The sequence below is a fragment of the Paludisphaera soli genome, assembly GCF_011064595.1.
Lineage (GTDB): Bacteria > Planctomycetota > Planctomycetia > Isosphaerales > Isosphaeraceae > Paludisphaera > Paludisphaera soli.
Window position 1 is genome coordinate 56,840 of sequence record NZ_JAALJI010000005.1, and the last position, 230,686, is coordinate 287,525.

180 protein-coding genes and 1 pseudogene are annotated in these 230,686 nt (G+C 71.9%); 100 read left to right on the forward strand and 81 right to left on the reverse strand.

The genetic code is table 11. The annotated features are described in order from the left end of the window. Positions 1–343: 343 nt before the first annotated feature. The 6 genes from egtB (at position 344) to G6O68_RS08450 (ending at position 7,141) form a co-directional block, all read left to right on the forward strand. Entirely contained in the window at positions 344–1,609 is a 1,266-nt protein-coding gene (egtB, locus tag G6O68_RS08425) for an ergothioneine biosynthesis protein EgtB (RefSeq protein WP_165246561.1), read from the forward strand. After that, positions 1,606–2,550, forward strand: coding sequence for an L-histidine N(alpha)-methyltransferase (gene egtD / locus G6O68_RS08430; protein WP_165246563.1), 945 nt, complete (start codon positions 1,606–1,608; stop codon positions 2,548–2,550). Before egtB ends, egtD begins: the two co-directional genes overlap by 4 nt. 28 nt (positions 2,551–2,578) lie before the next feature. Next, positions 2,579–2,860 carry a DUF427 domain-containing protein gene (locus G6O68_RS08435; RefSeq protein ID WP_165246565.1) on the forward strand — a complete coding sequence of 94 codons (282 nt, stop codon included), beginning with the start codon at positions 2,579–2,581 and terminating at the stop codon, positions 2,858–2,860. Continuing rightward, positions 2,860–3,597: an ATP-binding cassette domain-containing protein gene (locus G6O68_RS08440; protein ID WP_165246567.1), complete on the forward strand. Its 738-nt coding sequence runs from the start codon at positions 2,860–2,862 to the stop codon at positions 3,595–3,597. The genes G6O68_RS08435 and G6O68_RS08440 overlap by 1 nt, the downstream gene beginning before the upstream one ends. Further along, the gene (locus G6O68_RS08445; RefSeq protein ID WP_165246569.1) at positions 3,594–5,093 is read left to right on the forward strand and encodes an ABC transporter permease/substrate-binding protein; all 1,500 of its coding nucleotides are present in this window, start codon (positions 3,594–3,596) and stop codon (positions 5,091–5,093) included. Before G6O68_RS08440 ends, G6O68_RS08445 begins: the two co-directional genes overlap by 4 nt. Before the next feature lie 440 nt (positions 5,094–5,533). After that, complete coding sequence (locus tag G6O68_RS08450) at positions 5,534–7,141, forward strand: DUF11 domain-containing protein (protein WP_165246571.1); 1,608 nt, start codon at positions 5,534–5,536, stop codon at positions 7,139–7,141. A gap of 30 nt (positions 7,142–7,171) precedes the next feature. On the opposite strand, the gene G6O68_RS08455 is transcribed toward G6O68_RS08450, so the two are convergent. From G6O68_RS08455 to G6O68_RS08480, 6 genes are all read right to left on the reverse strand, one after another. Next, positions 7,172–7,798, reverse strand: coding sequence for a pyridoxamine 5'-phosphate oxidase family protein (locus tag G6O68_RS08455; RefSeq protein WP_165246573.1), 627 nt, complete (start codon positions 7,796–7,798; stop codon positions 7,172–7,174). Positions 7,799–7,820: 22 nt separating this feature from the next. Further along, positions 7,821–8,705, reverse strand: coding sequence for an alpha/beta fold hydrolase (locus G6O68_RS08460; RefSeq protein ID WP_165246575.1), 885 nt, complete (start codon positions 8,703–8,705; stop codon positions 7,821–7,823). Between the two features lie 61 nt (positions 8,706–8,766). After that, positions 8,767–9,339, reverse strand: coding sequence for a TetR/AcrR family transcriptional regulator (locus G6O68_RS08465; RefSeq protein WP_165246577.1), 573 nt, complete (start codon positions 9,337–9,339; stop codon positions 8,767–8,769). 78 nt (positions 9,340–9,417) lie between these two features. Continuing rightward, the gene (locus tag G6O68_RS08470) at positions 9,418–9,846 is read right to left on the reverse strand and encodes a very short patch repair endonuclease (RefSeq protein WP_165246579.1); all 429 of its coding nucleotides are present in this window, start codon (positions 9,844–9,846) and stop codon (positions 9,418–9,420) included. Beyond that, positions 9,773–11,026, reverse strand: a complete 1,254-nt coding sequence (locus G6O68_RS08475) for a DNA cytosine methyltransferase (RefSeq protein ID WP_165246581.1) — start codon at positions 11,024–11,026, stop codon at positions 9,773–9,775. Before G6O68_RS08475 ends, G6O68_RS08470 begins: the two co-directional genes overlap by 74 nt. A 74-nt stretch (positions 11,027–11,100) precedes the next feature. Further along, complete coding sequence (locus G6O68_RS08480) at positions 11,101–11,388, reverse strand: hypothetical protein (RefSeq protein ID WP_165246583.1); 288 nt, start codon at positions 11,386–11,388, stop codon at positions 11,101–11,103. 449 nt (positions 11,389–11,837) lie between these two features. On the opposite strand from G6O68_RS08480, the gene G6O68_RS08485 reads away from it, so the two are divergent. Both G6O68_RS08485 and G6O68_RS08490 read left to right on the forward strand, forming a co-directional pair. Further along, positions 11,838–12,500 (forward strand): hypothetical protein, encoded by a 663-nt coding sequence (locus G6O68_RS08485; RefSeq protein ID WP_165246585.1) that lies wholly within the window; start codon positions 11,838–11,840, stop codon positions 12,498–12,500. Between the two features lie 264 nt (positions 12,501–12,764). After that, positions 12,765–13,370 (forward strand): bZIP transcription factor, encoded by a 606-nt coding sequence (locus G6O68_RS08490; RefSeq protein ID WP_165246587.1) that lies wholly within the window; start codon positions 12,765–12,767, stop codon positions 13,368–13,370. A 142-nt stretch (positions 13,371–13,512) separates the two neighbouring features. On the opposite strand, the gene G6O68_RS08495 is transcribed toward G6O68_RS08490, so the two are convergent. From G6O68_RS08495 to G6O68_RS08505, 3 genes are all read right to left on the reverse strand, one after another. Next, on the reverse strand, positions 13,513–14,505 hold the full coding sequence (locus tag G6O68_RS08495; RefSeq protein ID WP_165246589.1) for a WD40 repeat domain-containing protein: 993 nt from the start codon (positions 14,503–14,505) through the stop codon (positions 13,513–13,515). Positions 14,506–14,717: 212 nt separating this feature from the next. Next, positions 14,718–16,232: a sigma-54-dependent transcriptional regulator gene (locus G6O68_RS08500; RefSeq protein WP_165246591.1), complete on the reverse strand. Its 1,515-nt coding sequence runs from the start codon at positions 16,230–16,232 to the stop codon at positions 14,718–14,720. A gap of 52 nt (positions 16,233–16,284) precedes the next feature. Continuing rightward, positions 16,285–17,589, reverse strand: coding sequence for a sensor histidine kinase (locus tag G6O68_RS08505; protein WP_240911101.1), 1,305 nt, complete (start codon positions 17,587–17,589; stop codon positions 16,285–16,287). 456 nt (positions 17,590–18,045) lie between these two features. Here G6O68_RS08505 and G6O68_RS08510 point away from each other — a divergent pair, with 456 nt between their 5' ends. Beyond that, positions 18,046–18,678: a hypothetical protein gene (locus tag G6O68_RS08510; RefSeq protein ID WP_165246593.1), complete on the forward strand. Its 633-nt coding sequence runs from the start codon at positions 18,046–18,048 to the stop codon at positions 18,676–18,678. Positions 18,679–18,687: 9 nt separating this feature from the next. Here G6O68_RS08510 and G6O68_RS08515 read toward each other — a convergent pair whose 3' ends face one another. The 7 genes from G6O68_RS08515 to G6O68_RS08545 all read right to left on the reverse strand — a co-directional run bounded on the left by G6O68_RS08515 (position 18,688) and on the right by G6O68_RS08545 (position 28,798). After that, on the reverse strand, positions 18,688–19,056 hold the full coding sequence (locus tag G6O68_RS08515; RefSeq protein ID WP_165246595.1) for a hypothetical protein: 369 nt from the start codon (positions 19,054–19,056) through the stop codon (positions 18,688–18,690). Between the two features lie 163 nt (positions 19,057–19,219). After that, positions 19,220–20,014 carry a biotin--[acetyl-CoA-carboxylase] ligase gene (locus G6O68_RS08520; RefSeq protein WP_165246597.1) on the reverse strand — a complete coding sequence of 265 codons (795 nt, stop codon included), beginning with the start codon at positions 20,012–20,014 and terminating at the stop codon, positions 19,220–19,222. Positions 20,015–20,226: 212 nt separating this feature from the next. Beyond that, positions 20,227–23,685, reverse strand: a complete 3,459-nt coding sequence (locus tag G6O68_RS08525) for a pyruvate carboxylase (RefSeq protein ID WP_165246599.1) — start codon at positions 23,683–23,685, stop codon at positions 20,227–20,229. 105 nt (positions 23,686–23,790) lie between these two features. After that, positions 23,791–24,765, reverse strand: coding sequence for a fumarylacetoacetate hydrolase family protein (locus G6O68_RS08530; RefSeq protein WP_165246602.1), 975 nt, complete (start codon positions 24,763–24,765; stop codon positions 23,791–23,793). Positions 24,766–24,883: 118 nt separating this feature from the next. After that, a complete protein-coding gene (locus G6O68_RS08535) occupies positions 24,884–25,972 on the reverse strand; it encodes a hypothetical protein (RefSeq protein WP_165246604.1) in 1,089 nt (362 codons plus the stop codon). Between the two features lie 187 nt (positions 25,973–26,159). Further along, positions 26,160–27,203 carry a hypothetical protein gene (locus G6O68_RS08540; protein WP_165246606.1) on the reverse strand — a complete coding sequence of 348 codons (1,044 nt, stop codon included), beginning with the start codon at positions 27,201–27,203 and terminating at the stop codon, positions 26,160–26,162. 554 nt (positions 27,204–27,757) lie between these two features. Beyond that, a complete protein-coding gene (locus G6O68_RS08545; RefSeq protein WP_165246608.1) occupies positions 27,758–28,798 on the reverse strand; it encodes a DUF1559 domain-containing protein in 1,041 nt (346 codons plus the stop codon). Positions 28,799–29,026: 228 nt separating this feature from the next. On the opposite strand from G6O68_RS08545, the gene G6O68_RS08550 reads away from it, so the two are divergent. Then, on the forward strand, positions 29,027–29,698 hold the full coding sequence (locus G6O68_RS08550; RefSeq protein WP_165246610.1) for a GntR family transcriptional regulator: 672 nt from the start codon (positions 29,027–29,029) through the stop codon (positions 29,696–29,698). 23 nt (positions 29,699–29,721) lie between these two features. Beyond that, positions 29,722–30,801 (forward strand): SDR family oxidoreductase, encoded by a 1,080-nt coding sequence (locus tag G6O68_RS08555; RefSeq protein WP_165246612.1) that lies wholly within the window; start codon positions 29,722–29,724, stop codon positions 30,799–30,801. Positions 30,802–30,863: 62 nt separating this feature from the next. Here the strand turns inward: G6O68_RS08555 and G6O68_RS08560 are convergent, their stop codons facing one another. Then, on the reverse strand, positions 30,864–31,088 hold the full coding sequence (locus G6O68_RS08560) for a hypothetical protein (protein ID WP_165246614.1): 225 nt from the start codon (positions 31,086–31,088) through the stop codon (positions 30,864–30,866). Positions 31,089–31,441: 353 nt separating this feature from the next. Between G6O68_RS08560 and G6O68_RS08565 the strand changes: the two genes are divergently transcribed. The 4 genes from G6O68_RS08565 (at position 31,442) to G6O68_RS08580 (ending at position 34,892) form a co-directional block, all read left to right on the forward strand. After that, complete coding sequence (locus G6O68_RS08565; protein ID WP_165246616.1) at positions 31,442–32,314, forward strand: hypothetical protein; 873 nt, start codon at positions 31,442–31,444, stop codon at positions 32,312–32,314. Positions 32,315–32,586: 272 nt separating this feature from the next. Further along, positions 32,587–33,627, forward strand: coding sequence for an aldo/keto reductase (locus G6O68_RS08570; RefSeq protein WP_165246618.1), 1,041 nt, complete (start codon positions 32,587–32,589; stop codon positions 33,625–33,627). A 166-nt stretch (positions 33,628–33,793) separates the two neighbouring features. Continuing rightward, positions 33,794–34,105, forward strand: a complete 312-nt coding sequence (locus tag G6O68_RS08575) for a hypothetical protein (RefSeq protein WP_165246620.1) — start codon at positions 33,794–33,796, stop codon at positions 34,103–34,105. A 250-nt stretch (positions 34,106–34,355) separates the two neighbouring features. Beyond that, positions 34,356–34,892, forward strand: a complete 537-nt coding sequence (locus G6O68_RS08580) for a cupin domain-containing protein (RefSeq protein WP_165246622.1) — start codon at positions 34,356–34,358, stop codon at positions 34,890–34,892. A 675-nt stretch (positions 34,893–35,567) separates the two neighbouring features. Here the strand turns inward: G6O68_RS08580 and G6O68_RS08585 are convergent. After that, positions 35,568–36,905 carry a hypothetical protein gene (locus tag G6O68_RS08585; protein WP_165246624.1) on the reverse strand — a complete coding sequence of 446 codons (1,338 nt, stop codon included), beginning with the start codon at positions 36,903–36,905 and terminating at the stop codon, positions 35,568–35,570. 173 nt (positions 36,906–37,078) lie between these two features. Here G6O68_RS08585 and G6O68_RS08590 point away from each other — a divergent pair, with 173 nt between their 5' ends. The 4 genes from G6O68_RS08590 (at position 37,079) to G6O68_RS08605 (ending at position 43,060) form a co-directional block, all read left to right on the forward strand. After that, positions 37,079–38,281, forward strand: a complete 1,203-nt coding sequence (locus G6O68_RS08590; RefSeq protein WP_165246626.1) for an anhydro-N-acetylmuramic acid kinase — start codon at positions 37,079–37,081, stop codon at positions 38,279–38,281. A gap of 575 nt (positions 38,282–38,856) precedes the next feature. Further along, the gene (locus G6O68_RS08595) at positions 38,857–39,822 is read left to right on the forward strand and encodes an ADP-ribosylglycohydrolase family protein (RefSeq protein ID WP_165246628.1); all 966 of its coding nucleotides are present in this window, start codon (positions 38,857–38,859) and stop codon (positions 39,820–39,822) included. A gap of 288 nt (positions 39,823–40,110) precedes the next feature. Continuing rightward, entirely contained in the window at positions 40,111–42,024 is a 1,914-nt protein-coding gene (locus G6O68_RS08600; RefSeq protein WP_165246630.1) for a hypothetical protein, read from the forward strand. Between the two features lie 214 nt (positions 42,025–42,238). Then, positions 42,239–43,060, forward strand: a complete 822-nt coding sequence (locus G6O68_RS08605) for an SAM-dependent methyltransferase (protein ID WP_165246632.1) — start codon at positions 42,239–42,241, stop codon at positions 43,058–43,060. Positions 43,061–43,112: 52 nt separating this feature from the next. Here the strand turns inward: G6O68_RS08605 and G6O68_RS08610 are convergent, their stop codons facing one another. Next, positions 43,113–45,794: a hypothetical protein gene (locus tag G6O68_RS08610; protein ID WP_165246634.1), complete on the reverse strand. Its 2,682-nt coding sequence runs from the start codon at positions 45,792–45,794 to the stop codon at positions 43,113–43,115. A 230-nt stretch (positions 45,795–46,024) separates the two neighbouring features. Between G6O68_RS08610 and G6O68_RS08615 the strand changes: the two genes are divergently transcribed. The 4 genes from G6O68_RS08615 to G6O68_RS08630 all read left to right on the forward strand — a co-directional run bounded on the left by G6O68_RS08615 (position 46,025) and on the right by G6O68_RS08630 (position 49,852). After that, a complete protein-coding gene (locus tag G6O68_RS08615; RefSeq protein ID WP_165246636.1) occupies positions 46,025–46,339 on the forward strand; it encodes a hypothetical protein in 315 nt (104 codons plus the stop codon). Between the two features lie 122 nt (positions 46,340–46,461). Next, positions 46,462–47,922 carry a sodium:solute symporter gene (locus tag G6O68_RS08620; protein ID WP_165246638.1) on the forward strand — a complete coding sequence of 487 codons (1,461 nt, stop codon included), beginning with the start codon at positions 46,462–46,464 and terminating at the stop codon, positions 47,920–47,922. A gap of 20 nt (positions 47,923–47,942) precedes the next feature. Further along, on the forward strand, positions 47,943–48,860 hold the full coding sequence (gene murQ, locus G6O68_RS08625; RefSeq protein WP_165246640.1) for an N-acetylmuramic acid 6-phosphate etherase: 918 nt from the start codon (positions 47,943–47,945) through the stop codon (positions 48,858–48,860). Further along, on the forward strand, positions 48,857–49,852 hold the full coding sequence (locus G6O68_RS08630) for an N-acetylglucosamine kinase (protein ID WP_165246642.1): 996 nt from the start codon (positions 48,857–48,859) through the stop codon (positions 49,850–49,852). Before murQ ends, G6O68_RS08630 begins: the two co-directional genes overlap by 4 nt. A gap of 15 nt (positions 49,853–49,867) precedes the next feature. Here G6O68_RS08630 and G6O68_RS08635 read toward each other — a convergent pair whose 3' ends face one another. Next, positions 49,868–50,347: a DUF1569 domain-containing protein gene (locus G6O68_RS08635; protein WP_165246644.1), complete on the reverse strand. Its 480-nt coding sequence runs from the start codon at positions 50,345–50,347 to the stop codon at positions 49,868–49,870. Between the two features lie 147 nt (positions 50,348–50,494). Between G6O68_RS08635 and G6O68_RS08640 the strand changes: the two genes are divergently transcribed. The 10 genes from G6O68_RS08640 (at position 50,495) to G6O68_RS08685 (ending at position 63,855) form a co-directional block, all read left to right on the forward strand. Then, entirely contained in the window at positions 50,495–51,235 is a 741-nt protein-coding gene (locus G6O68_RS08640) for a methyltransferase family protein (protein WP_165246646.1), read from the forward strand. A 93-nt stretch (positions 51,236–51,328) separates the two neighbouring features. Further along, on the forward strand, positions 51,329–51,505 hold the full coding sequence (locus G6O68_RS08645; protein WP_165246648.1) for a hypothetical protein: 177 nt from the start codon (positions 51,329–51,331) through the stop codon (positions 51,503–51,505). Positions 51,506–51,900: 395 nt separating this feature from the next. Then, a complete protein-coding gene (locus tag G6O68_RS08650) occupies positions 51,901–53,616 on the forward strand; it encodes an MraY family glycosyltransferase (protein ID WP_165246651.1) in 1,716 nt (571 codons plus the stop codon). A 62-nt stretch (positions 53,617–53,678) separates the two neighbouring features. Next, complete coding sequence (locus G6O68_RS08655; RefSeq protein WP_165246653.1) at positions 53,679–55,997, forward strand: GumC family protein; 2,319 nt, start codon at positions 53,679–53,681, stop codon at positions 55,995–55,997. Positions 55,998–56,052: 55 nt separating this feature from the next. Beyond that, positions 56,053–57,624 carry an O-antigen ligase domain-containing protein gene (locus tag G6O68_RS08660; protein ID WP_165246655.1) on the forward strand — a complete coding sequence of 524 codons (1,572 nt, stop codon included), beginning with the start codon at positions 56,053–56,055 and terminating at the stop codon, positions 57,622–57,624. Positions 57,625–57,702: 78 nt separating this feature from the next. After that, entirely contained in the window at positions 57,703–60,510 is a 2,808-nt protein-coding gene (locus G6O68_RS08665; protein ID WP_165246657.1) for an FHA domain-containing protein, read from the forward strand. A 52-nt stretch (positions 60,511–60,562) separates the two neighbouring features. Next, entirely contained in the window at positions 60,563–61,675 is a 1,113-nt protein-coding gene (locus G6O68_RS08670) for an exosortase/archaeosortase family protein (protein WP_165246659.1), read from the forward strand. Beyond that, positions 61,672–62,346 (forward strand): EpsI family protein, encoded by a 675-nt coding sequence (locus G6O68_RS08675; protein ID WP_165246661.1) that lies wholly within the window; start codon positions 61,672–61,674, stop codon positions 62,344–62,346. The genes G6O68_RS08670 and G6O68_RS08675 overlap by 4 nt, the downstream gene beginning before the upstream one ends. Positions 62,347–62,417: 71 nt before the next feature. Then, a complete protein-coding gene (gene gmd, locus G6O68_RS08680) occupies positions 62,418–63,425 on the forward strand; it encodes a GDP-mannose 4,6-dehydratase (protein WP_165246663.1) in 1,008 nt (335 codons plus the stop codon). Positions 63,426–63,450: 25 nt separating this feature from the next. After that, positions 63,451–63,855, forward strand: a complete 405-nt coding sequence (locus tag G6O68_RS08685; RefSeq protein WP_165246665.1) for a hypothetical protein — start codon at positions 63,451–63,453, stop codon at positions 63,853–63,855. A gap of 32 nt (positions 63,856–63,887) precedes the next feature. Here the strand turns inward: G6O68_RS08685 and G6O68_RS08690 are convergent, their stop codons facing one another. Further along, complete coding sequence (locus G6O68_RS08690; RefSeq protein ID WP_165246667.1) at positions 63,888–64,388, reverse strand: hypothetical protein; 501 nt, start codon at positions 64,386–64,388, stop codon at positions 63,888–63,890. Positions 64,389–64,593: 205 nt separating this feature from the next. Here G6O68_RS08690 and G6O68_RS08695 point away from each other — a divergent pair, with 205 nt between their 5' ends. From G6O68_RS08695 to G6O68_RS08735, 10 genes are all read left to right on the forward strand, one after another. Then, positions 64,594–65,955, forward strand: coding sequence for a glycosyltransferase (locus tag G6O68_RS08695; RefSeq protein WP_165246669.1), 1,362 nt, complete (start codon positions 64,594–64,596; stop codon positions 65,953–65,955). Between the two features lie 79 nt (positions 65,956–66,034). Beyond that, positions 66,035–67,486: a hypothetical protein gene (locus tag G6O68_RS08700; RefSeq protein ID WP_206108049.1), complete on the forward strand. Its 1,452-nt coding sequence runs from the start codon at positions 66,035–66,037 to the stop codon at positions 67,484–67,486. After that, complete coding sequence (locus G6O68_RS08705) at positions 67,483–68,685, forward strand: acyltransferase family protein (RefSeq protein WP_165246671.1); 1,203 nt, start codon at positions 67,483–67,485, stop codon at positions 68,683–68,685. The genes G6O68_RS08700 and G6O68_RS08705 overlap by 4 nt, the downstream gene beginning before the upstream one ends. Positions 68,686–68,718: 33 nt before the next feature. Then, the gene (locus tag G6O68_RS08710; protein WP_165246673.1) at positions 68,719–69,906 is read left to right on the forward strand and encodes a glycosyltransferase family 4 protein; all 1,188 of its coding nucleotides are present in this window, start codon (positions 68,719–68,721) and stop codon (positions 69,904–69,906) included. Between the two features lie 55 nt (positions 69,907–69,961). Continuing rightward, the gene (locus tag G6O68_RS08715) at positions 69,962–71,140 is read left to right on the forward strand and encodes a glycosyltransferase (protein WP_165246675.1); all 1,179 of its coding nucleotides are present in this window, start codon (positions 69,962–69,964) and stop codon (positions 71,138–71,140) included. A gap of 37 nt (positions 71,141–71,177) precedes the next feature. Next, entirely contained in the window at positions 71,178–72,110 is a 933-nt protein-coding gene (locus G6O68_RS08720) for a glycosyltransferase family 2 protein (protein ID WP_165246677.1), read from the forward strand. A 26-nt stretch (positions 72,111–72,136) separates the two neighbouring features. Continuing rightward, positions 72,137–72,259 (forward strand): hypothetical protein, encoded by a 123-nt coding sequence (locus G6O68_RS33220; protein ID WP_261345593.1) that lies wholly within the window; start codon positions 72,137–72,139, stop codon positions 72,257–72,259. 11 nt (positions 72,260–72,270) lie between these two features. Further along, positions 72,271–73,371: a spore photoproduct lyase family protein gene (locus tag G6O68_RS08725; protein ID WP_390625361.1), complete on the forward strand. Its 1,101-nt coding sequence runs from the start codon at positions 72,271–72,273 to the stop codon at positions 73,369–73,371. Between the two features lie 14 nt (positions 73,372–73,385). Beyond that, positions 73,386–73,892, forward strand: a complete 507-nt coding sequence (locus G6O68_RS08730; RefSeq protein ID WP_165246679.1) for a 2'-5' RNA ligase family protein — start codon at positions 73,386–73,388, stop codon at positions 73,890–73,892. A 52-nt stretch (positions 73,893–73,944) separates the two neighbouring features. After that, positions 73,945–74,091 carry a DUF2256 domain-containing protein gene (locus G6O68_RS08735; protein ID WP_165246681.1) on the forward strand — a complete coding sequence of 49 codons (147 nt, stop codon included), beginning with the start codon at positions 73,945–73,947 and terminating at the stop codon, positions 74,089–74,091. A gap of 64 nt (positions 74,092–74,155) precedes the next feature. On the opposite strand, the gene G6O68_RS08740 is transcribed toward G6O68_RS08735, so the two are convergent. Then, on the reverse strand, positions 74,156–75,526 hold the full coding sequence (locus G6O68_RS08740) for an efflux RND transporter periplasmic adaptor subunit (RefSeq protein WP_165246683.1): 1,371 nt from the start codon (positions 75,524–75,526) through the stop codon (positions 74,156–74,158). A 595-nt stretch (positions 75,527–76,121) separates the two neighbouring features. Between G6O68_RS08740 and G6O68_RS08745 the strand changes: the two genes are divergently transcribed. The 5 genes from G6O68_RS08745 (at position 76,122) to G6O68_RS08765 (ending at position 84,409) form a co-directional block, all read left to right on the forward strand. Continuing rightward, on the forward strand, positions 76,122–77,096 hold the full coding sequence (locus G6O68_RS08745) for a PEP-CTERM sorting domain-containing protein (RefSeq protein WP_165246685.1): 975 nt from the start codon (positions 76,122–76,124) through the stop codon (positions 77,094–77,096). Between the two features lie 481 nt (positions 77,097–77,577). Further along, positions 77,578–80,814, forward strand: a complete 3,237-nt coding sequence (gene carB, locus G6O68_RS08750; RefSeq protein ID WP_165246687.1) for a carbamoyl-phosphate synthase large subunit — start codon at positions 77,578–77,580, stop codon at positions 80,812–80,814. Between the two features lie 123 nt (positions 80,815–80,937). Next, positions 80,938–81,291, forward strand: a complete 354-nt coding sequence (locus G6O68_RS08755; RefSeq protein ID WP_165246689.1) for an endonuclease domain-containing protein — start codon at positions 80,938–80,940, stop codon at positions 81,289–81,291. 135 nt (positions 81,292–81,426) lie between these two features. Then, entirely contained in the window at positions 81,427–83,250 is a 1,824-nt protein-coding gene (locus tag G6O68_RS08760) for a glycerophosphodiester phosphodiesterase (RefSeq protein ID WP_165246691.1), read from the forward strand. A gap of 40 nt (positions 83,251–83,290) precedes the next feature. Continuing rightward, the gene (locus tag G6O68_RS08765) at positions 83,291–84,409 is read left to right on the forward strand and encodes a hypothetical protein (protein ID WP_165246708.1); all 1,119 of its coding nucleotides are present in this window, start codon (positions 83,291–83,293) and stop codon (positions 84,407–84,409) included. Between the two features lie 22 nt (positions 84,410–84,431). On the opposite strand, the gene dnaA is transcribed toward G6O68_RS08765, so the two are convergent. Together dnaA and G6O68_RS08775 are read right to left on the reverse strand one after the other, a co-directional pair. Continuing rightward, entirely contained in the window at positions 84,432–85,970 is a 1,539-nt protein-coding gene (dnaA, locus tag G6O68_RS08770; RefSeq protein ID WP_165246710.1) for a chromosomal replication initiator protein DnaA, read from the reverse strand. A gap of 1,139 nt (positions 85,971–87,109) precedes the next feature. Next, positions 87,110–87,373: an FmdB family zinc ribbon protein gene (locus tag G6O68_RS08775; RefSeq protein ID WP_165246712.1), complete on the reverse strand. Its 264-nt coding sequence runs from the start codon at positions 87,371–87,373 to the stop codon at positions 87,110–87,112. Between the two features lie 111 nt (positions 87,374–87,484). Between G6O68_RS08775 and G6O68_RS08780 the strand changes: the two genes are divergently transcribed. The 3 genes from G6O68_RS08780 to G6O68_RS08790 all read left to right on the forward strand — a co-directional run bounded on the left by G6O68_RS08780 (position 87,485) and on the right by G6O68_RS08790 (position 91,682). Beyond that, the gene (locus G6O68_RS08780; RefSeq protein WP_165246714.1) at positions 87,485–88,213 is read left to right on the forward strand and encodes an NAD(P)H-hydrate epimerase; all 729 of its coding nucleotides are present in this window, start codon (positions 87,485–87,487) and stop codon (positions 88,211–88,213) included. A gap of 70 nt (positions 88,214–88,283) precedes the next feature. Then, entirely contained in the window at positions 88,284–90,200 is a 1,917-nt protein-coding gene (locus G6O68_RS08785) for an alpha amylase C-terminal domain-containing protein (RefSeq protein WP_165246716.1), read from the forward strand. Between the two features lie 366 nt (positions 90,201–90,566). Then, on the forward strand, positions 90,567–91,682 hold the full coding sequence (locus tag G6O68_RS08790) for a dienelactone hydrolase family protein (protein WP_165246718.1): 1,116 nt from the start codon (positions 90,567–90,569) through the stop codon (positions 91,680–91,682). A 34-nt stretch (positions 91,683–91,716) separates the two neighbouring features. On the opposite strand, the gene G6O68_RS08795 is transcribed toward G6O68_RS08790, so the two are convergent. Further along, on the reverse strand, positions 91,717–92,835 hold the full coding sequence (locus tag G6O68_RS08795) for an acyltransferase family protein (protein WP_165246720.1): 1,119 nt from the start codon (positions 92,833–92,835) through the stop codon (positions 91,717–91,719). Between the two features lie 450 nt (positions 92,836–93,285). On the opposite strand from G6O68_RS08795, the gene G6O68_RS08800 reads away from it, so the two are divergent. Next, complete coding sequence (locus G6O68_RS08800) at positions 93,286–95,127, forward strand: M12 family metallopeptidase (RefSeq protein ID WP_165246722.1); 1,842 nt, start codon at positions 93,286–93,288, stop codon at positions 95,125–95,127. Between the two features lie 84 nt (positions 95,128–95,211). Here G6O68_RS08800 and G6O68_RS08805 read toward each other — a convergent pair whose 3' ends face one another. Continuing rightward, positions 95,212–96,264: a hypothetical protein gene (locus G6O68_RS08805; protein WP_165246724.1), complete on the reverse strand. Its 1,053-nt coding sequence runs from the start codon at positions 96,262–96,264 to the stop codon at positions 95,212–95,214. A 215-nt stretch (positions 96,265–96,479) separates the two neighbouring features. After that, entirely contained in the window at positions 96,480–96,926 is a 447-nt protein-coding gene (locus tag G6O68_RS08810) for a hypothetical protein (protein WP_165246726.1), read from the reverse strand. A gap of 304 nt (positions 96,927–97,230) precedes the next feature. Between G6O68_RS08810 and G6O68_RS08815 the strand changes: the two genes are divergently transcribed. Further along, a complete protein-coding gene (locus G6O68_RS08815) occupies positions 97,231–98,184 on the forward strand; it encodes a hypothetical protein (RefSeq protein ID WP_165246728.1) in 954 nt (317 codons plus the stop codon). Positions 98,185–98,243: 59 nt separating this feature from the next. Continuing rightward, a complete protein-coding gene (locus G6O68_RS08820; protein ID WP_165246730.1) occupies positions 98,244–99,203 on the forward strand; it encodes a hypothetical protein in 960 nt (319 codons plus the stop codon). Between the two features lie 30 nt (positions 99,204–99,233). On the opposite strand, the gene G6O68_RS08825 is transcribed toward G6O68_RS08820, so the two are convergent. Together G6O68_RS08825 and G6O68_RS08830 are read right to left on the reverse strand one after the other, a co-directional pair. Then, the gene (locus G6O68_RS08825) at positions 99,234–99,491 is read right to left on the reverse strand and encodes a hypothetical protein (protein ID WP_165246732.1); all 258 of its coding nucleotides are present in this window, start codon (positions 99,489–99,491) and stop codon (positions 99,234–99,236) included. Between the two features lie 104 nt (positions 99,492–99,595). Beyond that, positions 99,596–100,681: a DUF1559 domain-containing protein gene (locus tag G6O68_RS08830; RefSeq protein ID WP_165246734.1), complete on the reverse strand. Its 1,086-nt coding sequence runs from the start codon at positions 100,679–100,681 to the stop codon at positions 99,596–99,598. A 307-nt stretch (positions 100,682–100,988) separates the two neighbouring features. Between G6O68_RS08830 and G6O68_RS08835 the strand changes: the two genes are divergently transcribed. Beyond that, the gene (locus G6O68_RS08835; RefSeq protein WP_165246736.1) at positions 100,989–102,224 is read left to right on the forward strand and encodes an AraC family transcriptional regulator; all 1,236 of its coding nucleotides are present in this window, start codon (positions 100,989–100,991) and stop codon (positions 102,222–102,224) included. Between the two features lie 18 nt (positions 102,225–102,242). Here the strand turns inward: G6O68_RS08835 and G6O68_RS08840 are convergent, their stop codons facing one another. From G6O68_RS08840 to G6O68_RS08885, 10 genes are all read right to left on the reverse strand, one after another. Further along, positions 102,243–102,968, reverse strand: a complete 726-nt coding sequence (locus G6O68_RS08840; RefSeq protein WP_165246738.1) for a protein-tyrosine phosphatase family protein — start codon at positions 102,966–102,968, stop codon at positions 102,243–102,245. A gap of 31 nt (positions 102,969–102,999) precedes the next feature. After that, complete coding sequence (locus G6O68_RS08845; protein WP_165246740.1) at positions 103,000–105,141, reverse strand: hypothetical protein; 2,142 nt, start codon at positions 105,139–105,141, stop codon at positions 103,000–103,002. Positions 105,142–105,356: 215 nt separating this feature from the next. Continuing rightward, positions 105,357–107,291, reverse strand: a complete 1,935-nt coding sequence (locus tag G6O68_RS08850; RefSeq protein WP_165246742.1) for a vWA domain-containing protein — start codon at positions 107,289–107,291, stop codon at positions 105,357–105,359. A 547-nt stretch (positions 107,292–107,838) separates the two neighbouring features. Next, positions 107,839–109,530 carry a hypothetical protein gene (locus G6O68_RS32350; protein ID WP_206108052.1) on the reverse strand — a complete coding sequence of 564 codons (1,692 nt, stop codon included), beginning with the start codon at positions 109,528–109,530 and terminating at the stop codon, positions 107,839–107,841. Positions 109,531–109,729: 199 nt separating this feature from the next. Then, on the reverse strand, positions 109,730–112,927 hold the full coding sequence (locus G6O68_RS08860) for a helicase HerA domain-containing protein (protein ID WP_165246744.1): 3,198 nt from the start codon (positions 112,925–112,927) through the stop codon (positions 109,730–109,732). Then, complete coding sequence (locus G6O68_RS08865; protein ID WP_165246746.1) at positions 112,924–113,583, reverse strand: hypothetical protein; 660 nt, start codon at positions 113,581–113,583, stop codon at positions 112,924–112,926. Before G6O68_RS08865 ends, G6O68_RS08860 begins: the two co-directional genes overlap by 4 nt. Beyond that, entirely contained in the window at positions 113,583–114,587 is a 1,005-nt protein-coding gene (locus G6O68_RS08870; protein ID WP_165246748.1) for an endonuclease domain-containing protein, read from the reverse strand. Before G6O68_RS08870 ends, G6O68_RS08865 begins: the two co-directional genes overlap by 1 nt. Positions 114,588–115,135: 548 nt before the next feature. After that, positions 115,136–115,735 carry a M50 family metallopeptidase gene (locus G6O68_RS08875; protein WP_165246750.1) on the reverse strand — a complete coding sequence of 200 codons (600 nt, stop codon included), beginning with the start codon at positions 115,733–115,735 and terminating at the stop codon, positions 115,136–115,138. A gap of 209 nt (positions 115,736–115,944) precedes the next feature. After that, positions 115,945–116,931, reverse strand: a complete 987-nt coding sequence (locus G6O68_RS08880; protein WP_165246752.1) for a hypothetical protein — start codon at positions 116,929–116,931, stop codon at positions 115,945–115,947. A gap of 149 nt (positions 116,932–117,080) precedes the next feature. After that, complete coding sequence (locus G6O68_RS08885) at positions 117,081–118,688, reverse strand: hypothetical protein (RefSeq protein WP_165246754.1); 1,608 nt, start codon at positions 118,686–118,688, stop codon at positions 117,081–117,083. 211 nt (positions 118,689–118,899) lie between these two features. Between G6O68_RS08885 and G6O68_RS08890 the strand changes: the two genes are divergently transcribed. Next, positions 118,900–119,184 (forward strand): hypothetical protein, encoded by a 285-nt coding sequence (locus G6O68_RS08890; RefSeq protein ID WP_165246756.1) that lies wholly within the window; start codon positions 118,900–118,902, stop codon positions 119,182–119,184. A 24-nt stretch (positions 119,185–119,208) separates the two neighbouring features. Here G6O68_RS08890 and G6O68_RS08895 read toward each other — a convergent pair whose 3' ends face one another. Next, entirely contained in the window at positions 119,209–120,558 is a 1,350-nt protein-coding gene (locus G6O68_RS08895; RefSeq protein ID WP_165246758.1) for a hypothetical protein, read from the reverse strand. Further along, positions 120,555–121,121 carry an RNA polymerase sigma factor gene (locus tag G6O68_RS08900; protein WP_165246760.1) on the reverse strand — a complete coding sequence of 189 codons (567 nt, stop codon included), beginning with the start codon at positions 121,119–121,121 and terminating at the stop codon, positions 120,555–120,557. Before G6O68_RS08900 ends, G6O68_RS08895 begins: the two co-directional genes overlap by 4 nt. 167 nt (positions 121,122–121,288) lie before the next feature. Between G6O68_RS08900 and G6O68_RS08905 the strand changes: the two genes are divergently transcribed. From G6O68_RS08905 to G6O68_RS08920, 4 genes are all read left to right on the forward strand, one after another. Continuing rightward, a complete protein-coding gene (locus G6O68_RS08905; RefSeq protein ID WP_165246762.1) occupies positions 121,289–124,225 on the forward strand; it encodes an alpha-L-rhamnosidase-related protein in 2,937 nt (978 codons plus the stop codon). A gap of 144 nt (positions 124,226–124,369) precedes the next feature. After that, positions 124,370–125,521 (forward strand): hypothetical protein, encoded by a 1,152-nt coding sequence (locus G6O68_RS08910; protein WP_165246764.1) that lies wholly within the window; start codon positions 124,370–124,372, stop codon positions 125,519–125,521. Between the two features lie 85 nt (positions 125,522–125,606). Continuing rightward, positions 125,607–126,065 (forward strand): cupredoxin domain-containing protein, encoded by a 459-nt coding sequence (locus tag G6O68_RS08915; protein WP_165246766.1) that lies wholly within the window; start codon positions 125,607–125,609, stop codon positions 126,063–126,065. A 369-nt stretch (positions 126,066–126,434) separates the two neighbouring features. Beyond that, positions 126,435–127,142 carry a PEP-CTERM sorting domain-containing protein gene (locus tag G6O68_RS08920; protein ID WP_165246768.1) on the forward strand — a complete coding sequence of 236 codons (708 nt, stop codon included), beginning with the start codon at positions 126,435–126,437 and terminating at the stop codon, positions 127,140–127,142. A 218-nt stretch (positions 127,143–127,360) separates the two neighbouring features. Here the strand turns inward: G6O68_RS08920 and G6O68_RS08925 are convergent, their stop codons facing one another. Next, positions 127,361–128,842: a family 43 glycosylhydrolase gene (locus G6O68_RS08925; protein ID WP_206108053.1), complete on the reverse strand. Its 1,482-nt coding sequence runs from the start codon at positions 128,840–128,842 to the stop codon at positions 127,361–127,363. A 117-nt stretch (positions 128,843–128,959) separates the two neighbouring features. Here G6O68_RS08925 and G6O68_RS08930 point away from each other — a divergent pair, with 117 nt between their 5' ends. From G6O68_RS08930 to G6O68_RS08945, 4 genes are all read left to right on the forward strand, one after another. Then, on the forward strand, positions 128,960–130,507 hold the full coding sequence (locus G6O68_RS08930; protein WP_165246770.1) for a carboxypeptidase-like regulatory domain-containing protein: 1,548 nt from the start codon (positions 128,960–128,962) through the stop codon (positions 130,505–130,507). A gap of 44 nt (positions 130,508–130,551) precedes the next feature. Next, positions 130,552–133,899, forward strand: coding sequence for a sigma-70 family RNA polymerase sigma factor (locus G6O68_RS08935; RefSeq protein WP_165246772.1), 3,348 nt, complete (start codon positions 130,552–130,554; stop codon positions 133,897–133,899). Positions 133,900–133,965: 66 nt separating this feature from the next. Next, the gene (locus G6O68_RS08940) at positions 133,966–134,226 is read left to right on the forward strand and encodes a hypothetical protein (protein WP_165246774.1); all 261 of its coding nucleotides are present in this window, start codon (positions 133,966–133,968) and stop codon (positions 134,224–134,226) included. Further along, positions 134,223–134,624 carry a type II toxin-antitoxin system VapC family toxin gene (locus G6O68_RS08945; RefSeq protein WP_165246776.1) on the forward strand — a complete coding sequence of 134 codons (402 nt, stop codon included), beginning with the start codon at positions 134,223–134,225 and terminating at the stop codon, positions 134,622–134,624. The genes G6O68_RS08940 and G6O68_RS08945 overlap by 4 nt, the downstream gene beginning before the upstream one ends. A 275-nt stretch (positions 134,625–134,899) precedes the next feature. On the opposite strand, the gene G6O68_RS08950 is transcribed toward G6O68_RS08945, so the two are convergent. From G6O68_RS08950 to G6O68_RS08995, 10 genes are all read right to left on the reverse strand, one after another. Continuing rightward, entirely contained in the window at positions 134,900–135,613 is a 714-nt protein-coding gene (locus G6O68_RS08950) for a hypothetical protein (RefSeq protein ID WP_165246778.1), read from the reverse strand. Positions 135,614–135,710: 97 nt separating this feature from the next. After that, the gene (locus tag G6O68_RS33225) at positions 135,711–139,352 is read right to left on the reverse strand and encodes a DEAD/DEAH box helicase (RefSeq protein ID WP_165246780.1); all 3,642 of its coding nucleotides are present in this window, start codon (positions 139,350–139,352) and stop codon (positions 135,711–135,713) included. Positions 139,353–139,516: 164 nt separating this feature from the next. After that, entirely contained in the window at positions 139,517–142,099 is a 2,583-nt protein-coding gene (gyrB, locus tag G6O68_RS08960) for a DNA topoisomerase (ATP-hydrolyzing) subunit B (RefSeq protein WP_165246782.1), read from the reverse strand. A gap of 178 nt (positions 142,100–142,277) precedes the next feature. Beyond that, positions 142,278–142,598, reverse strand: a complete 321-nt coding sequence (locus G6O68_RS08965) for a DUF721 domain-containing protein (protein WP_165246784.1) — start codon at positions 142,596–142,598, stop codon at positions 142,278–142,280. A 56-nt stretch (positions 142,599–142,654) separates the two neighbouring features. After that, a complete protein-coding gene (gene dnaN / locus G6O68_RS08970; RefSeq protein ID WP_165246786.1) occupies positions 142,655–143,773 on the reverse strand; it encodes a DNA polymerase III subunit beta in 1,119 nt (372 codons plus the stop codon). A gap of 893 nt (positions 143,774–144,666) precedes the next feature. Then, positions 144,667–145,512, reverse strand: coding sequence for a hypothetical protein (locus G6O68_RS08975; protein WP_165246788.1), 846 nt, complete (start codon positions 145,510–145,512; stop codon positions 144,667–144,669). A gap of 25 nt (positions 145,513–145,537) precedes the next feature. Beyond that, positions 145,538–146,881, reverse strand: a complete 1,344-nt coding sequence (locus tag G6O68_RS08980) for an AAA family ATPase (protein WP_165246790.1) — start codon at positions 146,879–146,881, stop codon at positions 145,538–145,540. A gap of 79 nt (positions 146,882–146,960) precedes the next feature. After that, positions 146,961–148,178, reverse strand: a complete 1,218-nt coding sequence (locus G6O68_RS08985) for a T6SS phospholipase effector Tle1-like catalytic domain-containing protein (RefSeq protein ID WP_165246792.1) — start codon at positions 148,176–148,178, stop codon at positions 146,961–146,963. 33 nt (positions 148,179–148,211) lie between these two features. After that, a complete protein-coding gene (locus G6O68_RS08990; protein WP_165246794.1) occupies positions 148,212–149,717 on the reverse strand; it encodes a rhamnulokinase in 1,506 nt (501 codons plus the stop codon). Positions 149,718–150,020: 303 nt separating this feature from the next. Beyond that, positions 150,021–151,979, reverse strand: a complete 1,959-nt coding sequence (locus G6O68_RS08995) for an SRPBCC family protein (RefSeq protein WP_165246796.1) — start codon at positions 151,977–151,979, stop codon at positions 150,021–150,023. 186 nt (positions 151,980–152,165) lie between these two features. On the opposite strand from G6O68_RS08995, the gene G6O68_RS09000 reads away from it, so the two are divergent. After that, positions 152,166–153,473, forward strand: coding sequence for an L-lactate MFS transporter (locus tag G6O68_RS09000; protein WP_206108054.1), 1,308 nt, complete (start codon positions 152,166–152,168; stop codon positions 153,471–153,473). 187 nt (positions 153,474–153,660) lie between these two features. Then, entirely contained in the window at positions 153,661–155,238 is a 1,578-nt protein-coding gene (locus tag G6O68_RS09005) for a dockerin type I domain-containing protein (protein WP_165246800.1), read from the forward strand. Positions 155,239–155,645: 407 nt separating this feature from the next. Here the strand turns inward: G6O68_RS09005 and G6O68_RS09010 are convergent, their stop codons facing one another. Together G6O68_RS09010 and surE are read right to left on the reverse strand one after the other, a co-directional pair. Further along, complete coding sequence (locus G6O68_RS09010) at positions 155,646–157,241, reverse strand: DUF5010 domain-containing protein (RefSeq protein ID WP_165246802.1); 1,596 nt, start codon at positions 157,239–157,241, stop codon at positions 155,646–155,648. A gap of 156 nt (positions 157,242–157,397) precedes the next feature. Next, positions 157,398–158,159 (reverse strand): 5'/3'-nucleotidase SurE, encoded by a 762-nt coding sequence (gene surE, locus G6O68_RS09015; RefSeq protein WP_165246805.1) that lies wholly within the window; start codon positions 158,157–158,159, stop codon positions 157,398–157,400. A gap of 274 nt (positions 158,160–158,433) precedes the next feature. Between surE and G6O68_RS09020 the strand changes: the two genes are divergently transcribed. From G6O68_RS09020 to G6O68_RS09040, 5 genes are all read left to right on the forward strand, one after another. After that, complete coding sequence (locus G6O68_RS09020) at positions 158,434–159,939, forward strand: ATPase domain-containing protein (protein ID WP_165246807.1); 1,506 nt, start codon at positions 158,434–158,436, stop codon at positions 159,937–159,939. Continuing rightward, entirely contained in the window at positions 159,932–161,512 is a 1,581-nt protein-coding gene (locus G6O68_RS09025) for a hybrid sensor histidine kinase/response regulator (RefSeq protein ID WP_165246809.1), read from the forward strand. Before G6O68_RS09020 ends, G6O68_RS09025 begins: the two co-directional genes overlap by 8 nt. Before the next feature lie 499 nt (positions 161,513–162,011). Then, the gene (locus tag G6O68_RS09030) at positions 162,012–162,566 is read left to right on the forward strand and encodes a hypothetical protein (protein ID WP_165246811.1); all 555 of its coding nucleotides are present in this window, start codon (positions 162,012–162,014) and stop codon (positions 162,564–162,566) included. A 26-nt stretch (positions 162,567–162,592) separates the two neighbouring features. Then, the gene (locus tag G6O68_RS09035) at positions 162,593–163,243 is read left to right on the forward strand and encodes an HD domain-containing protein (RefSeq protein WP_165247011.1); all 651 of its coding nucleotides are present in this window, start codon (positions 162,593–162,595) and stop codon (positions 163,241–163,243) included. A gap of 109 nt (positions 163,244–163,352) precedes the next feature. After that, a complete protein-coding gene (locus tag G6O68_RS09040) occupies positions 163,353–164,414 on the forward strand; it encodes a polysaccharide deacetylase family protein (RefSeq protein WP_165246813.1) in 1,062 nt (353 codons plus the stop codon). Positions 164,415–164,437: 23 nt separating this feature from the next. Here G6O68_RS09040 and G6O68_RS09045 read toward each other — a convergent pair whose 3' ends face one another. Continuing rightward, the gene (locus G6O68_RS09045) at positions 164,438–165,289 is read right to left on the reverse strand and encodes a metallophosphoesterase (protein WP_165246815.1); all 852 of its coding nucleotides are present in this window, start codon (positions 165,287–165,289) and stop codon (positions 164,438–164,440) included. Positions 165,290–165,609: 320 nt separating this feature from the next. Here G6O68_RS09045 and larE point away from each other — a divergent pair, with 320 nt between their 5' ends. The 6 genes from larE to G6O68_RS09075 all read left to right on the forward strand — a co-directional run bounded on the left by larE (position 165,610) and on the right by G6O68_RS09075 (position 172,954). After that, positions 165,610–166,455: an ATP-dependent sacrificial sulfur transferase LarE gene (larE, locus tag G6O68_RS09050; RefSeq protein WP_165247013.1), complete on the forward strand. Its 846-nt coding sequence runs from the start codon at positions 165,610–165,612 to the stop codon at positions 166,453–166,455. Between the two features lie 176 nt (positions 166,456–166,631). Next, positions 166,632–167,213 carry a hypothetical protein gene (locus G6O68_RS09055; protein ID WP_165247015.1) on the forward strand — a complete coding sequence of 194 codons (582 nt, stop codon included), beginning with the start codon at positions 166,632–166,634 and terminating at the stop codon, positions 167,211–167,213. A gap of 150 nt (positions 167,214–167,363) precedes the next feature. Then, positions 167,364–167,762, forward strand: a complete 399-nt coding sequence (locus tag G6O68_RS09060; protein WP_165246817.1) for a BlaI/MecI/CopY family transcriptional regulator — start codon at positions 167,364–167,366, stop codon at positions 167,760–167,762. Beyond that, the gene (locus G6O68_RS09065) at positions 167,759–170,602 is read left to right on the forward strand and encodes a M56 family metallopeptidase (RefSeq protein ID WP_165246819.1); all 2,844 of its coding nucleotides are present in this window, start codon (positions 167,759–167,761) and stop codon (positions 170,600–170,602) included. The genes G6O68_RS09060 and G6O68_RS09065 overlap by 4 nt, the downstream gene beginning before the upstream one ends. Positions 170,603–170,713: 111 nt before the next feature. Further along, a complete protein-coding gene (locus tag G6O68_RS09070; RefSeq protein WP_165246821.1) occupies positions 170,714–171,496 on the forward strand; it encodes a DUF1559 family PulG-like putative transporter in 783 nt (260 codons plus the stop codon). A gap of 27 nt (positions 171,497–171,523) precedes the next feature. Further along, on the forward strand, positions 171,524–172,954 hold the full coding sequence (locus tag G6O68_RS09075; RefSeq protein ID WP_165246823.1) for an L-serine ammonia-lyase: 1,431 nt from the start codon (positions 171,524–171,526) through the stop codon (positions 172,952–172,954). A gap of 26 nt (positions 172,955–172,980) precedes the next feature. Here G6O68_RS09075 and G6O68_RS09080 read toward each other — a convergent pair whose 3' ends face one another. The 9 genes from G6O68_RS09080 to G6O68_RS09120 form a co-directional block, all read right to left on the reverse strand. Beyond that, complete coding sequence (locus tag G6O68_RS09080) at positions 172,981–173,460, reverse strand: hypothetical protein (RefSeq protein ID WP_165246825.1); 480 nt, start codon at positions 173,458–173,460, stop codon at positions 172,981–172,983. 86 nt (positions 173,461–173,546) lie between these two features. Then, positions 173,547–174,686 carry a DUF1559 domain-containing protein gene (locus G6O68_RS09085; RefSeq protein WP_165246827.1) on the reverse strand — a complete coding sequence of 380 codons (1,140 nt, stop codon included), beginning with the start codon at positions 174,684–174,686 and terminating at the stop codon, positions 173,547–173,549. Between the two features lie 323 nt (positions 174,687–175,009). After that, the gene (locus G6O68_RS09090) at positions 175,010–175,480 is read right to left on the reverse strand and encodes a hypothetical protein (RefSeq protein ID WP_165246829.1); all 471 of its coding nucleotides are present in this window, start codon (positions 175,478–175,480) and stop codon (positions 175,010–175,012) included. A 93-nt stretch (positions 175,481–175,573) separates the two neighbouring features. Then, positions 175,574–176,704 (reverse strand): DUF1559 family PulG-like putative transporter, encoded by a 1,131-nt coding sequence (locus tag G6O68_RS09095; protein ID WP_240911104.1) that lies wholly within the window; start codon positions 176,702–176,704, stop codon positions 175,574–175,576. A 337-nt stretch (positions 176,705–177,041) separates the two neighbouring features. Further along, a complete protein-coding gene (locus tag G6O68_RS09100; protein WP_165246833.1) occupies positions 177,042–179,018 on the reverse strand; it encodes a TolC family protein in 1,977 nt (658 codons plus the stop codon). Further along, entirely contained in the window at positions 179,015–180,406 is a 1,392-nt protein-coding gene (locus G6O68_RS09105) for an HlyD family secretion protein (protein WP_165246835.1), read from the reverse strand. The genes G6O68_RS09100 and G6O68_RS09105 overlap by 4 nt, the downstream gene beginning before the upstream one ends. 17 nt (positions 180,407–180,423) lie before the next feature. Then, positions 180,424–182,610 carry a peptidase domain-containing ABC transporter gene (locus G6O68_RS09110; RefSeq protein WP_206108056.1) on the reverse strand — a complete coding sequence of 729 codons (2,187 nt, stop codon included), beginning with the start codon at positions 182,608–182,610 and terminating at the stop codon, positions 180,424–180,426. 135 nt (positions 182,611–182,745) lie between these two features. Next, entirely contained in the window at positions 182,746–183,375 is a 630-nt protein-coding gene (locus G6O68_RS09115) for an HdeD family acid-resistance protein (protein WP_165246837.1), read from the reverse strand. Between the two features lie 43 nt (positions 183,376–183,418). Beyond that, positions 183,419–184,000, reverse strand: coding sequence for a hypothetical protein (locus G6O68_RS09120; RefSeq protein ID WP_165246839.1), 582 nt, complete (start codon positions 183,998–184,000; stop codon positions 183,419–183,421). Between the two features lie 461 nt (positions 184,001–184,461). Between G6O68_RS09120 and G6O68_RS09125 the strand changes: the two genes are divergently transcribed. Beyond that, positions 184,462–185,016 (forward strand): GNAT family N-acetyltransferase, encoded by a 555-nt coding sequence (locus G6O68_RS09125; protein WP_165246841.1) that lies wholly within the window; start codon positions 184,462–184,464, stop codon positions 185,014–185,016. Positions 185,017–185,041: 25 nt separating this feature from the next. Here G6O68_RS09125 and G6O68_RS09130 read toward each other — a convergent pair whose 3' ends face one another. The 4 genes from G6O68_RS09130 to G6O68_RS09145 form a co-directional block, all read right to left on the reverse strand. Further along, on the reverse strand, positions 185,042–187,663 hold the full coding sequence (locus tag G6O68_RS09130) for an MGH1-like glycoside hydrolase domain-containing protein (RefSeq protein WP_165246843.1): 2,622 nt from the start codon (positions 187,661–187,663) through the stop codon (positions 185,042–185,044). 154 nt (positions 187,664–187,817) lie between these two features. Next, positions 187,818–188,060 carry a hypothetical protein gene (locus G6O68_RS09135; protein ID WP_165246846.1) on the reverse strand — a complete coding sequence of 81 codons (243 nt, stop codon included), beginning with the start codon at positions 188,058–188,060 and terminating at the stop codon, positions 187,818–187,820. Positions 188,061–188,200: 140 nt separating this feature from the next. Next, the gene (locus G6O68_RS09140) at positions 188,201–189,430 is read right to left on the reverse strand and encodes a hypothetical protein (protein WP_165246848.1); all 1,230 of its coding nucleotides are present in this window, start codon (positions 189,428–189,430) and stop codon (positions 188,201–188,203) included. Positions 189,431–189,729: 299 nt separating this feature from the next. Next, positions 189,730–191,241, reverse strand: a complete 1,512-nt coding sequence (locus G6O68_RS09145) for an MFS transporter (RefSeq protein ID WP_165246850.1) — start codon at positions 191,239–191,241, stop codon at positions 189,730–189,732. A gap of 184 nt (positions 191,242–191,425) precedes the next feature. On the opposite strand from G6O68_RS09145, the gene G6O68_RS09150 reads away from it, so the two are divergent. Further along, positions 191,426–191,941 (forward strand): pyridoxamine 5'-phosphate oxidase family protein, encoded by a 516-nt coding sequence (locus G6O68_RS09150; RefSeq protein WP_165246852.1) that lies wholly within the window; start codon positions 191,426–191,428, stop codon positions 191,939–191,941. Between the two features lie 60 nt (positions 191,942–192,001). On the opposite strand, the gene G6O68_RS09155 is transcribed toward G6O68_RS09150, so the two are convergent. The 4 genes from G6O68_RS09155 to G6O68_RS09170 all read right to left on the reverse strand — a co-directional run bounded on the left by G6O68_RS09155 (position 192,002) and on the right by G6O68_RS09170 (position 197,651). Continuing rightward, positions 192,002–193,129 (reverse strand): hypothetical protein, encoded by a 1,128-nt coding sequence (locus G6O68_RS09155; RefSeq protein ID WP_165246854.1) that lies wholly within the window; start codon positions 193,127–193,129, stop codon positions 192,002–192,004. A gap of 379 nt (positions 193,130–193,508) precedes the next feature. Continuing rightward, positions 193,509–196,142, reverse strand: a complete 2,634-nt coding sequence (locus G6O68_RS09160; RefSeq protein WP_165246856.1) for a glutaminase domain-containing protein — start codon at positions 196,140–196,142, stop codon at positions 193,509–193,511. A 178-nt stretch (positions 196,143–196,320) separates the two neighbouring features. Beyond that, the gene (locus tag G6O68_RS09165) at positions 196,321–196,998 is read right to left on the reverse strand and encodes a hypothetical protein (RefSeq protein ID WP_165246858.1); all 678 of its coding nucleotides are present in this window, start codon (positions 196,996–196,998) and stop codon (positions 196,321–196,323) included. A gap of 407 nt (positions 196,999–197,405) precedes the next feature. Beyond that, positions 197,406–197,651: a hypothetical protein gene (locus G6O68_RS09170; RefSeq protein ID WP_165246860.1), complete on the reverse strand. Its 246-nt coding sequence runs from the start codon at positions 197,649–197,651 to the stop codon at positions 197,406–197,408. 103 nt (positions 197,652–197,754) lie between these two features. On the opposite strand from G6O68_RS09170, the gene G6O68_RS09175 reads away from it, so the two are divergent. The 9 genes and pseudogenes from G6O68_RS09175 (at position 197,755) to G6O68_RS09215 (ending at position 204,368) form a co-directional block, all read left to right on the forward strand. Further along, positions 197,755–198,150 carry a hypothetical protein gene (locus tag G6O68_RS09175; RefSeq protein WP_165246862.1) on the forward strand — a complete coding sequence of 132 codons (396 nt, stop codon included), beginning with the start codon at positions 197,755–197,757 and terminating at the stop codon, positions 198,148–198,150. A 154-nt stretch (positions 198,151–198,304) separates the two neighbouring features. Then, positions 198,305–198,694, forward strand: a complete 390-nt coding sequence (locus tag G6O68_RS09180) for a VOC family protein (protein WP_165246864.1) — start codon at positions 198,305–198,307, stop codon at positions 198,692–198,694. A 60-nt stretch (positions 198,695–198,754) separates the two neighbouring features. Then, a pseudogene (locus G6O68_RS09185) lies at positions 198,755–199,069 on the forward strand (transposase); the annotation flags it as partial. Positions 199,070–199,180: 111 nt separating this feature from the next. Next, positions 199,181–199,681, forward strand: coding sequence for a hypothetical protein (locus tag G6O68_RS09190; RefSeq protein ID WP_165246868.1), 501 nt, complete (start codon positions 199,181–199,183; stop codon positions 199,679–199,681). An 891-nt stretch (positions 199,682–200,572) separates the two neighbouring features. Continuing rightward, complete coding sequence (locus G6O68_RS09195) at positions 200,573–201,469, forward strand: PDZ domain-containing protein (protein ID WP_165246870.1); 897 nt, start codon at positions 200,573–200,575, stop codon at positions 201,467–201,469. A gap of 207 nt (positions 201,470–201,676) precedes the next feature. After that, on the forward strand, positions 201,677–202,543 hold the full coding sequence (locus G6O68_RS09200) for a PDZ domain-containing protein (protein ID WP_240911105.1): 867 nt from the start codon (positions 201,677–201,679) through the stop codon (positions 202,541–202,543). 23 nt (positions 202,544–202,566) lie between these two features. After that, on the forward strand, positions 202,567–203,076 hold the full coding sequence (locus G6O68_RS09205; protein WP_165246872.1) for a hypothetical protein: 510 nt from the start codon (positions 202,567–202,569) through the stop codon (positions 203,074–203,076). A 22-nt stretch (positions 203,077–203,098) separates the two neighbouring features. Further along, entirely contained in the window at positions 203,099–203,878 is a 780-nt protein-coding gene (locus G6O68_RS09210; protein WP_165246874.1) for a hypothetical protein, read from the forward strand. Positions 203,879–204,023: 145 nt separating this feature from the next. Next, complete coding sequence (locus G6O68_RS09215) at positions 204,024–204,368, forward strand: endonuclease domain-containing protein (protein ID WP_390625362.1); 345 nt, start codon at positions 204,024–204,026, stop codon at positions 204,366–204,368. Between the two features lie 116 nt (positions 204,369–204,484). Here G6O68_RS09215 and G6O68_RS09220 read toward each other — a convergent pair whose 3' ends face one another. Together G6O68_RS09220 and G6O68_RS09225 are read right to left on the reverse strand one after the other, a co-directional pair. Next, a complete protein-coding gene (locus tag G6O68_RS09220) occupies positions 204,485–205,639 on the reverse strand; it encodes a cysteine desulfurase family protein (protein ID WP_165246878.1) in 1,155 nt (384 codons plus the stop codon). A gap of 48 nt (positions 205,640–205,687) precedes the next feature. Then, the gene (locus G6O68_RS09225) at positions 205,688–205,912 is read right to left on the reverse strand and encodes a hypothetical protein (RefSeq protein WP_240911106.1); all 225 of its coding nucleotides are present in this window, start codon (positions 205,910–205,912) and stop codon (positions 205,688–205,690) included. A 409-nt stretch (positions 205,913–206,321) separates the two neighbouring features. Here G6O68_RS09225 and G6O68_RS09230 point away from each other — a divergent pair, with 409 nt between their 5' ends. The 5 genes from G6O68_RS09230 (at position 206,322) to G6O68_RS09250 (ending at position 210,914) form a co-directional block, all read left to right on the forward strand. Then, complete coding sequence (locus G6O68_RS09230; RefSeq protein ID WP_165246880.1) at positions 206,322–207,122, forward strand: hypothetical protein; 801 nt, start codon at positions 206,322–206,324, stop codon at positions 207,120–207,122. A 181-nt stretch (positions 207,123–207,303) separates the two neighbouring features. Beyond that, positions 207,304–207,789, forward strand: a complete 486-nt coding sequence (locus G6O68_RS09235; RefSeq protein ID WP_206108058.1) for a hypothetical protein — start codon at positions 207,304–207,306, stop codon at positions 207,787–207,789. Between the two features lie 360 nt (positions 207,790–208,149). After that, on the forward strand, positions 208,150–209,256 hold the full coding sequence (locus tag G6O68_RS09240) for a hypothetical protein (RefSeq protein WP_165246883.1): 1,107 nt from the start codon (positions 208,150–208,152) through the stop codon (positions 209,254–209,256). 116 nt (positions 209,257–209,372) lie between these two features. Then, the gene (locus G6O68_RS09245; protein WP_165246885.1) at positions 209,373–210,026 is read left to right on the forward strand and encodes a hypothetical protein; all 654 of its coding nucleotides are present in this window, start codon (positions 209,373–209,375) and stop codon (positions 210,024–210,026) included. A gap of 141 nt (positions 210,027–210,167) precedes the next feature. Then, on the forward strand, positions 210,168–210,914 hold the full coding sequence (locus G6O68_RS09250; protein WP_165246887.1) for a hypothetical protein: 747 nt from the start codon (positions 210,168–210,170) through the stop codon (positions 210,912–210,914). 66 nt (positions 210,915–210,980) lie between these two features. On the opposite strand, the gene G6O68_RS09255 is transcribed toward G6O68_RS09250, so the two are convergent. Further along, positions 210,981–214,838 (reverse strand): serine/threonine-protein kinase, encoded by a 3,858-nt coding sequence (locus G6O68_RS09255; protein ID WP_165246889.1) that lies wholly within the window; start codon positions 214,836–214,838, stop codon positions 210,981–210,983. A 791-nt stretch (positions 214,839–215,629) separates the two neighbouring features. Between G6O68_RS09255 and G6O68_RS09260 the strand changes: the two genes are divergently transcribed. After that, a complete protein-coding gene (locus tag G6O68_RS09260; RefSeq protein WP_165246891.1) occupies positions 215,630–216,715 on the forward strand; it encodes a DUF1559 domain-containing protein in 1,086 nt (361 codons plus the stop codon). A 95-nt stretch (positions 216,716–216,810) separates the two neighbouring features. Continuing rightward, the gene (locus G6O68_RS09265) at positions 216,811–217,275 is read left to right on the forward strand and encodes a hypothetical protein (RefSeq protein ID WP_165246893.1); all 465 of its coding nucleotides are present in this window, start codon (positions 216,811–216,813) and stop codon (positions 217,273–217,275) included. Between the two features lie 54 nt (positions 217,276–217,329). Here the strand turns inward: G6O68_RS09265 and G6O68_RS09270 are convergent, their stop codons facing one another. From G6O68_RS09270 to rfbB, 4 genes are all read right to left on the reverse strand, one after another. Then, a complete protein-coding gene (locus G6O68_RS09270; protein WP_165246895.1) occupies positions 217,330–218,064 on the reverse strand; it encodes a hypothetical protein in 735 nt (244 codons plus the stop codon). 86 nt (positions 218,065–218,150) lie between these two features. After that, the gene (locus G6O68_RS09275) at positions 218,151–219,293 is read right to left on the reverse strand and encodes an alpha/beta hydrolase (protein WP_165246897.1); all 1,143 of its coding nucleotides are present in this window, start codon (positions 219,291–219,293) and stop codon (positions 218,151–218,153) included. A 166-nt stretch (positions 219,294–219,459) separates the two neighbouring features. After that, positions 219,460–220,425, reverse strand: coding sequence for a GDP-mannose 4,6-dehydratase (locus tag G6O68_RS09280; RefSeq protein ID WP_165246899.1), 966 nt, complete (start codon positions 220,423–220,425; stop codon positions 219,460–219,462). 81 nt (positions 220,426–220,506) lie between these two features. Then, complete coding sequence (rfbB, locus tag G6O68_RS09285; RefSeq protein ID WP_165246901.1) at positions 220,507–221,511, reverse strand: dTDP-glucose 4,6-dehydratase; 1,005 nt, start codon at positions 221,509–221,511, stop codon at positions 220,507–220,509. Between the two features lie 293 nt (positions 221,512–221,804). On the opposite strand from rfbB, the gene G6O68_RS09290 reads away from it, so the two are divergent. The 3 genes from G6O68_RS09290 (at position 221,805) to G6O68_RS09300 (ending at position 225,847) form a co-directional block, all read left to right on the forward strand. Beyond that, positions 221,805–222,842 (forward strand): DUF1559 domain-containing protein, encoded by a 1,038-nt coding sequence (locus G6O68_RS09290; RefSeq protein WP_165247024.1) that lies wholly within the window; start codon positions 221,805–221,807, stop codon positions 222,840–222,842. Positions 222,843–222,863: 21 nt separating this feature from the next. After that, the gene (locus G6O68_RS09295; protein ID WP_165246903.1) at positions 222,864–223,448 is read left to right on the forward strand and encodes a hypothetical protein; all 585 of its coding nucleotides are present in this window, start codon (positions 222,864–222,866) and stop codon (positions 223,446–223,448) included. Positions 223,449–224,344: 896 nt separating this feature from the next. Then, complete coding sequence (locus tag G6O68_RS09300) at positions 224,345–225,847, forward strand: hypothetical protein (RefSeq protein ID WP_165246905.1); 1,503 nt, start codon at positions 224,345–224,347, stop codon at positions 225,845–225,847. Positions 225,848–225,908: 61 nt separating this feature from the next. On the opposite strand, the gene G6O68_RS09305 is transcribed toward G6O68_RS09300, so the two are convergent. Then, positions 225,909–226,664 carry a DUF434 domain-containing protein gene (locus G6O68_RS09305; RefSeq protein WP_165246907.1) on the reverse strand — a complete coding sequence of 252 codons (756 nt, stop codon included), beginning with the start codon at positions 226,662–226,664 and terminating at the stop codon, positions 225,909–225,911. A gap of 322 nt (positions 226,665–226,986) precedes the next feature. Here G6O68_RS09305 and G6O68_RS09310 point away from each other — a divergent pair, with 322 nt between their 5' ends. Both G6O68_RS09310 and G6O68_RS09315 read left to right on the forward strand, forming a co-directional pair. Then, positions 226,987–228,459: a hypothetical protein gene (locus G6O68_RS09310; protein WP_165246909.1), complete on the forward strand. Its 1,473-nt coding sequence runs from the start codon at positions 226,987–226,989 to the stop codon at positions 228,457–228,459. Between the two features lie 258 nt (positions 228,460–228,717). Further along, positions 228,718–230,310 carry an alkaline phosphatase D family protein gene (locus G6O68_RS09315; RefSeq protein ID WP_165246911.1) on the forward strand — a complete coding sequence of 531 codons (1,593 nt, stop codon included), beginning with the start codon at positions 228,718–228,720 and terminating at the stop codon, positions 230,308–230,310. Between the two features lie 180 nt (positions 230,311–230,490). Here G6O68_RS09315 and G6O68_RS09320 read toward each other — a convergent pair whose 3' ends face one another. Then, positions 230,491–230,664: a hypothetical protein gene (locus G6O68_RS09320; RefSeq protein WP_165246913.1), complete on the reverse strand. Its 174-nt coding sequence runs from the start codon at positions 230,662–230,664 to the stop codon at positions 230,491–230,493. Positions 230,665–230,686: the final 22 nt, after the last annotated feature.

Here is a 230,686-nt window from a genome sequence, read left to right on the forward strand (position 1 = left end):
CTTCCCCCACCAGGGGGGAAGGACGATTGCGAGGGCCGGTTCGGCTGTTGCTTCAGACGGTGTTCCGGCTCGTCGTCCGCCTCACCCGGCCCTGCGGGCCGCCTTCGCCCGCCAGGGGGGAAGGACGTCGAGTCGTCTGGACCCGTCGCGGTCGCGGCCCTCCCGAAACTTGCCGAGGGGACGGATCGCCCCTACAATCGCTTCGATCCGACGGGCTTTTCGGCTCGAAAGATGCAAGGTTTGGACAAGCCGAGCGGAGCGCCCCTTGACTTGGCCCCGTACAAATCCTCGCGAGGCCGATCCCGGTCCCTCGTCATCCGAGCCCGACACCCGTGGAGACGAGATGTCCGACCTGCCGTCCGACCCGCCCGCCCGGCCCTCGCTCGCGGCGCGCTACCGCGAGGTCCGCGGCCGCAGCGAGCGGCTGTGCGCGACGCTGGAGCCGGAGGACTACCAGCTCCAGTCGATGCCCGACTGCAGCCCGCCGAAGTGGCACCTGGCGCACTCGGCCTGGTTCTTCGAGACGTTCATCCTGGTCGCGCACGCGCCGGGGTATCGGGTGCATCATCCGCGCTACGGCTTCCTGTTCAACTCGTACTACGACGCGATCGGCGACCGCTGGCCGCGGCCCGCGCGGGGGCTGCTGTCGCGGCCCACGGTCGCCGAGGTCCACGCCTACCGCCGCGTGGTCGACGAGGGGATGCTCGGGCTGATCGAGTCGGCCGACGACCGGACCCTCGACCTCATCGCGCCGCTCCTGGAGATCGGCCTGAACCACGAGGAGCAGCACCAGGAGCTGCTGCTGACCGACCTGAAGCACGCGTTCGGCCTGAATCCGCTGCGCCCCGCCTACGCCCCGCCGGCCGAGGAGACCTCGGCCGACCCGAGCCCCCCCCTGAGCTGGGAGCCGCACCAGGGGGGCGTGCGGGGGATCGGCCACGACGGGCCCGGCTTCGCGTTCGACAACGAGGGGCCGCGGCATCGCGAGTATGTAGGCGCCTTCGAGTTGGCCTCGCGGCCGGTGAACAACGGCGAATACCTGGCGTTCCTCGAGGACGGCGGCTACGACCGGCCCGAGCTGTGGCTGTCCGACGGCTGGGCCGCGCGGCGCGGCGGCGGCTGGTCGGCGCCGATGCACTGGCACCGCGACGGGCCGGGGTTCGCCCTGTTCACGCTCCGGGGGATGCGTCCCCTGGACCCGGCCGAGCCGGCGTGCCACCTGAGCTACTACGAGGCCGACGCTTACGCCCGATGGGCCGGCGCCCGCCTGCCCACCGAGGCGGAGTGGGAGGTCGCGGCCGGGTCGCGCCCCGTGGCGGGGAACTTCCTGGACTCGGGCCGGCTCCATCCGGCGAGCCCCGGCGGCTCGTGTTACGGCGACGTCTGGGAGTGGACCGCCAGCCCGTACGCGGCGTACCGGGGCTATCGGCCCGCGGCCGGCGCGCTGGGGGAATACAACGGGAAGTTCATGTGCAACCAGATGGTGCTGCGGGGCGGGTCGTGCGTCACGCCGCCGGGGCACGTCCGGCCGACCTACCGCAACTTCTTCCCGCCCGACGCCCGCTGGCAGTTCTCGGGCCTCCGACTCGCCAAGGACCTCTCCGAATGATCGACGTCAAGCTCGCGCCGGCCCACCGCCGCTTCCGCGCCGACGTGCTCGCCGGCCTGGCGCTCCCGCGGAAGCGGCTGCCGTCCAAGTACTTCTACGACGCGGCCGGCTCGCGGCTGTTCGAGCGGATCACCGAGCTGCCCGAGTACTACCCCACGCGCACCGAGCTGGGGATCATGCGGCGGCACGCCGACGCCATGGCGGCCCGCTGCGGCCCGGACTGCCTGCTGATCGAGCTGGGCGCCGGCGCGCTGACCAAGGTCCGGCTGCTGCTCGACCGGCTCGACGCCCCGGCCGGCTTCGCGCCGGTGGACGTCTCGGGCGAGCACCTCCGCGAGGCGGCCGCCGTCCTGGCCGAGGACTACCCGGCGCTCGCCATCGAGCCGGTCGTCGCCGACTTCACCGGCCCGTTCCAGGTCCCCGAGGCCCCGGACGCGCGGAAGGTCGTGTACTTCCCCGGCTCCACCCTGGGCAACTTCGACCCCGAGGAGGCCGACGCCCTGCTGCGGCGGATCGCCCGCCTGGTCGGCCCCGGCGGCGGGCTGCTGCTGGGCGTCGACCTGCGCAAGGACCCGGCGGTTTTGGAGCGGGCCTACGACGACGCGGCCGGCGTGACCGCCGCGTTCAACCGCAACCTGCTGGTGCGGATCGACCGCGAGCTGGGGGGGGACTTCGACGCGCCGTCGTTCCGCCACGTCGCGTTCTACGACCCGGAGAAGTCCCGCGTCGAGATGCACCTGGTGACCGACGTGGCGCGTCGGGTCCGGGTCGGGACCTCCACGTTCGCCTTCCTCCCCGGCGAGTCGATCCACACCGAGAACTCCCACAAGTACGACGTGCCCGAGCTGGCCGCCCGCGCCGAGGCGTGCGGGCTCCGGCTGGACGAGGCCTGGACCGACCCGCGAGACTACTTCGCGGTCCTCTATTTCACCGCGGCCTGAGCGACGCCCCTCCCGGAGATCGACGACGATGAAGGCGACGTGGAACGGCACCGTGCTGGCCGAATCGGACAAGACCGTGACGGTCGAGGGGAACCACTACTTCCCCGCCGAATCGATCAACTGCGAGTATTTCAAGCCGAGCGACACGCACACGACCTGCCCGTGGAAGGGGGTCGCCAGCTACTACACGATCGAGGTGGACGGGAAGCGGAACCCGGACGCCGCCTGGTACTACCCGGAGCCGAAGTCCGCCGCCTCGGAGATCTCCGGCCGCGTCGCCTTCTGGAAGGGCGTGACGGTGTCGGCCTGATGTTCACGCTCCGCGACGTCCAGAAGGTGTACGCGGGGCGGCCGGCGCTCGGGCCGATCACGCTGGACCTCCCCGCCGGCCGGACGACGGTCCTGATCGGCCCCAGCGGGTGCGGCAAGTCCACGCTCCTGCGGCTGCTCATCGGCCTGGCCGGCCCCCACAAGGGGGTCGTCGCCTTCGACGGCGCGCCGGTCACGCCCGAGACGGCCCGGTCGGTCCGTCTGCGGGTGGGGTACGTCATCCAGGACGGCGGCCTCTTCCCGCACCTGACCGCCCGCGCGAACGTCACCCTGATGGCCCGCCACCTCGGCCGCGACCGCGAGGCGATCGCCGCGCGCGTGGACGAGCTGGCCGCGCTGACCCGCTTCCCGGCCGACGGCCTGGACCGCCGCCCCGGCGAGCTTTCCGGCGGCCAGCGCCAGCGCGTGGGCCTGATGCGAGCCCTGATGCTGGACCCGGACGCGCTTCTGCTCGACGAGCCGCTCGGCGCGCTCGACCCGCTCGTCCGCGCCGACCTCCAGGCGGAGCTTCGCGAGATCTTCCGGGCCCTCCGCAAGACCGTCGTGCTGGTGACGCACGACCTGGGCGAGGCGACCTATTTCGCCGACCGGGTCGTCCTGCTGCGCGACGGCCGGATCGTCCAGGAGGGGAGCCCCGGCGACCTCTGGCACCGCCCGGCCGACCCCTTCGTCACCCGCTTCGTCCAGGCCCAGCGCGGGCCGGAGGTGCCCGCGTGAGGCGTCCCCGCGTCTTCCCGTCCACCCGCCTGCTGCTGATCCTGGCCCTCGCCACCGCCCCCGGCTGCTCCCGGACCGAGAAGCCGGTGGTGATCGGAGCCAAGAAGTTCACCGAGTCGGTGATCCTCGCCGAGATGGGCGTCGCCCTGGCGCGCGACGCCGGGGCCGAGGCCCGCCGCGACGACCTCGGCGGCACGCCCGCGCTCTGGCTGGCGCTGACCCAGGGGGACATCGACGCCTACCCCGAGTACACCGGGACCATCACCCGGCAGATCCTCAAGGCCGACCCGCCCGACCTGGCCGCGGCCCTGGCCGAGAAGGGGGTCCGCCTGGGCCGGCCGATGGGCTTCCGCAACAACTACGCGCTCGGCATGCGCAAGGACGTCGCCGCCGAGTTGGGCATCACCAAGACGTCCGACCTTCGCGACCATCCCGACCTGCGCTGCGGGTTCATCCACGAGTTCCTCGATCGGCCCGACGGCTGGCCCGGCGTGAGGGCGCGCTACAACCTGCCGCAGACGAACGTGCAGGGGATGAACCACACGCTCGCCTATCGCGGCGTGGTGGAGAAGGCGCTCGACGTCACCGAGGTCTACACCACCGACGGCGAGATCGCCCAGTACGACCTGCTGGTGCTCCCCGACGACCTGCACTTCTTCCCCTCGTACGAGGCGGTCTGGCTCTATCGCGCCGACCTCGGCGCGCGTCACCCCGAGGTCGTCGACCGCCTCCGACGCCTGGAGGGGAAGATCACCGAGCCCGAGATGCAGCGGATGAACGCCGCCGTGCAGGGGGAGAAGCGCGACGAGGCGCAGGTCGCCGTCGAGTTCCTCCGGTCGAAGCTGGGCGTGGACGCCGTCGGGTCGGCCGAGGGGACGCTCGCCGGCCGGGTCCTGGCCACGACGGGCGAGCACCTGCTGCTGGTCGTCCCGTCGCTCCTGGCGGCCATCGCGATCGCGGTGCCCCTGGGGATCGTCGCCGCGCGTCGGCCGACGCTCGGCCGGTTCGTGCTGGGGGCCGTGGGGCTGCTCCAGACGATCCCGTCGCTGGCGCTCCTGCTGTTCATGATCCCGGTGATGATGTGGCTGATCGGCCGGGGCACCGGCGCGCCGCCGGCCGTCGCCGCCCTGACCCTGTACAGCCTGCTCCCCATCGTCCGCAACACCCACGCCGGCCTGACGGGCGTCCCCCGGTCGCTCCGCGAGTCGGCCGAGGCGCTGGGGCTCCCCCCCTTGGCGATCCTCCGCCGGGTGGAGCTGCCGCTCGCAGCCCCGACGATCCTCGCCGGCGTGCGCACGGCCGCCGTCATCAACGTGGGGACGGCCACCCTCGGCGGCTTCATCGGCGCCGGCGGCTACGGCCGGCCGATCCTCCGCGGCATCGACAAGTTCGACGTCCCCCTGATGCTCGAAGGCGCCATCCCCGCCGCCCTCCTCGCCGTCGCCATCGAGGCCCTCTTCGGCCTGATCGAACGCGCCGTCTCGCGCCGGGGGTGACGGGGCGTCGAGTCGGCCTGGTCCCCCTTCACGTCGCCCGAGACGCCGTCGATCGCCGCCGCCGGCTCGCGACCTACCAGGCGGAGCCGCCGGGCCTGCGCCTGCGTCCGATGCGTCCGTCCGGTCGACCACCTCTCCCGTCTCGATCGACCCGGCCCGACGACGATCCCGCCACCGCTCTCCTCGTCCCGGGGCCCGCGCGACGGACCGGCCCGCCGCATTGGAGAAGGCCGCTCGCATCTCGGCCGCCGGATCGGCGCAAACCAGCGAAAAGGCGAATCAACCCACTCGCCGATTCGACAAATCTTTATTTGCAGAATAAATTTCAAACGAATTGCGCCCGCGTTGTGCTCCAATGGGGCGCGGCCCCCATCGTCGGGCAGGGCCGCTCCCGCCGTCGATCGAAGGACGGGCACCGCACGACAACGAAGGCCGAACCCATGCCGCGATTCCTCCCCATAGGACGGCCCGGAGGGCGTACGCGCCGGCGGACCTCCCGATCGGCCGTCTCGCCCCGCGTCGAGCCTCTGGAGGGCCGCACGCTCCTGGCGAACCTGCTCCTCAACGGCGGCTTCGAGCAGCCCCGGGTCCCCGCGGGGGGCTTCTTCCGCACGTTCGACGTCGGCAGCCCGCAGCTGACCGGCTGGACGATCGCCGCCGGCGACCTCGACGTCGTGGGCAACCAGCCTGCGGCCGAGGGGACGCAGAGCCTGGACCTCAACGGCACCGTCCCGGCCGTGCTCCGTCAGGAGTTCGCCACGATCCCGGGGGGACGCTACCGGCTCTCGTTCCAGTACGCCGACAATCCCGGGGGCGCCGTCGCGGCCCCGTCCGCGCTGGTCCAGGTCATCGGCGAGGCCGAGGCGCTCCACGTCAGCGAGACGATCGCCCACTCGGGGTCGACCCTGGCCGACATGCGGTATACGCCCTTCTCGGCCTTCTTCACCGCCACCTCGTCGACCACGGCGCTGCGGTTCCAGTCGCTGGTGGAAGGGAATGCCGGGGTCGTGCTCGACGCCGTCGCGGTGGAGCCCGCCCTCGACGCCTCGGCCGCCGACCTGGCGGCCACGGTCCGCGCGCCGGCCGAGGCCGTCGCCGGAGAGACGCTGACCTATCAGATCACCGTCGCCAACCGCGGGCCGGGCGAAGCGCGGGCGGTCGCGCTCGCCGACGCGCTGCCAGCCCACACCACGTTCGTCTCGCTCACGACGCCGGCCGCCTGGACGGCGACCACGCCGGCGGTCGGCTCGCACGGGTCCGTCTCCATCTCGACCCCGAACCTCGCCGGCGGTGCCTCCGCGACGTTCACGCTGGTCGTCCGCGTCTCCCCCGGCACGCCCGTCGGCACGCGGATCTCCGTCACGGCCTCCGTCGCCTCGTCCTCGCCCGACCCCACCCCGTCGAACGACGCCGCGACGCAGGTCGCCACGGTCCAGGCGCCCCTCCCCGCGGCCGACCTGGCGGTCGCCGTCGCCGCGCCGGGCGCCGCCTTCGTCGGCCAGGACCTGGCCTATACCGTCACCGTCACCAACCTCGGCGCCGTCCGCTCCGCCCCCGGAGTCGCCCTGAGCTTCGCCGTCCCGGCCGGCGCGACGTTCATCTCGGCGACGACGAGCCTCGGGACGGTCGTGGCGGCGGGCGGCACGGTCACCGCCGACCTCGGCGCGATCGACGGCGGCGGCACGGCGAGGGTGACGATCGTCCTCAGGCCGACGACGGCCGGGAGCCTCGTCGTCGTGGCCCGAATCGACGGCGGCGTCTCCGACCCCGACCCGGCCAACAACACCGCGGAAGCCGTCACGGCCGTCCAGGCCCCGGCCCCCGTCCGCGTCTCCGCCCGCCAACTCATGCTCCTCCAGCGCGCGGAACGACGGTCGTACCTCGCATTCGCCCGGGCCGTCCGGTCCCAATTCCGGCGCGCCGACGGCGTGATACGGGCCTCGGTCGAAAGGACCCTCCGCGACATCCTCAGGGAGCTGAGGGGGAAATGGGCCGCGGAGACTCGGAGTCGGACCGCCGGCCAACCCTTCGACTTCCCCGACCTGTAAAGAACCTCCGCTCGGGAAGGAGCCGGTGGTTCAGGATCGTTTCGACGCGTCTCGGCCCGCCCGCAGCTCCTCCAGTTCCCGCTCCAACTCGTGGACGCGGGACTGGAGCCTCTCGATCACGGGCTGGACCTCGCGATGGGAGAAACGCGGGTGGATGTGCTGGTGGCAGTTGACGTCCCAGGCCTCGACGTTGAAGACGATCGCCCGCTCCACCTTCGCAGGATAATCCGGGTCGGCCAGGCGGGCGAGCAGCTCGGCGTCCCCCTCGACGACGCGGGCGGAGCCCCAGACCTTGACGCGCCGCCGGTTGGCGTAATCCATCAGGAAGAGGAACGCCTTCGGATTCTCGGACAGGTTGCCGAGGGTGATGTACTGGCGGTTGCCGCCGAAGTCGGCGAAGGCCAGGGTCCGCTCGTCCAGCACCTTCAGGAAGCCGGGCGGGCCCCCTCGGTACTGGATGTAGGGCTGGCCCTCGGCGTTCGCCGTGCCGAGGTAGAACATGTCGAGGTCGGCGACGAACCCCGCCAGGTCGGCGGAGATCGTCGTCGCCCAGCCCCCGGCCTCTTCCATCCGGGCGTAGCCTCGCCGGGAGCCCTTGGCCTGCTGGACCGCCTTCACCGCCGGGGTGAAGGCGACGTCGCTGGGATGGCTTCTCATCGTTCGATCCCTTGATAGGTCGTCAGGCCCGCGCCACGCGCCGGCCGAGGAAGTCGCGGATCAAGGCGGCGATCTCGTCGCCGTGCGACTCCAGGGCGAAGTGGCCCGCGTCGAGGAGGTGGTATTCCAGGGTTTTCAGGTCGCGCTTGTAGGGCTCGGCGCCGGCGGCCGGGAAGATCGGGTCGTTCTTCCCCCAGGCGATCAGCATCGGCGGCTGGTGCTCGCGGAAGTAGGCCTGCCAGCCCGGGTAGAGCGGCGGGTTGCTGCCGTAGCTGAGGAACATATCGAGCTGGATCTCGGCGTTCCCCGGGCGGTCGAGCAGGTACTGGTCGTGCGCCGGGCCGTCGGGGGCGACCCGCTCGGGGTCGGGCACGCCGACCGTGTACTGCCATTTCGTGGCCTCGTAGGTCAGCAGGCCGCGCAGGGCCTCGCGCTTCTCGACGCTCGTCGGGTCGGCCCAGTACGCCTGGATCGGCTCCCAGAAGGGGTTGTCGAGACCCTCGTCGTAGGCGTTGCCGTTCTGGACCACGATCGCCGTCACGCGCTCCGGATGCCGCGACGCCAGCCGATAGCCGACCGGGGCGCCGTAGTCCTGCACGTACAGGGCGTACTTCGTCAGGCCGACCGCCTCGGTGAACCCGTCGATCACGTCCGCCAGGTGGTCGAAGGTGTAGGCGAACTCGTCCCGCGAGGGCGTCGCGCTGTGGCCGTATCCGGGATAGTCGGGCGCCACGACGCGATACCCGCCCGCCAGCGCCGGGATGAGGCCCCGGAACATCTGCGAGCTGGTCGGGAAGCCGTGCAGCAGCAGGATCGCCGGGGCCTCCTCGGGGCCGGCCTCGCGGTAGAAGACGTCGAGTCCGTCGACCTTCACCGTCCTGTGCCGCGTCTTCGTCGCGTCGCTCATGAGAAGGCTCCTTACAGCGAACAGACAGGTCTGTTCATCGCTAGCAAAAAAAAGAGGAGGGTTACGCTCCCCCCTCGTCGACCAGCCGAAGTGCGGCGTCTCGGGCCACGTCGACGGCGTCCGGTTCGCCCTGGATGGCGGCCGTGACGATGGCCCCCTCGACCAGCAGGAACACGGCCGGGGCGAAGATCGCGGCCTTGCCGCCGACCGACTCCTCGATGATCCCCCGCAGGAACTCGCCGAACCGGCGCTTGAAGCCCCGAGAGTACGCGGTCCCGGGATGCGACGGGTCGGCCAGTTCGACGGTGGCGTTCTGGAAGGCGCACCCCCGGAAGCCCGGCGACTCGAACCACTCCCTCAGGGCCGCGAAGAAGGCCCGCAAGGCCCCCTCGGAGGCATGCCGCCCCATCGCCGCGCGGAAGAACTCGTTCGTGGAATGCTCCCGATGCTCCAGGACGGCCAGGATCAGGTCGTCCTTGGAAGGGAAGTGGGCGTACAGGGTGGCCTTGGCGACGCCCGCCTCGGCGATGATCCGGTCGATCCCCACGGCGCGAAAACCTTCCTCGTAGAACAACCGATCGGCCGTCTCGAGGATACGCTGCCGGGCCTTGGAGAGAGGCTTCGTCCGTTCCATGCCCGAATCATACAGACCTGTCTGTATCTTGTCAAGGTGCGTCGAAGGATCCTCGCCGAGTCTCCCGGGCCGCACGACTCAGGCCTCCGGCCCGCGGCCCTTCGCCCGTTCCAGCAGGACGCGGACGCGCCCGACGCAGCCGTCGAGGTCCTTCTCGACGTCGTGGCCCCAGAGGCGGAGGACGGCCCAGCCCTGGCGGCGGAGCCTGGCGAAGTTGCGGCGGTCGCGGGCGCGGTTGCGCTCGATCTTGGCCCGCCAGAATTCCGAGAGCTTGTGCTTCCACAGGGGGTAGCGCCAGCCGTGCCAGAAGTCGCCGTCGACGAACACGACGACGCGCGCCTTCGTGAACACGAAATCGGGCTTGCCGGGCAAGGGCTTGTAATTCCGTCGATACCGCCAGCCCAGGCGGTGGAAGGCCGAGGAGACCTTGCGCTCAAGCGACGTGTTCTTGCCTTTGACCGCCTGCATCGTCCGCCGACGCTGCTCGGGCGTCAGGTTGTCGGCCACCGGGCGTCCTCCGTGCTTCCGCGACCCCGGCCGAAGCCATCGGCGACAGGACGTGGCGGTCGATCCATTGTACGGCCGGCACGCAGACCGCGTCGCCGAAACCGAACAGGTTCTGGATCGCGTTCGCGACCAGCGGGAAGTCCGGCACCCCCTGGAGCCGGGCGTACTCCCGCGGCGACATCCAGCGCATCCGCAGCCGGCCGTCCTCGACGACGATCACGATCTGCTTGGCGCTGCCGCCCCGGGGCGTGCGCAGGCAGCCGGCCACGCCGTCGAAGCGGACCTCGGCGCGGGTCCGGCCGTCGCGCTTGCGTCGGTAGATCGTCCCCACGAACGTCGCGCCGGCCGCGACCATCGCGTCGACCCGCTCGCGGTGGCGGTCGTGCATCATGTCGCGATGTTTGGAGACGGCCGCCTCGTCCCACCAGGCCTGTGCGTCGTCGCGGTCGATCAGCGTCGCCACGCCCGGCGGCGCGACCGAGGGCGCGGGGACGTCGAACGCGATCCAGCCCGTCGGCAGGTCGATCGACCGCATCAGGTCGATCAGCCGACGCGGGCGGATGCGGCGGTCGGCCGCTTCGAGCCGCTCGGCCCACGGATCGACGATCCAGCCGGACGACGAACGGGGCAGGGCGCCCGGCGGGTCGAGATCCTGATGCACGCCGACGACGAAGACCCGGGGCCGACTCTGGGGGACGAACATCGCGGCGTCGAGCGTGAAGGCGTCCAGCCGGTAGCCCAGGCCCGCGAGCGCCCGCGCAGCGGCCTCGAAGTCCTTCCCCCCGGCCGAGGTCAGGAAGCCCGTCACATTCTCCAGCAATACCAGGGGCGGGCGGCGTTCGCCCAGCTTCTCCATCGCCCGCACGAATCCGAAGAAGGTCGACGAATGCGTCCCCTCGAACCCGCGCCCATGCCCGGCCAGCGAGAGGTCGACGCAGGGGAACGAGGCCGTCGCCAGCAGCGGGCGGCCCTCGATCCGCGACACCACCTCGGGCGTCTCCCAGACGTCCCCCAGGTGGAAATGCCCCTCGTCGTCGAACCGGCCGAGGTAGAGGGCCTGCTTCTTGGGGTCCACGTCGTTCGCGTAGACGCACGACCACCCCGACGCCCCGAGCGCCTCGCGCACCAGGCCGATCCCGGCGAAGAACTCGCAGAACGTCTTCCCGGCCGCCTCGCCCATGCCCGTCCGTCCTTCCGCGCTTGTGCCTCACCGGCCGCGACGGCGGAAGCCTATCATACGGAGGGCCGGATTCCTCAGCCGGGCCGGCGAGAGTCGTCCGCCTCAAGCTCGCCGAACGACCAGTGGGCCTCGATGGGCTCGTCCATGTCGTCGAACCGGACCTTGGCGACGGGCGCGACGCGGACGCCCTGCTTCTTCATGAGGTAGGCGACCAGGCGGCGGTCCCAGCCGAGCTTGTGGAGGACGAACGCGACGAAGAGCGTCGCGCAGGCGACGGCCGTCAGGAGGACGACCAGGAGCCCGACGAGGACCAGGACGGCGGCCCCGATGAGCAGGTAGAGCAGGAGCATCAGTTGCGGCACGGTCGACCTCGCGCAAGGGGGCTCGTCACGGCCATCCAGGTCGACCTTAACGGAAATCACGGCCCGCGCACAGGCCGGGGGCGGGGGCGCGATTCGGGGTTGACCGGCCCGGGGGATGGCAGCAGAATGCGGCCCTCAGGTTTCGGGAGGCTGGATCACCTATGGATGCACGTCGTGTTGTCAGGCTCTGTGTGATTTGAGGCCGGCTCGTCCGGCTCCCGATCGGGTCGGGATGCGGTCTGCGGATCGCGTCCCGAATTCGGCTCGAACGAGGGGCGGGGCGAGGTGGGAGTTTCCCGCTTCATTGGGAAGGATCGGCTCTCGACCCGGGAAGACTCGCCGAAATCTCCGAAGAATCGGGGCGGCGGGATTCGCGGCGAGGATGATCGAGGCCGATCGGATCCCCGGACATCGCCGACAACGTCAAGCTATCAAGGAGGATACGCGCCGTGACGCGTCCTGGATTCACCCCCTCGGCAGTACTTGCGGCCTTCACCATGCTCGGGCTCGGGGCCTGGGCCCCGTCCGCGAAGGCCGCCGCGATCAACCCCAACGGCACGACGGCGACCGCCTACTATCGGCTGACGGCCGATTCCGGCCTCCCGGCCCCCGCCTCCGACATCGCCGGCCCGCAGGTCGTGGCCCTGGTGTCGCCCGCCGGCGGCGTGGTCCCCCCCACCGGGGCCGACGGCACGCAGGGAAGCCCCCTGACCATCCTGAGCGACTCCCAGGGCTTCGACGCCGACCAGCTCGTCGTCGCCCTGAAGGATTCCACCAACGCCGCCGGCGAACCCGAGCAGCTCCTGGGCCTGGTCTTCTTCGGCCAGGGGCTCCAGCCCGGCGGCGTGCTCCACTTCGCGTTGAGCATCGACAAGGCGCTGGCGGACAACCCGCCCCGGCTCACCTCGTCGACCCCCGGCATCACCATCGCCGCCGTCCCCCAGGCGGGCCCGGACCCGGACCCGGGGACCGGCCCCGACCCGGTCGACCCGGCCCCGAACGTGCCGGAGCCGGTCGCCTTCCTGCTCTGGTCGGCCGCCGCCGGCGCCATCGCCTTCCGCACCCGCTCTCGGGCCCGCGCCCGTCGCCTGGAAGCCCGGCCAGCCGCCTGATCGCGGCCCGAATCCCCCCGGATCCCGCGTCGTCCGCGTCGGGCCGATCGAGGCTCGTCGCGGGCGCTCGACGTCCCGCCGTCCGTGTTGATCTTTTCGCACACGCCCCTCCCCGGCGGTCGCGAACCCGGCCGAACCGCGAGGCCGGCCGGAAAGCCCTGGTCGGATCCGCACCGACCACCCATAATAACTCGGCTTCGCGCGTGAATCGACGACGACTGGCTTGCATGACTGCTTGCTTCACACCCGTGACCGAGCCAGGCCATGAATGAATCCCTCGCGGTCTGCCCCCACTGCGCGGCGCGGCTGCGCTTGAGCGCCGAGCCCGGCGATGGGCCGACGACCTGCGCGCGATGCCGGCGGACGTTCCGGTCCCCGTCGGCGACGACGGCCTCGGGCTCCAGCTCCGGCGAATACGCGACGGCGGATCCGCCGCCCCCCGACGGCGCCCACGTCGAGGTCGCCTGCCCAGATTGCGGCGCGGGGCTGCGGGTGCGCGAGAAGTACGTCGGCCGCCACGTCCGCTGCGGGGGATGCCGCGCGAAGTTCCTGGTGCAGACCGGGCCGACGTCGGCCCCCGTCGCCTCCCCGCCGGGCCTCGCCCAGCCCCCGGCCGCCACGCCCGACCCCGACGACCCCTGGCAGGGCCGCGCCGAGGTCCTCAGGCTGCTCGACGAGGTCGCCACGCTCCGCGCCGAGAACGCCGGGCTCCGGGCGAGGGTGGAGCGGCTCGAACGGGAACGCGACGCCGCCGGCCGGGAGGCCGCGCGCGCCCGCTCGACCTCCGGCCGCTACGCGCCCCGCGACGACGACGACGACGCCGTGACGTTCCGCTTCCTCGACGAGGCCGCGCGAGCCTCCGGCGCGTGAACGCGCTCGCGTTCGTCGCGCGCTCATTCGCTCGGTCGGAACGCCTGCGCCCTCAAGGGGGCGGAATTCCCATGGGCGGCTCCCTTCCCCCAGCAGAGGGGGGGAAGGGATCATGACGCGAGGGTTTTTTGATACGACGGGCTCAGGCGTCTTCGGAGTGCGGGACGTTCCAGAGGCGGACGGAGCCGTCGAGGGAGCCGGAGGCGAGGGTGCGGCCGTCGGGGGAGAAGGCGACGGAGTAGACGTTGCCGGTGTGGCCCTGGAGCACGGCGCGGCAGAGGCCGGACTCCAGGTCCCAGAGGCGGATCGTCCGGTCGTGGCTGCCGCTGGCGAGCAGGGGCTCGACGGGCGAGAAGGCCAGGGCGGCGACCCAGCCGGCGTGGCCGGGGAAGTCGGCGACGCAGACGCCGCGGCCCACGTCCCAGAGCCGGACCATGCGGTCGAAGCCGCCGGTGGCCAGCAGCGGGGCGATCGGGGAGAAGGTCGCGGCGGCGACGCCGAAGTCGTGGCCGACCAGGCGGTGGGCGCAGGTCGGCTCGGGGCCGGAGACGTCCCAGAGCTTGACCTCGCCGCGGCGGTCCTCGGCGGCCGGGTCGGCCATGGCCGGGACGACGCCCGAGGCGGCGGCGAGCAGCCGGCCGTCGGGCGAGTAGGCGACCGACCAGACCGGCGCGGCGTGCTCGGGGAGGCTCCGGCGCTCGGAGCCGTCGGCGACGTTCCAGAGCGTGACGGTGCGGTCCTCGCCGCCGGAGGTCGCCAGGGTCCGGCCGTCGGGGCTGAAGGCCATCGCGTCGAGCTTGCCCGCGACCCGCAGCAGTCGCCGCCCGCGACGGGCGTCGGCGTCCCAGAGCGTGACGGCGCCGAAGGGGAGGCCGTCCCAGCCCGCGCCCAGGCCGGCGACCGTGCGGCCGTCGGGGCTGAAGGCCACGGCCTCCACCTCGTCCCACTTGCCGCGCATGGCGCGGATCAGCCGGGGCGGGGCGTCCCCCTCGCGCAGCTCCCAGAGCTTGACCAGGCCGTCCCATCCGCCGCTGACCAGGGTGCGGCCGTCGGGCGAGAAGGCGACGGACGTCACCACGTCGCTGTGCTTGGCAAGCCCCCCCCGCAGCGGCTTCGCGTCCATCGACAACGCCATCTTCGAACCCTCCCCCCTCGTCAAGATCCCGAGCCTCGCGACGCGGGGCCGCATCGGCCCGACCTCTCCATCGCGACGAGACCTTAATACAATCCCCGTGCCGAAGCGGCCGGAGGGGCCTTCGCGCGGCCTCCGGCGGCTGCGGGGAGCGGTTTGCGAGGGTTTTCGAAGCCTTGCGCCGGCCCTCGGGCGAGGCCGGCGCTGGGCGGCGGTCAACCGGCCTGATCGTCGCCGGACCAGACCGAGCGCTCGATCCGCAGGCCCAGGGCGCGGATCTTGGTGCGGAGGCTCCCCCGGGTGATGCCCAGGATCCGCGCCGCCTGCACCTGGTTCCCCTCGGTCTCGCGGAGGACCCGGGTGAGGAGCGTGCGCTCCATCAGGGCGAGCGCCTCGGCGTGCAGGTCCTCCGAGCCCTCGCGCAGGCGACGATCGAGGAACCCCTCCCAGTCGACGGCCGGCTCGGGGCCCGCGCCGTGGGCCTCGGCCCCGGCGGCGGCCCCGGCCCCGGCGCGATCGGCCCCAAGCGGGTCGGCCTGGCCTTCGGCCGCGGGGGGCTCGCCCGAGCGGACGGCCTCGGGCAGGAAGTCGGGCAGGAGGATCGGCCCCTGGGCCTGCAGGAGCGACCACTTGATCATGCTTTGAAGCTCGCGGATGTTCCCCGGCCAGGGGTAGCGGCGGATCAGCTCCAGGGCCTCGGGCGAGGCGTGGACCACGTCCTTGTGCAGCTCGGGGCTGAACCGCCGGAGGAAGTGGTCGACCAGGAGCGGCAGGTCCTCGATCCGCTCGCGCAGCGGGGGCAGGGCGATGGTGAAGACGCTGAGGCGGTAGTAGAGGTCCTCGCGGAAGACGCCGGCCGTCGCCAGCCGGGGGAGGTCGCGGTTGGTCGCGGCGATCACCCGGACGTTGGACCGGATCAGGGCGTTGCCGCCCACCCGCTCGAAGGTGCCGTCCTGCAGCACGCGGAGGACCTTCGCCTGGGTCAGCGGGGTCATGTCGCCGATCTCGTCGAGGAACAGGGTGCCGCCGTTGCACTGCTCGAACTTGCCGATGCGGGTGCGGTCGGCGCCCGTGAACGCGCCGCGCTCGTGGCCGAACAGCTCGCTCTCCAGCAGCGCCTCGGGGATAGCCGCGCAGTTCACGGCGAGGAACGGCTCGGCGGCGCGGCGGCTGTGCTGGTAGATGGCCCGCGCGATCAGCTCCTTGCCGGTGCCGCTCTCGCCCAGGATCAGGACGGCGAGGTCCTGGGGGGCGACGCGGCCGACGGCCTTATAGACCTCCTGCATGGCCGGCGAGCGGCCGACGAGGACGTCGGCGCGGTCGGAGGGGGCCGCGTCCCCGGCGACCAGGGCCGGCTCGCGGCTCAGCCGCGAGATCTCGGCGGCGCGGGCGACCAGCTCGCGGACCTTCGCCAGTTTGAGGGGCTTGAGCAGGTAGTCGAAGGCCCCTTCCTTCATCGCCTCGATGGCGGTCTCGGTGGTGCCGTGGCCGGTGATGAACAGGACGGGGATCCGCGCGTCGATCCGCCGCAGCGCGCGGAAGACGTCCATGCCGTTCATGTCCGGGAGGTTCAGGTCGAGCACGACCACGTCGGGGCGGGACGACTCCGCCAGCTCCAGCCCGGCCGCGCCGGCGGCCGCCGTGGCGACCTCGTACTCGGACGAATCGAAGGCCCGGCGGAAGGCGTGCAGGATGGAGGGCTCGTCGTCGATCACCAGGATGGAGGGCACGGCGGGTTCCTTATTCTCGTTCTCATCCGCGGCTCGTCGCGCGGCGTCGGGCTTAGGCCCCGTGGCCGACGATCCGCGAAGGGCCGGGGAGGCGGAGGACGAAGCGGGCGCCCCCCTCGGGGCGGTTGGAGGCGACGAGGCTGCCGCCGTGGTCGCGGGCGATCCGCTCGGAGATCGCCAGGCCCAGGCCCAGGCCGGCGTCCTTGCTCGTGAAGAACGGTTCGAACAGGCGGGGCAGGGCGTCGGGCTCCACGCCCGGCCCGGTGTCGTCGACGGTCAGCTCCACGAAGCCGTCGGGGGCCGTCGTCAGGGCGGTGGTCAGCCGGCCGCCCCGGGGCATGGCGTCCAGGGCGTTCATCGCCAGGTTCATCAGCACCCGGCCGATCTGCTCGGCGTCGGCCTGGACCGTGATCGGCGAGCCGGGGCGGACCAGCCGCATCTCCACCCGGTGCTTCGCCGCGCGGCCCTGCAGGAGCGCCAGGGTCTCGACCACGACGGCGACCGGGTCGATCGTCCGCCACTTCGGCCTCGGCGGCCTCGCGTAGTCGATGAAGGCGTTCAGCCGCTCCTCCATCCTGACGATCTCGCGCTCGATGACCTGGAGGTCCTCGGCGGGGAGGCCCTCCTCCTCCGCCTTCTCGCGCTGGAGCTGCACCAGCATGGAGATGGCCGTCAGCGGGTTGCGCAGCTCGTGCGCCATGCCGGCGGCCATGCGGCCCACGGCCGCCAGCTCCTCCGCCCGGATCATGGCCCGCTCCAGCCCGGTGGCCACCGAGTAGCCGAAGAAGAGCCCGGCGATCGTCGCCAGCACCCCCACGCCCGCGAGCCACCAGGCCGTCCACGAGGCCGTCCGATGCATCGCCGCCAGCGACCGCGCCGTGGACTCGGCGACCTCGGAGTCCAGCTCGCGGGCCGCCTGGCGGACCTCGGTCTCCAGGATCGCCAGCGCGGCCCGGCCGGGAGCGCCCGCGGAGGCGACGTCGCCGCCCGCCTCGACCGCCTCGCGGTAGCGCCGGAAGCCGGACTCCAGGCGATCGACGATCCCCACCTCCGCCGGCCGGTTCGCGGCGGCGTCGGACTCGGCCAGCAGCCGGCGGACGTCCTCGTTGAGCTCCGCCACCCGGCTCCCGCCCGCCTCCGAGCCGTCGCCGTGCAGGCCGATCTCGATCAGCTCGCTCAGGTCCTTCAGCAGCGCGTCGACGATCCGACGCCCATCCAGGTCGATCTCCAGCTCCCGCACCGTGGCCGCCTGCCTCATCCCCAGGAAGACCGCCGCCGCCGCGCACGAGGTCAGGAACAGCAGGCTCGCCACCAGCGAAGGCCAGGCGATCCGGAACAGAAGTCTTCGCGTCAGCACGACTACTCGCCCCCCGACTCGCCCGCCCTCGCGTCCCGCGACCGCCCAGTATAACCGACCCTCGCCGACGCGACCCAGGTCCCCCGGCCCCGATCGAACCGACCCGAGACGGCCGCAACCGCGTGTCCGCCTCTTGGGCACACCTGCTGAAATCGCGCGCTGAGGCCTTCGCCATCCTTTCGCCGATTCCGCAATCGAATCGAGACATTTTATGAAAACTTGACGCAGGCCGCGTCGACTTTAACGCCATTTTTAGACCGGTTCGGTTCAAATCAAGTCAGATTTCCGAGCATCCGAGGCTCAAACACGAACCTTGCCCTGCGGAGCCCCGATGCCATGGCCGAACCACTTTGCAAAAAAGGACTTAGATCATTCTCCAGGCGCAAAACCGGGCTTGGCACGCGAATGGCTCAAGACCCGGCATCATCCCCTTGCCAACGTCGTGCGGAGAACAACATGAGCCAGCGCCCTGTCGACGCGGTCGTCGAACGTCTCGAGCAATTGGAAGCCGCCACCCGCCGCCTGGAGCTTGAGCGTCGCCGCTGGCGAATCGTCGGCACGGCCCTGACCGTCGGCGTCGGCCTGCTCGTGACCGCCGGTGCGGCGATGCGCGAGACGCCGGCGACGATCGAGGCCGGCGAGTTCGTGCTGCGAGACCCGGAGGGCAAGGCCCGCGCCGCCTTGACGATCCGCCCCGACGGCACCCCGGGCCTGGCCTTCTACGACGCGAAGGAGCGGATGCGGCTCTCGCTCGACCTGGGCTCGAAGGAGCAGGGCGGCGGCGACACCCCCGGCGTGAACGTCTACGGCGAGGAGGGCGAGCTGCGGGCCGCCCTGACCATCCGCCCCGACGGCACCCCCGGCCTGGGCTTCTTCGACAAGGACCGCAACCCCCGGCTCTCGCTCGACATGGCCGCCGACGACTCGACCGGCGTGAACATCTACGGCCCGGGCGGCACCCTGCGGGCCGCCATGGCGATCCGCCCCGACGGCACCCCCGGCCTCGGCCTGTTCGACGAGGCCGGCCGGGTCGTCCAGTCGGTCGACATCGGCGCGGACGGCACGCCCCGCCGCGGCCCGGCCCAGTGAGCCCCCCGATCAGGGGGTGGTGGGGAGCCAGGGCTTGATCATCGGGTAGGTCCGCCCCGTGCCGAACTCCGGGTTGCCGGGGCCGATCGGCGACCCCTGGGGGAGCCGCCGGCGGGCCGGGACGGCCCGGCGACCGACCCGCCGGGCGGGCGCGAACTGCGACGTCGGCGGCTGGTAAGGCACCCAGCCCCGGCCCGGGACGTGGACCACCCATCCCGTCGCAACCGGGGCCTGCACCTGGGCCGGCGCGACGGCGGTCGGCGGATAGACGTAGGTGTAGCCGGCGGCCTGGCCCCGGGCCGCGGGCGCCGTCGGGCCGCCGATCAGGCAGACGGCCGCCATCGCCGTCGCGGCGCCGATCCCTCGCAAGCTCTGCATCGCGATCCTCCTCGCCATCCGTCGTCGCTCGGGCCCGATCCGCGAGGCCGGCTCTCGCCTCCTCCATCCCAATCTCCCGCCGTCCGAATCCTAGGGGGCGGCTTCCGAACGTCAATCAACGCACGGCGAAACGCCCGCAGGATGGGGCTCACGCGGGCGGCCCTCAGGACCCGGGGGCCTCGCGGAGGATGCGGCCGGCGACGAGGCGGTGGACCTCGCGGCCGTCGTCGACGAGCAGGGCGCCCTGGGGGTCGATCCCCCGGCCGGTCCCGACGAGGTTGCGGGGGCCGATCGCCGCGCGGACGGGGCGGCCTCGGAGCAGGTCCAGGCGGGCCCAGGCGGCGGCGAGGGTCGGGTCGTCGGCGGCCAGCCGCCCGAGCGCGGCGGGGAACCGCTCCAGGACGGCGGCGAGGAACCTGGGCAGGTCGGCGACGGTCAGCGGCTCGGGCTGGAGCGCGCCCAGCGAGGTGGCCATGGCGGCGACCTCCGGCGGGGCGAGGTCGAGCCGGGTGGCCACGTTGACCCCCACGCCGATGAGGATGCGGTCGCCGGCCGGGGTCTCGATCCGCTCGGGGAGGATGCCGGCGACCTTCCGCCCGCCGACCTCCACGTCGTTCGGCCAGCGCACGCCCAGGCCGGGGTCGACCAGCCCGAGCGCGGCGACAGCCTCGACGAGGACCACGGCCGTCGTCAGGGCGATCCTCGGCTGCTGATCGACCCGGACGCCGGACTCGGCCGGGTCGAGGACCAGGGTGAAGGTCAACGAGCCCTCGTCCGACCACCAGGCGTTGGCGCGCTGGCCCCGCCCCCGGGTCTGTCGACGGGCCCAGACGGCGAAGGGGAGGGGGCGGCCGGGGTCGACCGCCATCGCCCCGGCGACGGTGCTGGTCGACTCCAACTCGTCGTAGATCAGGAGATCGCGGACGAACGGCCAGGGGGTCGGAGTCGGCGAAGGCATGAGGTCGAGTCCGGCGAGGAGGGCGTCAGGCGAGGGTTTCGGCCCTCGATTCCGAAGTCCCGAGGGCGACGGCGTCCCCGATCCTCGTGGTCCGGGCGGCCCGCCCGGACGTAGAAGGCTCGGGATTCCCGACGTCCGGGCGGGGCCGCCCGGACCACCCCATCGGTCGGGCCCCGCCTTTCGGCGAATCGGCGGGATCGAGGGCCGCCCGCTCAGGCGGGGGCCAGCTTGAGGAGCAGGTCGCCGGCCTTGACCTGGAGGCCGACCTTGGCCGGCAGCTCGGCGACGCGGCCGGGGCGCTCGGCGGTGATGGTGGTCTCCATCTTCATGGCCTCGATGGAGAAGAGCTTCTGGCCCTTGCGGACCGGGTCGCCCACGCTGATCGCGACGCCGACGATCAGGCCCGGCAGCGGCGAGCCGACCTGCATCGGGTCGGCCGGGTCGGCCTTGGGGGCCTCGACGACCGAGGAGGCGAGCGAGCGGTCGGGGACCTCGACCTCGCGGGGCTGGCCGTTCAGCTCGAAGAAGACCGTGCGCTTGCCGTCGGCGTGGGGCTCGCCCACGGCCAAAAGCTTGACGAGCAGGGTCTTGCCGGGCTCGATCTCGAACGCGTTCTCCTCGCCGGCCTCGGCCCCGTAGAAGAAGACCGGGGTGGGGAGGACCGAGGTGTCGGAGAAGGTCCGCTCGTGGGCCACCAGGTCGGGGAAGACGCGGGGGTACATGAGATAGCTCAGGACGTCGAAGTCCGAGACCTCGGCCGGGTCGTCGACGCCCCGGATCTCGGCGACCTTCTTGCGGATGGCGTCGAAGTCGGCCGGGGGCAGGCCCGCCGCGGCGCGGTCGGTCAGCGGCTTGCGGTCGCGGAGGATCCGCTGCTGCAGGGCCGGCGGGAAGCCCCCCGGGGGCTGGCCCAGGCGGCCTTCCATGAACTCGACGACGCTGTCCGGGAAGGCCAGCTCGCGCTCGGGGTCGAGCACGTCGTCCGGGGTCAGGTTGTTGGCGACGAGGAAGAGGGCCATGTCGCCGACGACCTTGGACGACGGCGTGACCTTCACGATGTCGCCGAACAACTGGTTCACCTGGCTGTACGCCCGGCAGACCTCCAGCCATCGGGGCGAGAGGCCCAGGGCGTCGGCCTGCTGGTACAGGTTGGTGTACTGGCCGCCGGGCATCTCCAGGTCGTACAGGTCGGCCGCCGGCGACCGCGGGCCGGACTCGAACGGCTTGTACAGGTCGCGGACCTCGTCCCAGTAGCGGCTGACGTCGATCAGGGTCTGGTGGTCGACGCCGGTGTCGCGGGGGGTGAACCGCAGGCTCTCGACGACGGCGTTGAGGCTGGGCTGCGAGGTCAGGCCCGACATCGAGGCGACGGCGCCGTCGGCCACGTCGAGGCCCACCTCGGCACCCATCAGCACGCTGGCCGCCTGCGCCCCGCCGATGTCGTGGGTGTGGAAGTGGACCGGCAGGCCGACCTCCTCGCGCAGGGCCTTGATCAGCCTCACGGCCGCCGGCGGCTTGCAGAGGCCGGCCATGTCCTTGATCGCGATGATGTTGGCCCCGCGCCGCTCCAGGTCCTTCGCCATCGACACGTAGTACTTCAGGTCGTACTTCGTCCGCGAGGGGTCCAGGACGTCGCCGGTGTAGCAGATGGCGGCCTCGCAGATCCCGCCCGCCTTGCGCACGGCCTCGATGCAGGCGCCCATGTTCGGCACCCAGTTGAGCGAGTCGAACACGCGGAAGACGTCGATGCCGGCGTCGGTCGCGGTCTTGACGAAGGCGTCGACCACGTCGTCCGGGTAGCTCGTGTAGCCGACGGCGTTCGAGCCCCGGATGAGCATCTGGAAGAGGATGTTGGGGATCCGCTCGCGGAGGGCGGTCAGGCGCTCCCAGGGGTCTTCCCGCAGGAACCGCATCGAGGTGTCGAACGTGGCGCCGCCCCACATCTCCAGCGAGAACAGGTTGGGGAGCCGGCGGGCGTAGGCGTCGGCCACGCGGAGCATGTCCCGGGTGCGCAGGCGGGTGGCCAGGAGGCTCTGGTGGGCGTCGCGGAAGGTGGTGTCGGTGACGAGCAGCGGCTTCTGCTCGCGGACCCACTTCGAGAACCCCTCGGGGCCGAGCTGCTTCAGGCGCTGGCGGGTGCCGTCAGGGATCGTCCCCATGTGGTCGTAGGCCGGCGACGCCGGCTCGGCCGGGATCTTCCGCCCGGGCTCGCGCCTCACGCCCGGGAAGCCGTTGACGGTCACGTCGCCGATGTACGCCAGCAGCTTCGTCGCCCGGTCCCGGCGCTCGGCGAACTCGAACAGGCTGGGGGTCTGGTCGATGAACCGGGTGGTGCAGCGGCCTTCCAAAAACGTCTCGTTGGTGATGACGTTGATGAGGAACGGGATGTTCGTCTTCACGCCCCGGATGCGGTACTCCTGCAGCGCCCGCTCCATCCGCGAGGCGGCGTCGACGAACCGCCGGCCGTAGCACGAGACCTTCACCAGCAGCGAGTCGTAGAACGGCGTGACGATGGCGCCGCTGGTGGTGGAGCCGCCGTCGAGCCGCACGCCCGGGCCGCCGGACGAACGGTAGTGGGTGATCCGGCCGTAATCCGGCGTGAAGTGGTTGGCCGGGTCCTCGGTGGTGATCCGGCACTGGATCGCGAAGCCCTCGGTGTGGACCGAATCCTGCCCGGAGATGCCGATGGCGGGGTTGGCCAGCGGCTCGCCCTGGGCGATCAGGATCTGGCTCTTGACCAGGTCCACGCCGGTGACGACCTCGGTGACGGTGTGCTCCACCTGGAGCCGGGGGTTGACCTCGATGAACGAGAAGGTCCTGGCCTCGTCGTCCACCAGGAACTCCACCGTCCCGGCGTTCTCGTAGCCGACCTCGCGGCCGATCTTCAGCGCGGCCTCGCAGATCGCGTCGCGGAGGCCCTCGTCGAGGTTGTAGGCCGGGGCGATCTCGATGACCTTCTGGTGCCGGCGCTGGATCGAGCAGTCGCGCTCGAACAGGTGGACGAGGCCGCCGTGCTTGTCGCCCAGGAGCTGGACCTCGATGTGCTTGGCCTTGGCGATGAACTTCTCGATGAAGGCGTCGGCGCAGCCGAAGGCGGCCTTGGCCTCGCTGCGGGCCTGCTCCAGCGCCCCGTCCAGGTCCTCGGCCTTCTCGACCACGCGCATCCCGCGGCCGCCGCCCCCCATCGACGCCTTGATGATGACCGGGAAGCCCATGGCCTCGGCGACCTTGCGGGCCTCGGCCCCGGGGACCACCGGCTGGCTCCCCTTGAGCACCGGCACGCCGGCCCTCTCGGCCAGGGCCCGCGCGGCGACCTTGTCCCCGAGGCTGTCGAGGATCTCGGGCGTGGGGCCGACGAAGACGATCCCGGCGGCGGCGCAGGCGCGGGCGAACTCGGCGTTCTCGGACAAAAAGCCGTAGCCGGGGTGGATCGCGTCCACCCCCTTCTCGACCGCCAGCTCGACGATCGCCGGGATGTTCAGGTAGCTGCGGATCGGCTCGCCGGCGTGGCCGATCTGATAAGCCTCGTCCGCCTTCAGCCGGTGCAGCGCGAAGCGGTCCTCGTGCGAGTAGAGGGCGACCGTCCGGATGCCCAGCTCATGGGCCGAGCGGAAGATGCGGATGGCGATCTCGCCGCGGTTGGCGACCATCAGTTTGCGGAACGTCGGCATTCGGCTCTTCCCGGCTGGCTGGGGGGAGGTACTGGCGGGTCGAGAGCGGCGCATGGGCCGGCTCGGCTCGTCGCGGTCGGGCCGACCATTATCCCGGACGGGGGGTCAGAATTCATCCTCATTTTCCGCCCGGACCGGATTCTCCAGCGTCCCGATCGGCGCGATCGTCGCCCGGACGAGGTCCCCCGGCTTGAGGAACGTCCCGGTGGACGAGCCCACGCCCGACGGCGTGCCGGTGGCGATCACGTCGCCCGGCTCCAGGGTGACGAACCGCGAGACGAAGGCCACCACGGCGGCCACCGGGAACACCATCTCGGCGGTCGTCGCCTCCTGCTTGACCTGGCCGTTGACCGTCAGCTTGATCGGCAGGGCCTGCGGGTCCTCCACGGCCGTCGCCGCCAGGATGCACGGGCCCATCGGGCAGAACGTGTCGTGCCACTTGCCGTGCAGCCAGTCGAAGAACTTGTCGCGCTCGCGGGCCTTCCGCCCGGGGTTGGGCCGGAACGCCCGGTCGCTCACGTCGTTGACCACCGTGTACCCCGCGACGTACCCCAGCGCCTCGGACTCCGGCACGTCGCGCCCCTTGCGGCCGATCACCACCCCCAGCTCGCACTCCCAGTCGATCTGGTCGGGCGAGACCGAGGGGATCACGATCGGGTCGCCCGGGTGGTTCAGCGTCGTGCTCGGCGGCTTCATGAAGACATAAGGGAACGTCTCTTCGCGCTCGGTGTCGGCGTACCCGCGCTCGACCAGGTGCTTGCCGTAGTTCCCGGCCAGGAACAGCATCTTGCGAGGGCAGGGGAGGGGGACCAGGAGCTGCACCTCGGAGCGCGGGATGGTCAGCTCGGAGACCGCGATGACGTCCAGCTCCTCGATCCAGTCGTGCAGCCGCCTCGCCTGCTCGTAGGACTCGCCGTCCGGCGGGAGCAGGTCCAGGAGGTCCTCGGTGGAGGCCAGGAGCATCTCGCTGTCGGTCTCGCGGCTGTACATCTCGGCCGCCTGGTCGAGCGGGATCACCACGTCGTCGTCGTAGAAGCCGGTGAGGATCAGGTCGTCGTAGCGGAATCGGCAGACGCGCATGAGCGAGGCTCCTTGACGACCCGGACCGGCACGATCACGTCCCGACGCACGACGTTCGATGTGAGGATGATGGCCTCCAGTGTATCGGCGGCCGATCGCAAGTCCACCGTCACGTCGATCAGCGTCGCCCCCGCACCACGCACCGGCGTCCGCACGCCTTCGCAACCCGGGCCCCGAGGCCTTCAGCGAGCGCCGCGGCCTTCGCCTCGTCCATCCGGCCCTCGATCACGAGGCTGATCGCCTCCAGCCCCCGATCCAGCTCGACGGCGACCGGGACGCCCTCGACGAGCGCCCGCACCCCTCGCCAGGCTCCGTCGTCCTGGATCTCGGAGGCGCCCTCCCCGCCGGGCGGGAGCAGCGACGAGCGATCCAGGTAGGCGTCGCCCGAATCCACGCGGGCCGGCCCGGGGTCGTCGGGCTCCAGGACGATGAGGTTGTCGACGTCCTCCAGGATGAGCCGGAACTGCCGCCAGCCCCGGTCCGTCGTCCGCCGCCAGGTTCCGGTCGAAACTTCCAGTGCGTACTCCTCGAAGCTGCGGCGGGAGTCCTCCTCGCCGGCCTCTTTGAGATAGACCTCGCCTCCGGAGACGACGATCGATTCGCCCTCGACCCGCGCGGAGTGTTCGAAGATCCAGCCGGGGGGCTCGCCGCGGGTTTCGAGCGGCTCGATGCGGTAGTCGTCCAGATGGAGGATGAACACCGGCGTGGCCCCGGGGCGGCGTTCGCCCTGGTAGCCGAGGCCGCCGATCACGACCAGGCGGTCGCCCATGACGGTGGACGTGTGGTAGTCGGTCGGCGGGAAGACGTCCCTGGGATAGCCGTAGATCGCGACGGAGCCGTCGGGTTCGAGGACGACCACGTCGTTGTAGATGCAGAAGTCCGGGTCGTAATAGTCCTCGTACTCGCCGCCGATGCAGACCACTCGGCCGTCCGGCAGGCGGTCGCGCGTGGCCCCCCAGCGGTCGAAGGTCCAAACGGGGCGATCGCGCGAAGACTCGTAGCCGACGTCGAAATGCCTCCGGACTCCGGGGGCCGACGCCCATCTCGGCCTCGGCACGAGGGGCGGGGCTGCGAGATCGTGGCCGGGCGGCCGCCCCTCATGGCCGAGGACCATCCATTCCCAGAACTCCAGGCGCATGCGCTCCGGGTTGCCGGTCCCGAAGCGGCGGTCGCGCTGGGCGTCGAAGATCGCGCGGGGGAGGTCCATTCGGCCGATTGCCTCGCCGTCGAAGACGCGACGGGCGGGCCGTCGAACCGATCCGGGTAAAGGGATGAGGGCCTCCAGTGTATCGGAAACGGCCTTCGAGGCCAGCATCCGCGCGAAGGCGCAACGGCCGGCTCGCCGTGCTTCACCCGCCTCCGCTTCCCTCTGGGGGAAGGACCGGGAAGGGCGGTCAGCGGGCCTGGCGCCAGCGGCGGAAGGGGCCCGCGGGGGCGGCGGGCTGCGTCCAGGCGGGAACGTACGTGGTGGTCGGGACGGGGGCGGGTTCCTGGACCTGCACCTCCACCTGGGCGGAGGTCTCGACGAACGTCGGGGCGGCGGGCCAGGGGACGTTGGAGAGGCCGTCGAAGCGGGCGTTCTCCGGGGCGCAGCGGCCGTAGCCGTCGTCGAACCAGTCGCGCAGGAGGGCGACCACGCCGGGCTTCCCCTCGCCGATGTAGTGCTCGCGGCGGAGGCGGTACTCGGCGAAGATCGGCTCGGAGCGGGTCATCAGGGCGCGGTCGGCGTCGTTCGCCTGGTGCCCCTTGGGGACGGCCCAGACGAACTTGTTCGTGGCCGCCGAGAACGTGGGGACAGACAGGAAATCCCGGGGGACGATCTTCTTGTCCTCGGACGACGCCCGCTTCAGCTCGGCGTCGACGAAGAAGTCGACGGCGTGGTCCGGGTAGCCGTAGAAGTGGCCCGAGGCCCGCAGCCGGTCGGGCTGGGGGGCGTGCTCCATCTTCTCGATCAGCTCCGTCGGCGGGGTCTCGGGCGAGACGCCGTAGGGGCCGAAGAACGCCTGGTGGTCGGCCAGCATCCGCCGCACCGAGGGCCGGTAGGCGACCCAGGCGTGGCCCATCCGGTGCTCGCCGCTCACCGCCTTGAAGATCAGCATGCCGGCGTCGTAGGCGTCGCCGCAGCGGAAGGCCGAGAGCGCCCGGCGGGTCTCGTCGAGCTTCGCCGTGTCGGGCTCCTTGATCGCGAACCGCGTCGACGCGAACGAGCCGCTGACCGGCTTCACCCCGCCGACGATCGTGTACAGCGCCTCGCTGTCCAGGGCCCGCAGCAGCAGTTCCTCGGCCCTCGCCCGCGCGGCGGGGTCCAGGCGCTCGACCGGGAAGCAATCCTCGCGCGGCACGCCGTCCGCGCGGGCGGCCCCCGCGAAGGAAGCGGCCAACGCCAGGCCGAGGATCAGGGTGCGAAGGGTGGACGCGATGCGAAGGGGGGCGGGCACGGGAGGATTCCTCGGAAGGCGGGGATGCGGAGAGGGCGAGCCTGAGTGAAGGCCCGTCCCGTGAATGCGTCAGGTTGCATAGCGTTCGAGGGACGCGCCGTCTCGGCGTGATCGGCGAGGCGTGCTCATGATTCCGACGGCTTCGACTTCGACTCGTCGTTTCGCTCCCGAGTTCGGTCAAGCCAAGAGCCCAATCCACCCCAAAAGAAACAGCCGCCGACCATGGTGAGAAACATGAGGACAGGCTCTACTTTGGGATTGTTGTGAGCCAGCATGGACACCGGAATCAGGAGAGGAAGGCATGGCGCGTAGACGACGAGCCAGGCGATCGCGAGGTAGGGCCGGGCGGGCCCCGATAGATCCGACTTATAGACGACCATCGAGACGAGATAGAGCCCCAGAGGGACGAACACGCCGAGGGAGAGTCCGAGCCGCCTTCGTCGCATAGATAGGCCTTAGTTGAAGGTCTCTTGCGTGCTCCCTCGCGACCGCTCGACGCCGGACCCGGATTCACGCCTGTTTCCTTTCAACCGTAGCCCCCCTACGACGGCCGCTCAATACGCGTCGGCGCTGACCACCTCGCCGAGGGCCCGCGTGCCGAGCGCCCGGTAGGTGTTCATGTCGATGGAGTCCTTGATGAATCGGACGGAGCCGTCGCCGAACAGGAAGTTGGCGCCGCCCGGGTGGGGGCTGCGGAAGCCGAACTGGCCGAGGGTCAGGCTGCGGGGGTCGGTGATCCAGGTCACCGAGTTGGTGCCGTTGGCCGGCGAGGTCACCCATTCCGCCGGCCCCCAGAACGCCTTGCTGTTCAGCCGGGGGACGACGTAGGCGCCGCCGGAGATTCGCGTGTCGCCCGACCAGACGTAGCGGGCCGGCGTCCCCAGGTCGCCGCCGCCCCACGAGCCGCCGAGGTTGGCGATGTTGAACCGCGAGGCCGACGGCTCGTCGCGGAACCGCGAGGTCTCGCCCACCATCATCGTGTTCGAGAGCCCGTCGGTCACCTGCGGGATCCCGTAGTGCACGTTGCGGCTGAACATCCCCTCGGTCAGGATCGCCCCGCAGATGTGCGCGTTCTGGGCCGTGGTCGCGTTGCCGTAGCCGTTGGCGATGCCCTCCGTCAGGCCGACCGAGCTGGCGTACGAGATCTGCGTGATCTTGAACGTCGTCCGCGACTGCTCCGCCTTCGTGTCGCTGGGGCAGAGGTACGCCGCCACCGAGAACTCCCACACCGACGTGTTCGGCGGGAAGCCCGCCGGGTGCATGAAGTTCAGGGTGTTGTACTTATTCCCCTGCTCCAGGTACGGCATGATGTAGTTCGACCAGGTGTGCCCCCAGCTCGACGTGCAGCCGTTGGTCCGCGACTGCGCCGTGTAGGCCGGCGGGAAGACGCTCATCACGCTCTCGTAGTTGTGCAGCGCCAGGCCCATCTGCTTCATGTTGTTCGTGCACTGGATCCGCCGCGCCGCCTCGCGGGCCGACTGCACCGCCGGCAGCAAAAGCGCGATCAGGATCGCGATGATCGCGATCACCACCAGCAGCTCGATCAGCGTGAACCCACCCCGGAACCGACCGCTTCGTCCGCCTTCGCCCGCCATGTCGCCTCCTCCTCGGGTCCTGAATCGCCCATCGTCCCGGCCCGCCCCCTCCGCACAGGTCGCACGCGCCGGCCGCCCCGCGCCGCGAGGCCGATGATAATGGTTTATCAATTGGCGAGAGAGAGCGTCAAGCGGCCCAGGATTAAACCTTGTTCACACAACCGGCCGCCCCGACCCTTGACTTCGATTATCGATAATATACGATTCGCCGACGGAGGGACTTCGGCGATGGGGTACGAGCGGAGCTGCCTGAGCGACCACATCCGGCGCGAGCTGGCGAGGCGGATCCTGGACGGGACGCTGAGGCCGGGGGAGCGGCTGGTGGAGCTGAAGATCGCGGCGGAGTTCGCGTCGAGCCAGACGCCGGTGCGCGAGGCGCTCCGGGAGCTGGAGTCGATGCGGCTCGTCGAGGCCTCCCCCTACAAGGGGACGCGGGTCCGCGACGTCGGCCCGCGCCAGACGGCCGAGGCCTACGCGGTCCGCGGCGCGCTCGAACGCCTCGCCGCCGAGTCCGCCGCCGCGGCCTTCCGGGGCGACGTCCGCGCGCTTCGGGCGACGGCCCGGGCCATCGTCGCGGCGGCCCGCGCGGGGGACCGCGAAGGCTACGCCCGCCACGACCTGGAGTTCCACCGCGCGATCGCGACGGCCTCGGGCAACGCCACCCTGCTGCAACTCTGGGAGTCGCTGGCGTTCGAAACCCGCACCCCGCTGACCCTGACGCGCGACGACCTGGACTGGCCGGCCGTCGCCGAATCCCACGCGCCGATCGTCGACGCGCTCGAAGCCGGCGACGGCGCGCTCGCCGGCCGGCTGCTCGAAGAGCACGCCCGCAAGTTCATCCCGCCGCCGAGGGCCGAGGCCGGGACGACCTCCCGGGCGAGGCGGGCGTCCGGTTCGTAGTGACCATCCATCGGGAGCGAATCATGGGGGAATCCGAACGAGTCGTGGTCGTCGCCGGGGCCCGGGGGGTCATCGGCCGGGCCGCGGCGGAGCACTTCGCCAGGCGGGCGGGGACGACCGTCTACGGCCTCTCGCGGCGCGCCGTCGACCTGCCCGGCGTGTCGGGGATCGCGGTCGACCTCCTCGACCCGGCCGACGCCCGGGCCAAGCTCGCCCCGCTGTCCGACGCCACCCACCTGATCTTCGCCGCCTACGTCGAGAAGTCCACGGCCGCCGAGAAGAGCGTCGTGAACTCCGCCCTGCTGGAGAACACGCTCGACGCCCTGGAGGCCGCGGCGCCGGGCCTGGCGCACGTCACGCTCTACCAGGGGGGGAAAGCGTACGGCTCCGACCTCGGGCCGTTCAAGACCCCGGCGCGCGAGGACGACCCCCGGCTCATGCCGCCGAACTTCTACTACGACCAGGAAGACATCCTGAAGCGCCGCCGCAAGAGCGGCGCCCGGTGGTACGACACCATCCTCCGCCCCGAGGCGGTCTGCGGCTTCGCCCTGGGCAACCCGATGAACCTGGCCATGATCATCGCCGTCTACGCCACGCTCTCGAAGGAGCTGGGCCTGCCGCTCCGCTTCCCCGGGCCGCTGGGGGCCTACCGGGCACTCTACCAGGTCACCTCGGCCGACGTCCTGGCGCGGGCCGCCGACTGGGCGGGGACCGAGCCCTCGGCGCGGGGGGAGGTCTACAACATCACCAACGGCGACTCCTTCCGCTGGGAGCACCTCTGGCCCCGGATCGCCCGCATGTTCGACATGGAGTGCGCCCCGCCCGTGCCGTTCAAGCTCGCGGAATACATGGCCGACAAGGGCCCGCTCTGGGACGCGATCGTCCGCAAGCACGGCCTCGCGCCGACGCCCTACCGCGAGGTCGCCTCGTGGCCGTTCGGCGACTTCATCTTCCACTCCGAGTTCGACAACATCAGCAGCACGATCAAGGCGCGCCGCCACGGCTTCCCCGACTGCATCGACACCGAGGACATGTTCGCGGAGTTCTTCGACCGGCTCCGCGAGGCCCGCGTCATCCCCCCGCGCGAGGGGCCCTTCTCGTGAAGACGGCGACGGGGCCGGGCCGGGGGTTCAGACGGCCTTGGGGTCGTCGACGACTCAGCGTCTCAATCGAGCACGATCTTGGTCGCCAGGAAGGCGAAGTATTTCGGATCCTCGTCTTCAAAAACATCCTTCCCTTCGGCCATATAGGCCCGCGCAAGTTCATCGGCCGCCTTCTCGAAATTTTCCAGTTCAAAGTACACCTCCCCGAGCCGGAGATGAACGGCCGGATTAGCCCGGTCGTTCATGGCGCCGCCGGGGGCCGAGGCCGGATCGAAGTGACCATCCATCGGGAGCGAATTATGGCTGAATCCGAACGAGGCGTGGCGCCGGCCTGGAGGTATACCACGGAGTGCCCGGATGGTTGCAGGAGCAGCTCATGGTCGCCGCGGGTAGGACCCGGGATCTCGACGACAGCCCGGCGATCCAGCCGACGTAGTCGCACCATAACGACAGTAGAAGGAGGGCGGGGCGGTCGATCCTCGGCTGGCATCGCTGAGTCGATAGGTCGATGAGGTCGGGAAAGACCTACGCCGAGTCGGCCGTCCTGACGAATCAGCAGACGGCCGACGCGGATTTCGCGAGGCTGGAGGACATCGCCGGCGACGGCATCCGGTCCGTGGGGCCGGCCGGGTGTTCGACCTTGAAAGCAGCCATGAAAACCAAAGCGAGCTTGATCGTTCATGCAAAATTCTCGGGCGAAGACGTCATCCAAGCGCTGAGCGACGTCTACCCCAAAGGCCAGGACGGCGATCGGTTCGAGTGCCTCCTCCCCTGGGGCGACGCGAGGCTGATGCGGCTGCTCGGAGTTCTCGCTGCCCACGGCCTCAAGCCCTCCGGCCCCGGCCCGGCGTCGCCGAGCGACTACCATCTCGCGATCAATCGCACCTACAGCCGTGCGGACCTCCATGAGGCGGCCTACCTTACGTTCCAATCGAAGACGCTCTTATATGACGTCAGACGGGACGAGGACGGGACGATAAGGCTGCGATCGGACAGGTTGAAATCCGGCCTGGATCTAGGATCCGCGAAGACGACCTGGCTCGTCGTCTCCGACCGGGTCAAGGGTCTTATGGAGCATCAGGGCCTGGTTCATGCCGTGTTCCGCCAGACGCGCATCGACGGTCCCGCGGGCGGAGCGACGAGGCGGAGCGAGGGGGCGTTTTGGGAACTCACGAGCGATCTCATCCTGCCGCCGATGGGCCCGCCGGCCAGGTTCATACACGGTCGCACGGGGGCCGAGGTCCCCGGCGACTCCGACGAGCCCTTCATCTTTCGAGAGGGCGTCGACATCCCCGGGTATTATTTCCTGCCCACCGAGCCGCACTATGACGAGGACGCCCTGAGGTCGGCGGGTCCTTTCGATCTGGCCCTGACTTTCGAGAAGATCGCCGGAGGCTACCTGGGTGGCCTCCCCATATGTTCGCAACGATTTCGACGGTTCTGCATCGATAACTCACTGGAGCACAAATTGTACTGGACTCCCGTTAGGGTCGACCGCCGCAGCCAGGCCTGATGCACGTCTCGACGGACCGCGCCGCGGATCGCGGCCAGGCGGATTTGTACGACGCCGGTCCTGGGCGATCGGCGACTTCATCCTCCGCTCCCAGTTCGACGACGTCGGCAGAACCGTCCAGGGGCGTCGCCACGGCTTCCCCTACCGCATCGACACCGAGGACATGTTCGCGGAGTTCTTCGACCGGCTCCGCGAGGCCCGCGTGATCCCCCGGAGGGGCTGACCCGGCCGCGGAGGTCGTTCATGGCTTCATGACAGGAGATGCACACGCGATGGAATATCGACGACTCGGCGGATCGGGCTTCAAGGTCCCCGCGCTGACCTTCGGCACGGGGACGTTCGGCGGCGGCACGGAGCTGTTCAAGGCCTGGGGCGAGACCGACGTGGCCGAGGCCACCCGGCTCGTCGACGTCTGCCTGGAGGCCGGCGTCACCATGTTCGACTCGGCCGACGTCTACTCCAAGGGGGCGGCCGAGGAGATCCTGGGCAAGGCGATCGAGGGGCGTCGCGACCAGGTCCTGATCTCGACCAAGGCCACGTTCCGCCGGGGGACCGGGCCCAACGACGTCGGCTCGTCGCGGTTCCACCTGATCGAGGCCGTGCACAAGGCCCTCAAGCGGCTGAACACCGATTACATCGACCTGTTCCAGCTCCACGGCTACGACGCCGAGACCCCGCACGAGGAGGTGTTGAGCACGCTCGACCAGCTCGTCCGCGACGGGAAGATCCGCTACGTTGGTTGCTCCAACTTCTCGGGCTGGCACCTGATGAAGGCCCTTTCCGTCGCCGACCGCCACGGCTGGCCGCGCTACGTCGCCCACCAGGCGTACTACTCGCTCGTCGGCCGCGATTACGAGTGGGAGCTGATGCCCCTGGGGCTGGACCAGGGGGTCGGCGCTGTGGTCTGGAGCCCGCTGGGCTGGGGCCGGCTCACGGGCAAGCTCCGCCGCGGCCAGCCGAAGCCGGAGGTCAGCCGGCTCAACACCAAGGTCTCCGTCGACGCCGGCCCGCAGGTCGACGAGGAGTACCTGTACCGGGTCGTCGACGCGATCGACGAGGTCGCGGCCGAGGTCGGCAAGACGGTCCCGCAGGTCGCCCTCAACTGGCTCCTCCAGCGCCCGACGGTCGCCACCGTGGTCATCGGCGCCCGCAACGAGGAGCAGCTCCGCCAGAACCTCGGCGCCGTCGGCTGGAACCTCACCCCCGACCAGGTCGCCAGGCTCGACGCCGCCAGCGCCCGCCCGCTCGCCTACCCGTACTGGCACCAGAAGGCCGCCTTCGCCGAGCGCAACCCGTTCCCGGTCTCGGTCTGATCGCCCGACCCGGCTCGATCGTCGCCCGCCCGGCCCCTCCCGCCTACGCCCCTGGAACCGAGAGGCCGCGGCTGCGACGATGGGATCCCGACCGGCGCCCGGCCGGCGGGGGCGGCGGTCGACCCGTCCCGGCGGCCGCGCGGGCGGCCGATCGACGGACAAAGGGATGTCGCCCGTGAAAATGTACATACTCGTGCGCGAATCCGTGCCCCTGGGCTTCGCCGTCCTGGCGGCGGCCCACGCCTCGCTCGCGGCCTACCTCCGGTTCCGCGACACGCCCGAGGTCGCCTCGTGGCTCGCCGGCCCGTTCTTCAAGGTGGTCTGCAAGGTCGACGACGCGGAATTCGAGCGCGCGAAGTCCTTCGAGGATTCGGTCGTCCTCACGGAGTCGGCCCTCGGCGGCCAGGAGGTCGCCATCGCCTGCAAGCCTCGCGAGGAATGGCCCAAGGCGTTCCGGTTCTACAAGCTGTATCGATGAGCGGCGCGGGGCGAAGGCCGACGGCAGGCCCCTCGGCCGCGCCCTCGGCTTGCCGTTTCGTCCTCCCGGGCTCCGCCCCCCTTCCGAAGTCGGACGGGATTCCGCGGCGTCGTCCGGCGTGAGCGGCTCCCCGGCTCGAAGCGAGTCCGCTCGCCGACCTTCGACGACGATCTGCCGAGACGCGGGCCCGCGAAACGGGTAGCTTGCGGCCCGTCGACTAGGACACGTCGGACTTGTTGAAGGAATCGCCATGGAATCGACCGCCGCGGAACGGATCCTGGATTTCGCCCCGATCGGCATGTGCTGGGAGGTGACGAGGACCACGGCCGAATCGGGGGGCGCGTCGTTCGAGGCGGTCAACGTGCTCACCCCGGGCTTCGGCGGGCCGCCGTTGCACGTCCACCCCGAGGCGGAGGAGAGCTACGAGGTGCTCTCCGGGACGCTCGACGTCCGCGTCGGCCGCGAGTGGCGGCGGTTGGGCCCGGGCGAGTCGGTGACGGTCCCGGCGGGGACGCCCCACACCCTGCGCAACACGAGCGGGGCGGAGGTCCGCCTGCGCAACGTCCACAGCCCGGCGATGGACTTCGAGCGGTTCTTCCGGCGGCTTCAAACCCTGGTCTGCCACGGCGGGATGAAGCTCCCGCCCAGGGATCTGCGGTCGGCCGTCCTCGTCGCCATGCTGTTCACGGACCACCCCCGCGAGATCGTCTCCGTCGCCCCCCCGCGCCGGGTGCTCCAGGTGCTTGCCGCCGTCGGCCGGCTCTTGCGCTTCAAGCTGCCCGACTGAAAAGCCGCCCGTCTCGTCCGCAATCGCCGATCCGGGCGCATCCTCTCGGTAAGCGATGCCGCGCCCGGATCCGGCCGAAGGCCGACGTGGGGCGGTCGCCGGGGATCGGGTCGATGAGTCGATGCGCGCCGAACGAACCCAATCCCGGGATCGCAAATCAGGACTTAAGGTGCATCCGTGATGAGCCTTGCGTCAATTGGGTTCGATTTCGAGGCGGTGCGAACGAAGCCAATTGCGGTGTCGACCTCGGCGCGCGAACATCAAGCGGTCGAGGCCCTGTCAGGGACTCGCCGGCCGCCTTGCCCCCGGCGCACGCCGCTCGGTAACGCACGGAAGGCCGGCCAGGAACAGCCTTCCCGCTGTGCAGACCCGCGGGACGGAAAGGGGAGCACGACCAGCACGAGCCTCGACGGAGGAACAGCCGGGCTCGGGTCCCGTCGCGTCCTCGTGAAGTCCGCCTTGATGGTCCCCCTCATCCGGCCTCCGGCCACCTTCCCCCACCGAGGGGGAAGGGGGGACGAGCCGATGTCGACGCGGGCGACGACGACCTCGAAAGCGCGCCGAACGAACCCAATTTCTCGGAACGTTCTCTCGACGCAAAATCCTACACTCATGGAAAATGCGTCCGACGGCTTCGTTTCCAGCCCGGCGCGAACGAAGCCAATCCGGGCGCGGTCAGTGGGGGAGGATCTGGCCGGGGAGGAGGTCGGGCAGGGCGGGGACGGGTTCGGGGTTGGTCATCTGGCGGCGGACGTCGGCCAGGGCGGGGGAGACGCCGAAGTCGTCCAGGTTGAAGTTGTACCGCTGGGTCAGGCCGGCCCCGCTGTAGCGCAGGAAGGTGACGTTCAGGATCACGTCGCGCTGGTTGTGCTGGGGCCGGAGCCTCGTCTGGGTGAACTGCAGGGCGCTCAGGATCGCCAGGCCCCCCATCGCCAGGGTCGCCCGGCGGTAGCCCGACATCGCCCGCAGGCCGATCGCCGCGCCCAGGTACAACAGCGGCAGGAAGGGGAAGATCAGCCCCGCGTTGCCGGCGAAGACCAGGAACGAGAAGGCCCACGACGGCCCGACCCAGAGCGCCGCCAGGGCCAGGTCCCGCCAGTGTCGACGGCGCAGCGAGGTCGCCAGCCCGACCAGGAACGGCGGGAGGATCAGCAGCGAGCCCCAGGCCAGGAACAGCTTGTACTTCACCACGTTGCGGAGGAGGCCCTCGAACAGGCCCCGGACGAACGGCGAGAAACCGGCCTTGTCCCCCTCGTGCTTGGCCTCGACCCGGTGCAGGTAGACGTCCACGCCGCCGAGCACCCAGGCCGTGCCGAAGAACCAGGCGCAGCAGGCCGCCGCCAGGATCGCGCCGCCGATCAGCCAGTGCCGGATCGGCGCCCGGCCCAGCAGCAGCGCCCCGGCCCAGAGCGGCGTGCCGAAGGCCAGCATGTCGGGCCGGAGGATCATCCCCAGCCCCAGCGACACGCTCGCGCCGAGCAGGTCGCCGAGCCGCCGGCCGTCCCTCATGTAGCGGGTGCCGAACCAGCCCACGGCCGGCAGGACGGCCAGCCAGACGGGGTAGCTGGCGATGGCCCCGCCGTGCCACCAGACGATCGGGTTGCAGGTCATCGCCCAGGCCGTCGCCGCCGCCAGCGGGCGGGGGACGAACAGGGTCGCGTACAGATAAGCGAACGCCGCCCCGACGATCGTCAGGATCACGTTCACCGCCAGGTACGCCGTCACCGGGTTCGCCCAGGCCAGGTTCGCCAGCTTCCCCAGCAGGACGTAGCCGATGTTCCCCGGCATGGGGACGTCGAACGTCGCGTCGAGCTTCAGGGCGTTGACGTAGAGCGGGCCGTCCTTGCCCATGAAGTCGAACGTGTCGAGGTACGGGAACCGGCTGGCGACGACCCACCAGGCCAGGCCGAGGATGCAGCCCACGTCCCGGACGCCCAGCCCGGATCGCGCCGGGGCCGGGGCCGTCGCGTCGGCCAGGGGGCCGTCGAGGTCGGCCGGGGTGTTCGGGCGCATTCCGGGGCTCCTTCCGCGGTGTCCGTCCAGGTCGTCTTCCCTTCGCAGGCGGAACGGATCCTAACCCGATCCGCCCCGATCCGCAACCGGCCCCGGCGCTGCGGCGAGGCTCCCCCGCCTGCTACGATGTCCCGGATTCGAGCCCGCACGACCCCCGCCGAGGAGCCCCGACGATGAACGCGACGGCCGAGATGCTGACCGCCCGGACGGGCAAGCCGTCGCGGATCGTGGTGGGGATGATCTCCGGCACCAGCGCCGACTCGATCGACGCGGCCGTCTGCCGGATCGAAGGCTTCGGCCTCCCCTCCGCCGACGGCCCCGGCGCGCGGGTGGAGCTGATCCACTACGCGGAGACGCCCTATCCGGAGGCGACCCGCGCCCGCATCCTCGACCTGAAGAACTGGGGCGTCCGCGACGTGGCCGAGATGAACGTGCGGGTCGCCGAGGCCTTCGCCGACGCCTGCCTGAAGACCCTCGCCGAGGCCGGCCTGAGGCCCGAGGACGTGGACCTGATCGGCTCGCACGGGCAGACCGTGTACCACCACAGCTCGGTCCCCGGCGCGCTCGGCGCGACGCTCCAGGTGGGGGACGGCGACGTGCTCGCCGAGCGCACCGGGGCCCTGGTGTTCGCCGACTTCCGCGCCCGCGACGTCGCCGCCGGCGGCGAGGGGGCGCCGATCTCGCCCTTCGCCGACATCATCCTCTACGCCCCCCGCGACCCGTCCTCGACCCCCGAGCGGCGGGCCGTGCTCAACCTGGGGGGCATCGCCAACGTCACCGTGCTCGACCCCGACCCGAACAAGGTCTTCGGCTTCGACACCGGCCCGGCCAACACCCTGCTGGACCGCCTGGCCCGGCGGATCTCCGGCGGGGCCGAGTCCTGCGACCGCGACGGCGCGCTCGCCCGCGCGGGGAGGGTCGACCCGGCGCTGGTCGAGCGACTCCTGGCGGATGACGCTTATCTGGGCCGAAAGCCCCCCAAGTCGACCGGCTTCGAGATGTACGGCGACGCCTTCGTCGAGCGTGCGGGGACGCTCCTGGGCCGGTTCGACGCCGACCTGATGGCGACCCTGACCGAGTACACCGCGAGGACCGTGGCCGACGCCTTCGCCCGGTTCGTGCCGCCGGTGGTCGAGGTGATCGGGGCCGGCGGCGGCGTGCGGAACCCCGCCCTGTTCGGCCGCCTCGCCGAGCTGCTCGCCCCCGCCCGGCTCCTCCTGGGGGACGACCGCGGCGTCCCCGGCGACGCCCGCGAGGCGATGGCCTTCGCCGTCCTGGCCCATGAGGCGCTCCACGGCCTGCCGACCTCGCTCCCCTCCGTCACCGGCGCGCGACGACCGGCGGTGCTCGGGAAGGTCTGCCTGCCTAGAGCGTGACCGCCGGAAAATGGGATAAATGAAGGGATTAAGGGGTCACTGGAAAAAATTCAGAGGGTGCTTGCCCCAGGGCGTGGATGGAGTACTATTATGGCGTCCTCGGGACGACCCACCCGACTCGATGCTGAGTCGGACGGCCTTCCCGAGGGAACGACCCCGGCCGTCGACGTCGACGTCCCGCGTGGCGTCGCGGCGGCGGCCGGGGGGCTTTCCCACCCTCGCGCCGCCGGGAGTTTCGCGCTCCCCGGCGGCGATCGAACGGCCCGGACGATGGGCCGATCGGATCGCGTCGTCTGGATCGCAAGAGGGTTCGGAAGCAAGTCAAGTTTGGCGCTCTCGACGACGATTTTGCATTCCGAAAGCATCCACCAGGGGGCCCCGTTCCGGCCCCTCGTCTTCCCCAGCGGGCCGGCTCTCGGCCCGTCGTATCGACCGTCCGGGGCGACGAGCGGGCTGTGGTGTGAAGGGGCGGGCCGGATGTGAGCTAGACTCGATGGAGAGTCGGGATGAGGGACGCGACGCGACGACGCGATGGCCGCAGCGGGGGACTCGTCGACTCTCGGGAGAGTCGCGCGATGGAGCAGGCGAGGAGGCGGAACGACGCCGCGAAGGACCGTCGACGCGGGGCCCTGGTGGGCCTGGCGGTGGGAGACGCGCTGGGGGCGGCGGTGGAGTTCAGCCCGCCCGGGTCGTTCGCCCCGGTGCACGGCTACCGCGACGGCGGCCCCCACGGCCTGGGCCCGGGCGAGTGGACCGACGACACGAGCATGGCGCTGGCTCTGGCCGACAGCCTGGGGACGGCCGGCTGGGACCTGGGCGATCAGGCGGACCGCTATCTCAAATGGTGGCGGACGGGGGCCTACTCGGTCAACGGCCGCTGCTTCGACATCGGCTTCACGACCAGCGGCTCACTGGGCCGCTACGCGGCTCGCGGCCACGCGCGGACCTCGGGCGACCCGTCGGAGTCGGCCGCCGGCAACGGCTCGATCATGCGGCTCGCGCCGGTCCCGATCCACTACGCCGACTTCTACCCCGACCGCGTGGAGGAGCTGGCGCGGCTGGGGGCCGAGTCGAGCCTGCCGACCCATGCCTGCGGGCCCTGCGTCTCGGCCTGTCGCTACCTGACGGTCGTCCTCGCGGCCCTGATCCGCGGCGAGTCGCGCGAGCGGGCGTTCGATCCCGACTGGGCCCCGCTGCGGCGGATCGACGCGGCCGAGCCGCTCCACCCCCTGATCCGCGACGTCGCCCGGGGGAGCTTCCGCCGCAAGCGGCCGCCGGCGATCCGGGGCTCGGGCTGGGTGGTCGAGAGCCTGGAGGCGGCCCTCTGGGCGTTCCACGACGCCCCCGACTTCGAGACCGCCGTCCTCCGCGCCGTGAACCTCGGCGACGACGCCGACACCACCGGGGCCGTCTGCGGGCAGCTCGCCGGGGCCTTCTGGGGCGAATCCGGGATCCCCGCCGCCCTGCGGCTCGGGCTCGCCCGCGTCGAGATGCTGGAAGAGGCCCTCGACGGCCTCCTCGGCGACTCGCCGGACGACTGACGCGAGGCCTCTCCCCGTGGGGCGGCCGGCCCGGCCGCCCTGCCTCGGAGAGAGAAAATCGGCGCGCCTCTCGTGGTCCGGGCGGCCCGCCCGGACGTCGAACGGCTCAGGAGGCCCGCCACGTCCGGGCGGGCCGCCCGGACCACCCTCCCGATCGAACCTCGCCCGAATCCGGCGCGGCTCCGCTCAACGCAGGATCCGTTTTTCCTGCCGAGCCTTGCGTGAAGCTGGGCGCCCTGGCCAAACTGGTCGGGCGAATGACACCATGCACACCGGGAGGCCGCATCGATGCGCACGTCGGGTCCGGAGAAGTTGCGGGCGAAGAAGGCCAGGCGGTTCGCGATCGAGGCCCTGGAGCCCCGCGAGCTGATGGCGGTGGGCTTCGACTACGCGATGGCCGAGCGGTTCGGCCGCGACCTGAACCAGGACGGCCGCATCGACCTGCCCAACACCGCGACCTACGCCCAGCCGACGGCGCTCTCGCTGACCTTCACGGTGCTCGACGACCCGAACCCGGACCCGTCGACGCTCTACTCCTGGACCATGCAGCCGGCCGTCGGCTCGCCGACCGTCGTGCAGAAGACCGCCGCGCAGATCGCCTCGGGCGACCTGCCGACGGCGACCGTCGCCGCCGGGACCTACGCCACGACCTTCCAGAAGATCGTCGGCGGCGTGGTCCAGGCCACGGTCCAGCAGCCGGTGAGCGTGCGCGACATCCTCATCGTCAGCATGGGGGACAGCTACAGCTCCGGCGAGGCCAACCCGGAGCGGATCCAGGGCCTCTCGCTGCCGGACTACTTCCCCTCGGGCACCATCCCCTACCTCCAGACGAGCGACCTGAACCAGGACGCCCCGGGGGCGGCTTTCGTCCTGGCCTCGCCGTTCTTCACCCAGACCGGCATCGCCCTCTGGGCCGACGGCGCCGACGGCTACTACGGGCCGACCCCGTTCGGCCTGAACATGGAGAACGACAACCGCCAGTCGCACCGCTCGACCGTCGCCGCGACCGCCCAGTACGCCCTGCAACTGGAGCGGTCCGACCCGCACAGCTCGGTCACGTTCGTGCACGTCGCCCAGAGCGGCGCGACGACCCAGACGGCCATCGGCGCCGTGACCGCCTACGGGCTGGAGGATCCGAACTACGTCCTCACCGCGCAGACGAGGCTGATCCAGGCGATCGTGGGGAGCCGGCCGGTCGACCAGCTCTTCATCTCGCTGGGCGCCAACGACGTCGGCTTCGCCAGGCTGACCGAAGGGCTCGTGGCCAGCGACATCGACCTGACCGACGTCATCGGCGACGCCTCGTCGTTCGCCCCCAACCAGGTGAACCGGATCTACCGCCAGGCGAACCAGGTCATCGCCAACTCCGACGCCCTCGCGCTGGTGCTCGACTACTTCGATTTCAACAAGGCGTCCCTGCCGTCGGGCTACGCGAGCGTCCAGGCGAAGCTGGCGGAGATCGGCGTCACCCCCACGGCGACGTTCCTCACCGAGTACCCGGACCCGACGCGGATCTATCGGTCGTTCGTCAACCCGAACACCGGCCGGCCGTTCACGCTCCCCTGGTGGGGCCCGGCGGTCTTCGACGTGGCTCCCCCGGCCGGGATCTCGGCCACGGAGTCGTACTTCGTCTCGGGGTCGATCCTGGCCCCCTTGAACCAGGCCCTGCAGGCCGGGGCGGCGGCCAACGGCTGGACCTTCCTGACGAACATCTCGTCCGCCTTCATGGGCCACGGCTACGACGCGCCGAAGGTCCAGGACGGCCTGGGGAACGTCCGATTCTTGCGGACCGCGAGGGAATCGAGCCTGTTCCAGGGCCCGGTGGGGCTGACCGGCCCGCTGGACACCAAGGGGACGCTCCACCCCAACGCGCTGGGCCACCAGACGATCCAGGCGGCGATCTGGAACGACCTGGCCCCCTCGGCGCAGGTGGGCGTCTCTGTCGTGCGAGGCGCCACGGCCGTCGCCATGACCCGGGGCCGCATGGCGCGGCACCCCCGCAACGCCGGCCTGACTTATGAGTGGGACTTCGACCGCCTCCCCGGCCAGGGCCGCTTCCGCGCCGACGCCGCCGGCCAGCGCGTCGCCATCACCGGCGCCGACCCCGACGGCAAGCCCGGCCGCGTCGCGACCCTGCGGATCACCAACGCCCTCGGCCTCGCCACCGAACGAGCCGTGTTCCTCCGCACCCGGCGGGTGTGATCGGGGTCGGGCTCCGGGCCTCGCGCCGTTCTCCCAGGGAGTTCGGCGAGGGGGCCGCGGCACGCGGGTCGTGGCGCCCCGAGACGTCGGATCGGGGCCGGCCCGGGCGCGAACCACCGGCGGGTCATGCGCCTCCGATGCGAGGATGTCGCCGGGGCCGGCACTCGCCCGAACCGACCCGCATCCCCCCCTTCGACAGGCCAGGGAGATCGGCATGCCTTCCGACGATCGGTTCGACTGCGAGCGGTTCCCCCGCTCCTCGCGATACAACCCCGAGTGGGTCGTCGCCGGCGTCAGCGGGGGGGCGAACGCGCTCCGGCTGACCGAATGGCTGGCCGGGGCGATGGAGTTGCGGCCCGGCATGCGGGTGCTCGACCTGGGCTGCGGGCGGGCCTCGTCGTCGGTCTTCCTCCATCGGGAGTTCGGAGTGCAGGTCTGGGCGGCCGACCTCTGGTTCGACGTCTCGGAGAACCTCCGGCGGATCCGAGACGCGGGCGTCGAGGACGGCGTCTTCCCGATCCACGCCGACGCCCGTTCGCTGCCGTTCGGCGCGGAGTTCTTCGACGCCGTGGTGAGCATCGATTCCTTCTTCTACTACGGGACGGACGACCTGTACCTGAACTACCTCGCCCGGTTCGTGAAGCCGGGGGGCCCGGTGGGGATCGCGGCCGCCGGGCTGATGCGGGAGATCGAGGGGCCCGTCCCCGAGCACCTTCGCGAGTGGTGGACCCAGGATTGCTGGATGTTGCATTCGGCGGCCTGGTGGCGTCGGCACTGGGAGCGGACGGGCGTCGTGGACATCGAGACGGCCGACTCCATGCCGGACGGCTGGCGATCGTGGCTGGAATGGCACCGGTCGATCGCCCCCGACAACGAGGTGGAGATCAGGGCGATCGAGGCGGACCGCGGCGACTACCTGGGCTACGTCCGCCTCGTGGCCCGACGCCGCGGCGACGCGACGCTGGCCGATCATATCGTCTCCCTGCCCCCGCAGGGGTACGAGAGCAAGCCCCTGCTGCGTGGCGCGGAGGCGTGATCCCGCCGGCGGGTCGGAGGCTGCGGCGTCCGCCGCGGTTGCGCCCGACGCGTCACGGCGTCGGGCGGCCCGTCGTCAGGGCGACCGGGAAGGCGCCCTCGCCCGCGACCTCCACCTCGCCCGTCGCGACGACCTCCCCCTCGGCGCGGGCCGAGACGGTCCAACGGCCAGGCCAGAGGGAGGGGATCGCGATCCGGTCGAAGCTCGAATCGGACTCAAACTTCCGACGCACCGAGACGCCCGAAGGATCGACCGCCACCACCTCGTCGGGGACGCGCGTGGGCCGGGCGAAGGCGATCGCGACCTCGGCCGTCGCGCCGGGGGAGAGCGTCAGCTCGCCCAGGTCGACCACGCCGGCCGGCACCTCCACGTCGTCCACCCGGCGATAGCCCGCGTCCGGGTCGTGGATGAACAGCGAGTACGTCCCGGGCGTCAGGTAGCGGACGCAGAAGTTGCCGTCGCCGTCGCAGCGCGACCGCCTCGACGGGGCGCCCGCCCCCTTCGCCAGGGCGGTGACCTCGACGGGACGCCGGAAGCCCTCCTCCGAGGCGTGGACCTTCCCCGTGATGCAGCCGGCGCCCAGCGGGATCCGGACCTCGCCGCGACCGCCTTCCGGGACGGCCACCTCGGCGTCGAACATCGGGCCGCCGTCCAGGTCGGTCGAGCCCAGCCAGTCGAAGACGCGGAGCCGGTACACGCCGGGGCCGACGTCGGGCAGCACGATCTTCCGCGCGTCGTCCAACCCCTCCCAGTCGGGCCGAGCGAACGCGAGCGGGGCGTCCGCGAGCGGCGTCAGCTCGACCCGGAACATCGGCTCGCGCGGCTCCCGGCCCGCCCCTGCCTCCAGGATCGATTTCGCCATTTCCGTGACGTTGTCGACCTTCCGCGCCGCCCCCAGCCCCGTGCCCGACTGGTGCTGCGCGTCCGACCCGTCGCCGATCGCGAAGGCCAGCGTGAACTTCCGACCCCCTTCGGGTTCGAAGGCGCCGATCGTCGTCGTCCTCTCCGCGGCGACCTGAGCCGTCCAGACGTGGGCGTCGATGACGTCGAAGAACTGGAAAGGGAACCCGACCTCGACGAGGCCCGTGGGTACGCCGTCGAGCTGGAAGCGGCCCTCCTCGTCGGCCAGGAACGAGATCTCGTCCTCCGCCTCGCCCAGGCCCGCGAGCCGGCCGCGCCCGACGTACCCCCGGGCGAAGGCCCAGGGGCCGCCGCCTTCATCCTGAGGACGCCAGACCCGGCCCTCGATGCGGCCGGTCGCCGCGGGGGTCGCGAGGGGCACGGCCCCCACGTCGAGGCCGTCGGCCGGCACGTCGAGCGTCAGGGCCGTCTCGGGGGCGCCCCGCCTCGCCAGGACCAGCCGGTAGCGGTCCGGGCGGACGTGCTCGAACCGCAGCCCCCCCTCGGCGTCGGGGACCGCCTTGCGGGAGGCGAACGACGCAGCGAGCGCTTCGGATGGGTATCTCTCGACCTGCGACCTCTCCCGACGGGGTACGAGCGTCGCCTCGGTGCGGTTCCGACGGGCCTCGGGCCCCTCGACGCGGGCCGTCACAGTCGCCCCCGCCGACAGCCGGACCTCCAGCGGCCCGCCGCCGCGTCTCACGTCCACCAGGCCCTCCCACGCCGCGAAGCCCTCGGCGACGACGCCCACCCAGGCCGGCCCCTCCGCCGGGAGGCCCAGCGTGAAGCGGCCCTCGCGGTCCCGCACGTCGAGGGGCTCGCAGTCGAATTCCCCGGGGAGCGGGCCCGGCCCGGCGGCCGCCCGGAACGCCTCGACGGCCCGCCCGTCGGGGCCGACGACCCGGCCCGTCAGCTTGATCGTCGGCTCCATCACCACGACAAGCGCTTCGGGCCTGTCCATCCGCCGCTGCGCCTCCTCGGCCTCCAACTTCGCCTCGATGAACCCGTCCATGCGGATCGTCAGTCCGGAGAGCGCGTCGCGGACCTTGACGACGAGCCTGCCGTCCTCGCCCGCGACGGGGCCTTCCTTCCAGATGTCGTGGACCGCCGCCCCGGCCAGGGGCCGGCCGTCCGTGTCGACGACCGCGATCGCGACCGTCGCGAGACGCTTCATGAAGAAGTCGCGGTTCGGGTCGCCCTTCGGCCCGTCGGCGAACGCCGGGTCGTCCTCGTAGTCGGGATGCTCCGCGTGGACGCCCCACTCGGAATCGGCCCCGCGAACCTCGTAGCGGCCGTCGTCGCCGGTCACCACCGCCTTATCCTCGTCGTCGAAGCCGTAGATCATCGGGCCGGAGAACCTCGGCGTGACCTTCGCCCCGGCGATCGGCCGCAGCGTGCGCGAGTCGCGGACGGTCCCCCGGATGGTCACGCCGCGGAGCATCCGGACCACGACGCGGCGGGGGTCGTCCGACCGCACCAGGAACTCGTCGGGCTGCGATCGGTCCTCATAGTAGTCGGGGGCCTTCACCTGGAGGTCCAGCCAGCACGCGGGCGGGGCCGGGATCTCGAACGTCCCGGCGGGCGACGCGACGGGCGTCCAAGCCTCGGCCTTCGGCAGGTCCCCGTCGTCCGCCCGGCGCTGGCGGCCCGGCACCTGGAAGCGGGCCCGGTAGGTGAATTCCGTCACGGGCGCCCCGGTCGCGCCGTCGACCACGGCCACCGTGAGGGGCCTGAGTTCCGGCTTCGCCGCGGCCTCCTGGAGCGGCGGGACGGCCTCGGCGGCGGAGGCGGCCAGGAACATCGCAAACGCGGCGAGGTATTCACGCATCGGCAAGGGCCACTCCCGGCGCGGTCGTCCGAAGGGTGCGCGGCTCCCCATTCTCAGGATAGACGTGAGAATCTTCGGATACGTTCCCGATGACCCGCAAGCGATTTCCAAGAATCGGGCTTTGGAGGTTGCCCCGGGGGCTGGGGCCGGGCGTAAGATCGGGAGATGCGGGCGTGCGAGGACGCCCGTCGGATCGGCCGCCGAGAAGCCCGGGCGAAGCGAGGAGGCCCCGCGCCATGAAGCCGCCCGACGCCTCGAATCCCTGGAGTGAGATCGGCCGGCGGGCGCTCTCGGCCCTGGCGGTCTATGCGGTCCTGGTCGGCTCACAGGTGGACCGCAAGCCGCCGGGGGTCGGGTACGGGCCGAGGCTCGCCTCGATCGCCTGGCAGGCCGTCGTGTTCGCCCTGGTCCTGGCGGTCCTGTGCCTGGTCACCCGCGGCCTGCAGCCGGACCTGGCGTCGCAACGGGCCGGACAGGACCGGGAGCGAGGGCCCCTCAAGAGGTCCGCACCCTTCCTGACGGGCGACCCGGGAGGCGGGGGCGGGGCCTGATCGTCGATCCGAACGTTGGCTGCACCCGCCCCGGCGGTTGTGATAAGATCGAGCCCTCTCCCGGCCGCAAGGCGTCGCAAGCCTTGGTGGACAACTCGATCTAGCAACATCTGGTGGGGCCGATGCATCCGATCGACGTGGGGATTATCGTGGTCTACATCCTCGGGTGCACGGCGCTCGGGGGGTGGATCGGCGGCAAGGGGGACCAGGGGCTCAAGGGGTACTTCCTGGGCGAGCGGAACATGCCGGCCTGGGCGGTGATGATCTCGATCGTCGCCACCGAGACCAGCACGGTGACGTTCCTGAGCGTGCCGGGCGAGGCGTACAAGGGGAACTTCGAGTTCCTCCAGCTGCCGATGGGCTACATCGTCGGCCGGATGATCGTCTCGGCCATGCTCCTGCCGGCGTACTTCAAGGGGCAGATCGAGACCGCCTACCAGGTGCTGGGCAACCGCTTCGGCCAGACGACCCGGCGCACGGCGTCGATCCTGTTCCTCGTCACGCGGAACCTGGCCGACGGCCTGCGGCTGTTCCTAGCGGCCACCGTCCTGGCGTTCGTCACCGGCTGGCCGATCCTCTACGCCATCATCGCGGTCGAGGCCGCCACGATCGTCTACACCTACCTCGGCGGCGTGAAGGCCGTCATCTGGGCCGACGTGCTCCAGTTCACGGTCTACATCGTCGGCGCCCTGATCGCCCTCTACATCCTCGTGGGCAAGCTCCCTGGCGGCTGGAACCAGCTCATCGACACGGCGAAGGCCGGCGACAAGTTCCGGACGTTCGACTTCTCGCTCGACTGGACCAAGCCCTACACCTTCTGGGCGGGCGTCTTCGGCGGCATGGTGCTGAACACGGCGACCCACGGGGCCGACCAGATGATGGTCCAGCGCTACCTGGCGGCGCGTTCGCAGAAGCAGGCGGCGGGGGCGTTGATCGCCAGCGGGTTCGTGGTGCTGGCGCAGTTCGCGCTCTTCCTGTTCATCGGCGTCTCGCTGTACGTCTTCTTCGGGCAGTTCCCGCCGACGTCGCCGCTGGAGAAGTCGGACCAGGCGTTCTCGCTGTTCATCGTGAATTACCTGCCGATCGGCATCAAGGGGATGGTCGTGGCGGCGATCTTCGCGTCGGCGATGGGGGTGCTGTCGGGGTCGTTGAACGCCTCGGCGTCGACCCTGATCAACGACCTGTACCGGCCGATCTCGGGCGACGAGAACGAGCGTCGGCTGATGCGGCTGTCGCGGCTGGCGACGATCGGCTTCGGCGTGGTGCAGGCGTCGGTGGCCTGGTGGGCGACGGGGCTGGAGTCGAGCGTGGTGAGCAACGCGCTGGCGATCGCCGGGTTCACGACGGGCATCCTGCTGGGCCTCTTCCTGCTGGGGAACCTGACCCGCTACGTCGGCCAGGGGGCCGCGCTGACGGGGATGGCCGCGGGCGTGGCGGCGGTCTCCTACGCGAAGTTCGGCACGCCGCTGGCCTGGCCCTGGTTCGCCCTGGTTGGCTCGGCGACGACGTTCCTCGTCGGCCTGGCCGCCGGCCGGATCTTCCCCGTGGCCGTCAAGCCGGTCCCGACCGACGAATTCATCTAACCGACGAGCTGAATCCGACCATGGCGCTGGAAGATCACCTGCTGACCGAGTCCCGCAACCCGCTGACCACCGGCATCGACGCCGCGGGGGCGCTGGGCATCGTCGAGATCATGAACGACGAGGACGTGAAGGTCGTCGAGGCCGTGCGGGCCGAGGCGGCGAACGTCGCCAAGGCGGTCGAATGGACCGCCGAGCGGTTCCGCCGCGGCGGCCGGCTGATCTACGTCGGCGCGGGGACCTCGGGGCGGCTGGGGGTGCTCGACGCCTCCGAATGCCCGCCGACCTTCAGCACCCCGCCCGAGATGGTCGTCGGCCTGATCGCCGGCGGCCAGGCGGCGCTCACCCGATCGATCGAGGGGGCCGAGGACCACGCCGAGATCGGCGCGGCCGAGATCGCCGACATGGGCGTGACCGACCGCGACATCGTCGTCGGCATCGCCTCGTCGGGCCGGACCCCCTACGTCCTGGGGGCCGTCCGCGAGGCCCGGAAGCGCGGCGCGGCGACGGTCGGGATCGCCTGCAACCGGCCGAGCCTGCTGGGCGACGAGGTCGACCTGGACGTGGCCCTCCTGGTCGGCCCCGAGGTGATCTCGGGCTCCACCCGGCTGAAGTCCGGGACGGCCACGAAGATGGTCCTGAACATGATCACGACGGGCGCGATGATCCTGATCGGCAAGACGCTGGGCAACCGGATGATCGACTTCACGCCGGTCAACGAGAAGCTGCGGATCCGCGCCCGGCGGATGCTCCGCGAGCTGGCCGAGGTGGACGACGACCGCGCGGTCGAGCTGCTGGCGGCCTGCGGGGGCCGGCTCAAGACGGCCCTGGTGGCCCAGCTCGCCGAGGTCGGGCCCGAGGAGGCCGACGCGCTGCTGGCGGCGAACGGCGGCCAGGTGCGTCGGGCGGTGGCGGCGAAGACGGGGGCGAGCCGGCTATGAGCGCGAACGAGGACGAGTCCCAGGACCCCGCGGAATCCGCCGAGACCCTGTTCCTGGGCGTCGACGGCGGCGGGACCTCGACGGTCGCCCTGCTGGGCCTGGCCGACGGCCGGGTGATCGGCCGGGGCGAGGCCGGGCCGTCGAACGCCAAGGCCGTCGGCACGGCCGCGGCTCGCACGGCGCTGGAGGAGGCGATCGCCGGCGCCTTCGCCGAGGCCGGCCGCTGGCCCCGCGCCGTGGCCGTCGCCTGCCTGGGCGTCGCCGGGTTCGACCGCCCCGAGGACAAGGCGCTTCTGGGCGAGTGGTCGGTGGCCGGCAACTGGGCCGACCGCCTGGTGCTGGTCAACGACGGCGACCTCGTCGTCGCCGCCGGCACGCCCGAGGGCTGGGGCGTGGGCCTGATCGCCGGCACCGGCTCGATCGCCGTCGCCCGCGCCGCCGACGGCCGGAAGGCCCGCGCCGGCGGCTGGGGCGCCGTCTTCGGCGACGAGGGGAGCGCCTACGCCCTGGCCGTCGCCGCCCTCCGCCTGGTCGCCCGCCGCATCGACGGCCGCGACGCGCCCCCCGCCGGGGACGGCTCCGACGCCCTGACCGAGGCGCTCTGCAAGGCGCTCAAGATCGACGGGCCGGGCAAGATCGTCTCGGCCGTCTACGCCCCCGGCATGGACCGCACCCGCATCGCCGGCCTGACCCCGGCCGTGATGGAGGCCGCCGCCCACGACCCGACCCTCGTCGAGCTGCTGGTCCGCCCCGCCGCCCGCGACCTGGGCGAGACCGCCGCCGCCGCCGCCCGCGCCCTGGGCTGGCACGGCGGCCCGCTCCCCCTCGGCCTGGCCGGCGGGTTCCTGGTCTCCGCCCCCTTGCTCGCGGACGCCCTCCTGGAAGACCTCCGCGCCCGAGGGTATGAGCCCGTCCCCACCCGCGTCCACGAGCCCGCGCAAGGGGGCCTCAACCTCGCCCGCCGCGCCTTCGCCGGTGAGGCCGTCGGCTGATCGGAGGGCCGCCCGTCAGTTGGGCACGAGGTAGCCCAGGTGGTGGGCGCAGTGGATGAGCTGGAGCTTCATCCACTCGTCGCGGTTGAGGTGGCCGAACAGGTGCGACGGCTGGAACGGGCCGACGTACTGTTCAAATCGCTCGACGGACCGGCGCAGGGCCTCGATCGCCCGGGCCTCGTCGCCGCCGGGGGGCGGGACGGTCTCCTTCATCGTCGGGGCGCCGGCCGGCATCTCCCCCTTGGCCAGCACCCGACGCGCGGCGATCGGGCCGATGGTGTGGCGGGCCACGAAGAGGAAGGGCTTCAGGAAGGTCGGCGGCGACGGGAAGCCGTCCATCGGGAAGTCGATCCACTGGGCCAGGTGGCCGCAGGCCTGCGACAGCTCCCACTCGCCGGCCTTGCGGTAGCCGAGCTCGTGCAGCGTCTCGGCGTCGCGGACGGCCTCGTCCAGGGTCGCGAATTTCAGGTTCCGGCGCTTCGGGTCGGTCGGCACGGCGTTGCTCCTCGGGGGTCGAATCGGGGGCCGTCGGGGCGACTCGGACGCGCGACGGCCCGTTTATGATACCGTCGATTTCCGGGCGGACGGCCGCCGGATTTCCGAGGCCGCCGGGAAGGGCGGAGGAGCCCGAAGGGACAGACCATGACGACGCCCGTCGACCCGATCCCGACCGCCGCCCCCGCCTGGGCCGCGACCCTGCGCCGCGTCACGGACTACCTTTCGTGCGACTTCGGCGGCGGCCCCCGGCCCTGGCGGTTCGCCTGGGTGATCAACTTCCAGAAGGGGGGCACGCTGCCGTTCCTCGGCTTCCTGATGTACTGGTACCGCAATTCCGAGGCCGCCGCCTGGATCTACCTGGCGCTGCACGGCGGCTACGGCCTGATCTGGCTCATGAAGGACCTGGCGTTCCCCGACCCGACCTGGCGGCGATGGATCACCGTCGGCGGCGGGATCAACGCCTTCCTCGGCGTCCTGGCCTGGTACTGGTCGTTCGGCTGGCTCCTGATCTCGCGGACCTCGCGGCCGACCTACCCGCTGCCCGACCACGCCTGGTTCGCGCTCTGCATCCTCCTGTGCCTGGTCGGCTCGGCCGTCATGATCGCGGCCGACGCGCAGAAGTACTTCACCCTCCGGTTGCGGCCCGGCCTGATCACCGACGGCATGTACCGTTACATCCGCCACCCCAACTACCTCGGGGAGATGATGATCTACGGGAGCTTCGCGCTCCTGGTCTGGCACTGGCTGCCGTTCGTCGTCCTGGCCGGCATCTGGGGCGGCCTCTTCGCCGTCAACATGACGATCAAGGAGGCCCGGATGGCCCGACACCCCGGCTGGGCCGAGTACCGCCGCCGCACCTGGTGGCTGCTGCCGCCGGTCTTGTAAAATGCCGGGGTGGCCGGCGTGGCCCAAGAATCCGCCCGGGACGGCGAACGTGCCTCGGGAGAAATCGGATCGGGACGCCCGGGAGCCTTCGCCATGCCCGCCTTCCTCGTCGCCGCTTGCGTCTTGCTGTCGATCCCCGCGCTAGTGATCGGGGTGTTGGGTTATCCGGAGTCGCTGATCGCGGGGGCGATCCTGCTGGGATCGGCGACGATCGCGACGGCGATCCCGGACGACGAGGGGCCGCGGAAGGGGCCCGGGAGCCTCGATTGAGGGGCCCTCGCGAGGGGCCGGTTTCGGCCGGCGATCCCGCTTGACGGGGTTGGATCGATCGGAGATACTCCCTCGTCTCAGAGAGTATCCAAACCCGGGATGGAATCCTGGGGGTGGAAATTGCACCTGCACGAGTCAAGGAAGACGAGACCTACCGTGCTTGGCTACACCCTGTCCACACATCGACGCACGGGCCGCGCGTGGCGATCTCGCCTTCGCGAACGGTCCCCGGCCGTCCCCCCGACGCTCGCCGCCCTCGCCACGACGGCGGCCTCCGCGCTTCGCCGACTCCTCGACGGCCCTGTCGCGAGTCGGCCTCCGATCCCGATCGGTCTACCGAACCGGACGACGACGACCGGCGCGACATCCACGCGGCGCGGGGAGGGTCTGGTCTGATGATGATCTCGAACGGGTACCTGATGATCTTCGCGTTCGCGATGATGGGGTGCGTGCTGGCCACGCCCCTGGTCACGCAGTTCGCGGGCTGGGTGGGGGCGATCGACAAGCCCGACGGCTTCCGGCGGATCCACACGACGAGCGTGCCCCGCCTGGGGGGCCTGGGGCTGGCCCTGGGCGTGGCCGTGGGGGTCTTCCTGCCGCACGCCTCGGCGTGGTCGGCGAACATCAACATCAACCTGCCCGACCTGGGCCGCGAGTGGCCGATCTTCCTCGCGGCGCTCATCGTCCTGGTCGTCGGCTTCGTCGACGACACCCGGTCGCTCGGCCCGAGGGTCAAGCTGCTGGGACAGGCCGCGGCGGTCATGGCGCTCTACCTGGGGGGGATCCGGATCGACCGGATCGACGTCCTGGGGCTGAACCTGGACCTGGGGAGCCCGGCGATCCACTTCGCCGTGCTGGGCCGGCCGTTCGACGTCGCGCCGCCGAGCCTGCTGATCACCATGTTCTGGTTCCTGGGCTGCATGAACGTCTGGAACCTGATCGACGGCATGGACGGCCTGGCCTCGGGCGTGGGCCTGCTGGTGAGCGGCACCCTGACGCTCGTGGCGCTGCACAACCAGAACGTCGAGGTCGCCATCCTGGCGACGGCCCTGGCCGGCTCGCTGGCCGGGTTCCTGCTCTACAACTGGCACCCCGCCTGCATCTTCCTGGGAGACAGCGGGGCGCTTTTGATCGGCCTGTTGATCGGGGTGATCGGCGTGCAGGGGTCGCTCAAGGGGCCGTCGGCGATCTCGATCCTGTTCCCGATCCTGGCGATGGGCCTGCCGATCTCCGACACGGCCATGGCCATCTTCCGGCGATGGGTGCGGAACCTGCCGATGAGCGCGGCCGACCGCCGCCACGTCCACCACATCCTGATCGGCCTGGGGCTGAACCCGAGGCAGGCGGCGCTCCTGCTGTACTGCTTCTCGGGCTTCCTGTGCGGGGCGGTCTTGCTGGGGGTGTCGCTGCGGAGCGAGTTCCTGGCGCTGGTGCTGGGTATGTCGGGCTGCCTGGCGTTCCTGGTGGTGGTGACCAGCCGCCGCGACGAGCTGAACAACCTGATGGACGACTTCCAGGCGCGGATGGTCCGGGGCCGGCAGGAGCGGCAGGCCGCGAAGCTGACCTGGGAGGCCATCCAGCGGGTGGAGCTGTGCACGTCGCCGATGGCGGCCTACGAGATCCTGGAGAAGACGGCCGAGGCCCTCGGCTGCGCCGGGATCCACGTCGCCTGCGCCGACGCCGCGTTCCCGCCCGAGGACGCCGTGCAGACGCTCGACTCCATCGACGACGGCGACTCGGCCTCGCCCGGCGCGATCTTCCGCACCGTGGGCGACGGCCTGCGGATCACGGCCGTCATGCGGCTCGCGCCCGAAGGGGGGCTCGCGGCCGACATCGTCTTCCGCTACCTCCAGCGCCTGACCCAGAGCCTGGGCGAGCGGCTGCGGTCCTTCGCCGACGACGAGGCGGCGGCCCGCGAGGCCGTCGAGACCCTGGCCGTCGCCGAGGCCGAGGGGGGCCGCGAGCCCCGGCCCGCGCCGCAGGACGCCTTCCCGATCGCCATGGCGAAGGGCCTGGGCCGCCGGCTGCGATTCCAGAAGCCGGCCGTCGCCGGCCCGTCGCCCGAGGCGATCCGAGGCGTCCCCCCGGCCGCCGGCCTCGCCCGACGCTGAGCGAAGACGAGCCGAGCCGAGCCGACGCCGACGACCCCCAGGGATTGGACACGGAGCCCATCATGGACGACATCTCGCCCTATCGCGGACACTCCGCCCCGATCGCCCCGGCCTCGCGCGGCGGGGCCTCGGCCCCGGGCCACTACCGGCCCGCGCCGCCCCCGGCGGCGACCCCGTACGGGCCCGACCCGGCCGCCGTGAAGACCGCCGGCCACTACCTGGGCGCGCTCCGCCGGCGGTTCTGGCTCGCCCTGATCGTCGCCGTGCCCATGGGGACGCTGACCTCCATCTACGCCCTGCGGCTCCCGAAGGTCTACGAGGCCAAGGCGCAGATCAAGATCGAGCAGCCCCGCTACGACGCCGCGCTCTCCACCCTGGTCTCGCGCGAATTCTCCCAGGCCGACGCCGCCTCCGGGTCGACCTACGCGACCGACATGATCACCGACCTCCAGGGCCGCGCGCTGGCCGACAAGGTGATCTCGGGCATGCGGCTCGCTCCCGAGCTGGCCCACCTGGACGACCCGGCGATGGAGCTGATCGTCAACAACATCAGCGCCAAGCAGCTGCTGAAGTCCAACACCTTCAACGTCGTCCTGTCGGGCCGCGACCCGGCCCTGACCGCGAAGCTGCTGCACTCCCTGCTGGAAGAGCTGGTCAAGTACGCCGACAGACTGCGCCGCGACCAGGTCGACCAGACGGTGCAGCATACCGAATCGGCCCTGAACAAGCTGCGGCAGGAGTCCGCCGCGCTGGAGAAGCAGATGCTCGGCCAGATCGCCAGCCTGGGGACGATCGGCCCCGGCGGGCGGAACATCCTGGAGGAGAAGTACGCCCAGCTCGGCCAGTCGATCGCCCACAAGCAGGCGCGGATCGCCGAGTTCCAGCAGAAGTCCATGTTCGCCTCGTTCTTCCCCCGCGAGGGCCCGGGCGACCTCGCCGAGGCCGTGAAGCGGCAGCAGATGAGCCAACTCGTGGAAGCCAAGGAACAGCTCACGAAGCACCTGGTCGACCTCAAGCGCAAGACCCGCCACTTCAACACCGACCCGGCCGTCCAGAGCGTCTCCAACCAGCTCAACGACGTGCTCGACCAGATCGACGACCTCGGTGCCTCGTTCCAGAAGACGAAGATGGCCGCCGACCCGACCGAGATGATCCTCGAGTCGCAGCAGCGCGAGGTCGAGACCGACGTCGGCGCCCAGGCCGATCTGCTGGTGCAGATGCGGAAGGCGATGCCGGACCACCAGAAGTTCCTCGGCCTGATGGACGAGCGCGAGAGCCTGAGAAAGCGGATCGGCGAGTTGGAGCACAACCTGGCCTCGTTCGAGATCCTGGCTAAGTCGCAGACCCCGCCCGTGAGGATCCCGCCCCGGGTCGAGGAGCCGCCAGTGCCGAGCAAGCCGAACCGGCTGCTGATGATCGCGATGGGGCTGGTCGTCAGCGTCGGCCTGGGGCTCGGCCTGGTCTGCCTGCTGGAGCATCTGGACCACGCGGTGCGGGAGCCGGAGCACGTCAGCCACGGCTTGGCCCTGCCGCTCCTGGGGGTCGTCCCCCGGATCCCCCGCACGGCGCTCACCCATCGGGGGGGCCACCTGTGGACCTCGGCCGTGCCGGACTCGGCGGCGGCCGACGCCTACCGCAACATCCGGGCGGGCCTGCTGGGGGCGGCCGACCGCCACGGGCCGATCGTCAGCCTTCTCGTCACCAGCGCCAAGGCGGGCGACGGCAAGAGCACCGCGGCGCTGAACCTGGCCGCCGCCTGCGCCCGGGCCGGCGAGCGGACCCTGCTCCTGGACGTGGACCTCCGCCGGCCGACGCTCGCCGACGCCTTCCCGGCCGCCGACGACGACGAGGACGACGACGGCCCGCTCGGCCTGGTCGACGTGCTCAAGGGCTCGGTCCCCTGGCAGGCGACCCTGCGGCACACCGACCTGCACAACCTGGACTTCATCCCCACCGGCGACACGGCCGGGGTGCCGATCGAGATCCTCGGCACGCTGGAGCTTCGCCAGCTCCTGTCGGCGCTGACGCACCACTACGACCGCGTGATCCTGGACGGCCCGGCGATCCTGGGCATGGCCGACTGCCGCGTGCTGGGCCGGATGGTCGACGCGGCCTTGCTCGTGGTGCGGGCGGGCGTGCACCAGACGATGACGCTGCAGCGGGCCAAGGCCGTGCTGGAGCAGTCGCACGTCGAGATCGCCGGGGTGATCGTCAACGGCCTGAGCGAAGGGGTGCAGAACTGGTCGAGCTACGGCTACGGGCCGGTCCCCGCGACCGCCTACCGCCGCGACCGCGCCCTGCCGGCCTCGGCCTCGGCCCCCGGCGCGTCGTCCCCCTCGGCCCGCGAGGACGCCCTGGCGGGCGCCTCGGCCGAAGCCTGATCCTGAGAGCAGCCCCCGGTCGAGATGCAACGCAAAGAGGGATCGGAGCCCCTTCGTGAACAGCCTTCGCACGCGATTCCTGGCGACGTTCGACCGCACCTTCGGGTGGCTGGTGGCGGGCCTGGTGCTGGCCGCGATCCTCGGCTTCGGCGGGACCGCCTGGTGGTGCCGCCCGGCGCTGGCCGCCGGGGCGACCGGGCTGACGCTCCTGCTGATCGCCCGCAACCTCGTCGCCGGCCGCGCGCCGATCCTCAAGAGCCCGCTCGGCCTGCTCGGGCTGGCGGTGCTGGGGCTGGGGATCCTGCAGATCGCCCCGCTGCCGGCGAGCCTGGCGGCCCGGCTCTCCCCGACGGCCCGCGAGGCCTACACGCGGGGCTTCCTCCCCGAGCTGGCCCTGGCCGACGCCCCCGGCGCGGCGCTCGGCGAGGCCCCGGCGATCCGCTCGCCGGCCAGCCTGGACCGGGCGGCGACGATCCGCAAGCTGGCCCTGGCGGCGGCCTGCCTGGGGATCTTCTGGTGCGCCTCGCACGCCGTCGACCGGCTCCAACGGCTCTATCTGGTCTGGGGCGCGGTGATCGCCGGGTTCCTGCTCAACACGACGCTCGCCCTGGTTCAGGTCAGCACCCGGACCGAGGGCCTGTACGGCTTCTGCGTCCCCGGCGCGGCGGCGCCCTGGTGGGCCCCGGACGTCAACGACGTACTCGACGCCCCGGCCGTCGCGGCGCTGCGCGAGCTGCCGGCGACCACGGCGCCGGGCTCGGCGCCGGCCGCGTACCTGGAGGTCGTCCGCCCGTTCACGTTCGGCACGCTCCCCGGCGGCGTCGGCGGCTTCCTCGCCCTGGGGGCGCTCGCCTTGCCGCTGATCCTGGCGTTGGTGCTGCACCTGGGCTCGCCGAGGGGGAGCCGCGAGGCCTGGTTCGACCGCCTGGGACGCACGGGGCAGGGGAGCCTGGCGATCCTGCTGGTCCTGCTGGCGATCCCCGGTGCGGTGCTGGTCGGGATGGCGGCCGGCCCCTGGTTCTGCCCGCCGTTCGCGATCGGCCTGGCGATGGTCGGGCTGCCGGCCCTGTTCACGCCCGGCGCCCGCGCGCTGGGCTTCGGCCTGGCCGCCGCGATGCTCGTCGCGCTGGCCTCGGGCGCGGCGATGCAGGCCCGATGGGACGACCTGGCCGGGGCCCGGCCCCCGCTGAAGGCCCCCGACTGGCGCGAGAGCCGCGAGGTCTGGCGCGACGCCGCGCGGATCTTCCGCGAGTTCCCCCTCGTCGGCGTCGGCCTCGGCGGCTTCGGCGCGGTGCAGCCGTACTACAAGGACCGCGACGTCGCCTCCAACACCGCCATGAGCAGCCTGCTGCAATGGGCGGCGGAGGCGGGCGCGGCGGGCCTGGCGATCCTGGGGGTCGGGGCGCTCTGGTGCCTGATCCGCATCCCGGGGGGCCTGAAACGGCTCGGGACGATGGATCGATTCCTGGCCCATGGGTTGATCGGGGCGGTCCTCGGGCTTAGTCTATTAGCCGCCGTTCACTGGACCGTCGAGCTGACGGCCGTGGCCGTCTCCGCCAGCGCCCTGGGTGGAACCTGGAATCGCTGGCTGGCCGGCGGCACCGACCTGTTCGTCGAGCACGGCTGATCGACCAATCGATCGCGCCGAAGCGAGAAGCATCGAAGCAACGACCGGGACATCGCTCAGGGAGGAGTCGATTCCACGATGGCCGAATCCACCTGTCTCCATATCCAGGACCACGACGCCGGGCCGATCCGCATCGTGGAAATCCCCTGGATATCGGTGCGCATCGGGAGGGCGGCCTTCTGCGAGGTCCGGCTCAACGACCCCTCGCTCCCCGAGGAGGCCTGCCGGCTGCATCGCCGGGGCCGGAGCTGGCACCTGACCCCCCTGGGAGGCTCCGACGTCAGCCTCGACGGCCGGCCGATCGATGGGGCCCGGACGCTCGACTTCGACGTCGCGTTCCAGGTCGGCGGCTTCCGCCTGGCCCTCAAGCGCAACAGGTTCGCCGAGCCCGACTGGCAGCCCCCGCGCGACGAGCCCCGCGCCGGGGCGGGGGCCCGGGCCGGCCGCGAGCCGCTGGCCGACCCCGCCTTCGAGCAGCCGGCCCCGACGCCGGCCGCCGATCCGGCGGCCTCGGGGGCGACCGCCCCCCTGGCGAACCCGTGGGAGGCCCGCTGGCGCGCCGCCGGCGACCGGCTCAAGGCCGCCCGCGCCGCCGAGGCCCGGCCCGCGACCCCTCCGGGCCAGGCCCCCGGCCCGACCCCGCCGACGCCCCCGTCCGCCCCCTCGGCCCGCGCGGTCGACCTGCTCGATCGCCGCCCGGCCCCCGACGCGCCCCGGCCCGCCGCCCGCCGCGTCGAGCCGCGCGTCCGGCCCCGAGCGGCGACGCCCCCGCCCCCCGCCGCCCCCCGGTTCGACCCGTCCTCCTACAGCCGCGCCGCCCGGCCCGCCGCGCCGCCGTTGCGGCCGACGCCGACGCCGACGCCGCCCCGGCCCGCCCGGCCTCCCGAGCCGACCCGCGTCGCGGCCCCCATGCCCGAGGCCTGGGCCGCGCCGATCCCCGAGCCGATCCCCCGGCCGGTGGAGCCGGCGAGCCCGACGATCGCCACGGCGCCCGCCCCGTTCCTCGACGCCGATCATGTCGCCCGGCTCGAAAACCTCGACGTCGCCGACCTCGGGCGCGACTTCGCCGCCGTCGAGGCCGAGGCCCGGTCGGTCGAGATCGAAGTCGAGGCCGTCGTCCCGACCGCCCCGGACGACGCCCCCCCCACGGTCGAGCCGGCCACGGTCGAGCAGGTCGAGGTTGAAGACGCCCCCGCCCCGGCCGATCCCATCGCGATCGACGCCGAGCCCGAACAGGAGCCGGAGCCGGAGCCGTCGGCGATCGAGGCCGAGGCGTCGGGTCCGCCCGACGTCGTGGCGACGGTCGAGGATGAGGTCGCGGAGGAGGTCGATTCCCCTGCGATCCGTGCGGAAGCCGAGGTCGCGGACGAGCCGGAACCCCACGCGCCCTGGACGTACGCGCCGGTCGTGGAATCGACGACGGCGAGTCACCCCCGGTTCGTGGCCGACACGAGCGAGTTCGGGCGTCCCGAGGCCCCGGTCGAAGAGGCCCCCCGGAATCGCCGGGCGGTCGCCGCCACGCCGAGGCTCGTGGAGCGGGAGGAGGTCGAGGGCGAGGACGGGGCCGAGGCGTTCGACCCGACGCGGTCGAGGCGGTCGCGGCCGGGCGGCGACTGGGTCCTCCCCTCGGTCCAGGACGTGCTGAACGCCGGGCTGCATCGCGGGATGGGCGAGGCGAGGTCGATCCCCCGGCCGCCGTCGCGGCCGGCGCGGGCGACGGCCGCGGCCCCGACGCCGGCGAGGGAGCCCGCCCAGTGGGACCCGCCGGCCTGGCTGACGGCGCCGCCGGCCTTCGCGATGACGCTGGCGGTCGGCGGCCTGCTGGCCTTCGGCTCGTGGCGGCAGGCGGTCGTCTCGCACGGCGCCTCGTCCGCGATCCAGACGTCGGCGGCGGTCCGCCTGGGGCTCGCCAAGGACCGACCGCTGGCCAAATCGATCGCCCCGCCCCGAGCTTCCTGGTGGGGCGCCGCCCCGGCGCACCTGGCGCAGTGGGGGGTCTACCTGGACGGCACCCGCGTCGAGCACGGCTGGGACGCGACCGCCCCCGAGATGCTGGAGGCCGCCGCGGCCGCCGGCCCGCTCGACCCCCTCGCCCGGTTCGCGCTCGCCCGCAAGGCCGGCGACGCCCCCGGAGGCGCGATCGCGCCGAAGCTCGCCCTGGGCCTGAGCCGGGACGCCGTGAGCCTGGCCTGGACCGGCCGGTCCCTGCACAAGGCGGGCAAGGACGCCGACGCCGCGAAGGCGTACCGCCGGGCCCTGGAGATCGCCGCCCGGTGCGACCGCACGCCGCGCGGGCCGCTCGCCTACAGCGACGACCCGAACGTCCCGCGCTACCTGCTGCCGGGCGAGGACCTGGCCGCCGCGATCGTCCGCGAGCTGGTCGCCGACTCTTCGTGGCGGTACGCCGACTGGGCCGAGGCCCTGCCCGAGACCGGCGTCTCGGCCCTGGCCGCCGCCCGCGTGCTGAAGCGCGAGGGGAGGCCCGAGGCCGACGCCGTCCTCAGGCGGATCCTCGACCGCGCCGACGCCGAGGCGAAGGCCCGGGCCGGCGGCCCCGACGAGCCCGCCGACGACCCCGACGGCGAGGCCGTGGCGCTCGCCGTCGCGGCCGAGGCGCAGGCGCTCCGGTCCGACTGGAAGGACGCCGAGCGTCGCTACAAGGCGGCCATCGACCGGATGGCCGACCCCCGCATCCGACGGTCGTGGTGGTTCAACCTCGCCGACGTCGCGATGCACCTCAACGACGACGACCAGCGCCGCGCCGCCCTCGACGAGGCGCTGGCGGTGGTCGACTCCGACGAAGTCAGCCGCCGCGCCATGGAGATGCAGCGCGGCGATTCAGGGACGATGGATCGCCGCGGGCTCGGCAAGCTCAAGGCGAATTAACGGATTGACACCCCGGGCGCGACCCCTCCCCTCGCTCCGAAGGAAGGCTCCCATGGCGGCGAACCCCGATCGACCGGCCCCCCCCGACGACCCCGCATCCGGCCCCGGCCCCGCGCCCGCGCCCGCCGTGGAGCGGCCCCCGAGCCTCTTCGACGCCTTCCTGCGCTGGGCGGGCGACCCGGAGCAGCGGCCCGCCGTGCTGGGCGCGGCCGCGTGCCTGGCCCTTTTCGCCTTGCTCTTCCGCGAGAGCCTGGGGCACTTCTACTACGCCTGGACGACCGACGACAACTACAGCCACGGCTTCCTCGTGCCGCTGTTGAGCTTCTACTTCGCCGCGCAGGTCTACCGCCGCGAGGGCTGGCCGGCGGCGCCCGAGGGCCGCGCGGGGGTTTGGTCCGGCGGCGTCCTGCTGGGCGGGGCCTTGCTCGTCCACCTGCTGACGATCCCGCTGCCGATCCCGTTCCTGGGCGACCTGGCGCTGCTGGCCGGGCTGGCCGGCGGGTTCACGATCCTGGCCGGGCCGGCGGCGCTGCGGCGGTTCTGGTTCGCCTTCACGTTCCTGATCTTCATGGTCCCGCTGCCGATCGCGCTGTACTCGCGGATCGCCTCCCCCTTGCAGCTGATGGCGAGCCGGGTGGCGTCGGCGTTCATGAACGCGACGGGGGTGCCGGTGCTCTGCGAGGGGAACCGGATGACGCTGCCGGGGGGCGTCCAGATGTTCGTGGCCGAGGCCTGCAGCGGGATGCGCCAGCTCACCGGGTTCCTGGCGCTGGCGGCGGCCGTGGCCTACCTGTCGCGGCGGCCGAACTGGTATCGCGCGGCGGTGGTGCTGGCCGCCCTTCCGATCGCCCTGTTCGCGAACACGACGCGGGTCGTGATCACCGGCTACATCATGCACTACGTGAACCCCCAGTACGCCGAGGGCGCCTACCACACGCTGGAGGGGATTCTCCTGATGGGCTTCGGGCTGCTCCTGTTGAACTCCGTCTGCGTGCTGATGGACCTCTTCTGCGCCGGGGACGACGCGCCGCCGTCCCCGCCGCCGCCCCCTTCCTCCGACGCCCCGACGTCGGGCCGGCGGATCCTGGCCGGGGCCGACGGCTGGTCGGCCCCCCGCATCTCCGGCCCCCTCTCCCTCCGCGCCGCCACCGAGGACCTGTCATGACCACCGCCACGCGCTGCGGCCTCTGCGCCGCGTTGTTGACCCTCGGCCTGGCGGCTCACGCCGGCCTGGAGCGGCTGGACGACACCGAGCGGCCGCCGCTGCGCCAGTCTCTCAAGACGATCCCGCTGGAGATGGACGGCTGGGTCGGCCACGACGTGCCGGTCGCCCCCGACATCGTCGAGCGGGCGCAGACGACCGAGTACCTGAACCGGGTCTACGAGAGCCGCCGCAGCCCCGGCGTGAAGCTCACGCTCTGGATTAACTACTCCGAGTACGGCACCAACCTCCGGCACACGCCGGAGATCTGCCTGCCGTCGGGGGGCTGGACCAAGGTGGAGTCGCAGACCCGCGAGCTGTCGCTGCCCGCCGGCGACCGCGGCGAGGTGACCTGCACCCGGCTGGGCTACGCGCAGGGCGACCTTGTGAAGCATGTGGGCTTCTGGTACTATATTTTCGGGGAGGGGCGGCTGCAGAACATGGTCCGTCGACTCCCCATCACCAGCCGGAGCAGCCACGGGAGGACCACCCGCGGGTCGTCGATGACGGTCGAGGTGTTCTACCCCGGCGACGTCGACCCCGACGCGGTCGCGCTGGCGGAGTTCGGCCGGGAACTGCTCGCCGCCCTCGAGCCGATCCTCCCCGTCGAGCGGGCCGAGTACCACGTGCCCTGACGCATCGGGGCCAGACAGCAAGCAGCACGCCGGCGCCCGCCGGCCTGCGCGGACCTGAGGCGATTGACACGATGAAGCGCGCCCTCCTCACCGGCGTCACCGGACAAGACGGCTCCTACCTGGCGGAGTTCCTGCTCGGCAAGCCGGACTACGAGGTCCACGGCCTGGTCCGCCGGTCCAGCACGCTGAACCGCCAGCGCATCGACCACCTCTCGCGCGAGAACCCCGAGCGCCTCCACCTGCACTACGCCGACCTGGCCGACGCCTCGTGCCTGTCGTCCCTACTGGAGGAGATCCAGCCCGACGAGGTGTACAACCTCGGCGCCCAGAGCCACGTCCGGGTCTCGTTCGACCAGCCGCTCTACACCGCCGACGTCGTCGGCCTGGGGACGCTCCGACTGCTGGAGGCCGTCCGCGTGCTGAACCGCCGCCGGCCGGTGAGGTTCTACCAGGCGTCCAGCTCCGAGATGTTCGGCTCGGCCCCCGCCCCCCAGGGACCGGACACCCCGTTCCACCCCCGCAGCCCGTACGCCGTCGCCAAGGTCTACGCCCACTGGCAGACCATCAACTACCGCGAGGCCTACGGGCTTTACGCCTGCTCCGGCATCCTCTTCAACCACGAGAGCCCGCGCCGGGGCGAGTCGTTCGTGACCCGCAAGGTCACCCTGGGCGCCGCGCGGATCAAGGAAGGCCTGCAGAAGCGGCTGGTGATGGGCAACCTGGAAGCCAAGCGCGACTGGGGCTTCGCCGGCGACTACGTCCGCGCCATGTGGCTGATGCTCCAGCAGGACAAGCCCGACGACTACATCGTCGCCACCGGCGAGACGTATTCCATCCACGAGCTGCTGGAGAAGGCCTTCACCCTCGTCGACCTGGACTACCGCGACTTCGTCGACTTCGACGAGCGCTACGTCCGCCCCTCCGAGGTCGACGTCCTGCAGGGCGACGCCACCAAGGCCCGCGAGGTCCTCGGCTGGAAGCCCGAGGTCGACTTCGACGGCCTCGTCCGCATGATGGTCGAGCACGACCTCGAACTCGCCCGCCGCGAGAAGCACGCCCGCGCCTTCCCGGGGGGGTGACGCTTGCGTCATGGAGGCCGCGTCGATGGCCCGGCCGCAGATCCCGCCTCTCACGGCCGAAGCGTTGGGCGTCCTGGATCGGATGCCGTTCGATCCCGCCGCGCGAGGCGGTTTCGACGTCATGTCCGGCGGGCTCGCTTGGCCAGACGCATTCCCGCGGATGCGATCGCCCGAGCGGGCGGTCGTCTACCGCAACTGGATGCCTCGGCTCCTGATCGCTTACCGGGCGTCGATCACCCTCGGCGAGGAGCGGCTGAAGTTCCGCGCGGCCTGGGAACAGGTCGTCCAAGGAGCCCCGAACTGGCCCGGGCTGCGCCCGGAGCGGCGGGGTGACCGGGCGCTGAGACGGTTGCGCGCGGCGCTCCGCTGTCAGGACGAGTGCCTGGCCGAGTTGGAGGCGGAGATCGAATCGAGCGACCCCATCATCTGAAACGCCACGCTTCTCGTCTCCCAACGGATCCGTCACGCGGGGCGAATTCGCCGGTCCTTCCAATAGCGTACGGAGAACCTGCCCGACGCCTCGACGCTCTCCCAGTGCGGGGGGAAGTAGGGGCTCTTGACGGCGAACGGCCGCGTCTCACGGCCACGGTAGTACAGGAGATCTTCCTGGGCCGTGAACCTCCCGCAGCACCTCAGCGAGACCAGCGTGCGGCGGCCGTCTTCGTCCTCGACCATGACGTCGATCCACTCCGGAACCTTTTCGTCCCGCCAGAGGAAGTCGACGACCTCTCCGGCGGTCCAGGGGCCGTGATGCCGTCCGCCGTCCATGTGCAGCCCGTCAGGGAGCGAGTCCTGGGGATAGATCGTCTCGTCGCCGACGAGCGGGTGGCCGTCGCAGGATTGGTTGGGGAAGACCAGGAACGCCGTCTCATCCGGGAGCGTCTCGCGGACGAACTCACGGGCGAATACCACCGACGCATCGGCGGCCAGCCGTAAACGAGACGCGAACTCCTGTCCGTCCATGCCGAAGCTCCCTGTTGCGGACGAAATCCAGCAGTGCCGCCCTGGAGAATGGACGTTCGTCGGGGCTCCCTCGTCATCCGAGCGATAAGCAGCTTGGCGTGCAACGGTCCTCGAACGTCCCCGCTCGGTCTTGCCCTCGGGGGCGACTTCTGGTCTACTTCGACGCATCGACAAGGATGGACACCCAGGGAAGGTCGAGGGCGCCATGGACGTGCCAGCGCGAACGAATCGGGAATCCGTGGTCGTGGCCTGCCCGGACGCCCGGCCCCCGGCCTATCAGGCCGTCGTGGGGCTCCACCGCTCGGGGATGCTCAAGCGGTTCATGACGTCGTACTATCACGACCCGGACTCGCTGGGCGCGAACCTCGCGCGCAAGCTGGCCCCGTCGGCGTACGACCGCTTCCGGCGCGTCCTGGCGCGTCGGCACGACGACGAGATCCCGGCCGGTCGCGTCGCCTCGACGCCCGCCGTCGACCTGTCGCTCCGGGTCGAATCCCGGCTCTCCGGCCGCCCCGGCCTGAGGCGCGCCGCCGCCCGGGCGCGAACGACCTGGTTCGACCGCCGCCTGGCCCGCGAGCTGGCCTCGGCCCCCCCGGAGGCGCTTTTGGTCTTCAGCGACGTCGGCTCGGGCGTGGCGATGCCGCTCTGCCGCCGCAAGGGGGTCGCCACCGTGCTGAGCATGGTCCACGGCGACGTCCGCGAGGAGGCCCGGCTTCTGGAGGCCGAGGAGGCGCTCGCGCCCGACTTCTTCCCGCTCTACCTGGGCGACGCCTCGCTGGATCGCGAGGAGATGGACTGGCTGCACGCCCGAAGGCTCCGCGACCTGGAGCTGGCCGACCTGATCCTCGTCCCCTCCGAGCACATCGCCGGCACGTTGGAGCGCGAGGGGATCCCGCGCGATCGGCTGCGGGTCATCCCCTACGCGGCCGACTGCCGACGCTTCCGCCCCCTCTCGGGCCGGCGGGCCGACGACGGCTCGTGCACGTTCCTGTTCGCCGGCGGGGTCAGCCAGCGCAAGGGGATCAAGTACCTGCTGGAAGCCTGGGCCAGGATCCGCCGGCCGGGCTGGAGGCTCCAGCTGCTGGGCCCCATGCCGCGCCGGCTGGGCCCGATCGAGGGGATGCTGGAGGGGGTGGAGCCGCTGGGACGGGTCGGCCACCCGGAGGTCCCCGCGCACATGGCGTCGGCCGACGTCTTCGTCTTCCCGTCGCTGTTCGAGGGGTCCGCCGTCGTGACGTACGAGGCGCTCGCCTGCGGCCTGCCGGCCGTGGTCACGCCTGAGGCCGGCTCGGTGGTCCGCGACGGCGTGGAGGGCCTGGAGGTCGCCTCGCGGGACGTGGACGCCCTGGCCGCCGCGATGGCCCGCCTGGGCGAGGACCCAGCGCTCCGGGCCCGGATGGGCGCCGCCGCGCGAAGCCGGGCCATGGACTTCGACTGGCCCCGCTACCACCTGTCCGTCGTCGAGGCCGTCGCCGGCGCGATCGAGCGGAACCGACGCCCCGGCGCCCCGGCGTCCGCCAGCGACCGCGAGCGGGGCAGGCCCCTCGCGACGTGGGCCGGCGGCTGACGACGCCCGGCCGGGGGATCGACCGCGAAGCCAACGCACCACGGAAGGGGGCGGCGCGAGGAGCGTCGCGACGGGACTCATGGACGACCTGCAATACGTCTACGCGACCGCCGGCGTCATGGCGGTCTACTTCCTGTGGCAGGTCGCCACGCGGCGGTTCGACCCGTTCGCGCCGGTCTGGCTGTTCTTCGTCGGCTACGTCCAGATCTACGTCATCCAGGCCTACTCCTACCACGAGTGGGCCGTCGGCGTGCGCGGCGAGGACGTGGTGGCGACGGCCAACTCGCGGGCGCTCTGGGCCTTGCTCTGGTTCCTGGCGATCTACCACCTGGGGGCGGCCCGCCTGGTCGCGGCCCGGCTGCCGAGGCCGCCGCAAGGCTGGTCGGCGCCGACCGTCGCGGCCCTGTGCCCGGTCCTGATCGCCTGGGGCCTGCTCTGCGCCGGGGTCTTCGGCGGCGGCCAGTCCTCGCAGGAGGAGGTCTCGGCCGAGGGCGCGCTCCTGCGGTCCTTCCCGTTCGTGATGATGGTGGCGGCGATCCTCCTGATCACCACCGGCCGCCGGCTGGAGGCCCCGAAGCCGGCCTTCCTGTACGCGGGGCTCGCCGTGGCGGGCTTCTACGTCCTGATCTGGATGTTCAACGCCAAGCGCTCGCACTCGTTGATGGGCGTGCTGACGACCGTCTGCGCCCTGTACGTCACGCGCCAGAAGCGGCCCTCGTGGGGCGTGCTGGCGGCGACGGCGTTCTCCGGGGCGCTGGTGGTTGCGGTGTCGATCGGCTGGCGCAACAACCCGAACTACGAGCGCTCGTTCTCCGGTTTCACCCAGTTCGTCAGCGAGTTCGACCTGTCCAAGATCCTCGTCAGCATGGACGTGGCCGACGAGGAAGACGTGGGCCCGGACGTCTCCTACGAGAGCAAGGAGTACGGCGGCTACCTGCTGATGCTGGACACCGTGCCCGAGAAGTCCGACTACGACCACGGCGCGAGCTACCTGCGGGCCATCTCCACGTACATCCCGCGGATCGTCTGGCCGAGCAAGCCGCTGTACGGCCGCAAGCAGTGGATCGACGCCTGGATCGCCGGTTCAGAGTTGAAGCGCGACGAGGAGTTCGCCGGCCCGGCCATCGGCATCCTCGGCGCCACCCAGCTCAACGGCGGGGCGACCGCCACGCTGATCGTGCTGGCCGCCGTGGCCCTGGTCCTCCGCGCCAGTTACGACTACTTCCTGCTCCACGCCGGGGCGACCTGGGTCCAGTTCTTCTGGTCCATCTTCTTCTACAACGCCTGGTTCGTGGTGGTGGGCGACGACCCGGTGGTCTGGTTCTACTACAACTGGGGGTTCTCGGCGTTCCCCGTCGTCGTCGTCACCTGGTTCGCCTCCAAATACCTCGCCCCGCGCGACGCGGCGCCGGAGCCCACCGAGCCCGAGCCCTGGGAGGCGCCCCCGGAGTGGGGATACGCCCACGAGACCGCGCCCGAGCCCGCCCCCCCTCGCACCCGCCGACGCTTCAAGGAAGGAGCCTCGACATGACCGCCCGCCCCGAAGCGCGGACGCCGCTGACGTCCGTGGAGAAGATCGACGTCTGCCGGGGGCTGTTCGCCTTCCTGGTGGTGATCGCGCACGCCGTCGACATCGCCTGGGCGATCCACCCGTCCGCCCCCGCGGCCATGCCGAGGGCGCTGCACGACGCCTGGCTGAACATCGTCGCGGCCGGGGTCTACTGGGTCATCGGCTTCTTCGTCATCAGCGGATATTGCATCCAGCTCTCGGTGGAGCGCCAGGTGGAGCGCGGGCGGTTCCCGCTGCGGAGCTACCTGATCGCCCGGCTGTCGCGGATCCTGCCGCTGTACTACGTCGCGCTGGCGTCGGCCGTGGTGTTCGAGCGGCTGATGGTGCCGGCGCGGCCGAGCACCTGGCCCAACGGGCTCGACTCCGCGACGCTCGTCGCGCAGCTGTTCGTGGTGCAGAACTTCCAGCAGACCTTCGGCTCGTTCGCGCCGTCGTGGAGCATCACCAACGAGATGTTCTACTACGTCTTCTTCGGGGCGATCGTCTGCCTGGGCCTGCGGCTCCGGGTGCGCCCGGCGAGCCTGGGGATGGCCGCGTGCCTGGGCCTGGCCGTGCTGCTGGAGGGGGCGTACTTCGGCTGGTTCCGCACCGACCCGGTGGTCCGGAGCCTGGGCCTGCTGTTCGGGCTGGGGACGATCTGGTTCCAGGGCGCCCTCGTCGCCGTCCACCGCGAGTCGCTGCGGAACAGCCCGACGGCCCGGCGGCTCTCGGCCTGCTGGCCGCTCGTGCTGCTGCTGGCCGTGGCCCTCTGGTACAACCACGCGGTCCACCTGCAGTTCCTGTACATCGTCCTGGGCGCGGCGTTCACGATGATGCTCGCGCGGTTCGTGGCCGTCGACCCGCCGGACGCCCGGCCCCCCGACCGCGGGCGGGTCGGCGCCGCCATCCGGGCCCTGGGGCTGTCGAGCTACCCGACGTACCTCTTCCACGGGCCGTTCATCATGTGGCTGGGCTCGGTCATGACCCGCGCGGGATGGCTGGCCGACGACTGGCGGGTCACCTGGCTCGTCCTGAGCGCCGCCGGCATCGGCTCGGGGCTGATCCTGGGGTTCGTCGCCGAGCGCCCGCTGATGACCTGGCGCGCCGGGATGCTCAAGAAGCTGAAGGCGACGGAGCGCGCCGACGCCGCCCCCTCGCCGATCCTCGGGATGCCGCGCTGACAGGCCGACGCCGCCACGGAAGGAGCCGCGACCATGCTTTACGCCGTCTGCTTCACGAACTTCGGCCCCTATCACCTGGCCCGCCTCCGCGCCCTGGCGACGCGGCTGGCCGAGCGGGGCGACCGCCTGATCGCCTACGAGACGGCCGGCGGCGAACGCCTCTACCCCTGGGCGCGCAGCGAGGGGGGCGAGCCGTTCGACCGCGTAGTCCTGTTCCCCGACCGGGCGCTCGAGGAGATCCCCGCGGGCGCCTGCGCCGAGGCGATGGCCGAGGCCCTGGACCGCGACCGGCCCGACGCCGTCGCCGCCGTGGGCTACGTCCGGCCCGAATCGCTGGCGCTGGCGAAGTGGGGGCGTCGCCGCCGCGTCCCGACGATCCTGATGTCGGAGAGCCAGGCCGTCGACCGCCCCCGCGTCTGGTACAAGGAGATGATCAAGTCGCGTCGGATGCGGCTGTTCGACGCCGCGCTCTGCGGCGGGCCGTCGCACCGCGAATACCTGATCGACCTGGGGATGCCCGCCGATCGGATCGCGCTGGGGTACAACGCCGTCGACCACGACTTCTTCGCCGAGGCCGCCGAGGCCCGGCGGGCCGATCCGAGGTCGCGCGAGGGGATGCCCGAGGCCCCGTTCTTCCTCTCGGTCTGCCGGTTCGCCCCGGAGAAGAACCTGATCCGGCTGATCGAGGCGTTCGGGCGCTACCGAGGGCAGGGGGGGAACTGGGACCTGGTCCTCTGCGGCGACGGCCCGCAGGCGATCGAGGTGGCCCGGGCGATCGAGGACTCCGGCTGCGACGGCGCGATCCACCGGCCGGGATTCCTCCAGGCCGACGGCCTGTCGCGGTGGTACGCCCACGCCGGGGCCTTCGTGCTGCCGAGCGCCTCCGAGCCCTGGGGACTGGTCGCCAACGAGGCCGCCGCCGCCGCCTTGCCGCTGCTGCTCTCCTCGCGGGCCGGCTGCGCCCGGACGCTCGTCCCCGAGCCCGAGGGGACGACCGGCGCGCGGTTCGACCCGGCCGACGTCCGCGACATCGCCGCCAAGCTGAACTGGGCCGCCGCCCTGTCCGACGACGACCGCCGCGCCATCGGCCGGCGCGCCCGCGAGGTCGCCGCCGAATGGGGACCCGACCGCTTCGCCTCGGGGGCGATCGAGGCCTGGGAGAAGGCCCGAACGCCCCGTCGCTCACGACCGCTGGTCGGCCCGATCCGGATGACGGGCTGACCTGCAGGCGCCTCGAAGGAACTCGCGAATCGACCGACACACGGAGGTGACACCGATGACGACCCTGACCGCCGGGACGAAGCGAAATAAGACGAACACCGCCGCGCGCTGGCTGCACCTCTGCAACGGGCTGGACCCGGTCCGCGACGGCGGCATGGTGCCGAGCATCCTGGGGATGACCGGCGCGCTCAAGCGGGCCGGGGGCGACGTGCGGATCGTCACGCCGACCCCCTCGCGGCTCGACGACCTGGCCGCGCCCGAAGGCCTGGCGATCGACGGCCCCGACGCCGACCTGGAGGCCGCCGTCCGCGCCGCCGAGGTCGTCCACATGCACGGCCTCTGGCAGGGGCACTCGCGCCGGGGAGCCGCCGTCGCCCGCGCGGCGAAGGTCCCCTACGTCATGGCCGCGCACGGCATGGCCGAGCCCTGGGCGCTGCGGCACAAGCGATGGAAGAAGCGGCTGTACCTGGCCCTGGTGGAGTCGCGCAACCTGCGGCGGGCGTCGTGCCTGCACGCCTTGTCCCGGCCCGAGATCGGCCACCTCCGCAGCCTCGCCCCCTGGGCCCCGGTCTGCTTCGTCCCCAACGGCGTCGACCTGGAGGCGTTCGACGACCTGCCGCCCCGCGAGGCGCTGGAGGCCGAGCACCCGGAGCTGAAGGACAAGTTCGTGCTCCTGTTCTACGGCCGGGTCCACGCCAAGAAGGGGCTGGACCTGCTGGCCGAGGCGATGGGGACGCTGGCCCGCGATTTCCCCGATCTCCACCTGCTGATCGCCGGCAAGGACGACGGGGCCCTCGCGCCCTTCTCCCACCGCGTCAGCGAGCTGGGACTGAACGGCCGCGCGACCTACGTGGGCCACGTCTCCGGGGCGAAGGCGAAGCGGGTCTGGGCGGCGGCCGACGCCTTCACGCTCCCCAGCTACAGCGAAGGCTTCAGCATGGCGATCCTGGAAGCCCTGGCCTGCTCGCTGCCGGCCGTCTTCACCACCGCCTGCCACTTCCCCGAGGCCGCCCAGGCCGACGCCGCCGTGGTCGTCGAGCCCGAGGCGCAGGCCCTCACCCGGGCCCTCCGCGAGCTGCTGGAACGCTCGCCCGAGGAGCGCCGGACGCTGGGCGCGAACGGCCGGCGGCTCGTCGAATCCGACTACACCTGGGAGCAGCAGGCCGCCCGGCTCGCCGACGTCTACCGCTGGCTCGCCGGCGGCGGCGCGGCCCCCGAATGCGTGATCGCCTGACCGGCCCACGGCCCATCCCCACCCGGAGTCGCCCCCCATGCCCATGCTCGACGAGACCCAGACGCAGGCCGCGGCCGACGGCCGATCCGCCCCGGACGCCCCGCTCGTGGCGAAGGCGCCGATCAGCGTGATCGTTCCGGTGAAGAACGAGGCCGACAACCTCCGCCGCTGCCTGCCGGCGCTCGACTGGGCCGACGAGGTCTTCGTCGTCGACAGCCAGAGCGGCGACGACACCTGCGACGTGGCCGTCGAGCACGGCGCGAGCGTCGTCCAGTTCGCGTTCAACGGCGTCTTCCCCAAGAAGAAGAACTGGGCGCTCGAGAACCTGCCGTTCCGCAACGAGTGGGTCCTGATCGTCGACGCCGACGAGGTGGTCGTCCCCGAGCTGGCCGAGGAGATCAAGGCCCGGATCGCCGCCGACGAGGCCGAGGGGTACTACCTCAACAGCAAGTATTACTTCCTGGGCCGTCGCATCAAGCATTGCGGATATTCCGAGTGCTGGAACCTCCGCCTGTTCAAGCACAAGCTCGGCCGCTACGAGCGGATGCCCGACCACACCGGCGGCCGATCGGGCGACAACGAGGCCCACGAGCACGTCGAGCTGCAAGGCCGCGTCGGCCGCCTGACGCACGAGCTGGACCACCACGCCTATCCGACGATCGCCGCCTGGGTCGAGAAGCACAACCGCTACGCCGTCTGGGAGGCCGCCCAGTACGACCGCTTCCTGAAGGAGCCGATCCCGAAGTCGATCGGCCGCGGCAAGCGGTTCAAGCGAATGCTCAAGAAAATCTATCTTCGCCTGCCGATGCGTCCCGCCGTCCGCTTCCTCTACGCCTACGTCCTCCGCCTCGGCTTCCTCGACGGCAAGCCCGGCCTGGTCTTCTGCACGCTCCTGTCGTTCTACGACTTCCTGTCGTGGGCCAACGTCTACGAGCGGAAGGTGACTTCGGCCCGCGAATTGCAGGAGTGAGAGGCTCCCCCCACAAGGAGCTTCTCATGGCGAACGCGAAGAAGAAGGGCGGCGGCGAGACCAAGAAGAAGGCCTGCTGGGAGGGCTACGAGCGGGTCCCCGGCAAGAAGGCGGGGACGAAGGGGAGCTGCAAGAAAAAGGGGACCTGACCGTGCAGGGCCTGCTCAACCTCGGCCGACCGGGCCCCCGCGAGCCGGTCCGGATCCCCGGCCTGCTCGACGTCTCGACGATCTACGCCGAGAAGGCGGCGGCCGAATCCGAGGTCGGGCGGGACGTGCTGGCCCGGTTCCCCGACGCCCGCGTCGAGATCGTCCCGAGCCACGGGGACATCCCCGGCCTGTTCGGGAACGCGGGCAACGTCCAGGACTGGAATCGGATCAAAAGCTCGGTGCTCGTCCTCGGCGTGAAGAAGGGGCTGACGTTCATCGAGAACGGGCGATCCGCCGATTACATCGCCCCCAGCACGGCGAACGGCTGCGCCATGTCGTGCGCCTACTGCTACGTCCCCCGGAACAAGGGCTACGCGAACCCCATCACGGTGTTCGTCAACATCAACGCCATCTGCGGGGCGATCGCGCGACACGTTAAGAAGCTGGGCCCGAAGCCGCAGCCCAACCAGGTCGAGGCGGGGGCGTGGGTCTACGACGTCGGCTGCAACAGCGATTGCTCCGTCGACGCCCTGATCAGCGAGAACGTCGCGACGCTCGTCGACCTGTTCAAGCGGCTGCCCGACGGCAAGGCGAGCTTCGCCACCAAGTTCGTGAACCGGGAACTCCTGGACCTCGACCCCCGGGGGAAGACGCGCATCCGGTTCAGCCTGATGCCGGCGTCGAAGGCCAAGCTGCTGGACGTGCGGACCACCCCGATCGCCGACCGGATCGCGGCGATCGACGCCTTCGTGGAGGCCGGGTACGAGGTCCAGCTCAACTTCTCGCCCGTCGTCATCGACGACGGCTGGCTGGCGGACTACGCCGAGCTGTTCGATCAGGTGGACGCCGGCGTCGGCGAGAAGGCGAAACGTCAGCTGGCGTGCGAGGTGATCTTCCTCACCCACAACGAGTCGCTCCACGAGATCAACCTCGGCTGGCACCCGAAGGCCGAGGTCGCCCTCTGGACTCCGCACAATCAGGAGCGAAAAATCTCCGAGCGAGGCGGCGTCAACCTGCGATACCGGCGCGGCTTCAAGGGGGCGGCCGTCGCCGAGTTCCGCGACCTGCTGACGGAGAAGCTCCCCTACTGCCGGATCCGGTACGCATTCTAGTGGGTGGGGTCGCCGTGTTGGAGCCGCCGACGTTCATCGCGACCGTGAAGCTGGACGACGAGTCTTCCCGTCGCCTGGACCGGCTCCGGAAGCGGTACTTCCCGCCCGAGCGCAACTTCCTCGACGCCCACGTGACGCTCTTCCACAAGCTCTTCGCGGAAGGGCTGACCATCCTGGAAGCAGAGGCGGCCGAGGCCGATCCCCGGCCCTTCGAGGTCGCCCTGTCCGGCCCCTTTTCCCTGGGCCGCGGCGTGGCGATCCGGGTCGAGTCCGGCGAACTGGTCGCGCTGAGGCGCCGGCTCGCGGCCCGCCTCGTCGCCGACCTGTCGGCGCAGGACCGGCAGCCGTACAATCCGCACGTGACGATCCAGAACAAGGTCACGGCGGAGGAGGCGCGCGAGACGCTGGCGGCCGTCCGTCGCGAGTGGATCCCGTCCGTCGCCCGGGTCGAGGGGATCGACGTCTGGGAATACCTGGGCGGGCCGTGGGAGCATCACGCGCGGCTGCCCTTCCGGGCGTGATCGGTCCTGGGCGCGCCTTCGCCCCACGCCGCCCGATCGCGGAGATGCGACCGTGAGCCCGAACAAGACGAACCTCCCCACGAAAGTCTGCCCCACCTGCGGCCGGCCCTTCACCTGGCACCGTCGGTGGCGGCTGACCTGGGACCAGATCGTCTACTGCAGCGAACGATGCCGTCGGTCGAAGCGGAAGCACTCCTGAGGGGCCTCGCACCTTCCGAGAGAGGGGGACCGCGCCGGAGCCGCGGCGACCGGGACGGTGAATCTCATCGCGCCGCCGCGTCCGCCTCGGCGAAATCGGCGGCGACCTCCTCGCCTTCTTCCAGCCCCGAGACGACCTCGATCAGCTCAGGCGTCGATCGTCCGGCCCGGATCGTCCGCCGCGACAGCCCTCGCGGCGTGGCCACGTAGCAGACCGATTCCTCCGCGATCCTCGACATCGCGGCGACGGGGATCGCGAGGACGTCCCGGACCTCCCCGGCGTCGATCTCGACGCGGGCGGACATCAACGGCAGCAGGCCCGGGGGCGTCTCGTCCATGCGGACGCGGGCGATGTACTGGCGCATCCGCTCGTCGTACGACTTCCAGTCGGCGACGGGCAGGGGGAGGACCGAGGCCACCCGGCCCGGGAACGTCCGGCCGGGGATCGCGTCGATGCTCACCCGCGCCGGCATCCCCGCCCGCACGACGGCCCCGACCGTCTCGTGGACGGCGACCTCGACCTCGATCTGCGAGAGGTCGGGGATCTTGAGCAGGTCCTGGCTCTCATAAACGAGCGCGCCGGGGTGGATGGGAAACCATCGCGACCGCCAGTCGTGCACCGCCACGCCGTCCTGGGGCGCGCGGAGGACGCAGTTCGCGACCTGGCGACGGGCGTGCTCCAGGCGTTGCTTCTGCATGGCCAGCCGCTCCTCTTCGAGCCGGTAGGCGTGCTCCGCGTCGGCGATCTTGCTTCGGAGGGAATGGATCTCCTTGGGCGCCTTGAATTCCCGGAACAGCCGGTACTCCCCCTCGGCCTTCTCGCGTTCATGCTTGGCCTTGTCGAACTCCTGACGCTCGCTCAGGAGCTGCCCGCGCGAGGCGTAGCCCTTGGCGACCATCTGCTCGGTCCAGGCCAGCCGATCGGCGAGCAGGGAGCAGTCCGACCTCCCCATCGCGATCCTGCGTTCGAAGTCGCTGATCTGCGTCCGGGTCTCCCCGCCCTCGTACTGGGTCAGCGCGATCCTCGCGACCTCCAGCGCCGCCAGGGCCTGGTCGCGGGTCGCCTGCGCCTGGCTCGCGGCGATCTCCGCCTGCCGGGCCCGCTCCTCGTGCGCCGAGGAATCCAGGCGGCAGACCACGTCCCCCTTCTTCACGCGGGCGCCGTTCTCGACGAGGCTCACGATCGCGACGCCCCCCACGTCGGCAAGGTCCTCCACCTCGCATTTCAGCGACGCCTCCCTCGTCGACATCAGGTCGCCCCCCGCCACGATCCGGGATTCCAGGGGGACCCGACGCACGGCCGTCGTCGCGACCGAGATCGAGCGCGCCGGCCGCCCCGCCCCCGCGAAGGCCCACCAGGCTCCCGCGCCCAGCGTGGCCGCCCCGGCCCAGAGCCGCAGCGTCGCCCCGAGACTCGCCGTCGACGTCAGGCCCATCCGCGCCTCCGGCGATCCAAAAGGAGTGCCGCATCGGTGCCGGCCCGCCCGGCAATCCTCCGCGACGGCCGCGCCGAGCCGTCGCCTGACAATTGTAGTCGGGCCGACAAGACATTTGTAAGACGAGACTGCGGATTTTCACCACTGCGGCGGAGGGGGCCGCCGCGTCGCCGATCGGCGTCCCCTGGACATCGGGGGCGGGTCGCCTCGACTGCGGACCTGGCTCGTTCCGGCGGGGGACTGGAGGGCTTCCCGCTGCCGTGGCACGGCAATCGAGCTGAGCATGACGATCTGGATGTCACCCTAAAGGCCGGGCGGGCAGGTGGCAAGTCGTCGGCGAAGTGCATAGCGGGTTCCAGGCGGTCCCGACATGAACTCCTCCGGGGCGCGGAGGGAGCCCTATCTAAACATAACCCGCACTACTAAATTTTTCCACAACATCAGACGACCTCTTTCTTGCTTCACGACATCCCATCAGTTCTAATGCGTGGTCGCATGATCCGGAAGAGACCGTCCGTTGGAGTCTGGGAGGCGAGCGTCTCCGACATCCTCGGCGTGGAAGGTTGTCACCAACTGATCAGGAGTCGAAAGGCCCATGATGCGCTTTCGGAACTCGGCCCGCTCAGGGTTTGTACTGCCCCTGGCAATCGTCCTGCTCCAAGCGATGTTCTCAGGTCGAGCCTCGGCGAGCCTTTACTTCTCCACCGACGACCGCGACGCCGCCCGGGCCATGGGCCTCCAGGGGACCGGCTCGAGGATCTTCGGCTTCACCGTCAACGGCGAGCCGTTCGGTGTTGGGAGCCGCCTGTCCTCGGCGACGTACTATTCGACGGTGGGAGGGTATGCCTACTTCCTCATCACTGGTCATCAGGTCGAGAATTACTGGCAGCATGAGAGTCTGACGTACACCCTGTCCGCCGGTCCCAACGCCTATTCCGACCCGGGCGAGACCCGCTCGTTCACCAGGGACGCCATCACGGTCTTCGACGGCTACCTGAACAGAGCCTCGCCGGTCGACCTCGCGGTCGTCCGAGTGGCCGCCTTTGCGGGTCTGTCCGGCACGGTCCAGATCGGGACGGCGGCCGTCGACGACGTGCTGGATGTCTACGGATTTGGCAGGACCGCCCTAACGGACCCTTTCGCGTCCAACCCCATCGACCTTGGCCAGGACGGCTATGCCTATGCTTACTCGGCACCCGTGAGAGGCGATTATGATGGGTATGTCCCCAGCAATCCCAACGCTGGCCCGGAGCACTATTTCGCCACAAGGTTCGACACGGACTACCGCCATCAACCACGCCATGGAAACGGTCGTTCGGGAGACTCGGGCGGTGCGGCCTACTCGGGTGATACCCTGGTAGGGCTCTCGACCTTCTCTTCAACTGCCCAGTCGATCGCGCCTTTCGGTCGAACCGGCTACCTGAAGCTCACCCACCCTGAGGTCCGGAGCTTCCTCGCCCGCGTGGTGCCGACGGCGGCCGTGCCCGAGCCGTCGTCGTTGGTGCTCGCCGCGATCGCCGGCCTCGCCGGAATTCACCGGATCCGACGCCGCGGCGTCGGCCAGGCCTGATCGACCGCGGGCCGGACGCGTCGAGAACGCCATGGGTCGCGCGGCGTCTCGACCCGTCAGTCGGCCTCCGCGTGGTGCGGAGGGGCTCGTTCGAGGGAAAGCGGCGGGGCCGCACGCCACCGGCCGGATTCGCGGTCTGAGCCCATAGGATCGCCGTCGCGAGCCGGCCTCCTTCCGGCCGCGGGGCGTCTGGGACGAGGAACCGAACGGGGCCTCCTGCGCATATCTTCGACAGGGCGGTCCGCCTTGTCGCGGCAGCTCGAAAGGTGCTAAGATCGGGAAATTTTCCGGGCCGCGCCGCCTCGGCAGGAACTCCGAGGGCGAGCGCGGCCCGATGCGCGTCTCGCGCGGGCCGGGCGGCGACGGGAGCGGGCCGGCGAAGGGTCGCGCGCGACGCGATCCGACCCCACCGAATGAGACGCGACGAGACGCCCGCCGACGGCCTCCCCAACCCTCATCCCAGACGCGAGAACAGCCTGCCGTGCCCAAGCGTACCGACATCCACAAGATCCTGATCCTCGGCGCGGGGCCGATCGTCATCGGCCAGGCGTGCGAGTTCGACTATTCGGGCACCCAGGCGTGCAAGGCGTTGCGCGAGGAGGGTTACGAGGTCGTCCTGGTCAACTCGAACCCGGCCACCATCATGACCGATCCCGAGATGGCGGATCGGACCTACATCGAGCCGGTGATCCCGGAGATCGTCGAGCGGATCATCGCCGCGGAGCGGCCCGACGCCGTGCTGCCGACGCTCGGGGGCCAGACGGGGCTCAACGTCGGCATGGCCCTGGCGGAGTCGGGCGTGCTGGCGAAGTACGGCTGCATCCTGATCGGCGCCACGGCCAAGGCCATCCGCACGGCCGAGGACCGCGCGCTGTTCAAGGAGGCGATGAACGAGATCGGCCTGGAGAGCGCCCGCAGCGGCATGGCCGAGAGCCTGGAGGACGCCCGTCGGATCCGCGACGAGATGGTGGGGCTCCCCTGCGTGCTGCGGCCCAGCTTCACCCTGGGGGGCTCCGGCGGCGGGATCGCCTACAACCGCGAAGAGTTCGACCGCATGGTCAACTACGCGCTGGAGCTCAGCCCCACGCACTCCTGCCTGATCGAGGAGAGCCTGATCGGCTGGAAAGAGTACGAGATGGAGGTCATGCGGGACTCGGCCGACAACGCCGTGATCGTCTGCTCCATCGAGAACCTCGACCCGATGGGCGTGCACACCGGCGACAGCGTGACCGTCGCCCCGGCGCAGACGCTCACGGACAAGGAATACCAGCGGATGCGCGACGCCTCGCTGGCGGTCCTGCGCAAGATCGGCGTCGACACCGGCGGCTCGAACGTCCAGTTCGCGATCAACCCGCGCGACGGCCGGATGATCGTCATCGAGATGAACCCGCGCGTCAGCCGGTCGAGCGCCCTGGCGAGCAAGGCGACCGGGTTCCCGATCGCCAAGATCGCCGCCAAGCTCGCCGTGGGCTACCGGCTCGACGAGATCCGCAACGACATCACCCGCGAGACCCCCGCCTGCTTCGAGCCGACGATCGACTACGTCGTCACCAAGGTCCCGCGCTGGGCGTTCGAGAAGTTCCCCGAGGCCAACCCGGTCCTGACCACGCAGATGAAGTCGGTCGGCGAGGTCATGGCGATCGGCCGGACGTTCAAGGAGTCGCTGCAGAAGGCCCTGCGCGGGCTGGAGGTCGGCCGGTTCGGGATCGGCTGCGACCACAAGGACCTGTGGGGCACGCCCGAGCAGCCGACCGAGGACGAGATCGTCGCCAAGCTCGCCACGCCGAACATCGAGCGGCTCTGGTACCTGCGGTACGCGCTCCTGGCCGGGATGGGGATCGAGCGGGTCCACGAGCTGACGGGCGTCGACCCGTGGTTCCTGTCCAACATCGAGGAGCTGTGCGAGATCGAGGGCCGGCTGCGCGAGGTCCGCTCGCTGGACGAGGCGTCGGACGAACTGATCCGCGAGGCCAAGCGCGCCGGGTTCGCCGACCGCCAGCTCGCCCACCTGTGGGACGCGAGCGAGAACGAGGTCCGCCGCGACCGCCGCCGCCGAGGGATCGACTCGGTCTTCAAGCTGGTGGACACCTGCGCGGCCGAGTTCGAGGCCGTCACGCCGTACTACTACTCGACCTACGAGAGCGAGGACGAGGCCCGCGTGGGGGACAACCCGCGGGTGATGATCCTGGGGGGCGGCCCGAACCGGATCGGCCAGGGCATCGAGTTCGACTACTGCTGCTGCCAGGCGGCGTTCGCCCTGCGGGCCGACGGCTACGAGGTCGTCATGGTCAATTCCAACCCGGAGACCGTCAGCACCGACTACGACACGTCGGACCGGCTCTTCTTCGAGCCGTTGACGGTCGAGGACGTGCTGGACATCTGCGAGCGGGTGCGGCCGATGGGCGTCATCGTCCAGTTCGGCGGCCAGACGCCGCTCAACCTGGCGAAGGCGCTGGAGGCCGCCGGCGTGCCGATCATCGGCACGAGCCCGGAGAACATCGACGTCGCCGAGGACCGCGAGCGGTTCCGCCTGGTGATCGAGCGCCTGGGCCTGCGGCAGCCGCCGAACGCCTCGGCCACGCGGTTCGAGGAGGCGCGGCGGATCGCCGACCGGATCGGCTACCCCGTCGTCGTCCGCCCGAGCTTCGTGCTCGGCGGCCGGGCGATGGAGATCGTCTACGACGAGACGAGCCTGGACCGCTACATGACCGAGGCGGTGGACGCCAGCCCGGACCGGCCGATCCTGATCGACAAGTTCCTGGAGGACGCCGTCGAGGTCGACGTCGACGCCGTTTCCGACGGCGAGCGGACGATCGTCGGCGGCGTGATGCAGCACATCGAGGAGGCCGGGATCCACTCGGGCGACAGCGCCTGCGCCATCCCGCCGTACTCGCTGCCGGACGAGATCGTCGCCCGGCTGAAGCAGCAGACCTACGCCCTGGCCGAGGCGCTGGGCGTGCGCGGGCTGATGAACATCCAGTTCGCGGTGAAGGACGGCGAGGTCTACGTCCTGGAGGTCAACCCCCGGGCCTCGCGGACGGTGCCGTTCGTCTCCAAGGCGACCGGCCTGAACCTGGCGCAGGTCGCCGCGCGGGTGATGGTGGGCAAGACGCTGGCCGAGCTGGGCGTGACCGAGGAGCCGACGCCGTCGTACACGTCGGTGAAGGAGGCGGTCTTCCCGTTCGCCAAGTTCCCGGGCGTCGACATCGTGCTCGGCCCCGAGATGCGGTCGACGGGCGAGGTCATGGGCATCGCCCCGGACTTCCCCACGGCCTTCGCCAAGAGCCAGCTCGGCGCGAGCAGCCGGCTGCCGTCCGAGGGGAACGTCTTCGTCAGCGTCTCGGCCCGCGACCGCAACGGCATCGCGCCGATCGCGAGGAAGCTGGCCGACCTGGGCTTCAAGATCCTGAGCACGGCGGGCACGGGCGCCGTCCTGGCGGAGCAGGGGATCCACGTCGAGGTCGTCCGCAAGATCCAGGAGGGCCGGCCGAACCTGCTGGACTACCTGGCCAACGGCGAGATCGCCCTGATCGTCAACACCCCCAGCGGCAAGGGCGCCCGCACCGACGAGGGCCGCATCCGCGCCAGCGCCGTCAGCCACGGCGTCCCCTGCATCACCACCCTCGCCGGCGCCCGCGCCGCCGTCGCCGCCATGGAACGCCTCCGCGAGGGAGCCTTCGAGGTCTACGCGTTGCAGGACCTGCTCAAGAAGAGCTGAGCGAGATTCTCAACGCCCTTCCCCCCCGGCGGGGGAAGGTGGCCCGAAGGGCCGGATGAGGGGGAAGACGAGCAGGAAAACTGTCTGGAGTTCCCGGCCTGCGTCTTCACTGTGAGGGAGGCCATGGAAGCCGAACAACCGAACCCGGCCGCCCCCTTGCAACGCGCGAGGCGCCTGCGTCGCGAGATGACGATGCCGGAGCGGGCCCTGTGGCGGGCGTTGCGCGAGGCCGGGCTGAAGTTCCGTCGGCAGGTCCCCTTCGGCCCCTACATCGTGGATTTCTACGACGCGGCCCGGCGTCTCGCGATCGAGCTCGACGGCGATAGCCATATCGGCCGAGCAGAGGACGACCGGGTCCGCCAAGCCTGGCTGGAATCCCAGAACCTGCGAGTGCTCCGGATCTCGAATGACGACGTGATCGAAGATGTCGGGGCGGTCGTCGAGGCGATCCTGGCTTATCGTGGTGGGCCGAGTTGAGCGAGGATCGGTCGATCGAAACCGATGGTTTCCGTGCTGGTCCTCCCCCTCATCCGGCCCTTCGGGCCACCTTCCCCCGCCAGGGGGGAAGGACATTGAGATCAACACTACGCCCTCGACGCAGAGGTCCGACCGATGAACCCGGAAGCGCAACACGACACGACGGCCATGATCCTCGGCCGCGTGAAGCGGCGGTGGGGGTCATTGGTGACCTTCTCGGCGGCGTTCTCGCTGCTGGAGGCGGCGATCCTGGCGCCGACGGCGGCGACGGTGCTGCGGCTGGCCTTGCAGTCGTGGGGGCGGTGCTCGGTCGGCAACTTCGAGATCGTCGCGTTCTTCCTCTCGCCGGTCGGGCTGGCCGGGCTGGCGACGCTGGCGGCGCTCCAGCTCACGACGCTGAGCCTGCGGCTGGCGGGGGTGATGGGGGTGCTCGCCGGGGACGGCCCCGGCGTCTGGCACGCGTTCGACTCGATCAAGCGGCTGCCGGCCTTGCTCAAGGTGGACCTGCTCCAGGCGGTGCTGCTGCTGGCGCTGGCCGCGCCGTTCGGGGCGGCCGGGGCGTTCGCTTATGCGAGGCTCTGGGGCCCGCACGACCTCAACCGGCTGGTCGTGGACCGCCCGGCCGAGTTCTGGGAGGGGGTCGCGGCGGTCGGCGCGATCGCGGCCCTGTACGCGGCGTCGGCGGGCTGGTTCTACATCCGCTGGATCTTCGCCGTCCCGGCCGTGATGTTCGAGGACGCCCGCGCGCCCTGGACGGCGCTGCGCTCCAGCGCGCGGCGGACGTCGGGGAGGCGGGGCCGGCTGGCCCTGCTCGTCATCGGATCGGTCGCGGCCTTCGCCGCGGCGTCGGCCTGGCTGACGTGGCTCCTGCACGCGATCAGCGGCCTGGTGCTCGACCAGGTGGGGCCCAAGCCCCGGCTGGCCGTCGCGGCGACGGCCGCCTTGCTGGCGATCGACGGCGTGCTGCTGGCGGCCTTCTCGGCGGGGGCGGCGGCGATCTTCGCGGGGCTCGTCATGGCGAGCTACAAGCGGGCCGGGGGCGTCGTCCGCGAGACGGTCGTGGACGAGCCCCGGGCGCGGTGGTGGACGACGGCGGCGGTGGCGATCTCGGCCGGCTCGCTCGCCGTCTCGGCCCTGGCGGCGAAGGAGCTGATCGGCGACGCCCGCGTCTCCGAGCACATCGAGATCGTCGCCCACCGCGCTGGCGCGTTCGACGGCCCGGAGAACACCCTCGCCGCGCTGCGGATCGCCGCCGAGGACGGGGCCGAGTGGGCCGAGATCGACGTCCAGTCCACGGCCGACGGCAAGCTCGTCATCGTCCACGACGACGACCTGTTGAGGATCGCCGGCTCGCCGCTGCGAGTCGTCGACTCGACCCTGGAGCAGCTCAAGACGGTGGACCTCGGCACGCCGTTCGACCCCCGCTTCGCCGGCGAAAAGGTCGCAACCCTGGAGGAGTTCCTGGAGGCCGCCGCCGTCACCTCGCCGCCGATCGGCCTGACCATCGAGCTGAAGGCCAAGAACGACGCCGGGGCCGTCGCGCTCGTCGCCCCGGTGATCGAGGCCGTCCGCAAGGCCGACGCGCTCGGCCGGGTGCGGATCTGCGGCCAGTCCTACCCGGCGCTCCAGGCCTCGCGGGAGCTGGCGCCGGGGGTGAAGGTCGGCTTCATCTCGGGCGCCGTGCTCGGCGACGCGACGCGGCTGGACGTGGACTTCCTGATGATGGAGGCCCGGCTCGCCACACGAGCCCTGGTCGACCGCGCCCGGCCGCGGAAGATGCCGGTGCACGCCTGGACCGTCAACGTCGTCGACCTCGTCGCGCCCCTGGTCGACGACGGCGTGTCCGGGATCATCACCGACGACGTCGCGGGCGTCCGCGACCGCCTGGCCGAGATCAACGCCCTCGACCCGCTCGAGCGCCTTCTGCTCCGAGCCCGCCACGGGCTGTCGCAGCGGTGACGCGACGGCCGAGCCCGCCTGACGCCCTGGGGACGCCCCGGTGAAACGCATCCTGGCCGCCTATCTCGGACGAATCGACGCGTCGTCGCGCGAGCCGGACGCGGCCGATCGGGTCCTGGCGCGGCACCTCGCCTGGCGGCTGCGCGCGCTCACCCTCGTGCTCGCGCTGACGGGCCTGACCGCCGCCCTCGACGTCGCCGCCCGGCCGGCGGGGGGCCCGCGACCGACGCCGTCGGTCGAGCTGCGGCTGGGCCCGGAATCCGCCCCGGCGGCCCAATCGGCCTTCGGCGACGCGGCCGACCTGGCCTGGCGGCTGTCGTTCTACGCGATGCCGGCGTCGGCCCTGCTCGCCGCCGGGTGCTGGGCCCGCCCGCGAGCCTCGCGGTCGATCCTGGCGGCGGGCTGGGCGGCGTCGTTCCTGGTGCCGGTGGCGATCGCCCTGCTGCCGTGGAGTTGGTGGGACGCGGCGGCCCCGGAGGCCCGACCGGCCGGGCCGTTCGAGCGGATCCAGGAGCGGGCGGCCTGGGGCTTCTACTACTTCGTGGTCCTCAGCCCGGCCGTGCTGTCGCTGGTCCCGGGCGTCATGAGGGCCTGCCTGCGCGTGAAGCGGCTGCTGCCGGCGGCGGTGCTGCCGGGCTGGCTCCTGATGGCGGCGGCCCCCTTCAACGGCCTGCTCGCCCTGGCGGGCTTCGTCTCCCTGGCCCAGGTGGCGCCGAGCCCGCTGCTCCTGGCCGGGATGCTCCTGTGGCTCGCGGCGCCCCTGACCTACCTGGCCCGCGCCCGGGCCTTCATCCGACCCGTCGTCACCGACGCCCAGCTTCGCGAGGCGCGGCGGGTCCGGGCGATCGCCCGGTCGCTGGCGCTCGGGTCGGCGACCTGCCTGCTGGCCTATGCGGCGACCTGGGAGGCGTTCGGCTTCCGGCTGGTCGGCCTCGACGCGGGCACGTCGCTGCTCCGCCCCTGGGAGGTCTTCCGCTGCCTCCTGGACTTCTGGGCCCGCGCCCAGTTCGTCACCGTCCTCGGCGCCGACCTGCTGCTCCGCACGACCCTGTCGGCCTGGCGGCACCAGCGCGACTTCGCGTCCGGCCCGGCGGCGGCGGAGTTCGATCGCCTGATGGCGCGGCTGGAGGCGGCGACGACGCCCACCGGGCCGACCTGACGGATCGGCCGACCGCCCGCGCTCAGGCGCCGAGCCTGGATTCCAGGTCGGCGAGGATGTCCACCACGTTGTCGAAGCCGGGGAGCAGGGGGTTGCGGGCGTCGTCCTTGAGCCAGGCGACGACCTTCTTCTCGGCCGACATCACGGTCGAGTGGTTCCGCCCACCGAAGTAGCGGCCGATCTCGCTGTAGCTGGCCCCGGCGTGCTTGCGGGCCAGGTACATCGCCACCATCCGGGGGTACGCCAGCGTGCGGACCCGGCTGCCGGACTTCAGGTCGTCGGCGTCCACCTGGAAGAACACGCAGACCGAACGCTCCACGTCCTTCAGGGCCACCGACTGCGACGTGCAGCGGATCGTCTCGCGGAGCGCCGTCTTGGCGATCGCCATGCCCACCGGCCGGTTCGACAGCGAGGCGTGGGCCAGCACGCTCTGGAGCGCCCCCTCCAGCTCCCGGACGCTCGTCTTGACGTGCTCGGCGATGAAGTCGACCACGGCCGACGGCACCTCGACCCCCTTGGCCTGGGCCTTGGCCCGGACGATCGCCTTGCGGGTCTCCAGGTCGGGGGCGTCGAGCTTGACCACCATCCCGCCCAGGAACCGGGTCGCCAGCTCGTCGGTCAGCTTGGGGATCCGCCGCGGGTGCTGGTCCGAGGACAGGACGATGGGCACCCCGCGCTCGATCAGGGTGTTGAACGTGTGCAGGAACTCCTCCTGCGTCGCCCGCTTCGAGGCCAGGAAGTGGACGTCGTCCACCACCAGGACGTTCACGCCCCGGTACCGGCCGCGGAAGCTCGACAGCGAGGAGGTCCGCATCGCCTCCAGGAACCCGTTGGTGAACGCCTCGGCCGTGACGTGCACCACGTTCAGGCCGGGGTGGGCCTGCCGCATGCCGTGGGCGATCCCTTCCATCATGTGGGTCTTGCCCAGGCCGACGCCGCCGTGGATGAACAGCGGGTTGAACGACCGGCCGGCCGAGCGGACCATCTCGCGGGCCGCCGCATAGCCGAGCTGAGTCGCCGGCCCGACCACGAAGTCGTCGAGCTTCCGCAGCAGCCGGGTCGAGCCCGGGGGGGCGGAGAAGCGGTGGGGCTGGTCGCTCGCCGGCCGGTCCGCGGGGGCGGGTGCCGAGGCCGGGCGGGGGGTGCCGGGGATCGGCACCGTCACCTTCGTCCGGCGGTCGTCGTTCGTCGCCGGCCGCTCGGGGATCGCCTCGACCTCGTGACGGGGGTCGGCCTCGTCCTGCACCGAGTACGAGACGGGGAGCGACCGGCCGACCACCTGCCGCACCGCGTCGGCCACGCTCGCCGCGAAGCCGCTCTTGATGCGGTCGCGGAAGTAGGCGTTGGGGGCCAGGACCTCGATCGAGTCCCCCTCGCCCTCGCCGACCACGCCGAGCCGGACCCCTTCGCCGAACCAGAGGCCGAACCGGGTCTCGCCGACGCGCTCCGCGACCGCCTCACGCAGGGCGCCCTCCAACGCGTGGGAAACCGCCGACCGATCCGCCCGGGGCGCCGTCGCCTGCTTCTCGCGTGCCTTCGTCTTGTTGGTGGCCCCGACCATGATCGCACCCCGCCGCTAGACGTCCCTATCAACCAACGGGCCAGAAGGGCCCGGCGATTTTCCCTCTCCCTCACGGACCGCCCAGGCTCGCCGGACCCCGTGACAGGATCAGCTTCCCTCGCCGGCCACGAAGATATGCGCCCTGGGCGGGAAGGTGTCAAAGACGGGGACGGGGTAAACCGGGAAAGGGGCGCAGCGATGCGCCAGGTGTGCGGGATGCGCCAGGCCAGGCCCTGCGGGCGGGGCGAAGTGGACCGACACGCCCGAGTCAAGCCGGGCGAAGCCTGGCGCGAACGCGGGATGCGCCCGCGCCGAACGCGAGATCGGCGGCGATTCGCTCAAGTTCGATGAAAGGGCTCCCAAGCAGTGGGCGAATGGCCGAGGATGGACGTCGTGTCCTTGCGGCCTCGATCCGCTTCATCGGAGCGTCATCGCCCTCGATGCCGGATGGTCGCGGGGAGATTCGGGCTCCGCGATCCTGCCAGCAAAGGTCGATGGTCGCGACGGGCTTCGCGGGTCTTCTCTTCCCCTTCGGTGGCAGAAGTTGACCTTAACAGGTTCTGACAAACCCTGGTAATTGCATGCCACTGCAAGGGTCGACTGAGATTCGAGCCGCAACCTGCGACTCTAAGGTGGCAGGAGTCAAGCGAAGTCGTCTTCGACCTACTTCTGCATCGAGGTCCACTTCGGGAGGCTACAGTGGACGCACCGAAGTGCCCATGGATTGCCGTACGACCAACTGACGTGAAACGACCGACCGCAACGTGGGCACGGCCAGAGCATTCGCCGGAGGTGAGCGACTGTGATGAGGACCATCATCGGCGCCATGGCCAAGTAGAAAGCCAAGCCATCGCCCAGACCGTAGCGGACGAGGAAGGAGCGGATCAACGACCCGGGGATTATCCACGTCATCGCCAGTACGGCCGCCAATCGAAACACACGACAACGACGCCTGTACTTCCTCCAATCGGAATCCATGTGTGCTTTCTGATCACTGCGGGGTGACAAGGCGGACGACGCGAGGACGCGGCGGCAAGCCGGCCCTTTCGTTGCTCCATACGCTGGTCTCGCCCGCCTCCCCCCCATCCGGCCCGGTGGGCCACCTTCCCCACCGGGGGGAAGGAGAGAAACACGAGCCGTCAGCCGCTCGCGCAGCCGCCGGGGCCGCAGCCGGGCTTGCCGCAGCCGCCGCCGCCGAAGCCGCCGGGGGCGAGGCCGAGGCCGGGGGCGGCGCCGACGGGGGAGTAGCCGAGGGTGCCGGTCGGCGAGGCGGCCGGGACGCTGAACTGCTTGGCGACCTCGACGTTCCCGCACTTCGGGCACCGGGCGACGTCGGAGCCGCCCCGGATCAGGGCCTCGAAGCTGTGATCGCAGGGCTCGCAGCGATACTCGTAAATCGGCATGAGGCCTCCTCGGCGCGGGGGGACGGCCCCCTTACTCATCGGGGGCGATTCATGTATTTTCGAAGCCGGCGGGAGTCTTGTCAACGCCGACGCGGGAACGGAGCGCCGCCCATGACCGCCCCCAAGTGCCGCCCCCTGTCGCGCGAGGAGGTCCGGAGCCTGGACGTCCTGGCGGCCGACGAGTTCGCCCTCTCGACCCTCGTGCTCATGGAGAACGCCGGCCGCGGCGCGGCCGATCGCCTGGCGGCCCTGGCGGGGGACGCCGGGGGAGGGGAGCCGCGGGTCCTGATCGTCTGCGGGCCGGGGAACAACGGCGGCGACGGCGGCGTCGTCGCGCGCCACCTCGACGCCCGAGGCTGGCCGGTCTCGCTCGTCTGGTTCGCCCCCCTGGACGCGATCCGCGGCGACGCCCGCGCGCAGTGGGAGATCCTGGAGCGGTCCGAGGTCCCCCAGCGCGACTGGTTCGACGCGGCGCCCGAGGGCTCCGTCCCCGATCCGGCGGCCCTCGACGCCCTCTTCGCCGGCGCCGATTGGGTCGTCGACGCCCTGCTCGGCACCGGCCTGACCCGGCCGCTGGAAGGGGCCTTCCGCGCGGTGGTCGAGGCCATGAACCGCTCGGGAAAGCCGATCCTGGCGCTCGACATCCCCTCGGGGCTGGACGCCGATTCGGGCGAGCCCCTGGGCGCGGCCGTCCGCGCGCGGGCGACCGCCACCTTCGCCGCCCGCAAGCTCGGCTTCGACGCCCCCGGCGCGTCGGCGTACACCGGCGAGGTCGCCGTCGTCGACATCGGCCTGCCGGGCAAGCTCCTCCGGCGGTTCCACGCCGACCCGCCGTTGTAAGCGAAAGGCGCGGCGGACGTATCAACTGGGCCAGGGATCGTCCGATCTCCCCCTATCCTCCGAGGCGCCCATGCCGGCCCCGCTCAAGCACGTCACCCCGAACACCCCGATGGGAGCCAACCTGATCGCCGACGGCGCGACGTTCCGCGTGTGGGCGCCCCACGCGCTGCGGGTCTACGTCCTCGGCGACTTCAACGGCCGCGTCAAGGACGACTCCAGCCTGCTGACGAAGGACGCGCACGGCCACTGGCGCGGGTTCATCGAGGGCGCGAAGGACCGCGACCGCTACATCTTCCACGTCGACGGCACGGGCAGCTCGGGCCCCAAGCGCGACCCCTACGCCCGCGAGCTGCAGTCGCCGTTCCCCAGCGACTGCATCATCCGCGAGACCGACTTCCCCTGGCACGAGACCGGCTTCGTCACCCCCCGGTTCCCCGACTTCGTGATCTACCAGCTCCACGTCGGCACCTTCTACACGCCGAACCTGCCGAGGAAGGCCGGGACGTTCCTGGACGCCGCGCGGAAGCTCCCGCACCTGGCGTCGCTCGGCGTCACGGCGCTGCAGCTCCTGCCGATCCAGGAGTTCCAGTCCAGCTTCAGCCTCGGCTACAACGGGACCGACTACTTCTCGCCCGAGATGGACTTCGCCGTCGAGGACGCCGACCTCGGCCCCTACATCGACGAGGTGAACGAGCTGCTCGCCGCCAGGGGCCTGACGCCGTACCGGGTCGAGGACCTCCACGGCGAGATGAACCAGCTCAAGGCCCTGATCGACCTGGCCCACGTCCACGGCCTGGCCGTGCTCCTGGACGTCGTCTACAACCACGCGGGGGGGAGCTTCGGCGACCAGAGCCTCCGCTTCTTCGACCGTCAGCCCGAGTCCGGGGGCGTGGCGGCGAACTCGCTCTACTTCAACGGCCGCGAGCACGCCGGCGGCGACGTCTTCGACTTCGGCAAGCCCGAGGTCCGCGACTTCCTGATCCGCAACGCCACGTTCTTCCTGAGGGAGTACCGGGTCGACGGCCTCCGCTACGATCAGGTCAGCGTCATCGACCACGACGGCTGGCCCCACGGCTGGAGCTTCTGCCAGGACCTGACCGCCACCGTGAACCATTTCCACCCCGGCGCCATCGACCACGCCGAGTACTGGCCCGTCAACCCCCACGTCGTGAAGCCCCGTCCCGAAGGGGCCGGCTTCGACACGACGCTGACCGACGGCCTGCGCATCGCCGTCCGCGACGTGATCCGCGAGGCGGCCGAGCCCGACGAGCGGCCCCTCGCCATGAGACGCCTGGCCGCGAGCCTCTGGCCCGAGGGCTTCGCCGAATCCTGGCGGATCGTGCAGGGGCCCGAGAACCACGACATCGTCTACCGGGGGCGCGAACAGCGCGTCGCCCGCCTGGGCGACTTCCACAATCCCCGCTCCTGGTACGGCCGCAGCCGCGCGCGGGTGGCGACGGGGATCTCGCTCACCGCGCCGGGGATCCCCATGCTGTTCATGGGCCAGGAGTTCCTGGAGGACAAGCAATGGGCCGACGACGTGGAGCACCACGCCGACCTGCTCCTGTACTGGGCCGGAGTCGAGGCCGGCGACAAGCAGATGCTCGACCACATCCGGTTCACGCGCGAGCTGATCGGCCTGCGATGGCGCGAGCCCGCCCTACGCGGCGAGGGCTTCCGCCCGGTGCACGCCCATGACCAGAATCGCGTGCTGGCGTTCCACCGCTGGGTGCCGGGCGAGGGCCGCGACGTGATGGTGGTCGTCCACCTGGCGACCTTCAACCGCTACGGCTACCGCATCGGCTTCCCCTCCGTCGGCGGCTGGCGCGAGGCCTTCAACAGCGACGTCTACGAGAACTGGGTCAACCCGAACGTCGTCGGCAACGGCGGCGGCGTCTCGGCCGACCCGATCCCCATGCACGGCTTCGACGCCTCCGCCGCCCTCGTCCTCCCCGCCAACAGCGTCCTGGTCTTCGCCCGGGGCTGACGACGCCCGCGAAAGGGCAGGGGGGATTCGCCTGTCTCGCCTCCCCCCTGGTGGGGAAAGGACCGCGAAGCGGTCGATGAGGGGGACCATCCAGGCGGACGAATCCAAGGCGCAACGGCTGGAAACGGCCTTCCCCCCTGGCGGGGGAAGGCAGACCCCGCAGGGGTCGGATGAGGGGGGGACGCTCGCGGTGAGCTTCGCATTTCGAGGCCCAGCCCGCACAGCACCGGCCTCGGGAAGCCGCGTCGAGCCACCGAGAGTCGTCTCGCTCGCCCCCCCCTTCATCCGGCCCTGCGGGCCACCTTCCCCCGCCAAGGGGGGAAGGACGTTGCCCCCCTCATCGATCCTCTTTCCGGGACCCTTACCATGACGAGCGTCCGCTTCCTCGCCCTCGCGTTCATCATCCTCATCGGCGTCGCCGCCCGCGCCGACGACGCCCCGCCCGCGAGCCTCGCCGGGGCCTTCGAACCGCCGACGGAGTTCGCGGGCGACCTGGGGACGCATCGGTCTCCTTTGATCCTCGCGGACGGCCGCGTCGCCGAGACTCCGGCCGCGTGGCGGGAGCGCCGCGAAGAGATCCTCCGCCAGTGGCGCGAGCGGATCGGCGAGGAGCCTCCTCGGATCGAGCGGCCGAAGGTCGAGGTGCTGGGCGAGGAACGCGCGGGGACGTTCGTCCGGCGTCGGCTCCGCGTGGAGGTCGCCGCCGATCGGCCCCAGGAGCCGGCCTACCTCCTCATCCCCGACGGCCCCGGCCCGCACCCGGCGGTCCTGACGGTCTTCTACGAGCCCGAGACGGCCGTCGGCCTGGGGAGCAAGCCGCATCGCGACTTCGCCCGCCGCCTCGCCGAGCGCGGCTTCGTCTGCCTCTCGATCGGCTTCGACCCCCGCGTCCTGGACCCGTCGAGGTGGGAGCCGCCGATCCAGCCGCTGGCGTACCTGGCGCACGTCGCCTCGAACGCCCTGACGGCGATGCGGGCGATGCCCGAGGTCGACCCCGAGCGGGTCGGCGTGATGGGGCACTCGTACGGCGGCAAGTGGGCGCTGTTCGCCGCTTGCCTCGACGAGCGGTTCGCCTGCGGCGTCTGGTCCGACCCCGGGATCGTCTTCGACGAGGCCCGCCGCGACGTGAACTATCAGGAGCCCTGGTACCTGGGCTGGGAGCCCGGCCGGAGGCGCAAGCCGGGCCTCGTCACCCCGGAGAACCCCCGCACCGGCGCGTACGCCGCGCTCGTCGCCGACGGCCGCGACCTCCACGAGCTGCTCGCGCTGATGCCCCCGCGGCCGTTCCTGGTCTCCGGCGGGGCCGAGGACGGCCCCGGCCGCTGGCGTCCGCTGAACCACGTCCTCGCCGTCGACGCCCTGCTCGGCGTCCGCCGCGGCGTCGCCATGACCAACCGCCCCGCCCACGAGCCGACCGACGAGTCGAACGGCCAGATCGACGACTTCCTGACATGGGCGCTGAAACCCGCCCCCCGGCCTTGATCGCCGCGGCGGGGGGGGTCCGGCTCGGCCCGCCTCAGCCGGCCTCCGGCACCAGCTCGCCGAACACCGCCGGCGGCGCCTCGAGGCCGGTCGACGCGGCGCGGGACGAGCGCTTGAGCCGCATGAAGGGCCGCTCGACGAGCCGCCAGCTCGCGACGGCGAAGGCGAGCGTGATCCCCCAGGCCAGCAGGTACAGCGTCGCGACGTTCAGCGTCGGCCCCAGGGCCCGCACGAGCAGCTGCTGGATCGGGAAGGCGTACAGATAGAGCCCGTACGAGAAGTCGCCATGCCGGGCGAAGTCCGGGAGCCGGCCGACGGGCGTGTACGCCGCGTAGAGCAGCAGGTACGCGCCGAGCGTCGGGGTCAGCAGCGGCAGGAGCTTCCAGGAGGGGGCGGCGACGCCGAAGATCAGGAGGGCGGCGACGGCGGCCAGGGCCCAGCGGCGGGACAGCTCGATCCGGTCGCGATACAGGTAGGCGACGGCCCCGCCGAGGAAGGCGCTCATCACGCGAGGCCAGAAGTCCGGATAGGAGTAAAGCCAGCTCAATCGGCTGCCCGGCACTTTCCAGCCGAGGAAGATCTGGCCGGCGTGGACCCCCAGGCAGACCAGCCAGGCCGCGACCACGAGCCGGCGACGCCCCAGGATCCCGAGCAGCCCGAACGCCGCGACGGTCAGGTAGCACAGGAACTCGTAGCGGATCGACCAGAGCGACCCGTTGACGGTCACCCCGCCGGGCGGCAGGGCCATTTCCAGGTTCAGGCCCGAGGCGATCAGCCGGACCGGCGAGAACTCCCGCCAGTACCGCGCGGGGTCGTCGGCCAGCCGCGGCGCCGCCAGGAAGCCGCAGAACAGGATCGCGGCCAGAAAGCCCGGGTAGATCCGCAGCCCGCGGCGGAGCAGATAGTCGCCCGCCCCCCGCGAGGAGGACCAGCTCCGGGTGATGAGGAAGCCGCTCAGGATGAAGAACGCCTCGACGGCCAGCTCGCCCCCCGTCTTCTGGCCACCGGTCGCGACCCAGAACGGCTCCTGGCGATTGCTCGTCCGGAGCAGGAGCGGGTACGAATGGGAGAAGATCACGAGGGAGGCCAGCGAGAAGCGCAGGAAGTCGATGTTGTTCGCCCGGCCCAGCGACGCGGTTTCCAGACGGCCCATCAGGTGCAGACTCCGAACCCACAGATCTCGGCGCGCGGGACGCCGTGGCTCCGGGCGAGATCGGCCGACATCGGCGACGGCGGGGCGACACCACGCCCTCGCGCACGGAACACGGGCGATTATCAACGCCCGCCCCGGGGATCGCGGCGACGTTTCCAAACATCAACGTTCAACGTCGAACATGATTTTCAAACGCCTCAGGCCCGGCCATCAAAGGGGGATACAAAGCCTTCTTTGCGCAACCCGCCGGCTAAAATTATCTTAATCAATCCTTAACTAAAGTCGGCATCGAGGTTTGAAGAGCGACCGGAGCCGGCAACGCCTCGGGGCTCCGGGACCTGTCCGTGAAAACTTCGGTCCACGGGCCGATCGATTCCTTGCATTTGCGCAACGCTTCGATAGGCTGATTCCAGGACAATTCCAAACCGATTCTCGCCAGGAGAAGCGCCCGTGCGACAGCGACAACGTCCGCTCGTGTTGGCCTCGTGCGCGGCCTCGACGGCCGCCGCCCTCGTGGTGCTGGGCCTGATCGTCGCGCCGGGCGACGGGACCGCCCAGGAGGTCCCGCCCCCCCCCGAGTCCCAGCCGGGGGCCGCGCTGGCGCCGATGCTGGGCGGCCGGCTGCCGACGCCGGACCTCCCCGTGACGATCACCTGGGATTCGCGGTTCAAGCCCGTCGAGACCAAGGCGGCGGTGGTCGGCCCCTACGTCGTCATCGAGGGGGACATGATCGTCGGCACGACCGACGACGTCAGCAACGCCCTGCTCAACGAGGCGATCTCCGCCGCGCAGGAGTTCGAGAAGAGCCCGGACAAGGACGCCGGGCTGCCGCCGGAGCTTCGCGAGTCGGTCGCCCGGATCTCGCGGCAGCTCGCCCAGCAGCCCAAGCAGCAGACCCGCCTGGCCGCGCCGACCGAGGGCCGGGCCGAGGCCCAGCGGCTCCTCCAGGCCGTCCGGCGGTTCAAGGCCGCCCAGCGCGTGCTCCGCTCCGACGCGTCGGCCCCCGCCGCCGGGGTGATGACCAAGGGGGCGGATGAGGCCCTGGACCAGTTCGTCGCCGCGGCCCGCGCGATGGAGCCCGGCGACGAGCCCGCCCCCCCCGAGGAAGACCCCGCGCGGCCCGTCGCCCAGGCCCTGGCGCTGCTCGACACCCGGTTCTACTGGCCCGACGGCGTCGTCCCGTACTTCATCGACCGCAGCTACGAGCCGTTCCGCGCCCGGTTCGAGGCCGCCACGCGGCTCTGGATGGACCAGACCGACGCCGTCAAGTTCCGGCCGTTCCAGCCGGGGGACCGCAACTACCTGTACGTCAAGCTCGTCGGCGGCGACGCCGGCTCGTCGAACGTGGGGATGGTCCCCGGCGGACAGTGGCTCAACCTGCTGCACCCGGACCGCTTCCCGGAGCCGCACATCTCGCACGAGTTGGGGCACGCCCTGGGGCTGTTCCACGAGCAGTCGCGGCCCGATCGGGGATCGCACCTGGCGCTCATCGAGCGGAACATCCAGCCGGGATGGATCTCCCAGTTCACCACGCCGGTCCAGGAGTTCACCACGCTGGGGACCGGGTTCGACTACTTCTCGATCATGCTGTACGACTCGCGGGCCGGGAGCGTGAACCCCAACGCCGTCGACGGCTCCTTCCGGCCGACCTTCCCGGTCTACTCCATCCCGAAGGCCTGGCAGGACTTCTACCGGACCAAGTTCAACTTCAACCTGACGACCGACGTGATCGGGCTGGGGAACGTCAAGAAGCCGAGCCGGTACGACGTCGCCGCCGTGAACCGGATGTACGGCCCGGCGGCCAAGGCGGCGGCCGCCGCCGCGCCGGCCTCGCTCGCGCCGGCGGCCCCGATCGCGCCGGGCGGCGACCCGCCGCCGCCGGAGCCCCCCTTCCCGTCGACGCCGGCCTCGGTCGGCTTCGCCCCGATGCTCGACGCCCCGGCCGCCGCGCTCGCCTCGGCCCCGAGCTACGCCGCCCCGAGCCTCGCTGCGCCCCCGGCCGTCACGGTCGTCCCCGGCGGCGTCGCGACGAGCGGGTCGATCACCGTCACCGTGACGATCCCGTATCCCCAGGGCGCGGCGCCGGCCGGCGGAGCCCCCGCCCCCGACTCTGGCGCGGTCGACGCCACGGAGGGCCTCGGAGGCGGCGAAGCCGCGCCCCCCGTCGGCGGCGATGAGTTCAGCGGCCCCGCGCCCCCGCCCGGATCCGAGCCGCCCGCCCGAGCCTCGTCCCCGGCCTCCGCGCCGACCTCGGACCCCCGGCCCGCCGCGCCGGCGGCCCCGAAGTCCTGAACCGCGACCCGGGCCCGAAACGCGACGAGGCGTCGGGGGGCTCATCCTCCCCCGACGCCTCGCTTGCCTGGACGATCGCCCGGTTCAGCCCGGGTGAACGCGCTTCTTCGCCGCCTGCTCGGGGGCCTTCTCCGTCGTCGGTTCGGCTTCGGGTGCCTTCTTCGTCGTCGGTTCGGCTTCGGGTGCCTGCTCGGGAAGTTCGGGCATCGCCGGGGCGGCCTCGGTGGGCGGCGGGGAAGGGCCGCTGAAGTCTTCCTGCTCCCCCCCGGCCGTCTCATCCTGCTTGACGCCCTTGACGACCTGCCCCCCCTTGTTGATGATCTCCACTCGCCCCCCGGGCGGGATCTCGATGGTCACGACGGTCCCTCCCGCGACCGCCGGGGGCCTGGTCCCGACCGCCGGCCGGTCTTGCGGCTGATCGCCGAAACCGCCGCCGCCGTTGCCCCCGCCGCCGCCCACGCTCCGGATGACCTGGCCGACGATCCGCTGGAGGATCTCGCGCTCGGCCGTCGTCGGCGCGACGCCGCTGGCGTTGACGAACGCCTTCACGGCCATCTCGAACAGGGCCTGCTTGTCCAGCCCCTGGCCGAACTGCTTGAGCACCTGGAAGATGTGCGAGCCGAAGAGCTGGCCGTTGAACAGCGGGGCCCCCGCCGCCACGGGCAGGATCGGGGCCATCTCGCTGTAGCCGTCCAGGAACGACGGCCGGGCCGGCTCCGGCGCGGCCGCCGCGCCGTAATAGCCGTAGTTGGCGGCGGGAGCGGCAGCGGTGGCCGGCGCCGCCGCCGGGGCCGCCATATACCCATAGTAAGGCGAATAGTACGTCGGCCGGGTCGTCGGCGCGAGCATCACCCCCGAGGCGGATTGCAGCAGCCCGGGGGCCGCTCCGCCCGGAGGCGGCGGCGGGCCGCCGAGACCGTCCGCCGACCCGGGCACGCCGATCGGGCCGGGAGTGGGCGCGGGCGTGGGGACCGGCGCGGGCATCACGTTGTAGCCGTATCCGTACCCATAACCATATCCGCCGCATGCGGTGCAATGGACGTGGCCGTGACGGCAGTTGGCCTCCGCGTCCCCCGCCAGCGTGAGCACCAGCCCCAGCGCGGCCGGGACCGGGAGGAGGGCCGACTTGCTTCTCATTGGTGCATCTCCGAAGAAGTTCTCAATCCAGGCGACGCCCGACCCGCAGTTCCGGCCGATGCCGAACAAATTAACCAGGCTCTCTATATTAACGCATCAAAAGGACGGACGCCGACCGCGAAATCAAAAAAAGAAGGCGTGAGGAGGAGGCTTCCGCCCCTCCCCACGCCTTGTTCGGATCCGTCCTCGGCCGGGACCGGGGCCGTGGGCCTCGATCAGCGCTGGGGCGCCGCCTGCGCGGAGGGCGCGGCCGGGGCGTAATTCGGCGTCGGCGGAGCCGGGGCGTAGTTGGGGGCGACGGGGACGCTGGGGGCCGCCGCCGGCGGGGCGCTATAGTAGGCCGGGGCCGCCGGGGCGTACATCGGCGCGGCGTAGGCCGGGGCGGCCGGGGCCGCGTAGTACGCGGGGGCGTAGTAGGCCGGCGCCTGGTACGCCGGCGCCTGATACACCGGCGCGGGGGCCAGCATCATCGGGGCCAGGGCCGGGGCGGCCACCGGGGGGGGGGTCGGCGCGGGGGCCGCCGGGGGGCGGCCGTGGGTGACGGTCTTGATCGTCGTCTTGCTGTAGTACGTGTGGAAGATTCCGCCCGCGAAACAAGGGGTCGGAACGACGGCCGACGCGACCAGGGGCAGGGCGAGCGCGAGACAGATCCGGCTCAACATGGCGCACCTCCACGAGCAAGGCCGCGAAGAGCGACGGTCCCTCTCCCCTCCCTGGGGAGGCCCTTGTCGCGGCGGGAATACCGTCCAAACTCTAGCCGACGCCCGGCTCTCGGCGCGAAACTCGGCCGAGAACGGAGTTCCCGGAGATCCGGTTTTCCGCGTCGCACCGAAACCCCGGTTTTCCGCGATCCTCCGGTTCGCCGAAAGTTTGCGGCCGATTTGGACGATTTCCTCCCTGGAGATGGATGCGACGTCCGCGATCGGCGTGGGACGCTCCCGCAGGAGCTTTGCCGGGGAAATCGACATGTTGCGAGGCCGTTCGCCGGGCCGGTCGGCCCCCGGGTTGTCGCTGACGCTCGCCGCCTGGCTCTTGGGAGCGGCGGCCTCGGGCCGGGCCCAGGACGCCGCGCCCAGCCCGCCCGCCTTCGCCCCCGCCGTGCGGCCGAGCCCCGGCGACCTGTCGGCCCCGGCCCCGGCCCGACTGGCTGTCGCGCCGGAGGTCTCGACGCCGACGATCCCGCGCCCCCGGCGCGTCGCCGAGGCTCCGGTCGCAGCGACGGCTCCGGCCGGGGCGTTCCGGGCCGACGCCGGCGACGACCAGATCGGCCTCGTCGGCCGGCGGATCACCCTGAACGGGGGCCGCAGCGCCCCCCGGGACGAGCTGGCCTATCGCTGGATCCCCCTGGGGGGCCCGAAGATGGAGGAGCCCGCCCAGGAGGAGCACTACTACTCGTTCGTGCCGACGGCCGCCGGGACCTACCGCTTCGGCCTGGTCGTCGCCGCCCTGGACGGGGGCGAGGTGCGGATCTCCGAGCCGGACGAGGTCGTCGTCATGGTCGGCGAGATGCCCTCGACCGTCGGGGTGGGGGGGCCGGGGATCGCCACGGCCGCCATCGACCAGATGCTCCAGGGGCCGGGCGCCGCCGCCGGACGGTCGACGCTGGAGCAGTCCGCGGGCGTCTTCGACGCGATCGCCGCGCGGGCCTCGCTGTACACGAACTTCGAGGAGCTGGCCGCCGAGATGACGCGGAGGCTGGACGGGGTCGTCCCCGCCGACCCGAGCTGGCGGCAGTACTGGTCCCAGGGGATCTTCGCCCCGCTGACCCAGCACCTCACCTCCGAGATGCTCGCCGCCGGGCTCGACCTGCGGGCCCCCCAGGGCCGCACGCAGCCCCTGGCCCAGGCCCAGCAGGAGCGGCTGGAGCGGCTCTTCTCCGCCTACGCACGGGAGTTCCGGTCCAAGGCGCTGGCGCGTTGATCGGGCCGGGCCGGATCGAGTCGGATCGAGGATCGGGACGCATAAGGGAGTCATTGGTCATGGACGGACGGAAGCGAAGGATCCTCGGGGGCGCCTGCGTGGGACTGGCGACGCAGCTGGCGGCGCCCGGCTCGTGCCCGGGGCAGGCCGCCCCGCCGCCGTCGTCGGCCCCGGTCCGGGCCTCGGCCTCGTCCCCCTCGCCGCGACGGGTCGACCCGGACGTGGAGCGGTCGCACTTCCACGAGGGTCGGCCGTCGCCCCAGCAGCAGGCGCCCGCGCCGCCGATCCCCTCCAAGCCGCAGCCGTCTTACGGGCCCCCGGAGGCCCCGCCCTCCTACCCGAACTACGCCCCGCCGGCGCCGCCCCCGCCGCAGCAGCCGCCCCAGGGCTACGCGCCGCCGTACCCGGGCTACGCGCCGCCGCAGTACGCCCCGCAGCAGTACATGATGGTCCCCGTGGCGCCCCCGACGGCCGCGGCGCCCCCCGCGAACTTCTTCCTGCCGGGCGCGGCGCCCGCGGCCCCGGCCTACGGGCCGCCCGCGGCCCCGGCCCCGATGCAGCCCGCCTACGCGATGCCGATGGCCCCGGCGTACGCCATGCCGATGGCCCCGGCCCCGCCGCCCCAGCCGGCGGCCTTCGGGGCGGGCGCGGCGCTGGGCGGGTCGTCGGTGTCGGTGCCCACGTCCAGCTCCAAGACCACGGTGGAGATCCGGGGCCCGGGGATGCTCTCGGCGGCCCTCGCCCGCGTCGGCGAGCGGATGGTGCAGCTCGGCCGGACGCGGGTCCGCACGGTGCAGGAGACGGTGCTCCAGACGCCGCAGTCGCAGCCGATGGGGGGGACAGCCACCATCGCGACGGCCGGCCTCACCCCCATCCAGCCCCAGGCCGCGCCGCCCCAGCCTCCTCAGCAGAGCGCGCCCCCGCAGAACGCCCCGCCGGACTCGCCCGCGCCGTCGCCCCAGGGGACGCACGGGCACTCGAAGTCCTCGGCGATCCACCGCCTCTTCGGCCACGAGTGACCGCGAGGCGGCGGCGCCCTCGTCGCGTCGTCAGGCCGGGCTGCCGACCGCGGCGGCCTCGACCGGCCGCGAGGCCGGGGCGAGCCCGAGCGGCACGCCGGTCTGCTGCCGCCGCTTCCCCTTCGGCGCGGGCTTCATCTCGCCCGGCCCGGGGGGGGCGACGTAGGCGGCGTCGGCCGGGGCGTCTTCCAGGCCCCCGCCGCCGCAGCCCGTCACGACCAGGGCGAGGGCCGCAGCCATCGCCAGGGCCGTCATCCGCCTGGTCGCATCCGTCGTCGTCATCGTCATCGCGATCGACTCCTCTTCCTGTCTCGCCGTGTGCCAAGGTCGGGATGTGCCGCGACCGGCGCGGGGCTCCGGCCCGCCTCGCGCCCGCGCCGGCCTCGCGGCGATCAATAGGCGTCGGAGCTGATCACCTCGCCGCCGTTGCGCGTGCCGAGGGCCCACCACGTCTGGGGCGCGATCGAGTCCTTGATGAACTTCACCGAGCCGTCGGCGAGGGCCACGTTGACGCCGCCGGAGTGGTTGCTGGTGGCCGTGACGATGCCGTTGACGCCGCCGTTGTCCGGGCCGTCGCCGTTGCCCGTCGAGTCGACGCAGGTCATGCCGTTGGGCGTGTTGAAGTGGGTGTAGGCGTTGTTGCCCACGTTCCAGGGGTAGCCGAAGGTCCAGTACTGCCCGGTGTTGGCCGAGCTGATGGAGTTCGTCGTCGCCGGCGCGGACTTGCAGGCGTTGAGGAAGGCCAGGGCCTCGTTGGTCGCCGTGGCAGACGGCAGGTTGAAGCCGGCGTGGGCGACCTTGAAGTACCCGCGCTTGCCGTTGTTCCCCCCCGGGGTGACGACGGGGTTGCCGGACAGGCCGAGCAGCTTCTCGCTGATCAAGGCCGTGTTCGAGGTGCCGTCGCTGATCGACTGGAATCCGAAGTACGCCAGGTTCTGGCCCGGCCATCCCCAGGACAGGGGGTTGGTGGTGTAGTTCGGGACGATCGTCCCGGTCCAGGCCTCGATCACGCCGGGGCCGCCCATGTTGCCGTGATAGCTCAGCGGCGCCCAGGGCGAGCCGGGCCGCTGCGCCTGGTTCTCCGACGGGCAGAGCAGGCTCCCCACCGCCGTGTAGCCGACCGTGGAGTTCTGGGGCTGGTCGGACTGGATGTTGAAATTGAACGCGTTGGAGAGCGTCTGCTGCTCCAGGTTGGGGGCGATGGCGATCGGCCAGCCCGCGCACCAGCCCCAGCCGGGGTCGCCCGGCGTGAGGGTGTAGGCGGGGCCGAGGAACGTCACCATGGCCGGCAGCGCGTTGTTGGCGTCGTGATAGTTGTGGATCGCCAGCGCGAGCTGCTTCAGGTTGTTGACGCACTGGGATCGGCGGGCGGCCTCGCGCGCCGCCTGCACGGCCGGCAGCAGCAGGGCGATGAGGACCGCGATGATCGCGATGACGACGAGCAGCTCGATGAGCGTGAAAGCTTGCCTTCGCTTCATTCCGTGGATCTCCGGCATGAGAGGTCGTCAACCTTGGGAGAGGTTGGCGGAGAGAGATGATCGGACCTTGATGGAAAGCATAGGCCCGATGCGGCCCCCCTCTCCATGTGATCTTGGGGCGATCTCCTAAGAAATTGGGTCTTTTGGGGCGCGCCCTCGATCGGGACGACGCTACGGTCTAGCATGGGTGGCTCGCCGGGCCTTCCCCCACCGAGGGGATGAGGCCGGGCGTCGTCGTGCGCGAGCCCTCGTCCCGGCTTCCCCTTGCCGCCGGGTCGGGGTCGAAATCTCCGGGGAGGAGCCCTCCATGACGGGTCCCGAGCGACGGCCGGGGCCGCCCCACGTGGCGGTCCTGGTCGAGACGTCGATGGCCTACGGCCGCGAGATGCTCCACGGGGTGGCGGAGTACCTCCGCGAGAACGAGCCCTGGACGATCTTCTTCGAGCACCGCTCGCTGCAGGACCCGGCGCCGCCGTGGCTGGCCTCGTGGCGGGGCGACGGGATCATCACGCGGCTCTCTCCGCAGCTCTCCGAGGCCGTGCTCAAGACGGGCGTCCCCACGGTGGACGTGGACGACCAGGCCCCTAGGTCCCACCTTCCGAACGTCCAGAGCGACCACGAGGCCATCGGCGCGATGGCGCTGGAGCACCTGAAGGAGCGGGGGTTCGAGCGGTTCGCGTTCGTCGGCCACCCCCGCTTCGAGTGGTCCAACCGCCGCCGCGACGGCTTCTTCGCCGCGGCCCGCGCGGCGGGCTTCGCGTGCGAGGAGTACCGGTCCGCGAGCCCCGTCACCTGGGGCCACCAGCAGGCCTCGTGGGAGTCGGAGACGGACGGCCTGGCGCGGTGGCTCTCGGGGCGGGCCCGGCCGCTGGGCGTGATGGCCTGCAACGACTTCGTCGGGGTGCAGACGCTCGACGCCTGCCGCCGCGCCGGCCTCGCCGTGCCCGACGACGCGGCGGTGGTGGGGGTGGACAACGACGTCCTGGCCTGCGAGCTGGCCCACCCGCCGCTCTCCAGCGTCATCCCCGGCTGCCGACGGATCGGCTACGAGGCCGCCGCCCTCCTGGACGCGCTGATGCGGCGCGGGGGGCCCTCGCGCGAGCGGGCCGACGTGCCCCCGATCGGCGTCGCCGTCCGTCGCTCGACCGACGTGTCGCAGGCGATCGGCGACCCCCTGGTGGCCCGGGCCCTCCGGTTCATCCGCGAGCACGCCCGGGACAACCTCCGCGTGGAAGACGTGTCGGCCCACGTCGACGCGTCCCGCAGCGTGCTCCAGCGACGGTTCCGGCAGGCCCTGGACCGGACCGTCCACGAGACGATCGCCGAGAGCCGGGTGCAGCTCGCCAAACGGCTCCTGGTCGAGACCGACCTGCCGCTGCCGGACGTGGCGAGCCGGTCCGGCTTCTCGCACGCGGAATACCTGAGCGTCGCCTTCCGACGCGCCGTGGGCTCGACCCCCGGGGCGTACCGCCGCGAGAACCGCAAGCCTCCCGCGCCGCCGGTCGGGTCCGCGCCCGGGCCTCGCCCGGCCGAACCAGGCTGACCGCCGCGTTGCGACGGCTCACGCAGGTCGGGAGCCCCCGACGTACCGGGTCAGGGCGGCCTCCTGGGCCGACGAGGGCCGCGCGCCGGACCTGGCGGAGCGGACGAGCTGCAGGGCGGTCGCGGCGTCGGCAGCCAGGCCGAGGCGCACCAGGCAGGCGGCGGCGATCGTCGCGGTGCGGCCGTGCCCCTGGGCGCAGTGGATCAGGACGCGGCGGCCTTCGGAACGCCAGCGGGCGACCCGCTCGACCGCCTCGTCGAACTGCCGGGGCGTCGGCGGCGTCGCGTCGAGGATCGAGACGCGGGCGGTGGCCAGGCCGACGCCCGGGGGGAGGCCGTCGAACTCCCAGCACAGGTTCAGGACCGCGTCGATCCCCTCGCGACGCAGCCTCGCGATCTCCCACCGGAAGGGCGGCCGGCCGACGACCAGCCCGTCCCCCAGGACGTGCCTCGCGGGCTCCCGGCCGACCGCGCCGGCGACGAGCAGGGCGAGGCTCGCGACCGCCCGGTACGGCAGCAGCAGCGGGCGCAAGGCCCCGACCCGCCCGGTGCGGTCGAGGATCCGCGCCGATCCGGAGTCGGCGGCCCGGAGGGCGTAGGCCGAGGCGAGCGTCGCGAGGCTGATCGCGAGATAGGCCTCGCCGATCGCGATCGCCCCGCGGACGGGCGATCCCGCGGCGAGGTCTCGGCCGGCGAGGACGCCGAGCCCGGCCGCCGCGAGGCCCAGCGTCAAGGGGTGGCGCATGGGGGGCTCCGGCGAGGACGACGCGACGCCGTCAGTACTTCGGCACGTACTGGTTCCGCTCCTCGTACTTGGGGCTGCGTTCCCACTGGTTGAGGACGACGCTGAAGCCCCGGGCGAGGGTGTCCTTGGCGAGGTCGGCCCAGGGGGTGTTCGGGTAGGCGGCGACGACGTCGTCGAGGAGGCGGCGGGCCTCGACGTACTTCTTGGCGGTCTCGCTCTCGGGGGCGAGCGGCTTGGAGGAATGGTCGACGACGAACGAGATCGCCAGCTCGGGCGTCGGCCGCTTGCTGGGGGCCTGGGGCGACTGCGCCAGCCGCTGCATGAGGGCCCGGTACTCGTACGCCTTGATCTGGAAGACGACCGTCTGGGCGAGCATCAGGTCGTAATGGGCCCGCCATCGCCGCTCGGGCTCGCGCTCGCGGTGCTTCTTGAGCGCCTCCAGCTTCTCCTGGACGACGAGCAGGTCGTTCAGCCGCTCGGTGGCCTTGGGGCCCTCTTCGAGGGCGGCGGAGACCTGCTCTGCGGGGTCGATGGGGAAGTCGCGACGGTAGCGGACGTCGCGGCTCTCGACGACCAGCGAGTAGAGGCTCTGGCGGAGGTCGGACTCGGCCCGGCGCTGGTTGTAGACCTCGCGCGAGGCGTACTCGGGCATGTATTCCTTGAGGACCTCGATCGTGTAGGCCTTCTCGCGCTGGCGGATCCGCATGAACTCCTCGGAGGGGAGGAGGAAGTAGATCCCGCCGGACTCCTTGGCGAGCCGGGCCAGCTCCCACGGGCCGAAGCCGGAGGGCTGCTCGTCCCACCGGCCGTAGAGGCCGTCCCACTGGAAGCACTCGACGTCGGCGGTCTCGGGGCCGCGACGGATAGCCGGGTGGTAGACGTCCTTGGTGACGGGGTCGACGTAGCGGTGGTGGGCGTAGGGGTAGCCGAAGACCGACTGCCGGCCGATGACGAAGAGGGCCGTGCGGGTCTTCCGCAGGATGGCGAGCGCCTCCTCGACGAACTCGCCGTCGTCTCCCGACTCGTCGGTGACCAGCACCAGGATCAGCCGGCGGTCCTTGCCGACGAGGCCGGAGTAGCGATCGACGGCCCCGTGGATCGCGTGCATCGTGGCCTCGTCGCCCGAGGAGTCGACGGGGATGTCCTTCATGGCCCGCCGGATCTCGTCGACGTCGAACGAGGGCTTGCCGAGGAGGACCTGCGTCTCCTTGCCGAAGGCGAGGATCGCGTGGTTGAGGGCGCCGGCGGCCTTCTTCTCCGGGTCGACGGCCCCGGCCAGCTCGGTGGTGACGCGGTCGAACTTCTCGCGGATGACGCGCTGGTCGTCGCGCATGCTGGCCGACTTGTCGAACAGCCAGACGACGGTGAGCTTGTGGTCCTGGAGGTGGCGGAGGATCTCGCGGGTGATCTGGTTCATCGCGTCGCCGATCTCCGAGACGCCGAACGTGGGGTCGCCGCCGACCCGGCCGGAGACCGCCATGTCGACCCCGAGGGCGGCGGGGACGTTGCTGAACGACGACAGGTTGCGGCCCTTCAGCCCTTCGAGCGCCAGGAAGCGGCCCTCGGCGTCGCCCCGGGCGGCGGGGCCCCGGACGGCGGGCGTGGCCGAGGCCGAGCCGGCCCCCGTCAGCACGCTGCCGATGTCCGGCCGCTCGTCGGCCGCGAGGGTCTCGGTCGCCGCGCCGGGGGCGATCTCGATCGGGTTCTCCAGGCGGTCGGCCCGCGCGTCGGTGGGGTCGTCGAGGATCGGCGCCTCCTCGATCGCGCGGTCGGCCCCGCCCAGGGCCGTGTCGAAGTCGATCGGCCGGGACTCGACCGCGCCGTGGAAGGTCGCCGCCGCCAGGGCCGTGAAGATCAGCAGGTGGACGACCAGCGAGACGCTCCAGGCCGGCAGGACGTGCTTGAGCCGGATCCGGCGCCTCCGCCTGGGCTGGAGCCTCGGCCCTCGGGGGGTCTGCGACGGCGTCGGGGCGGGCGCCGACTCGGTCGTCGGGCCGGCCGGCGCCGACTCGGTCTTCGGCGCGGGGTCGGGGCCGGGGCTGGGGAACGGCTCCTCGACGACCAAGGTCTTCTGCATGTCCGGGGGCAGGGGCGGCGGCTCGACCGTCGCCCCCCGGGCGAGGCCCGTCGGGGATACGTCGTCCGACGACGGTGCCGAGAATCGACGTTCCATCTTGCGAAGCTCCCCCGGAATCCAAGGGCCATCGACCGATCGGTCCCGCGCCGGGATCGCCGACCGGCCGCGCGCTCCCTCTCAATCGATAATTATGGAGCGCCGGCCGCCGGACCGGAACTCCCGAATCCGGGACTCGCGGAAAAATTACGATTTCGGCGGGGATGCGAACGCTTGCGGACGCGGGGACGGGGCGAGAAGACGGGCCGGCCGGCTCAGAGCTTGGGGGGTTCGGGGGGCTTGGCCTCGGCCATGGCCGGCTTGCGGCGGGGGGAGGCGGGGTCGTCGCGGCGCGGGGGGGGCGGGGGGACGTAGGCCTCGACCCACTTGAAGCCCAGGGGGTCCCTCAGCTCGCGGTCGGCCAGCAGGGCCCAGGGGGTCTGGGGGTGCTCCTCGACGACGCGTTTGAGGAGGGCCTCGGCCTCCTTGGCGGCGGCGGCGGCCTTGTCGCTGTAGCGGATCTCGGCGTCGGGGACGAGCCGCCAGGCGTTGGACTTGGGGTCCTGGAACCTGGGCGGGTCCTTGACCAGCCGGGCGCAGGCCCAGTTGTACTCGTAGCAGCGGACCTTCATGGCGAGCAGCCGGCCGCGGATCAGGTCGTAGTGGGCCTGCCAGCGGCGGGATGTCTCGTGCTCGCGGCGCTTGGCGGCGGCGGTGACGGGGGCCAGGGCCTCGTCGACGGTGTACGCGGTCCGCTCGGCGACGACCTGGTTGTTCTGCAGGACGTCCTTGAACTCGGGGGCGTCCATCGACGGGAACTGGAGCGTGGGCATGCCGGGCAGATTCTGCTGGGTGATGAGCGAGGCGTTGACGACCGCCTGCCGCAGCGGCGAGCGGGCGATCTCGGCCTCGTACTGGCGGCGGGGGGTCCAGTCCGGGCGGTACTCCTTCATCCGCGAGGCGTCGAAGCCCATCTTGGTCCCGTCGAGCCGGGCGACGAAGTAGACCCCCCCGGTGGCGGCCGCGAGCCGGCTGAGGGCGTACGGGCCGAAGCCGGACTCCAGCTCGTCGTACTGGGGGCCGCCGTACCAGAAAGGGAGGCGGATCTGCTCGATCATCGCGCTCTCGGGCCCGGCGTCGACCTTCAGCCCCCGGTGCAGGTACTTGGTGCGGGGGTCGTAGTAGTCCATCGCGCGGTCGGCGCGGCCGAAGAGGGCCTGGGAGCCCAGGACGTAGACCGGGGCCTCGCGCTTGCGGGCGGCCTCGATGGTGGATTCCAGGCGGTCCTGGTCGTCGCCCACCTCGTCGGTCACGACGATCACCATGAGCCGGTAGTCGTCGCCGTCGGGCCCCTTGAACTTGCCGTACTTGTCGACGATCCCGGCGACGGTGGCGAAGGTGGCCTCGTAGCCCGAGTCGTCGGCGGGGATCGACTCGATGGCCTCGCGGATCGCGGCCACGTCCTCGGTGGGCCTGGGGGTCATGGCCTTGCGCGCCCGGCCGAAGGCCACGACCGTCGACAGGAGCCCGCCGTCGGCCGAGAGCTTGTCGCGGTCGAGCCGGCCGATGTGGCCGTAGATCGTCTCGATGTGCTTGCCCAGCCGCTTGCGCTCGACCTCCAGGCTGCGGGAGGCGTCGAACGCCCAGGCGACCAGGGTGCGGCCCCGCTCCAGGCGGCGGACGACCTCCATCGCCACCCGGTCCACGGCGCCCTCGACCCCCTCGACGTGCTCGGCGCCGTCCCCCTCGATCGCGAACGACTCGCCCAGGGTCGACGCCGACGGCGCGATCGCCTCGACGGCGCGCTGGACGTCGCGACGGCCGAAGTCCATCGCCAGGGCCTCGTCGGCCGGGTTCGGCGCCGGGCCGGCGGCGGCCGGGGCCGCCACGTCGGCCGCCGCCAGGATCGGCGCGAACGACCCGGAGGCCTCCATCACCGGCTCGTCGTCCGCCTGGTCCAGGTCCTGGAGCGTGGAATCGGTCGTCAGCGGCTCCAGGTCGCGCGGGGGGGCGTCGACCAGTTCCGAGTCGAAGCGCGACGGGGAGGACTCCGGGGCGTGATGGCCGGCGAACGCCAGGCCGACCAGCACCACCGCGTGGATGGTCAGGCTGACCAGGCCGGCGGTCATCGTGGTCGCCGGGCCCGCCGAGGTCGGCGCGCCGGCCCGACGCGCCCATCCCGCCAGGATCTCCCCGAGCCGGTCGAACATGCCCGCAAGCTCCGACTGCCGCGCCGGAGCGAACCGGGCGGGGGACCGATCGATCGACAGGATCCGACGAGGTTCGACGCCGCGAAGGGGCGCGACGAGCCGGCTCGTCGCCGATCTCGTCCGGGGCGCACTCGCCCACGACGACATTATTCGGCGCGACGGCCGTTTCGTGACGGACGAACTCGGATTTCGCCCGATCCGGCGTCCTCTCCCCGACCAATCCTAAGCCCCGGCCCGGCCCGAGGCAATGCGACGGCCCCGGGCGTTTCGCGGTCCCCACGCGCGGGGAGCCGGCGCGACGGCCGATGCCGGAGCGGCGCCCCCGCCGGAAATTCGAGGAGGCCGCCTTGGATGGCCGGGCCCCCGGGGGTCGACGTGCGGCCGACGCTCTCGGGCCTGCCGGACGCCGACCTCCACGGCTTCGACCAGTTCTGGTTCCTCCAGGCGATCTTCGCTGGCCCGCCGAAAGGCCGGCGCGCGACGACCGCCCCGGGGGCGTCGGGGCGGCCGTCGAGGGTCGCGTTCGTCGGGTCGCCCGAGGGCGGCCTCAGGCCTGGGCGGGGGCGGTCGGGTCGAGGGGGGCCGGCGGGGGCGGGGTGTAGTCGCCGCCGCGGGGGATGGCGTTGAACTGCTCGGCGCCGATGGTGGTGATCATGGCGTCGGTCAGGTTGATCTGGGCCGCGACCGGGCCGGAGATCCAGCGGCGATGGCCGTCGGCGTAGTTGGCCAGCTCGCCGGTCTGGTTGTTCTTGAGGAACATCCCCTCGATGAAGTAGTCGGCGCCCCGCGACACGGCGTTGTACTGGCCGCCGGAGACCGAGATCAGGTCGGCGGCGGTCAGGCCGAGCTTCGCGGCGACGGGCGACGAGACGACGCTCCGCTTGCCGGCGTCGTAGCGGGCGATCTCGCCGTTCTCCTGGTTCTGCAGGTAGACGCCGTTCGGGAAGTAGTCCTTGCCCTGGGGCACGGCGTTGAACTGGGTCGGGCTGATCACGACGATCTGGCTCGCCTGCAGGTTCAGCCGGGCGGCGACCGGCACCGAGATCCAGTGCCGCTCGCCGGCCTGGTAGATGTCGATCTCGCCGGTCTGCTGGTTCTGGATCAGCAGTCCTTCGGGGAAGTAGTCGTTCCCCTTGTTCACGCCGGAATACTGGGCGGCGGAGATCGTGGCGACGTCCGCCACGGCGATGCCCAGGAAGGTCGCGACCGGCGTCGAGACGACGTGGAAGGTCCCGCCGGAGTAGCGGGCGATCTCGCCCGACTGCTCGTTGCGGACGAACAGGCCCTCGGGGAAGTAGTCCGCCCCCTTCGGCACCGCCTTGAAGTCCTCGGCCGTCACGGACTTGGTCTGCTCGGCGGTCAGCCCCATCTTGGCCGCGACCGGCGGCGAGATCAGGCCCCGCTTGCCCTGGCTGTAATACCCCAGCTCGCCCGTCTGCTCGTTCCGCAAGATCGTCCCGTCCGGGAACGTCGGCGCGGGGTTCGCCGGGGTCGTCGGCGTGGGGGCGGGGGTGGTCGGAGTGGTGGGAGCCGGGGTCGTCGGCGCGGGCGTCGTCGGCGTGGGGGTCGTCGGAGCCGGCGTGGGGGTGGTCGGAGCGGGGGTCGTGGGCTTGGGGGCCGGGGTGGTCGGCTTGGGAGCCGGGGCCTGGCCGGGCTTGGTGACGTCGGTCCAGCCGCCGAAGCCGCCGCCGGGCCGGCTCGGGCCGGGCTTCGCCGGGGTGGTCGGCGCGGGGGTCGTCGGCGCCGGCGTGGTCGGCGCGGGCGTCGTCGGCGTGGGGGTCGTGGGTGCCGGCGTGGGGGCCGTCTGGGCGTTCGGGGTCGGTGTCGGGGCGACCTGGGGGTTGGGGATGGTCGGGTAGGTCACGACCGGGTTGGCGTTCGCGTTGACGACGGGGTTGGCGGTCGGCCCGCCGACGTTGATCGTGGGCGAGACGTTGATCGTGGGCGAGACGTTGATCCGGAAGCCGGGCTGCCTCATCCGCATGGCGTTCATGCCGGCGAAGCGGTTGGGCATCTGGGCGCGGGCGGCGGCCGTCGCCCGGGGCTGGACCTGGGCCCGCAGCCGCGCCGCGTTCCCCTGCGGCTGCTGGCGGATCAGGGCCGCGGCCTGGCGGGGGCGGAACTGGCCGGCGGCCGACAGCAGCAGGCGCCCTTCCAGCCCTTCGAGGGTGGTCCGGAATTCAACCTTGCGACGCTTGGCGTTACGGGCCTGGCCGCCCGCAAGTTCCTCGTGCGACATGACTTTCCTCGCCCTTCCGGCTGCGGACGTGCTCGGGTCGAATCCCCAGGGACCGCATCCGCGGCCCTACAGCCGATTCCATCGGCCTATTCGCACCCAACCCTGTCCAACCGGAATCGGCGGTCCGCCCCGAGGACTTGAGGAATTCCCGAAATCCCAACGCCCCTCCAACCCGGACGACCGGCCGCCGCCGGGGGCCTCAGCGGCCGCGCGAGGCCCGGGCCTTGGCGACGATCACCGCCTCGTCCAGCGGGTTGGCGGGGTGTCGGGAGAGGGAGTAGGGGGCCTGGATCCGCAGCGGGGCGGGCAGGCCGACGTCGGCGTTGTGGACGTAGAACCGGCCCGCGCCGAGCTTGGCCACGTCGTCGCCCTGGCCCCCCTTCTGGCGGATCAGGTCGCGGACGGCCTCGATGGCGACCGGCGAGTTCATCTTGCCGTAGACGTGGGTCGAGCAGTTGCCGACCAGCTTGGGGTCGACGTCCTTGGGATTCTGGGTGGCGAAGACCAGCCCGAGGTGGTACTTCCGCGCCTGGGCTCCCAGCCGCAGCAAGCTCTCGCGGCAGGTCGACGCCTTGCCCGACGGGACGAAGTCCTTGGCCTCGTCGATCACGAGGAGCCCCCGCAAGGGCCGGCCGCCGGGGTCGGGGTTCTTCTTGATCCAGGCGAACAGGGTCATCGCCAGCTGGTTGAGGAAGCGCCGCTGAGACTCCAGCCCCGCCAGCCCCGCCAGGCTGACGACCGACACCCGCGCGGGGGCGTCCGGGGCCGTCGGGCCGAACAGCAAGGCGGGGTCGAAGGGGGTCCCGCCGGTCCGCAGGAGCGGATCGGTCGCCATCTCGGCGAGCAGGGCGTCCGCCATCTGCACGGCCAGCTTGCGCTCGGTGCTGATCCCCGTGCCGGCCTCGGGCGGGAGGTCTTGCAGGACCTCGATCAGCTCGCCGATCCGGCCGCCCCCCCCGCGCCGGGCCAGGTAGCGGAGGACCTCGGCGAGCACGCCGAGCTTGAACGCGGAAGCCTGGCTCCGGCCCTTCGCCACGAGGGGGCCGAGCGACTCGACGACGCACTGGACGGCGTCGTCCAGCTCCTCGCGGTCGTCCGCCAGGGCGGCGAGGTCGGGCAGGGGCTCGAACCAGAGCGGGTTGCCGTCGGCCCGGTTGGGGGTCCAGACGACCACCCGGCCCGCGACGTGGTAGGCGTCCGCCTTGCGGCCGTCCAGGTCCGTCCAGCCGTCCGGCGGCGGGTCCCAGCGCTCGTCGAGCGCCGCCAGGTCGTTGGCGCAGTCGACGACGATCGACGGCACCCCCGCCAGCGCCGCCTCCTCCACCAGCCGCTTGAGGAAGACCGTCTTCCCCGACCCCGCGCCGGCGATCACCAACGTATGCTTCTCCAGCGACTTGACCGGCAGCCCGAACGCCTCGCCGAGCGACCCGCCGGCCCAACGACGCCCCAGTGGGATCGAGCCGGCGGGGGCCGCGGCGGCCGGCTCCTGCACGACGTGACCGTTGGTCGGCGCGGTCGCCGTCGGCTCGGCGGGCGCGGCCGCCTCGGCGTGGTCGCCGCCGAAATGCGGGCCCACGATCCCCCGCAGCAGCGCCAGCCTCGACGCCGGCCGGGCGGAGCGGAGCCAGGGGAGGAAGCCGGCCTCGTTGCGGCGTTTCAGTTCGTGCAGGGCGTGCAGGGTCCGCAGGTCGTCCTCGTCCGGCGCGACGAAGACGCCGCCGAGGCTCTCGAACCGGGCCGTCAGCTCGATCGTCTTCGGTCCGCCGGGGACGGGGATCGACCGCACGACGGCCAGGCGACGGAACGGCAGCCGGCGGTCGATGCCCGAGATCTCCAGCGCCGAGGTCAACTGATTCTGATACGCTTTTGCGTTGGCGTGCTGGATCGCCCGGACGCAGTAGTGCTCCTCGCGCTCGTTCTCCCTGTGGAAGATCCGCCGCAGCCGGGCGTGCAGCGGGGCCGTCTTCGCCCCGCCGGTGAACTGGACCTCCACCGTCGCGTGGACGTCGAGCGACTCGGGACCCTCGTGCACCAGGCAGGCCAGCCCCGACCGGATCAACGGCGCCAGCCGCTCGTCGTCGTGCTTCTCCTCCAGGATCCAGGCGGGGTCGGCAGCGCGGCGGAGGGTTTCGAACTCGCGATCCAGCGGGTCGTCATCGACCTCTCCGGTCGTGCTTGGACCTTGAACCGTCGATCTGGCCGGGGCCCCGAAATCTCCGACCTCCCGGACCTCGCCTTCGGACAGGCACTTCTGAATATGTTCGTGGCACCGCTTGAGGACCTCGCGCGGGCTGTCGGCGGCGAGGGGCTCGAAGGCCTCGGGCTTGAACGGGAAGGTGGGGTAGGGGGGGGTGAAGCCGGCCTCGCGGAAGGCCGCGTCGAGGCGTCCGCGCGCGACGGCCCGCGCGGCGTCGGCGGTCTTCAGGGGGGAGAGCCGGAACTCCCCCTCGAAGCGGTCGAGCGAGGCGCGAAGGACCGTCCCGCGCAGGAAGTCCCAGGTGGTCTCGATGCACGAGACGATCGTCAGGGTGGAGCGGGTCACGTCGCGGAGCGCGCCCAGGCCGCCGCCGATCTCGCTGATGATGGCCTCGGCCGTGGCCTGCTCCTCGGTCAGGGCGCTCCCCTGCCGGCGGTAGTGGAGCTGGGTGACGATCGGGTCGAGCTGGTCGAAGGCGAGCACGGCGGGCCCGCTCAGGCTCAGGAACCACGAGAGCGCCTCGATGATGATCCGCGGCGGCTCGGCCTCGGCGGTGAAGCCCAGCTCGCGCTTGTCCTCCGGCTCCAGCGCCTGGCCCTGGAGCCACGTCTGGCCCAGGTTCGAGATCGTGAAGTCATCCGAGTTCATGCAGATGAGCGCGCGGATGACGTTCTGATACTTCATCGTCTGCTCGGGCCAGACCCGGTTCATGGCGCCCAGGACCTTGTTCACGTCGCCGCGGAGGTCGGTGCTCTTGCGGTCGGCCAGGGTCCGGAGGATCTGCGCCACGGGCTTGTTCGGGCCGAGCTTCTCGATGATGTTGCCGAGCACCCAGCGGTGCTGCGGGACGCCCCCCTCGATCTGCTTCTGGAGCGAGTGGACGTAGCCCTGCAGGACGCTCGCCCAGAAGTTCCGGACGTCGGTCAGGTCGACCATGATGAACGGGTGCTTGCGCCTGGCCGCCTCGCGCCGGAAGGCGCCGAGCAGGTGCGTCTTGCCCGACCCGCCGGCCCCGACGACGGCCCAGCCCAGCGGCGAGCCCTGGCCCCGGGCCCGCTCCATCTCGTCGAGCTTGCGCGCGAAGTCGGCCCGGAGGTTGGCGTGCAGCTCGGGCACGTCGGCCGCGGGGCGGCCCCAGACGTCGTTCAGCCGCACCGCCCAGTCGAAGTCGGCCGATCGCAGGACTTCCAGCGCGTTCATGAGCCCCGGCCCCCGAGATACAGGATGTGCCGCTCCTCGCCCGACGGCGTGAGGAAGACGGCCTCGCGGTCCTCCTCGCGGATCTCGCGCGGGTCGTCGAGCCGGTAGAGGGTCGCCTCGCCCTTCGTCTGCAGGTCCAGCAGGGCCCGGTCCAGGTCGTCGCGGGGGACGGCCGGCAGCCGTCGCCGCAGCTCGGCCAGGTGGACCCGCACGTTGGGCCGGCCGCCGGTGATGGCGTAGTAGGTCGAACTCGCCAGCACGGCCGCGTCGCCGTCCTCGGCCCCGGCTCCGAAGGCCGGCGCGGGGGCCTCGGCCAGCAGCTCGCCGAGCGACAGGTCGCGGCGCTCCAGGAACCCCTTGAGCCGGAGCAGGACCAGGCGGAGGACCTCGGTCCCGGCCGTGGACTTCGTGTTCAGGTCGGCGTCCAGGTGGGCGCCCAGCCACGCCCAGCCGCCGTCGGTGAGGGCGACGTGCAGCGCCGCGGCGCGGCCGTCCGGGGGCTTGCGTTTGGCCGTCTCGATCAACCTCGCGGCCTCCAGACGCCTGCGGGCGGGGGCCTCCAGGGCCGGCTTGATCTCCTTGTTCCAGCCCTCGCCCCCGGTGGCGGCCAGGCGCCAGAGGAACAGGGCCTCGATCGGCTTCAGCTCGGGATTCATCAACGTACCCTTTTCTCGGCATGCGTCGCCCGTCGTCGGGTCGCGACCACGTCGCGGATCTTCTCGACGGCCAGGGCCGGGTCCTGGGCCGCCTCGTCCTCGGGCAGGCGGAGCACCAGGTACCCGCTGACCGTCAGCTCGTAGTCGCGCCTGCGGTCGTTGGAGAAGGCCCGCGGGTCGCTGTGGAAGTGATAGCCGTCGACCTCGACGACCACCTTCCCCTCCTCCCAGACCAGGTCCACCAGCGGCGTCGTCCCGCGCGCGGTCGCCACGCGGACGTTGAACCGGAAGAGGCCGGCCAGTTCGGCGTCGCGCCCCAGCCGCTCGGCCAGCCGCATCTCGCCCCCGCTCGACGGGTTCGGCCGGCCGATCAGGGGCGAGGCCCGCAGGATCGCCCGAGGCCCCGCGCACGAATCGACAGACTCGCATGCGTCGCCGCGAAGGTGGGTCGCCTCGAAGGCCACGGCGTCCAGCTCGGCCGAGCCGGCGAGGGCCTCGGGGACGACCACCAGCACCCGCGCCGGGGCCTCGCGGGCGAGCCACTCGGCGGCCTTCGCCAGGGCCAGGAGCGCGCCGGGGGGCGGGGCCTCGTCGTCGGTCGCCAGGGCGAAGAGCAGGGGGCCGGGGTCGACCGCCAGGGCCAGCTGCCGCGCCGAGGCCGTCGCGGTGAACCCCACGGGCAGGGGCCGGCGGCCGAGCCCGCAGAGGCTCGCCGCCGCCTTCCGCCAGGGGGCCGAGACCCCCCGGTCGGCCGGGTGCTCGCACCACCCCGGCCAGGTCGCCAGCGCCAGGTCGGCCAGCCTCTCCAGCACGTCGTCGATCAGCGAGCCCAGCCGGGGCAGCCGGCCGTATCGGATGGCCACCAGCCGGGAGTCGCCCACCGCGTCCCCCTCCAGCGCCCCCAGCACGGCCCCGACCCCGCCCCTCGCGACGAACGCCGCCCGCGCCCGGCCGATCGCCGGCAGGGGGGGCAGCCCGAGTTCCACTCCGGATCGCGACGCCATCGCTCGCTCGAATCGACCTCGACCGGGAAAACCTCCGACGCCTGGATCCTAGCTCACCTTCGACCCCCCCCGCCATCTCCGGGCCATCAGGCATCCTGCCGACCCTCGCCGAGATTGGCTTCGTTCACCGCCCCCGGAATCGAAGCCGATTCGCCGCAAACCCTTTTTTGACATCGTCTTAAACCCGACCAACGGTTCCGAGAATTGGCTTCGTTCGGCGCGCTTCGTCAGGTTGCGCCCCGATCCGGAGCCCCGGACGGCTCGCGGCGGGATCGGCTTCGTTCGCACCGCTCGAAAAACGAACCCATCGGCCGCAAGCCGTTTCCAGTTAACCACTTGAACTCGCGGAAACGGCCCCCGAATTGGCTTCGTTCGGCGCGCTTTCCTCGTCGTTTGCGCCGACGATCCCGCCGGTCGATCCTCAACACGTCGAATTGCCAAGGAGCCGGGCCGACGCCGAATGGAACGCATCGCCCCATCCTGGACAGTGCACATGATTGCGGAATGGGGAGAAGATCGGGGACCGTCGCCCTCCGCGTCCGGCCCGATCACCGGAGGGCCGCGACCCCCAGCTCCACCGCCGCGACGGCCGTCAGGAGCGCGGACGCCCAGCCGACGGCGCGCGGATCCACACGCCCCCGCGCCTGGCCCAGCCCGAACCTCGGGCCGAGGCCGTGCCAGATCCGGAGGCCGGCCGCGACGGCGACGAGGCCGAACGCGACCAGCGGCCAGCTCGGAAAGCCGAGGCGGAGCAGGTCGCCCGCGTCCCCCTCGCCGCCGAACGCGCCGACGCCCAGGTAGGCGCCGTTGGCGACCAGGCAGAAGCCGGCGAAGAAACGGGGCAGATAAGCCAGGACGAGGCGAAGGCCCCGGGCGACGGCCCACCCCGCGACGGGGATCGCCGAGCCCAGCAGGGGTCCCGCCCAGGCGACCAGGGCAGGGCGTCGGACGCCCGAGACGTCCGTGCGCGAGAGGGCCAGCGGATGCAGGAGCACGCGGTCGACCGACCCGCCGTCGGCCCAGGCCGCCAGGACGTGCCCGAACTCGTGGACGACCTGCATCCCCAGCCAGGAGGCGCCGAGCGTCGACCCGATCAGCGCGAGCTGGGCCCCACGGACCTGCACGTCGATGCCATCATCGTGCTTCATGGCGACCGATCGTATCGCGATCGGATCCGGGATTCGCCCGCTTTCCTTCCCCGCCCGGAGGCCGAAGTCGGCCCCCTAGTCGGATGAGAGGGAAGATGAGCCCGAGGGCTGGCGGGGAAACGTGCGGGCCGACCTTCGCCGAACGCCCTTCCCCCTCGCGGGGGGGGGAGACGGGCGGATCCCCCGAGCTCCCCCCCCCCGCGAACGGCTCAGCTCCAGTCGCCTTCGAAGAGGGGGCGCAGGGTGCGGTCGGAGCGGTCGAGGTGGAGCTCGGAGAAGACCTCGGCGTCGTGCTCGTCGCGGGGCTCGGGGTCGAGTTCGAGGTCGACGCCCAGGTCCTCGGCGGACTCGCGGCCGCCGATCAGGACGAGTTCGGCCCCCTCGTGGTCGAGGAACGACGGCGGGTCGACGGGGGACCAGCGACGGCCGCCGAAGCGGTCCTGGAGTTCCTCGGGGAACTCGACGCGGCGATCCTCCTCCAGGCCGAGGCCCTCGGGCGAGCCGGCCTCGGGGTTCTTGACGGCGACCGCGAAGCGGCCTTCGCGGTCGATGTGGAAGGCGCGCTGGACCTCGCCGGGCTCCTCGGGGGCGGCCAGGGCGTAGGCCAGGATGGTGCTCCGGCCGTGTCGGACCAGGGCGTAGGCGCCCTCGCCGGCCGGGCGGGCCTCGGGCAAGGTCCGCTCGCCCATCGTCTCGGTCTCATAGGTCGACCCCGCGAGGGCTTCGCGGAGCGCGTCGGGGGCGTCGAAGGTCCGGTCGACGAACGCCCAGTGGCTGCGGCCCTCCTCGACGGCCTCGGGGAGCGTCTTGCGGCCGACCGTGATCAGCCGGAGCCCGTCGCCCCCCTCGGGACGCAGCACCATGTGGAACCGGCGGACGTCCACCAGACCCCTCGGCGTCGACTCGTCCACGTCGGGGCGGTAGAAGAAGAACAGGTCGCCCCGCTCCAGGATGGGGCCCCGCGACTCGTCCACCTCGCGCCCCCGGAGTCCCGGCTCGCCCACCTGCTCCTTCATCGGCTTCGGGTCGGCCGCCGCCTCGACGTTCGCCTTCGCCTTCGACGCCCTGGGCTTCGCCGGCGCCTTCTTCGGCTTCGCTTCGGCCTTCGCCTTCGCCTTCGCGGCCGGCACCTTGGCCTTGGACTTCGCCTTCGACTCGGCGCCCGACTTCTCCTGCGCTTCGCTCTTCGCGGCCATGTCCGCCTCGCTTCTCGTCCCTGGCGATCCGTCCCGGGAAGGCCGCCCCTTGCGGCCCGTCCCCCGGATACTGGACTTTTGTACAATGCAAGCGGCGTGCCCGATCGGGGCGGAACTCGTCGCTCACGTCCGTGGGGGTGAGGCTCGCTTCAATTCGAGCGGAGGAGGGCCCACCCGACGGCCGCCCCGAGGGCCAGGGGCAGGCCGACGGCCAGGCCCAGGAGGGTCGCCTGGAGCCAGTCCGGCAGCAGGCGATACCAGGCCAGCGGGCCGGGCGCGACGCCGCGGTCGAGGTAGTAGGCGTCGCGTTCTTTCTTCCGCTGCGCCCCGGCCTCTGCGCGCTCGTGGGCGTCCTCCTGGCGGCGAAGCTCCTCCAGGTCCGCCAGCCGCCGCAGGTCCTCGCCCGTCAGGGCCGCCTCGATGGTGATCGATCGCTCGTCGCCGACGCGGTCGACCTGGACCCCGTACTTGTTCAGGAGCGGCCCGTATCGGGACAGGACCGCGTCGAGCCTGGCCTCGTCGATCGGCCTCGAGGCGTAGCGGAGCATGTAGACCAAAGGCGCCGCGCCGAAGGTGATCGTCGCGGGGAGCGTGAGCAGGAGGCGTACCGCCTCGATCGCCGGGCGGGCCGTGCGGGGGTCGCTCGGGCCGGTTGCGGACGCCAGGGCGAAGAGGCCCAGGGCCGCGAGTTGGACCACCCCCCAGGCTCGCGGCGAGTTCCCCCTCCTCGCCGCGAAGTCGTCCCAGGAGATCAGCGGGACGGCGTCCAGGTCGTGGAGGAAGTCGGCCCAGAGGTCGGGCGTGACCCCCCGCCCGGCGAGGACGGGGTGGAGCGCCTGGAAGCGGCGGTCGACGCGGCCGATCCCCAGCTTCGCGCGCACCCGATCGGGCGTGCTGATCTCGTAGAGGGGGGAGCCGCCGGACGAGCCGCCGTCGCCGCCCCCGCTCTCCCCCATGTGCGCCCAGATCCGGGCGGGGGGCTCGGCCCCGTTCCGCCGCCGATACAGGGCGAGGGTGCGCCGGAAGGCGGGCTCGTGGAAGCCGTGGGGCTTCTCGTAGCTCGGGGCGTGGTGGAGGGGGCGGCCGGCGACGCGGTCGCAGAAGCGGGCGTAGGTGCGGCTGTCCAGGATGTGCTGGTGCCAGAACTCGTCGACGAGCTTGCAAGGCGCGACCGGGCCGGCCCCGTCGATCAGCAGCGTCAGGAACCGCCGATACTCCCGGACGGCCAGCTCCGGGTCCGTCTCCAGCAGGTCGAGGGCCTCCACGATCCAGGCCGCGTGCGACGGGGCCTCACGCAGGGCGTCGCGGACCCGCGTGACGAGGCCCGACAGGTCCTCCCGATCCAGTCCCGATCGCGCCTGCGCGACGACGGCCGCGTCGGGGCCCTCGGCCGCGACGAAGGCGGGCCCCGGCCCGTCCCAGGCGTCGGGATCGATCGGCCGGAGGCGGGCGAGCGTCCGCTCATAGCCGCCGGCGGGGGGGCCGAGGTCTCGATGGAGGTAGCCCCCCGCCCATCGGCGGCAGTCCTCGGCGTAGGCCGACGTGTCCAGCATGTGCCGACGCCAGACGAGGTCCACCCGCCGGGAGGGGACGAACACCTCCCCGCGATCCTCCGCCGCGAGCCGGAAGAACCGCTCGTATTCGGCGACGGCCCGCAGGGCGGCCTCGCGATCGGCGAACCCGTCCTCCGCCACCAGCCGGCGGGCCACGCGTTCCAGGCCGAGGAATCCGCCCGGGGCGGCGACGATCGCGCTCATCTCACCTCCGATCGCGGGTCGCCCGCGAGGCGATGCCGGGGGGCTGAAGCGACCTTCAGGATATCGCCCCCGCCGTCGCAAGGGGTCGAAATCCCCGGCGGGCGGCGCGGTCGAGGACGGGTCCAATAATCGGCGACGAGGGGCGAACAACCCGGGTGCGGCGCCCGACCGTCCGGGACGCCGACCCGTCGCCCTCCCCGGGACTCGAATCGTGAAATCGAACAACGGCCTGATCCTGATCCTCGTCGGCGCGACCCTCATCCTGGCGCCGGTCCTGATCCACTCGATCACCAGGTCGCACGACAAGGAGCGGATCGAGCGGTTCTATGACCACATGCCGAACAGCGCGGTGCTCCCGGAGAGCCTGCGGCCGTCCGACTTCGACGCCCAGGACTGGGCCTGCCTCGCCGTCGGCGCGATGCTGACGTCCGTCGGCGTCGCCCGCACCCGGCCGACCCCCGCGACCAAGGCCGCTCCCTGGCCCGCCGACGTCTGAGCCCTGGCGGGGCGGGGCCGGGTTTCAGGGCCGGTCCGGTGCCTCGACGGCCGTCCTCAGGTCGCCGTAGATGACCTGATCGCGGCCGTCGTCGCGCCTCCAGCGCATCAGGACCTTGTCCGCGTCCTTGGGTCCGACGGTCTTGCCGTGGTAGGAAGCGTCGGCGTTGTCGACGAGGAGGGAGTTGATCCAGCCGAAGCCCGAGCGTGCGTCCCAGAACTTGCGATAGGTCTCGGCCGCGTCGGGCCCCGGCGGGCGCTGCGGCTTCGGCTCCAGGCCGGCCAGCCGGGCCAGCTCGTCGTCGGTCACGTCGCCGTAGAGCATGTCGACTCGCGGGTAGTGGCCCCCGCTGAACTCGGCGAACGTGCGGAGGGAGGCGGCGATGATCCCGGCGATCTCCTCCGGAGACTTCTCGGGGGGGGTGGCGTCGGTGTAGCCCTGGGGCGGGGTCGTCTCGAAGAGCTTGGGGTCGATGGGGACGTCCCAGCGGAAGTCATCGAGTTCCTTGACCATGGGACCTGAGGCGTCGCGGATCGTCAGCTTGACCAGGACGGGGCGATGGGTGGCGACGTCGGCCCAGACTTCCATCGCCGAGTCGGGTTGCATGTCGGGCTCGATCTTCCTGGGGTCCAGGGAGAAGCCCCGGGCGCGGACGCCGGCGATCGTCTTCTCGCCGAGGTCGCGGTCGGCGACGCCCGAGTACGATCCGAGGGCGTCGACCCGGATGAAGGGGGAGACGCGGCCGAGTTGGGGCTTCGTCCGGGCGAACAGCTTCTGGCGAGGGTAGACGTCGATCCCCGGGGCGCCCGCAGGCTGGATCTCCGTCATGTCCGGCGTCGTGCGGCCCTCGGCGTCGATCACCGACGTCTCGCAACGCGTCGAGCCGGGGGCGAGCCAGAGGCAGCGGCTCGTCATGACGGCCCGGGGCTCGCCCGCGCCCTGCGGCGTCCTCATCGTCAACGAATACTGGTACGACCTCGCGGCGCGGACGGCCTCGGCGACCTGGGACATGGCGAAGGCCGGGCGGGGGCCGGTCGCGAGCCAGAGGGCCGTCGCGACGATCGCGAGGGAGGCGGCCGCGCCGCCGGCGAAGAGTCGTCGTCTCATGATCGGATCCTTCCAGAAGGGGACGAGAGGGGGGGGCGTCGGCCGCGACGGGGCGGTCGACCGGGAGAGGGCGGCGAGGAGCCGGGCGCGGCCGTCGGCGGGGGCCTCCGCGCCGTCGTAGGCGTCGGCGAGCCGGGCCGAGAGGGCCCGCAGGGCGTCGCGCCGGTCGCGGCAGGCCGGGCAGGCGGCCAGGTGCTCGGCGAGGGGGGCAGGCGCGGGGAGGCCCAGGGCGTCGCGGGCGAGTTCCTCGGGGGTCGGGTGGTTCATGGTCCGGTCTCCTCGGGGCCGTCGAGCCCCATCGCCGAGGCCAGCCGCGCCAGGGCGCGGGCCAGCAGGGCGTACGTCCCCGACCGCGAGAGCCGCAGCAGCTCGGCCGTGCGGGCGGCGTCCTGGTCCTGGAGGTAGAAGGCGTCGATCGCCAACCGCTCGCGTTCGGGAAGCTCGGCGACCCGACGCATCAGGAGCGCGAGTTCCTCGGCGTCCTGGGCCGACGCGCGGTCGAACCCGGCGCGGACGTCGAGCGCCTCGGCCTCGACGAAGCGGTGCCGGTCGCGTCGCGAGGATCGGCGATGGTCCAGCGCCACCCGCCGGGCCACGCCCACCAGCCAGGCCCCGAACCGATCGGGCGCCTGGAGGCCCCCGAGCCCCTTGTAGGCTCGCAGGAAGCACTCCTGCGTCAGGTCGTGCGCGGAGCGGCCGGGCGCCTCGCGGCGGACGATCGCGAGGACGAGGCGGGCGTAGCGGTCGTACAGGTCGCCGAACGCCTCGCGGTCCCCCGCCAGCGTCCGGGCCACCAGCTCCGCGTCGGTCGTGGCTTCGTTCCCGATCATCACCGTATCTAGTCGCCGCCGAGGGCGATCCGTCCAGCCTCGGCTTTGAGATTCCGCGAGGACGGGACGGAGCCTGGGATCGGGCGTCGGGCGGGGGTATCATCGGGCGAAGTGCGGGGCGCGGCCGGCGCCGGGGTTTCGACGACACGGACGGAATGGTGCGAACGATGATGCGATCGCGAATCGTGGCGGTGGCGTGCTGGGCGGCGGTCCTGGGCGTCGGAGGGGCGCGGGGCGAGGAGGCGACGGCCCCGGCGGCGCCAGGGGGGGAGCTTTCGGCGCGCTGGATCTGGCTGGATCAGGAGGAGGAGCAGCCGTACAACCAGACGATCCTCGCCCGCAAGGCGTTCACGCTCGATCGGCCGTCGCGGGGGCGGGTCCGGATCACGGCGGACAGCTACTACCGGCTCTCGATCAACGGCCGGTGGGTGGGCGACGGCCCCGGCCGGGCCTGGGCAGAGCATTACCAGTACGACGACGTGGACGTCACCCCGTACCTCCGCGAGGGGGAGAACGAGGTGCAGGTCGTCGCCCGGTACTACGGCGTGGGGGACTTCCACCGGGTCCCCAAGCGTCCCGGGCTGCTGGTGCAGGTCGACGTGCTGGGGACCGATGAGCGGACGACGACCGTGGTCACCGACGATTCGTGGGAGGTCGCGCCGGCCGAGGCCTGGTCGCGCAACACGCCCAAGGTCAGCATCCAGATGGAGCCCGCCGAGGTCTACGACGCGACGCTCGAAGCCGCGCCGCAGTACGCCCCCGCGAAGGTCGTCGCCGAGGCGACGCGCGGCCCCTGGAAGGACCTCCGCCCGCGCGACGTGGCGCTGATGACGCTCCAGCCGTTCCCGCTCAAGACCTACCTGGGTGCGAAGGTGGTGCGGGCCGACGGCTGGAACTTCGCCTTCCCCGCCTCCCGCCTGGTCCACCCCGGCCTCATCGAGGCCAACCGCAACACGAGCGCCGGTTGCGGGCTCGCCACCCTGATCGTCAACGACGAGCCGTGCGAGGTCCGGGTCGCGAACGAGAACGTCGACTTCGCGATCGACGGCGCGCGGGCCGAGGACGGCGCGTTCAAGCTGGAGCCCGGCCGGCACCTGCTGCTGGGGTTCGTCCGCAACATGTTCGGCCACGATAAGGAAAAGGCCGTCCGGTTCGTGGAGCCGAAGGGCTTCCGGCTGGTCAACCCGATCGACGACGAGCAGACCAACCCGTTCTGCTTCCTCGCCTTCCCCGAGTTCGCCGTGGCGGGCGACGACCTGGCCTGGCCCGACCTGGGGCTCCGCCCGGAGTTCGCCAAGGCCGAGCAGGGCTACAACGCCGCCAAGGCCGAGCTGCTGGCGGCGGTGAAATCGGCCGACGACCTGAAGGCGAAGACGGCGGATCGGATCAAGCAGTTGCCCTCGCGCGAGATGTTCGTGCGCGACGCCTTCTGGCGGTTCGTGGACCGCAAGGTGGTCGGCCCGGCCGACGCGCTGGTGTCGCAGCCGTACGCCCTGACGCACGAGTCGCCGTCCATGACGACGGTCCGCCCCAGCCCCGACGGCGACGTGGAGCTGCTGTACGACCTGGGCGAGCAGAACGTCGGCTACTACGACTTCGAACTGGTCGCCGACGCGGGGGTGACGATCGACGTCTTCGGCGTGGAGTACATCGCCCCCGACGGCCGCATCCAGTTCCCGCTGGGCAACCGCAACGGGATGCGCTACGTCACCAAGAAGGGGGTGAACCGGTTCACGTCGATCAAGCGACGGTCGGGCCGCTACCTGTTCGTGACGCTGCGGAACCAGCAGACGCCGGTCGCGATCCGCAACCTGCGGCTGATCGAGTCCACCTACCCGGTGGAGCAGGCGGGGAGCTTCGCCTGCAGCGACCCGAGGCTGGACCGGATCTGGGAGATCTCCACGCGGACGCTCAAGCTCTGCATGGAGGACACGTACACCGACTGCCCGCTGTACGAGCAGACCCACTGGGTCGGCGACGCGCGGAACGAGTCGCTGCTGGCGTACCAGGTCTTCGGCGCGACCGACCTGGCCCGGCGCTGCATCCGGATCACGGCGGAGTCGCTGGAGCACTACCCGATCGCCGGCTGCCAGACGCCTTCGAGCTGGGACGTGCTGATCCCGGCCTGGAGCTTCCTCTGGGGGATCTCGATCTGGGACTACTACTGGTACGCCGGCGACCTGGAGACGCTGAGGGAGTTCCACGCGTCGGCGATCAAGAACCTGCAAGGCGCCGAGAAGCACCTCAACCCCCAGGGGCTGTTCACCGGGGCCTACTGGAACTTCTTCGACTGGTCGGGCCTGGACCAGAACCGCAAGACGGTGCTGCACAACAGCCTGTTCTTCATCGGCGCGATCGACGCGGCCTTGAAGTCGGCCGAGGCGCTCGGCGACCGGTCGCGCGACGCCTGGCTGAAGTCCACCCGCGCCCGGCTGGTGAAGGGGGTGAACCTGCTCTGGGACCGCGAGAAGCAGGCGTACCCGGACTCCGTCCACGACGACGGCAAGGCCAGCGAGTCGACCAGCCAGCACACCAGCTTCCTGGCGATCCTGTACGACGCGGTCGACCCCCGGAACAGGGCCGCCGCGGCGAAGAACGTGCTGACGCCCCCCGAGGGGATGGTCCGCGTCGGCTCGCCGTTCGCCGCGCTCTACCACTACGGCGCGATGGAGGCCCTCGGCCGCGAGGACGCCATCATCGCCGAGATCTACAAAAACTACCTGCCGATGCTCGACGCCGGGGCGACGACGGTCTGGGAGAGCTTCGCCACCGGGACGACCGGCGGCGGCGGGTTCCCGACGCGGAGCCACTGCCACGCCTGGTCGTCGGCGCCGAACCTCTACCTGCCCCGGATCGTCCTGGGCGTGAAGCCCACCGCGCCGGCGGCGGCGACGGTGGAGATCAACCCCCGGCCCTCGGGCCTCTCCTGGGCGAAGGGGACGGTCGTCACCGCCAAGGGGCCGATCGCCGTCTCGTGGAAGCTCGACGCGCAGGGGGCCCTGGCCGTCGAGGCGACCGCCCCCGAGGGGGTGACGCTCGCCGTCGGCCGCAACCCGGAGACCGCCGGCAAGCCTTTGACGTTCAACGGCCAGGCCGCGCCCTGACGCCGGCCGCCGGCGAGCAAGACTCCTTTGTAAGCATTCCCGCCGCGATCCGTATTCCTGGAGGAAGTTCGCCCCCGGCGCCGGAGACTTCGCCCGCCGGGGGCCTTTCCCGAGGTCGGATTGACGCCATCAGGGAGTGAACGCATGAGAAGTCGCACCATGAGGATGTCGTGGCTCGGCGGGGCCCTGCTGTCGGCGGCCTGCGCGGCCGTCGCGGCCGCGCCCGCCCTGGGGTTCTTCCAGGAGGCTCCGGCCCCGGCTCAGGCGCCCGCCGCCGGGGCGGACCACGCCGTCTCGACGCTGCTGGAGGCCCTGCCGGATCGGATCGCGAAGCGGCTGGAGGAGCGCCGGGCGGAGATGAACCAGCCGGCGGGGGGCCCGATGGGCGCGGCGGGCTTCGTCGCCCGGATCGCCAAGCGATGGAACCCCGGAGAGACCGTCAAGGTCGCCTTCCGAGGCGGGAGCGACGCCCTGCATCGCGAGATCGCCGAGACGGCCTCGGAATGGACCGAGTACGCGAACCTCAAGTTCGACTTCGGCCTGGACCCGGCGACCGGCAAGTACCGGACGTGGAGCCCGAGCGACTCGCAGTACGCGGCGGAGATCCGGATCTCCTTCAATCAGCGCGGGTATTTCTCGCTGGTCGGCAACGACAGCATCGACTCCACGATCACCGCGCCGGGCGAGGAGTCGATGAACTTCGAGCGGTTCGACGTCCACAAGCCGTCCGACTGGAAGGGGATCACGCTCCACGAGTTCGGCCACGCCATCGGCTTCGAGCACGAGCACCAGGGGACCCCCCCCTGCGACTTCCGGTTCGAGGACGACCCCGGCTACGTCCGGACCGCGGGCCCCGGCGGGCAGTTCGTCCCCGACTCCGCCGGCCGACGGCCGGGACTCTACACGCAGCTCGGGGGCCCGCCCAACAACTGGTCGCGCCAGAAGGTGGACTTCAACCTGAAGCAGCTGCCGCCGTCGAGCTCGATCGTGGCCGGGGCGTTCGACAAGAACTCGATCATGAAGTACTACTTCGAACCCTTCATGTTCGCCGCGGGCAAGGACAGCCCCTGCTACACCGACTTCGCGAACGTCGCGCTGTCGGACCAGGACAAGAAGGGGGCGGCCGAGGTCTACCCCCGAGGCAAGGAGGATATCGCCGACATCCTGGCGGCGAAGAAGCTCGTGCTCAGGGAGCTGGCCGAGAACCGGCAGGTCTCGAAGAAGATCCGCGACCACTTCGGGGGCAGGCTCAAGGACCTGGACGCGCTCCGCAAGCGGGTCCTCGACGACGACTGAGCCGACGCGGACTCGATCGGGCGGGGGGCCGACCCCCGCCCGGCCCTCGGAACGGAACCGTCGCCCGACGCGAAAGGGGCGTCCCATGAGCCGCACGGCGCTCGCATTTGCACTCGCACTCGCCGCCCTGGCCTCGGCGGCCTTCGTCCCGGCGCGTCTCGACGGCGAGGCGTCGGAGCAGGGTCGGGCGAAGGAGCCCGACAAGGTGGTGGAGATCGTCCGCGAGAAGGGCTCGCTCGCCTTCCGGGAGCGGGGCCGGAAGCAGGTGGAGCCGGTCACGATCGTCGTCGGCGAGACGATCCGGTGGGTCAACAAGGACGACCGCCCCCACGCCCTCCGCGCCGTGGCGGCCGGGCCGGGGAAGGCCCCGGCGTTCGAGGTGAAGGCCATCGCGCCGGGGGCGTCGAAGGACGTCCTGTTCGACGGCAAGATGTACCGGTCTCTCGGCGGCCTGCCGGCCGAGGACGTGACGCTCAAGTATCGGGCCGACGGCCGGGCCGCGCCGGAGGGGGAGATCGCCTTCTTCTCCGCCGCCCGCCGCTGACGACGCCCGGCCGCGCGAGGCCGACGGCGGACGCTGCGGCGCGATCCCGCACGACGTGACGATTCTTCGCATCATTCGTGAACAGTCATGCTTGTGAGGGATCACCACGAACTGCTACAATCCCGCCCGTGGCGCAGCCGATCCGACCCGGACGCCTTGCGTTCCGATCGCGGCCGCGCGACGCCGATCTCCTGGATCGTTCGCGCCACCCCCCGGCGGGCCCCGGCCCGCCTTGCGAGCCGCGCCGATCGCGGACTCCCCGGCGAGGGGGCGGCGATCGGGAGCCGCGGCCGCCGCCTCAGGGACGAGTCTCGGCCGAGCCGACGCAACCCAGAGACACCCCTTTTCCGGACGACCGGGAGATTCCCCATGATCGAGACGCCTCGTCCCCTCTGCCGCGCCGCGGCGATCATCCTGGCGGCGACCCTCGGGTCGGCCTTCGCCGCCGCCGACGCCCGCGCCGCGTCGATCATCCTCACCCGGCCCACCACGGGGCCCGGGATCACGCCCGTGGCCGGCGACCCCGTCTATCGGTACAGCTTCCAGGCCTACCTGAACCCCGGCTACGAGATCCGCCTGTTCGACTCGATCACGATCGAGGGGATCGTGGGCGTCAACGGCGCCTCGCCGACCAGCCAGCCCCAGTCCCCCGACGGCGGCCTGCCGGCCGACACCGGCTGGCTGGTGAACAAGACGGTCACCGGCACCGACGTCTGGCCGGCCGGCAGCCCCGCGCCGACGGTCGACGTGGCGAACGTCCGGTTCACGTTCGCGCCCGAGGCCGCGGTGCCCCCCGGCACCTCGATCCCCAACGTCGGCCCCGGCCTCCTCGACCTGGGCGTGTTCACGATCGACACCTACGCCGACCTGCCGGACCTGGGCCCGGGCTTCGAGTTCACCTTCCGCTACGTCGTCCGCGCCCACCTGCTGGACGGCACCCCCGACACCTACATCGGCTTTGTGACCCTGGGCACCGCCGTCGCCATCCCCGAGCCCTGCTCGATGCTCCTGCTCGGCCTCGGCGTCGCCGCCCCGGCCGCCTGGACGCTCCGCCGCCGTCGCCGCGCGGCGGCCTGACCGCGACAAACGGTCTGTCGTCCAGCTCTCCAGAACTGCGGAGGAATACCTCGGGTGCCACGGGTTCGGAGAACCCGTGAACCGGCCGGGGGATCTCGGCCACGGCTCGGGACCGGCCCGACGCCGATCCACGGGTTCACGAACCCGTGGCACCCGCGCCAGACCCCTCGACGGTCCCGAGCCAGCGGCGTTCCGCGAGGGGTCCGCGAGACGACGCCTCAACGCGCCCGGCGGCCCTTCGGGCTCGCGGGCGTCGGCGCGTCCGGGGGCAGGGGGTCCAGGATCACGTCTAGGGCGTCGATCTCGGCCCGGCCGGCCCCGGGCGCGAGCGACACCCGGTTCGTCCCGGCCCCCAGCGCGAGCCGGGCGAAGGCCGCCGACCAGCGACCACCCCCCGAGTCGGGATAGGCGATCGTCCCCGCCGGCCGATCGTCGACCAGCACCCGCTGATCGACCCGCGCGTTCCGCTCGCCTTCGCCGGCGGGCTCGCGCCGGTAGCGGACGGCGACGACGTAGGTCCCGGCCTCCGCGACCGGCACGTCGAAGGTCGCCCGCGACTCCACGCCGGCCAGGCTCACCCCGGATCCGCCGGACGCGCCCTCGGCGGCTTCGGCCTTCGCCCCGCCTTCGAGTCGGGCTTTCTCCGCCTCCAGCCGCAGCCGGCCGGGCTCGCCGGACGGGACCGGGATCGGCCGATCGTGCGGCGTGGGGACGTCGAAGTCGGGGAAGCCGTCGGCGTCCCAGGTGAACGGCTGCGCGCGCACCGAGCGCGACCAGCCCGAGCCGGGCCGCTTGGCCGCGTGGTAGACGATCCAGTCCTGCGAGCCGTCGGGCGACTTGGTGAACGAGCAGTGCCCCGGCGCGGTCACGTCGTTGCCGCTCGCGAACACCGGCGCGGGCGCCTTCGTCCACGAGGCCGGGTCGAGCGGGTCGGCGTCGGCCTTCGCCGAGAGCATCCCCAGGCAGTAGAAGTCGCTCCAGCTCCCCGCGGCCGAGTAGATCAGGAACATCCGGCCGTCGCGCACGAGCGCCTGCGGCCCCTCGTTGATCGTCGGCGGGCCGGCGGCCTTCTCCCAGTCCAGGGTCGGCCGCGACAGCTCGACGCGGGGCCCGGAGATCGCCGCCGGGTCGCTCATCGGGGCGATGTAGGTCCGCTGGTCGACGTTCCGATCCCCCTCCCAGCCCGACCAGACGAAGTAGAGCCGCTCGGCCTCGCCCTCGCCGAGCTTCAGCACGGTGCCGTCGATGGCCCAGCGGTCGGATTGGTCGGCGAGCTTTCCCTTGAAGACGAATTCGCCTTCGAACGGGTCGGCCGCCGGGTTCTCCAGGACGACCATGCGGTGGTTGGCGTTGCGGCCGTCGTCGGCCGCGACGTAGACGTACCACTTCCCGCGCAGGTGGTGGATCTCCGGCGCCCAGATCTCCTTGCTGTAGGGCGTGCCGGGGGCCGGCTCCCAGATGACGCGGCTCTCGGCCCCCCCCAGCCCGGAGATCGTCCGCGAGCGCCGGAGGGTCACGTCGCGGCCCGTCGTGTAGGTGATGTAGTACCAGCCGTCGTCGTGCCGGTAGACCCAGGGGTCGGCCCCGTTGGGCGCGACGATGTTGAAGAAGTCCCGGACCTCCTGCGCGGGGGCGTCCGCGACCGTCGCGAAGGCCGCCCCCAGCGCCGCCAGCACCATCGCGCGCGTCGTCCTCTTCATCACCGGGAACATCCTCCGCGTTCGAAGCGTCGAACCACCACCCGTCCATCCTCAGCCGTACCGCCCTATTGTACGAAGGGCGCGGCCGGGGGGGATCCCGAGGGAAGGAGGCCCGCCGTGCTCGCGAGGCTGAGCCGCAAGGTCCTGGCATGCGTCCTAGCCGCCACGGGTCCCGCCTGGGCGTCCGACGGCGAAGGTCCCCTCGGCGGCCCCCGGCCGCTCCGGCTCCGGGGGGTCGTGGTCGACGAACGGGGCTCCCCCCTGGCCGGCGCCGAGGTCCGGCTCGACGCCGACACCCCGACCGAGCGCGTCGCCGCCACCGGGGCCGACGGCGGCTTCATCCTGGAAGAGCCGGCGTCCCGGACGTTGCAGGGGCGGTCGCTCCTGGCCGTCGCCGAGGGGGGCCGACGCCTCGGCGTCTTCCGATACGACGCCGCCGCCTCGCGGGCCGCGTGCGAGGTTCCGACGCGGATCGTCGCCCGGCCGGCCCGGTCGATCGTTGCGATCGTGAGCGACGCCGAGGGTCGGCCGGTCGCCGGCGCCGAGGTCCAGGCCGTCGGCGAGCGTCGGGCCTACCCCCGCGCCGCGACCGACGCCGACGGCCGGGCGACCGCCTTCGCGCCGGCCGAAGCGCCCGTGGAATGGCTCGTCGCGCGCAAGCTCGGGGTCGGCTTCGATTTCCTCCCCGCCGCCGCCGCCGACGGGCCCCCCGACCCGGCCCCGGTCGCCCTCACGCTCGGCCCCCCACGCGTGATCCGGCTGCGGGCGGTCGACGAGCAGGGCCGGCCGGCGGCTGGCGTCGCGTTCACCGCCTGGTTCTTCCAGCGCGACGAGAACCGGACCGGCCTCGGGTTCAACGGCCGGATCATGTCGGCGACGACCGACGCCGAGGGACTCGCCGCGTTCGACTGGCTCCCCGCCGGGGTCGCCCACCCGATCACCCTCTTCCCGATCGATCCCCGGTTCGCCGTGCGGCGGACGGTCGTGGAGGGGGAGCCGGACGAATCGGCGACGGTCCGCCTCGCGCGACTCACGCCGATCCGGGGGCGGGTCACGCTCCCCGACGGCTCGCCCGCGAGGGACGTCCGGGTGACGGCCCAGGGGCGCGGCTTCGGCGAGGACCTGGGGGTGGGCCTGGCGCGGACGGCCGACGACGGGACCTACGCCCTCGACGCGGCCCCGGACGAGATGTACGCCGTCTCCGTCGACGACGCGGACTGGGCGGCGGCCACGCGGCGCGGGGTCCTCGTCGAGGCGGGCGCCCCGGTCGACGGGGTGGACTTCCGCCTGGCGCGCGGGACGCTCCTCCGCGGCGTCGTGCGGGAAAGGCCGGGAGGCCCCCTCGCGGCGGGGGCGGGGGTCCGGCTCTACGAGACGACCGTCGCGCCGCCCGACGAGGTCCTCATCGGCCGCGAGGGGGTCTTCCGCACGAGCTACGCCCCGGCCGACGCACGCGGCCGGTACATGTTCCGGGTCGGGCCCGGGACCTACGTCCTGGAAGGCCCCGGCGGCTCCACGGCCCCGGTCGCGGTCACGGACCAGGCGGAGGTCGTCCGCGACTTCCCCGTCGTCGGCCCGCCGCCGGAGCCCGAGGGGGGGCCCTTCAGGAAATCCGCCCTCCCGTTCTCGAAATCTCGGACGCGCCGGCCCCTCCTCGACCAGTAGAGTGGGGAGCGGGGCGACGAACGAAGGGTCGAGGGGGCGCGGGGATGGGCCGAGGGCCGACGAACGAGACGTTCCGGCGGATCCGGGCGCTTTACGCGACGGGGCCGGTGGGGGACCTGGACGACGCACGGCTGCTGGAGCGGTTCGCGGTCGGCGAGGGGCTGGATCGCGAGGACGCCTTCGCGGCGCTGGTGCGGCGGCACGGGCCGATGGTGCTCTCGGTCTGCCGGCGGATGCTCGACGGACATGGGCCCGGGCGGACCGACGCCGACGACGCGTTCCAGGCCGTCTTCCTGATCCTCGCCCGCAAGGCCGGCTCGCTGCGGCGTCCCGACGACCTGCGGCCCTGGCTCTACGGCGTGGCCGTCCGCACCGGGAAGGAGGCCCGCCGCCGCGCCCTGCGGCTCCGCGACCGGGAAGGGGGGCCGCTCGACGACGCCCTCGCCGCGCCGGCCCCGGCGGACGCCGACCTGGCCGACCTCCGCGCGGCGCTCGACGAGGAGTTGGAGCGGCTCCCCGGCCGCTACCGCGAGCCGATTTTGCTCTGCGAGCTGGAGGGCGCCTCGCGCCGCGACGCCGCCTCGCGGCTGGGCCTGGCCGAAGGGACGCTTTCGAGCCGCCTCGCCCGGGGCCGCAACCTCCTGCGCGACCGCCTCGCCCGCCGCGGCCTGGCCGTCGGGTCGCTCGGCGCGGCGCTGGTCCCCCGGCCGGCGACGGCCGGCCTCGCCGCGCTGGTCGACGCCTCGACCCGCCTCGCCGCCAACGTCCGGTCTCCGCACGCCGGGACGGTCCCGGCCTCGGTCGCCGCCCTCGCCGAAGGAGTCCTCGCCATGCTCGCCGCCGCCCGATGGAAAGCCGCCGCCTCGTCCGCCGCGGGCCTCGCCGCCCTCGCCCTCACCGCCGGCCTGGCCTGGGGGTATGGGGGCCTCGCCCCGCAGCCCGATCCGGCGCCCGCCGTCGCCCCGGCCGACGAGCCCGAGCCCGCGAAGCAGACCGGCCCGGTCCGCCTCCGGGGCGTGGTCGTCGACGAGGCCGACCGCCCGCTCGCCGGGGCCGAGGTGCGGCTCGACCCCGAGTCGATCCGCGAGGTCCGCGCGACGACCGGCCCGGACGGCGCTTACGAGATGGCCGTCGACCGGCCGAACCTGGGCAACTGGACGATCCTGGCGCGGACGGACGACGGCCGTTCGGCCGGGCTCCTGCGGGTCGATCGCGAGCTGACGCCGGCCCAGGCCCAGGAACCGGCGAGGATCGTCGTCCGGCCGTCTCGCGAGGTCCGCGTCCGCGTCGCCGACGCGGCCGGGGATCCCGCGGCCGGCGTGACGGTCGAGGCCGTCGCCGCCTACAACGCAGTCGCCCACGAGACCACCGGGCCCGACGGCGAGGCCCGCCTGCTCGTCCCCGCCGACGCCGTCGTCCCCTGGATCACCGCCCAGAAGCCGGCGGCCGGCTTCGACTACGCGGAGTTCGGCGAGGGCCGCGCCGGCGACCGGGTCGAGGGCGTGAAGGCCGACGCCCTGCCGGCGTTCGTCGCCCTGACCCTCGGCGAGCCCCGGACCGTGCGGATCCGGGCCGTCGACGAGGAAGGCCGGCCCGCCGCCGGCGTCGGCTTCTACGTCTGGCTGCTGAAGCGCGACGACCGGGCGAGCGTGGTCAACTACGCGAGCCGGATCCATCACGAGACGACCGGCCCGGACGGCGTGGCGACCTTCGACTGGCTGCCGAGGTCGAAGTACAGCCTGGCCTTCTGGCCGATGGGCGACGGGATCACCTCGCGACGCATCGTCATCGAGGAGGACCAGCCCGACGAAGTGTCCGCACGGCTGGAGCGGGACGTGAAGATCCGCGGCCGGGTCACGCGGCCCGACGGCTCGCCGGCGCGGGGGATCAAGGTCCTCGCGTTCGGGTCGGGCCGGGGGAACGACCGCGGCTACGAACGGACGCGGACGGACGACGAGGGCCGGTATACGTTGCAGGTCCCTCCGGGCGAGACCTACGCCGTGTGGGTCGACGACCGCGATTGGACCGCCCCGGCGCGGATGGACGTCGTCGCCCCGGCGGGGAGGCCGATCGAGGGGGTCGACATCGGCCTGGTGAAGGGGACGCTCGTGAAGGGGAGGCTGACCGTCGGCCCCGACCGACGCCCGGCGACCCAGGCCTGGGTCCACGCCCAGCAGACCCGCGGCGCCGCGCCGGACGACCCGCGCGAGGGAGGGGAAGCCGCCGACCGCCGGGTCCGGATGTTCGCGAACGCGGACGTCGAGCCCGACGGCTCCTATGCGCTCCGCCTGCCCCCCGGGACGTACGAGCTGACCGGCCCGGTCCGCGACGACCGCTCGACCCTCGTCGTGGGCGACGAGCCGGTGCTGATCCGCGACTTCCACATGGACCGGCCCGAGCGCGGGCGGTTCTCCGGGAGGGTGGTCGACGAGTCGGGCAAGCCGGCGGCGGGCGCCCGGGTGGAGATCGCGGAGGTCTCCGGCATCCCCTTCACGGTGGTCGCCGACGCCGACGGCCGATTCCAGACCGAGCGTCGGCTCGAACGGACCTACGTCTGCGTGAAGACCGCCGACGGCGGCCTGGGCGCCCTCGTCGAGGTCGGCCCCGACGAGCCGGAGGTCGCCCTCGTGCTCGCCCCCACCGCGACGGCGACCGGCCGGATCCTCGACGAGAAGGGGGAGCCGGCGCGGCGGGAGAAGCTGGAGTGGGGCTTCCAGGTCCACGACCGGGAGACCCGCGACGGCACCTCGTATACGGCCTTCGCGCCCGAGGTGGTCACCGACGACGAGGGCCGGTTCACGCTGCCGCCGCTGGTCGTCGGCCAGCGTTACGAGATCCGCATTCGCCGCGACGACGTCTACCACCTGGCCGGCGTCGCCAAGCCTGACAAGCCCGGCCTTATGGACCTGGGCGACCTTAGCGTCGGATCGGAACGCGCCGCGTCCACCTTCCGCGACGACGCGCCCGACGTCGGCGACGTCGCCCCGCCGATCGACGCGACGACGCTCGACGGGGAGCCGCTGCGGCTGTCGGACTTCGCCGGCAAGTACGTCCTGCTCGGCTTCTGGGCGACCTGGTGCGGGCCGTGTCTCGCCGAGGAGCCGCACATCCGGGCCGCGTACGACGCCTTCGGGAAGGACGGCCGGCTGGCGATCGTCGGCCTCAGCCTGGACGAGTCGATCGACGCCCCGCGCAAGTTCCAGGACGAGCACAAGGTCCCCTGGACGATGGCCTTCCTCAACGGCGGCACCCAGGGCCCCAACGCCGCCTACGGCGTCCGCGCGATCCCGTCATTGGTCCTCGTCGGCCCCGACGGCAAGATCGTCGCCCGTGGCCTGCGCGGGGCGGGGATCCAGGCCGCCGTGGCGAAGGCGCTGAGCGCCAAGCCGTGAATGCGACGGCTTCCCGCGCCCGCGCGACGACCCTAGAATGGGGGCGGAGAAGGGAGGGCCGTTCTCATGGACAGGATCCTGCGAGGCGTCATTCGCGGACGGACGATCGAGCTGGACGAGGAGACCGGCATCGAGGACGGCCGGAGGGTCGAGGTCGTCCTCCGGTCGAAGAAGTCGCTCCCCGGCCCGCCCCCCGGCTGGACCCCCGGCGTCCTCAGCTCGGCCGCCGGCGCGCTGGCCGGGATCTGGACCGAGGAGGACGACCGCGTCCTGGAGGAGATCGAGCGGGATCGCCATCGGCCGTCGAGCCGCGAGGCACCCGAGTGAGCTTCCTCCTGGATACGAACATCCTCTCCGCCTACCTGCGACGGCCTTCGAGCCTGGGCCATCGCTTCGTCCAGCATTCCGGACGCCTGTACACGTCGAGCATCTGCGTGGCGGAACTCTCCGTGTGGGCGCTCGCACGCCCGGCCGCCGATCCTCTCCGCGAGGCCCTCGACGACCTGCTCTTCCGCGAGGTCGGCGTCCTCGACTTCGACGCCGATTGCGCCTCCGAGTTTGGGCGGCTTCGCGTCGAGTTGAGGCGAGTCGGGGTCGGCGTCGACGGCATGGACCTGCTGATCGCCGCCACGGCGATGGTCTACGACCTGACCCTGGTCACGCACAACACGGCGCACTTCATAAGCATTCCCGGGCTGCGGACTGAAGACTGGCTCGTCGACTGAACCGATCGGCCCCGAAGGCAAGATCCTCGCCCGTGGCCTGCGCGGGGAGGGCGTCAAGGACGCCCTGGCGAAGGCGATCGGCGTGAAGCCCTGAGAGGGCGGCCTCGTTGGACGCGGGCGAGGCGCTTCCCCATCATGCAGGCCCCGCCCGCCCGACCTTTGGGGCGGACGCCCGCGTCGGCTGGTCATCCGACGGCGTTCCTGATCGTCTTCCCCCTCATCCGGCCCTGACGGGCCGCCTTCCCCCGCGAGGTGGGGGAAGGGGGTAGGGCGGGTCACTTGTAGACGGCGACGCCGGGGACGGCTTCCTTGAACTTGGCGACGGCCTCGGGGGAGACGTTGGCGCCGATCAGGTAGACGGACTTGAGGCTCTTGACCTCCTTGAGGGTCTCCAGGCCGGCGTCGGTGACGGCGGTGCGGCTGAGGGCGAGGACCTGGAGGTTGGGGAGGCCCTTCAGGTGGGCCAGGCCCGCGTCGCCGACCTTGCTGTTGGTCAGGAAGAGCATGGTCAGGCCCTTGAGGTCCTTGATCTGTTCGAGGCCGGCGTCGGTGATCGCGGGGCTCATCAGGGTGAGCGCGGTGAGGCCGGGCAGCTCCTTGAGCGGGGCGAGCGCGGCGTCGGCGATCTGGGGGGTGTCGATGTAGACGACCTGGAGGTTGGGGATGGTCTTGAGGAAGCCCAGCCCTTCCTTGTCGCCGGACCAGGTCTTGAGGATGTTGACCGTGGCGACCTCGGCCCCGTCCTTCCCCTTGTCGACCGTGAGCGACGCGCCGAGCTTCTCGACCTCGACCTTGGCGAGCTTGGTCTTCAGCTCGGCGACCTCCTTCTGGAGGGCGGCGATCTGCTCCTTGAGCTTGGCCGGGTCTTCGGCCGGGGGTGCGGCGGCGGGGGGCTCCTCCTTCTTGGCCTCCTGGGCGAGGGCCGGGAGGGCCGCGGTCAGGGCGAGGAGGAGGAGGGCGAGCGGGCGGAGTCGGAGTAGCGGGGTCATGGTGGAGGGGCTCCCGGGTTGCGGCTTCGCATCGGTCGTGGGCTGGCCAGGGTAACCCGGCCCTCGCGGCGACGCAACCCGCAGGGTCCCCCGGGGGTCACGACAGCAGGAATTCCAGGTCCTCGCGGGTGAGGCCCGAGATGACGCGGTTGTCGGCGTTGAGGATGGCGTCGGCCAGGTCGCGCTTCTTCTGCTGGAGCTCGAGGATCTTCTCCTCGACGGTGTTCCGGCAGATGAGCCGGTAGGCGAAGACGTGCTGGGTCTGGCCGATCCGGTGCGAGCGGTCGATGGCCTGGGCCTCGACGGCGGGGTTCCACCAGGGGTCCAGCAGGTAGACGTACTCGGCGGCGGTCAGGTTGAGGCCCAGCCCGCCGGCCTTGAGGCTGATGAGGAAGATCGGGCATTCCGTGTCGTTCTGGAACCGGTCGACCTTGGCGGCGCGGTTGCGGGTGCGGCCGTCGAGGTACTCGTAGACGAGCCCCTCCTGGTCGAGCCGCTCCTTGACGATCGACAGGAAGCTGGTGAACTGCGAGAAGACGAGGACCTTGTGCCCCTCCTCGACGATCTCGGCCAGCGAGGGCATGAGCAGGTCGAGCTTGGCGCTGGGGCTGGAGTTGAGGTCGGGGCTGATGAGGCCGGGGTGGCAGGCGGCCTGGCGGAGCCGCAGGAGCGCCTCCAGGACCTCGATCTTGGAGCGGTTCAGCTCGGCGGAGTCCTTCTTCAGGAGGGCGTCGCGGTAGTGGACCCGCAGCTCCTCGTAGGTCCGGCGCTGTTCCGACTCCATGTCGCAGTAGAGGGTCTGCTCGGTCTTGTCGGGGAGGTCCTTGACGACCTCGGACTTGGTCCGTCGGAGGATGAACGGCCGCAGGGCCTTGGCCAAAAGCGAGCGGTCCTCGCCCTCGGCGAGGGTGGACGACCCGGCGTAGCGCTTGAAGACGGTGTCGCTGCCGAGCATGCCGGGGTTGAGGAATTCCAGGAGCGACCAGAGCTCGCCGATGTGGTTCTCGATGGGCGTGCCGCTGATGGCCAGGCGGTGGCGGGAGCGGAGCAGCCGGGCGGCCTTGGCGGACTGGCTCTCGGCGTTCTTGATGGCCTGGGCCTCGTCGAGGATGACGTAGTCGAACTCGACCTCCACCAGCTCGGCGATGTCGGTCCGCATGGTGCCGTAGGTGGTGACGATCAGGTCGTACTCGTCGAACTTCTCGCGGAGCGGGTGGCGGCCGGGGCCGGTGTAGTCCAGGACGCGGAGCCGGGGGGTGAACTTCTCGGCCTCCTGGAGCCAGTTGAAGACGAGCGAGCGGGGGACGACGGCCAGGGTGGGGCCCTTGGCCTGGCGTCGGAACCGCCGGCGCTGCAGCAGCGCGAGCACCTGGATCGTCTTGCCGAGGCCCATGTCGTCGGCGAGGATGCCGCCGAAGCCGAACCGCTGGAGGTAGTCGAGCCAGCCCAGGCCCTCGCGCTGGTAGGCGCGGAGCTCGCCGTGGAACCCGGGGGGGGAGTCGAGCGGGACGACGCCGTCGAACTGGCGGAGGTTCTTGCGGACCTTGGCGAAGGCCTCGTCGATCTGGATCTCGGGCTGGTTCTCCAAAAGCGCGTCGAGGAGCCCGGCCTGGGAGGCGTTGAACCGCAGCGCGCCGTTCTCGCCGGCGGCGCCGAGGTCGGCGAGCAGGCCGTAGCGCTTCAGCCACTCCTCCGGGAGCATGCCCATCGAGCCGTCGCCCAGCTCGATCATGGCCTCGCCGCGGCGGGCGGCGGCGAGCAGCTCGGGGAGCGAGACGCTCTGGCCGCCGTAGTCGACGCCGCCGTCGAGGTCGAACCAGTCGATGCCGGTGGAGAGGGCCAGCTTGAACTCGCCGGCGGGGCGGATCAGCTTCCCCTCGGCCTCGATCCGCCAGCCCTCCTGGACCAGCTCCTTGGTGACGGCGTCCATCCGCTTGGCGGGGAGTTCCAGCGTGTTGGGGTCGAGCCGGGGGTCCTTGGCCTCGCGGAAGCCCAGCTCGAACAGCTTGACGTCGGCGGCCGACTCGGTGCGGGGGTCGCGGCGGATGACCAGGCCCAGCTCGGTCGAGACGGCCAGGGGGGTCGTCCGGCCGGCGGGGATCAGGGCGCCGTCGTAGTCGAACTCCAGCTCGGCGAGGAGCTTGTCGGCGGCCAGGCCCCAGTTCTGGCGGGGCGTGCGCAGGGTGAGGCTGGGGCGGGGCTTGACGGCGATCTCCTCCAGCGCCATCGTCTCGACCAGCTCGCCCGCCGGGACGCGGGCCTCGGCCAGGATCCGGCCGAGCATCAGGTCCTGCTGGGGCTCGACGAAGGTGATCTCCTTCTCGTAGCGGAGCCGGACGATCCAGGTCATGACCCCCAGGTCGTCGAACCGGGCGGCGCGGCCGACCCCCAGGACCAGGAGGCCGGGGACGAGGACCAAAGGCTCGGCCAGGTCCATGCGGTTGTCGCCGCGGCGGAGGACGCCGCGCCACGACCAGCGCTTGCCGCCGGCCTCGGCGCGGAGGTCCAGGGCGAACCGCCAGGGCTGGCCGTCGTCCCAGCGCATGGTGGGGGGCTCGTCCTCGCCGTCGGTGCGGCGGAGGCGGAGCCGGCCGCTGCGGGCGAGCCGCTCGACGAGCGAGGCCTGGTCCTTGCGGAGGATGAACCGGCGGGTGCCGCGGAGCTCGGCGGCCGGGTTGGCGCGGCGGGCGGGGGCGGCCGGGGCCGCGGCGGCGCCGTCCTCGCCCGGGGGGTGGCCGTGGCCGTTGAGGCCGGCGGTCAGGGTGGGGACGCCGTGGTGGGCCTCGTCCAAGAGGGCCAGGAGCAGGCGGTCCTCGGGGTCGTACTTGACGTGGGCCGCCTTGGGGGCGTACCACCAGGGCCGCAGCGGGCCCCACTCGCCGGTGGGCTTGCGCTGGCGGCGGGCCAGGTCGATGACCACCTGGTTCTGGGCCTGGGTGGCGGCGACGTCGAGGACGTAGACCAACAGCCGCTTGGCGTTGCGGTTGACGGCCTTGGCCCCGGCCGCGCCGGCGCCGGCGCGGCCGGCGGCGGCGTCCTCGCGGCGGGCCTTGTTCCGCGCCGCGCGGGCCTCGCGGGCGGAGGCCGGCGTCCAGGTCCCGGAAGGGCCCGAGGGGGGCGCGGGGCCGGCGGGGCCGGCCGAGCGGTCGCCGCCGGCCGCGCCGTTGCGGTCGCGGCCGCGGGCGGCGGCGCGGCGGTCCTTGGCGGCGTTGTTGCGGCCCCGGGCCGGGCGGTTGGGGACCTGGCCCGCCGGCGGCCGGGGCGCGCCGATGATCACGTCGCGGCCGTAGTCCGCGCCCAGCAGCTCGTCCAGGGGGTCGAGGGCCGGGGCCGGGGCGGGGCCCGACGCGGGGCGAGGCGCGTCGTCCCCCGGGGCGGCGCCCGGGGGCTGGGGCGGGGCCGAGCCCGGCGCGCGGCGGGGGGGCTCGGCCACCAGCCGCACGGCCATGTTCGGGGGCGACTGGAGGAACCCCCGCGAGTCGGCCAGCATCAGGGTGGCCCAGAGGTGCTTGCAGGGCTCCCCCTGGGGCCCGAAGTACGGGCACGAGCAGGTCGCCAGCAGCCGGGCCCCCCGGAGCCGCGCGCGGACCCGGTACTTGGTCGTCCCGCGCACGCGGGCGACGACCTCGTTGGGCTTCGCCGACATCAGGCTGACGCGGCCCTTCGTGAAGTACGACTGGCCTCGCGCGCGGACGGCGTCGCTGAAATTTCGCGCGACTTTCTGGGCGATCCCCATCATCGATTCCCACCCTGAACGCATCGGCCGGAGGGCCGGCCCGGCCCCGGGGTTCGCTCCCCCGCGGCGGGCCTCCCCGTCCTCGTCCCTTCCCGTCCGTCTCCCTCGCGTCGCGCCCCGCGGCCTCGGCCTTCGGCCGCCGCCCGGGCGCGCCCCGGCGTCCGTCGTCAGACGTCGAGGTTCTTGACCTCCAGCGCGTGCTTCTCGATGAAGTTCCGCCGGGGCTCGACGTCGTCGCCCATGAGGGTCGAGAACAGGTCGTTGGCCGCGGCGGCGTCGTCGAGCCGGACCTGCATGAGCGTCCGGCGCGAGGGGTCCATCGTGGTGTCCCAGAGCTGGTCGGCGTCCATCTCGCCGAGGCCCTTGAAGCGGGTGATCTTGTTCCCCTTCTCGCCCAGCTTGCGGATCGTCGGCGCCAGCGATCGGAGGTCCAGAAGCGGGTGCTCCTCGCCGTCGCGGTGGAGGACGAACCGGGGCGGCGGGTCGTCGCCGGTCACCTCCACGGCCATCAGCGAGTCGGCGCGCAGGCCGTACTCGTCGCGGAGCCGCGCCAGGTGCTTGTTGATCGTCTTGACCTCCAGGAACTCGTGGACCCGGTGCGTCGCCGTCGGCGAGGCCGTCGCGGCGGGCCCGGCCGCCCCGTCGGCCGCGGTCGCGCCGTCGGCCTCGGCCCGGGACGGGTGGGCGGCCTCGAAGTCCTCCTGGGTCCAGTAGGGGGCCTCGCGGCCGTGCTCGTCCTCGACGAGGTAGAGGGGCAGCAGCCCGGCGCGGGGGTCGGCCTTGGGGTCGGTGGCCGGGTTGGCGAACTTGAGGAACTCGCGGAGCGAGCGGTTGCGGCGGCCGAAGGCCCGCAGGCCGTGCTCGATCGCGCCCCCCAGCTCGACGAGGTGCTTGAGCCGCTCCCCCTCGATCGCGCCGGGGCGGGCGGCGGGGCCGGACTCGGCCTCGTCGGGCGAGACCGGGGCGTCGGCCGGGACCAGGACGGCGTCGGCCAGGCCGGCGGACATCAGGATCGCCTGCATCTGGTCCTCGGTCTGGACGTAGCGGCGGTCCTTCTTGCCGCCCGAGAGCATGTACAGCGGGGGCTGGGCGACGTACAGGTGCCCCTCGGCCACCAGCCGGGGCATCTGGCGGTAGAAGAACGTCATCAGGAGCGTGCGGATGTGCGAGCCGTCGACGTCGGCGTCGCTCATCAGGACGACCTTGCCGTAGCGCCGCTTGCCCGGGTCTTCTTCCTCGCCGATGCCGTTGCCGACGGCGGTGATGATGTTGCGGACCTCCTCGTTGCCCAGCACGCGGTCGAGCCGGGCGCGCTCGACGTTGAGGATCTTGCCCCGCAGCGGCAGGATGGCCTGGTACATCCGGTCGCGGCCCCCTTCGGCCGTGCCGCCGGCGGAGTCGCCCTCGACGAGGAACAGCTCGCTGGAGTCCTGGTCGTGGCTGGTGCAGTCCATCAGCTTGCCGGGGAGGCCGCCGCCGGAGAGCACCCCCTTGCGGTTGCGGACCAGCTCGCGGGCCTTCCGCGCCGCCTCGCGCGCCTCGGCGGCGAGCAGGGCCTTGGCGACGATCTTCTTGGCGGTCGCGGGGTTGTTCTCCAGGTACTCGGCCAGCTTCTCGTTCACCACCCGGGCGACGATCCCCTCGACCTCGCCGTTGCCCAGCTTGGTCTTGGTCTGGCCCTCGAACTGGGGGTCGGGGACGCGGACGCTGATGATCGCGGTGAGGCCCTCCTTGAAGTCCTCGCCGGTGATCGCCAGGTCCTTCCGGTTGGCCGGCGCGGCGCCCTTGGCGTACTGGTTGAGCGTCCGGGTCAGGGCGGCGCGGAAGCCGGTGAGGTGGGTGCCCCCCTCGACCGTGCTGATGTTGTTGCAGTAGGAGACGACCATCTCGCTGATCGAGTCGTTGTACTGCAGGGCGACGTCGACCTCGACGGCCCGCTCGTCGTCGCGGCCGGTCAGCAGGACCGGCGTGTGGAACGGCGTCTGCGCCCGGTTGAGGTAGGCGACGAACTCGGCCAGGCCCTCGGACGAGAAGAACTCGTCGCTCCGGGGCTCCTCGCCGCGCTCGTCGGCCAGGCGGATGCGGATCCCCTTGTTCAGGAACGACAGCTCGCGGAGCCGCTTCTCCAGGATGTCGTACGAGAACTCGATCGTGCTGAAGATGGAGGCGTCGGGGAGGAACCGGATGGTGGTGCCGGTGGTCTTGGCGGCCCCCTGGGCCTTCACCGGCCCGAGCGCCGCGCCCTGCTCGTACTGCTGGCGCCAGACCTGGCCGTCGCGGCGGACCTCGGCCTCCAGCCATTCCGAGAGGGCGTTGACCACCGTCACGCCGACGCCGTGGAGGCCGCCGGAGACCTTGTAGGTGTCGTGGTCGAACTTGCCGCCGGCGTGGACCTTGGTGAGCACGATCTCCAGGGTGCTCTTGCCCGAGTCGCCGTGCGCGTCGACGGGGATGCCGCGGCCGTCGTCGACGACCGAGGCCGAGCCGTCGGGGTGGATCGTCACCTGGATGTTCTTGCAGTGGCCGGCCATCGCCTCGTCGATCGAGTTGTCCACCACCTCGTAGACCAGGTGGTGGAGCCCGCGCGACGTGGTGTCGCCGATGTACATGCCGGGGCGCTTGCGGACCGCCTCGATCCCCTCGAGGACCCGGATGTTGGCGCCGGTGTAGGAGCCCTCGGGCCCCACGGCCACGGCCCCGTCGCCCACGATCCCGTTCGCGTCGACGCCTTCGTTCTTGCTCAAGTCCATCGCGGCGGTTCCTCGATTCGTCCTGTCCCTCGGTGGTCCTTCCTCAGCGCGTCCGTGCGGCGGTCCGTATCCGATCCGATGCGATGCCATGCGGCCGGCGTCCCGGCGCGGGGGGCGGGCGGGGCGGGGGCCCCCTCGGGCGGCCGGCGATCCGGGCGGGGGCGGCCCCCGCCTCGGCTCACGGGCCCACCGGGCCGATCCGGAACCGCAGGTCGTCGATCCGGGCGTCCGGGCAGGCCTCGCGGAGGGCCCGCAGCAGCTCCCCCTTGCGGTACGCGGACAGCTCCTCGAGCAGGGCCGGGTGGTCGACGGTGACGGTCAGGGTCCCCCGGCGGACGTCCCCCAGGCGGGTCCGGCCCCGGTGCGGCTCGCCCACCGCGGCGTCCCAGGCGGACTGCAGCTCGACCATCGCGTGGAGCCGGCCGTAGCCGCGCAGGGCGAACAGCTCGCCGAGCACGTCGGACAGGGGCCGGGGGCCGCGCTGGTCGGGGTTGGGCATGCGGGTCTGGCGTCCTGGCTGGCCGGGTCGATCGGTCGGCCGGTGGGGCCGGGGCCTCAGCGCTCGCGCGTCAGGGGCATCACGACGTAGGTGTAATCGTCCGGGGTCTTGAACACGGCGGCGTTCTTGGCGTCGATCAGCTCGGCGGTGATCTCGGCGTCGTCGTCCAGGGTCTTCAGGGCGTCGAGCAGGTAGCGGGGGTCGAACGTGATGTCGACGGGCTTGCCCTGGTAGTCCAGCGGCAGGTCCACCTGGGCGCTGCCGACGTCGGCCGCCTGGCTCGACAGCACCAGGGCCCCGGGCCCGAACTGGAAGTCGACCCCCCGGCTCTCGTCGCTGGTGACGATCGAGGCCTGCTCGACGGCCAGCCGGAGCGGGCCCACCGTCATCGGCACCCGGGTCTCGACGCTCGTGGGGAAGACGTCCTGATAGCGCGGGAACCGGCCCTCGACGAGTCGGCTGTAGATCACGGCCCCCTCGGTCCGCACCAGCACGGCCGCCCCGGACTGGATCGTCAGGTGGACGAGCAGGTCGTCGTCGACGAGGTTCCGCTCGATCAGCTTCAGGGCCTTGACCGGGATCACCGGCGTCCCCGAGGGCGCGGGCGGGTCGTTCTCGGACTGGGCCTCGGCGGACATCTTCGCCAGCCGGCGGCCGTCGGTCCCGATCATCGACACGCCGTCGGGCCTCAGCTCGACGAGCACGCCCCCCAGGGCGTACCGGGCGCTCTCCAGGTCGGTGGCGAACACGGTCCGGCGGATCAGCTTCTTGAGGTTGCCCGACAGGATCACATGATACCGATCGGCGGCGAAATCGGGAACCTCGGGATAGAGGCTCGGGTCCTCCAGCGGCAGCTTGAAGCTGGAACGGGCCCCCTTGACCAGCAGGTGCTCCTCGGTCGTCTCCAGGAGCAGGTCCTGGTCGCCGCTGGTCCGCAGGATCGGGCCGATCTTGGCCGTCGGCAGGATCGCCGAGCCGGCCGCCTCGACCTTGACCCCCAGGACCCGGTGGCGGATCCCCACCTCCAGGTCGGTCCCCATCAGGACCGAGCCCTCCTCGTCGTCGACCGTGAGCTTGACGTTCTGCAGGATCGGCTTGGGACTCCGCGTGGGCACGACGCCGCTGACCATGTTGAACGCGGTGAGCAGTCCTTCGCGATTGCACAATGCCCTCATGCGCGTGCCTCGTTCTGGGACGTTGCGTTGCTCGGCCCCGGTCGCATTCCGCCGGGCCGAAAGGGATGAAGGGGGAGGGCCGGAGCCGCCTCGCCACGTCGCGGATCGACGGCGGGCGGGGAAGGGGGGGACGCATCGAGCCGCCCGCGTCCGCTCATCTCCGATAGGTTCGTCGCCGCTCCATCATACCACGATCGAGGGCCCGGCGCACCCCCCGGACCCCGCGATTCGCCTCCGGACGGGGAGGAGCGAGGGGCCGCAGGCTCGGGGCCCCCTCGGCCTCGTCCCGGGCGGGCCTCGCGTCGGGGCCGACGGACGGCGTCTTTCCTCGCACGGCGGGGCCCCGGTCGGTCGAGGGCCCGTCCCGGCGTCTCCCCGTATTCCCTGTGAGAGAAATCTCTACCGCCGTATTAATCATAGTGCGGCGGCGGGGCTGTGGATAACTTCCCGAGCGTCCGACGAACTCCAGAATACCAAAAGACTTACCGGGAGGCAACGGCATCCCCGCGCCGTTCACATCCCGGTTCACGGGATTGTGGACGGCCCGCGCGCAGCCGTCGACGACCGTGCAGGGCGCGAGCGGAGCCGTGATCGGGCCGTGCACGGCCGGCCGATCGGCGCGCGGTCGATCCGCGAGTTATCCACAGGTCGTCCACCGATCGAAGCCGCCGCGGGGGGCGTGCGGGCGTGAGGGTCCGGCGGGGCGGGCGATCCGAGCCCGAGTCTGCCGATCCGTCGGCCTGCGCTTCCTTGCGTCCTCTTTTTCGGTCGGCGAGACCTTCGCGGTTGAGAACAATGGCGAGACTTTCCCGCAAGCCCCGCCGGCTTCGGAATCCGGGAGCTTCCGCGAGGGCCCGGCCCAACCCGCATCCTCCCGCCCTCCACGTCAGGCCCTACAGGACCAGCTTCCATTCGTCGCGCGCGAAGTAGCGGCACATGCCCGAGAACTCGGCCTCGGGGGCGATCATGGAGCGGACCCGGGCCTCGACGTCGCGCAGCAGGTCGCCCGAGAGCCTTCCCGAATCGAGGACGAGTCGATAGGTCTCCAGGTACGCGTACTGGACGTGCCGAAGCCGGAGCAGCTCGACCCGGTTCAGCCCGAGGCAGCTCTCGGCCGCTTCGAACGCCCGGCGGCTGGCGACGCGTCTCGGGTGGCGCGCCGCGATCGCCACCTGGCGCTGGATCGGGTCGACGACCCATTTGAAGAGCGGCTCGGGATCGTCGAGATAGGGGTCGACGAGCCCGGCCTTCTCGCGGGCGGCCGCTCGGAGGAATTCGGCCCGGGGATGCCCCTCGGCGTCGTTCAGCGGATCCGGGGCGAGCCTCGCGGCGATCGCCCGACGCTCGTCCTTCGTCAGCGCGGCGGCCCCCCCGGGGATGGGAGGGTGGCTCATGGGGGCGCCGTGGACCGGGAACCGGTCGGCCTTGTAGACCTGGTTGCAGATCTGGCAGGCGAAGACGTAGTTGTCATAACAGTAGGCGAGCCACCAGTACGAGCTCTTGGGTCGGAAGTGCTCCACGTCGCCGTGGGCGACGACCGAGGTCGCGGCCTCGCAGTAGGCGCACTTGCCGAAGGAATCGGCCTTGAGCTGGTCCTTGGCGACCTTCCACGAGTCCTTGAAGCGGACGTCGCCCTTCAGGTGGCCGTCCAGCAGCGCCAGCATCTTGGCCTCGCGGTGCCGGCCCCGGAAGCCGGCATGGACGGAGCGGGCCGAGCGATCGCGCGCGAGTCGGATCAAGGGAGTCCCCCCTGGCGGCCCCGGATCATGAGCCGCCGCGGCGGGGCTTGGGCCTGGCCTTGGCGGCTTTCGGCCTCCCGCCGGCGGGCGCGGCCGGATCCCCGGCCGGGGGGGCTTCGGCCTGCAGGGCCGCGAGGATCTCCTCCATGAGCTCGCGTTGCCGGGGGCCCTGGGGGGTCGCGGCGTTCCAGTCGGGCAGCGCGAGGATCTCGCGCTCGAGTTCGGGGAGCCGGGCTCGCTCCGCCCGCGTGAGGCGGCCCGACGGCTTGTCGTTCAGCTCCCGGAACTCCGACCGCATCCGCTCGACCGGTCGCGAGTCGACGGTTTCCAGGCCGAAGAGGGGGCTCACCAGGAGCTGATGGAGCATCAGCTTGCGCGGCTCGCCCTCGAAGGGGTGGAGCGTCGGCGGGGCGTGGTCGCCGTCGCGTTTCAGGACGAACAGCTCTCCGGGGCCCGCCTGGTGCACGGTCAGGGCCGAATGGGTGGTGGCCAGGATCTGGAAGTTCGGCAGCTTGGCCGACAGGAAATCGACGAGCTGGCGCTTCCAGACCGGATGGAGGTGGAGGTCCATCTCGTCGATCAGGAGCAGGCCGCGGGCGGACAGGGGGTTCTTGTAGTCCTCGAAGATGCGGGTGATCCGGTCGAGGAGGTCGCCGCACCAGGCGGCCGCGTTCTGGTAGCCGTCGCTGAGCAGCTCGAACGGCAGCAGGCCGTCGGGGGTCCGGAACAGCAGCTTCCGGGCCGATTTGTCGATCCGCTCGAAGGCGACGCCCGGCAGCAGGTCGTCGAGGGTCGAGCGGACGACTTGCAGCCCCTCCTCGCCCCGCTCGTAGTCGAGGGCCATCGCCCAGTATTCGAGCGGGGTGAGCGTCGCGTCGTTCGAGAACATCGTCGCCACCGACCGCGATCGGGGGTGGCTGAAGACCTCCGACGCCGCGCGGCGGGGATCGCCGAGCCGTCGCGAGACCCCGTAGCCGACGACCGGGTAGTTCCGCGCCGAGTGGGCCAGCGCGCGGTCCAGGCGTTCGAGCGACTCCCGGTTGCCTTCGAAGATCCGGCGGATGTGGTCGCCCCGCGTCAGGTTCAGCTCGACGTGGCGCGTCTCGCCGTCGGCGGTGACCAGCTCGGCGGCCATGCGGCAGCGGTCGGCCTTCAGGCTGATCCAGGAGTCCGGGTCGCCGATCAGCTCGGGGAGCGCCTCGCTGCCGGCCAGCAGGAGGGCGATCGACCGCAGGACCGTGCTCTTGCCGCAGCCGTTCTGCCCGAGCAGCAAGGTCCACTTGCGGACGGGGGCGTCGGCCCCCCGGAACGAAAGGTCGAGCGCCTCGATCGCCCGCACGTTCTCGAGGACGAGTCGCTTCAGGAACATCGCCCGAGCCCTCGCAGTGGTCCCGTTGATCGGCCGGCCGGCCGGCCGGCCGGCGCGGCCGCGCCGCACGATCGTCACTCTAGCATCGGCCGTCGCGGAGGGCGAGCGGCGGGTCGGCTCGCGGGCGATAGGGCCACAGCGCGGGGACTTCCGGCAGCGCGCGGACCTCGTCGACGAACGACGCGGCGAGGATCGCAGGCGCGTAGCCGCCGGCGCGGATGCGCCTCAGGGCCGAGGCGTGGATCATCACCTCCTCGGCCGGCCTCCCCTCGGTCACGATCGTCCGATGCCGGCCGAGGCCGACGCCCAGGCGACCGCGCCCCGTCGTCGGGTCCCGGACGTACTTGGGGACGTACTCGAAGGGCCGCCAGGCCGGGGTCAGCGACTCGTGCATCGGCTCCGCCCAGGGGGCCTCGGGCGCGGGGTGGCGGCTCCGGACGGCGAGGAGGCGGGACGGGTCGATGAGCAGGCCCTTCGCTGCGGCCTCGGCGACCATCCAGTCGAAGGGCTCGCGCCAGAGGCCCCCCTCGCGCTCGGGGTAGCCGCCGCCGACGTCGGAATGCACGCCGGGGAACCAGGCCTGCAGGAGGTCCTGGCCCTCGGCCCGGCGGAATTCGTTCTGGCGGAAGAACCAGCGCCGCTCGTCGAGCGCCAGGGCGTGGCGGACCGCCCCGACGCTCGGGTTGCTGCGGGTGTAGGGGTACGAGCGGGGATTGTAGACCCAGCCGACCGACGCGACGGTGTCCCAGCAGCCCAGGAAGTGGACCGGGAAGCGGCGGTCGTCCTTCGCCGCCCCGGGCACGGCGCGGGCGAACGTGTTGCGGAACTGGTTGCTCAGCTTCCAGTAGTTGGAGCCGCCCGCGTCGTCGCGCCGGTCCGCATCGCGCGAGGCGGAGAAGAGGCGCATCAGGTAGGGGGTGAGGTTGTGCTGGCCGCGAGGGAGCAGCCCCAGCGCGTGCAGCAGGGCCGCCAGGACGCGGACGGCGTACGCGCCCCGGCTGAACCCGAAGAGGAAGACCCGGTCGCCGGGCTCCCAGGCGTCCATCAGGTAGGCGTACGCCCCTTCGACCTTGCGCGACAGCCCGGCCCCGAAGGCCAGGCCCGCCGCCTCGGAGAGCCGCCTCGCGATCCTCGTCGTCGTCCCGGGCTCCGGCAGCGTCCCCACGCCGGGGTCGTAGTAGAGCCGCTGCCGCCCCTGGTCCCGGTCGAGCGCCTGGACGAGCCGGACGATGCTGGTGTTCTCGGGGCCGAACTCATTGTTCGTGCCGTCGCAGAGGACCACCAGGTTCCGGCCCATCGAGGATCCTCCCGCGGCGCGCCGAGATCGCGTTCAGGACTTCACCAGCTCCTGGAAGCGGCCGTTGGCGTCGTCCCAGGCGGCGGTGCGGCGCGGCTCGTAGACGGTGACGGGGAACGAGCGGGCGACGATGGCGCGGAGGTCCTGGAGCGAGCCGATCCGGTTGCGGCCGTACGCCTGCATCAGGATGTTGCCGATGGCCGTGGCCTCGACCGGCCCGGCGTGGACCGGCCGGCCGCAGGCGTCGGCGGCGAACTGGCAGAGGAGCGTGTTCTTGGAGCCGCCGCCGACGATGTGGATCGTCTTGATCTTCGTCCCGCAGATCGCCTCCAGCCGCTCGATCGTCCAGCGGTACTTCAGCGCCAGGCTCTCCAGGCAGGTGCGGATCAGCGCGCCTTCGGAGTCCGGCGCGGGCTGGCCGGTCTTCTCGCAGTAGGCGACGATCCGCGCGGGCATGTCGCCGTGCGAGAGGAACGACGGGTCGTCGGGGTCGATCAGGGGCCCGAACGGCGACGACGACATCGCCATCGCCATGAGCTGCTCGTAGCTCATGTCGTTGCCCGCCCGCGCCCAGGTCCGGCGCGACTCCTGCACGAGCCAGAGGCCCATGATGTTCTTCAGCAGCCGCGTGGTCCCGAGGACGCCCCCCTCGTTCGTGAAGTTGTAGCGATAGGTCTGCTCGTTGATGACCGGCCGGGGGACCTCGACGCCCAGGAGCGACCAGGTGCCGGAGCTGAGGTAGCACCAGTCCGGCGGCGAGTCGGTGCCGACGGTCGGGCTGGCGGTCGGCACGGCGACGACGGCGCTGGCGGTGTCGTGCGTCGGCGGCGCGATGACGGTGACGGGCTTCGCCAGGCCGACCTCCTCGGCCACCGAGGACCGCAGCATCCCCAGCTCGTCGCCGGGCTCGATGAGGTTCGGCAGGATCGACCGGGGGAGCCCCAGCGCCGTGCAGATCTCGTCCGACCACTGGCCGGTGCGGGGGTCGAGGAGCTGGGTGGTGGACGAGTCGGTCCGCTCGGCGGCGCGGACGCCGGTGAGCAGCCAGCCGAGGACGTCGGGCACCATCAACATCGTCTCGGCCGCTTCGAGCAGCGGGGAGTTCGCGGCCTTGAGCGCCAAAAGTTGGTAGACGGTGTTGAACGGCAGGAACTGGAGGCCGGTGATCTCGTAGATCCGCTCCTTGGCGATCTTGGAGAAGGCCAGGTCGAGCATGCCGTCGGTGCGCGGGTCGCGGTAGTGGACCGGGTTTCCCAGCAGGGTGTCGCCGCGGCCGATGAGCCCGAAGTCGACGCCCCAGGTGTCGACGCCGATGGCGTCGAGCGAGGCCTTCGACGCGGCCGTCTTGCGGATCGCGTCCTTCATCTCGTCGAACAGGCGCGGGAGGTCCCAGTAGAGGGTGTCGAGCATCCGCACCGGGCCGTTGGGGAACCGGTGGATCTCCTCCAGCCCCAGCCGGTCGCCGTCGAACCGCCCGAGCATCCCGCGCCCGCTCTCCGCGCCCAGGTCCAGCGCCAGGTAATCCGTCGTCTTCGCCATCGTCTTGCCGTCTCCGCGCACGGATGAACCCGGGCCGCCTCGCGATCCGAACCCGCCCTCGACCCATCGACACGGCCGCCGACGCGCTCCCGCGCGTCCCGACCCGGGCGTCTCGCGACGCCTCGCACGCCCAAGATCATAAGCCATCGGGCGCGGGCCCCTCAAGCGGGGTACGTCTCTCGATCGGGCGTCGTCGCCCGCTTGCGGGGCGATCGGGCCGGGGTTAGGCTGCCCGAGAGAGGTTGCGATCAGCGAGCGGCAGCCGTCGGACCGCCCGCAAGCAGGCGACGCCGAAATCCGCCGTCAGCGGGCCGAGGTGCACATGGCCGATGCTCTCGTCATGTCGTCCGCCATGGCCGTCCTCGTCGCCGTCGCGCGGTGGCGCCGTCCCGTCCATCCGGCCACGGCCGTCTTCCTCGCCCTGCTGACCGGCGTCTTGCTGTGGGCGAACCTTCGACCGTCCGGATGGCAAGAGGTGATGGGCGGCGTTAGACCTCCCGCGGAGTTGGATCCTTTCACGAAAGCGATGTTCTGGCGGGGTTGGCCCCTCTCTCCCTGCATGTTTTGCCTGTCCCACGGCATGAAATTCCATCCGACCGGATTCGAAGGATGGACTCTGGTCCTCGACGCGCCCGTGTTCGTGAGCGTGCTCCTGCTTGCAAGGTTCGTCTGCGAGCGGGGCCTCCGCCGGCGAAGTGGACGCACCGAAGCTCCGGATGCTTCCCGCCAGGGCGAAGGGCCGGATGCGGCGGCCGAGGGATGCCGTTCGCCGGGATGGGGGTGCACCCGATCGGGACGCTTGTGAGCGGGGTACGGCGGGTCGGCGGCGTCGGATTCGGCGAGGCGCTTGATGTGCCGGAGGACGCGGTCGTGGATCCGGTGGATGATCGGGTCGGACCAGAGCCGCCAGTAGGCGGCCGGCCAGAGGCCGTGGCGGTACAGGGTGCTCCCCTTCAGGAACGTCCCGCCCCCCGGGCGCGGGGTCAGCTCGAACTGGCCGCGTTCGGAGACCAGGAACCCGTCCAGGTGCGGCGGGTGGGCCTCGAAGAGCGGGCTCCACTCCCGCATCGGCGGCGGGTTGCTCGTCACGGCGAACCGCAGGAGGCGGGGCTCGTCCCAGGCGAGGATCGGCTCGACGAACGTGCCGGTGGAGAACTCGCAGCGGCGGATCGCGCCGACGCCGGACCCTTCGATCCGGGCCCGGATCGGGTAGGCCAGGCCCGTGCGGAAGACCCAGTCGTCCGGCGGGTCGAGGTCGGAGAAGCTGACGACGCGCCGCCAGACGGCCTCGGGGGGCGCGTCGACCCCGATGGATGTCTCGCAGGTGAACGCCCAGGGCTCGGGAGCGGCGAGGTGCTCGGCCCCCACCATCGTCGGCATGAGGGCGCACAGCAGGATCGCGAGCTTCCCCTGCTCGGCCGGCCGGCGCGGGCCATACTCGGCGATGAAGTAGCCCACCAGGGCCCCCAGCGAGACGATCGGCAGGGCCAGCGGCACCAGCATGAGGATGCAGATGATCCCCTCGAACGCCAGGGCCAGCATCAGGGCGACCGCCGCCAGGGCGCAGGCCCAGCCGATCTGCAGCGCGCGGCCCGGGGTCGACCCGCGGCCCCAGCCGTCGATGACGACCGCGAACATCGGCAGCACGAACGGCAGTCCCAGGAAGAGGCTCAGGCCGTAGTCGCGCAGGACGTGCGTGCCCAGGTAGGCCGCCGACCCGCCGACCGCCAGCGGCGCCACGATCGCCGCGACCGTGCGGGGGGCGCCGTCGCCGATCCCCGCCCGCTCGGGCCGGGCGCGCTTCGGGCCGAGGGGGCCGTCGAGGTCGGCGTCGTACAGCCCGCCCGGCATGGCCCGGTCCCGGCTCGGGATCTGGCTGAGCACGAGGAAGAAGACGATGTTCAGCGGCGTGGGGGCGAAGGTGAAAGCCGCCAGCCAGGGCGGCCAGGCGGCGTCGCGCAGGCGGCGGACCGTCATCACGAGCGCCACCGTCAGGAACGGGGCCGTCAGGGCGAGCATCGTCGCGTAGAAGACCCGGTCGCCGCCCTCCCCCTCCCCCTCGCCCGAGAGCAGCCGGAGGAGGTCGCCCGGGAACCCGGACGCCGCCAGGAACCGGGGCGGCCTGCCGAACCACCAACGCTCGACGAACTGGTCGAGGCTCAGCTTGAGCAGGGCGAGCAGGCACCCGACCGCCAGGTAGCTCCCCGGCGCGGTCCTCCCCCCGATGATCGGGAACATGCGGCGCGGACCGGACGCGTCCATCCCGGGCCCTCCCCCCTTGGTCGACCCCGAGGATCGCCGATGCGTCCTCCGCGCACAAGGGCCGACCGGGATCGAAGCCGACCCCCCGCCCGCAAAGCCGAGCGGCCGGGGCCCAGCCTTTTGCGTCGGCCGCCGGCCGTGGCTATGCTGCGCCTCATTTTCGCACAGGCATCGGGGGGAGCTTCCGTGGAAATCGAGCGTGCAGCGAAGGTGCCGGCCGTGGCCTGGGGGGTGACGTTCGCCGGGATGGCGGTGAACCTCTGCCTGGGCATCCTCTACGCCTGGAGCATCTGGAAGGCGAACCTCGTGGGGGACGCGGCCCACCCGCCGGGCTCGCCGATGACCGGCCTGGACGCGGGCTGGACGTACCTGACCGACGCGCAGGCGACCTCGGCCTATGCGGCCTGCGGGATGATCTTCGCCCTGACGATGATCCCCGGCGGGCGGATCCAGGACCGCTACGGGCCGAGGTTCGGCGCGACGCTGGGGGGCCTGTTCCTGGCGGCGGGGTGCATCGTGGCGGGGCTGATGAAGTCGTACCTGGGGCTTTTGCTGGGCTTCGGCGTGCTGGGGGGGGTCGGCATGGGCTTCGGCTACGCGGCGACCACCCCGGCCGCGGTGAAGTGGTTCGGCCCGCACCGGCGGGGGCTGGTGGTGGGCCTGGTGGTCGGCGGCTACGGCGCGGCGGCGATCTACATCGCGCCGTTGGCGAAGTCGCTGATCGCGGCGTACGGGCTCTCGGGGAGCTTCATCGGCCTGGGGCTCCTGTTCGCGCTGGTGGTCGTGGTCGCCTCGCGGTTCCTGGTCTTCCCGCCGGCCGATTACGTCCCGCCGGGGGTCGCGGCGACGGACGCGTCGACGGCCCGGCTGACGACCGTGGACTGGACGGCCTCGCAGATGCTGCGGACCTGGCAGTTCTACGGGCTGGTCTTCCTGTTCATCGGCTCGGCGCAGTCGGGGCTCCTGGTGATCGCCAACGCCGCGCCCCTGCTGAACGCCACGGCCAAGTCGATCGCCTTCTTCGCCGGCAACGCCTGGCTCCTGGCCTCGTACGGCGGCCTGGTGAACGCCACGGGGAGGGTGGGGACGGGGGTCTACTCGGACCGGATCGGCCGGTCGAACGCGTACGTGGTGAACGGGGTGGTGTCGGCGGCCTGCCTGTTCCTGATGCCCTGGATCATCGCCTCGGGGAGCGTGCCGCTCTTGTTCCTGGCGGTGGGCGTGGCCTACTGGCAGTACGGCGGGGCGCTGGCGCTCATGCCGGCGTTCACGGCCGACTTCTTCGGCCCGAAGAACATGGGCTTCAACTACGGCTTCGTCTTCCTCGGCTGGGGCGTGGCGTTCTTCGTCCCCCAGGCGGCCGGCTTCCTGAAAGACGCCACCGGCAGCCTCGACGCCGCGTTCTTCCTGTCCGGCGGCCTCCTCGTCGCCGCCGTGGTCCTCAGCCTCTTCCTCCGCCGGCCCACGCTCCGCCAGGCCGGCGGCGCGGGGTGAGCGTTCGCTCGCGTGTCGCCCGATCCGGCCCGATCTCGACTCCTGGGTGGCCGACGAGGGGCGGACGCGGGCCCGGTGTTGGAACGGGACCGCGGCCGCCTCCGTCGGCCGACTTCGCATCCGCCGGCCGCCGCCCGGCCCGCATCGGGGCGGGACGGCGCCGCGCGATACACCAAGGAGCGACAACATGAGATCCTCTTCCCATGTTGATCCACGACGTCGTCGGATCGGCCTGCACTTGAATCTGAACCTCAACGGCCTGGAGGACCGGACGCTGTTGTCGGTCGGCGGGGGGACGCGGTTCGCCGTGTTCCAGGGCCGGCTGGCGGCGCAGTCGAGCGACGCCTTCTCGATCCAGGTGGATCGCTACGGCTTCCGCCCGGGGCGTGGCGGCCAGGTGCTCCTGCGGATCGACGCCCGGGCGACCGACGGGACGCTCGATCCCGGGGTCGTCGACCTGGATTCGGACGGCCCTCGCGGCGTCCGGGTCGTCTCCGAGCGGGACGACGCGGGGGCCGGGGGCGGCAAGGACGGCGTGACGGTGGCGGCGGTCGGGCCCGGCGCCCTGACGATCCGCCCCACGGCCGAGGACGGGACCACGGGGGGCTACGCGGTCGGCGTCTCGCTGGCCGGCGACGTCAACGGCGACTTCCGCGTCGACCGTTCCGACCTGATGGCCATCCGCAGCTCGATCGGCCGCTTCCCCACCGAGCCGCCGTCGTCGCCCGACCCGGTGGACGTCGACGGCGACGGCGCGGTCACCCTCCGCGACTGGCAGCTCGCCTACCGCAACCTCGGGGCCTCGACGTCCATCCGGCCCCAGGAGCTGACCGCCCGCGTCGACCCGTCCGACGACCCCGACGGCGATAGGGTCGTCGACGAGGACGTGGAGGAGACCGCGCTGGTCGGCAAGGCGGCCCCCGGCTCGACCGTCCGGCTCGACGTCGGCGGCGACGGGACCTTCGAACGGACGACGACCGCGGGCGCCGACGGCTCCTTCCGGTTCGACGTGCCGCTGGCCCCGGGCGTCAACCCGTTCACCATCCGCGCCCAGGGCCGCGACGGCCAGGTCGTCGAGACGAAGCTCGCGGTGACCCGCGGCGAGCCGGCCGAGTCGGTGACCCGGTCGTACGACTTCGCCCAGGGCGCCCAGGGCTGGGACGCCGACTTCGCCGACCTGCCGACCGACGCCAACGACAGCTACGAGCTGGAGTCCGGGATCCGCGACCTGCCCGACGAACTGGGTGTCGACGGGACCGGCTACAAGCTCCAGAGCCACAACCGATCCGACGACGTGTTCATGTTCCTGACCCGCAAGCTGACCGCGGCCGACGGGGTCGTGGCGGGGCAGGAATACCAGGTGAAGTTCACCATCAAGTTCGCCTCGAACGCGCCGAGCGGCGCCTTCGGCATCGGCGGCGCGCCGGGCGAGGCGGTGGCCCTCAAGGCGGGGGCGTCGACCGTCGCGCCGGCGACCGTCGTGCAGGACGGCTACGACCGGCTGAACGTGGACAAGGGGAACAACTCCGAGGGCGGGACGGCCGCCTCGGTCGTCGGCAACATCGCCAACGGCCTGGAGTTGCAGGACGGGCAGACGAGCGTCCCGTACGTCTCGCTGACCCGCGAGCACACCCACACGGCCACCGTGAAGGCCGACGCCCAGGGGAACCTGTGGCTGCTCGTCGGCACCGATTCCGGCTTCGAGGGCCTGACCGCGATCTACTTCCAGAGCATCGCCGTGACCCTCACGCCGGTCTCCGCCTGACGCCTGGCACGTCGCGATCCGATCCGCCCATATCCCACCGCGGAGGGAGGCGTCCTGGAAGGCTGGGAGAGGGGCGCGAGGCCGGAAGCCGTCGCGCAAACCAACCCTCGACCGACCGACCCGGCCGCCTCCCCCCGCGTGGGACCGGCCAGGACTTTCTTCCCCCTGGCGGGTAATGTGCCGCGAAGCGGCGGCTGAGGGGGACGACGAGCACGAAAACCATCGGAGAAACGGGCGGGCAAGCTGCCGCGAATCGTCCTTCTCCCCTCGTGGGGGAAGGTGGCCGCAGGCCGGATGAGGGGGGACGGGCGAGAAAGCCGTCGGCCCCTCGTCCGGTCCGCCTTGATGATCCCCCTCATCCGGCCCTTCGGGCCACCTTCCCCCACCAGGGGGGAAGGGAAGACAGTTCACTCCCCCGCGCGGAGGACGCGCACGGCTTGGATCGGCGGGTCGGCGCCTTCGAAGGCCAGGCGGAAGTCGGCCCCGCCGTTCTGGGCCCCGTCGAGGCGGGCGTCGGGGAGGTCGAAGCGGGCGGTCTTCCACGTCCGGGAGCCGGTCAAGGCGGCGCGGGCGGCGGCGGGCTTGTAGGCGCCGTTGTGGTCGGCCGCGCGGTCTGTCGAGTCGTAATGCACGCCGAACGAGCCGGGGGCGACGTCGTAATAGTCGACCTCGACGGCCGCGCGCATCGGGGCCTCGCGCTTGAACCCGTCGTCGGCCCGGAAGTACAGGTAGCGGGCGCCCACGCCCTGCGTCGGCGTCCGCGAGGGCTTGCCGGCGGTCGTCGAGGGGGCCGATCGGCCGTCGGCGACGTCGATCCGCCGGAGCCCCTCCTCCCGGTCGTCCGGGCCCAGGACGATGGAGACCGTCGGGGCGTCGGTGTACGCGGTCCTCGGCCTCGGCGGGACGACGCCGGACTTGAACATGTCGACGTATTTGCGTGTCAGGTCGATGTACTTCCGGCCGTACTCGCGGGCCTCGGCGATCGTCGTCCCCTCGTGGAACTCGTTCCAGGTCTCGAGGATCACGATCCGGGGCTTGCGGTTCAGGGCCTTGATCCAGGCCCGCTCGTAGAACGCGCCGTCCTCGCGGTCGACGACCAGGGGCTCGCGGCCCGGGACGGCCGAGTGGTCGTAGCCGGGGCCGATCTCGGCGACGCCGAGGAAGTTGGGTTGGATCGCGCCCCCCCAGGCGTAGACGTCGTCGGCCCGCACGTTCCAGGAGATCTCGCGGACGACGTAGGGGACGAGGCCGCCGAACCGCTTCGCGAAGTCGGCCTTGAGGCGGCCGAGGCACGACTGGTCGTGGGCCTTCGCGAAGCTCGCAGAGTAGAGCTGGACGATCGGCCGGCCGTCGAGGAGCGCCCAGTGCCGCGGGGGGATCATCGAGAAGAAGTCGCGGACGGTGGCCGAGAACCAGGCGCGGCCGAGCTCGGTCGTCAGGTCGGCGTGATAGCCCCGGCCGTTGGCCTGGAGGGTCGACGTGTCGTAGAAGAGGCCGACGGCCGGCGGCGTCAGCCCCTCGGCCTTCAGCTCGTCGAGCGCCTTCACGAGCGGGGGGAGGCCCTCGAAGCTCCAGGAAAAGGGCGAGCCCGGCGCGTGGTCGGCGGGGGAGCCCCAGAAGACCGGCAGGACGACGTCGATCCCGGCGGCGATCATGTCCTTGAGCTGGCTTTTGTGCCAGGAGACGCTCCGGTACGAGAAGTCGTCGAGGGTCGGCGGGTGGGTGGTGAGCGCGTCGGAGCCGTCGCCGTCGAGGACGTGGGCCTTCGACGGGGCGTCGTACCAGTAGAAGTACTGGGTCGCCACGACCTTGTCGCCGGCGTCGAACCGGCGGGCGGCGGCGAAGTCGCCGGGCTTGAGGTCGACGTGCGGGCCGATCGCCGGGGGGATCTCCGTCTCCCGGCCGGGCTCCTGGGCGGCGATCGAAGCGAGCGCGGTCAGCGCGAGGCCCGCGACGGCCGTCGCGAGGTGCGCGAGGGGGCGGGGCGGAGTCGAGTGCGTCATCGGAGAGGGCTCCCCGTCGGCCGCGACGGCGGGGCCGACGATCCTGGCGTGGAGGGCGGGGTGGGGCGGGCGGCCGGGCCGCGAAGGCCCGACCCAGGTGCGATTATCGGCCCGCCCGGGCCCGGGAGCAAGGGGCCCGCCCCGCGTCGGGGTGGGTCAGTCCTTCCAGTCCCAGCCGCCGACCTGGTCGACCAGGTCGTGGCGGGTCATGTCGAAGTGGAGGGGGGTGACGGTGACGTAGCGTTCGGCGAGGCCGGTGACGTCGGTCTCGGGGCCCGAGACCTCCAGGGGCGGGGTGTAGGTCATCCAGTAGTAGGTGCGCCCGCGCGGGTCCTGGCGGCGTTCGAAGCCCTCGCCGTGGCGTCCCAGGTCCATCGGCACGACCTTGACGCCCTTGGGCTCGCCCCGGGACCGCGAGGGGAGGTTCACGTTGAACAGCGAGCCGTTGGCCGGCTTGTTGGCCAGGATCTTCTCGATCACCTTGCGCGCCTGCCGGGCGGCGTGGGGGAAGTCGAAGTGCTCGGACAGCTCCAGCGAGACGGCGATGCTGGTGATCTTGAAGAAGGCGCCCTCGATGGCCGCGGCCACGGTGCCGGAGTAGAGGACGTTGATCCCGGCGTTGGCGCCGCTGTTGATGCCCGAGACGATCAGGTCGGGCGGGCGCGACATCAGCTCGCAGATGGCGAGCTTGACGCTGTCGGCCGGCGAGCCCTCGATCGACCAGCCCAGGGGGGTGCCGTCGTCGTCGTCGACCTGCTTGGCCACCAGCGGGTTGAGGATCGTGATCGTGTGGGCCACGCCGCTCTGCTCGAGGGCGGGGGCCGCGACGGTGACGTCGCCCAGCTTCATCAGCTCCTTGCGCAAGGCCCGGAGCCCCGGCGCGAAGACGCCGTCGTCGTTCGTCAGAAGAATATGCATCGTCGGGACTTCGATCCTGTTCAGAGGAGGGGGGCGCGCCTCGAAAGCCCGGGACTCCGCCCCCCGGCGATCGTAACGGCCCCTCGCGCCCGCCGTCAACCGACCGGCCCCCCGGCGGCCGGGTCGGGACGCCTGCGGGCTGCGCGCCCGGATCGTTTGCCGATTCGTCCGGACGAACCGGCCTCGCGGGCGATTTTCAGGGCCCGCAACCGTTTGGCCCCGAAAATGCTCTTGCGGTCGATTTGAAAGATGACGCTAGCGACGGGGGGTGGGCATGAGTCGACAAGCGGACGAGGGCGATCGCCTGGTGGCGACGGGGGTGGCGGGCCTGGACGACGTCCTGGGGGGCGGCTTCACGGCCGACAGGGTCTATCTCATCGAGGGGAACCCGGGCGCGGGGAAGACGACCCTGGCGCTGCAATACCTGATGGAGGGGGCGAAGCTCGGGGAGCCCGGGCTGTATGTGACCCTGTCGGAGACGAAGGTGGAGCTCGCGGCCGTGGCCCGCTCGCACGGCTGGTCCCTGGAGGGGATCATCCTGCTGGAGCTGGCGGCCTCGGAGGCCGATCTGGAGCCGGACAACCAGTACTCGATGTTCCAGCCGTCGGAGGTGGAGCTGGCCGAGACGACCCGGGTGATCCTGGCGGAGGTGGACCGGTCGAAGCCGAAGCGGGTGGTGATCGACTCGCTCTCGGAGATGCGGCTGCTCGCCCAGAGCCCGCTCCGGTACCGCCGCCAGATCCTGGCGCTCAAGCAGTTCTTCATCGGCCGGTCGTGCACGGTGTTCCTGCTGGACGACAAGTCGTCCGAGGTGGAGGACCTGAGGCTTCAGAGCATCGCCCACGGGGTCCTCAGCCTGGAGCAGCTCTCTCCCGAGTACGGGGCCGAGCGTCGGCGGGTCCGCGTCACGAAACTTCGGGGCCGGAAGTACCGCGGCGGCTACCACGACTTCGTGATCGAGCCCGGGGGGCTCGCCGTCTTCCCCCGGCTGGTCGCGAACGAGCACGACGAGGGGGGCGAGCGAGGGCTGCTGCAGTCCGGCAACGCCGAGGTCGACCTCATGATGGGCGGGGGCCTCCAGTACGGCACCAGCGCGGTCCTGCTCGGCCCGGCGGGGAGCGGAAAGTCGACCTTCGCCCTCCAGTACGCGCGGGCGGCGACGGCGCGCGGGGAGCGGGCCGCCGTCTTCTCCTTCGACGAGCGGCTGCAGACGATCCTGGAGCGCACCGAAGGGCTGGGGATGGACATCGGCGAGGAGGTCGCCTCGGGCCGCATCCGAATCCAGCAGGTCGACACGGCCGAGCTCTCGCCGGGCGAGTTCGCGCATCGGGTCCGGGAGTCGGTCGCCGACCGCGACGGCGTCGCGGGCGCGCGGATCGTGGTGATCGACAGCCTCAACGGCTACCTGAACGCCATGCCCGAGGAGCGCTTCCTGATCTCCCAGCTCCACGAGCTGCTCACCTACCTGGGCCACCGGGGCGTCGTGACCTTCCTGGTGGTGGCCCAGCACGGCCTGTTCGGGACCATGAACTCGCCCGTCGACACGACCTACCTGGCCGACACCGTGGTCCTGTTCCGGTATTTCGAGGCCCGGGGCGAGGTGCGGCAGGCGATCTCGGTCGTCAAGAAGCGGAGCGGCCGGCACGAGCGGACCATCCGCGAGCTGACGCTCGACACCGGCGACGGCCTGGTCGTCGGCCCCCCCCTGCGCGACTTCCAGGGCGTGCTGACGGGGACGCCGTTCTTCTTCGGCCCGGACGGGGGCCCGCAGGATGGCTGAGGAATCGACGAGCCCGTGCGAGGCCCGGGTCGAGGCCGAGGAGCGGGTCCTGCTCCTGGCCCCCACCCGGCGGGACGCCGCGGCGGCCGCCGGCGTCTTCCGGGCCGCGGGGCTCCCGCTCACGGTCTGCGAGGACCTGGACGGGCTCTGCGGCGAGATCGGCCGCGGCGCCGCCGTGGCCGTCGTCCCCGCCGAGGCCGTGCTGCAGGACCACGAAGGGCGGCTGGCCGCGATCCTGAAGGACCAGCCCCCCTGGTCCGACCTGCCGCTGATCGTCCTGACCAGCCCGAACCAGACCCCGGCGGCGGCCCTGGCGCTGGAGCAGGTCGGCCACATGACGCTGGTGAACCGGCCGATCGAGGTCCGGTCGCTGGTGAGCACCGTCCGGGCCGCCCTGCGCGACCGCCGCCGCCAGTACGCGCGGCGGGCCGACTTCGTGGAGCGCGAACGCCAGGCCCAGGCCCTCCGCGAGAACGACCGCCACAAGGACGAGTTCCTGGCGATGCTGGCGCACGAGCTGCGCAACCCGCTGGCCGCGGTGAACAACGCGGTGGCCGTGATGAAGCGGTCCGGCGACCCCGCGAGCCGCGACTGGGCCGGCGCGGTCGTGGAGCGACAGGTGAGGCAGCTCGTCCGGCTGATCGACGACCTCCTGGACGTGGCCCGGATCAACGGCGGCAAGGTCCGCCTCAAGCCCGAACGGGTGGACGCCTCGGCGATCCTGGACCAGGCGGTCGAGACGATCCGGCCGCTGATCGACGAACGTCGGCAGATCTTGAGCGTGGCCGTGGAGCGGGGCCGGCTGCCGCTGGAGGTCGACGCGACGAGGATCGGCCAGGTCGTCCTCAACCTGCTCGCCAACGCCTCCAAGTACGGCGAGCCCGGCGGCCGGATCTGGCTCGCCGCCCGCCGCGAGGAGGGCCGGGCCGTGATCCGGGTCCGCGACGACGGCCACGGCATCCCGCCGGAGAAGCTCCCGGAGATGTTCCAGCTCTTCGCCCAGGGGGACCGCTCGCTCGCCCGATCGGAGGGGGGCCTGGGCATCGGCCTGACCCTGGTGAAGCGGCTCGCGGAGATGCACGGCGGCGACGTCGAGGCCCACAGCGACGGCCCCGGCACGGGGAGCGAGTTCGTCGTCCGGCTCCCCCTGGCCGCCGAGGCCGACGGCCGCCCCGAGGCCGACGCCGCGGCCGACCGCGCCCTCCCCCCCCGGCCCGCCCGCGTCCTGGTCGTCGACGACAACCCCGACAGCGCCTCGGGCATGGTGCAGATCCTGGAGCTGCTGGGCCACCAGGTCGCCTCGGCGCACGACGGCCCGGCCGCCGTCGCCTCCGCCCGCTCGTTCCGCCCCGACGTCGTCCTGCTGGACATCGGCCTGCCGGGGATGGACGGCTATCAGGTCGCCTCCGCCCTCCGCCGCGACGAGGCCCTGCGGGGCGTCGTCCTCATCGCCGTGACCGGATACGGCCAGGAGCAGGACCGGCGGCGCTCCCGCGCCGCCGGGTTCGACCACCACCTGGTCAAGCCGGTGGACTTCGATTCCCTCGCCCCCCTCATCGGCCGCCCGCACTAGCCCCGGGCGGGCCCCCGGCATCGTTCTCGCCCCTCCGTCCCTTCGGACGCCTCGGCCTCGTCATCGGGGCGGGCCGAGGCCCTTCGACTCGACGGCGACAGGAGGGGACGATGCTCCCTCCGACCGTGGGACGCGTGCCGGCCAACGCGGACCATGTCGACGAGGCGATCCGGCACAAAACGCGGGAGGACGTGCGGCGGTCGGCCGCCGCCTGGTGGAGCTCGACGACGAGTGGGACGTCGAGCGGACGCCGGAGGCGAACGCGGCGACCCTCGCCCTGGTGGGCGTCGGGCTGGGGGCGTTCGTGGACCGTCGCTTCCTGATCCTGCCCGCGGCCGCCGCCTTCCCCCCTCCTGGACGTCGCGCGCGGCGACGCCCCGGCGAGGGCGGACGGCGCGAAGCGCCGGAACCCCGGCCGGTCGTTCCTTGACTTGGACGTGCGCGACGCCCGAACATCGAGTCGTCGAGGGTCCCTCGACGAACCGAAGGAGGCTGTGCGATGCCGTGGGAATACGTCTCGTACGTCGTCGAGCCGCTGGAGTCTCCCCCCGTCTCGGAACTGCTCGCGGCCTTCCGCGGGGTCTACGTCGACGGGAGCGTCCTGTTCCGGGCCTTCCGGGCGGTCGACGATCGGGAATTCGATCGCGCGCGCCGGCTCGATTTCCGGAGCCTGGACCAGACCTTCCGGACCATCCTGACCCGGCCGTCGGTGGTCGCGGCGCTCCCGGAGCTGGAGATCCCCGACCCGCTCGAACCGCCGCCGGAGTTCCGCCAGATGTCGGCCTTCGGGATGGAAGGCGAGCTGACCGCCCTGCTGCTGGCCGGCGGGGCGAGCCGGCGGTTCGCCGGCACGATCGACGAGGCCCGGGGGCTGACCCGCCGCTTCATGGAGTCGCTGCTGGGCGACCACCTGGGCCAGCCCGACTGGTCGGCCGGCTGCTCCTCCACCCCCTGGACCCCCTGGTTCCGCGACGTGGCCTGGGACTTCACCTTCCTGCTGCTGGACCAGGAGGCGCGCCGGCTCTTCCTGCTCTGCATGACCGACACCGATTGACCGAAGGATCGACGTACGTGGACGCGATGGATCTCGACGCTCTCGCCGCCGCCCTGGAAAACGCCTTCCGCCGCCTCGCCCCTGGGGGGGACGCCGGCCACGACGTGCACCACGCCCGCCGGGTGCGCGACAACGCCTTTCGGATCGCCGATCGCGAGGGGGGCGACCGCGCGGTCCTCCTGGCGGCGGCCTACCTGCACGATCTGGTCAGCCCCCCCAAGGACTCGCCCGACCGGGCGCGGGCCTCGGCGCTCTCGGCGGAGGCGGCCGCGCCGGTGCTCCGCGAGCTGGGCTTCGACGAGGACCGCGCCGCGGCCGTCCGCCACGCCATCCACGCCCACAGCTTCTCCGCCGGGGTCGAGACGAGGACGCTGGAGGCGAAGATCCTCCAGGACGCCGACCGCCTGGAGGCGCTGGGGGCGATCGGCGTGGCGCGGACGTTCTACACCGCCGGGCTGATGAACTCGTCGATGTTCCACGCCGACGACCCGTTCGCCGCCTCCCGCCCGCTCGACGACCGCCGGTTCGCCCTCGACCACTTCGCCGTCAAGCTGCTGAAGCTCCCCGCGACGATGAAGACCGAGGCCGGCCGCGCGCTGGCCGAAGACCGCCTGGGCGTCATGCGCGCCTTCCTCGAAGCCGTCGCCGCCGAACTGGGCGCGAGGCCCGCCTGGTGAGGCCGGGACGGCGGCCCCGTGGCGAAGTCGCCGCGCCTGTGCGACGATCGGGCCTTCGCCGCCCGGTCGTCGGGCCTCGTTCCGGGTGTTTGCAGGAGGCGTGATCCCCTTGGCCTGGCGATTCTGGGATTCGGTGCCGAACAAGCGGGCCGCGCTGGCCCGGGCGCTCGACGCGACGGGCGCGACCCGCGCGATCGAGGCCGTCCGCGAGGCCGGCGGCCGATCGGCGGTCGTCCTGACGTACCATCGGATCGCCGAGCCCGGCGCGTCGAACCCGTACTACGACCCGGTCGTCTCGGCCACGCCCGAAGGCTTCCGCGCGCAGATGGAGATGGTCCGCCGCCGCTTTCGCGTGGTCGGCCCGGAAGACCTACTCGCGGGCGACGACGGCGACCGCCGGCCCCTCGCGGTCGTCACGTTCGACGACGGCTACCGCGACAACCACGACGCCGCGCTGCCGATCCTGCAAGAGCTGGGCGTGCCGGCGACGTTCTTCATCCCGACCGGCTTCCTGGAGCGGCCGAGGCTCCCCTGGTGGGACCACGTCGCCTACGTCGTGAAGCGGACGACCCGCGCGCGGTTCGCCGTCGAGCGCGCGCCCGGCGATCCGTCGCCGATCGCCGTCGAGCCGGGGGCCGACCGCGAGCCGGCCCTGACGACGCTCATCCGCGCGGTGCTCGACGGCCAGGTCCCGGACCAGGCCTGGTTCCTGGGACGGCTCGAGGAGGCGGCGGAGGTCGAGGTCGATTCGCCGTCGCTGGGACGCGAGCTGTTCGTCTCGTGGGAGCACCTGGCGAGGATCGCCGACCGGGGCTGCGCGATCGGCTCGCACGCGCACTCGCACGTCGCGCTCGGGACGCTCGACGACCGCGGCCTGCGGCGCGAGCTGGCGCTCTCGCGGACGATCCTGGAGGCCGCCCTGAAACGTCCGGTGCGGACGATCGCCTATCCCTACGGCTGGCCGGGGGCGGTGGACGACCGCGCCTACCGCCTGGCCGCCGCCGCCGGCTACCGCGCCGGCTTCACCACGATCGAGGGGATCGCCCGCCCCGGCGCCCCGGGCTTCGACCCGCTGGCGATCCCCCGCCTGACCGTCGGCGGCGGCGACGCCCCGGCCCTCCTCCGCGCCCGCGCCGCACTCTGGGGCGCGGCGGGGCGCTCGTGGCTGTAGCCGACGACCGGCCGCCTGCCTCGTCAGGCCAGCGTCAGCAGCACGATCTCCGGGCGGCAGTAGAAGCGGACGGGAGGGCCGCTGGTGCCGACCCCTCGGCCGACGAAGACGGGGTACGACGGGCCCTGGGCGAGCCCGCCGGCGTACTTGCGGCCGAACTGGGAGGGGATCACCAGCGCGCCCAGGCCGGGCACGACCACCTGGCCGCCGTGGGTGTGGCCGCTGAGCATCAGGCTGATGCGGGGATCGCGCTGGTATTCGGCGACGTCGGGATTGTGCGACATCAGGACGACGGCGTCGCCTTCGTGGGCGTCCTCGAGCGCCTGGGAGACGCGTTGTTCGTCGGTCCAGAGGTCCCCCACGCCGGCGATCCGCAGGCGGTCGCCCCGGCGGTGCAGCCAGACGCCCCGATTGTCGATCAGCTCCAGGCCGGCGCGGTCCACCCGGGCCCGGGATTCGGAGCCGCTCTCCCAGTTGTCGTGGTTGCCCAGCACGGCGAACCGGCCCAGGGGGGCCCGCAGCCGGGCCATCTCGGCGCAGACCGGGGCGATGTACTCCGGGCTCTTGGAGACGTAGTCGCCTCCCAGCAGGACCAGGTCCGGCCGCAGGGCGTTGGTGCGGTCGACGACGTGGCGGATGTAGTCGAGGCCGACGTAGGGCCCGTGGTGCAGGTCGCTCAGGAACGCGACCGTGAGCCCCCGGAACGACCCCGGCAGCCTGGAAACGGGGATCGTCCGCCGCGTGAGCCGGCACCACCGGGCCTCCAGCAGCGGGTACGAGGCCCCGGCCAGCGAGGCCGCCACCGCGCCCATCGCGGCCCGCTTCCAGAACTTGCGCCGGCTCGTCCGCTCGACCGCCTTCGGCTCGTCGCCCATGCCTTCGCGCCCTCGCCCATGCGTGGAAGGATCCGTCAGACTGGCCGTCTCCCATTGTTCGCAAAGGCCCCGCGACGGCAAGGGGAGTTCCCGGAACGCCACGGCGCGCCTTGAAGGCGGCGGGCCGCCGGCCTTACAATTCAGTTCGGCGGCGGGGAGGTCTCGACGCGAGACGCCCGTCGGGCGGACCCGATCCAGCGAGCGGCGGCGATCCGATCCCGGGATCGCGACGGAGGTGCGCCTTGGGCCTGAGCACGACGACGACCACGACCCCGACCCCGCAAACCGAAGCGACGGCCGAGCCGGGCCCGGATGCGGGCCTGGCGGCGCGTCGAGACGCCCTGATCGCCGCGATCCGGGGCTACGGCCGGGTGGCGGTCGCCTACTCCGGCGGCGTCGACAGCGCCGTCGTCGCCAGGGCCGCCTACGAGGCCCTGGGCGACGCGGCCGTCGCGGTGACGGCCGTCTCCGAGAGCCTGGCCTCCGGCGAGCTGGAGGAGGCCGAGGCCCTGGCGCGCAAGATCGGCATCCGCCATCGGGCGATCCGCACCGAGGAGTTCGCCGACCCCAACTACCTCCGCAACAACCCCGACCGCTGCTACTTCTGCAAGAGCGAGCTGTACGGCCGGCTCGCCGGCCTGATGGACCAGCTGGAAGTCGACGCCATCGCCTCGGGCGCCAACCTGGACGACCAGGGCGACCATCGGCCCGGCATGCGGGCCGCCGGCGAGAAGGGCGTGAGGCACCCGCTGCAGGAATGCGGCCTGGGCAAGGCCGACGTCCGCGCCCTGGCCCGCGCCTGGGGACTGCCGGTCTGGGACAAGCCCGCCGCCCCCTGCCTCTCCAGCCGGATCGCCTACGGCGAGGAGGTCACGCCCGAGCGGGTCCGGATGGTCGACCAGGCCGAGTCCTGGCTCCGCGGCCGGGGGCTCCGGCTGCTCCGCGTCCGCTACCACAAGGGGGACATGGCCCGCATCGAGGTCCCGGCCGAGGAGTTCCCGAAGCTCACGGCCGACCCCGTGCGGTCCGAGCTGGCGGCCGCCTTCCGCGGCCTCGGCTTCAAGTTCGTGACGCTCGACCTGGAAGGCTTCCGCTCGGGGAGCCTGAACGACCTGATCCCTCCCGAGCAGTTGCTGAGTCGGAAGCCCGGCGTCGCGGCCCGCTGAGCCGCCTCGCCGCACCCTTTCGTCGGTTCGTTCGTACGGTTGAGGCGGATTCTCATTTTCTCTCGGGAAGCCGGGCGGCACGGGATCGTCTCAGGTCCCCCGCCCGCTCCTCTCGGTTCTTCAATTTGGCGGTTATCCGCCGCGTCGGGCCGACCGGGCCCGGCGGGGGGGCGATGATGGCTCGGGTGAAATGCCGATGCGGCGAGACGCTGGACGTGGATCGGAACGGCCCGGAGCGGGTCGTCTGCCCGCGCTGCCAGGCGCGGATCCGCGTGCGGAGGCCGGACGGCGCGGCGGCCGACGGGCTGATCCGGTTCCACTGCCCGTGCGGGCGCCGGCTGAAGGTCCGGGCCGAGAACCGGCCGGAAGCCGGCCGCTGCCCGGACTGCGGCGAGGTCGTGCCGGTGCCCTCGCCGGCGGCGCGCCCCTCGAACGTCGGAGTGGGCGTGGCGTCGCTCCCCAAGACCTCCAACCCCGGGGTCTCCAAGGCCGCCTTCCAGGACGACGAGGCCCGCACCGAGGAGATGAACCCCGCCGACGTCGCCCGCCTCCAGCGCTGGGCGGCGCGGCACGGCGTCCTCCCGGGCGACGAGCCGTCGGCCCACGTCCCGCCCCCCGGGCTGGCCGACACCCCCTACTCGCCCCCCCCGGCCCTGCGGGTCGAGGCGGGCCTGCGCATCTGCCCCAAGTGCAAGCGCCCCCTCCACATGAGCGCCACCTCCTGCCGCGCCTGCGGGGCCTCCACCCCCAAGCGCTGAAGCCGGACGGCCCTCCCCGGCCCCCGAGGCCGGGCCGTGGACCCTCCCGCTCTTTTTTACGAAAGGCTTCGTAGATTTCTACGAAGTGTTTCGTAAGAATGGTCGCGGCGTGCAGGGAAAGGGCCGTGGGAGCGGGGAGGGGGCGTGACGATGGGCGAGGCGAAGGATCCGATCCCGAGCCCGACGGACGCCGAGCTGGCGATCCTGCGGGTCCTCTGGCGGCGCGGGCCGAGCACCGTGCGCGAGGTGCACGAGGCGCTGAGCACCCGCCGGCCGACGGGCTACACGACGGCCCTGAAGCTCATGCAGATCATGGCCGAGAAGGGGCTGGTGCTCCGCGACGAGGCTCGGCGGACCCACGTCTACCACCCCCGCATCTCCGCCGAGGCGGTCGAGCGCGGGCTCGTCCGCGACCTGCTCGACCGCGTCTTCGACGGCGCCGCCGACCGCCTGGTCCTGCGAGCCCTGGGCGCCGGCCGGGTGACCCGCGACGAGGCCGCGAAGATCCGCGCCCTCCTCGACGAGATCGAGGGGGGCGACGCATCATGATCGACTACGACTCCGTCGCCGCCAGCCCGATCGTCTTCCGCCTGGCCTGCGGCCTGGCCCACTCGCTCTGGCTGGGCCTGCTCGTCGCCGCCGCCCTCGGCCTGACGCGGCCACTCCTGCGGGGCCGCCCCTCGGCGCGCCACGCCGCCGGCTGGCTGGCCCTGATCCTGGTGGCGGCGACCGTCCCGCTCACGGCCTGGCTCGCCCCCTCGACGACGGCTTCGCCCGCCCCGACGTCCGCTCCGCCCCCGCCCCCACCGCTCCCCGCGACCCTCGCTCCCCGCGCCGACGACCTCGCCCCGCTTCCGGCGCCGTCCGTCGTCGCGGCCTCCCCGTCGCGCGACTCCGGCGCGACGACCCCGTCCGTCGCGGCTCCGGCGCCCGCCATCCCCGACGATCCGCGGCCGGCCTACGCGGCGTTCGACCCCTGGGAACCCGTCCGGCCGTCGGCCCCCTGGATCGCGGGGGGCTGGCTCGTCGGCGCGATGGTCCTGGCCGCCTGGCGGGCGGGGGGCTGGCTCCGCCTCCGCAAGCTCCGACGCGAGTCGAGGCCTGCGCCGGAAGTCCTGCAAGCGGCGCTCGACCGGATCGCGGAGCGGATGGGGGTCCGTCGCGCGGTGGAGTTGCTGGAGTCGGCGCGGTTGCGGGCCCCGGCGGTCGTCGGCTGGCTCCGTCCCGCCGTGCTGGCGCCGGTCGGGCTGCTCTCGGGGATGCCGCTCGACCAGGTGGAGCTGATCCTGGCGCACGAGCTGGCGCACGTCCGGCGCGGGGACTTCCTGGCGAACCTTATCCAGACCGCCATCGAGACGCTCCTGTTCTACCACCCGGCCGTCTGGTGGATCTCGCGGACGATCCGGGCCGAGCGCGAGGCCTGCTGCGACGACCTCGTCGTGACGACGACCGGCGATCGGCTCGAATACGCGCGGGCCCTGGCTCGGCTGGCGGAGCTGTGCGTCGATCCGGGCGAGGGCCGCATCTCCCCGTTCCCGATGGCGGCCGACGGCGGCGACCTGCTGGCCCGCGTGCGTCGGATCGTCCGCCCCGAGCCGCGCCGGTCGCTCCCCCGGACGGCCGGCGCGTTCGTCGCCCTCGTCGCGACGGCCTACCTGGTCGGCGTACTCGGCTCGGCCCTCGTGCCGACCCCGCAAGGCGCCCCGCCGATCCCGACCGGCCCGCCACCGGACCCCGGGGCGGCGCTGCTGGCGCCGGCGCCGCCGGATCTCTTCTCCACCCCCAGGGCCGACGCGACGCCGGCACCGACGCGCGACTCCGATCCGGCCACCGTCCCCGAGCCCGACGGCGTCGACCGCCCGAGGGTCGTCGCGGTGAGCCCGGCCGACGGGGCGAAGGACGTCGCGCCCGACGCCGAGATCCGCGTCCGGTTCGACCGCCCCATGATCCCGACCTCGGCGATGCTCGCCTGGAACTCCGACGTCCCCGGCCGGGCGGGCTACCGGCCGCGAGGGCCGCTGCGGTACGACCCGGCGACCTTCGAGTTCGCGCTGCCGGTCCACCTGACGCCCGGCTGCGACCACGGCCTGAAGCTCAACCCCGCGTCCTGGCCCGATCTCGACGTCGATCGGGGTTTCCGATCGGCCGACGGCGCGACGGCCGCCCCCTTCCTGTGGTCCTTCACGACGGCCGCGTCCGAGCCGGCCCCGACACCGGTCGAGGGGACGCCGCCTCGGGCGGTCGCCGCGAGCCCGGCATCGGGCTCCGAGGTCTCCGTGCTGACGCCCGTGGCGATCACCTTCGACCGGCCGATGGACCCGACGTCGTACGGCCTGGCCGTCCCCCCTCGGCCTCAGGGGGGCCTCCAGGCCCCGTGGCTGCAAGGCGAGCCGATCTACGACCCGACGACGCGGCGGTTCGCCCTGCTCCTGGTGTTCCCGCCGGGCTGGCGCGGCGAGCTGCGTCTCGAGGGCTTCCGCTCGGCCGAAGGGGTCGCCGCAGCCTCGATCCCGCTGGACTATCGCCAGGTCGATGAACAAAACTCGACGGCCCCCGCGCTGCGCGTCGGCGACCCGTCGCCCCGGCTCCGCGAGGTCGTCGAGCGCGCCCGCGAGGCGTCCCGCCGGGTGCGGAGCGTCTCCGTGCGAACCCGCACGACCTCCAGGCCCCTCGGCGCCCGGCCGAGCTGGAGCCGGACCTACCAGGCCGACGGCGCCAGCTTCCGCAAGCAGGGCGGCCGGTTCGCGGGGGAGATCGACGGCCTCATCCGGGCCGGCGACGACGGGACGACATGCTGGGCCCTGCTGCCGGACCAAGCCGTCGCCGTCCCCTCGGGCGCGATCGAGACGAAGGACGTCGCCGTCATCGACCCGTTCGACGCTTGGGGCGAATCGACCGTCGAGGAGCTGATCCGCGACCGCAGGTTCCAGGACGACGGCGAGGTCGACCTGGACGGCCGCCGCTGCCGCGTGGTCTCCACCTGGGGCGTCATCGGGATGGCCGGCGTCGGCGCCTTCATTATAATCGGCGTCGACGGCGCTCGCTGGTTCCTCGACGCCGAGACCTATCTGCCGGTCCGGGTGGATTCCCCCGGCGCCCGCGCGACCGAGTTCTTCTACGAGTCGATCGACGAGCCGATCCCCGACGAGGCCTTCCGCCCCCCCGCCGGCGTCCCCCGGGCCGCCGATCCCGGGCCGATCCCCGAGGGCTTCGCCCGCCGGTTCCTCAAGGTCCGCGACGGCTCCGACGGCCGACTCATCTACGACGGCCGACGCATCCACGACGGCCTACTCTCCGTCGACTGGGGCCTGGACGGGCCGAACGGCCGCTCCAGCATCCGGGCGAAACCGGACCGTCGCGGGTTGCCGAAGGTCGGTATGATGAGATGACGACGCGTCCCGGATCCGAGCCGAAGGCCGAGCCTGCCGGAAACGGCATCCGGAGCGTCGCCGATGCGGAGCACCGGGTCGATCCGCTGGCCCATTCTCCGGGGCCCAACCATGCGACTGAACCGGTTTATCAATCGAATTCTGATACCCTATGGATTGGTCACCGTCTGCGCGGTGGCCCTCCTGACCTGGCTGATGGGGGAGATAGGCCGTGCGAGGGAGGAAGCCCGATCCTCCCAATGCGTCGGCAACCTGAAGCAGCTCGGCCTCGCCTTGCTCAACTATGAGTCGGCTTACGGGTGCCTCCCGCCCCCCTACGTCGTCGACGCCCGCGGCAAGCCGCTGTATAGCTGGCGCGTCGTCCTTTGGGCCTATCTGGAACGGGAGAGGTGGAACGATCGCCAGCTCACGGAGAAATTCCGGTTCGGCGAACCCTGGGACAGTCCGAGAAATCGCAGCCTCCACTCCATGCGGCCGCCGAACTTCTTCTGCCCCAGCCATCCCGACAGGGCCGAACGAGGATTGACGAGCTTCGTCGCCGTCGTCGGGCCGCGGACCCTCTTCCCGGGCGGCGGCCAGGTGAGACGGCTGGCCGAGGTCCGCGATGATCCCGATGCGACCCTGATGCTCGTCGAGTCCCAGGACTCGGGAATCCACTGGATGGAGCCGCGGGACCTGGACTGGGACCTGATGAGCTTTCGCGTCAACGATCGATCCCGGCCCGGCATTTCGAGCGGGCACGGAATCGGGTCCTACCCGGGGCCTCACGTCCTCACGGCGGACTATGGCGTCGCGACCTTGTCGGACACGATGTCCCCGGATTCCATCAAGGCCTTGCTGATGATCGACGATGGCGAGAGGGTCGAGCTCGAGTTCGGCCCTCGCCGAAACTAGATTCCTAACACGAAGCGGCTCGGCCCCATGGACTTCATCAGCACGTTCGACATGTTCAAGATCGGCCTCGGGCCGTCCAGTTCGCACACGATGGGGCCGTGGGCGGCGGCGCGGCGGTTCCTGGCGGGCCTGCGCGAGGCGGGGGAGCTGGATCGCGTCGCGCGGGTGCGGGTCGACCTGTTCGGCTCGCTGGCGAAGACGGGGAAGGGGCACGGGACCGACCTGGCCGTGATCCTGGGGCTCGGCGACTTCGACCCGGTGACGTGCGACCCGGGGATCGTCCATCCGGCCGTGGCCGAGGTCCGGGCCTCGCGGACCTTGCCGCTGGCGGGCGGGCGGCGGATCCCGTTCGACGAGCGCGAGGACCTGATCTTCCACCGCGGCGAATCCCTGCCGTTCCACCCCAACGCGCTGCGGTTCACGGCGACGCTCGACGACGGGGCGGCCCGCGCCGAGACGTATTACTCGATCGGCGGCGGCTTCGTCGTCCGCGAGGGGGAGGCGGCCGGCACGCCCGGCGACGGCCCGGCGATCCCGTTCCCGATCGAGACGGCGGCCGACCTGCTGCGGGCCTGCCGGGAGAACGGGCTGACGATCCCGGAGGTGGTCCTGCGCAACGAGCGGGCCGTGCGCGACGACGAGGCCATCCGCGAGGGCCTGGCGAGCATCTGGCGGGCGATGTGGGAGTCGGCGTTCCGGGGCGCGCACGCCGAGGGGATCCTGCCGGGGGGCTTGCAGGTCGTCCGCCGCGCCCCGAGGTTGAGCCGTTCGCTGCTGGGGGCGGAGGCCGAGGAAGCCTCGCGCGACGCCGACGCCTGGGTCGCGGCGATCCGGCGGTCGGCGCCGGGGTTCGACGCGACGCTCAAGTGGGTCGCCTGCTTCGCCCTGGCGGTGAACGAGGAGAACGCGGCGTTCGGCCGGGTGGTCACCGCGCCCACCAACGGCGCGGCCGGGGTGATCCCGGCGGTCCTGCTGCACCGGATCGCGGCCCACGAGGGGGGCGAGGCGGCCGTGGGGCCCTTCCTGCTCACCGCCGGCGTGGTGGGCGCGATGTTCAAGCGGCGGGCGACGATCTCGGCGGCGCAGGGGGGCTGCCAGGCCGAGATCGGCGTCTCCAGCGCGATGGCCGCCGCCGGCCTGGCGCAGACCCTGGGCGGCACGCCCGAGCAGGCGCTCATGGCCGCCGAGATCGCCATGGAGCATCACCTGGGCCTGACCTGCGACCCGGTCGCCGGCCTGGTCCAGGTCCCCTGCATCGAGCGCAACACGATGGGCGCGATCAAGGCCATCACCGCCGCCCAGCTCGCCCTCGAAGGCGACCCGGCGCGGGCCAAGGTGAGCCTCGACGCCGTGATCCGGTCGATGTGGGAGACCGCCCTCGACATGAACTCCAAGTACAAGGAGACGTCCGAGGGGGGCCTCGCCGTCCAGATCCCCGTCAACGTCGTCGAGTGCTGACGGGGATCTGGACGGCGACGAGGCGGTCAATCCAGCTGGCGGAGGCGTTCGACGACCTCCTTCTTGTGCTCGTCCTTGACGGCGGGCTCCTGTTCGAGGAGGTCGGCGGCCTTCTTGGCGGCCTCGGCGCGGGGGACGCCTTCGAGCTTGCCCAGGCGTTCCTCCAGCGTGGCGAGGACGTTGTCCAGGGTCTCGGCCTCCTTGAGCATCGCGCCCTTCACGGCGGCCTCCTTGCGGGAGGACTTGCCGGCCTGGTCGACGTCGGGCGCCTCGCCCTTGGGCTTCGCCGTCTTGGCCGATTTGAGCGTCCGGCGGTTCTCCGGGAGGTTCTTGTAGCGGACGACGAACTCCTGGACGAGCGTCTCCGGCGTGTGCTGGAGCGACTTGTCGAACTCCGGAGTCTCGCCGCAGCCCTGGAGGGCGGCGGTCGCCAGGAGGGTGAAGAACGACGAGAACGCGGCGATCGCCAGGGTGGCCCGCCGCGAGGAGAGGGGTCGTGGGGTCATCGGGGTCGTCTCGGGGGGGGCGGGGACGCCCCGGCTCGACGTCGGGCCGGGGCGAGCCGCCTGATCTGTCCATGGATCCGCCGTCGTCAATACTCGTCGGCCGAGATGACCTCGCCGCCGTTGCGGGTGCCGAGCGCCCACCAGGTCGGCAGGGAGACCGAGTTCTTGATGAACCGGACCGAGCCGTCCATGAAGGCGACGTTGGCGCCGCCGGGGTGGTTGCTGCTGGGGTTCGCGCCGGTGTCCCCCTCGAAGCAGCGGAGCGTGTTCGAGTAGTAGACGTGGATCGTGGGCGCGTTGGGGGGGAAGAGATGGGAGTACAGGTGCCCTTCCCAGCCGTCGGTGAAGGCCCAGGTGGAGCCCTTGTACATCGTCCAGTCGGACCAGTTCTGGGCGGGGCCGGCGAGGCCGTCGCGGACCACGGCCCAGATGTCGACGTCGATCTGCTCGATCAGGGCGGAGTCGGTGTAGTTGAACCGCCGGCGGGGGTCGCGGTGGTTGCCCGTGCCGTCGTTCATGAGGAACTCGCTGGCGGCGGCGGTGTTCGACGTGCCGTCGGTGATGCTGGCCATCGAGACGTTGACGTTCGTGTTCGTGGCCCGGCCGGCCGGCGAGCAGGGGCCGACCGTGTTGTACATCCGCGAGGTCGAGATCGCCCCCATGTGGGGCGGCAGGTTGCCGCCGGTGGGCGCCTGGCCGGGCATCAGGATGTTCCGCGGCCGGCCGGTGTTGCCCGCGTAGTTGTTGTTGCCGAGCTTGCCGGTGCCGGTGTTCACCACGCCGTCCTGCGGCAGGCAGGTGAGGCCGTCCGAGGGGCAGAGGAACGTCGACACGGACGACCGCTGCACCGTCGCGTTCACGCCGTTGACGATGTTGTTGTTGCCGTAGAACCCGTCCGAGTACGTGAAGTTGAACGAGTCGTACATCGGCTTCAGCTCGATGAACGGCAGGATCATGCAGAGCCAGGCCCGGTTGCCCGACGAGCCCCCGGTCCCGCCGTACTCGTCGGCCCGGCGGTACTCGTGCACCGGCGTGGTGTTGAAGGCCGACATGTAGTTGTGGACGCCCAGGCCGATCTGCTTCAGGTTGTTGGTGCACTGCATGCGGCGGGCCGCCTCGCGGGCGGACTGCACGGCCGGCAGCAGGAGGGCGATGAGGACCGCGATGATCGCGATCACCACCAAAAGCTCGATCAGGGTGAACCCACGACGCCGTGCGATGCTCATTGACTTCCTCCATCGGAAGCGAATTGGTATGAATGCCGTGGACGGGGACGACCCGCGACGCGGACGGTTCTTCGTCCGGCCGCGGCCGATCTTTCGGGCGGCGTGGGGAACGCCGCGCATCCCGACCCCCCGCGTCCTCGGGGGTCGACGCGGCTCTTTGGGACCGAGATTAGACCATAGTAATGTGAAGACGACGTGAAGGTCGAATCAAATTGTGCGGAAACCACGACGTAGGAATTCGTGGTGAGCGGCGTGGGGAGGGCGAAGTGGGGAAGGGCGGAGGGCGGCGACCCGGCGTCGGGCCGCCGCCCCGGAGGGCCGGGTCAGTCGCCGGCCTTGGCCATCTCGCGGAGCTTCTCGACGAGCAGGTCGCGGTCCTTGGCGTCGAGGGTCTGGTCCTTGGAGACGGCGTCGGCCGTCTTGGCGAAGACCTCGGCCGCCGGGAGGGCCTTGATGCTCCGGCCCTTGGCCTCGATGTCGTCGAGGACGTCGTCCAGGTCGGCGACCTCGGCCTTCTTGGTCTGGCCCTTGGACTGGGCCTTGGTCTCGGGCTCGGCGACGTAGCCGGGGGCGGCCGCCCCCTTGGGGGCCGACGTCCGCTTCTTGTCGGCCTTGCGCGCCGAGGGCGCGAGCGATTTGGTGCGGAGGGCCAGCTCCTGGGCGAGCGACTCGGGGGTGTACTCGACGGCCTTGTCGAACTCGGGCGGCGTGCCGCAGCCCGGGGCGAGCCAGGCGGTCGCCAGGACCAGGGCGGCCGCGCAGGCGGCCGCGAACAGGCGGGGGGGACGACTCACGGGATCTCTCCTCCGGCAAGGGTTCGAAACGACGAAGGGCGACGGGCCCGAAGGCCCGCCGCCCGGCTGGATCATCCGACGGGCGGGGCCGGCTCAGTAGGCGTCGGCCGAGACGATCTCGCCCTTGTTGCGGGTGCCGAGGGCCCACCAGGCGGGGAGGCTGACCGAGTTCTTGATGAACCGGACCGAGCCGTCCATGAACGACACGTTGACGCCGCCGGGGTGGTTGCTGGAGGGGTTCATGGCGCTGTCCCCCTCCTGGCACTGGATGGTGGCGGTGTTGTAGGTGTGGACGTTGGGCATGTTCGGCGGCAGGACGTGGGCGTAGACGTGCCGCTCCCAGCCGTCGGAATAGGCCCAGCTCAGGCCCTTGTAGTAGCTCCAGGCCTGCCAGTTGATCACGCCCCGCTGGGCGTCCTGCACCACTAGCAGCGCGGGGACGTCGGCCTGCTGGACGATCCCCGAGTTGGTGTAGTTGAGGTTGCGGCGGGGGTCGCGGTGGTTGCCCGTGCCGTCGTTGACCAGCGACTCGCTGAGGCAGGCCGTGTTCGACGTGCCGTCGGTGATGCTGGCCAGCGACACGGTGAGGTTGGCCGTGGCGGCCGCGGCGGCCGTCGGGCAGGGCCCCTGCGCGTTGTGCATCCGCGTCATCGAGATGATCCCCGAGAGCGGCGGCAGGGCGCCGCCGTTGGGCGCGTCGCCCGGCATCAGGATGTTCCGCGGGTGGCCGGAGTTGGCGACGTAGTTGAAGTTGCCCGGCTGGAAGGCGAGGTCCCCCGAGCCCGACGAGTTGTTGATCACCCCGTCCGAAGGGCAGAGGAACGACGACACCGCGGCGCGGATCACCGTGTTCTCGGTCGGGTTCGGGCCCATCAGGGGCCCCGAGTAGACCCACTGGTCGGTGTAGGTCATGTTCAGGTTGTTGTACATGGCGGTCTGCTCCATGTACGGCAGGATCGCGCAGTACCACGAATGGCAGCCGGAACGCCCCGCGCCCCCCTCGGCCGCGTGCCGATACTGGTGCATCGGCGTGACGCTGTTGATGTCCATGTAGTTCGCGAACCCGAGGCTCAGCTGCTTCAGGTTGTTGGTGCACTGCATGCGGCGTGCCGCCTCGCGGGCGGACTGCACGGCCGGCAGCAGGAGGGCGATGAGGACCGCGATGATCGCGATCACCACCAGCAATTCGATCAGGGTGAATCCGCGACGCCGCAAGCTGATCATGGGGGTCTCCGTGGATGAGTGCATTAAATAGAACGAGCGTTCGACCCCGCGCCGCGACGGTTCGACGCGGACGATCGGGGGCGGAGCCGGGGGCGTTCGCCCCGACGTCGACGTCGGGACGCGGCGGGATCGCCGGACGGGTACCTGGACAAGACCGTGCGAGGCCGTCGGGTGGGCAAGATGGATCCAAATGAGCGAGGACCGAATCCGGCGAACCGCCTCGTCCTTGGGGAGAGGCGCGTCCCTGGGGGACGCGAGGGCCGTGCGGGTGGCTCCGGCGTGGTCGGGATTCGGGGAGGGCGTTCGACGAGAGATGATATCAGATTCGCGGCGAAGATCAACCGCCCGAGGAAATCGGCGCGGGATCTCCCGGCCCCGGCCCCGGGGCCGGGCTAGGGCCGGGGCGCGAGGGGGCGGCCTCGGATTCGTCGGGGACGGGGGCGTCGGCCGGCACGGCGTCGAGCCCCAGGGCCGCGTGGTATTCCGCCAGGGCGGCGAAGTACTTGGCCTCGGCGTCGACGCGGAGGACCTCGGCGTCGGCCGCCGCCTGCTCGCGGAGGTTGAGGAACAGGACGGTGCTCCCCCCCTCGCGGACCAGGGCGGCCTCGGCGGCCTCCAGCCGCCGGGCGAGCTCCACGTTCTCGCGGTAGCGGACGACCTGCTCGTAGGCCGTCGTCAGGGCCGACGTGGCGTCCTGGACGTCGGCCCTCACCCGATCGACGGCGAAGCGGGCCAGGGCGTCGATCTGGCGGATCGTCGAGTCGGCGGCGATCACGCGGCCCTTGGCGTACCGCCGCTGGATCGGCACGTCGAACAGGAGCGAGGCCTCCATGATGAAGGGCCGGAAGTCGCCGAGCAGGTCCACGGCGCGGGGGCCGAAGTTCTGCTCGGTGTACACGTAGAGGTTCATCGAGGGGAGGAGCTGGTTCTGGGCGTAACGTCGCTCGACCGCGGCCTTCCGCGCCTGGAGCCGCAGCGAGTAGATCTCGGGGCGGAGCCGGAGCGCGACCTCCAGGTCCCGGTCCAGCCGGTCGGGGTCGGGGGCCGGGGTCGGTGGGAACGTCCGGGGGAGCCGGCCGGCGTCGGGCAGGCGGGGCATCCCGTAGCCGTCGCGGGCGTAGAGCGACAGCTCGATGGAGGCCTGCTCGGCCCGCCGCTGGGCCGCGATCAGCTGCTGCTGCCGCGACAGCAGGATCCGCCGGAAGTCCGCCAGGTCGATCGTCCGCACGAGCCCGGCGCGGGCCTGGTTCTCCAGGCCCTCGTTGCGCAGCTCCGCGACCCGGACCAGTTCGCCGTAGAGCGCGAAGGTCTTGCCGGCGGCCACCCAGGCCCAGTACGACTTCGAGGCGTCCTTGAAGAGCGTGATCCGCTGCTTGAGGACGGTGGGCTCGGCCTTCCGGCGCTCGATCTCCGCCTGGTAGAGCTTGGCCCGGCGGGCGTCGATCTCGCGGTTCTTCAGGAGCGGCAGCTCCATGCCTCCCACGAAGGCGCCGCCGCCCCGGGTGTTCAGGTAGTTGTAGTACGTCGGGAAATTGCCCTGGGCGACGCGGTAGCCGGCGAAGAATTTCGCCCCCGCCCACGCCGTCGGCTGCTCGAAGAAGACGTCGTGGACGCCCCGGTTGTAGTAGCCCAGCGGATAGTTGCGGGAGTCCATGTTGAGGTTGAGGTCGAAGGCGCCCTGGGCCGAGAGCAGGTCGCCGGCCGCGATCCCCCGCTCCTGCAAGGTCGAGAGCAGCAGCGGGTGCGTCCCCTCGACGGAGCGGAGCACCTCGCCCAGGCCCAGCGGCGGCCCCGTCGCCGCCCCCAGGACCGCGGCCGGGGTCCGGGATTCGGCGTCGGGCAGCGCGGGGGGGAGCTCGTCGGACCGGCCCTCGGCCGCGCCCGGCAGGCGGGGGAAGAGCCGGTAGAAGGGGGAGCCGGACGGGACCGGGAACAGGCTCTCCGGCGGGGAGAACGGGGAGCCCGTGGAGGATCGCGGGGGGAGGGCCGAGGGGGCGCGGTCGAGCCCCGGCGCGAACGGGCCGGACGTCGAGTCGACGGGCGGGATCTCCGGCGACTCCCCCATGGCGCGCGGCGGCTGCCCGAAGACGCGGCCGGGGAGGGTCGAGGGGGGGCTGTCACCCGCCGGGACCTCGCCCATCGCCCGGGGAGGGCCCGGCAAGAGGTCGGGCTGGGTCCCGAACGGCAGCGAGGTCCGGGGCTCGGACGGGAGGCTGATCGACGGCATCCCCTGGGCGGCCGCCCCCGGCGCGGCCAGGGCCAGGGCCAGGGCCAGGGTCGTCGGCGGGCCGAGGGTGCTCGTCCGGAGTCTCATTTCGGCCTCTTGCTCTTGACCTTGTCCTTCTCGCCGCCGCCCTCCTTGGCGTTCGGCTCCGCATCCGCGATGATCTGGGGGAAGCCGTTCACGCGACGCCACAGCTCGTAGCCGAGCCGGACCTCGCGGAGCAGCACCCAGCCCTTGGTGCGGACGCCCTGGCGGAGGTAGCGTTCGGAAGGCCAGGCCTCGCCCTCGGCGGGGAGGGCGACGATGCGGAACTTCCCCTTGCCGTCGTCCGTCGAGTCGACCAGGGCGACCCGGCCGCCGAAGGTCCCCACGGCCACCGAGGGCCAGCCGGCGAACTGCACCGCCGGCCAGCCTTCGAACTGGAGCCGGACGGGGTCGCCGGGCTGCAGGAGCGGCACGTCGTTGCCGTCGACCATGAGCTCCACGGCGAGCGTCGCCGCGTCCGGGACGAGGGTCGCGATCGGCTCGCCGTCCTTGACCTGCTCGGTCCCCTGGTTGACCAGGAGCCGGAGGATCGTGCCGGCCCGCGGGGCCACGATCTGCTGGGTCTGCTGGCGCCGCACCTTGACCCGCACCTCCTGCAGCTCCTTCTCGCACTCGTCCACCTTGCCCAGGGCCTTCTGGACCTCCCCCTCGGCCTTGCGGATGTCCGCCTGGGTCTTCGCCGACACCTCGGCGAGGTAGGCCGCCTTGGCCTGCTTGTCGATCCTGGCCGACTCCAGCGCGGCCGAGGCCTTCTGATACTTGGCGGCGCTCTCCCGGTACTTCTGTTCGGCCAGCTCGCAATCGCGCCTTGAGGCCAAACCCTGCGGCAGGAGCCGCGCCAGGCGTTCGGACTGGAGCCGATCGGTGTCGCGGGCGATCTGGGCGGCGGCCAGCTCCTGCTGCTCGGCGAGGATCTTCTGCTCGGCCACGTCGATGTAGCTCTTGGCCGACTGGACGGCCATGTCCCGCACCTCGCGGAAGCGTTCGATCACGTCGCTGTAGATCTTGACCTCCTCGGCGGCCGTCTCCAGCTTGTGCTCGCTCGCCTCCCGCTGGGATTCGATGGCGCCCATGTAGTTCGGGTCGTTGTCGGCGATCCGGGCGATCGGCTGCCCGGCCTCGACCCGGGACCCCTCGGCGACGTACCACTCGACGACCCGCCCGTAGATCGGGGCCTCGACGGTGAACTGGCGGTCCAGCGGGTCGAAGCCGATCACCCGGCCGCTGCCGGAGACCGTCTGGCGCCACGGCACCAGGGCCAGCGCGACGGGAGCGGCGATCAGCAGCAGGGTCAGCGCCCGGGCCAGGAAGAGGGCCGCACGGGGCTGCTGGACGAGCCGGAGGGCCGGCATCTCGGCCGCGACGAGGTGCCCGCGGCGGCCGGCGACGCGGGGGGCCTGGGGGGCGTGGATTTCGATCGCGCGGGTTTCCATCGGCGAGCCTCCGGCGTTCAATAATCCAGGTCCGGGCCGCGGCCTTCGATCGCCGCGGGGGCGTGGTCGGCGGGGCCTTCGATCGCCGCCGTGGCGTGGTCGAAGCGGCCCCCCCGCAGGCGGACGCAGCGGTCGCAGCGCCGCGCCACGTCCTGGTCGTGGGTGATCACCAGCAGGGTCCACGGGGCCGAGTCGTCGAAGACGGTCTCCAGCACCCGCCGCCGGGAGTCCAGGTCCAGGCCGTCGAGCGACTCGTCGAGGACCAGGAGCCGGGGGCGTCCGGCGAGCGCCCGCGCCAGCATCAGCCGGCGGGCCTGGCCCTGCGAGATCGGCGCGCCGTGGGGCGCGAGCCGCGTGTGCAGGCCCTCGTCGAGCGTCGCGAACTCGTCGGTCAGGCCCACCGACTCCAGGGCCTCGTAGGCGTCCGCCTGCGAGATCCGGGGTCGGCCCATCCGGACGTTCTCCAGGATCGTCCCCTCGATCACGTCGAGCCCCTTCACCAGGGCCGCGCGTTCGCGGATCGAATCCAGCCGCAGGTCGCGGAGGTTCACGCCGTCGAGCGCCACGTGCCCGGCCGTCGGCGCGCGAAGGCCGAGGATCAGGTCGGCCAGGGTGCTCTTGCCCGAGCCCCCGGGGCCCACCACCGCCACCCGCTCGCCCGGGGCCAGCGACAGGTCGAGCCGGTCGAGGACCGGCCGGCGGCCCCCGTACGCATAGCTCAGCCCCCGCAGCCCCAGCTCCGCCCCGCCGGCCGTCGTCGCCGGCGGCTCGCCGTCGCGACGCTCCATCGGCAGGTCGATCAGGTGGCCGATCTTGTCGACCGCCGCCATCAGGTCGTACCAGCCCTCCAGGTGCTTGCCCAGCTTGGCGAACGAGCCGGCGACCGTGGCCACGATCAGCTCGGCGGCCACCAGCTGCCCCAGGGTCAGCTGGCCCTGGATCACCAGCCAGCCCCCCAGCCCCAGCAAGGCCGCCGTCGACGCCGCCTGGAACCCCAGCGCGAAGACGACCTGGCGCAGGACGACGGCGAAATGCTCGCCCCGCGCCGTCAGGTACGCCCGCGTCAGGGCGTCCGCGCGGGCCATGGCGAACTCCGCGCCGCCGTCGTGCTTGAACGCCAGGGGCGAGCGGGCCAGCTCCTCCAGCGAGGCGGCGACCGCGTACTTCGCCCGCGACTCCCGTATGCTCGTGGCGACCGCCCCCCGGCCCAGCAGGAAGACGGCGAAGGCCAAAGCCGCGAGGATCACCAGGTCGAAGCTCAGCAGGTACGGGTGGTAGAACGCCAGCACCACCAGCCCGAAGAACGCCTGGATGACCAGCGTGAGCCCGTCCAGCAGCAGCGAGGCCCCCACCTTCTGCACCGTCATCACGTCGAAGAAGCGGTTCGCCAGCTCCGGGCCGTACTCGCGGTCGTAGGCGTCGACGCGCACCCGGGGCAGGCGGTGCGCCAGGTCCGACGCCACCCGGACGAACAGCCGGCGCTGGAGGATCTCCACGACGAACGTCTGCAGCGACCGGATGGCCGCCGCCAGCGACAGGCAGACCAGCAACACCAGCGACAGGACCACGAGCTGCTGGGTCAGCAGGCTCATCGCCACCGTGGAGACCAGGGACTCCACCGCCAGCGGCGTGGCCAGCGACAGCAGCCCCACCGCCACCGCGAAGGCCGACACCACCCGCACGTCCTGCGCCTCGGGGCGGATCAGCCCCACCAGCCGCCGGAACGGCGTCATCGCCTCGTGGCCGTGGTGGTCGTGGCCGTGGCCGCCGTGCGGCGACGAGCACGTCGCGAGGGCCTGCACGAGCGCCCAATCCGCCGGCTCGGCGGGGTTCGCCAGGCCCAGCAGCCCGGCCAGCTCCGCCTCGCCGACCCAGCGGTCGGCCTCCCCCTCGGCGATCGCGGCGACCCGCGTCCGGCGGCCCCGGCGGCCCGTCGCCACCACCCAGCGGCCGCCGCCGAAGGCCGCGACCGGCGTGACCGGCGAGGCCGTCGCCAGGGCCTCCCGCAACGGGGCCTTCACCCCGACCACGCGGAGCCCGACATCCCCGCCGACCCGCTTCAAGAGGGCCGGCCAGATCGCCCCCGTCTCGCCCGGGATCTCCCGCCAGGCCCGACTCAGCGAGGAACGAGCCAGCCGGGGGTCGAACTCCACCCCGGTCGTCTCGGCGAGATATTCGAGCGTCTCCAGGAAGTCTCCGCCCATCGACCCTCCTTCGTCGGGGATCCGCCCGCCGACCCGGCCGAGGACGGGAGCGATCGCGGCCGGAGGCCCGATCCCCTACGAAGGACTATAGACTTTCTTGTCGCGTAATCAAGGTCGTCTTCGAGCCGGCCGGCGTCAGGCCGAGGTCGAGGCGGCCGGATCCGGGAGCGGCGGCAGCCGGTGGCCCAGCCGCTTCAGGCGGAGCGCCAGCGCGACCCAGGTCCAGCCGGTGAAGATCATGTCGATCCCCACGAACAGGCCCACGACCCAGAGCGAGGTCTCGGGCCAGCCCTGCCAGATCAGCAAGCCCAGGCCCAGTTGCAGCAGCCCGCCGACGAACACCCAGCCCCACTGCGGGAACTGGTACCAGGCCGAGACGATCGTCCGGAAGGCCCCGCCCACCAGCAGCACGCAGGCCAAAAGCAGCGTGACCGCGGCCATCGCCTCGATCGGGCGGTTGAGGAACAGCACCCCCATCACCGCGTACAGGACGCCCATCAAGAGGACCAGGAAGAACCCGCTCCAGTCCCGCGTCCAGAAGGCCCCGACGAGCTGCGCCACGCCCGCCATGATCAGCAGCACGCCGATCGTCAGGACCGTCGCCACGGACGAGATGAACGGCGCGGCGATCGCGAACATCCCGAACGCGACCAGGGCGATGCCCAGGATCAGGAGCCAGATCCAGCGGCCCCGGATCGCTTCCAGCTCGTGCCGCAGCTCCCGACGGAACCGCACGACCTCGACGCCTCTCGCCTCGGTGCTCATGGCCTTACCTCGCGGAGATGGAGGGGGGATTCGGAGGTCGCGCTCAGGCGTCGGGGCCGCGTCGACGTCGACGCGACCGGTGGGCCCCCGCCGCGCACGCCAGCCCGCCGAGCATCAGCGCCAGGGCGGGAGGCTCGGCGACGACGGGGGGGGCGGCCGTCAGGTCCAGCACGATGCGCGACCCGGAAGTGAACGACAACCGCGCCCAGTTGACGGCCAGGGCGCCCTCGTGGAACGTCACGTTCGCCGCCGAGAATCGGGACACGTTGGTCGCCGCGTTGATCGCGACCCCGATGATCGACGGCGCGTCGGCGAAGGTCAAGAGGTTGCCGTTCTCGATGTAAAGTCCGTCCTGGTTCAGCGACGCCGCCGACGCCGACCAGACGACCGGGGATCGATACTCGTAGATGATCTGCGAGTCGGTGGCGATCACGTCGAAGTAGTTCGCGAACCGCGCGTGCGCCTGCCCGTCGGCCGTGAACGTCGTCCCCGCGCCCGACTTCGAGCCGTAGGCGTAATACTGGGAGGTGATCGTGCTCCCCAGGAAGCCCGCCGAGGCGGTCGCGGAGGCCGCCAGCCAGGCGATCGCCGCCAACGAGAAGGTGCCGAACCGGGTGCGGGTCATGGTGTCGCTCCTTGAGGATGCCCCGGGCGTCTCCCGCCCGGACTTCAGCGCCTCGGCCTCCCGGCCCGGGATCGCCGTGGCCGCATGCCGCCACGCATAACGTAGGACGTCGCCGGCGGCCGTGAGATCGATGAGGCCGGAAAATCGCTCGAACTCGGGCGACCGGCCCGACGCCGGGACCCTTGCGCCCGGCGGGGTCCCTGAACCGGGTGGCCCCTCGTGCTCTCGTGGTCCGGGCGGCCCGCCCGGATGTGGAAGGCCTGGGCTCCCGCCGTCCGGGCGGGCCGCCCGGACCACGAGGAGACGAAGACGCCGTGGGGTTCATGCTCGCCGGGGTCGAGGGCGATCCCCACCCGGCGGGTCGCGCTTGGCCGGCGTCGGCGAGTCGGTCATAATCCGTCGTGGGACGGGCGCGGTCGGCGCGCCGGCCGCCCGTTCGATCCGAGAGCGATGAAGCCGCGATGACCGATCATCCGAGCCCGGGACCGCCGATCGTCGTCCGCGACGCCCTGGGGTCCGACATGGAGGCCGTCCGGGCCGTCTACGCCCACCACGTCCTGAACGGGCGGGCGACCCTGGAAGAGGTCCCCCCCACGACCGAGGAGATGGCCGTTCGCCGCGAGGCGGTCCTCGCCCTGGGCCTCCCCTACCTCGTGGCCGAGCGGGACGGCCGGATCGTCGGCTACTGCTACGCGTCGACCTACCGCCCGCGCGCGGGGTATCGGTTCACGGTCGAGGATTCAATCTACGTCGCCGACGGCTTCGCCCGGCGGGGGATCGGCTCGGCGCTGCTCGGGGCCCTGATCGAGCGCTGCGAGGCCGGCCCCTGGCGGCAGATGCTCGCCGTGGTGGGCGACGGCGGCAACCCGGCCTCGATCCACCTCCATCGCCGGTTCGGCTTCGAGCCGGTCGGCTCGATGAAGTCCGTCGGCTACAAGCTCGGCCGCTGGGTCGACGTGGTCGTCATGCAGCGCAGCCTGGGGCCGGGAGGTTCCACGCCGCCCGCCCCGGTTTGAGGGCGGGTGGTCGGTCCGGCTCGGCTCAGGCGCCGTGGCGGTCGCGGAGGAGGGTGGCGGCGAGGGCCGTCCAGCCGGTCTGGTGGTTGGCGCCGCAGCCCCGGCCGGTGTCGCCGTGGAAGAACTCGTAGAAGAGGACGAGGTCCTTCCAGTTCGGGTCCTGGGCGTAGCGGGGGTCGTCGCCGTGGCAGGGGCGGCGGCCGTCCTCGTCGGGGAGGAACAGCCGGGTGAGGCGGCGGGCGATCTCGTCGGCGGCCTCGGTCAGCGTGACCCAATTCCCCGAGCCGGTCGGGCACTCGACCTGGCAGGCGTCGCCGTAGAAGGCGCCGTAGCGCTCCAGCGACTCGACCAGCAGGAAGTTCAGCGGGAACCAGACCGGCCCTCGCCAGTTGGAGTTGCCGCCGAAGAGGCCGCTGTCGGCCTCGGCCGGGACGTATTCGACGCGGTGTTCGGCCTCGCCGACCCGGATCACGAACGGCTTCTCGGCGTGGACCCGCGAGAGCGACCGCACGCCGTAATCCGACAGGAACTCCCCTTCGTCCAGGACGTACTTCATCAGCCGCAGGAGCCGGTCCTTCGAGGGGATCGAGAGCAGGTAGTGGTCGTCCCCCGGGTCGGGCCGCGAGCCGGGAAGCTCCAGGTGGGCGGAGGCCCGGGGCATGTTCTTCGCGACCCACTCCACCCGGCGACGGAAGTTCGGCAGGGCGTCGAGCGTCTCGCGCGAGAGCAGGCCGACGGCGAACAGCGGGATCAGGCCGACCATCGACCGGACGTGCAGCGGCGTCATCTTGCCGTCGAGGTGGAGGTGGTCGTAGTAGAACCCCTCGGCCTCGTCCCAGAGGCCCGTGCCGTCGATCGTGTTGATGGCCGAGGTGATCGCCAGGTAGTGCTCGAAGAACTTGCTGGCCATGTCCTCATACGCCGGGTCGTCCCTGGCCAGTTCCAGGGCCATCTCCAGCATCTCGACGCAGAAGAAGGCCATCCAGGCGGTGCCGTCGGCCTGCTCCAGGTGGCCGCCGGTGGGCAGGGGGCTGGAGCGGTCGAAGACGCCGATGTTGTCCAGGCCCAGGAAGCCGCCGGCGAACAGGTGGCGGCCGGTGAAGTCCTTGCGGTTGACCCACCAGGTGAAGTTGAGCGCCAGCTTCTGGAAGACGCGGGCGAGGAACGCCTTGTCGGTCCGCCCCGATCGCTCATACACCCGGCGGCACGCCCAGGCGTGGACCGGCGGGTTCACGTCGGCGAAGTTGAACTCGTAGGCCGGGAGCTGGCCGTTGGGGTGCATGTACCACTCGCGGAGGAACCGCAGGAGCTGGTCCTTGGCGAAGCCTGGGTCGAGGTCGCCGTGGGAGATCATGTGGAACGCCGTGTCCCAGACGGCGAACCAGGGGAACTCCCAGACGTCGGGCATCGAGAGGATGTCGCGCGCGTGCAGGTGGCCCCAATCCTGGTTGGGGTGCGTCCGGTGCGCGGGGGGCGCCGGCTGGGCGGGGTCGCCCGCCACCCAGTCCGGGACGTGGTAGTAGAAGAACTGCTGGTTCCAGATCAGCCCCGCGTTCGCCTGCCGCATCACCGCGGCGCGTCCCGCATCCAGGCCGGGGCCGAGGTCGGCGTGGAAGGCGTCGGCCTCGGCCCGGCGGGCGTCGAACACCGCGTCGATGCCGTCGCCGAACGGCTCGCCGGGCGCGTCGGCCGGCCGGAGCCGCAGGCGGATGGTCTCGCTCGCGCCGGGGGAGAGTTCCAGGCGGTGGACTGTCGCGGCCTTGGTGCCCGCGCCGTCGGGGTTCACGGCCTCGGCGCGGCCCTCGATCACATAGGCGTGGAACGCGTCCTTGACGTACGGCGTGCGGTTCGCGCCGCCGAAGAGGCGTTCGAAGTTGGTCTCGTTCTCGGTGAAGAGCCACTCGTCCGGGCCCCGGTCGTCGAGCCGGTAGCGGCCGAGCGTGGCGTGCTCGGCGACGACGCCGTCGCCGTCGCGACGGATCGAGGGGACGCCCCACTCGTGCTCGTAGCCGCCCCCCCAGGACCAGGTGTTGCGGAACCAGAGCGTCGGCAGGACGACGAGCGGGGCCGGGTCGGGCCCCCGGTTGGAGACGGTGATCCGGATGAGGACGTCGTCGGCCGCGGCCTTGGCGTACTCGACCTGCACGTCGAAGTAGCGGCCCTCGTCGAAGATCCCGGTGTCGGCCAGCTCGTACTCGGGGTCGAGGAACCCGCGCCGGCCGTTCTCGGCGACGAGTTCGTCGTAAGGGAAGGGGGCCTGCGGGTACTTGTACAGGGCCTTGAGGTACGAGCCGGTGGGGACGGCGTCGAGGAAGTAGTACAGCTCCTTCACGTCCTCGCCGTGGTTCCCCTGGGGGTTGGCCAGGCCGAACAGCCGCTCCTTGAGGATCGGGTCCTTGCCGTTCCAGAGGGCGACCGCGAAGGCCAGGCGACACTCGCGGTCGGCCAGGCCGAGGAGGCCGTCCTCGCCCCAGCGGTAGGCGCGGCCGCGGGCGTGGTCGTGGGGGAAGCTGGTCCAGTTGTTCCCGTCGGCCGAGTAGTCCTCGCGGACCGTGCTCCACTGCCGCTCCGAGAGGTACGGCCCCCAGAGCTTCCACGGTCCGGCCGTCCCGTCGTCCTCGGCGAGCCTGGCGCGTTCGGCGCTCATCGTCGGTCGTCCCCCCTCGGCGTCGCCGGCCGGCCTCGCCCTCGACGGTCGTCGTCGGGGCGGGCGGGCGGCCCGGTCGATCGAGCCTGGTGGCTCACACCCAAATTGACGGACTAGGCGTGCGGCCTCGTGGACGCTTCCAGTGAGCCATTCGCTACACGTCCGGGTCGGCAAGGACCTCCGCCCGTGCTCGCTCGATCAGCAAACGCCATGCTGGGTCGAACAATTCCGGCAATTGCTGCTCGACCATGCCGCACAGTTCGTAGAGCAGTTGGGTCTCGGCCTCGTGCACCACGCTGAGGCGTGCCTTGTCCCTGTACCGCATCAAGAAATCGACGAAGACGACGGCTTCAAACCTCGTCAAGCCCACGACAACTGACGGCGAATTCATGTCCATCGTCCTATCCGTCAAATCGAGCGTGTCGAACTCCTGGTGGGCCGTCGCGGCTGAATCTCCGGGTCTTCGGGCGTGGTTCCTGGAGATTCGGACCGGCCTGGTCTCTCGCTCCGTGGCAACGAAACGCGAGGACCGGCCGATCACGGGCCGGCTCCCAGACGTGCTCGGATGGCGTCGCGAGCCCGAGCGAACGCGTCCCTCTCTCGGGGGGGATACGCCGTGTCGGCGGCCAGGGACTCCATAAGCCGGAGAGTCGCGCGATCTCCGCATCGCGCCAGACGCTCGCAGAGCGAGCTCACCAGTGCCCCGCGCTGGACCTCTTCGAGCCGCTCGGCGCTCATCCCGTCGATCGGGCCGCCCTCGGCCGGAGGCTTGGGCGGGACGATGAGGCGTTCGACCGGGGCCAGGGCCTCCCGCGTCCCGATGGACAGGAGGGCGTCCATGGCGTCTCCCCAGGACCTTCGGGCGGTCTCGACGAACATCGTGAGCTCGGGGACCACCGCGGTCTCACGCTGGATACCCGCGATCATGAGAAGCAGTCGCAGTTCATAGAGGTCGATGGTCGAAGCACCGAGCCGGTCCTTGAGGAAGGCCGGGGTGAACCGAGTTGCGGCGCAGGCCTTCCCAGCCTGGTGCCATAGCTCGGAATTCACGCTATGCATGTCCGGCATCAATCGGATCGCACGCCAGACGGTGAGGTCCTGGGCCGCCCAGGCGCGGCGTTCCTCGTCGGGCCGCGCCAGGCGTTGGCGGAGGGCGACGAGATCGCGCGTCGCTTCCTCTCGGAGTCTCAAAGCGGATTCCGGGAGGCGGGCCAGGTCGGCCTCCAGGAGGGAGGCGTGATGGGCGTCGCCGAAGAAACGGAAGAGGGCGGCGGCGGCGGCGAGGGCCTTGGGTTGGGCGTCGAGGCGAGCCAGGGCCTCTTCGGCCGATGCGAGGGCCGTCGGGGCCGGAGCGTACGTGAGGGCCATCAGGACGTGCGCGTCGCTGAAGCCCGAATCGCGGAGGCAGCCGGCCAGCTCGGCCGCGGCGTTCGGCTCGTCGGCGAGGACGGCCAAGGTCAGCAGCGCGAGGAGGGCGGAATCGATGTCCGGGCCTTTGGTTCTGGACCGGAGGAACCCGGCCGCGGCCGGCTCATAGGCCTTGGCGAGGGCGTCGGCCTCCGACCGATAGCCGTCGAGGCCGACGCGATCCTTGAAGTCCGCCATCCCTATGCCGACCGCAGGGCGCCTCAGGCGGGCGACCGCCGCCTCGAAGCTCTCGGCGAACGTGGAGAAGCCGGCCCCGGCGACTGCGAGGGCCGTCGCGAGGATCACGAGGAGTCGCGGGCCACCCGTCGACTCCCCCGCGGTGAAATCGCCTCGGGGCATGACTCCTCCTCCCACCAGTGATACGACGGGGTTGCAGGGATCACGCTGGTCGCGCAGCGGATCGATCCGTTGCCGTTATGGTCGAAGCGGTCGTCGGCGGTCAAAACCTTCGTGCAATCGGCTTGGCATCGTATGACGGGCGTGATCCCCGAAGCTATCGCTCAACCCTCCACCTTTCGTGTCGTTCACCGGCGGTTCGTTGCCACGGGGCGAGAGACCAGGCCGGTCCGAATCTCCAGGAACCACGCCCGAAGACCCGGAGAATCAGCCGCGACGGCCCACTCGCACGTCCGGCCGGGTCACGCCTCGGCCGCGCGCGCCGGGACGGATTCGCGGTCGGATTCGGCCTCGGGCTTCGGCCGGCCCCCCACGCCCAGGCCGGCGATGATCGACGCGCCGATCACCATGAAGCCGGAGAGGATCCAGAGCGATCGGTCGTACGAGTCGGTGTTCTCCTTCAGGACGCCGACCAGGGTGGGGCCGATCCAGCCGCCGAGGTTGGCCACCGAGTTGATGAAGCCGATGCTCGCCGCCGCGGCCGACTCGGTCAGGAACATCCCCGGCAGGGTCCAGAACGCGGGGAGATAGGCCTTGAAGCCGATCAGGGCCACGGTGAACCCCAGCACGGTCAGGCCCAGGCTCAGGGTCGACAGGTCGCCGTGCGTCAGCGGGATCAGGGCCATCGCCGCCGCCCCCAGGAGGATCGGCAGGCAGGCGTGCCAGCGCCGCTCGTTGGTCCGGTCGGAGTTCCAGCCGACGAAGATCTGGCCGACGAGCGAGCCGATCGGCGGGATCATCAGCAGGTAGGCCACCGTGTTCACGTCCAGCTTGTACCAGTCCTTGAGGATGGACGGCATCTGCATCTCCACCGCGTAGTTGCCGCAGGTGCAGAGGAAGAAGGCCAGCGCCAGCAGCAGGACCTTCGGGTGCGCCAGGGCCTGGGCGATGGTGAAGTGCCCCGTCGCCGCGTGACGACGCTTCTCGTCGTCCAGCTCGGCCTGGAGCGCCTCGCGTTCCTCCGGGGTCAGCCAGGTCGCGTGCGCCGGGCGGTCGGTCAGGTAGGCCAGCACCACGAAGCTGAGGACGACGGCCGGGATCCCCCAGAGGATGAACACCCACTGCCAGCCGGCCAGGCCCCACGGCCCGCCGGGGAACTTCAGCATCGCGTTCGAGATCGGCGGGGCCAGGATCTGCGAGATCGGCGCGGCGATGAAGAACGTCGCCAGCGCCCGCGAGCGGTCGCGGCGCGGGAACCAGTGCGAGAGGTACACGATCACCCCCGGGAAGAACCCGGCCTCGGCCAGCCCCAGCAGGAACCGCACGCCCCAGAACTGGGCCACGAACGCCGAGCCCTCCCCCCGCAGCGACTCCACGTACGAGCCCGGCCCGCCGCCCGAGACCGCCTCCAGCCCCCGGGCCATCGCCCCCGTCAGGCTCTCCATCGCCGCCGTCACCACCGGCACCCGGCAGTGCACGAACGCCGTCAGCGAGGCCACCAGCCCCCAGGTGAACATGATCCGGAAGATCCACTTGCGGGCGCTCCAGCGCTCCACCAGGACCGAGCCGGGGATCTCCAGGAGCAGGTAGCCGACGAAGAAGACCCCCATCCCGAAGCCGAAGACCGACTCCGTGAACCCCAGGTGGCCCAGGTCCTTCTCCATCTCCAGCTTCGCGAAGCCGACGTTGGTCCGGTCCACGTAGGCCACGACGTAGCAGATGAACAACAGCGGCAGGAGCCGCCGGTACGCCTTGCCCCGGGCTCGGTCCAGGGCGCTCGGGGCGGCGGGGGCGGGTGAGGAATCAGACGGCATGGGCGCCCTCGGTCATCGAACGGTGGAGAGAAGGGTTCGCGGCGCGCGACGACCGATCAGTCTAAATCATCCGCGGCCCCCGCCCCACTCCCCAGCGGGGAATGCCCGCCGACGCGCGGCGCGCCGATTGCTACCCAGGCTCGGAGGAACGTCCGCGCAACGAGACTCCAGTCGGGAAGATCCCATGAACTCCATCGACAAGAATCAGCCGGAGAAGAACCACGAGGACCTCCAGGGCCCGGCGGCCGTCGCCAAGATCCGGGAGCTGGTCGACAGGGCCGAGACCTGCTTCTTCCGCACCGAAGGCGCGCGGCCGATGAACGTCCGCAGGGTCGACGACCGGGGGAGCCTCTGGTTCCTGGCCGCCAACGACACCCACTGGGTCCAGGAGCTGGGCGCGGGGGGGCCGGTGGAGCTGTTCTTCCAGGGCTCCCCGCATTCCGGCTTCCTGCACCTCGAAGGCCGCGCCTCGCTCTCGCGCGACAAGGCGAAGATCAAGGAGCTGTGGGAGCCCACCCTCAACACCTGGTTCACCGAGGGCCAGGACGACCCCCGGATCGCCGTCATCGAGGTCGCCCCGACCGGCGGCCACTACTGGGACCACAAGCACGGCGGCCTCGTCGCCGGCGTCAAGATGCTCATCGGCGCCGCCGTCGGCGTCACCCTGGACGACTCGATCCAGGGCGAGTTGAAGGTCTGAGCCGATTTCGCGATCGGCCCGCCTCGCGCGGGAGGGCCGATCGCGCGAGGCGGGCCGTCCTCAGGGCTGGGCCGGGGGCGGCGCGGGGGTCGCGTGCGGGCTGGGCTGGGGGCCGAAGTGGCCGTAGTCCATGCCCGAGAAGAACGACTTCGCCTGCGAAGGGTCGGGCCGGCCGGCCTGGGGGCCGTAGGGGTTGGAGGCCGGGGCCTGGAGCTGGTCGCGCAGGGCGGTCAGCATGGGGTACAGCTGCTGGTAGGCGGCCTGCTGGTCGGGCGTCTCGGCCACGCCGAAGCGCAGGTTGAAGCTGTTCATGAAGGCCAGCAGGCGGCCGAGAGTCGTGCTGGGGTATTTCTCCAGGCCCTTCAGGAACTGGGCGGTGGAGGGGGCCTTGAGCATCTTCGTGAGGCCGTAGAGGGCCTTCAGGTAGGCGTCGGCCTCGTCCCGATCCTTCGCGCCGGCGGGGAGCGCGGCGTCGACCTTGGCGTGGAGGGCCTCGATCTTCGCGCGGCACTCCGCGAGCGTCTCGGGCGAGACGCCGTCGGCGCCGTCCGATTCCTTGCGGGCCTTCGCGACCGTCGCGCGGAGCGCGTCGCGCTCGGGCTTGAAGGCCGGGTTCGTCAGCAGGGCGTCGGGGACGCCGTTGGCGCTCAGGTCGTCCAGGCTGGTGGCGATCATGTTCGCCGCGTAGCGGAACACGATGTTTTTCACGAGCTCGCTCTCCACGGGCTGCGGGGCGCCCTGGACGGCCTGGTAGGGGACCTGGGGGTTCGAAAGGTCGTCGAGGACCGCGTTCAGCGCGTCGCCCGTCTGGACGTCGTGCTGCGAGGGGTTGTCGTGGATCCGCCGGTAGGTCGTCTCGCCCGAGGCGGACGCCTCCTTCTGGTTCGCCTCGGAGCGGGCATAGTACGTCTTGGCGTTGTTCTTGTTCACTTCATACAGGTACTGATTGACCTGCATGGCGGTGTCCGCGTTGATCGAGCGGGCCTCCGCCGTCTGCTCGTTGTAGGCCCCGGCGCCGGCGGCGTAGACCCCCATCCCGCGAGCCTGGCTGCCGGCGACCGTGCTGCCCCCGCCCCAGCCGCCCCAACCTCCGTACCCGGACGGATAGCGATACTGGGCCTGGGCCTGCGCCCCGAGAACGACGAACGCCGCGGCCAGAAGCGCGGCCCGACCGAGATGACCAAGCATGGGGAAGCTCCCTGTTGAGAAGGCGAGGGCCGGATCTCGGCGCAGGCGGGGCCGTCGGGGGCGAGGCCCCCCCGAGGTTCGCGGCGAGGCCCAGCTCGACGACGTCGGCCCGCGCCTCGATCGCACCGTCCGCATCGACGGCGTCAATGACAAGAAATTAATTAACAGGGATATGCGGCTTTAGCAAACTTTTAATCGTCGATTTCGCGAGGCGGCCCGCTCGCCCGCCCGGAGGGGGCGACGGAGACGCGAGGAAGCGAGGGCGTTCGCGACCGCCCGATCTCTCCGATGGGGCTCGTGCTCGTCCCCCCCTCATCCGGCCCTTCGGGCCACCTTCCCCCCGCCGGGGGGGAAGGGGTTCTTGGCCGACGCCCGCGTGTCACTCGGCGGCTTGCATCTTCACCAGGCCGAGGTCGATGTACTGTCCGCCCTGGGTCTGGCGGCAATGGACGGCCACGACGTTCTTGCCCGGCTTGAGGGCCTTGAGGGCCTCGGGGCTGATGCGCGTCGGGCGGTACTCGCTGGTGTAGCCGCTCAGGCGGGCGGCGGGGACGCCGTTGAACGAGACCTCGGCGTCCTCGTCGTGGTGGATGTACAGCCGCAGGTCGTCGCCCGCCTCGATCGCCGCCTGGGGGACGTCGATCTCGCGGCGGAGCCAGATCCGGGGGCCGTCCCAGACGGTGTTCACGGCCGCGCCGGGGGTGCCCCGGGTGCCGAAGCCGCTCTGGCCCTGCTTCCAGTCGCGGTCGTCGTAGTCGGCCGCGGTCCAGTTGCCCGGCGGGGGCTGGAGCACGTACTTCCACGTCGCCGGCGCGTCCTGCGCGGTGGGGACGAGCGCGACCACCTCGCGGCGGACCGGCATGGGCGCCCACTCCTCGCCCAGGTCCTTGGCGTCGGCGCGGGCCAGCTCCAGGCAGCTCTCCCAGTAGGGGAGGCCGTCGGTCAGGGCGCGGATGAAGATCCCGCCGATGACCGGCCGGGCGCGGAAGCCGGCCTCCTTGGCGCTGTCGGTCCAGTACCAGTCGGTGAACGGCACCCGGTCGGGCGTGGCGTTCAGGAACTTGTGCATGGGGGCGATGAACTTGACGAACGTCGCCTTGTCGGGCGCCAGCGAGGCCGTCCAGGCGAGCCAGTCGCTCTTGGTGAACGCCTTGCGGTTGTCCAGCGGCAGGCCGTACTCGTTGAACTTCGTCGCGTAGAACTTCAGCTCCTTGGCGGCGACCTCGGGGGGGAAGACGTCCAGACCCAGGATCTTGTCCCAGATCAGGTTGTACTTCTGGCTCCAGCTCTCCTGGGGGTCGAACGTCAGGCGGTAGTGGTCGCCGGCGTCGGCCATCTCCATCCACTTCCGCGCCAGCTCTTTGGCCCGGTCGGTGTAGTGCCGGGCGACGTCGTCCTCGCCGCGCATCGAGGCCATGCGGCCGAAGGCGGCCATGCCGAGGATCGCCTTGACCGAGAGGTTGGCGTTGCGCGCCAGGTGGCCGGAGAAGTCGTCGGTGCAGAGCTGGTTCGCCGGGTCGAAGCCCTCGCGCTCGCAGTATTCGGCCCACTTGGTCAGCTCGGGCCAGTACTTGCCGGCGAAGTCGGCGTTCTTCTCGACGTGGGCGATGGCCGCGAGCATCAGCAGCATGTTGCCGCTCTCCTCGACGGGCATCTGGTTCTCCTCGGTCCGCTCGCCGCCGCCGTAGACCTGCCCGGTCGCGGCGGGGTACGTCCCCAGGTCGTGCGGGGCGAACGGCCAGCTCCAGCGCGGGGAGGCCGCGTAGTCGAGCACCGGCACCAGCGACGCCTTCGCCAGCACCGGGCTGAACAGGATCAGGTGCGGGAACTGCGGGTAGATCACGTCGACCGTGCCGATGCAGCCGTTCGACGAGTTCTCCTTCGAGAACCAGAGCGGCATCCCCCTGGCGTCGGCGACGAGGGTCGCCCCGGCGAGCGACTGCCGATGCGCCAGCGCGCCCATCTCGGCGTACTCCTTGCCGCCCAGCTCCGTCAGCACCTCGACGAACCGCTTGTCGAAGCCGTCGCAGTACTGGTCGTAGACGGCCTTGCGCAGGTGGTGCTTGAGCAGGAGCGCCGTGAACGGCGGCTGCTTGCCCTTCTCGCGCGCCTTGTGCTTCCAGTAGCCGACGAGCCACTCGTCCATGTAGTCGATGGCGTAATCGTCGTCGTAGGCGATCAGGGCGAACGTCTCGGCGGCCTTGCCGGGCTCGACCGACCCCAGCGCCGTCACCAGGGCGATCCCCGGCGCGCCGTCCTCGACCTTGCGGGGCATGGCGTCGTCGTCCTTGCCGGGGAGGCCGCCGTCCTTCGCGAAGGCCTCGGCCAGCGTCGCCCCGGGCGCGGCGGCGAGGATCGTGCGGGGCTGGCCGGAGGCCAGATACAGCGAGCCCCAGTCGATCCGCACGCCGTCCCCCCGGCGCTGGAGGGTCGGCTGCTCCTGCGAGCCGATCTTGACCGCCTTGACCGAGCCCAGCTCCTCGCGGCCCCAGACCACCGCCTGGTCGGGCGTGTTCACGGCCAGCAGTCCCGAAGCGCCGAGGAACACGGAGACCTCGTGCGACTTGTCGTCGCGGGCCTCGACCTTCCACGAGACGTACGTCACCGGGCTGGCCAGCATCTCCAGGTTGTACGGCACCGCCAGGCCGAGGAACGTCAGCTCGACGTCCACCTCGTCCGACCGGAATTTGGCGATCGTCCGCGTCGGCCGGACCTCGATCGACGCCTGCTCCATCGCCGGCAGGGCCTTGGGCTCGGCCCCCAGGATGCGGAGGGTCTTGCCGTCGACCCGGACCAGGCCGGTCAGCGGGTGGGGCGTCCCGGTCCAGTGCCGGGTGGTCGCGTCGGTCAGCTTGTCGGCGGGCGACCAGACGCTGAAATAAGGGTCGTGGGCGATCAAGGGGACCGAAGGCGGCCGAAAGGCCTTCGGCTCGTCCGCCCGCGCGGCGACCGCGCCGGCGAGCGTCGTCGCCAGCCCGGCGAAGGCCGCGAGGGCTCGGGAGTGGTTCTTCATGAGGTCCTCGAAGGGGGAGAAAGCTCCGGGTGAATCCCCGATGATACAGCGATCTCCCCCCGGACGGCAGGCGCGAGGCGTTCTCCGCCTCGGACGGCAAGGCGACGTCCGGCCTCGGGCGAGCTTTCGCGAAGCCTCGTCCGGGGGGGCGGGCCCCGTCCGGGCGGTCGGGCCTGGACTATTTCGGCGACACCGTGATGTGGTACGTGAAGTGGAAGTCGCCGAAAAACTCGCTGTGCACGGTGTACTCGAGCGTGTGCCGGCCCACGGGCAAGGGATGGTAGACCGACCCGATCCCGGTGACCCAGAGGGCCGCCGCGGCGCCGTTGGCTTGGGTTTGCGCGTAGACGATCGGCTCGTCGAAGTAGATGGGGCCGAACTGGTATCGCTCCAGCTCGTCGCCCGTACCGTCCAGCAGCACTCGGCCGTCGAGGACGGTGTGGACCTCGGCGGTCCCGATGATCTCTTCGAGGAGGGGAGCCAGCGCGGCGGGATCGTCGTCCGGCACATTCGGGTCGGCGTACCTCTCGCCGTAGACGAAGAACGGCGCGGCCACGAACGGCGTCCCCGGTCGCAGGGTGACGTCGAACTCGGGCGTCGGGTCGGAGAACGAGCCCGGGAGCAGCCGCACGCGGCCGACCGAGCCGCTCAGGCCCGTCTCCCCGCCCAGCCCCGTCGCCAGGGCGAATTGGGTCTGCAGCACGTTCCACCCTTCGAACGACCTGCCGAACGCGTGCGACTGCGGAGGCGTCAACGGCGATCCTCCGCCCTGCCCGAAGGAGGGCGAGGGCGCCAGCAGATGGCACCAGAGCGAAACCAACAGGATCGCCGCGGGAATCCTCAGCATGCGATTCATCGGATACCTCCTTAGGATCTTGTCACTCGCCTCATCGAGATAGCAGGCCGCTGCTTCGGAAGCCTGACGCCGCGATGTCGAGTCGAGCGCGGTCGCCGCCTTGCCCCTGCTTCGGCGGCCGGATCGATGCGCCGTTCGACGTCAAATTGAAAACATATCGCAGCGCTGTGGATGAAATTGACCGAAACGGCCGGGAAACGCAACAAGCATCCCCGCGCCGGGCCTCTTTCTCCACCGACTCCCCCCGCCGCCGTCTCTTCAACCGCCGATCGTCTCAATCCCCGGGCCCGGCATGCTTCATCAGGCGGCCGGACCGACTTGTTTTCGACAGGCCTTCGGACTCGTCCGCCGCGGTGCCATCGACGTCCGCAAATCGGACGACCGGGACGGGAGAATCGAGTTCGTCCTCAATCGCGCACGGAGAACGCGGACTGGTCGTCCAGGTGGTCGTTGAAGGAGAAAACTCGCGGCGGGATGGTCGAGGGGCGGCCGGCTTCCGTGATCTCGGAGCCGGCGTGATCTCGAACTCGGAGCAGGTCGCCGGTTTCGCGAAAGGTCCTGGCGACGTCTCGGAACAGGCTGCCGGCCGATCGTCCCATCGTCGTCCGGAACGCGCGGTAGGCCTCGGGCGGCCGGGGGCCGAGCGACCGCACCTCCTCGGCGCGGGCCCGGACGAACCGGCGAATATCGCCCGCATCCGGAACGTCTCCCCTGCGGCGGATCCGACCATCCCGCGAGCCTGGAGGGGCCGGCCCGATGCTTCCACGCCGATTCACCACCCGTCGCCTGATGGCCCTGATCCTCGCGTTCGCGGCGGTCCTCGGCCTGGCGATCCCGGCGGCCGAGGTCTATCGGACGAAGGAGTACCACGTCCACGTCGGCGTCGACCCGAAGGGGCCCAACGTGGCGAGTTGGGGCGGGATCGAGCCCCCGTTCTGGCCCCGCTATCTCAAGCGGCTCGCCGGACGGCCCTGGCGCGGGGTGGGCCCCTGCGGCTTCGCGACGGGATTCGAGGTCGACCATTGCGAATTCGCCCACCCCGAGATGCGGGTGGAGTTCGGCGGGCGGGCCGCCTACCAGTTCAGCGGCGAGCACGCGAAGCGACTTGAGGAGATCGGGCGGGTGCGGGGGCGCCGGGTGACTGTCCCCTAAACGTCGTGACGCCGCGATCGGCCGTGGATGCGGAACTCGGGATCGACGCCCGAGGGTGTGATCCGATGCGATGATCACGGGCCGGCGTCGCGGTAGAGTGATTTTCGCAGAAGGCAGCGGCAGCAGACCCACCGCAACACCAAGGGAGGAAGGGATGGGCCAAATCCCGACCGGGACCGAACTCGCACGGCCGTTCCTGCCGGCGAAGGACCACGACCTGTCGAAGGCTTTCTACGAAGCGCTAGGCTTCCCGAAGCTGCTCGACGGGGAGGTGGCGATCTTCGCCGCCGGTTCCGGCGGCTTCGTACTCCAGCGCTACTACCAGAAGGAATGGGCCGAGAACACGATGATGCAGCTGATGGTCGATGACCTCGACGCCTGGTGGGCGCACATCGTCGGGCTTGACTTGCCCGGCCAATTCGGCGTCCAGGCCCCTCGCCCGCCGGCCGTACAGCCGTGGGGCCTCCGCGTCGCTTATGTCTTCGACCCGGCCGGGGTGCTCTGGCACGTTTGTGAGCGGCGCTCCGACGCGGTTCAGGACTGAGCGACTGTCCCATTAGACGGTGTTACGAACTTTAGGGCCTATGGCCACGTAGTTTCGGGCATGACGAACCATCGCAAACCCTACGACTCCGACGTCAGCGACGCCGAATGGGACTTCGTGGCCCCCTACCTGACCCTGTTGACCGATCACGCCGGCCAGCGTCGGCACGACCTCCGCGAGGTGTTCAACGCCCTCCGGTGGCTGGTGCGGACCGGCTCGCCCTGGCGGCTGATGCCCCACGACCTGCCGCCCTGGCACACGGTCTACGACCAGGCCCGACAATAGATGGCGGCCGGCTGCTTCGAGGCGATCGTCCACGACCTCCGGGCCCTGCTGCGCATCGCCGACGGCCGCCGGTCCGGCCCGGCCATGGTATGGACTTCGCACTCCCGAATGGCGTGCTCCACGGCCTCAAGATCAAGAACGTTTGAGGCGTACTTGGGAAGTTGGTCACCCTTGCGAGAGCGATCCAATTCTTCACCCGTCGTGTTCATCGCGTTGATTGCCGTGGTTGCGGCTGTCGCCCTCCCTCTGGGTCTCCTCGCAACCTTCGTCCTCTTCCCGATCCTGTTGCCACTGCAGGCGAGCCGATCCCTGCCCGTGGAGGAAGGTCGGGCCAAGCTCTCAACCCTCCTCTCACGATACTTCGGCCTGAAACTGAGAGAGGGTGACAGGGTTGTCGCCGCATACGAGGAAAGTGACGGCGTCCACGGCGACGGAACACTTTGGTTCCATGTCCAGATGAAGCCTCGAACGGCGATCCCGTTTGCGGAGGCCCTAGTGCGACGCGCTGGTTCCAATCCGCGAACATCGAGCGTCAAGGCAGTAGCGGCATCTGCCAGGGATGGATGGGAAAATCGTCCGAAGTGGTGGGATCCTGCCGCCCGCCCGGATGTGATGGCTTATGAAATAGTCCTCCACGACAATCTATTTATTGCGGCTTCCGATGATGCTAGCGAATTTTTTCTTTGCAGGCTGAATGAGTAGCCTGCAAGTGCCGGGGACAGGTCAGACGGACGGCCCGCGACTACTAGAGCCTGGCCTCGACCCTGGAGGGACTGCATTGCGTCGCCTTCAGCATCCTCATGCTCCACAACGCCGCCCCCATCTTTGCAGCGTTGAGTTCGTAACACCCTCTAGTTCGTTACGTCGTCGTTGGCCATGGATAGTGGATGCGGTCGAGCGCCCCGTTCGACCGCCGGGTGCCACGGGTTCTGTGAACCCGTGGATCGGCGGCGGGCCGCTCCCGGGCCGTCGCCGAGATCCCCGGCCGGTCCACGGGTTCGGAGAACCCGTGGCACCCGAAGGGCTTCCGTCCCATCTCGGTGGTTTCGCGTGAGTCAGTGTCTCCGTTTTCCCCGATCCCGGACCATGGTCAACCTGGGGGATGCCGCGCGCCTTGCGATTTCCGACGCCGCGCCCGGACCCGCCGCACCGAGACGATTCGCCTCCGCCCGGACGACCGAAATCCATCGAAAGCGCGCCGAACGAACCCAATTCCTGGTCCGAAAAAACGATGTTAACAGATTGCTGCCAAAGGAGAAACGCCGATCGGGTTCGTTTCCGAGCCGCGCGAACGAACCCAATCCTCGGGAGCGTCGACCCTCGCGAGGCGTCGACGCGGCTTCATGGCGAAAGCGCGCCGAACGAACCCAATTTTCGGGGGCTGGGACGCAGGTCAAGGCCTTGCTGGGGCGTGGTTTGCGTCGATTGGCTTCGTTTCCGGGGCCGACGAACGAACCCAATCCGGGGACCGGGGCCGTCGCGGGCCCACGCGAGGCCTTCGGACTTTCCTTGGAGGAGGGCGCGCGCCTAAGCTGGACTGGGGAAGTTTCCCGTCATCTCCAACGTCTCGATCAAGCATCGCAAGGCCGGACCATGATCCACAAGTTCATCGCCGTCGCCGCAACGGTCGGGCTGGTCGGCGTCGCCGCCGCGGTCGGGGCCCAGGACAAGCCGGGGTCGGGCAAGGACCCGCAGCTCGGCCGGGCGTTCCGCGTGCCGTATCGGCTGACGGACACGAACCACTTCCTGGTCCGCGTCCGGATCAACGGCAAGGGGCCGTTCAACTTCCTGGTCGACTCCGGCGCCCCGGCGCTCTACGTGGCGACCGAGACCGCCGCCAAGATCGGCATCGCCCCGCCCGAGAAGGGCTTCTGGACGCCCATCGACAGCCTGGAGATCGAGGGGGGCGCCCGGCTGGAGAAGGTCAAGGGCCGCGTGGAGGACCCGTTCCAGCTCGTTGGCATGAACGCCCTGGGGCTGCCGGGGGCGTCGATCGACGGCATCCTCGGGTTCACGATCCTCGCCCGGTTCAAGCTCGACATCGACCTGACGCGGGACCGGATGACCTGGACCCGGCTCGACTTCGCCCCCCCCGATCCCCCCGTGCCGACCGACGAGGACCGCAAGAACCCGCCGGCCGAGATGCAGCTCATGAACGCCCTGGGGCCCGTCGCCAAGGGCCTGGCGTTCCTGATCGGCAAGCAGCCCGAGGAGCAGGTCGCGGCTCGGGGCTTCCTCGGCCTGGAGTGGGACGAGGCCGGCGACGCGAAGGCCGTACGGATCGTCCGCGTCCTCCCCGAGTCCCCCGCCGCGGCGGCCGGGGTGGCCGTCGGCGATACGCTCGTCCGCATCGACGGGAAGCCCGTCGGCGGCCTCAGGTCGGCCCGCGAGGCCCTGGCCGGGCTCCGACAGGGGCGGGCGGTGGAGCTTGTGGTTCGGCGTGGGGACGAGGAGAAGACGCTCAAGGCCACGGCGGGCGAGGGGCTGTAGGCTTTAGCGGAAGAAGAACAGGCCGTCGCGAATCGTCCTTCCCCCCTGGTGGGGGAAGGTGGCCGGAGGCCGGATGAGGGGGAGACGAGCACGAACACCGTCGCGTCCTCGCATCGTCCGCCTTGATGGCCCCCCTCATCGACCGCTTCGCGATCCTTCCCCCACCAGGGGGGAAGGGAAGATTATCGACCGGGAAGGCAGGTTCTCATGCACGACGAACGACCCTCGAAGCCCCGGATGCTCCGCACGCTGCTGGTCCTGACGGCGGCGGCCCTCGCGGGCGCCTCGCTGTGGCTCGGGCCGGCGCCGGCGGAGGAGGCGGGATCGAAGGCCACAGCCACGGCGCGGTTCACGATGCTGCCGTCGAACCACATGGTGCTGAGGGCGATGCTCAACGGCAAGGGGCCGTACCGCCTGATCTTCGACCTGGGCGCGCCGATCACCCTGCTGAGCAACAAGGCCGCCGAAGGGTCCGGCACGGTCGATGCGAACGCCCCCAAGTCGTTCCTGTTCTCGATGCGCGGCGAGGCCGAGGTGGCGAAGCTCCAGGTGGGGAGCCTGACGGCCGAGAAGCTCCCCGTCGTCGTCTTCGACCACCCGGCGCTCGGCGTGTTGAGCCAGGTGCTGGGCGAGCCGATCGACGGCATCATCGGCTTCACGTTCTTCGCGCGGTATCGGACGACGATCGACTACCAGAAGGACGAGATGACCTTCACGCCGGTCGACTTCTCCGTCCGCGACCTGATGAAGGACCTGCCCGACCGGATCGCCGGGCCCAAGGTCGCCCGCCAGCGGGTGCTCGCCCCCGGCGGCCTCTGGGGCCTGCGGCTGGGCGCGGCCGAGCCCGACGGCAAGGGCGTCCGGGTCGCGTCGGTCGTCCCCGACTCCCCCGCGGCGCTCGCGGGACTGGCCGCCGGCGACGTGCTGACCGCCGTCGACGAGCGCTGGACCGCGTCCGTCGAGGACGTCTACGCCGCCGCCTCGGGCGTCGAGCCCGGCCGCGAGGCCCCCGTCGCCGTCCTTCGCGAAGGCAAGGAACAGACCCTCACCGTCCGCCCCGCCGACGGGGCCTGAACCCACCACCGGAGATCCCCGCCATGACTTCGCGACCCTGGACGCCCCGCCTGGCGCCGACGACGGCCCTGGTCCTGACCCTGACCCTCGCCGGCTGCGAGGAGCCGCGCCACGTGGGGGGCGGCAAGAAGAACGCCGTGGCCCACGGCCCCGGCGCGTCGGCCGAGAAGAAGGAGCCCGAGTTCATAGTCGGCAAGCGCACCCAGGACATCAAGCGCATGGAGCCCGAGGTCGCCGCCGGCGCCGACGTGATCGTGAAGCCCAAGATCACCGCCAAGGACCCGATCACCCTGCAGGGCAACGCCTACGTCACGATGATCGGCCAGACCTCGATCCTCCAGATCCAGCACGCCATGAACCTCTACCAGGCGGCCAACGACCGCCTCCCCAAGGACTTCGACGAGTTCATGGCCGAGATCATCCGCGCCAACAACATCGCCCTCCCCAAGCTCCCCCACTATCAGGAATACGGCTACGACGAGAAGGAGCACCGGCTCGTCATCCTGGAGTACCCCGACCGCAAGAACCCCTGATGCGGAGGGCGGAGCCTCGCCCATGACCCGCGAACGCCCGCCGATCCAGGTCCCCGCGACGCCGGAGTACGTGCTGGCGACGCTCCAGGACCAGCATCGGCACCTGGCCGGGATCTACGAAGCCGATGCGGACGCCGTCCTCACGGCCGAAATGTCCATCATTCACTGGTGCGCGGTCATGGACCTGGGGGACGACTGGCGGCGGCTCTCCTGGGCTCTGGACGACGCTTGGAAGCTCGGCCGGTCGCGGGCCGAGTGGAAGGCCGTCCTCGAACCGACGAGCAAGCGCACCCTCGGCGGGCTCTGCGCGTTCATCGCCGCCTCGGGCGCGACGCGGCCCGTGATCGAGCCCTTCGGCTTCCTCGGCGTCCGCCCCTGCCGCGCCGCGGGGGCGTTCCTGGCCGTCCGCTCGGCCCTCCGCGAGGCCGACGCGATCGCCCCCGAGACGCCCCTGGGACCTTTCCTCCAACGGCACGTCCGCGCCTTCGGCTTCTCGCCGATCCCATTCCTCGCCCCAGGGGCGCTGCCGCCCCTGAGCGTGGACCTGCCGCCGGGAGGAGCGCCCCTGGCGGGCTTCGCCCTTGGATCCCTGCTCGCCTCCGCCGTCGGCTACGCCGGCTTCAGGCTCACCGCGATCCCGCTCTTCCAGCCGATCCTGATCATCTCCGCCACGCTGTTCTTGATGTCATTCCTCGCCCTCGGCAGCGTCCTGCAGAGTCATCGGCCCAACTATGAACTCGGCGACCTGCGGACGTTCAAGGACCTCGCCCGGGCGCTCGCCGCGGGAGCGGGGACGAACTGACGCCAAGCGTCCTTCTCCCCTGGTGGGAGAAGGTGGCCCGAAGGGCCGGATGAGGGGGACCATCAAGGCGACGTCGCCAGGAGCCGAGGCCATGCCTGACCACACCGATCGAGTTCAGGACGATCCGGGCCTTATCGAGGGCCGGATCTATCCCGCCCGGCGGCTCCGTCGCGAGATGACCAAGCCTGAGTTAAAGCTTTGGCTCGCCCTGCGAGGTCGTCGCTGCGCCGGGCTCAAGTTCCGCCGTCAAGTGCCGATGGGCCCGTTCTTCCTGGACTTCTTCGAAGCGGCCCACAAGCTGGCCGTCGAGGTCGACGGGCGCAGCCACGACGACCGCGGCGCGTACGATCGCGCCCGCCAGCTTGAACTGGAACGGCGAGGCTTGACCGTGCTGCGGATTTCGAATGACGAGGTGCTGGAGGATGTCGAGAGGGTCGTCGACGGGATCGTCGCCTTGACTCACCGCTTGGCTCAAGGCGGAGGGAGATAGCGCGGGCATCACCCCCGCTGCGTCGGCCGCCTGCTGGTCGCCTTGGTGATCCCCCTCATCCGGCCCTGCGGGCCACCTTCTCCCACCAGGGGAGAAGGACGATTCGCGACGGCATCTCACCGCGAAAGCCACTTCACCGCGGCGGCGACGTGGGTGACGGCCTGGTCGACCTCGTCCTCGGTGGTGAAGGCGCCGAGGCTGAAGCGGACGGACGAGCGCAGGCAATCGGCGGGGACGCCCATCGCGACGAGGGTCGGCGAGGGCTGCGTGGAGCCGCTCGCGCAGGCCGAGCCGAGCGAGACGGCCACGCCGGCCAGGTCGAGCTGCATGAGGAGCGCGTCGCCGTCGACCCGGAGGAAGCCCAGGTTCACCGTCTGCGGCAGCCTCTTCGACGGGTCGACCGGGCCGTTGGGGAGGATGCGGTCGGGGCCGACCGCGGCGTAAAGGCCGTCGATCAGGCGTCGGGTGAGCCGTCGCCAGAGTGAAGTCCGGGCCTGGTATTCGCGTCGCCAGAGGTCGAGCGCCGTCGCGAAGCCCACGGCCAGGGGGACGGCGATCGTCCCCGGACGTCGGCCCTGCTGCTGGCCGCCGCCGTAGAGGCGGGGCGTGAGCCGGACGCCCCGGCGCACCAGGAGCACGCCCGAGCCGGCGGGGCCGTGGAACTTGTGGCCGCTGGCCGCCAGCGTGGCGACCCCCAGCGCGGCGAAGTCCACCGGGATCCGCCCCACGGCCTGCACCGCGTCGGTGTGGACCGGCACGCCCCGCGCGGCGGCGAGGTCCGCCAGCTTCGCGACGGGCTGGATCGCGCCGGTCTCGTTGTTGGCGAGCATCAACGTCGCCAGCCTCGTCCGCTCGTAGAAGAGGGCCGCCATCCGGTCGACGTCGACGACCCCCTCGGCGTCCACCGGCGCGACGTCGGCGACGAAGCCCCGGGCCTCCAGGTGGGCGACGAACTCGTTGACCGCCGGGTGCTCGATCGGCGAGGTCGCGATCCGGCCCGGCGGCGAGGTCCCGTCGACCGACAGGCCGAACACGGCCAGGTTGTTGGACTCGGTCCCGCCGGACGTGAAGACGACCTCGTCCGGCCGCGCGCCGAGGATCTCGGCGACGAGTTCCGTCGCCTCCTCGAACGCCCGACGCGCCCGACGCCCGGCCGAGTGCCGGCTCTCGGCGTTGCCGGCGACCAGGAAGTACGGGCTCATCGCCTCCAGCACCCGGGGGTCCAGGGCCGTGGTCGCGTTGTGGTCCAGGTAGATCGTGGTGGCGTTCATGGGCGGTGGAGGGGAGGCTCCCTGGGGCCCGGGGCGTCCGTCCCGATTCTACCCCAGGCTCCGCATGGTCAACAGCAGGCCGACGAGGAAGATCGGGATCCCGATCAGGAAGAACGGCCCCGCCCCCAGGGCCATGCCGACGACCATCAGCGTGAAGCCCACCGCCACGCCCGTCAGCCGGCCCAGCAGCGCCATCACGCCGAAGACCAGCCGGAACGGGAACGTCAGGATCGACCAGGCCGCCCCGAACAGGAAGCCCAACGTCGCCGCCACCGGATTCCTCCTCGCCCGAACCTCGAAGCGCGGGGCCGCCTCCCACGCGCCGGCCGTCGGATGGGGCCGGAACGCCCGGGTTCGCAGGCGCGGTCGGTCGGACTGGGCTTGCCTCATGAACGCGACTCGGTTAAATACTGCCCGTTTTCCGGGGCATGGGACCGGCGGCTCGGCGTCGATGCACGCAGGCGCGACGAGGGGCGGGAGAAGGACGGCGAACCGCCGCTTCTCTCCCCAGGTATCGACGCGAGACGCCGAAAGTCTTCATCCGCCGGGAAAGTCTCTTCGCACCCACACTTGGAATTATTGCGGACGACCGGGTTTTGACAAGACGGCCCGCGCATGCGTGGAGGTCGACGGGACGTCGGCCGCAGTCCGCGTGCGACGGGGGTGGCAGGGAGGCCGAGTCGTGCGTCAAGCGTTGCTGGTGATCGTGCTCGTGGGGGCGGCTTTCGGGGGCGGGGCGCTGGTGAGCGGCCCCGGCTTCCGGTTCGCCCAGGAGCACCTGCTGGATTACATGGGGCTGCAGGACGGCGGCGAGATCGACGCGCTCGACCTGGCCCCCCCGCCGGACGCCGCGGCCCCGACGCCCGGGCCGCTCGTCGGGGCCGCCGCCGTCGCCGCGTCCAAACCCACGCCCGAGACGCCCGCCCCGGCCCCGTCCTCCCCGCCCGCTCCGGCGCCGGCGCCCAGGCCGACCGAGCCGTTCGCGGAAACCCAGGCGTCGCAAGCGGCTGCGACGCCGGCTCCGGCCCCCGAGCCGGCCAAGGCCGAGCCGCCTGCGCTGCTGGGGGCCCTCTCGGCCATGCTCCCCCAGGCGCCCGCTCCCGGCTCGACCCCCGCCGGATCGACCCGCCCGGCGTCCGAGGCCCCGGCCCCGGCCCCGGCCCCGGCCCCGCTCGACCCCGGCGTCGCCCCGTCGGCCCTCGCCCCGCCGGAGGCCGCCCCGGCCCCCGGCCCCGCCGGGACGGGGGGCGACTGGGCCGAGGTCCGCCGCAAGCTGGCCGCCGCCGGCGTCGGCCGCTACACCATCGAGGGCGAGCCCGGCGGCCGGGTCGTCTTCGCCTGCCTGATCCCGGTCGCCGGCAAGCAGGCCGTCTCCCAGCGGTTCGAGGCCGAGGCCGCCGACGAGTTCCAGGCGGCCCAGGCCGTGTTGAAAAGAATCAACCTGTGGCGGGCCTCGCATCCCGCGGCCCCCGACTCCCCCTGACCCCGATCTCCGGAAAGGAGGCGGCCGGGGTCCGGCGATCGACCGGGCCCCTATAATGGAATCGGTGAAGAACTTGGTAAGATCGACGCCGCGAGGAAGTCGGCGTCGTCCGATGAAAGACTGTCGCCTCGCGCGACGTTGAGATGCAGTCGACCGAAGGTCGGAAAGGTTCGGGCCGTCCATGGCCGAGGGTGCGAGGCTCCTCTTGATCGTGACGGGCAGTACGCTGCGGGCCGAGGAGATGGATCGGCCGCTGGCCTACTACCTGAAGCAACGCGTCGAGGAGGCGCTGGCCGTATCCCCCGACGACGACCTGGCCGACTTCCAGGTGCAGGTGATCGCCGATTTCCGCTGGCTCCACGACGACGCCCTCCAGGGCATGGCCACGATCTCCCTGGGGGGGCCGGGCGTCAACGAGCTGGCCCACCGCTGGCTGGAGGAGGTCCCGGTCGCCCTCGCGGTGAACGAACGCTACTTTATCCAGATGGACCCCGAGCTGGCCGACGCCCACGCCAGCGTCTGGGGCATGGACAACCCGACGACCCAGATCGCGGTCTCCGTGTTCCTCGACCGGTTCCTCCCCCGGTTCCTGGAACGTTGTGCGACGATCCCCCCGGCCCCCCTCGATCTCGACGACGAGGCGGAATCGGGACCCGAGGACGACTGACGGATCGCAGTCCCCCGGTCCGGATCGACTCGACTCGACTCGCAGCCCGGCGTGCCCCTCCCGGCCCGCCGTTTCTCTCTCCCGACCGCCGCGCCGACTTCTTCCCCCTCTCCCCTCCCGTCGGCGCGGGGGCCTGCACGAACGGATTCGAATTCGGTTTCGGTGCAACTCGATCGACTTGGTCGCGAACCTCGTACGCAATCGACGGTCGGAGTCCAGGATCTCGGTAGGAGGAGACGCCCGGTCTTCTCGGCGTCCCCGCGCGGAAAGGCGCGTGGTCCGCCGCGGAATCCGGCGATCGACAGGTACGCCATGGATGGCGGACGGTTCGTTCCAATCCCAGGGAAGGACGGGTGGATCATGCGGCATTCGACGCGATCGCACGGCCGGGGCGGGGGGATCCGAGGCGTCCTGCGGGCGGCGGGGCTCGCCGGCCTGCTGACGGCGACGGCCCTGACAGGCGCGACGGCCGCCGCCGACGACGGCGGGGAGGCGTCGATCGGCCAGCCCAACCGGGTCACGCTGGAACGCCGCTCCGCCCGGCGGGACCGGGGGGCGTGGGTCGTCGACTATCAGATCAAGAACGAGACCTCGGCGGGCCTGATCGTGGCCCCCTCGGAGATCGAGGCGCGGTCCGAGGGCTGGGTGTCGAACTCGCGGGTCCCCGGCCACGCGGCCCCGCGGCGGGCGGTCGTGACGGTGAAGGCGGCCGAGAAGGCGACGGCCGACGCCGACGTCATCCCCGCGTCCGACGACGCGGCGCGCTGCCGCGAGCGGCTTTCGCTGGCGATCTGGAGCGACGACCAGGCGCCCGAGCCCTCGGCCCGGCCCGCCGAGGCGGTCGCGCCGATCAGCCTGGCCCCGGGCGCGACCGGCCTGGTCCGGCTCCGGTTCGCCCACCAGCACGTCGTCCACGGCGAGTACGACCCGCTCCTGGGCGTGCGGGCCGTGGCCGTCCGCATCGGCCAGGAGACGTTCCATGACGTCGTGCCGCTCGACCGTGAGCCCGGCCCCGCCCACCCCCCGGCCGGCTGGCCCGAACCCCCCGCCGACCGCCGCGACGCCGCCCGGTTCGTCTCCGCGCCGGACAGCCTGCACCTGGAGGCGCACGTCCCCGGCCGGCAGTACTACCGCTTCGACGAGCGGCCGGTCCGCCACGGGGCCCGGATGCGGCTGAGCTTCTGGTACCTCGTCGCCAACGGGACCGCCGGCGAGTGCCGCGTCCGCCTGGCCCAGTACCGCGACACCCCCACCTCGCACCGCGTCCTCCCCGCCGGCGGGATCGATCGCGAGCTGGACGCCGTCGGCCGCTGGACCCGCGTCGAGACCCTCGTCCGCATCGAGGACGAGGCGACCAGCGTCGGGCTCGACTTCCGGGTCTCCAGCGACGCCAACCTCGGCGAGATGTGGATCGACGACGTCGCCCTGGAGCCGCTCGACGCCGAGGCCCTGGCCCAGGGGCCCTGAGCGGTCGTGGACGCGGCGCGGGGATTTGGGGTAAGCTTGACGGGGGCCGGCTCGCGGGCCGGCAAGGCCCGGCCGGCCCCGATCCGCCATCATCCGCACCGGCAAGGGACCCCAGGATGCTTCGTCGACTCTGCATCGGGCTGATCGCCCTGGCGACGCTCTGCGCCGCCGGCGCGGAGGTCCGGGCCCAGGACCGCTTCTACGTCGTCGTCTTCGGCGCCCAGCCGCATCCGAAGCAGCTCCGGCGCACGCACGCCTGGGCCACGTTCGTGCGGGTGTCGGGCGACCCGGCCGATCCCAACGCCCCCTGCTGGCAGCACACGATCAGCTGGCTGCCGGCGACGCTGGAGATCCGCCCCCTGGCGGCCCACCCCGAGCCGGGGGTCAACCTGGACCTGGACCGGACGCTCGCCGTGATGCGGGACTACGGCGCGCACACCACGGCCTGGGGGCCGATCGAGATCGGCCCCGACCTCTACAACCGGTCGCTGGCGGTGAAGGCGAGGCTCGAATCCGGCCAGGTCGGGTATCGGGCCCTCACCAGCGACTGCGACCTCCTGATGGACGACTGCAACCACGCGGTCGCGTCCGCCGGCCCGGAGTTCGGCCGCCACAACAGCCCGCTGTTCCGAGCGGGCAAGCCCGCCGGCCGCCGCCTGGCCCGCCAGGTGGCGCGACGGGGCGAGGTCGGCCCCGGGGGCGCGGACGCCTCGTGGCTCCTCGCCCGCCTCGGGCTCCCCCGGCAGGGCGTCGAGGTGGTCTCGCCCTAGGACGCCGCCCGGTCTTCGGCCTCGTCCCCGGGTGCCGCGCCGGGTCGGATCGTGGGGTATGCTTGGGGCGAGCCGGCTTGTGGGCCCGCGCAGGCCCCGCCGGCCTCGTTCCCCCTCCGTCCGCTCCGGGAAGGGCCCAGGATGGCTGCTCGTCGACACCGATCCCGACTCCGCGTCGGGGTGCTGATCCTGGCCGCGGCCTGCGGCCTCGTCGCCGGCGCCGCGACGGAGGCCCGGGCCCAGGACCGCTTCTTCGTCGTCATCTTCGGCTCCCAGTCCCGGCCGAAGCAGTTGCGGCTGACCCATACCTGGGCCACGTTCGTCCGGGTCTCGGGCGAGTCGGCCGACCCGAACACGGCGGAGGCCTACCAGCACACGATCAGCTGGCTGCCGGCCACGCTGGACGTCCGGGTCTGGGCCGCGCGGCCGGAGCCGGGGACCAACCTGGACCTGGACCGATCGCTCGCCTACGTGCAGGGGAACGGCGAGCACGTCACGGCCTGGGGGCCGTTCGAGATCCGGCCCGACGCCTACGCCCGGTCGCTGGAGATCCTGTCCCTGCTGGAATCGGGCCAGGTCGAGTATCGCGCCGTCAGCACCCGATACAACCTCCTGATCAGCGACTGCATCCACGCCGTGGCCGCCGTCGACCCGCAGTTCGGCCGCGGCCACTACCCGCTGATCCGCGTGGGCAAGCCCGCGAGCCGCTACATCGCCCGCCAGTTGATCCGGCGGAGCGATTTCGACCAGACCCGCGTGCACGCCTCGTGGCTGGTCGCCCGCCTCGGCCTGGTCGAGCGGGGCGTCGAGATGGTCTCGCCCCAGGCCATCCCCCCCCACCCCTGCGCCCTCTGCCTCATCCCGGAGCACGGGGCGGGAGGCGGCTGAGGTTCGACCGCGGGCCGGCCGTCCCCCCTCCACGCCGCATCGGGCCTCCGCCCGTCGGTCGCGCCGTCACTTCCCGGCGGCGGGGGCGGCGAGGCTGCCGAGGAGCAGCTGGAACTCGGCGTGGGCGAGCAGGTCCTTGAAGGCGGGGTCGGCCTTCACGTCGGCGTCGAGCTTGGGGTCGGCGTCGAGGGCCTCGCGGAGCAGGAGGACGGCGGCGGAGAGCCCCTTGCGTTCGAGGTCGTCGCGGCGGGGGCGGTCGAGCTTCTCGTCGGCCCGGGCCTGGGACGCCATGCGGGCCAGCAGCCTGGCTGCGGCGACGCAGCCGGGGGCGTGGTCGACGGCCTCGCGGGGGATCTCCAGGGCGACCCGGCGGGCGTCGTCGTACGCGGCCAGCTTCAGGTCGACGTCGGCGAGCGCCTCGCGGGCCTCGGTCAGCAGGGCGCGGTAGGTGGGGTTCCGGCCCGAGGTCAGCTCGACGGCCTGCCTGTCGTGGGCGACGGCCTCTTCGAGCGGCGTGCGGGCGTCCTCGGGCCGGGTCGCGGCGGCGGCCTGCTTGGCCAGCATATAGCCCAGGTAGAAGCGCTTCTCGGGGGCGGCGGGGGCCTTGGCGACCAGCCCCTTCATCCCCTCGACGGCCTGCGCGAACAGGGGGGCGGCCTCGGCGGCGGCGCCCCGGGCCTGGAGCGACTCGGCCAGGGTGGAGCGGGCGACGGCCAGCGACTCCACGTCCTCGTCGGCCGGCGGCTCGCGCCGGGCCAGCTGCTCGGAGATCGCCAGCGCGCGGCGGATCGGCCCCTCGGCGTCGCCCCCCTTGGCGGCGCCCTGGCGGGTGCTCCCCAGGTTGCTCAGGACGATGGAGGTCTCGCGCTGGACCTGCACCGGCGGCCCGCCCGGCGCGGCGGCGGCGAGGGCGTCGAGCGCGGCGAGGGCGTCGACGAACGCCTTCTCGGCCTCATCGAGCCGGCCGGCGGCGACCTTCTGGTTCCCCAGGCTGGTCAGGCAGCGGGCCAGCTCGAGCCGATAGGCGGCGTTGGCGGGATGCTCGGTCGTCAGCTTCGCGAGGAGTTCCAGGGCCGCGAGGTAGGAAGGCTCGGCGCCGGGCCGGCCGGCGGCGTCGAGGGCCTCGCCCAGGCGGCGGAGGTAGGTGGCCTGGAAGTGGCGGTGGCGGGGGACGTCGGGCCGCTCGGCGACGAGCGTCGCGTTCAGGTCGCGCGCCTTCTCGATCTCGGCGACGGCCTCGTCGATCCGCCCCCGCTTCAGTTGCAGGTAGCCGAGGTTGAAGTGGCACTTCGCCAGGTCGAACCGCACCTGGAGGTCCTCGGGCGAGCGGGCGGCGAGATCCGTGTTCAGCTCGACGGCCTTCTTCAGGATCGGCTCGGCCTCGCGGACGCGGGCCAGGTCGACGAGGACGCCGCCGTAGTTGGTCGCGGCGGCGGCCAGGTCGCGGGCGTACTCGGGGCGGTCGGGGTAGTCCTCGGCGAGCCGCGAGGCCTCGCGCCAGCCGCGGCCCCAGAGGGACTCGGCCTCGTCGAACCGGGAGGCGTCGTAGGCGAACCAGCCCAGCTCGGCGCAGGCCTGGCAGAGGGCCTCGCGATAGCGCGGGATCGTGGGATATTCGGCGACCAGGCCGTCGAGCAGGTCGTAGCCCCGGCGCGAGGCGGCCTCGGCCGCCCCCAGGTCGCCGGCCTCGCGGTCGCAACGGGCCAGGAAGTCCTCGGACCGGGCCAGCTCGCCGCGGACCTCGGGCGAGTCGGGGGCGTCGACGCGGGCCTTCTCCAGCAGGTCGCGGGCCTCGGCGTAGGCGGGGCGGGCGGCGGCCAGGTCCCCCTTGCGGCGGAGGAGCTGCCCCCGGGCCCGGAGGACGCGGGCGAGCAGGCGGCGGTCGTCGGCCGCGGCGCCGTCGGGGAGGGCCAGGGGCCGCGCCAGGTCCTCGGCCGAGTCGAGCAGGGCGGCGGCCTCGTCGAACCGGTCGCGGCGGAAGAGGGCCTCGGCGAACCGCGCCCGGGTCGAGGCCAGCTCGCGGCGGGCCTCGGGCTCGCTGCGATGGGCTTCGACGAGCGGCCCGAGCCGGTCCAGGCTGCGGCGGTAGGCGCGCTCGGCGTCCTCGAACCGGCCGAACTTGGCGTAGACGTCGGCCATGCGGCGGAGCATCCGGCCGTGCTCCAGGCGGACGGCCGGCGCGTCGTCGTCCCCCTTCGTGCGGCCCTCGTAGAAGGCCACGGTCTTCTCCAGGAACTCCTTCTGGAGCGGGTCGAGCCGGTCTTCCAGCCAGCTCTCGCCGACCCTGGCGTACATGTCGTCGACGGTCTGGCGGGCCACCGCCCCCTGGGCCTCGGCCTCGTCCCGCCAGCGGTTGACGACCACCGCGCCGACGCCCGAGGCGATCGTGGAGACCGTCAGCAGGACGGTCGCCGCGGCCACCGCCGTGCGATGCTTGCGCGCCCAGCGCGCGGCGCGTCGGCTCCAGGGCTCGACGTAGGCCGAGACCGGCTCGTCGGCCAGGTGGCGCTGCACGTCCTTCGCCAGCTCGCCGGCGGTCGGGTAGCGGTCGGCCCGGTCCTTCGCGATCGCCTTCAGGCAGACGGCCTGGAGGTCGGGCGGGGTCGCGGGGTTGTGCGAGCGGGGCGGGGCGGGGGGGTCCTCGATCACCTTCTTGAGGATCTCGGCGGTGCGCCTCGCCAGGAACGGGGGCTGGCCGGCGAGGATCTCGTACAGGATGGCGCCCAGGCCGTAGACGTCGGTGCGGACGTCGACGAGGTCGTGGCGGCCCCGGGCCTGCTCGGGGGCCATGTACGCGGGCGTCCCCAGGAGCTGGCCCTGCAGGGTCCCTTCGGGCCCCGCGCCCGACTCCTTCGCCGGCGGGGCGTCGGCGCTCGGGGGCGGGGGGGCCGCCGCGGTGGGCGCGCCCGCGATCGTCTCGGGCCCGCCCGTCGGGGCGTCGCCCCCCGTCCGGCCGAAGGCCTGGGTGGACAGGTCCTCCTCGCCGACGGCGACGGTCGCGGCGTCGAAGTCGGGCGGGGCCTCGACGCCCGTCGGGCCGCCCTCGCCGTCGCCATCGTCGCCGAACTGCTTGGCCAGGCCCCAGTCCAGGACGATGACCTCGCCGAAGTCCCCCAGGACGACGTTCTGGCCCTTCAGGTCGCGGTGCAGGATCTTCCGCGAGTGGGCGTAGTCGATCGCCTGGCAGACCGAGACGAAGGCGGTCAGCAGCCGCATCAGGTCCACGTCGGACTCGGTCCCGGCGGCCCTCGCCTTGTGGTAGGCGCGGGTGGCCTCGCTGAGCGTGCGGCCCTTCACGAACCGCATCGTGTAGTAGGGGGACGAGCCGCCCCCCATCTCGTACACCGGGACGACGCCGGGGTGCTCCAGCCGGGCCGTGACCTTCGCCTCGTACAGGAACCGCGACCAGACCACCGAGTCGCCGGCCGACTCCGGGCGCAGCTCCTTCAGGGCGATCTCGCGGCCGAGCGCCGCGTCGCGCGCCTTCCAGACCTGGCCCATGCCCCCCTTGGCGTGGAGCTGGGTCAGGGCGTACCGCTGGTCGCGCGAATCGTCGCCCTCGCCCTTGTCCAGGGTCGAGATCAGGACGTGCCCCGCCGGCGCGCCGACGGTCTCCTCGACGGGCCCCGAAGGGCCGAGGGCCCGGGGCACCGCGCCCCGCAGGACGTCGAGCGAGCGGCCGTCGACCGTCGCCGCCAGGGTCGCCGCGACGTCGCCGCCGTGGCGGGCCAGGTTCTCCTCGACGAGCCGCTCGACGGCCCGCTTCTGCTCGTCGGTCAGCGCGGCCGACGCCGCCGGGGCCTCGCCCACGCCGACGGTCCGGCCCTCGTCGAGCCCGGCGCAGGTCTCGGCGAACTGGTCGGCGTCGATGGCCCCGGTCTGAAACGCGATCAGGCCGAACAGCAGGTCGCGATCCCCGTCCATCCCCACCTCGCACGCCAGGGTGCCGCGTCCGGGGCCGCGCCGGGAACGTCCGGGGGCCCGCCTCCATCGACGCATGAACCAACGCCGCATTCTACAATCGTCCCCACCCGCGCGAGTAGCACATTCTCGACCGATTCGCAGCGAAGGGACCGGCCCGCCGGCCTCCCCGCAAGCAGGATCGCCCGCGTGCGGCCGCCCGCCTCCGCAATCGGCGCGTCGCCGTGGGGAAACACGGAATTCCTTCGGCCTGGCAATAACAAGTGGGGGGTTGACGATCCGATATATCCATCATAACAATAGCTCTATCCAGGTCGTCGTTCGTGGGCGGAAATCGGTCGGAGTCGGCGAGGGTTCGCTCTCGCCCTGACTCCCGTCCCCGCAAGCGAACGGCCTCGGGGCGTCTCGAACGCGGGAAATCCCGCGAATTTCGACCTCCCCGCGCCCGGTCGCCCCGTCCCGAGCCCGGAAGCCGCGCGTTCCGATGCGGATTCCAAACCCGTCCTCTTCCGGGGACGGCCAATTATTAATAATCCATAATACGCCGTTTGTTGAGCAATTGCTGAGCGTCGATTCTCGTTGCGGGATCGTCGCGTCCCTCGGTGCGTCCGCGATTCGTCGTCAGGAAGAGTGTCCGAGGGTCGAGCGTCGGCGATCCACGGCCTCGGGCTTGGTCCCGGGGGCCTGGCCGCCCGCGTCCTCTCATGATGTGTCCGTGATCGAGAGTCATCCAGTTCATCGGAAGGTCCGCCCCGAATCGCGACGTCCGCGCGGGGGGCCTTCAAGGAGAAGCCATGTCAGCGTCGAAGCGTTCGGGGTTCACCCTCATCGAACTCCTGGTGGTCATCGCCATCATCGCGGTCCTCATCGCCCTCTTGCTGCCGGCCGTGCAGTCGGCCCGCGAGGCCGCCCGCCGGGCCCAGTGCACCAACAACCTGAAGCAGATCGGCCTGGCCTGCCACAACTTCGAGTCCGCGAACTCGAAGTTCCCGGACGGCGTCGGGCCGGTGCCGACGGCGACCGGCGTGGGCCCGTACATCCGGTCCTCGGTCCAGGCGCTCATCCTGCCGTACCTGGAGCAGGCCAGCCTGTTCTCGACGTTCAACCTGGGGCTGGACGTCAACAACTCGGGCGAGAACGAGACGGCCCGGTGTCAGCTGATCGGTGCGTTCATCTGCCCGTCCGACTCGTCCTCGACCCGGATGCCGGGGAGCACGGTCTTCGCGGGGAGCACGGGCCAAATCGGTTACTCGAACTACTTCGCGAGCCTCGGGGCCACCGCGGCCCAGCTCCACGACACGGCCACCGCCACGGCCGAGACGAACTCGGCGACCCTGGGCATTTTCAACTTCAAGATGAACCTGACGGGCACGCTGGCGACCAACCCCAAGTTCCGTTCGGTCGAGAGCATCGTGACGATCGCCTCGGTGACCGACGGCACCTCGAACACGTCGCTCTTCTCGGAGATCCGGCGGTCGCCGTTGCCGGTCAGCCCCGCGATGAACCCGCTGGACAAGAACCAGGTGCACCGCCTGTCGGCCTGGGATCGGACCGTCGACAACTACGTCCCCCGGGTCCCCGAGTGCGACACCACCGTGTCGCCGACACCGCTCCAGTATCGCGGGCAGCAGTATTATCGCGGCCAGCAGTTCACGGCCAACTACAACCACACCGTCACGCCCAACTACAAGGGGTTCGACTGCATGGACTCCGCCTTCGGGGTCGGCCACATCGCCGCGAGGAGCTACCACTCCGGCGGCGTGAACGTGGCGATGGCCGACGGCTCGGTCCGGTTCGTCAAGGACTCGGTGAACCTGCAGGCCTGGCGCGGGCTCGGGACCCGGGCCGGCGGCGAGATCATCAGCGCCGACGCGCTCTGATCGCCGCGGCTCGCCGCGACGTCGACCGCGCGCCGGCCCCGCCGGCGCGCGGCCCCGATCCCCCCACCCACCTTGATCGATCGAGAGAACGCCGGATGACGAAGTCCCTGACCGCCGCGTGGATGCTCGGCCTCGCCGCCTGCCTCGGGGCCGCCGGCTGCGGCGGCGACCCGAACCCGCCGAACTCGCCCGAGCTGTATCAGAACAACGTGCTGTCCGAAGTCGGCGACATGTACAACACCTACTTCATCCAGTTCAAGAAGCCCCCGCAGGGCGTCAAGGACCTGGCCATGTTCGCCGAGGGGCTCCCCACCGGCGTCGGCGCGGTGCGTCGGGGCGAGGTCGTCGTGCTCTGGGGCGTCGACCCGGTCGACCCGGCCGCGACCGACCCGGCCGGCGACGAGATCCTCGCCTACCTGAAGGAAGTCCCCGACGCCGGCGGCCCCGTCATCACCCGGAACCTCAAGGTCAAGCCCCTGACCGCCGCCGAGTTCCAGGCCGCCCCCAAGGCCGCCGGCAAGGCCGAGGATCCGTCCGCCAAGTCGTCCAAGGCGCGCTGAGGCGGCCCCACGGCGGCCGTCCATATCCTCCGCCCCCATCGCGGCCGCGTCGGCTCACTCGCCGGCGCGGCCGCGTTCGCGCCCGAGGCTCTTGCGATCGAACCGGAACCGGCCTCGGCGGCCGATCGCCTCGTTGTCGGGCCCGGTGGGCGCCAGGCTGGGGTCCCCCCCGATCCCCCCGCCGGGGCCCCCGGGGGCGCGGGGCGTCCCCGTGAGCAGGGCGGCGTTGTAGGGGAGCGAGATCGGGGTGATCCGGTTCACCTTCCAGACTCCGGGCTTGGTCTCCTCGAAGCCGAGCGACCACGTCGTGTCGGCCGCGCCCGAGCCGCCGAGGCCCAGCGGCCCCTGGACGCTCCCCCGGACGAAGACCTTGAACTCGGCCTTCCCCCGGCGGGTCCGCCTCCCCGCGCTGGCCTGCAGGCCGCGGACCCGGACGATGTCGAACTTCGACCGCCCGACGCTCGCCTGGATCATCGTCCGGGTCGCCAGGGGGGGGATCGACTCGCCGGACTGGACGTACTGGACGTCGTCGGTGAGGTGGGCCAGCATCGCCGCGGAGTCCGACGCCAGGAGCGACCGCCGGAGGTCGTAGACCACCGCCTCGATCCGCTCCTCGTCCGTCACCCAGAACCACTCCACTCCCGCCGTCAAGACCGCCGCCGCCACGGCCGACAGCCCCCAGATCAGGTACTTCCCCTCCTGCCGGGCCTTCAACGCCAGGAAGCAGGCGGCCGCGACCAGCAGCAAGGCCCCCACCGGCAACGTCGCGTCGTCCGAGAACATGCTCATCCCGCCGCCCCCCTCGTCCTGAGTCCTACGCTTGTAAGATCACGGGGGTATTGTCGCCCCGGCCCGGCCCCGGGACCAGCCCTCGATCAGTCGGATTTCCGGGAATCCTCGTCGGGTTCGGCCTTGGCCTTGGCCTTCGGCTCGTCGGGGTCGGCCTTCTCGTCGGGGTCGGCCTTCTCGTCGGGTTCGGCCTTGGCCTTGTCGGCGGCCTTGGACTTCTCGGCGGGGCCGGGGCGGGCGGTCTGGACGTCGGTGTAGGCGACGGGGACCTGGTTGTAGCGGGGCTCCCACTCGTTGGGCCGGAGCTTGAGGTTGGCGTCGAGATACTTGACCAGGGCCTCGGCCGCGCCGGGCTCCAGGCGGAGGAGCTTGTAGCCGCGGAGGGGGGAGGGGAACAGCTCCACCTTGTTGCCCCGGCTGCGCTCCAGGTCCTTGCGCACGGCCTCGACGGCGTCCTTGGACGCGACGTCCTTCTCGCCGGCCATCAGCAGCATGGGGACGCGGGGGGCGAGCTGGGGGGCGACCCGGGAGAGGAGGTAGCCGGACCCTTCGGGCTGGGGCGAGACCAGGACGAGCGACCCGAGGTCGGCGGGGCGTCCCTCGGTGGAGACCGCCGCGCCGGGCTGGTAGGCCCACGCCGCGACCAGGTTGGCGCCGTCGCCCACGCCCACGACGCCGAGCTTGCCGACGTTCAGCTCGCCCCGGTTGTGCCGGTCCAGGAGGAACTGGTAGGCGGCCTGGAGGTCGTCGGCCATGGCCTCGCGCTCGTCGGCGGCGAGGGTCCGCCTGGGGTTCTGGCCCTGCCCCCTCAGGTCCATCGAGAAGACGGCGTAGCCCTGGGCCTGCAGGTGCTCGGCCAGGCCCTTCCCCTTGAACTCCAGGACCGCGTCCTCGAAGTCCTTGCGCGAGCGCTGCTTCTCGTGGACCAGCGCGACCGCCGGGGCGTTGGCGCCGAGCTTCGACGGGTAGTAAGAGGCCGCCAGCGGGGTGCCGTCGAACGATCGGAGCTTGAACGTGTAGTGATACGTCCCGAGGGCCCCGGCCTTCCCCTCGGCCTGCCTGGCGAGCGGGTCGCCCCCCTCGGGCCGCACCTTCTTCAGCGGCTCGCCCCCCTGGTCGCGCAGGGGGCGGGCGCCCCGCCGCCGGCCCTCCTGGGCCGCGACGCCCAGCGTGGTCGTCAGCGCGAGCGCGAGGGCCCAGAATCTCCGACTCGCCAGCAGTCCGCGCATGGGCTCGGCTCCCCGTATTCGGCTCGTTTCGACGCGGCGTGCTCGCGCGCGGGGCCGACGGCCACGCCGCCCCCCGACGCCTTCGCCTTCCCCCTCATCCTAAGACGCCCGGGGCCGATCCACAAGCACGAGCGCGAGGAGGCTCGCCGGGCGATGCGCGCGCGGGTCAGCCCCGTTCGACCCCACGGCGGGCGTCGTCCAGCATGTCGGCGAGGGTCTGCTCGATGGGGACGATCGGCTCCCACCCCACGGCGGCGCGGAGCCTGGAGGCGTCGGCGACGAGGTAGGGGAGGTCCACCGCGCGGAACCGGGCCGGGTCGACGCGGACCTCGACCGGCCGGGAGGCCAGGCCGCGGAGGGTCTCCAGGGCGTCGGCCAGCCTGAGGCCCCGGCCGGAGCCCAGGTTGTAGATCTCGCCGGGGGTCCCGCCAAGGGCGAGCAGGCGGTAGGCGCGGACGACGTCGCGGACGTCGGTGTAGTCGCGGACTACGTCCAGGTTGCCGACCTCGACGGCCTCCTTCCGGCCGGCCTCGACCTCGGCGACCTGCCGCGCGAGCGTCGCCAGGACGTACCGGGGGGACTGCCGGGGGCCGGCGTGGTTGAACGGCCGGGCCATGACCACGTCCAGGTGGTCGGCCAGGTGCATCTGCACGCCCAGCAGGTCGGCCGCCGCCTTGCTCGCCGCGTAGGGGTTGTTCGGCCGCAGCGGGCACGACTCCGAGACCGGGATGAACTCGGGCGCGGGGTCGCCGTAGCAGGTCCCGGAGCCGACGATCACGACCCGGGGCGTGGGCTCCAGGCCGGCCGCCTTCACGGCCGAGAGCAGGTTGAGCGTCCCCCCCAGGTTCAAGGCCCAGGTGCCGCGCGGGTCGTCCACGCTGGCCCGGGGGTTGGACTGGGCGGCCAGGTGGTAGATCGCCTCGGGCCGCTTGCGGGCGAGCAGCCCGGCCAGGTCCGTCTCGGCGTCGGCCAGGTCGGCGCGCTCGACCCGGACCTCGCGGGCCAGGGCCGCCAGGTCGTCCGGGAACCGGCCCGAAGCCGAGACCCCGACCACCTGATCGCCGCTCGCCAGCAGGTGCTCGGCGAGGTGCCCCCCCACGAACCCGGTGATCCCGGTCACGAACGCTCGCACGGCGGCCGACCTCCCGAAAGGCTGTGGTTGCAACGCCTTCCCCCGGCGGGGGAAGGGAAGAACTCGGATTCCCCGCCGCCGTCAGGCTTGGCGATAAGCCCCCGACTTCACCCGGTCGACCCAGACGGAGTTGGCATTGTACCAGGCGACGGTCTCTTCCAGGCCCTGCTCGAAGGTGACGGTCGGCTTCCAGCCCAGCTCGCGCTCGGACTTGGCGCAGTCGACGGCGTAGCGGCGGTCGTGGCCGGGGCGGTCGGTGACGTACCTGATGAGGGCCTCGGTCTTGCCGGTCAGCCGCAGGACGGCCCGGGTGACGTCCATGTTGAACCGCTCGCTGCGGCCGCCGAAGTTGTAGACCTCGCCGGCCTTCCCCTTCCGCAGGGCCGCGTCGACCCCCCGGCAGTGGTCGATCACGTGGATCCAGTCGCGGACCTGCATGCCGTCGCCGTAGACCGGCACGGGCTGGTCCGCCAGGGCGTTGGTGATGAACAGCGGGATGAGCTTCTCGGGGAACTGGTACGGCCCGTAGTTGTTCGAGCAGCGGGTCGTCACCACGTCCATGCCGTGGGTGTGGAACGCCGCCCGGACGAGCAGGTCGGAGCCGGCCTTGCTGGCCGAGTAGGGGCTGTTGGGCGTGAGCGGGGTCTCCTCGGTGAACGCCGGGTCCTTCGGGCCGAGGGTGCCGTAGACCTCGTCGGTGGAGACGTGGACGAACCGGGGGACCCTGGCCGCGCGGGCGGCGTCCAGCAGGTTCTGGGTGCCGATCACGTTGGTCCGCAAAAACGGCGTGGCGTCGTCGATCGAGCGGTCGACGTGGCTCTCGGCGGCGAAGTGGACGATCGCGTCGAAGCCGCCGCCGGCGATCAGGTCGGCCACGAACGGCCGGTCGGCGATGTCGCCGCGGACGAACGCGTACCGCGAGTCCCCGGCCAGGTCCGCCAGGTTGTCCGGGTTGCCCGCGTAGGTGAGGGCGTCCAGGTTGGTGATCGCAACTTCTGGGTATTCCCGGAGTTGCAGCCTGACGAAGTTGGCCCCGATGAACCCGCAGCCGCCGGTCACGAGGATCCGCTTGAACGAGGAGCCCATAGTCGCCCTTGCCCCATCCCTGAGCCTTCCGAGATTCTACCGTCACGAGGCTCGCCAGGGTAATCGGCGCAAGCCTTGACGGCAAGGCGGATTGCCGCCCCCGATCGCCCGCCGCCCCCCGGACGCGGGACGGGCCGGGCCCCGCGGCCCGATCCTCCCGGCCTTCTCACGCGGCCTTCACGCGGCCTTCTCATTCTTCTGTATCGTTATATGAGCGGTCGACACCGGTCCTCCGGCGGCCCGCTCCCCGCGATCCCCCCCATCCGATCGTGCATTCTTCCCAGGAGTCGAACTTGATCCCGCAACGTACCCACGCGCGACCCCGCGCGGGCTTCACGCTCATCGAGCTTCTCGTCGTCATCGCCATCATCGCCGTCCTGATCTCGCTCTTGCTGCCGGCCGTGCAGTCGGCCCGCGAGGCCGCCCGCCGGGCCCAGTGCACCAACAACCTGAAGCAGGTGGGGCTGGGGCTGCACAACTTCGAGAGCACGAACGGCTTCTTCCCCCCCTCGGGCATCCGGGGCTCGGGCGTCTGCCGACCGATGAACATCAACGTCGGCCCCAACGGCGGGATCCCGCTGAACGGCGAGTCGACCTCCAGCTACCTCTTTACGCACATCCTGCCGTACATGGAGCAGCAGCCGCTCTACTCCGCGTACAACATCCAGCGCGACTTCCGCCGGGCCGACAACTCCACGGCCGTCTCCACCCTGATCCCGACCCTCCTCTGCCCGTCGTCGGCGAACAGCGAGAAGTACCACACTTTCAATGATGCCAACGGCGACGCGACGGTCTGCGGCGGCCCTTTCACGAACGTCAAAACGGCCGTCACCGACTACGCGGTCAACAACGGGGTGGAGGAGAATTTCGTCAAGTCGGGCCTGATCGACATGACGACCTGGGGCCAGTTCGCGATGCTCCAGAACGTCACCGGCGGCGAGCCCGACAACATCACCCGGATCTCCCAGGTGACCGACGGGCTGTCCAACACCATCATGATGAGCGAGTCCGCCGGCCGCCCCCACCTGTACCGCAGCGGCGGCCGCCGGGCTTCGACCGCCGCCCCCGGCGAGGGCTCCGCCGGCGGCTGGGCCGACTACGACACCGGCTACACCCTGCACAGCTACACCCTCGACGGCAGCAAGACCCCCGGCCCCTGCTTCACCAGCTGCTACAACGGCAACGAGGACTACTCGTTCCACCCCGGCGGCGGCAACTACCTGATGGGCGACGGCTCCGTCCGCTTCATCAAGGGGACCACCAGCATCCAGATCTACGTCCGCCTGCTCACCCGAGCGCAGGGCGAGATCGTCTCCAGCGACCAGTTCTGACCCGAGCGAAGGACCCCGGCCATGTTCCGTCGAATCCTCCACGCCTCGGCCCCGATCGCCGTCGCTCTGGCCGTAGTCGGCTGCGGCGAGGACCTTGGCTACCAGTTCCCCGTCCACCCCGCCTCCGGCCAGGTCTCCTGGAAGGGGTCGCCGGTGAGGGGGGCCATGGTGCGGTTCCACCCCGTCGATCCCTCGGCCCTCCAGCCCCCCAAGGGGGAGGAGGCCCTCCCCCTGGCCCTGGCCACAGAGACCGAGGCCGACGGCTCGTTCACGATGAGCACCTACTTCGCCGACGACGGCGTCCCCGCCGGCGAATACGTCGTCACCGTCACCCCCCTCCGCGAGGGGGCCGCCGCGGCCGACGCCGGACCCGACGTCGACCCGACCGTCCCGGTCGAGGAGACCGAGGTCCACCCCGACGACCTCCCCCCGGGCACCCGCCGCAAGGCCGCCCCCAAGCCCACCTTCGCCAAGCTCTACCGCGACCCGGCCGCCTCCCCCCTCCGGGCCACCGTCAAGCCCGGCGGCGAGAACCGCTTCACCTTCGAACTCGACGCCCCCGAAGGCAAGGCCGCCCGCGCCGTCGCCACCCGATCGTCCGAGTAAGCCCAAGCCCGACATCGCCGGTCCCCGAGATTGGGTTCGTTCGCGCAGGCCGCGAACGAACCCAATTCGCCGTAACGAGCCATCGAGGATGGCTTTAGGCTTGTTGCGTCCGGCCGGCGATTGGCTTCGTTCGACCACTTTCCCCATGCTTTCTCCGCACATCGGACGCTTCATCCGCCCTACTCCCCAAGCTCCCGACCGCCCCTCGCGATTTGGCTTCGTTCGCGCCGCCCCGGAAACGAACCCATCGGGCGCAAGCGATTTCCAGAATAAGGGTTGCGGCGTTCGTTCGGGGCTTGAAATTGGGTTCGTTCGGCGTGTCTTCCGCGAGTCCTCGATCCTCGTCGTCGGGGCGGCCGCCGTCGACGCGTCGTGGATCGAGAGTCCACCAACTTACACGGTGACGCCGATCCGCAGATTGCGGCGGCGATGTCTCGCGATTCCCACGCCGGGCCCCCGTGGGCTCTCCTGGCGCGTACCTCCGACCTTTCCCCGGTTCTTCCCGCCCGGCGCGGGGAGGAGGCTCTGAGGGCCAGATGGGGGGAAAACGAGCACGAAAACCGGCGGAGAATCGGCCAGGTCGGCCGTCGCGAATCGTCCTTCTCCCCTCGTGGGAGAAGGTGCCGCGCAGCGGCGGATGAGGGGGCGGGCGCGAGAAGCCGTCGCCTCCTCGCTCCGTCCGCCTTGAGGATCCCCCTCATCGACCGCTCCGCGGCCCTTCCCCCACCGAGGGAGAAGGGAGGAGAGACGAATCCCTTCCCGGAGTTCGGAGGAAGCTCCGGGTGCCGGCGGGTTGCCCGATGTCCCCTCGACCTCCGCTCGGTTACGCTTGGGGCATGCACCCATCCGAGGGGGTGGGACGCCGGCCGGGGTCGTCGAGGGGGAGGACGAGGGTCATGGTTCGCATCGCCGGGGTTCGGGGCGCGGCGGTCGCCTTGGGGGCGGCCTGGCTGCTGACGGGCTGGTGGGAACGGCCGGCGGCGGGCCAGGCGACGGAGCCGCGCCTCCCGGGCGCGGTGACGTCTTGCCCGGCCTGGCTGAAGTCGGGCGCTCCGTTCGACATGACGGCCTTCTTCGCCGAGCCGCCCGCCGGGAAGAACGCCGCGCCGCTGTACTTCCCGGCCTTCGCCGAGTTCGGCCCCGAGGTGGACGCATGCCTGCCGCCGCCCGAGAAGGGCCGGGGGCAGATCCCGGAGGCCACGGATCGGGCCAGGCGGATCGGCGAGCTTTACGGCGTGATGGACAAGACGCCCGAGAGCCTGGATCGGAAGGCGCTCGACGCCCTGCTCGCCGAGCTGAACGACGGCTACCGCAAGCTCGCGGGCGTCCAGCGGCGGCCGGAATGCGCCTTCGCGGTCGGTCTCACGCCCGATTCGCTCCTGCCGCACGCCCAGGCCGCGCGCACGGTCGCCCGGGCGGTCTGCCTGCGGATCTTCCGCGACGCCGAGAAGGGGAACCTGGAGCGGGCGATCCCCGACCTGGCGATGATCCTCCGCCTGAGCCGCGACCTCCGCCCGCGCGGGCCGGCGATCGTGCAGCTGGTGAGCGGGGCGATCGACGGCATCGCGCTCCTGGAGTCGCTGCCGGCGATCCTCCGCTCGCCGACGCTGAAGGTCGCGCATTGCGACCGCCTCGTCGCCCTCCTGCGCGAGCACGACGCCGGGCTCGACCGCTTCGTCACGGGGGCCAAGGCGGAGTACGTCATGCAGCGGACGTTCCTGCGGGCCTGCCAGGAGAAGCGGCTCGCGCAGGCGGGGCCGGACGGCCGGCCCTTCGACAAGCTGCTGTCGATCACCGACGCGGCCGAGATGGTGGTGGCGACCCTGAACATGGCCACGCCGGACCAGAAGCCCGCCCAGGCCAACTCGGTGGCCGCCGTCGAGGTCCTGCTCCGGGCCCACACCCCCGCCTGGCCCCAGGAACGGCGCGCGTTGGACGAGATCGCCCGCGCGATGACCGCGCCGGGACCGATCCGCTACGCCGACCGGATCCGCCAGATCGAGGAGCTGAAGGTCAAGCACCTGGGCGGCCGGATCCCCGACTCGCTCTGGGTGGCCCAGGCGTGCGCCTTCCCCTACGACACGCAGGCGCTCTCCATCGCCCGGGTCGACGCCTACAACCGGGCCTCGCAGGGCCTGGCGGCGATCCGCCGCTGGCAGCTCGCGCACGGCGGCGAGTCGCCGGCCTCGTTCGAGGCGGCCTGCAAGGAGGCCGGGCTCCCCGCCGTCCCCGTCGACCCGTTCCCGCTCGCCCCGATGAAGGCGACGGTGATCGACGGCCGCCCCGTGGTCTACTCCATCGGCCCCGACGGCGTCGACGACAAGGGCCGCAACGACTCCAACCTCGGCCGCCGCCCCCAGGGCGACCTGGTCTTCCGCCTCCCCGAACCGGCGAAGTGACGGGATCCGGCGGGATCGGCGGGTCTTCCCTTCACCCGCCAGGGGGGAAGGGGTGGAGATATCAGGATAAGTCCACGACGAAGGCGTCCGGGACCTCGGCCTCGACGAGGAGGCGGGCGAGGTTGAGCCAGGGGCCGCAGCGGTCGAGGACGCCGGAATCGGCGGTCGCGACGGGGGGGCCGGGGAGGAGCAGGAGGGGGTCGGGGTCGGGGACGACCTCGGCCGTCGCGCGGAGGTCGACCGCGCGGATCAGGGCGGCGAGTAGTCCGCTGTTGGAGACCGGCGCGTCGAGCAGCCACGCCCGCGGGCCGACGCCCCAGGCGTCCAGCCGACGCGCGGCCAGCTCCAGGGCGGGGCGGGTCTCCGCGACCTTGCGGTAGGAGCCGTGGACGCCCGCCAGGTCGCGGAAGCAGCCGTCGCGGCCCCCCAGGACCACGCCGCCGCCGAGCGCGGATTCCAGCGTCAAGACGAGGTTGAAGCCGTCGATCCGGATCGGTCGTCCGCGCAGGGCGTCCACGCCCAGGAGCCGTTCCCGACGGCCCGCGACGGCCGCGTCCGGCCCGGCGCAGCGGAGCACGGCGAGGCGCTGGCGCTCGACCAGGCGGTGGCGGTCCCCCACCAGCTTGAGCGCCGAGGGCCCGGCGTAGCCGCGCGAGAGCAGCCACGAGAACTCGGCCGCGGCCGTCGCCAGCGCCGGGCGGGCCGGCCCGCCGAAAAGCTCCCGGTCCCGAGGCCCCGGCCCTCGATGCGTCCGCGTGTCCGGCACGGCCTCGCCCCACGTCGCCCCCGGTCGTTCGGCCCTCGACGCGGTCGGCATCGTACCACGCCCCGGGCCGGGCGCCGTCCGCGCCGGGGCGGGCCTTGCAAAATCGACAATCGAGATTTCCGGTTTTTCGCGTCGCCATCCCGGGCCGTCCCTCGAATGATCCCTCGGACGGCCGTCCAGATCCTCACTTCCAAGGCGCACCTCGATCGACAGGGAACGGCGAGAACGGCGATCGACGGGGCCAATTCTCGGTCCCGCGTCGGCGCTCGTCGTCCGCGCCCGCCCGCCGCAGGATGGCGGGATGCATCGCCGGGGGAACGTGGTAGGACGCCCGCCCCCGGCGATGCGGACATTCACGAAAGGATTCAAGACGATGTCGAGAAGGAAGGACCAGTCCGCCTCGCCCGGCCGGCCGGGAAGGCGCGAGAAGCGGAAGAGCGCCCCGGCGCTCGCGCCGCTGGAGGACCGCCGGCTCATGTCGGCCGACCTGAGCCTGGGGGCGGCGCCGATCCCGCGCGACGCGACGGTCACGATGGTCCGGGCCGCGGACCACGGCGTGACGACCCTGGCGGCCGCCAGCCCGTCGCTCTCGTTCGAGGGGGACTACGTCGTCCAGTCCTCGTCCGCCGAGTGGGTCAACCTGGGCTCGGACGCCCAGTTCGGCCCGACGGCCCAGTTCGCCCTCCACGCCCCCTCCGGCCTGGACGTGGCGTATCCCGCGACCGGCCTGCCGGCCGACCCGCCGGTCTTCCACGCCACGACCCTGCCGGCCTTCGACGGCCGGGCGATCGACCCGGCGGCCCTGCCATACACCAGCGGCTTCGCCGGGGAGGGCGCGACGATCGAGGTCGACCCCGAGGCCCAGGCGCGCCGCGAGGCGCTCGACGCGGCCTTCGCCAAGCTCGACGCCGACACCCGGGCCGTCACGGACAAGTCCGAGGTGACGCCGAAGCTCCTGGCCACGCTCCGCAAGGCGAGCGAGAAGGCCGCCGAGGAGGCGGGCGAGCCCGACGCCGAACTCGTGCAGGCGCTCCGCGACGACGCCCTGGCGGTGCAGGAATCCGGCACGTTCACCGACGAGCAGCAGCAGCGGCTCAAGGACGGCTACACGGCCGTCCTCAAGAGCGCCGGCGTCTCCGACGGCACGATCGCCGAGCTGTTCGCGGCGCAGGACGCCGTGAAGGCGGCCAGCCGCGTCACGCCCGAGGACCTGCGGACCCTCGCCGCCGACCACGCGGCGATCCAGGACTTCCTCGACGCCATGCCCCAGGAGCCGGTCTCGATCCTCCCCGCGTTCGACGGCGGCCCGATCGCCTTCTCGGGCCGGGAGCCCGCGGCCTTCCGGGGCTCCTGGGACGGCGCGGGGGGCGCCGCCGGCGCGACGCTGCCGGCCGGCCAACCGGTGACGATCGCGGCTACGGACGCGGACCTCGCCGCCACCTCGCAGCCGGTGACGATCGCGGCTACGGACGCGGACCTGGCCGCCACGTCGCAGCCGGTGACGATCGCCGCTCGGCCGGGGGTGGTGAACTTCGGCAACGTGCAGGGCCTCCCGTCGCGGTTCCACCAGGGCGACTTCGAGGCGATCCGCCAGAGCGCGGGGCTCGGGCTCCGTCAGGGCGGGGGGCTCGCCCGGCGCATGACGATGCGAGGCGGCCAGGGGACGGCGAACGTCGTCGTCCAGCCGGGCGGCTCCAACGCGGTCGCGCGGCGGGGGCCCGTCTCGGGCTTCGTCCGCCAGGCGGGCCAGCCGGCCGCCGTCCCGTCGACGCAGGGCAAGGCCGACCCGAACGCCGTCATCGGCCTCGGCGCGTCGCGGAATCGGGCCAAGCTTCCCGGCTCCTGAGCCGGGGCCGATCGCCGTCGCGCCGGCCGAGGGGGGACGCCCCCCGGCCGGCGCGCGGACGGTCCGTCGTCCGGGCGGCGTCGGCCCGCCCCCGGGCTCGCCCTCGGGCGCGAACCCGCGGACATCCCTCGGGCCCGGGGGCGGGCCCGCGCCGCCCCTCGTCGTTTCTTCTCCGAATCCCCCGGCGAGCTTCATCGCCCCGGGGTATCCTGGGGCCTCGTTCGACGACCCGGAACGCAACCGAACAGGACCCCGACCGTGCTCGACCTTTCCGAACTGCGCGCCGCGGCGCGGACCGAGGGCGGCGTCAGCCGCCGCCTCTTCCTGGCCTACGGCGCCGCCCTGTCGTCGCTGCCGCTCCTGGGCTCTCGGGCCGTCGCCGGCTCGCGCCGCGCGAGCTTCGAGTCCGACCCGTTCACGCTCGGCGTGGCGTCGGGCGACCCGACGGACACGGGCGTCGTCCTGTGGACCCGGCTCGCGCCGAAGCCGCTCGACCCCGACGGCGGCCTCGCCCCCGAGGCGGTCGAGGTGGCGTGGGAGGTCGCGACCGACGACGGCATGCGCGAGGTCGTCCGCAAGGGGACGACCGTCGCCACGCCCCAGCTCGCGCACTCGGTCCACGTCGAGGTCGAGGGCCTGGAGCCCGACCGCTGGTACTTCTACCGCTTCCGCGCCGGCGACGCCGCCAGCCCGGTCGGCCGGACCCGCACCGTCCCGGCCGCCGACGCCTCGCCCGACCGCCTCCGGTTCGCCTTCGCCTCCTGCTCGCACTTCGAGGCCGGCTACTTCACCGCCTACCAGCACATGGCCCAGGACGACCTCGACCTGGCGTTCCACCTGGGCGACTACATCTACGAAGGCCCCGGCCGCGACGGCGGGGTCCGCCGGCACTCCGGGCTTGAGATCGAGACCCTGGCCGACTACCGGATCCGCCACGCCCAGTACAAGACCGACGAGCACCTGCGGGCCGCGCACGCCCGCTGCCCCTGGGTCGTCACCTGGGACGACCACGAGTTCGACAACAACTACGCCGCCGAGATCTCCGAGAAGCAGGGGATCGACCCGGTCGACTTCCTGGAGCGCCGCGCCAACGCCTATCAGGCGTACTACGAGGCGATGCCCCTGCGGGCCAGGTCGCTGCCCCACGGCCCCCACATGAAGCTGTATCGCACCGTCGGCTACGGCCGACTGGCGGCGTTCCAGGTCCTCGACACCCGCCAGTACCGCACCGACCAGCCCAACGACGACCGCCCCGCCGAGCTGGACGACGCCGCGCTCAGCCCCAAGAACACCATCCTGGGCGCGAAGCAGGCCGACTGGCTGAAGGCGTCCCTCCTTCGGTCGACCGGGACGTGGAACGTGCTGGCCCAGCAGGTGATGATGGGCATGGTCGCCCGTTCCCGACGGCCGGGCGAGCGCGAGCTGTACTCGATGGACCAGTGGCCCGGCTACGCGGCCGAGCGGATTAAGCTGGCGAAGTTCCTGGCCGACCGCCGCGTGCCGAACCCCGTCGTCCTCACGGGCGACATCCACTCCAACTGGGTGAACGACCTGCGCGTCGACGACCGCAAGCCCGAAAGCCCGATCGTCGCCACCGAGTTCGTCGGCACGTCGATCACGAGCGGCGGCAACGGCGTCGCCGAGGTCGAAGGCCTCGACGCCCTGCTCGCCGCCAACCCCGGCGTCCGCTTCCACAACCGCCAGCGCGGCTACGTCCTCTGCACCCTCACGCCGCAGTCGTACACCAGCGACTACCGCATCGTCGAGGACGTGAAGTCCCCCGGCGCGGCGATCAAGACGCTCAAGTCGTTCGTCGTCGAGGCCGGCAAGCCCGGCGCGCAGCCGGCCTGAGACGACGTCGCGATCCGGCCTCGGTCGTCGCATCGAGGCCGGATTCGCCCGCCGATGCGGATCGGCGGCACGTCAGCCGGTCGCGCCGATGGTCGCCTTCAGGGTCGTGCGGTCGCAGGTCGGGACGTGGTCGCGCTTGTCCTTGTCGGCCGCCGAGGAGACCAGGGTCGCGACGTCGGGTTACGCGAGCACCTTCATCGGGATCGCCAGCATGGCCGGATTCCCGTCGGCGGTGTTGTCCGCGGATCGGCGATAGACGGGCCGCAGGCATCTCGCGACGTCCCAGGTCTTCACCTGCGCGGTCGTGACCCAGTCGTACCAGCCGTCGGACCTGACGACGCCCTCGTCGTCCACGGAGTAGTCTTCGAAGCAGTGG

Bases quoted from the DNA above. Each gene is read 5' to 3' on its own strand.
- egtB (WP_165246561.1), top strand. From the start codon at position 344: ATGTCCGACCTGCCGTCCGACCCGCCCGCCCGGCCCTCGCTCGCGGCG.
- egtD (WP_165246563.1), top strand. From the start codon at position 1,606: ATGATCGACGTCAAGCTCGCGCCGGCCCACCGCCGCTTCCGCGCCGAC.
- G6O68_RS08435 (WP_165246565.1), top strand. From the start codon at position 2,579: ATGAAGGCGACGTGGAACGGCACCGTGCTGGCCGAATCGGACAAGACC.
- G6O68_RS08440 (WP_165246567.1), top strand. From the start codon at position 2,860: ATGTTCACGCTCCGCGACGTCCAGAAGGTGTACGCGGGGCGGCCGGCG.
- G6O68_RS08450 (WP_165246571.1), top strand. From the start codon at position 5,534: ATGCCGCGATTCCTCCCCATAGGACGGCCCGGAGGGCGTACGCGCCGG.
- G6O68_RS08455 (WP_165246573.1), bottom strand. From the start codon at position 7,798: ATGAGAAGCCATCCCAGCGACGTCGCCTTCACCCCGGCGGTGAAGGCG.
- G6O68_RS08460 (WP_165246575.1), bottom strand. From the start codon at position 8,705: ATGAGCGACGCGACGAAGACGCGGCACAGGACGGTGAAGGTCGACGGA.
- G6O68_RS08465 (WP_165246577.1), bottom strand. From the start codon at position 9,339: ATGGAACGGACGAAGCCTCTCTCCAAGGCCCGGCAGCGTATCCTCGAG.
- G6O68_RS08475 (WP_165246581.1), bottom strand. From the start codon at position 11,026: ATGGGCGAGGCGGCCGGGAAGACGTTCTGCGAGTTCTTCGCCGGGATC.
- G6O68_RS08490 (WP_165246587.1), top strand. From the start codon at position 12,765: ATGAATGAATCCCTCGCGGTCTGCCCCCACTGCGCGGCGCGGCTGCGC.
- G6O68_RS08495 (WP_165246589.1), bottom strand. From the start codon at position 14,505: ATGGCGTTGTCGATGGACGCGAAGCCGCTGCGGGGGGGGCTTGCCAAG.
- G6O68_RS08510 (WP_165246593.1), top strand. From the start codon at position 18,046: ATGAGCCAGCGCCCTGTCGACGCGGTCGTCGAACGTCTCGAGCAATTG.
- G6O68_RS08515 (WP_165246595.1), bottom strand. From the start codon at position 19,056: ATGCAGAGCTTGCGAGGGATCGGCGCCGCGACGGCGATGGCGGCCGTC.
- G6O68_RS08520 (WP_165246597.1), bottom strand. From the start codon at position 20,014: ATGCCTTCGCCGACTCCGACCCCCTGGCCGTTCGTCCGCGATCTCCTG.
- G6O68_RS08525 (WP_165246599.1), bottom strand. From the start codon at position 23,685: ATGCCGACGTTCCGCAAACTGATGGTCGCCAACCGCGGCGAGATCGCC.
- G6O68_RS08530 (WP_165246602.1), bottom strand. From the start codon at position 24,765: ATGCGCGTCTGCCGATTCCGCTACGACGACCTGATCCTCACCGGCTTC.
- G6O68_RS08535 (WP_165246604.1), bottom strand. From the start codon at position 25,972: ATGGACCTCCCCCGCGCGATCTTCGACGCCCAGCGCGACCGCCGCTTC.
- G6O68_RS08545 (WP_165246608.1), bottom strand. From the start codon at position 28,798: ATGGCGGGCGAAGGCGGACGAAGCGGTCGGTTCCGGGGTGGGTTCACG.
- G6O68_RS08550 (WP_165246610.1), top strand. From the start codon at position 29,027: ATGGGGTACGAGCGGAGCTGCCTGAGCGACCACATCCGGCGCGAGCTG.
- G6O68_RS08555 (WP_165246612.1), top strand. From the start codon at position 29,722: ATGGGGGAATCCGAACGAGTCGTGGTCGTCGCCGGGGCCCGGGGGGTC.
- G6O68_RS08560 (WP_165246614.1), bottom strand. From the start codon at position 31,088: ATGGATGGTCACTTCGATCCGGCCTCGGCCCCCGGCGGCGCCATGAAC.
- G6O68_RS08570 (WP_165246618.1), top strand. From the start codon at position 32,587: ATGGAATATCGACGACTCGGCGGATCGGGCTTCAAGGTCCCCGCGCTG.
- G6O68_RS08575 (WP_165246620.1), top strand. From the start codon at position 33,794: ATGTCGCCCGTGAAAATGTACATACTCGTGCGCGAATCCGTGCCCCTG.
- G6O68_RS08580 (WP_165246622.1), top strand. From the start codon at position 34,356: ATGGAATCGACCGCCGCGGAACGGATCCTGGATTTCGCCCCGATCGGC.
- G6O68_RS08585 (WP_165246624.1), bottom strand. From the start codon at position 36,905: ATGCGCCCGAACACCCCGGCCGACCTCGACGGCCCCCTGGCCGACGCG.
- G6O68_RS08590 (WP_165246626.1), top strand. From the start codon at position 37,079: ATGAACGCGACGGCCGAGATGCTGACCGCCCGGACGGGCAAGCCGTCG.
- G6O68_RS08595 (WP_165246628.1), top strand. From the start codon at position 38,857: ATGGAGCAGGCGAGGAGGCGGAACGACGCCGCGAAGGACCGTCGACGC.
- G6O68_RS08600 (WP_165246630.1), top strand. From the start codon at position 40,111: ATGCGCACGTCGGGTCCGGAGAAGTTGCGGGCGAAGAAGGCCAGGCGG.
- G6O68_RS08605 (WP_165246632.1), top strand. From the start codon at position 42,239: ATGCCTTCCGACGATCGGTTCGACTGCGAGCGGTTCCCCCGCTCCTCG.
- G6O68_RS08615 (WP_165246636.1), top strand. From the start codon at position 46,025: ATGAAGCCGCCCGACGCCTCGAATCCCTGGAGTGAGATCGGCCGGCGG.
- G6O68_RS08620 (WP_165246638.1), top strand. From the start codon at position 46,462: ATGCATCCGATCGACGTGGGGATTATCGTGGTCTACATCCTCGGGTGC.
- murQ (WP_165246640.1), top strand. From the start codon at position 47,943: ATGGCGCTGGAAGATCACCTGCTGACCGAGTCCCGCAACCCGCTGACC.
- G6O68_RS08630 (WP_165246642.1), top strand. From the start codon at position 48,857: ATGAGCGCGAACGAGGACGAGTCCCAGGACCCCGCGGAATCCGCCGAG.
- G6O68_RS08640 (WP_165246646.1), top strand. From the start codon at position 50,495: ATGACGACGCCCGTCGACCCGATCCCGACCGCCGCCCCCGCCTGGGCC.
- G6O68_RS08645 (WP_165246648.1), top strand. From the start codon at position 51,329: ATGCCCGCCTTCCTCGTCGCCGCTTGCGTCTTGCTGTCGATCCCCGCG.
- G6O68_RS08650 (WP_165246651.1), top strand. From the start codon at position 51,901: ATGATGATCTCGAACGGGTACCTGATGATCTTCGCGTTCGCGATGATG.
- G6O68_RS08655 (WP_165246653.1), top strand. From the start codon at position 53,679: ATGGACGACATCTCGCCCTATCGCGGACACTCCGCCCCGATCGCCCCG.
- G6O68_RS08665 (WP_165246657.1), top strand. From the start codon at position 57,703: ATGGCCGAATCCACCTGTCTCCATATCCAGGACCACGACGCCGGGCCG.
- G6O68_RS08670 (WP_165246659.1), top strand. From the start codon at position 60,563: ATGGCGGCGAACCCCGATCGACCGGCCCCCCCCGACGACCCCGCATCC.
- G6O68_RS08675 (WP_165246661.1), top strand. From the start codon at position 61,672: ATGACCACCGCCACGCGCTGCGGCCTCTGCGCCGCGTTGTTGACCCTC.
- gmd (WP_165246663.1), top strand. From the start codon at position 62,418: ATGAAGCGCGCCCTCCTCACCGGCGTCACCGGACAAGACGGCTCCTAC.
- G6O68_RS08685 (WP_165246665.1), top strand. From the start codon at position 63,451: ATGGCCCGGCCGCAGATCCCGCCTCTCACGGCCGAAGCGTTGGGCGTC.
- G6O68_RS08690 (WP_165246667.1), bottom strand. From the start codon at position 64,388: ATGGACGGACAGGAGTTCGCGTCTCGTTTACGGCTGGCCGCCGATGCG.
- G6O68_RS08695 (WP_165246669.1), top strand. From the start codon at position 64,594: ATGGACGTGCCAGCGCGAACGAATCGGGAATCCGTGGTCGTGGCCTGC.
- G6O68_RS08700 (WP_206108049.1), top strand. From the start codon at position 66,035: ATGGACGACCTGCAATACGTCTACGCGACCGCCGGCGTCATGGCGGTC.
- G6O68_RS08705 (WP_165246671.1), top strand. From the start codon at position 67,483: ATGACCGCCCGCCCCGAAGCGCGGACGCCGCTGACGTCCGTGGAGAAG.
- G6O68_RS08710 (WP_165246673.1), top strand. From the start codon at position 68,719: ATGCTTTACGCCGTCTGCTTCACGAACTTCGGCCCCTATCACCTGGCC.
- G6O68_RS08715 (WP_165246675.1), top strand. From the start codon at position 69,962: ATGACGACCCTGACCGCCGGGACGAAGCGAAATAAGACGAACACCGCC.
- G6O68_RS08720 (WP_165246677.1), top strand. From the start codon at position 71,178: ATGCCCATGCTCGACGAGACCCAGACGCAGGCCGCGGCCGACGGCCGA.
- G6O68_RS33220 (WP_261345593.1), top strand. From the start codon at position 72,137: ATGGCGAACGCGAAGAAGAAGGGCGGCGGCGAGACCAAGAAGAAGGCC.
- G6O68_RS08740 (WP_165246683.1), bottom strand. From the start codon at position 75,526: ATGGGCCTGACGTCGACGGCGAGTCTCGGGGCGACGCTGCGGCTCTGG.
- G6O68_RS08745 (WP_165246685.1), top strand. From the start codon at position 76,122: ATGATGCGCTTTCGGAACTCGGCCCGCTCAGGGTTTGTACTGCCCCTG.
- G6O68_RS08755 (WP_165246689.1), top strand. From the start codon at position 80,938: ATGGAAGCCGAACAACCGAACCCGGCCGCCCCCTTGCAACGCGCGAGG.
- G6O68_RS08760 (WP_165246691.1), top strand. From the start codon at position 81,427: ATGAACCCGGAAGCGCAACACGACACGACGGCCATGATCCTCGGCCGC.
- dnaA (WP_165246710.1), bottom strand. From the start codon at position 85,970: ATGGTCGGGGCCACCAACAAGACGAAGGCACGCGAGAAGCAGGCGACG.
- G6O68_RS08775 (WP_165246712.1), bottom strand. From the start codon at position 87,373: ATGCCGATTTACGAGTATCGCTGCGAGCCCTGCGATCACAGCTTCGAG.
- G6O68_RS08780 (WP_165246714.1), top strand. From the start codon at position 87,485: ATGACCGCCCCCAAGTGCCGCCCCCTGTCGCGCGAGGAGGTCCGGAGC.
- G6O68_RS08785 (WP_165246716.1), top strand. From the start codon at position 88,284: ATGCCGGCCCCGCTCAAGCACGTCACCCCGAACACCCCGATGGGAGCC.
- G6O68_RS08790 (WP_165246718.1), top strand. From the start codon at position 90,567: ATGACGAGCGTCCGCTTCCTCGCCCTCGCGTTCATCATCCTCATCGGC.
- G6O68_RS08795 (WP_165246720.1), bottom strand. From the start codon at position 92,835: ATGGGCCGTCTGGAAACCGCGTCGCTGGGCCGGGCGAACAACATCGAC.
- G6O68_RS08805 (WP_165246724.1), bottom strand. From the start codon at position 96,264: ATGAGAAGCAAGTCGGCCCTCCTCCCGGTCCCGGCCGCGCTGGGGCTG.
- G6O68_RS08810 (WP_165246726.1), bottom strand. From the start codon at position 96,926: ATGTTGAGCCGGATCTGTCTCGCGCTCGCCCTGCCCCTGGTCGCGTCG.
- G6O68_RS08815 (WP_165246728.1), top strand. From the start codon at position 97,231: ATGTTGCGAGGCCGTTCGCCGGGCCGGTCGGCCCCCGGGTTGTCGCTG.
- G6O68_RS08820 (WP_165246730.1), top strand. From the start codon at position 98,244: ATGGACGGACGGAAGCGAAGGATCCTCGGGGGCGCCTGCGTGGGACTG.
- G6O68_RS08825 (WP_165246732.1), bottom strand. From the start codon at position 99,491: ATGACGATGACGACGACGGATGCGACCAGGCGGATGACGGCCCTGGCG.
- G6O68_RS08830 (WP_165246734.1), bottom strand. From the start codon at position 100,681: ATGAAGCGAAGGCAAGCTTTCACGCTCATCGAGCTGCTCGTCGTCATC.
- G6O68_RS08835 (WP_165246736.1), top strand. From the start codon at position 100,989: ATGACGGGTCCCGAGCGACGGCCGGGGCCGCCCCACGTGGCGGTCCTG.
- G6O68_RS08840 (WP_165246738.1), bottom strand. From the start codon at position 102,968: ATGCGCCACCCCTTGACGCTGGGCCTCGCGGCGGCCGGGCTCGGCGTC.
- G6O68_RS08845 (WP_165246740.1), bottom strand. From the start codon at position 105,141: ATGGAACGTCGATTCTCGGCACCGTCGTCGGACGACGTATCCCCGACG.
- G6O68_RS08850 (WP_165246742.1), bottom strand. From the start codon at position 107,291: ATGTTCGACCGGCTCGGGGAGATCCTGGCGGGATGGGCGCGTCGGGCC.
- G6O68_RS32350 (WP_206108052.1), bottom strand. From the start codon at position 109,530: ATGTCGCACGAGGAACTTGCGGGCGGCCAGGCCCGTAACGCCAAGCGT.
- G6O68_RS08860 (WP_165246744.1), bottom strand. From the start codon at position 112,927: ATGAACGCGCTGGAAGTCCTGCGATCGGCCGACTTCGACTGGGCGGTG.
- G6O68_RS08865 (WP_165246746.1), bottom strand. From the start codon at position 113,583: ATGAATCCCGAGCTGAAGCCGATCGAGGCCCTGTTCCTCTGGCGCCTG.
- G6O68_RS08870 (WP_165246748.1), bottom strand. From the start codon at position 114,587: ATGGCGTCGCGATCCGGAGTGGAACTCGGGCTGCCCCCCCTGCCGGCG.
- G6O68_RS08875 (WP_165246750.1), bottom strand. From the start codon at position 115,735: ATGAAGCACGATGATGGCATCGACGTGCAGGTCCGTGGGGCCCAGCTC.
- G6O68_RS08880 (WP_165246752.1), bottom strand. From the start codon at position 116,931: ATGGCCGCGAAGAGCGAAGCGCAGGAGAAGTCGGGCGCCGAGTCGAAG.
- G6O68_RS08885 (WP_165246754.1), bottom strand. From the start codon at position 118,688: ATGAGCGCGATCGTCGCCGCCCCGGGCGGATTCCTCGGCCTGGAACGC.
- G6O68_RS08895 (WP_165246758.1), bottom strand. From the start codon at position 120,558: ATGAACCACCCGACCCCCGAGGAACTCGCCCGCGACGCCCTGGGCCTC.
- G6O68_RS08900 (WP_165246760.1), bottom strand. From the start codon at position 121,121: ATGATCGGGAACGAAGCCACGACCGACGCGGAGCTGGTGGCCCGGACG.
- G6O68_RS08905 (WP_165246762.1), top strand. From the start codon at position 121,289: ATGATGCGATCGCGAATCGTGGCGGTGGCGTGCTGGGCGGCGGTCCTG.
- G6O68_RS08910 (WP_165246764.1), top strand. From the start codon at position 124,370: ATGAGAAGTCGCACCATGAGGATGTCGTGGCTCGGCGGGGCCCTGCTG.
- G6O68_RS08915 (WP_165246766.1), top strand. From the start codon at position 125,607: ATGAGCCGCACGGCGCTCGCATTTGCACTCGCACTCGCCGCCCTGGCC.
- G6O68_RS08920 (WP_165246768.1), top strand. From the start codon at position 126,435: ATGATCGAGACGCCTCGTCCCCTCTGCCGCGCCGCGGCGATCATCCTG.
- G6O68_RS08925 (WP_206108053.1), bottom strand. From the start codon at position 128,842: ATGAAGAGGACGACGCGCGCGATGGTGCTGGCGGCGCTGGGGGCGGCC.
- G6O68_RS08935 (WP_165246772.1), top strand. From the start codon at position 130,552: ATGGGCCGAGGGCCGACGAACGAGACGTTCCGGCGGATCCGGGCGCTT.
- G6O68_RS08940 (WP_165246774.1), top strand. From the start codon at position 133,966: ATGGACAGGATCCTGCGAGGCGTCATTCGCGGACGGACGATCGAGCTG.
- G6O68_RS08950 (WP_165246778.1), bottom strand. From the start codon at position 135,613: ATGACCCCGCTACTCCGACTCCGCCCGCTCGCCCTCCTCCTCCTCGCC.
- G6O68_RS33225 (WP_165246780.1), bottom strand. From the start codon at position 139,352: ATGATGGGGATCGCCCAGAAAGTCGCGCGAAATTTCAGCGACGCCGTC.
- gyrB (WP_165246782.1), bottom strand. From the start codon at position 142,099: ATGGACTTGAGCAAGAACGAAGGCGTCGACGCGAACGGGATCGTGGGC.
- G6O68_RS08965 (WP_165246784.1), bottom strand. From the start codon at position 142,598: ATGCCCAACCCCGACCAGCGCGGCCCCCGGCCCCTGTCCGACGTGCTC.
- dnaN (WP_165246786.1), bottom strand. From the start codon at position 143,773: ATGAGGGCATTGTGCAATCGCGAAGGACTGCTCACCGCGTTCAACATG.
- G6O68_RS08980 (WP_165246790.1), bottom strand. From the start codon at position 146,881: ATGTTCCTGAAGCGACTCGTCCTCGAGAACGTGCGGGCGATCGAGGCG.
- G6O68_RS08985 (WP_165246792.1), bottom strand. From the start codon at position 148,178: ATGGGCCGGAACCTGGTGGTCCTCTGCGACGGCACGAACAATGAGTTC.
- G6O68_RS08990 (WP_165246794.1), bottom strand. From the start codon at position 149,717: ATGGCGAAGACGACGGATTACCTGGCGCTGGACCTGGGCGCGGAGAGC.
- G6O68_RS08995 (WP_165246796.1), bottom strand. From the start codon at position 151,979: ATGGACGCGTCCGGTCCGCGCCGCATGTTCCCGATCATCGGGGGGAGG.
- G6O68_RS09005 (WP_165246800.1), top strand. From the start codon at position 153,661: ATGAGATCCTCTTCCCATGTTGATCCACGACGTCGTCGGATCGGCCTG.
- G6O68_RS09010 (WP_165246802.1), bottom strand. From the start codon at position 157,241: ATGACGCACTCGACTCCGCCCCGCCCCCTCGCGCACCTCGCGACGGCC.
- surE (WP_165246805.1), bottom strand. From the start codon at position 158,159: ATGCATATTCTTCTGACGAACGACGACGGCGTCTTCGCGCCGGGGCTC.
- G6O68_RS09020 (WP_165246807.1), top strand. From the start codon at position 158,434: ATGAGTCGACAAGCGGACGAGGGCGATCGCCTGGTGGCGACGGGGGTG.
- G6O68_RS09025 (WP_165246809.1), top strand. From the start codon at position 159,932: ATGGCTGAGGAATCGACGAGCCCGTGCGAGGCCCGGGTCGAGGCCGAG.
- G6O68_RS09030 (WP_165246811.1), top strand. From the start codon at position 162,012: ATGCCGTGGGAATACGTCTCGTACGTCGTCGAGCCGCTGGAGTCTCCC.
- G6O68_RS09035 (WP_165247011.1), top strand. From the start codon at position 162,593: ATGGATCTCGACGCTCTCGCCGCCGCCCTGGAAAACGCCTTCCGCCGC.
- G6O68_RS09045 (WP_165246815.1), bottom strand. From the start codon at position 165,289: ATGGGCGACGAGCCGAAGGCGGTCGAGCGGACGAGCCGGCGCAAGTTC.
- G6O68_RS09055 (WP_165247015.1), top strand. From the start codon at position 166,632: ATGGCTCGGGTGAAATGCCGATGCGGCGAGACGCTGGACGTGGATCGG.
- G6O68_RS09060 (WP_165246817.1), top strand. From the start codon at position 167,364: ATGGGCGAGGCGAAGGATCCGATCCCGAGCCCGACGGACGCCGAGCTG.
- G6O68_RS09065 (WP_165246819.1), top strand. From the start codon at position 167,759: ATGATCGACTACGACTCCGTCGCCGCCAGCCCGATCGTCTTCCGCCTG.
- G6O68_RS09070 (WP_165246821.1), top strand. From the start codon at position 170,714: ATGCGACTGAACCGGTTTATCAATCGAATTCTGATACCCTATGGATTG.
- G6O68_RS09075 (WP_165246823.1), top strand. From the start codon at position 171,524: ATGGACTTCATCAGCACGTTCGACATGTTCAAGATCGGCCTCGGGCCG.
- G6O68_RS09080 (WP_165246825.1), bottom strand. From the start codon at position 173,460: ATGACCCCACGACCCCTCTCCTCGCGGCGGGCCACCCTGGCGATCGCC.
- G6O68_RS09085 (WP_165246827.1), bottom strand. From the start codon at position 174,686: ATGAGCATCGCACGGCGTCGTGGGTTCACCCTGATCGAGCTTTTGGTG.
- G6O68_RS09095 (WP_240911104.1), bottom strand. From the start codon at position 176,704: ATGATCAGCTTGCGGCGTCGCGGATTCACCCTGATCGAATTGCTGGTG.
- G6O68_RS09100 (WP_165246833.1), bottom strand. From the start codon at position 179,018: ATGAGACTCCGGACGAGCACCCTCGGCCCGCCGACGACCCTGGCCCTG.
- G6O68_RS09105 (WP_165246835.1), bottom strand. From the start codon at position 180,406: ATGGAAACCCGCGCGATCGAAATCCACGCCCCCCAGGCCCCCCGCGTC.
- G6O68_RS09110 (WP_206108056.1), bottom strand. From the start codon at position 182,610: ATGGGCGGAGACTTCCTGGAGACGCTCGAATATCTCGCCGAGACGACC.
- G6O68_RS09115 (WP_165246837.1), bottom strand. From the start codon at position 183,375: ATGAGCACCGAGGCGAGAGGCGTCGAGGTCGTGCGGTTCCGTCGGGAG.
- G6O68_RS09120 (WP_165246839.1), bottom strand. From the start codon at position 184,000: ATGACCCGCACCCGGTTCGGCACCTTCTCGTTGGCGGCGATCGCCTGG.
- G6O68_RS09125 (WP_165246841.1), top strand. From the start codon at position 184,462: ATGACCGATCATCCGAGCCCGGGACCGCCGATCGTCGTCCGCGACGCC.
- G6O68_RS09130 (WP_165246843.1), bottom strand. From the start codon at position 187,663: ATGAGCGCCGAACGCGCCAGGCTCGCCGAGGACGACGGGACGGCCGGA.
- G6O68_RS09135 (WP_165246846.1), bottom strand. From the start codon at position 188,060: ATGGACATGAATTCGCCGTCAGTTGTCGTGGGCTTGACGAGGTTTGAA.
- G6O68_RS09140 (WP_165246848.1), bottom strand. From the start codon at position 189,430: ATGCCCCGAGGCGATTTCACCGCGGGGGAGTCGACGGGTGGCCCGCGA.
- G6O68_RS09145 (WP_165246850.1), bottom strand. From the start codon at position 191,241: ATGCCGTCTGATTCCTCACCCGCCCCCGCCGCCCCGAGCGCCCTGGAC.
- G6O68_RS09150 (WP_165246852.1), top strand. From the start codon at position 191,426: ATGAACTCCATCGACAAGAATCAGCCGGAGAAGAACCACGAGGACCTC.
- G6O68_RS09155 (WP_165246854.1), bottom strand. From the start codon at position 193,129: ATGCTTGGTCATCTCGGTCGGGCCGCGCTTCTGGCCGCGGCGTTCGTC.
- G6O68_RS09160 (WP_165246856.1), bottom strand. From the start codon at position 196,142: ATGAAGAACCACTCCCGAGCCCTCGCGGCCTTCGCCGGGCTGGCGACG.
- G6O68_RS09165 (WP_165246858.1), bottom strand. From the start codon at position 196,998: ATGAATCGCATGCTGAGGATTCCCGCGGCGATCCTGTTGGTTTCGCTC.
- G6O68_RS09175 (WP_165246862.1), top strand. From the start codon at position 197,755: ATGCTTCCACGCCGATTCACCACCCGTCGCCTGATGGCCCTGATCCTC.
- G6O68_RS09180 (WP_165246864.1), top strand. From the start codon at position 198,305: ATGGGCCAAATCCCGACCGGGACCGAACTCGCACGGCCGTTCCTGCCG.
- G6O68_RS09195 (WP_165246870.1), top strand. From the start codon at position 200,573: ATGATCCACAAGTTCATCGCCGTCGCCGCAACGGTCGGGCTGGTCGGC.
- G6O68_RS09200 (WP_240911105.1), top strand. From the start codon at position 201,677: ATGCACGACGAACGACCCTCGAAGCCCCGGATGCTCCGCACGCTGCTG.
- G6O68_RS09205 (WP_165246872.1), top strand. From the start codon at position 202,567: ATGACTTCGCGACCCTGGACGCCCCGCCTGGCGCCGACGACGGCCCTG.
- G6O68_RS09210 (WP_165246874.1), top strand. From the start codon at position 203,099: ATGACCCGCGAACGCCCGCCGATCCAGGTCCCCGCGACGCCGGAGTAC.
- G6O68_RS09220 (WP_165246878.1), bottom strand. From the start codon at position 205,639: ATGAACGCCACCACGATCTACCTGGACCACAACGCGACCACGGCCCTG.
- G6O68_RS09235 (WP_206108058.1), top strand. From the start codon at position 207,304: ATGGCCGAGGGTGCGAGGCTCCTCTTGATCGTGACGGGCAGTACGCTG.
- G6O68_RS09240 (WP_165246883.1), top strand. From the start codon at position 208,150: ATGCGGCATTCGACGCGATCGCACGGCCGGGGCGGGGGGATCCGAGGC.
- G6O68_RS09245 (WP_165246885.1), top strand. From the start codon at position 209,373: ATGCTTCGTCGACTCTGCATCGGGCTGATCGCCCTGGCGACGCTCTGC.
- G6O68_RS09250 (WP_165246887.1), top strand. From the start codon at position 210,168: ATGGCTGCTCGTCGACACCGATCCCGACTCCGCGTCGGGGTGCTGATC.
- G6O68_RS09255 (WP_165246889.1), bottom strand. From the start codon at position 214,838: ATGGACGGGGATCGCGACCTGCTGTTCGGCCTGATCGCGTTTCAGACC.
- G6O68_RS09260 (WP_165246891.1), top strand. From the start codon at position 215,630: ATGTCAGCGTCGAAGCGTTCGGGGTTCACCCTCATCGAACTCCTGGTG.
- G6O68_RS09265 (WP_165246893.1), top strand. From the start codon at position 216,811: ATGACGAAGTCCCTGACCGCCGCGTGGATGCTCGGCCTCGCCGCCTGC.
- G6O68_RS09270 (WP_165246895.1), bottom strand. From the start codon at position 218,064: ATGAGCATGTTCTCGGACGACGCGACGTTGCCGGTGGGGGCCTTGCTG.
- G6O68_RS09275 (WP_165246897.1), bottom strand. From the start codon at position 219,293: ATGCGCGGACTGCTGGCGAGTCGGAGATTCTGGGCCCTCGCGCTCGCG.
- rfbB (WP_165246901.1), bottom strand. From the start codon at position 221,511: ATGGGCTCCTCGTTCAAGCGGATCCTCGTGACCGGCGGCTGCGGGTTC.
- G6O68_RS09295 (WP_165246903.1), top strand. From the start codon at position 222,864: ATGTTCCGTCGAATCCTCCACGCCTCGGCCCCGATCGCCGTCGCTCTG.
- G6O68_RS09300 (WP_165246905.1), top strand. From the start codon at position 224,345: ATGGTTCGCATCGCCGGGGTTCGGGGCGCGGCGGTCGCCTTGGGGGCG.
- G6O68_RS09305 (WP_165246907.1), bottom strand. From the start codon at position 226,664: ATGCCGACCGCGTCGAGGGCCGAACGACCGGGGGCGACGTGGGGCGAG.
- G6O68_RS09310 (WP_165246909.1), top strand. From the start codon at position 226,987: ATGTCGAGAAGGAAGGACCAGTCCGCCTCGCCCGGCCGGCCGGGAAGG.